The sequence below is a fragment of the Collinsella sp. HCP28S3_G2 genome (assembly GCF_052065125.1).
In the GTDB taxonomy this organism is placed as follows: domain Bacteria; phylum Actinomycetota; class Coriobacteriia; order Coriobacteriales; family Coriobacteriaceae; genus Collinsella.
The window spans coordinates 115,343-298,909 of sequence record NZ_JBQHUO010000002.1 but is presented as its reverse complement, the minus strand read 5'-3'; the positions used below and the strand labels follow the sequence as shown (position 1 = coordinate 298,909).

The 183,567-nt window shown below is 57.7% G+C and carries 126 protein-coding genes, 5 tRNA genes and 1 pseudogene; 44 read left to right on the top strand and 88 right to left on the bottom strand.

What is annotated here, in order from left to right; translation table 11 throughout:
• Positions 1-384: 384 nt before the first annotated feature.
• Positions 385-876, bottom strand: coding sequence for a helix-turn-helix domain-containing protein (locus ACTNB2_RS02910; protein ID WP_441044733.1), 492 nt, complete (start codon positions 874-876; stop codon positions 385-387).
• Positions 877-1,138: 262 nt separating this feature from the next.
• On the opposite strand from ACTNB2_RS02910, the gene ACTNB2_RS02905 reads away from it, so the two are divergent.
• Positions 1,139-2,071: a glycosyltransferase family 2 protein gene (locus ACTNB2_RS02905; protein ID WP_441044732.1), complete on the top strand. Its 933-nt coding sequence runs from the start codon at positions 1,139-1,141 to the stop codon at positions 2,069-2,071.
• 177 nt (positions 2,072-2,248) lie between these two features.
• Positions 2,249-3,427 carry a nucleotide sugar dehydrogenase gene (locus tag ACTNB2_RS02900; RefSeq protein WP_441044731.1) on the top strand — a complete coding sequence of 393 codons (1,179 nt, stop codon included), beginning with the start codon at positions 2,249-2,251 and terminating at the stop codon, positions 3,425-3,427.
• 125 nt (positions 3,428-3,552) lie between these two features.
• On the opposite strand, the gene ACTNB2_RS02895 is transcribed toward ACTNB2_RS02900, so the two are convergent.
• The 19 genes from ACTNB2_RS02895 to ACTNB2_RS02805 all read right to left on the bottom strand — a co-directional run bounded on the left by ACTNB2_RS02895 (position 3,553) and on the right by ACTNB2_RS02805 (position 36,709).
• A complete protein-coding gene (locus tag ACTNB2_RS02895) occupies positions 3,553-3,804 on the bottom strand; it encodes a hypothetical protein (protein ID WP_441044730.1) in 252 nt (83 codons plus the stop codon).
• Positions 3,805-4,018: 214 nt separating this feature from the next.
• Positions 4,019-5,182, bottom strand: a complete 1,164-nt coding sequence (locus ACTNB2_RS02890; RefSeq protein WP_441044728.1) for a glycosyltransferase family 2 protein — start codon at positions 5,180-5,182, stop codon at positions 4,019-4,021.
• Between the two features lie 57 nt (positions 5,183-5,239).
• A tRNA-Arg gene (locus ACTNB2_RS02885) sits at positions 5,240-5,313 on the bottom strand.
• 18 nt (positions 5,314-5,331) lie between these two features.
• Positions 5,332-6,099 carry an ABC transporter ATP-binding protein gene (locus tag ACTNB2_RS02880; protein ID WP_441044727.1) on the bottom strand — a complete coding sequence of 256 codons (768 nt, stop codon included), beginning with the start codon at positions 6,097-6,099 and terminating at the stop codon, positions 5,332-5,334.
• A 9-nt stretch (positions 6,100-6,108) separates the two neighbouring features.
• A complete protein-coding gene (locus ACTNB2_RS02875) occupies positions 6,109-6,945 on the bottom strand; it encodes an ABC transporter permease (protein ID WP_441045706.1) in 837 nt (278 codons plus the stop codon).
• Positions 6,946-7,110: 165 nt separating this feature from the next.
• A complete protein-coding gene (locus tag ACTNB2_RS02870; RefSeq protein WP_441044725.1) occupies positions 7,111-8,028 on the bottom strand; it encodes a glycosyltransferase family 2 protein in 918 nt (305 codons plus the stop codon).
• On the bottom strand, positions 8,018-9,715 hold the full coding sequence (locus ACTNB2_RS02865; RefSeq protein ID WP_441044724.1) for a glycosyltransferase: 1,698 nt from the start codon (positions 9,713-9,715) through the stop codon (positions 8,018-8,020). The genes ACTNB2_RS02870 and ACTNB2_RS02865 overlap by 11 nt, the downstream gene beginning before the upstream one ends.
• 398 nt (positions 9,716-10,113) lie before the next feature.
• Positions 10,114-11,721 carry a hypothetical protein gene (locus ACTNB2_RS02860; RefSeq protein ID WP_441045704.1) on the bottom strand — a complete coding sequence of 536 codons (1,608 nt, stop codon included), beginning with the start codon at positions 11,719-11,721 and terminating at the stop codon, positions 10,114-10,116.
• Positions 11,718-12,815, bottom strand: a complete 1,098-nt coding sequence (locus ACTNB2_RS02855; RefSeq protein ID WP_441044722.1) for an acyltransferase — start codon at positions 12,813-12,815, stop codon at positions 11,718-11,720. Before ACTNB2_RS02855 ends, ACTNB2_RS02860 begins: the two co-directional genes overlap by 4 nt.
• 70 nt (positions 12,816-12,885) lie before the next feature.
• A complete protein-coding gene (locus tag ACTNB2_RS02850) occupies positions 12,886-13,884 on the bottom strand; it encodes a hypothetical protein (RefSeq protein ID WP_441045702.1) in 999 nt (332 codons plus the stop codon).
• A gap of 807 nt (positions 13,885-14,691) precedes the next feature.
• Positions 14,692-15,651 carry a glycosyltransferase family 2 protein gene (locus ACTNB2_RS02845; protein ID WP_441044720.1) on the bottom strand — a complete coding sequence of 320 codons (960 nt, stop codon included), beginning with the start codon at positions 15,649-15,651 and terminating at the stop codon, positions 14,692-14,694.
• Between the two features lie 463 nt (positions 15,652-16,114).
• Entirely contained in the window at positions 16,115-20,209 is a 4,095-nt protein-coding gene (locus ACTNB2_RS02840; RefSeq protein WP_441044719.1) for an RICIN domain-containing protein, read from the bottom strand.
• A 21-nt stretch (positions 20,210-20,230) separates the two neighbouring features.
• A complete protein-coding gene (locus tag ACTNB2_RS02835; RefSeq protein ID WP_441045700.1) occupies positions 20,231-22,681 on the bottom strand; it encodes an RICIN domain-containing protein in 2,451 nt (816 codons plus the stop codon).
• Positions 22,682-22,711: 30 nt separating this feature from the next.
• Positions 22,712-26,191, bottom strand: coding sequence for an RICIN domain-containing protein (locus tag ACTNB2_RS02830; RefSeq protein WP_441044716.1), 3,480 nt, complete (start codon positions 26,189-26,191; stop codon positions 22,712-22,714).
• A gap of 116 nt (positions 26,192-26,307) precedes the next feature.
• Positions 26,308-29,871, bottom strand: coding sequence for an RICIN domain-containing protein (locus ACTNB2_RS02825; protein WP_441044714.1), 3,564 nt, complete (start codon positions 29,869-29,871; stop codon positions 26,308-26,310).
• Positions 29,872-30,079: 208 nt separating this feature from the next.
• Positions 30,080-33,478, bottom strand: coding sequence for an RICIN domain-containing protein (locus ACTNB2_RS02820; RefSeq protein ID WP_441044713.1), 3,399 nt, complete (start codon positions 33,476-33,478; stop codon positions 30,080-30,082).
• 100 nt (positions 33,479-33,578) lie between these two features.
• Positions 33,579-34,535: a dTDP-glucose 4,6-dehydratase gene (gene rfbB, locus ACTNB2_RS02815; RefSeq protein WP_441044712.1), complete on the bottom strand. Its 957-nt coding sequence runs from the start codon at positions 34,533-34,535 to the stop codon at positions 33,579-33,581.
• Between the two features lie 34 nt (positions 34,536-34,569).
• A complete protein-coding gene (locus ACTNB2_RS02810; RefSeq protein ID WP_441044711.1) occupies positions 34,570-35,598 on the bottom strand; it encodes a glycosyltransferase family 2 protein in 1,029 nt (342 codons plus the stop codon).
• A gap of 7 nt (positions 35,599-35,605) precedes the next feature.
• A complete protein-coding gene (locus ACTNB2_RS02805) occupies positions 35,606-36,709 on the bottom strand; it encodes a glycosyltransferase (protein ID WP_441044710.1) in 1,104 nt (367 codons plus the stop codon).
• A 111-nt stretch (positions 36,710-36,820) separates the two neighbouring features.
• On the opposite strand from ACTNB2_RS02805, the gene ACTNB2_RS02800 reads away from it, so the two are divergent.
• Together ACTNB2_RS02800 and ACTNB2_RS02795 are read left to right on the top strand one after the other, a co-directional pair.
• Positions 36,821-37,951: an acyltransferase family protein gene (locus tag ACTNB2_RS02800; protein WP_441044709.1), complete on the top strand. Its 1,131-nt coding sequence runs from the start codon at positions 36,821-36,823 to the stop codon at positions 37,949-37,951.
• Positions 37,952-38,121: 170 nt separating this feature from the next.
• Positions 38,122-39,141, top strand: coding sequence for a glycosyltransferase (locus ACTNB2_RS02795; RefSeq protein ID WP_441044708.1), 1,020 nt, complete (start codon positions 38,122-38,124; stop codon positions 39,139-39,141).
• Between the two features lie 11 nt (positions 39,142-39,152).
• Here ACTNB2_RS02795 and ACTNB2_RS02790 read toward each other — a convergent pair whose 3' ends face one another.
• The 3 genes from ACTNB2_RS02790 to ACTNB2_RS02780 form a co-directional block, all read right to left on the bottom strand.
• The gene (locus tag ACTNB2_RS02790; protein WP_441044707.1) at positions 39,153-40,949 is read right to left on the bottom strand and encodes an AAA family ATPase; all 1,797 of its coding nucleotides are present in this window, start codon (positions 40,947-40,949) and stop codon (positions 39,153-39,155) included.
• 202 nt (positions 40,950-41,151) lie between these two features.
• A complete protein-coding gene (locus ACTNB2_RS02785; RefSeq protein ID WP_441044706.1) occupies positions 41,152-42,801 on the bottom strand; it encodes a hypothetical protein in 1,650 nt (549 codons plus the stop codon).
• 138 nt (positions 42,802-42,939) lie between these two features.
• Positions 42,940-43,371 carry an RrF2 family transcriptional regulator gene (locus tag ACTNB2_RS02780; RefSeq protein WP_154518293.1) on the bottom strand — a complete coding sequence of 144 codons (432 nt, stop codon included), beginning with the start codon at positions 43,369-43,371 and terminating at the stop codon, positions 42,940-42,942.
• 223 nt (positions 43,372-43,594) lie between these two features.
• Here ACTNB2_RS02780 and sufC point away from each other — a divergent pair, with 223 nt between their 5' ends.
• The 5 genes from sufC to sufU are packed head-to-tail and all read left to right on the top strand — an operon-like array spanning position 43,595 to position 48,840.
• Positions 43,595-44,395 (top strand): Fe-S cluster assembly ATPase SufC, encoded by an 801-nt coding sequence (sufC, locus tag ACTNB2_RS02775; protein ID WP_441033050.1) that lies wholly within the window; start codon positions 43,595-43,597, stop codon positions 44,393-44,395.
• 12 nt (positions 44,396-44,407) lie between these two features.
• Positions 44,408-45,820: a Fe-S cluster assembly protein SufB gene (gene sufB / locus ACTNB2_RS02770; RefSeq protein WP_022094821.1), complete on the top strand. Its 1,413-nt coding sequence runs from the start codon at positions 44,408-44,410 to the stop codon at positions 45,818-45,820.
• Positions 45,820-47,091 (top strand): SufB/SufD family protein, encoded by a 1,272-nt coding sequence (locus ACTNB2_RS02765; protein WP_441044705.1) that lies wholly within the window; start codon positions 45,820-45,822, stop codon positions 47,089-47,091. Before sufB ends, ACTNB2_RS02765 begins: the two co-directional genes overlap by 1 nt.
• Positions 47,088-48,413 carry an aminotransferase class V-fold PLP-dependent enzyme gene (locus tag ACTNB2_RS02760; protein WP_441044704.1) on the top strand — a complete coding sequence of 442 codons (1,326 nt, stop codon included), beginning with the start codon at positions 47,088-47,090 and terminating at the stop codon, positions 48,411-48,413. The genes ACTNB2_RS02765 and ACTNB2_RS02760 overlap by 4 nt, the downstream gene beginning before the upstream one ends.
• Complete coding sequence (gene sufU, locus ACTNB2_RS02755; RefSeq protein WP_441044703.1) at positions 48,406-48,840, top strand: Fe-S cluster assembly sulfur transfer protein SufU; 435 nt, start codon at positions 48,406-48,408, stop codon at positions 48,838-48,840. The genes ACTNB2_RS02760 and sufU overlap by 8 nt, the downstream gene beginning before the upstream one ends.
• A 633-nt stretch (positions 48,841-49,473) precedes the next feature.
• On the opposite strand, the gene ACTNB2_RS02750 is transcribed toward sufU, so the two are convergent.
• Positions 49,474-50,286, bottom strand: coding sequence for a transposase (locus ACTNB2_RS02750; RefSeq protein WP_441044702.1), 813 nt, complete (start codon positions 50,284-50,286; stop codon positions 49,474-49,476).
• A gap of 403 nt (positions 50,287-50,689) precedes the next feature.
• On the opposite strand from ACTNB2_RS02750, the gene ACTNB2_RS02745 reads away from it, so the two are divergent.
• The 4 genes and pseudogenes from ACTNB2_RS02745 to dinD form a co-directional block, all read left to right on the top strand.
• Complete coding sequence (locus ACTNB2_RS02745; RefSeq protein ID WP_006235554.1) at positions 50,690-51,424, top strand: iron-sulfur cluster assembly scaffold protein; 735 nt, start codon at positions 50,690-50,692, stop codon at positions 51,422-51,424.
• An 18-nt stretch (positions 51,425-51,442) separates the two neighbouring features.
• A complete protein-coding gene (locus ACTNB2_RS02740) occupies positions 51,443-52,447 on the top strand; it encodes a GGGtGRT protein (RefSeq protein ID WP_154518278.1) in 1,005 nt (334 codons plus the stop codon).
• 256 nt (positions 52,448-52,703) lie between these two features.
• Positions 52,704-54,230, top strand: a complete 1,527-nt coding sequence (locus tag ACTNB2_RS02735; protein WP_441044701.1) for an FAD-dependent oxidoreductase — start codon at positions 52,704-52,706, stop codon at positions 54,228-54,230.
• A 293-nt stretch (positions 54,231-54,523) separates the two neighbouring features.
• Positions 54,524-55,252: pseudogene (gene dinD / locus ACTNB2_RS02730) on the top strand (DNA damage-inducible protein D); the annotation flags it as partial.
• A 260-nt stretch (positions 55,253-55,512) separates the two neighbouring features.
• On the opposite strand, the gene ACTNB2_RS02725 reads toward dinD, so the two are convergent.
• The 3 genes from ACTNB2_RS02725 to ACTNB2_RS02715 all read right to left on the bottom strand — a co-directional run bounded on the left by ACTNB2_RS02725 (position 55,513) and on the right by ACTNB2_RS02715 (position 55,806).
• A tRNA-Lys gene (locus ACTNB2_RS02725) sits at positions 55,513-55,588 on the bottom strand.
• A gap of 43 nt (positions 55,589-55,631) precedes the next feature.
• Positions 55,632-55,707, bottom strand: a tRNA-Lys gene (locus tag ACTNB2_RS02720).
• Between the two features lie 22 nt (positions 55,708-55,729).
• Positions 55,730-55,806: transfer RNA gene (locus tag ACTNB2_RS02715), tRNA-His, on the bottom strand.
• Between the two features lie 165 nt (positions 55,807-55,971).
• Between ACTNB2_RS02715 and ACTNB2_RS02710 the strand changes: the two genes are divergently transcribed.
• On the top strand, positions 55,972-57,153 hold the full coding sequence (locus ACTNB2_RS02710) for a pyridoxal phosphate-dependent aminotransferase (RefSeq protein WP_441044700.1): 1,182 nt from the start codon (positions 55,972-55,974) through the stop codon (positions 57,151-57,153).
• 140 nt (positions 57,154-57,293) lie between these two features.
• A complete protein-coding gene (locus tag ACTNB2_RS02705) occupies positions 57,294-58,184 on the top strand; it encodes an ROK family protein (protein ID WP_441044699.1) in 891 nt (296 codons plus the stop codon).
• Between the two features lie 113 nt (positions 58,185-58,297).
• Here the strand turns inward: ACTNB2_RS02705 and ACTNB2_RS02700 are convergent, their stop codons facing one another.
• The 4 genes from ACTNB2_RS02700 to argS all read right to left on the bottom strand — a co-directional run bounded on the left by ACTNB2_RS02700 (position 58,298) and on the right by argS (position 65,727).
• Entirely contained in the window at positions 58,298-58,747 is a 450-nt protein-coding gene (locus ACTNB2_RS02700; RefSeq protein ID WP_154518263.1) for a VanZ family protein, read from the bottom strand.
• Between the two features lie 6 nt (positions 58,748-58,753).
• Positions 58,754-60,202, bottom strand: a complete 1,449-nt coding sequence (locus tag ACTNB2_RS02695) for a hypothetical protein (protein WP_441044698.1) — start codon at positions 60,200-60,202, stop codon at positions 58,754-58,756.
• Positions 60,203-60,514: 312 nt separating this feature from the next.
• Positions 60,515-63,019: a transcription termination factor Rho gene (gene rho, locus ACTNB2_RS02690; protein ID WP_441044697.1), complete on the bottom strand. Its 2,505-nt coding sequence runs from the start codon at positions 63,017-63,019 to the stop codon at positions 60,515-60,517.
• Positions 63,020-63,873: 854 nt separating this feature from the next.
• Entirely contained in the window at positions 63,874-65,727 is a 1,854-nt protein-coding gene (gene argS, locus ACTNB2_RS02685) for an arginine--tRNA ligase (RefSeq protein WP_441044696.1), read from the bottom strand.
• A 342-nt stretch (positions 65,728-66,069) separates the two neighbouring features.
• On the opposite strand from argS, the gene ACTNB2_RS02680 reads away from it, so the two are divergent.
• Positions 66,070-66,555, top strand: coding sequence for a CarD family transcriptional regulator (locus ACTNB2_RS02680; RefSeq protein ID WP_427727935.1), 486 nt, complete (start codon positions 66,070-66,072; stop codon positions 66,553-66,555).
• 884 nt (positions 66,556-67,439) lie between these two features.
• Here ACTNB2_RS02680 and ACTNB2_RS02675 read toward each other — a convergent pair.
• Entirely contained in the window at positions 67,440-68,039 is a 600-nt protein-coding gene (locus tag ACTNB2_RS02675; RefSeq protein ID WP_154518251.1) for an HD domain-containing protein, read from the bottom strand.
• Between the two features lie 171 nt (positions 68,040-68,210).
• Positions 68,211-69,497, bottom strand: coding sequence for a glutamate-5-semialdehyde dehydrogenase (locus ACTNB2_RS02670; RefSeq protein WP_154518248.1), 1,287 nt, complete (start codon positions 69,495-69,497; stop codon positions 68,211-68,213).
• 32 nt (positions 69,498-69,529) lie between these two features.
• Between ACTNB2_RS02670 and ACTNB2_RS02665 the strand changes: the two genes are divergently transcribed.
• Complete coding sequence (locus ACTNB2_RS02665) at positions 69,530-71,029, top strand: alpha/beta fold hydrolase (RefSeq protein WP_441044695.1); 1,500 nt, start codon at positions 69,530-69,532, stop codon at positions 71,027-71,029.
• Between the two features lie 100 nt (positions 71,030-71,129).
• On the opposite strand, the gene proB is transcribed toward ACTNB2_RS02665, so the two are convergent.
• The 5 genes from proB to ACTNB2_RS02640 all read right to left on the bottom strand — a co-directional run bounded on the left by proB (position 71,130) and on the right by ACTNB2_RS02640 (position 75,687).
• Positions 71,130-72,257, bottom strand: coding sequence for a glutamate 5-kinase (proB, locus tag ACTNB2_RS02660; RefSeq protein ID WP_441014792.1), 1,128 nt, complete (start codon positions 72,255-72,257; stop codon positions 71,130-71,132).
• A 79-nt stretch (positions 72,258-72,336) separates the two neighbouring features.
• Complete coding sequence (locus ACTNB2_RS02655; protein WP_427794587.1) at positions 72,337-73,842, bottom strand: nicotinate phosphoribosyltransferase; 1,506 nt, start codon at positions 73,840-73,842, stop codon at positions 72,337-72,339.
• 84 nt (positions 73,843-73,926) lie between these two features.
• Complete coding sequence (locus ACTNB2_RS02650) at positions 73,927-74,379, bottom strand: hypothetical protein (protein ID WP_441044694.1); 453 nt, start codon at positions 74,377-74,379, stop codon at positions 73,927-73,929.
• Between the two features lie 64 nt (positions 74,380-74,443).
• Positions 74,444-74,516 (bottom strand) — tRNA-Ala (locus ACTNB2_RS02645).
• A gap of 232 nt (positions 74,517-74,748) precedes the next feature.
• Positions 74,749-75,687, bottom strand: a complete 939-nt coding sequence (locus tag ACTNB2_RS02640) for a radical SAM protein (RefSeq protein WP_441044693.1) — start codon at positions 75,685-75,687, stop codon at positions 74,749-74,751.
• A 533-nt stretch (positions 75,688-76,220) separates the two neighbouring features.
• Here ACTNB2_RS02640 and ACTNB2_RS02635 point away from each other — a divergent pair.
• The 3 genes from ACTNB2_RS02635 to ACTNB2_RS02625 all read left to right on the top strand — a co-directional run bounded on the left by ACTNB2_RS02635 (position 76,221) and on the right by ACTNB2_RS02625 (position 79,144).
• Positions 76,221-77,420 (top strand): MraY family glycosyltransferase, encoded by a 1,200-nt coding sequence (locus ACTNB2_RS02635; protein WP_441044692.1) that lies wholly within the window; start codon positions 76,221-76,223, stop codon positions 77,418-77,420.
• A gap of 159 nt (positions 77,421-77,579) precedes the next feature.
• On the top strand, positions 77,580-78,629 hold the full coding sequence (gene trpS / locus ACTNB2_RS02630) for a tryptophan--tRNA ligase (protein WP_427794591.1): 1,050 nt from the start codon (positions 77,580-77,582) through the stop codon (positions 78,627-78,629).
• A gap of 221 nt (positions 78,630-78,850) precedes the next feature.
• A complete protein-coding gene (locus tag ACTNB2_RS02625) occupies positions 78,851-79,144 on the top strand; it encodes a DUF6485 family protein (RefSeq protein WP_195838532.1) in 294 nt (97 codons plus the stop codon).
• 420 nt (positions 79,145-79,564) lie between these two features.
• On the opposite strand, the gene ACTNB2_RS02620 is transcribed toward ACTNB2_RS02625, so the two are convergent.
• The 6 genes from ACTNB2_RS02620 to ACTNB2_RS02595 form a co-directional block, all read right to left on the bottom strand.
• Positions 79,565-79,885, bottom strand: a complete 321-nt coding sequence (locus ACTNB2_RS02620) for an MGMT family protein (RefSeq protein ID WP_441044691.1) — start codon at positions 79,883-79,885, stop codon at positions 79,565-79,567.
• A 193-nt stretch (positions 79,886-80,078) separates the two neighbouring features.
• The gene (locus ACTNB2_RS02615) at positions 80,079-80,933 is read right to left on the bottom strand and encodes a DegV family protein (protein WP_441041876.1); all 855 of its coding nucleotides are present in this window, start codon (positions 80,931-80,933) and stop codon (positions 80,079-80,081) included.
• A 119-nt stretch (positions 80,934-81,052) separates the two neighbouring features.
• Complete coding sequence (locus tag ACTNB2_RS02610; protein WP_441041875.1) at positions 81,053-81,502, bottom strand: MarR family winged helix-turn-helix transcriptional regulator; 450 nt, start codon at positions 81,500-81,502, stop codon at positions 81,053-81,055.
• 169 nt (positions 81,503-81,671) lie between these two features.
• On the bottom strand, positions 81,672-82,391 hold the full coding sequence (locus ACTNB2_RS02605) for a B3/B4 domain-containing protein (protein ID WP_441041874.1): 720 nt from the start codon (positions 82,389-82,391) through the stop codon (positions 81,672-81,674).
• 224 nt (positions 82,392-82,615) lie between these two features.
• Complete coding sequence (gene pckA, locus ACTNB2_RS02600; protein WP_441041872.1) at positions 82,616-84,286, bottom strand: phosphoenolpyruvate carboxykinase (ATP); 1,671 nt, start codon at positions 84,284-84,286, stop codon at positions 82,616-82,618.
• Positions 84,287-84,548: 262 nt separating this feature from the next.
• Complete coding sequence (locus ACTNB2_RS02595) at positions 84,549-86,120, bottom strand: L-lactate permease (RefSeq protein WP_441041870.1); 1,572 nt, start codon at positions 86,118-86,120, stop codon at positions 84,549-84,551.
• A 177-nt stretch (positions 86,121-86,297) separates the two neighbouring features.
• Between ACTNB2_RS02595 and ACTNB2_RS02590 the strand changes: the two genes are divergently transcribed.
• Positions 86,298-87,872 (top strand): lipopolysaccharide biosynthesis protein, encoded by a 1,575-nt coding sequence (locus tag ACTNB2_RS02590; RefSeq protein ID WP_441041868.1) that lies wholly within the window; start codon positions 86,298-86,300, stop codon positions 87,870-87,872.
• Between the two features lie 317 nt (positions 87,873-88,189).
• Here ACTNB2_RS02590 and ACTNB2_RS02585 read toward each other — a convergent pair whose 3' ends face one another.
• Complete coding sequence (locus ACTNB2_RS02585; protein WP_441041866.1) at positions 88,190-89,029, bottom strand: metallophosphoesterase; 840 nt, start codon at positions 89,027-89,029, stop codon at positions 88,190-88,192.
• A 261-nt stretch (positions 89,030-89,290) separates the two neighbouring features.
• On the opposite strand from ACTNB2_RS02585, the gene ACTNB2_RS02580 reads away from it, so the two are divergent.
• Positions 89,291-90,892, top strand: coding sequence for a potassium/proton antiporter (locus tag ACTNB2_RS02580; protein WP_441041864.1), 1,602 nt, complete (start codon positions 89,291-89,293; stop codon positions 90,890-90,892).
• Positions 90,893-91,230: 338 nt separating this feature from the next.
• Here the strand turns inward: ACTNB2_RS02580 and ACTNB2_RS02575 are convergent, their stop codons facing one another.
• The 5 genes from ACTNB2_RS02575 to ACTNB2_RS02555 form a co-directional block, all read right to left on the bottom strand.
• Complete coding sequence (locus ACTNB2_RS02575; protein WP_441041862.1) at positions 91,231-91,422, bottom strand: hypothetical protein; 192 nt, start codon at positions 91,420-91,422, stop codon at positions 91,231-91,233.
• A 27-nt stretch (positions 91,423-91,449) separates the two neighbouring features.
• Positions 91,450-92,814 (bottom strand): hypothetical protein, encoded by a 1,365-nt coding sequence (locus ACTNB2_RS02570; RefSeq protein ID WP_441041860.1) that lies wholly within the window; start codon positions 92,812-92,814, stop codon positions 91,450-91,452.
• Between the two features lie 78 nt (positions 92,815-92,892).
• A complete protein-coding gene (gene brxL, locus ACTNB2_RS02565) occupies positions 92,893-95,211 on the bottom strand; it encodes a protease Lon-related BREX system protein BrxL (RefSeq protein WP_441041858.1) in 2,319 nt (772 codons plus the stop codon).
• A gap of 11 nt (positions 95,212-95,222) precedes the next feature.
• Positions 95,223-97,904: a BREX-1 system phosphatase PglZ type A gene (pglZ, locus tag ACTNB2_RS02560; RefSeq protein ID WP_441044690.1), complete on the bottom strand. Its 2,682-nt coding sequence runs from the start codon at positions 97,902-97,904 to the stop codon at positions 95,223-95,225.
• Between the two features lie 60 nt (positions 97,905-97,964).
• Positions 97,965-98,933: a hypothetical protein gene (locus tag ACTNB2_RS02555; protein WP_441044689.1), complete on the bottom strand. Its 969-nt coding sequence runs from the start codon at positions 98,931-98,933 to the stop codon at positions 97,965-97,967.
• A 474-nt stretch (positions 98,934-99,407) separates the two neighbouring features.
• Here ACTNB2_RS02555 and ACTNB2_RS02550 point away from each other — a divergent pair, with 474 nt between their 5' ends.
• Positions 99,408-100,085 carry a DUF3800 domain-containing protein gene (locus ACTNB2_RS02550; protein ID WP_441041853.1) on the top strand — a complete coding sequence of 226 codons (678 nt, stop codon included), beginning with the start codon at positions 99,408-99,410 and terminating at the stop codon, positions 100,083-100,085.
• Positions 100,086-100,267: 182 nt separating this feature from the next.
• Here the strand turns inward: ACTNB2_RS02550 and ACTNB2_RS02545 are convergent, their stop codons facing one another.
• From ACTNB2_RS02545 to ACTNB2_RS02495, 11 genes are all read right to left on the bottom strand, one after another.
• A complete protein-coding gene (locus tag ACTNB2_RS02545; RefSeq protein ID WP_441045698.1) occupies positions 100,268-102,901 on the bottom strand; it encodes a hypothetical protein in 2,634 nt (877 codons plus the stop codon).
• Between the two features lie 94 nt (positions 102,902-102,995).
• Complete coding sequence (locus ACTNB2_RS02540; protein ID WP_441042598.1) at positions 102,996-106,469, bottom strand: helicase-related protein; 3,474 nt, start codon at positions 106,467-106,469, stop codon at positions 102,996-102,998.
• A 537-nt stretch (positions 106,470-107,006) separates the two neighbouring features.
• Positions 107,007-109,214, bottom strand: coding sequence for an AAA family ATPase (locus ACTNB2_RS02535; RefSeq protein ID WP_441044686.1), 2,208 nt, complete (start codon positions 109,212-109,214; stop codon positions 107,007-107,009).
• Positions 109,215-109,223: 9 nt separating this feature from the next.
• Entirely contained in the window at positions 109,224-111,746 is a 2,523-nt protein-coding gene (gene pglX, locus ACTNB2_RS02530) for a BREX-1 system adenine-specific DNA-methyltransferase PglX (protein ID WP_441044685.1), read from the bottom strand.
• A gap of 30 nt (positions 111,747-111,776) precedes the next feature.
• Complete coding sequence (gene brxC, locus ACTNB2_RS02525) at positions 111,777-115,436, bottom strand: BREX system P-loop protein BrxC (protein WP_441041998.1); 3,660 nt, start codon at positions 115,434-115,436, stop codon at positions 111,777-111,779.
• A 9-nt stretch (positions 115,437-115,445) separates the two neighbouring features.
• Positions 115,446-116,069, bottom strand: a complete 624-nt coding sequence (locus ACTNB2_RS02520; protein WP_441041996.1) for a DUF1788 domain-containing protein — start codon at positions 116,067-116,069, stop codon at positions 115,446-115,448.
• A 2-nt stretch (positions 116,070-116,071) separates the two neighbouring features.
• Entirely contained in the window at positions 116,072-116,743 is a 672-nt protein-coding gene (locus ACTNB2_RS02515) for a DUF1819 family protein (RefSeq protein WP_441041994.1), read from the bottom strand.
• Between the two features lie 105 nt (positions 116,744-116,848).
• Positions 116,849-117,811, bottom strand: a complete 963-nt coding sequence (locus ACTNB2_RS02510; RefSeq protein ID WP_441041993.1) for a hypothetical protein — start codon at positions 117,809-117,811, stop codon at positions 116,849-116,851.
• 2 nt (positions 117,812-117,813) lie between these two features.
• On the bottom strand, positions 117,814-119,742 hold the full coding sequence (locus ACTNB2_RS02505) for a DEAD/DEAH box helicase (RefSeq protein ID WP_441041991.1): 1,929 nt from the start codon (positions 119,740-119,742) through the stop codon (positions 117,814-117,816).
• Complete coding sequence (locus ACTNB2_RS02500) at positions 119,743-120,975, bottom strand: hypothetical protein (RefSeq protein WP_441041990.1); 1,233 nt, start codon at positions 120,973-120,975, stop codon at positions 119,743-119,745.
• Between the two features lie 11 nt (positions 120,976-120,986).
• Positions 120,987-125,741 carry a hypothetical protein gene (locus ACTNB2_RS02495; protein ID WP_441044684.1) on the bottom strand — a complete coding sequence of 1,585 codons (4,755 nt, stop codon included), beginning with the start codon at positions 125,739-125,741 and terminating at the stop codon, positions 120,987-120,989.
• Positions 125,742-126,156: 415 nt separating this feature from the next.
• Between ACTNB2_RS02495 and ACTNB2_RS02490 the strand changes: the two genes are divergently transcribed.
• The 4 genes from ACTNB2_RS02490 (at position 126,157) to ACTNB2_RS02475 (ending at position 129,280) form a co-directional block, all read left to right on the top strand.
• Positions 126,157-126,459, top strand: a complete 303-nt coding sequence (locus ACTNB2_RS02490) for a type II toxin-antitoxin system Phd/YefM family antitoxin (protein WP_196032773.1) — start codon at positions 126,157-126,159, stop codon at positions 126,457-126,459.
• Positions 126,446-126,796: a type II toxin-antitoxin system RelE/ParE family toxin gene (locus ACTNB2_RS02485; protein WP_441041988.1), complete on the top strand. Its 351-nt coding sequence runs from the start codon at positions 126,446-126,448 to the stop codon at positions 126,794-126,796. Before ACTNB2_RS02490 ends, ACTNB2_RS02485 begins: the two co-directional genes overlap by 14 nt.
• Positions 126,797-126,922: 126 nt before the next feature.
• Entirely contained in the window at positions 126,923-128,047 is a 1,125-nt protein-coding gene (gene serC, locus ACTNB2_RS02480) for a 3-phosphoserine/phosphohydroxythreonine transaminase (RefSeq protein ID WP_441041986.1), read from the top strand.
• A gap of 69 nt (positions 128,048-128,116) precedes the next feature.
• The gene (locus ACTNB2_RS02475; protein ID WP_154515718.1) at positions 128,117-129,280 is read left to right on the top strand and encodes a phosphoglycerate dehydrogenase; all 1,164 of its coding nucleotides are present in this window, start codon (positions 128,117-128,119) and stop codon (positions 129,278-129,280) included.
• A gap of 348 nt (positions 129,281-129,628) precedes the next feature.
• On the opposite strand, the gene ACTNB2_RS02470 is transcribed toward ACTNB2_RS02475, so the two are convergent.
• Positions 129,629-130,435, bottom strand: a complete 807-nt coding sequence (locus ACTNB2_RS02470; RefSeq protein WP_441041985.1) for a hypothetical protein — start codon at positions 130,433-130,435, stop codon at positions 129,629-129,631.
• Between the two features lie 397 nt (positions 130,436-130,832).
• Here ACTNB2_RS02470 and ACTNB2_RS02465 point away from each other — a divergent pair, with 397 nt between their 5' ends.
• Together ACTNB2_RS02465 and ACTNB2_RS02460 are read left to right on the top strand one after the other, a co-directional pair.
• A complete protein-coding gene (locus ACTNB2_RS02465) occupies positions 130,833-132,053 on the top strand; it encodes a M20 family metallopeptidase (RefSeq protein WP_441041984.1) in 1,221 nt (406 codons plus the stop codon).
• Positions 132,054-132,092: 39 nt separating this feature from the next.
• Positions 132,093-132,782: a DUF1015 family protein gene (locus ACTNB2_RS02460; protein ID WP_441041982.1), complete on the top strand. Its 690-nt coding sequence runs from the start codon at positions 132,093-132,095 to the stop codon at positions 132,780-132,782.
• A 131-nt stretch (positions 132,783-132,913) separates the two neighbouring features.
• Here the strand turns inward: ACTNB2_RS02460 and ACTNB2_RS02455 are convergent, their stop codons facing one another.
• From ACTNB2_RS02455 to ACTNB2_RS02445, 3 genes are all read right to left on the bottom strand, one after another.
• Positions 132,914-133,549 carry a histidine phosphatase family protein gene (locus ACTNB2_RS02455; RefSeq protein WP_441044682.1) on the bottom strand — a complete coding sequence of 212 codons (636 nt, stop codon included), beginning with the start codon at positions 133,547-133,549 and terminating at the stop codon, positions 132,914-132,916.
• A gap of 17 nt (positions 133,550-133,566) precedes the next feature.
• The gene (locus ACTNB2_RS02450; protein WP_441044681.1) at positions 133,567-134,109 is read right to left on the bottom strand and encodes a histidine phosphatase family protein; all 543 of its coding nucleotides are present in this window, start codon (positions 134,107-134,109) and stop codon (positions 133,567-133,569) included.
• An 80-nt stretch (positions 134,110-134,189) separates the two neighbouring features.
• The gene (locus ACTNB2_RS02445) at positions 134,190-134,861 is read right to left on the bottom strand and encodes a nitroreductase family protein (protein ID WP_441044680.1); all 672 of its coding nucleotides are present in this window, start codon (positions 134,859-134,861) and stop codon (positions 134,190-134,192) included.
• 233 nt (positions 134,862-135,094) lie between these two features.
• Between ACTNB2_RS02445 and ACTNB2_RS02440 the strand changes: the two genes are divergently transcribed.
• Together ACTNB2_RS02440 and ACTNB2_RS02435 are read left to right on the top strand one after the other, a co-directional pair.
• On the top strand, positions 135,095-135,697 hold the full coding sequence (locus ACTNB2_RS02440; RefSeq protein WP_118099399.1) for an HdeD family acid-resistance protein: 603 nt from the start codon (positions 135,095-135,097) through the stop codon (positions 135,695-135,697).
• Positions 135,698-136,180: a YaiI/YqxD family protein gene (locus ACTNB2_RS02435; RefSeq protein ID WP_441041974.1), complete on the top strand. Its 483-nt coding sequence runs from the start codon at positions 135,698-135,700 to the stop codon at positions 136,178-136,180.
• Between the two features lie 132 nt (positions 136,181-136,312).
• On the opposite strand, the gene ACTNB2_RS02430 is transcribed toward ACTNB2_RS02435, so the two are convergent.
• Entirely contained in the window at positions 136,313-137,395 is a 1,083-nt protein-coding gene (locus ACTNB2_RS02430; protein ID WP_441041972.1) for a putative manganese transporter, read from the bottom strand.
• A gap of 171 nt (positions 137,396-137,566) precedes the next feature.
• Between ACTNB2_RS02430 and ACTNB2_RS02425 the strand changes: the two genes are divergently transcribed.
• The 5 genes from ACTNB2_RS02425 to ACTNB2_RS02405 all read left to right on the top strand — a co-directional run bounded on the left by ACTNB2_RS02425 (position 137,567) and on the right by ACTNB2_RS02405 (position 143,277).
• A complete protein-coding gene (locus ACTNB2_RS02425) occupies positions 137,567-138,535 on the top strand; it encodes a 3'-5' exonuclease (RefSeq protein WP_441031470.1) in 969 nt (322 codons plus the stop codon).
• A gap of 429 nt (positions 138,536-138,964) precedes the next feature.
• Positions 138,965-140,164, top strand: a complete 1,200-nt coding sequence (locus tag ACTNB2_RS02420) for a hypothetical protein (protein WP_158564868.1) — start codon at positions 138,965-138,967, stop codon at positions 140,162-140,164.
• Between the two features lie 410 nt (positions 140,165-140,574).
• Complete coding sequence (locus tag ACTNB2_RS02415) at positions 140,575-140,943, top strand: ArsR/SmtB family transcription factor (protein WP_441041969.1); 369 nt, start codon at positions 140,575-140,577, stop codon at positions 140,941-140,943.
• Between the two features lie 63 nt (positions 140,944-141,006).
• Positions 141,007-141,225 (top strand): cation transporter, encoded by a 219-nt coding sequence (locus ACTNB2_RS02410; protein ID WP_195363207.1) that lies wholly within the window; start codon positions 141,007-141,009, stop codon positions 141,223-141,225.
• A gap of 99 nt (positions 141,226-141,324) precedes the next feature.
• A complete protein-coding gene (locus tag ACTNB2_RS02405) occupies positions 141,325-143,277 on the top strand; it encodes a heavy metal translocating P-type ATPase (protein ID WP_441041967.1) in 1,953 nt (650 codons plus the stop codon).
• A gap of 99 nt (positions 143,278-143,376) precedes the next feature.
• Here ACTNB2_RS02405 and ACTNB2_RS02400 read toward each other — a convergent pair whose 3' ends face one another.
• The 8 genes from ACTNB2_RS02400 to ACTNB2_RS02365 all read right to left on the bottom strand — a co-directional run bounded on the left by ACTNB2_RS02400 (position 143,377) and on the right by ACTNB2_RS02365 (position 152,322).
• Positions 143,377-144,147, bottom strand: coding sequence for a Cof-type HAD-IIB family hydrolase (locus tag ACTNB2_RS02400; RefSeq protein ID WP_441041966.1), 771 nt, complete (start codon positions 144,145-144,147; stop codon positions 143,377-143,379).
• A 6-nt stretch (positions 144,148-144,153) separates the two neighbouring features.
• The gene (locus tag ACTNB2_RS02395) at positions 144,154-146,013 is read right to left on the bottom strand and encodes an ABC-F family ATP-binding cassette domain-containing protein (protein ID WP_441044679.1); all 1,860 of its coding nucleotides are present in this window, start codon (positions 146,011-146,013) and stop codon (positions 144,154-144,156) included.
• A 205-nt stretch (positions 146,014-146,218) separates the two neighbouring features.
• Positions 146,219-147,091: a phosphate ABC transporter ATP-binding protein PstB gene (gene pstB / locus ACTNB2_RS02390; RefSeq protein ID WP_441041962.1), complete on the bottom strand. Its 873-nt coding sequence runs from the start codon at positions 147,089-147,091 to the stop codon at positions 146,219-146,221.
• Positions 147,088-148,014, bottom strand: coding sequence for a phosphate ABC transporter permease PstA (gene pstA / locus ACTNB2_RS02385; protein WP_427795763.1), 927 nt, complete (start codon positions 148,012-148,014; stop codon positions 147,088-147,090). The genes pstB and pstA overlap by 4 nt, the downstream gene beginning before the upstream one ends.
• Positions 148,007-148,915 (bottom strand): phosphate ABC transporter permease subunit PstC, encoded by a 909-nt coding sequence (pstC, locus tag ACTNB2_RS02380; RefSeq protein WP_441041960.1) that lies wholly within the window; start codon positions 148,913-148,915, stop codon positions 148,007-148,009. Before pstC ends, pstA begins: the two co-directional genes overlap by 8 nt.
• Positions 148,916-148,939: 24 nt before the next feature.
• A complete protein-coding gene (locus ACTNB2_RS02375; RefSeq protein WP_427794614.1) occupies positions 148,940-149,893 on the bottom strand; it encodes a phosphate ABC transporter substrate-binding protein in 954 nt (317 codons plus the stop codon).
• A gap of 275 nt (positions 149,894-150,168) precedes the next feature.
• Positions 150,169-151,605, bottom strand: coding sequence for a M20 family metallopeptidase (locus ACTNB2_RS02370; RefSeq protein ID WP_441041958.1), 1,437 nt, complete (start codon positions 151,603-151,605; stop codon positions 150,169-150,171).
• 54 nt (positions 151,606-151,659) lie between these two features.
• Positions 151,660-152,322, bottom strand: coding sequence for an HAD hydrolase-like protein (locus ACTNB2_RS02365; protein WP_441041956.1), 663 nt, complete (start codon positions 152,320-152,322; stop codon positions 151,660-151,662).
• A gap of 78 nt (positions 152,323-152,400) precedes the next feature.
• Between ACTNB2_RS02365 and ACTNB2_RS02360 the strand changes: the two genes are divergently transcribed.
• A complete protein-coding gene (locus tag ACTNB2_RS02360; RefSeq protein WP_441045696.1) occupies positions 152,401-152,865 on the top strand; it encodes a DegV family protein in 465 nt (154 codons plus the stop codon).
• On the opposite strand, the gene ACTNB2_RS02355 is transcribed toward ACTNB2_RS02360, so the two are convergent.
• Together ACTNB2_RS02355 and tgt are read right to left on the bottom strand one after the other, a co-directional pair.
• Positions 152,825-153,583 (bottom strand): TIGR00730 family Rossman fold protein, encoded by a 759-nt coding sequence (locus ACTNB2_RS02355; RefSeq protein WP_154515782.1) that lies wholly within the window; start codon positions 153,581-153,583, stop codon positions 152,825-152,827. The genes ACTNB2_RS02360 and ACTNB2_RS02355 overlap by 41 nt on opposite strands.
• 235 nt (positions 153,584-153,818) lie before the next feature.
• Positions 153,819-154,958: a tRNA guanosine(34) transglycosylase Tgt gene (gene tgt / locus ACTNB2_RS02350; RefSeq protein WP_195622157.1), complete on the bottom strand. Its 1,140-nt coding sequence runs from the start codon at positions 154,956-154,958 to the stop codon at positions 153,819-153,821.
• Positions 154,959-155,191: 233 nt separating this feature from the next.
• Between tgt and ACTNB2_RS02345 the strand changes: the two genes are divergently transcribed.
• Positions 155,192-156,976, top strand: coding sequence for a hypothetical protein (locus tag ACTNB2_RS02345; RefSeq protein ID WP_441044678.1), 1,785 nt, complete (start codon positions 155,192-155,194; stop codon positions 156,974-156,976).
• Positions 156,977-157,375: 399 nt separating this feature from the next.
• Here ACTNB2_RS02345 and queA read toward each other — a convergent pair whose 3' ends face one another.
• The 3 genes from queA to ACTNB2_RS02330 all read right to left on the bottom strand — a co-directional run bounded on the left by queA (position 157,376) and on the right by ACTNB2_RS02330 (position 159,932).
• The gene (queA, locus tag ACTNB2_RS02340) at positions 157,376-158,587 is read right to left on the bottom strand and encodes a tRNA preQ1(34) S-adenosylmethionine ribosyltransferase-isomerase QueA (RefSeq protein ID WP_441042001.1); all 1,212 of its coding nucleotides are present in this window, start codon (positions 158,585-158,587) and stop codon (positions 157,376-157,378) included.
• Positions 158,588-158,657: 70 nt separating this feature from the next.
• Positions 158,658-159,233, bottom strand: a complete 576-nt coding sequence (locus ACTNB2_RS02335) for an epoxyqueuosine reductase QueH (RefSeq protein WP_441041946.1) — start codon at positions 159,231-159,233, stop codon at positions 158,658-158,660.
• Positions 159,234-159,362: 129 nt separating this feature from the next.
• On the bottom strand, positions 159,363-159,932 hold the full coding sequence (locus ACTNB2_RS02330) for a DUF3267 domain-containing protein (protein WP_441041944.1): 570 nt from the start codon (positions 159,930-159,932) through the stop codon (positions 159,363-159,365).
• Between the two features lie 132 nt (positions 159,933-160,064).
• Here ACTNB2_RS02330 and ACTNB2_RS02325 point away from each other — a divergent pair, with 132 nt between their 5' ends.
• On the top strand, positions 160,065-162,215 hold the full coding sequence (locus ACTNB2_RS02325) for a methionine--tRNA ligase (protein WP_441041942.1): 2,151 nt from the start codon (positions 160,065-160,067) through the stop codon (positions 162,213-162,215).
• A gap of 151 nt (positions 162,216-162,366) precedes the next feature.
• The gene (locus ACTNB2_RS02320; RefSeq protein ID WP_441041940.1) at positions 162,367-163,470 is read left to right on the top strand and encodes an RsmB/NOP family class I SAM-dependent RNA methyltransferase; all 1,104 of its coding nucleotides are present in this window, start codon (positions 162,367-162,369) and stop codon (positions 163,468-163,470) included.
• Positions 163,471-163,491: 21 nt separating this feature from the next.
• On the opposite strand, the gene ACTNB2_RS02315 is transcribed toward ACTNB2_RS02320, so the two are convergent.
• A complete protein-coding gene (locus ACTNB2_RS02315) occupies positions 163,492-163,662 on the bottom strand; it encodes a hypothetical protein (protein WP_441041938.1) in 171 nt (56 codons plus the stop codon).
• A gap of 191 nt (positions 163,663-163,853) precedes the next feature.
• Here ACTNB2_RS02315 and ACTNB2_RS02310 point away from each other — a divergent pair, with 191 nt between their 5' ends.
• On the top strand, positions 163,854-164,945 hold the full coding sequence (locus tag ACTNB2_RS02310; protein ID WP_427728970.1) for a hypothetical protein: 1,092 nt from the start codon (positions 163,854-163,856) through the stop codon (positions 164,943-164,945).
• Positions 164,946-165,051: 106 nt separating this feature from the next.
• Here ACTNB2_RS02310 and ACTNB2_RS02305 read toward each other — a convergent pair whose 3' ends face one another.
• Complete coding sequence (locus tag ACTNB2_RS02305) at positions 165,052-165,942, bottom strand: DegV family protein (protein WP_441041936.1); 891 nt, start codon at positions 165,940-165,942, stop codon at positions 165,052-165,054.
• Between the two features lie 318 nt (positions 165,943-166,260).
• Between ACTNB2_RS02305 and ACTNB2_RS02300 the strand changes: the two genes are divergently transcribed.
• The 3 genes from ACTNB2_RS02300 to ACTNB2_RS02290 all read left to right on the top strand — a co-directional run bounded on the left by ACTNB2_RS02300 (position 166,261) and on the right by ACTNB2_RS02290 (position 169,278).
• Entirely contained in the window at positions 166,261-168,177 is a 1,917-nt protein-coding gene (locus tag ACTNB2_RS02300) for a fructose-1,6-bisphosphatase (RefSeq protein ID WP_441041934.1), read from the top strand.
• A gap of 78 nt (positions 168,178-168,255) precedes the next feature.
• On the top strand, positions 168,256-168,651 hold the full coding sequence (locus ACTNB2_RS02295) for a GtrA family protein (protein ID WP_441041932.1): 396 nt from the start codon (positions 168,256-168,258) through the stop codon (positions 168,649-168,651).
• Between the two features lie 219 nt (positions 168,652-168,870).
• The gene (locus ACTNB2_RS02290) at positions 168,871-169,278 is read left to right on the top strand and encodes a GtrA family protein (RefSeq protein WP_370450581.1); all 408 of its coding nucleotides are present in this window, start codon (positions 168,871-168,873) and stop codon (positions 169,276-169,278) included.
• A 586-nt stretch (positions 169,279-169,864) separates the two neighbouring features.
• Here ACTNB2_RS02290 and ACTNB2_RS02285 read toward each other — a convergent pair.
• The 7 genes from ACTNB2_RS02285 to ACTNB2_RS02255 form a co-directional block, all read right to left on the bottom strand.
• Positions 169,865-170,755: a DUF4430 domain-containing protein gene (locus ACTNB2_RS02285; protein ID WP_441041930.1), complete on the bottom strand. Its 891-nt coding sequence runs from the start codon at positions 170,753-170,755 to the stop codon at positions 169,865-169,867.
• 9 nt (positions 170,756-170,764) lie between these two features.
• Complete coding sequence (locus ACTNB2_RS02280) at positions 170,765-177,259, bottom strand: InlB B-repeat-containing protein (RefSeq protein ID WP_441044677.1); 6,495 nt, start codon at positions 177,257-177,259, stop codon at positions 170,765-170,767.
• 431 nt (positions 177,260-177,690) lie between these two features.
• Positions 177,691-179,454, bottom strand: a complete 1,764-nt coding sequence (locus ACTNB2_RS02275; protein WP_441044676.1) for an ABC1 kinase family protein — start codon at positions 179,452-179,454, stop codon at positions 177,691-177,693.
• Between the two features lie 8 nt (positions 179,455-179,462).
• Positions 179,463-179,879 carry a hypothetical protein gene (locus ACTNB2_RS02270; RefSeq protein WP_154515830.1) on the bottom strand — a complete coding sequence of 139 codons (417 nt, stop codon included), beginning with the start codon at positions 179,877-179,879 and terminating at the stop codon, positions 179,463-179,465.
• Between the two features lie 147 nt (positions 179,880-180,026).
• Positions 180,027-181,550 (bottom strand): C69 family dipeptidase, encoded by a 1,524-nt coding sequence (locus tag ACTNB2_RS02265; protein ID WP_441044675.1) that lies wholly within the window; start codon positions 181,548-181,550, stop codon positions 180,027-180,029.
• A gap of 99 nt (positions 181,551-181,649) precedes the next feature.
• The gene (locus tag ACTNB2_RS02260; protein ID WP_441044674.1) at positions 181,650-182,504 is read right to left on the bottom strand and encodes a bifunctional 5,10-methylenetetrahydrofolate dehydrogenase/5,10-methenyltetrahydrofolate cyclohydrolase; all 855 of its coding nucleotides are present in this window, start codon (positions 182,502-182,504) and stop codon (positions 181,650-181,652) included.
• A gap of 2 nt (positions 182,505-182,506) precedes the next feature.
• Complete coding sequence (locus ACTNB2_RS02255; protein ID WP_441044673.1) at positions 182,507-183,139, bottom strand: cyclodeaminase/cyclohydrolase family protein; 633 nt, start codon at positions 183,137-183,139, stop codon at positions 182,507-182,509.
• Positions 183,140-183,567: the final 428 nt, after the last annotated feature.

Here is a 183,567-nt window from a genome sequence, read left to right as displayed (position 1 = left end):
TGCAACGGTAGGCCTAGCTGGTCGGCATGCCTTTGCCTTTTCTGAAATTTTTCGTTTCCGTAGATGAAAAGAATGGGTGCCGCACTAGCAACAATCAGATTGCCCTAAACATCCTACCGCGTCCGCCATGCCCTCATGCAGGAGGGCTAGCCGCTCAAAAAGCGTGCGCGCTTCCGATGCTCAGGCTGCTCAATTTCCGATGCTCTTTTTGCTCAAATCCTCTTGACGAAACACACGCCTCCCGGAGCTCGGGGCGCGTGGGCCTCGGCGGGTGCGCGAGGGCGTAGTAGTAGGTCGACCGCTTGAGCTCGGCGCATGCGAGCAGGTGCCCGAGCGCGTGCCCCTCGGCGCGCAGGGCCGCGACCGCTTCGGCCTTCGCCCTGGTCAGAGTCCGTCCCTCTCGATCAGGGCGCGTAATTTTTTTAGGTAGGCCACCTCGGCCTCGAGCCTACGGCACCGCTCCTCGAGCTCCTCCTCGCGGGTCCGCGGCCTCGCCCTGGAACCGCTCGGCCGGCCCTTGGGCCTCGGGCGCAGGGCCTCCGCGCCGCCCCGGCGGTATAGCGCGCACCACTTCTTGAGCGGCGACATCGACATTATGCCGAACGCCGCCATCGCCTCGGCCTTCGTCATGCCGCCGTCGACGACGGCGGAGGCGGCGGCGACCTTCTGCTCGTATGTGTACCTGCCCTGCTTTCCGTCCATGCTCAGCAGCACCTCACTCCCGAATGCGCGGTATATCTCCTGCCATCTTCTCACGGCTTCCGCGGGAAGCGAAAGGGCAACCGCGGCAGATTTATACCCGTGCCCGAGTTCGAAGAGCCCTATGGCCGCCTTCCTGGCCTCGACATCATGCTTCACCCTCAAATCAACGCGCATAAAGAAAGCCTCCCATTTCTCATGTCCAAGAAATGGGAGACAGCTCAGTTCTTTTCTGTGCCGGGCCTATTTATGGAGCGATCGAAACGCGCCATTTCCATGTGAGAAAACGGGCTGCAAGTCACCCCCATGTCTTACAGCTCATGTTTAAACAATATCACGGCAGACACATGTGTCCCCTCTGGTTTTCAGCCCTTTAAAACCAATGCAATAATCTAACGACTATACTTCTAACGGCAATAACCAGACACTGGAGATCAACGTGAATTCTAAGAAAATCGCCGTTATCATCCCTTGCTACAACGAAGCACTAACCATCGCCAAAGTGGTGGATGATTTTCATCGCGAACTGCCCGAGGGCACTGTCTATGTCTACGACAACAACTCGACGGACGGCACTGCTCAAATCGCACGCGAACACGGGGCAACCGTAAAGTTAGAGCCTCGCCAAGGCAAGGGCAATGTTTGTCGCCAAATGTTCCGCGACATTGAGGCCGATTGTTACCTCATGGTCGATGGAGACGACACCTATCCGGCTGAGTCGGCGCGCGCGCTGTGCGACCCCATCCTTGCCGGCGAAGCGGATATGACCGTAGGCGATCGACTTTCCAACGGTACATACACCGAGGAGAACAAGCGCGCCTTCCACGGCTTTGGCAACAACCTCGTACGCTGCATGATTAAATGGATCTACGGCTACAGCTTCGACGATGTCATGACTGGCTACCGCGCCATGAGCAAGCCCTTCGTCAAGACGTTCCCGGTACTCTCTGAAGGCTTCCAGATTGAGACAGAGCTGTCCATCCACGCCGTCGACCATCGCTGGCGCATTAAGGATGTCCCCATCGAGTATCGCGACCGTCCAGCCGGTTCGGAGTCCAAGCTCAATACCGTAAGCGACGGTATTCGAGTGATCGCCATGATTGGAACCCTCTTTAAAGACTACCGCCCGCTTAAGTTCTTCTCGCTTGTTGCGCTCATCTTTGCAGTTATTGGTCTCGCTTTAGGCATCCCCATCGTTACGGAGTACTTTGCCACCGGTCTCGTGCCTCGCTTCCCTACCGCGGTTCTCGCAGCGGCGTTCATGTTCCTGTGCGGACTCTCACTCGCCACGGGCTTTATCCTGGACTCCGTGGCGAAAGTGGAGCGGAAACAGTGGGAACTCAGGGTGTATGAGGAGAGCACGGGCAATTAATAGCACGACCAGCCGAATGAATATCCGCTATATTTAATTTAATTAGAACCAGCCTCTTTAAGACCGAAAGGGTTGCCATCGACAACCGGTACAAGTAGCTTCAACCTCGACGCCGCGATGTCTTATGAATGACAGCTTTTACCAGTCTAAGAGCGTTAATCTTGCCGGGAGGCACCCATGAATATTGCCGTCGCAGGTCTTGGCTACGTAGGCCTTTCACTCGCCTGTCTGCTTTCTAAACATAACGATGTCATTGCCATCGACATTAACGAGAGCAGAGTAGCCGACATCAACAACGGCATCTCCCCCATCAAGGATGCATTCATCGAAGCATATCTGGCAGATCGTCCGACTTCGCTATGCGCAACCACCGATGTAAATAAAGCATATGCAATAGCTGATTACATCGTCATAGCTACGCCGACCAACTATGACGATGTCACGCATTACTTCGACACTTCAAGCATCGAGAGCGTCCTGGATCTGGTCAAAGAAATCAACCCGTGCGCTGTTGTTGTTATTAAATCCACTATCCCTGTTGGCTACACCAGGGATATCAGTGCCAAATACCCCGAGCTCCAGATCATCTTCTCCCCCGAGTTTTTGCGCGAGGGTCATGCGCTGGAGGACAACCTGCATCCCAGCCGCATTGTCGCCGGCATTACAAAAGATGCCGACCGAAAGGTGGCTCGGACCTTCGTTGGCCTTTTGGACGAAGCCTCCGAGGATACAGGAACGGAAATCCTTGTAACAGGCTCAACGGAGGCCGAGGCCATCAAGCTCTTTGCCAACACATATCTGGCGCTGAGGGTTTCGTACTTCAACGAGCTCGACACCTATGCCAAGAGCAAGGGCCTCAACACGCGCGATATCATCCAGGGAGTCTGCCTGGACCCGCGCATCGGGACCCACTACAACAACCCCAGCTTCGGCTACGGCGGGTACTGCCTGCCCAAGGATTCCAAGCAGCTCCTCGCCAACTTCCAAGACGTCCCCCAAAACCTGATTCGCGCCATCGTCGATTCCAACAGCACGCGAAAGCAGTTTATCGTCGATCAAGTTCTGGCGATGCAGCCGAAGGTCGTCGGCGCATTCCGCCTCACCATGAAGAGCGGTTCGGACAACTTCAGGCAGAGTTCGACACTCGATGTAATCGACAAGCTTAGGACTCACGGAGTCGAGGTCATCGTTTACGAACCCTCCAGTTCCCTCGATACACTCCAAGGTTGCCGCGTCGTCAACGATCTCGTCTTATTTAAGCACGCAAGCGACGTGATCATCGCCAATCGCTACGACAGCGTTCTCGACGATGTGACAAACAAGGTTTACACGCGAGACCTCTGGCAGAGGGACTGACGCCTTGCCATCTACGATTGCTAGTTATCAGTGGCATGCAAATCCGAAATATAAAGCGAAGGGACCCTAAAAGGACCCCTTCGCTTTATGCATTAAAACACAGGTAGGCTACTTGATCTGCATATTCATAACCTCTGAAAGGCTATTGGCAGCAGATTCACCAAACCGTTATCAAACGGTTGCTCGAGAATAAGAATGGCTCGAACATAATAAAAGGCCGTACAAAGAACCGCAGAAACAACCAATGGAAGCAGCTTACGCTTATAAAACGAAGCAATGTTGTCGTAGCCCTTAACCAATTTTGAAAGAACAAGACTCCCAGTTAAAAACAAAGACAGCGGTACGCCCATACGACCAAGTGCAAAAAAGTTGAACATGATCGTGTGATTCTCAGCTGTGGAGCCGCTATCTGGCCAAACAATCGTTCATTACAATGACAAATGACCACAAGCAGAATAGCTAGGGATCGTATATAAACCAGCTTAGTTGACCTGGAACGAGCAATGGCGGGAGCGATACCATTTGCTTGGAAATGAACGGTACGGACAAGAGCGATAACACCAACTTAACACCTAAAATAGGAACGTCATTTTAGTCGACGAAATAATCCTTAATGAAACGAAGGGGCTTCATAAAAAAATTACCCAATCGATAAGAATGACTTTGATAAACCGAATCAGCCCTGCGCTCAGCCTCAGCCAAGGCATTTTGAAGACTTGCGATCTCACGGTCCTTATCCTCAATCGCCCATTTTGATTCATCAAGGGAATGGTTAGCCTCAGACAAGGCTTCGTTCGCAACAACGCTTGAAATTAACAGTTCAGATTTACTCTTATTAAAGAACTCCCTAAAAAGTCTCTCGTGTAAACCAGGATAATAATTTATATCTAAGGGCATATCGGCAGTTATACCAACCAACTCTCTAAGATATGCATCTGCAATATCAGTGGGCAGCGTAGAAACGCTCCAATACGAGTAATTCATTACCCAGTTGCAAAAGCTCTGCCTTAAGGCTGGATACAAATCCAAGGCTTTGAGCTTATTATCAATACTCCTCATTGCCTCAATTGCACAATGCCAGCTCTTGGAACGAGAGCCCTCAAGCGACTTTGGATTATTAACACGATGATGAAAGAGAATTTTGTCGCAACATGAAACAGACGAAGCAAGCGCAAGAGAGCAGAATACAAAATAAGCATCATTGGTGGTGCGCAAACTCTGAAACTGAAGCTGTTCCCGCGTCACAAAGTCAGTACGATATAATTTATCCCAAGGCCAACCCATAAAGTATTGAAATAGATGGTCGGCATAAACGGAAGGCTTTAAAACGGTATTATAAGGAACCCCATTCAGGGCATAACCGAGCAGCCAGGCATTTCCGTCTCGATTATCAAAAGCTTCAGAACGAGCTATCACGATATCGCTACCGTGTTTGTTGGCGGAATCAACCATAACCCGAAGAGCATCGGGCTCAATCCAGTCATCCGCATCTAGAAAATAAAGAAACTGACCAGAAGCTTCCGAAATACCCTTATTTCTAGCAACACCCGCATATTGATTTTGCTGGGAAAACACCTTAATACGACTATCGGTAGCAGCAAACGCCTGAACGCATGAAAGAGTGTCATCAGTTGAACCGTCATCAACCACAAGAATCTCAATATCCGAAAGCGTTTGGGCAAGGACACTATTCAAACACTCACCAATGTACTCATGAGCATTGTATGCGGGAATAATAACGGAAACCCGAACCATCGATACCCCTAAGAAAAGGCCGTCGCATAATAGCAGACGGCCAAACTAAATTTAAGGTGCTCCATGGCGGATTCGAACCGACGACCTTGGGATTAGAAGTCCCCTGCTCTATCCAACTGAGCTAATGGAGCAAATAATGAAAGTATACCCTAATTGAACTGATCTCGATATGCTTTGCAAACATCATCCACGGGACCATCCATCCTAAGATCACCCTTCTCAATCCACACGGCACGCTGGCAAATACGCTCAACCTGCTCCATAGAATGAGAAACGAAAAGGACGGTAACGTCACCAGACTCAATAAAATGCTGAATACGACGCTCGCATTTTTCTTGGAAGAATACATCGCCGACAGAGAGCGTCTCATCGACGATTAGAATATCGGGCTCGGTAATCGTGGCAATAGCAAAGGCGATACGCGCGACCATACCCGAAGAGAAGTTCTTCAAGGGCATGTCAACAAAATCTTGAAGCTCGGCAAACTCAATTATGCCGTCGAAATTGGCATCAATGAACTCTTTTGTATAGCCTAAAAGTGCGCCATTGAGATAAATATTTTCACGGGCAGTGAGCTCGGCATCAAAGCCTGCACCAAGCTCAATCAATGGTGCGATGTTGCCATGAACCTTTACCTCGCCTTCAGAAGGCTCGAGTACGCCGGCAATAATCTTAAGCATGGTTGACTTGCCGGATCCGTTTGTACCAACGAGACCTACAACTTCGCCTCGATGAATATCAAAAGAAATATGCTTTAGGGCTCGAAACTCTTCAAAAAAGAGCTGATGCTTTGCAAGCTTAATAAAATACTCTTTGAGATTAGTGAGAGACTCTGAGGCCATATTGAAAATCATGGTTACGTCTTTGACTTCAACGGCGAGAGGCTGATCCCTGTAGTCCTTAACAGAAAAAGGCATGGTCAATCCTTAGATATAGAGAATAAACTTGTGCTCTGACTTATGGAATACGACGTATCCCAATACAAGGGCAACAACTGCCCAAGCTACGCACATACCAACTGTGAAAAACGTCGGAGTGGTCTGGAACAAGAAAATATCGCGCATAAACTGAATGTAGTTATACATGGGATTCGCGTACATGATGATACGAACAGCATGTGGCATCTGACCGATAAAGTCAGTTGTCCAAAAAATAGGAGTGAGATAGGTCCATGCAGTAATCACAACACTCCACAAGTGCATGATGTCGCGGAAAAATACGGTTAGAGCCGAAAGCATCATACCTAACCCCATGCAAAACAGCATGAGAAGGAAGAGACAGACAGGCAGCAGAATTAAATGCCAAGTCGGAACAACATGGAACCAGATCATAACAATGGCAACGGCAATAAGGGAGAAACCGAAGTTAACAAGCGAAAAGAGCACCTTTTGAACGGGGAAAACCCATCGATGGACTTTTACTTTTTTAAGCAGCGATGACGCCCAGATGATGGACATGAGGGCTTGGTTGGTGGATTCCGACATTACAGAGAAAGTAACATTACCCACAATAAGATACAGCGGGTAAAGCTCGGGGCTCACTGCACCATTTCGCCCCTGGGCAAAGATGGTCGAAAAGACAACGGCCATAACAATCATCATGAGCAGCGGATTCAAAACGGACCAAGCAACGCCCAAAAAACTCCGCCTATATTTAATCTTAAAATCCTTGGTAACCAGCTGCTTGAGAATAAATCGATCCTTCTCTACCTCATTTTTCGCATGAGACGAAACAATCATTCCCTGATCGCTTTTAGATATCATTAACAGCTCCGCCGTCCAATTCCAATATCAACAATAATTTATGAGTAATAATACCCGTAAGAGCGAAGCTCTCCATCGCGCATCATGCAATCCAGTAAATACCAACAGTAAAAAGGCTCGCCATATAGATGACGAGCCAAAAAACCAATCAACTCACAGGGCCAACTACATTGACTGAGGGTAATCAATTTTAGGATTAAACCTAATTGCTTCACGCATCTTTTTACGCATCTGACGCCGTAGCTTCTTATCCACTCCTCCGGCTTTCATGCTGCGGCAAACCTGGGCACAAAACAACAAATAAGCAGCCTTGCCTTCATGGTGGAGCCTATACGATGCCTGATTACGAATGCCGTAAGAGAATTTCCACGCATTCTTTTCATCAATCATCGAGAAATTGACGCCCTTATTAGATGCCATGTCATGAATAATCACGCTGTCAAGCACCTGAATACCGGGGCAGGTCTTAGTAATGCGAAGCGTGTACTCGGCATCATCAAACCAAATAAAATATTCCTTAAAAGGCAGGCCGAAAGATTCGATAACCCAACGTGGAATCAGCACCGAAACAAACGAGCAGGAGGTGACCATGACAGAGTTTTGCCCCTTTGCGAGCAATCGACCCCAATCCCAAGTGGGCACAGGATTGTTCATCTCGCAAATAGAACCATCAATAAACTTTACAACCGAGCAAGCGTATGGGACATCGGGACCAAGCTCATCAACGGCGCCGTTATAGCCTTGAATCAGCTTCTCTAAGGCGTCGGGCTCGGGATAGCCATCATCGTCAAAAATCCAAACAAAATCAGAACCGCTATCGTAACCAGATTTCATTCCGGTGGAAAAACCACCGGCTCCGCCAAGATTCTCCGCGCAAGAAATTACCTTAACGGACATGCCACCGTGCTGCTCAGATGCATATGAAGCCAGGAAATCACCGGTGCCGTCAGTCGAGGCGTTATCGACAACAACGAGCTCACTGGGAGGAAGCGTCTGATCCTCAAGGGCAGAAAGAACATTCTTCAACTTGTCGAGACGGTTATATGTCACTACAACTGCGGTAACAGTAGGGCTATTGCTCATCATCACTCCACTTGGTCAGAATCTCAGAAAAGAGGGTGTTGGCATTTTTTAGCTTTGAAAACTCCACAAGCCTATCCATCTCAGATTGCCAGACGGATTTACGGAAATCGCAGTTCTCGAGCATCTTCAAAAGAATACCCGATGCGCACTTAATGAAATCGCGGGTGGACCGTGGAGTTAAAGCCTCAGTTGGAATAAGCGTGTTCTGAGAACCCACATCAGTTGAGACAACAGGCAGTCCAGCACTGAGCGACTCAATCGTCGTCAAAGTTATTCCTTCATTAATGGCAGAAACTACGAGGACATCAGAATCGGAATACGTCTTATCAACAGGAATCTGCATCCCTCTCCGTTCGATTAGTTCGGAGAGTCCATGACGAGCAATGATCTTGTCTACCATAGGGTCCAAATCACCGTTGCCATGCATGATAAACCTAAAACGACCAGGAGCACACTTATCGAGCTTCTTGGCAAGAAGGACAAATGCTTCGGGCCTTTTCTGACGAGAGATCCTGCCGACGAAGCAAACAGTGAGTTTACCCCTAGACACAGATTCCTTGCATGCCTTAACAGCCCTGTCAGCAGTAAGCCCAACAAGCGGAGCGTCTACAACCTTATTAGCATCAACCCCATGAGAATCAACAAGCCAAGATACAAGCTGGGGAGAAATCACATGATGTAAATCAATGAACGCATCACGACTAACGGCCTGATTGGGATAACCACCACCATAGGGATATTCAACAATATGCAGTGAATCAACTACGGTCGCATTGGGACGATACTTTTTAATCCACCACAGACGATCATAAAGCCATTGGCAGTGGTGAACGAGGACGCCCCTAATATCGAATTGTTCAACAAGCGAGCGAAGTAAAGGCTCATCGCCTGGACGCTCCTGAATAGGAAACGTAAGGCACAGTACCAAGGCATCTTTGAACTCCGGCCTATCGATCCAAGGCTGATGGCTGGGTCGATCCGTTATGACGATAGGCAGCATGCCCGCCTCGCGAACAAGGCGCACCGTCTCAACAGCCCAGCGCTCAGCGCCGCCGGCCTGAAGCCAATGCATACCGATAATGACGGCTCTCTCAGCCCCGAGCCTAACGGCTCCGGGGGTAATCTCTAGATAGGGATGGTGAGTAGTCTGCTCTTGATTAATCTTCGCTAAATCTGGAGCCTCAAATTGATCAACAGGACCCAATCCCCTATTCCAACGACGCTGTCGCTGAATTTCACGAATATCGTCAAAAGCAACCGGGCAGCACGCTTCGAGATTGCGATAAAGCTTCTGCTTCTTCGAAAGAGGGTTATGCATCTCAACGTCAGCATCGGTAGCGTCGTCAGGTGTAATTAAAACATAGCGAATATTTCGATCGACAATCTGTTCAACCCCTCCAAAAAAATGAGGGGAGAATTTTGACTGAGATTTAACAAGCGAAGTAACTTTAGCACTATAAAATGGCCTCAGGCCCTCAGCATCCGTAAGACCGCCGTTAAGCGTTGAAAAATCAGTTAGGCAGGGGTACTGCCATTTCTCCCCCATGTAGATTCGATACTCAATAGATCGACCAGGACTCATGAGTGCGTTGTATTCCATTGAGGAGATAATTAAACGCCTGATTCGCTCAGTTACTATGGAATGATCAAACGATTCCTGAGCTAGGCTATATAATCTCTGATTCATCAAACAACCTTTGGACTATTTCTATAAATCGAACTTATTGGGATAATATCAAGTTTATTACTCAATCGCGGTAAAGCTATTTCAATAACCCTGAAAAAGCTATTACCTCGCGCTTGCTCCCGTTCGAGATCGAAGCTGGGCCCCACTTTTCCGCTTATAGGTCGCCCACACCGCCCTGAGTGGCAGATTCTTTATCCGACCTCGTTGAGCCCGGCGAGCGGGCCGGTCGCCGGCGGGGCGCAAATCGACTTGCCGGGTCCCAAACTGCCCCCCTAACGTTCATTAGACCGAAAAGTATCGTCCTCACGACCTGAGAAGGGCTACGAGGACGACAAGGCAACTACGGAATGGGGTATTCGCTCAATGCGCTAGGCTCAGATCGGAAGTCAACCATTAGTTCAACGACTGTCCATTAAGCGAAAACCTGAAACAATTCTGGAAACACCGAAAGAAGCAATAACAAAATAAATGGGGAGAAATTGAATTAAATACTTACCCCTGCCGGACTCAAATAATAGAAGAAAGAGAATAGAGCCTAGAAAAGAAAACAATAGAACTAAATGGACAAAGCGCACTTTAGAATCACTAGTCGTGTCTTCACTAAAACAAAACATGCTTTTAAAAAAAGAAACAAGGCCAGCGATAACAATTAAATAAAGAATAGACTGAAGAACATAAACGCAGAAATTCAAAGCCGTACCAGGCGTAAACAAATTCCTAACAATAGAAAAAAGCCTTGCGTCCAAAACGCCCTCGGCACTAAATCCGAATACACTACCGTTATAAATTACTAACGAATCAAATTGACCGAAAGAAAAAGAAGGGTCGCAAAAGGTATATGCAAATTTCCTCAACAGGAATGCAAGAAATCCCCCTGGGCCATAGGAAACGAGACGCTCAACAATTAAAGCCTTGGCCCTATCGTCCATTGCTTTATAGCTTCCCAAGGAGGTCATTTCCAGACGGTCCGCGTAATTAAATCCACCACGATCAGTCAATCCCATTGCAACAAAATGTGACATCGGATATGCATGGCCAGGCGAATAGTTTGCCTGCATTACACAGTTAATAAAAAAGCGCACGAGGCAGAAACCCACAATGAAACCAATAAAGCTAATTAGTAAATACAGAAGAGTCCTTTTAAATCCAAAATAATTGATGCCAAAAATGAGCAAGCAAAAAATAGCAGCTAATGAAACGATGGATGAAGACGGTTTCATCTCATACGAAAATGCAGTGAACAACCCTAATAAAACTAAAGAAATAAGAGATTTACGCTGTGTTAATTTATCACAACTCGGATTATTGCAGGCGCTAAGGCAAACATCGATTATGAAGTAAATACAGACTGATGAAAAAAAGAGTGCATATATATCTGAATAAACAATGACCAAATATCCGGTAATGCTAAATAGACCATAGTACAGAAGAAAAAAACAATTGCCAGCCGGCTGATTAACCTTTGCTATACCTTTATAGAGAAAATAGCCAGACAAATCAATCAATATGGCATTCAGGATCTGAAGAACACCTTGTGCGAAACCAACACCAAAAACTTTGGAAATGGTCTGCACAACCACCCAATAAATAAAAGAAATCAATAGATTGTTCGGGCAACGTGTCAAATAATCTGAAAATTCACGTGGGTTCTGGGCTGCAGCTTTAATGCATTCCTGATCGGCGCCAAGCCCAACGGATCCAAAAGACACAATAACGAATATCTGAAGAACAAGGAGGCAGAATACAACGGTTTTTTTATTATGAATTAAGACAGAAACCAAACGATGTAGCCACATGCGAAAGGAATATCCAAAAAAGAAAGCACATAAAACTAGCAACGGAATGAAGTACATTATTATCGAAGCGGCTTTGGATCCGGATAAAATGGAAGAGGAAATTTGAAAACCAATTCCATATAAAATAAAGCACACTAGCCAGAGAAGCGATACATATAGTGCAACTCCAGAGAACATTTTAGCCAGTTTACACCTTAACAATAGACTCATTCCTTCGGTTTAGTTAAAAGCAAGTATTTCGAAAGATACTTAGATAAAGAAATAATCTCACAAACAATGATAGAGACAAAAAGCACAGTACTGAAAAACACTAGGTAGCATAAGAATCCGCTAAATAATCTTTGAACCACCGGACCCAAAAGCGCGATAACCCAAAAATGGACAGTATAGATTCCGAAAGATTGCCTTGATAAAAATTCGACCTGTTTATTAATAACCTTGCAGATTTCATTACCCTTAGAAAAATCAATTTCCAGAATAAATATAAACAGAGACATAGACGCTAAGGCAACAAAAATGTTTGAATATTCAACTTCGAACTGAATTCCATGCACAGATTTAATAAAATGCCAAACAATTAACAAGAAAAGGCTGATCGACATACAACTAAATGAAGCACCTTTGGAAGGCAAAAGACGACGCTGATGATATTTTTTAATGAAATACCCAGCAAGGTAATAGAAAATCCAGACAGAATACCCCCACACATCTGCACTAAAAATATTAAAGCAAAATACAGGATTTAATTGAATCTCACTCTGGAGAATTCGAAGGATCGTACTAACGGTTGGAACAACGACACCAAATGCGACAATAAGTAAACCGATAAGTCTAGAATAACAATCCGTGCAATCAGCATCTTCTCGCCGGTGCAGAAATATCGAAACAATAGGGGTACCCAAATATAAGGCTATTAACATCGGTAAATACCATAACCCATTATTTGTCGGGTTCAAAAACAATGCCTCTGTAATTGTATATTGCATACCTTGCGGAGCCAAACCAATTGGAAGAAAACCGAATAACTTGGATAAGACATACCAAATTATTACCCAGAGGATATAGGCAATGGCCAATGGCAACAAATTACGATTAATAAACTTATTTAAATATGGACCATTAAAATCTCTATCGAGCATTAAATAACCGGACAGAATTACGAATAATGGGACACCAATAGTGCCCAAAGCATTAAAAACTAGCAATTTACTGCCACTGAAAAAAAAAGAAGCAGAATGAATTGTTATCACCAACAAAATTGCCGTCACGCGAATCACATCGAGTGCAACTAGCCTTTTATTCATAATGCTATTACTCCCAAATTCCCCAACATTTGAAATGAGATTTCAAGTTCATCCTTTAGGACGTTCTTGCCTAAGCTCGCCCACAGTCAGCGTGCCCATCAGTTGAACGACGCATAACTGCCTTAAAAAAACCATAAACCAAAAGCACTATAAACAAACCAATGAAACATACCGTCGATACCGAATCAGCAATCACCCATAACTTAGGATACTTGAAGGAGATATCAACCGGTCCCTTATATGTGTCGAAGAATGTCAACTTTACAAGACCGCGATCGTCAGAAAGACAAGTAACCTTCCTGGCGCTCGCATTATCAACTGAATAATACTTATAATAGAGACGGGGAATTACAATTGAAGAGCCATCATGAGCATCGACTGAAAGCGATATAGATTTATTGGTTGCCTTATACGTTTTACAAATATCTGAATCAACTAAACCCGTAAACCTAGAAATATCGTAATCGTATAATTCAATATCATTTGGTAAATACTCGCCGTTCATAAATCCAAATTTGTCTGGACACTCTTCCAACTTTGAAAAGCTGATACTGGCGTTATCTTCCTTAAGAGATGAAATTGAATACACGCTCGTAAACAACGAAACAAGTACCAGAACAATACCAATATCAATAAGACGTCGCTTTTGTCGAGAATCCTTAAACAGAAAGCCAATATATGAAGCCAGCAAAAAGGAAGCGCCACCGAGAAAACGCCAAGGAAACTGAATGCTCGAGAGGCATGAAACAATACGACCAATTATTGGAAGATCATACCTCCACCACGGAAAACAATTGGTACACAACAAGCAGCCTAATAAAGCAGAGATTAGCACGGCTTTACTAATTCCTGATGTTTCTTCTCCACCACTTCTAATTAAATACCCAAGTACCAAACAGGCAAATATGATGGGAAAACCAAGGGTCTGCGGTATTTCAGTTGATACGGGAACACCCGCCACACTACCGCCTGTTAACCTTGGGAACAATTGAAATAGTTGCGGCAAATATGTCGCATTCCAGGATGCAGTGTTTATTTTGTCAATCAATGTAATATTCGTAACGACCAAATTGCCGTTTTTATATATATCAAGAAATGGAACAATGAAATACAAGGCGAGTAAACAGCCAAATAATACAGAGCCTAAAAACAGAGCAGTATTTTTTTTGGTACCGTAGCTGAAGATTACGATAAGAATTATTGGGCTGAACGTAACAAGAAATAGGATTAGACTAATAATATGCGAACATATTATAGAAAAAATAGAGACTGAGATTAATGCAAGCGAAATTAATCGATTCCTGGAATCAATTAGTCCAAACACCTGCAACGAAGAGTATAGCAATATGGGCAGAAATCCTTGCGCCAGAAACTCCCCTACCGAAGCTCGGAGATATACACAAACAAGTCTGTATGGGGCCAGCACCCAAAGCGAGCAACAAAGAACTCCGATAATTGAAGAACCGGAAATCCTTTTGAAACAATAGTACGATGTCCCCAATACAAACAAATTAAAGATGATCAGGAATAATTTGTATGACTGAGTTAGCGATAGTCCCATTATTTCGAATATAGCTGGCAAATAAAGAAATATGTCCCCATAACATAAACCGACAGGGTAGCCATACCCGTTCATAAAGGCAGTATTAATTCTTACAGGAAAATCCCCCTGAATTAGCCCGTCATGTATGCCTTGAATTCTATATAAATGGAAATAAAGATCATAACCAACGGTCAAGGGCCCAAGAAGCGGATAAAGCAAGATTAAAAATTGAGCCAGCAGAACAATACTTACAAGCAGTTTTTGATATCGAAGGCAAATTGTATTTTTACGCAAATTTGATACAAGCGACCGCATTTAACACCCATCAATAATCTAATTTAAACAATTGCTTTCTCGAACGATATAAATCGGACGCTTTTTGACCTCAAGATAGGTACGAGATAGATACTGGCCAATAATACCGATACTAAGAAGTTGAATTCCGCCGAGTAAGGTAATAAGACATGCGAGACTTGGCCAGCCGCCAACTGGATCGCCAAATAAAGCAGTTTTAATAACAATGAAAACACTGGCAGCTAGAGAGAAAATGCAGCAGGCAATACCCATCCATGAAGCAAGAGACAATGGTACGGTAGAAAAAGCGACAATACCACTTAACGCATATTTAAAAAGAGAGAAGAAACTCCAGTGTGTTTCACCAGCAGCCCTCTCAACATTAACGTAAGGGAGCCATTTAGTTTTATAACCAACCCAGCCAAAAATACCCTTTGAAAACCGATTATACTCGCCCAAAGAAAGAATCGAGTCAACCATTTGTCTCGTCATCAATCGATAGTCTCGTGCACCATCGACAATGTCAGCATCAGATATTTTATTAATAATTCTATAAAAAGCTCGGGCAAAGAATGACCGAATAGGGGGCTCACCCTCACGATTCACCCTTCGAGTAGCTACGCTATCAAAATCCTCATTTTGTAGAATACGATACATATCCGGAAGCAATTCGGGGGGATCTTGCAAGTCCGCATCCATGGTGCAGACATAATCTCCCTTAGCATTTTGAAAACCGGCGTATATTGCGGACTCTTTTCCAAAGTTTCTTGAAAAGGAGATATATCTAACAATCAAATAGTCTCTGTCGTTTGTTGCTGCAAGCGATTTTGAGATATCAAGTGTTTTATCTGACGAACCGTCATCGACAAATATCAGCTCAAACGAAACCTCTGAATCGACAGAATGCCAATGATCTGCGACTTTACAGAAGGCTGGATAATACAGAGGAAGCGACTCCTCCTCATTGAAACACGGAACTACCACGGAAAGAAGACTCATGAAATCACGACCATAAAACTAATTCACCAAATAGTGAAACACATTAGCGTCCAGCTAGTTTACACCCATTCCAGCGGGAGTCCTTGCCATTGAATACCACTTATGAATTTCGACATTATCCCCTACCGTCGGGTGACTCCAGCCATTGGATCCACTGAGCGCTATCATAAACTGCGCATACACATTAAGAGTAGCATACGGAGACGAATTTGTCGTCATACCCATATGCCCAATAGCCACCGAGCACTTATTACACTCCCGGTTTCCTATAACCAGGCCGTATCGTTCAACCAAGCGCACTGTTGAACCGACCCCCGAAACAATGCCTTATTGACTCAACTTCTCGAGCGCCCCATATCCTGACCGACGTCTCCTTCGAATCGAATAATCCCACAGTTGCATCCATCTTACGTAACAATAATTTGCACTCAACTCAAAACACAGGCTTATGTAATAACACCTTTCAGAAAGAACCCCCGACATTCCTCACTTCAAACCGAACGCCCGGCAATTCAAGGGAATCGACCATTCCCAATGACGCGGAGGAGCCAGAAGCACAGAGATACTGGCCTGAAGCTACATTTTGAAGAGCGATCCTGCCACCAGAGAGTGTAGTGTGCCACCGCTGAGAGTTCGCACCGCTAGATGTCAGCTGGACAAGCTTTCCCCCATCAGTCAGAGAGAGCACTTTTCCTGAGCCGATGCACTTAATCTCGTATTCGTTTTCCAGCCCAGCCACCTTGCTCACATACCATTTTTGAGCGAGCGTACCATTTGACGTATAGAGCTGAACCGTAGCGCCGTCCTCCATAGATCCGCCGGCAACATCCAGGACTTTTGAACTCGTGGCCGACTCGAATGAAAAGGCGCCTTCGTCCAAAAACTCACTAACCCGATGAAGCGAGAACTTTTGAGCGGCACTTCCATTGGGAAGAAATGCATCCAAATTAGCTTGAACAGAATCAGAAGCTCCAACAATATCCAAAGCCAAACCAGTTGACTTGCTCACAAAAGAGTACGTGCCGTCGCCATTATCGATCGCAGCAAATAGCATATTGGCATTATCGGAATCGCAGGCCCACTGCTGAACATTGGTGCCAGGAATAAGATTGCCGCCATCAACATCGAGCGACTTTTGGGACTTTGCATTACGGATAACATAGTAGCCATCGAAATATTCAAAGCTAAACAGCTGGGCAAACGTTCCGTTGCTGTTGTAAAGCTGAACATTTGCCCCATTGGAGCTTGAGCCGCCAGCAACGTCAATGACCTTACCAGTGGAACTACAAGCGGGGCTTAGCGTGAAATAACCCTTCGGAAGGATATCGTCGCATTTTGTGACCGACGGGGACGTGCTCAACAGGGCAAAGTGAGAGGCGCCCTCATTAGAGCTCAGCTCAACGTTTACACCATTGGATACGCCGGACCCCCTCGATCCAAGATATAATCCGGGCCTCAGCGCACTCTCAATGAGATACATGCCATCAGACTGTTTGGCGGCAATCCACTTTTGAGCATACGTGCCGTTGGAGGCGTACTGGGCAATGTTTGTTCCTGCGGAAGCGTTTCCTCCAGCGACATCGATCACCTTATTGGAGCCAGCATTCGTAAACGTAACATAGCCCTTACCGTCATGGGAAACGACCCAACGCTGCGCATTGGTCATGTTCGACCTGTACAGCTGGATATTGGCGCTATTGCCTTTCGAGCCGCCAGTGACATCCAAAACAAGCGAGTAGTTCTTGTTCGAGCTTATGAGATACTCGCCGTCTGCCAAATCGGATGCGTGTGCCGTGGCCTCAGCGTCTTGCTCGGAGCGCAAGCAGTTAAAGCCAGAAGGTGCAAATGCAACAGAAAGCTCACGGGAATCGCCCCTGGAAACCGTGACCAGCTTACCGGAGGCGTTTACACCTAGAGCACAACCAGAACCAGCGTTAACGATACGATACGAGCCACTACCGGCATCTTCGATAGCCCAGTAATAATTAGAAGACGAGGGCGAGGCACTCCCCTGCTTAACAGCAGAACCGGTAACTATATCTCCGTCCTGGGCATATAAATAGCGATAAGATTTCGCAGACTTGATTGCGTAAAGACCCTTGTCGGCATCGTATTCAAAGCCAAATCCCTGAGCAATAGTTCCATTAGGGCTATACAGCTGGATAGCGGCACCGCTATCCATGCTACCGCCGGTCACATCAAAAACACGGCCATCAGGTGTCGTTACGATAGCAGACTGAGAATCAATTGTTTGACCCTTAGAAACATCTCCGGTTGTATACAGGCGGAAACGCTGGGCATTGGTGCCATTATCATCATAGACCTGGACATTCGTCCCGTTGGAAGTAGCCCCAGATGCAAGATCCAAGACAAAGCCGGTCTTAAGCGCAGAGCAAATCTTAACGAAACCATTTCCGCAATCAACGAGAATCCACTTCTGAGCCCAAGAGCCGTTAGACGCGTACTGCTGAACATTTGCGCCAGCTTTCTTGCTGCCGCTGGAGACGTCTAGAACCTTGCCCGATCCAACATTGGTAATGGTTACATAGCCATTCTTGTCATATGAGAACGTCCAGCGCTGAGCCGGTGTAGCGTTAGATGCATACACCTGCAGATTTGCACCGGACTTCGTAGATCCGCTGGAAATATCGAGGACCTGCCGCTCAGATATGGAACCAATAGCGTATTCGACGCCCTCCCTTACAAGCCCTCTGCTGGAAGCAGCAAGATCATCAAGCTCTTGGCGAACGGTGCGCGCCGAAGCAAGCGTCCATTTTTGAGCATCAGATCCGTTATAGGTATAAATTTGCAGCGCGGACCCACTCACGCCATTAGCACCAGGAACGTCAATGGCTTTGCCGGACTTAGAGTTTATGAATGAATACACGCCATTACCGCAGTCAATAACAGACCAATGCTGCGCACTGGTGCCGTTAGAAGAGTATTGAGAGATGGCACCACCGTTAGAAACGGAGCCCCCCTGAGCCTCAAAGGGCTTGCCAGAGTTAACGTTTACAATTTCATACAGGCCGTTACCGACCTGCTTAAAGGTAAACATCTGCGCTTGGCTATTGTTGGCAGTGTAAATCTGAAGACGTGCACGATCATCAGAAGACCCGCCGTTGATATCCATGACCAGCTGCGGGTTAAGCGCACTCTTAATAACAAAAGCTTTGTCAGTCTCTACGGTCGAGGAAGAGGCAAAGGTAAAACGCTGGGCATTCGATTTATTCGGAGCCCAAATCCTAACCGAAGTACCATCCGAAGTGCTACCGTTGCAAAGATCGAGCGCCCAGTTACCCAGAGCGGACTGAATATAAAATCCGCTATCGGCAACACGAATATGCCAAAGCTGACGATTGTCTTGAGCATAAGCGGCTTGAATAACCGAAGAACCACTTTGCGCATTGTCGCCGGCAACGGATAGATATTGTCCGGTAGATTCGCACTTAATTCGATAGGCCCCGGAACCAGACGACTCAAGAATAAAGCGCTGGTTTGAAGACCCTTGAGCATGGAACAAAGAAAGCTGCCCGTCATCACCAACAGTAACACTCGAGGAATCCTTTGCTATCGAATCAATATAGTAAGTCCCGTCTGCGAGAGCATGATCGGGCAGATTAACTACGTTAACAAAATCGGCCGAGGAAAAAGCATTCATGTCAACAGTGTTGGCGGTGATGCCGTCAAGTCGCCCCGACGAAGTGTACTGCCATCCGTACTGTCCGGCGCAACTAAACGAAGTTCTGAGCTTGGGGCCATATTCCGCAATCCAAGACACGCGGGGGCGCACACTTGCAGCTTTTAGATACGTATCCGCGTACCAACGACCAGAATAAATGGATACGTTGTTAATGCCAAAACCAGAGAGCGTATTAAAATACGCATTCACGATGCCCTCGTACGCAGAGGCGCTATTAGGCGATATCGCATTACCGTTGCTGTCATAGAACGATTCAAGGTCATAAAAAATCGGCAGCGATAGATCATACAGACTGTACTTACTTACGATCTGCTGCGTAAAATAAGCTTCGCCCGTAGCATCATTCGAATTCTGAGCCGTACTAAAGATATACACGCCAAAAGGAATTCCCAAGCGGCGAACCTCACGCAAATTGCGCTCGAACTGTTTGTCAAAATGGGTCGTCGAATAACCAAAGCGCAAAATTACAGCATCAACGCCAGAATTTTGAACCTTATTCCAGTCAATCGACCCCTGCCACTCAGAAACATCAATGACCTTTAACGCTGGAGACGCAAAAACCTCACCATACCCGTTATAGAACACTTTAGAAGCATTCGTGCCGCCCCAATAGGGAGACCCGCTTGCAGAACGACCGTCGAGCGCTGCGGCAAGCGGTTCACCATCCATCGAGCTGCCGGCGGTATAGTCGTTGGAATCATCCGCGGGATGTGCCTCGCCATAGGCAAGACGCTCCTCTAGAGACGCATCGACCGGAAGCGAACCATCGTCGGCAAAAACAGGGGTTGCCCCCAGACTGCAAAGCAGACCGAGAGCAACCAATAGCGACGAAGCGAGAAAAGTTTTCTTGCGCATAACCATCAACCTAAATCCAAACTAACATAGGGCGATATTGCGATACCAACCCCAAAGCGGCGTATACGTGGTTCCATAATAATTGACCCAGTCATTAAGTCCGCGAACGTTAACTCGACCAATATTCTCAATAACTTTGCCATCACCAATATAGATTGCAATATGGCCCCACCTAGAGCCCGCCCAATTGTGGGAATGGGACGGAACAGCGACAATCATACCAACTTTCAAATTAGCACGGTTGCTGTCGTGGCAATAAGACCAAAACATGTCGCAGGCATCGCCGTATGCATAGCCATAGCCGGCTGCATTAAACACCCTCGAAATCCACTCGGAGCAAAGATTGGCACCAGGGGTAGGAGTGGAAAAAGCAATGTCGACGAGTCGCCTTTGCGCACCGTTAGCATCAGCGTAAGGCTGCTCAGAAACATTCGTAGTATCGAAGCGCCATGAGTCACCGCCACCGTTACCAAGAATAAGACCGTTGTCGCTGTCCATCAACGCAAAAGAACCGTCAGCAAGCATCGAATAAATTGCGATACCGCCACAATCGGCAAGGCGAAGCAGCCACTTTTGTGCACCAGAACCATTCCAGTCCCATTGCTGAACAGAAGCGCCATTAGATGCGTTAGCGCTCGGCACGTCGAGCGCCTTCCCAGATACAAAGGCAGTCAGACTGTAGGCGCCGTTTCCCAAAGAACGGACATACCACTTTTGCGCGTTCGTTCCATTAGCAGTATACAGCTGTACGCGTGCCCCGGCACTGCTGGATCCGCCGGCAACATCCAGAACACGATTACCGCTCGATTGGTTCACCACAACATAATAACCATCGTCAATAAGTGAAGCCGCAACAAAACGCCATGCCTGAGCAGCCGTAAAGTTATTGACGTACATCTGAATCGCGGTGCCCACAGTGGCATTGCCACCTGTCAAATCAATCACAGCACCCGAGACTGCATTCACAAGAACAAGACCGCCCATTGGAGACACACGCGGAATCCAGTGAGAACCCTCCACCGCCTCCTTAGCACTCATCAGCTTGCCGTCGCTTTGCGAAAGGTACTTACCCGAATTTGCGCCCTTGATAAGAACTGATCCATCGTCGCAAACACTAACCGACCATTTCTGAGCCAAAGTGCCGTTACGATTCCAGACCTGTAATTTAGCGTCGTCCGCCTTCGATCCACCAGAGACATCGATGAGACGGTTGCCGTCTACGCGAGAGTAGATCTCGTACAGTCCGTCACGCACAAATACCGTCGGAACCGACAGCGTCCATTTTTGCGCGAGCGTTCCATTTTGGGAATAGAGCTGCAGCTTAGTTCCGTTGGCAGAATTAGCCCCTGTAACATCAAGGGCCAACCCACTTTTCGCGGAGATAAGAGACACGCTGCCGTCGGAGTTAACAACGACGCGCCACCATTGAGCAGTCGTACCGTTTTCGGCATATTGTTGGACCGCAGTTCCATTCGAAACGCCACCACCGCGACAATCAAGAACCTTACCCGACACCGCAGAGCGGACCGTATAATATCCCGTCGACTTGTTATACGTAAACGTCCAATACTGAGCAAGCGTATCATTGGAACCATAAAGCTGAGTTTGCGCCGAATCGCTCAAAGAGCCACCTGTGACATCGACAACCTGACCGCCGTTGAGCATGGAGCCAAGTCGATACAGTCCGTCATCGATCGTCTGAGCGATCTTAACGAGATTCCAGACCTGCGCATTCGTAGCATTCCAGCTATAAACCTGTGCGTTTCCCCCATTGGCAACGCTACCGCCAGAAATATCGAGCACATAGTCGCCAAGGCAGGACTTTATAAAATAGCCGCCATCTTGACGGGCAACAAAGTCCCAAAGCTGCGCATTCGTGTGATTGATAACATATTGCTGAACATTCGTGCCGTTTGCACCGTTAGCACCAGACACATCGAGTGCCTTGCCGCTCGCGACATTTACGAGCAAATAATGCCCATTAAACTTCTCGATTCTCCAGCGCTGAGCGGGCGTGCCGTTTTGACCATACTGCTGGACGTTAGCTCCGTTATCGCATGAGCCACCCGAGACATCGAGGACCCTATTTGAGCCGGCGTTAGAGATCTCATAGACGCCCTCATCGATGTCCACTGCAGGAAAGTCGGAAATCTGCGGATTCGAAGGCAGGGCAGAAGGCTCAGCAGGAGCAGCCGGGGCAGGAGAAGAGGTGTCAGCCCCGTCATCACCCATTGCAGGAGTCTGTGCATCGCCAGGAGTGATATCGCCGGCATCTTCCGTGGACCCCTCGGAATCCTTTTCAAAAGCACCATCGGCTTCGATCGAAGCATCATCAGTAGACACTACCGAAGAAAATAGGACCTCATCATTCGGGGTAGCCAACTCAATTGAGTACGCCTGAATGGGAGAGCACAAGGCAGCAACCGCGAAGCATGCAGGAATAAAAGGCATGAACAGAACTGATTTTTTCATCTCTAATGGACCTCGATAAACAAAATTGGATTATACGAACGGGCGTGCAGCACCAATGGGATTGCCGCGCTCGTAAACACCATGGACACCGACACCCTGATGCGGCCAAGAGTCAATCATGCGCCAATCCCCCAAATAGATGGCGATATGTCCGCGATAATAAATAACGTCTCCGCGCTGCATACTGCTAACACTTACCGGCATAAAAGTACCGTTATTGTACCAATTCATAGAGTTATACGTCTGCCATGCAAGCCAACGATGGTTATAGGGGTTGTAGATACCCATATCCATACCCGTGGCATAGAGGCACTGCAGCACAAAGCCAGAGCAATCAACGGCACCACCAGGCGCGGTAGAGTAGGGCTCGATGTACTTCGTGCCAACATACTCATAGGCGCGCTGGATAAAGGCATTGACGCAGTCGTCTCGCGTGGCATCGATCGCAATACGAGACGGCGTAACATAGGTGAACTCGCCCGTGCAATAGCTCGGAAGCTTCACCGTCAAGCTACTTACCTGCGGATAGTTCGAAGGATTCTGATAACCGATCTTCGCAGGACGCTCAGCAGAGAGAGCGCGCCAAGACTGAGCAGCGGAGCCCGTATAAGACCAAAGCAGGACATTGGCTCCATTCGCGGTAGCCCCGTCGCTTACCTCCAGGACCTTATTGCCGCAAGCCGAAACAATCTTGATTCCGCTCTCCCCCATTTCGAAACGCCACTTTTGCGCATTCGAACCATTCCACTGCCACTGCTGGACGTTCGTGCCATCCGCATCAGAACAGTTGAGAACATCAAGTGGGTAAGCAGAACAACAAACCGTAAGCGAGTACCAGCCGCCACCGACGCTACGGACCCAAACACGCTGGCTTAGCGTACCGTTAGAAACATATATTTGAACGTTTGCGCCATTCGAGCGAGAGCCACCAGTCACATCAAGTCGTTGTCCAGTTGCATGCATGGGAGCGAACTCATAGAAACCGTCAGAAATAAGGGGGACGGACGTGATGCTCCACCCTTGCGACGTGGCCCCGTTCTCGTCAACGCAGACAACAGATCCGCCAGAACCAGAGATGGACAGTACCTTACCGGTCTTTTTATTCTTAAGGGCAATACCCTTTCCAAAGCAAATCTCAATCGACCATTTGGCCTCGTCGGCATCTTTATCAGAGGCCTGAAGAACAGCGCCATCAGACTCTCGTACCGAAAGGTACTTAGCGGAATTGGCGCATTGGAACGAATAATAGCCCTGACCATCCTTGCGAGCCCAGAACTTCTGAGCCAAGGTGCCGTTTCCCGTATAGACCTGCAGCAGGGTTCCATCTGCATAGGAGCCACCGGTAACGTCGAGATATTTACCCGTAGAATCCGAACAGATGGAGTAGCAGCCTTCATCGAGCGAAACGGTAAAGACTTCGAAAGTCCAATGCTGTGCAGCACTGCCGGACTCATAGGCAGTCGTCACGGAACCATCGGGTTTACGTTCCAACACCAGATTGCTCGCAACGGAACGGATTACATAGCTATCTCCATCGGGCTCAATACGCCACTGCTGATTTGAGCCAAGGCCGGGGAAATCCCACTGTTGAACTTTTGCGCCCGGGAAAATATCGCCGTTATCAAGATCAAGTCCCTTGGTAGACTTCGCGGAACGAATCGAGTAGAAACCCGTGGCGGAATCGTACGAAAGCTTAAAACACTGAGCCATGGTGCCATTTATGGCATACGTTTGAATTCGGGCACCGTTGGAGACAGAACCTCCCGTCACGTCAAGGCATTTGGAAGAATCGGAAACGGAATTGATCTGATACATACCATCCGCAACCGACTGGGTGCCCGCCGTGACATGAGGATTAGCATCGATGGCGATAAAACGCTGCGCTGCAGAGCCATTTGCTGTCCAAATTTGAACATTTGCGCCATTAGAGACGCTTCCGCCGCTTACGTCTAAAACAAGATTTCGTCCAAGGCCGGAATAAAATACGAATGACCCATTTGTCTGCTTAACAGGAATCCATCGCTGCGCGGCAGTGCCATTCACGGCATATTGCTGAACGTTGGTGCCGGACTTTTTGCCTCCACCCGTGACATCGAGGGCCGAAGAGGTTCCTGCATGAGCAATCGTCACATAGCCGGTAGGCTGGCCATTTGAGTCGAGCGTATTCTTAATGACCCAGCGTTGAGCTGCGGTGTTGTTGGAGGCATAGATTTGGATGTTAGCGCCATTCGAAGCAGATCCACCAGAAACATCGACAACACTTCGCGGTGATGAGTCCATGCCGAGGGCGTAAGTTCCATCAGGGATCTGCAAACCCTGTGCAGCAGCGAAGGCATCGACATCAGCCTGCGTCCAGGTAAAGCCCTTCGTCTGCGTCAAAGTCCAGGTGACGGCATCAGTCGAGGTGACGGCGACGCCGCTTTCAAACGAAAGATATAACCCATTAGCAGCGTTTTTAATGGCAAAACCCTCTCCAGAAGGCTCAAGGATCCAAAACCGATTCTTTGTATATGAACCGGTGTCATCAAGTGATCCGTAGAGATGGGCGGCGCCACGGGGTACGACGCTACCGTAATCGGCGTCAATCAACATGCCCGAAACAAGCGAAGCGATCGTGTAATAACCGGATGTACTGTCATACGTAAGACGGAACGCCTGTGCAACGGTATCGTTCTTTGCATACGACTGAAGAGTCGCACCGGACTCAGCAGAAGCGCCTTTCACATCGAGAACCGACCCAGCAGATTCAAAATAATAAACACCGTCGGCGACGTTCTGCCCTAAAGAGTCAACGACCGGATTGGAGTCGATTGCAAAAAACAGCTGCGCGGCGGTCTGATTGGCCTTATATAGCTGAACATTAGCTCCATCAGCAGAGCTGCCGCCCGCGATATCGAGCACGTAATCAAAGTTAAGGACGGAATGTATCGTCAAGCCTCCATCGGCGTCCTTAACGGCAATCCACTTTTGCGCGCGCGTACCGTTAGCCACATACTGCTGAACATTACGACCAGACTCGGCTATACCACCAGAAACATCAAGCACCAAGCCGGAACCGGTGTTTTCGAAAGTTAAAAACCCGTTCTCGTCCTCATGCACTAACCAGCGCTGAGCTTTAGTCATATTCGAGTTGTACATCTGAACATTAGCGCCATTTGAGGAAGATCCGCCCGCAACGTCCCACACCTTGCGCGAGGCATTGCTGCAAGCAAAAACATAGGTCGCACCGTCAGAAAGCGACCCCTTGTTTTTGACGGCTAAGCCCTCAACGGTCTCAGCATCTTGAGGCGTCGTACCATCGGCCGATTCGGCGGCAGATGTCGACGAGTCTTCAGATCGCCCCTCGCTAGATAGCACAGTCGAGCTATTCGGAGCTAAGCTACCGGCACCGTCATCGGCTGCACCCAATTCGATTACTCGATTAGCGTCGGGTCCGTTCGTGGACACTTCTTCGGCAAATAACGGAGATACTCCAACGGAGGAAACAAAAAGACCCGCAGCCAAAGCCACTACCGAAATAGCAGCTAGGCCACGGGTATATCGGCTGCAACTCATATCAGACCCCCGATTCAAATTAACACTGAATCTATAATAGTTGATATGAGCCGCAATATTATTGCAATTGGTTACTTAATAACGACCGCTTGCGCACCTCGTTGCTGGTAAACCCAAGCAATCCAATCTCGATCGTAGGTGGTATAGCCATCGATGGTATCGGAGATCATGACCTTGTTTGTTTGAGGGTTATAACCCTTCAGAACAACCGTATGAGAGTTAGCGCAGGCAAAATATCCACCCTGGCGGGCATAAATATTTCCAACGTTGCCCTGATGCACGGTAGTCCAGATAATAACCGGATGTCCATCATCCAGGTAACTGCAGAGGTCATACAGAGAGGTTCCCGAAACGTCGTACGAACGCAGGTTGCTCCCCCTACTTGCCAGGAAATTATTGGCAGCCCTATTGAGTCCAGGAGCGCAGATCTCGTTACCATTGTTATAGCTGTGAGGATCTCCCCAGAAGCACCAGACAAAGTCCCAAGAGCTACGGGGGATCCATCGATCTGCCATCTCGCACGGACCAACACCAAAACCGTAATAGTTAAGGACATTGGTCAGGGCCGCCGATTCACAGCCGTTGGGAAGACCAACGGAGTACTGATTGTAAACTGGGACAGCCAGATCTACCGCCTCGGGCGTATAGCTCGTCTGGGCAAAGTAAAATCCCTGCGCGTCGGAGCCGTTAGCAGCGAAAATCTGGATATTGGCTCCATCATTAAGCGCACCCCCGTTCACATCCAAAACGAGTGAGCCGTTAAGCGCAGAACGAATGACAAAGGAGCCGCCGCCCACGTAATCAACACGCCAGCGCTGAGCGGAGCTTCCATTCCCCTGCCACTGCTGAACGTTAGCGCCCGAAGCACCCTGAGCATTCAGGACATCGAGATATTTTTTGCTTCGGCAGTTTTGAATCGAAATGGTTCCATCCGAGTTAACGCTGACGATCCATTTTTGAGCGCCAGAATCATTGGAAGACCAAAGCTGCACGTTAGCACCGTTGGAACGAGAGCCGCTCGCCACGTCCAGCACCTTAGAACGGTTATAAGCAGCGGCAATAACATAGGTACCCGCATCAACTAACGAGCAAGCAGATAACTTGAAAGACTGTGCCAAGGTGCCGTTAGAATCATACGTCCTAATATTAGTTCCGTTGCCTGTTGAGCCACCTACGACACCTAGGACCTTGCCGGTTGCAACGTTAACGAAGTTGACACCGCCCTTGTCAATCTGGGCGGTCCAAAGCTGAGCGTCGGCATAATCAAAAGATCGGACGCAGACGTTGCCATCTTCATCTGCCGTTAAGACCTTGCCAGACACCAGGCTTTCAACGGTATAAGTATTATCTTGGTCGGCAACCTTGGCAACTTTCCATTTCTGAGCAATCGACTTGTTGCTTCCATAGAGCTGAACGTTAGCGCCATCACTGGCCGAGCCGCCTGCAACGTCCAAAACCGCAGAGGAGGAAGCAGAGCTCGAAATGATAAAGAAACCCTCGGGCAAAAGCGAAGTCAGCTTTGTAAAGGCAAGACGCTGCGATGCGTTATCAGACGGGATGTCTCCGTACACATTAGAGTTGGCAACGCTTAAGACCAATCCGGTTGCTTTATTCGTTGCCGTATAGGAACCGTCATCGTTACGAACAATGGAAAACAGCTGATTTGCGTTATTGCCGTCACCGCTCCATTGGTGGACATTTGTTCCAGGGCACACATTGCCACCATCGACATCGAGAGCCTTGCCAGACTGGGCGTTCACGATTCGATAGTAGCCATTCTCATATACAAATTTAAAGACCTGAGCAAACGTGCCATTAGCAGCATAAGTCTGGACGTTTGCCCCGTTAGAAGAGGACCCTCCGGAGATATCAAACACACGAGATGAATCCGATGCCAGAGAAATAGTGAACCAACCGTCCAAACCAAGATCGTCGGAGGGGGCTACATCGGGAACGGCCGATACAAAACGAACGTTTTGGGCGGCGGTACCGTTGCTCGCATATGTTTGAATATTGGCACCATTCGAGGAAGATCCGCCTGCAACATCTAGAACAAGATCGGGCAGAACTGCGGACTGCAACCGGAACGAGCCACCAGGCACCGAGGGAACGGCGATCCAGCGCTGTGCACGCGATCCATTGGATGAATACTGTTGAATATTGGTCCCCAACGCACAAGAACCGCCCGCAATATCAAGCACCTTGCCAGAGGAAACATTTTTGATAATCAAATAGCCGAGTTCATCATGCGAAATGTCCCACTGTTGAGCCGCTGTCATATTCGAAACATACGACTGAACATTGCCGCCGTTGGCTTTAGAGCCACCGTTCACGTCCAGAACCTTAGCTCCTCCGACGCCAAGCGCCAAGACATAGCGTCCATCAGCAATATTGCCAGCATTTTGCTGGGCAAGCGCATCCAGTTGTTCGCGCTGAACATCTAAATTGAAAAATGTCCAACGTTGAGCAATCGTGCCGTTATCCGACCAAGTTCTCACATTCGTGCCGTTACTAGTATTGCCGCCGGCGATATCAAGGCAGATCGACGGATCAAGTGCGGACACCAGCTTGATTGAGTCCCCATCCTTAACGGCAATCCATTTTTGAGCGGCAGAACCATTCGACGCATATTGCTGGACGTTCGTTCCAGATTGAGCGCTTCCGCCAGAAACATCAAGAACAAGACCGGAACCACTGTTGGTTAATGTGACAAAGCCATTTTGATCATGAGAAACGATCCACGTTTGTGCACCTGTGGCGTTGAGAGCATATATTTGGACATTCGCACCCGATGACCTAGATCCGCCCGCAACATCAAGCGTCTGCCAGGGACTTTTTGCCGAGCGAATATAGTAGGTACCGTCAGCGAGGTCGGAGGCGTGGGCGGCAGCAAGCTCGGCGAGGATAGTAGCCTTGGGCTTCTCGAGCGTAAACGTCTGAGCAACGGATTCATTGGATTGATAGAGACGGATTTCTGTTCCGTTGGAATCGCTGGCGCAAGCGATATCGATGGCAAAATCATCATCGATGACAGGCGAAAAGACATATCCGCCGCCAATCTGTCGAGCATGCCATGCAAAGCCCCAAGCGCCATCATCGCCAGTATTCTGCGTAAGACGCGGATGGTCCGAGAAACGAGAGGCATCGTTTGGGTAGCAAAGGTACAACCCCGACTTAATGTTTTTAAAAGCGTATTGACGGCTGCCAAGATCAACAAGGACAAACTGCTGTGCAGCCGTCTCATTTCTCCCATATAACTGTATCGCAGCGCCGGCACTCACCGAACCGCCCGGAACATCGAGCACTCGATGCCCCGACAAAGTCGAGGTAAGAAAGTAGGTACCCGCGTCAAGGGTCGCATATTTTGTCAGATCAACGCCCTCAGCGGAGTCCTCGGATGCACTGTCGAGGTTCTCGTCGCTCGACTCACCCTCCCGGGCAATATCGCTTGAAAGTGAATCTGAAACAGAGCCGGCGGCATCCTCGGTTTGCTCAGTATCTTCGGCGGAAAGCCCAGTCGAAGAAGTCTCGGCAAATGCCGTTGAACCCGAATTGAGCCCGATGGGCAGCGACAGAAGCAGCCCCAGCAAACATCCCACTTGCAATAATGTGCAAGCACGTTTTATATGACGCATGACATCCCCCAGAAAGCCTCGCCAACACCTACGACATAGTGCATCCCCCACGAGCTCGTATTGCTTAAGCATCGCATCATGCAATCCAACATGTGGAAAAAATGCCTAAACTTTTGCTTCATTTAATCGCGGTTTAGCGCAATATGCAACTCTTTGCGTCAAAAGAAGGCGGCTCGCCAAACGCGAGCCGCCTTCTAGCTTAGTAGTTTTAGTAGTTAACTACCTTCGTTCCATAGGGGATGTTGTCATAGATCCATTTAGCGTGATCGGTTGTAAGCCTAATGCACCCAGCCGACGCGCGATGGCCCATCGTGTGATCCATCACATTGAACGTTCCCGTATAACAAGGCTGCGAATGGAATAAATAGTCTCCATAAAACTGCGTGTAGTACCAGCAGGTATATCCGTGTCCAAACGAAATGCCCTTTCCGTAAACAGAGAACTCACCCAGCACCGTTGGCGACCCATTTTTGCCTGGAGCACACTGCCAGAAGGACCAGAGCCTCCAATTACCACGAGAGCCCCTAAAAATACCTGTACGGCATCCAACGGTATCAGTCAAAATTAGCCATTCCGTGTTGCTGTTATACCACTGCGCACGGTTATACATTGCCTGCTGATCGGCAGGCAGCGGCTGCACGTACGTAGTAGCTCTGAAGGTAAACCGCTGCGCCCTTGAATCGTTACTTGCGTGCAGAGTGACGTTCGTTCCGTTTGCGCTGTTGCCTCCAGAAACATCGATTACGAACGCTCCATTCAGAGCGGAAGACAGCTTAAATCCACCGGGTACATAATCGATAAACCAACGCTGGGCAGCACTGCCATTCCTAGACCATTGCTGGATATTGGTTCCAGAAGATGCAGCCCCATCTTTTACGTCAAGAGCCTTGCCACTGGCGGCATTTACGATGTTGTAAGAGCCATCACCGTTACGAGAGAAGTTCCATTTTTGAGCACCCGAATCGTTGTTCTGCCAAATCTGAACGTTTGCACCGTCCGAGTGCGATCCGCCAGAAACATCTAAAACCGATCCCGCGTGAGAAGCCATTCGGATGAAATACGTACCATTGTCGATGGTTGCCGAAGTAGCGCGCAGGCGGAATCTCTGCGCAGCGGAGCCATTGGAGGAGTGGACTTGAATATTGGAAGTCGACGCAAAATTACCGCCCTTCACATCAAGCGAAAGGTCTTGGTCATCCGCCGACACAAACTCAATACCATTGCGATCGATTCGCGCCACCCATTGCTGCACCTTCACATCTGCCGGTGCCATCGTGCAAACATTGGTACCGGAAACAGCAAGTCTGTTAGTTGAGCAAACAGATTCAAACGTATAGGTATTCTTCGCTCCATCCACCTTTTTAAGCAGCCATTTTTGGGCGAAGGAACCATTGCCGGTATAGAGCTGAACGTTAGCGCCGGAGTCAGCGGATGCACCCGCGACATCAATTGCATAGGAGGAATTTGCAGACGGATAGACCTCATAAAGGCCTTCGCTCAGCAGGTCTTCTTGCTCGGCAAAGACAAACGACGTCTGGACAGAATCTCCCGCCGTGGCAACAACCAGATTTGAACCGGACACAGCGAGCATGAGCCCTGTGCCCTTATTGATGAACGAATAGATTCCGTCCTCATTGGCAATGACACTGAAAAGCTGGTTGTCGTTGGGACTTTCATCCCACTGCTGGACATTCGTCCCGGGGACAACGTCACCAGCCGCAACATCGAGCACCTTACCGGAACCAGCATTACGCAGAACATAGTAACCGTCTCGATACTCAGCCTTAAATAGCTGGGACAGCGTGCCATTGCAGGAATATGTCTGAACGTTGCCCCCGTTCTTTAATGAGCCACCGGCAACGTCAAAGGCAACAGCGCCATTTGAAGAGGGTGAAATAACGAACCAGCCCTTGTCTTTCAAAATGTCATCGCACGGACCAACTGACGCAGGGTTCGCGGCAATAAAGGTAAAGCGCTGCGCGGCAGTTCCATTCGAAGCATACAACTGCACGTTTGTCTGAGAGTTCAGCGAGCCGCCGGCAACGTCAAGTGCGCGCTGTTGCCAAACAGCAGAAAGAAGTCGAACGCTTCCATCACCATTCGGTACCGCAATCCACTTTTGTGCATAGTTCGCATCGCCACAAGCCGCGTGCTGCTGGACGTTCGTTCCCAGGGAAGTTGAACCCGCGGAAACATCAAGGACTTTGCCAGACTTTACGTTCGCTATTGTGAGGTAGCCGTCATCGTCATGCGAAACACGCCAACGCTGTGCGGCAGTCGTATTCGATTGATAGATCTGCACGTTTGCACCGCTAGAAGCAGAGCCGCCGACAACATCGAGAACCATTCGAGACAAGTCCGGACCAGCAACGATCGCATAGTCTCCGTCTTTGACGACTGCCCGGTTAACGGAAGCGAGCTTATCGAGCTCGGAACGTACGGCCGTCGGATCCACAAAATAGAAGGATTGGGCTGCTGTTCCATTTGCACTGTATAGCTGAAGTCCTGCGCCGGGCACAATAGAGCCACCGGGGACGTCGGCGACCTTTTGTCCGTTCAAGCCCGACACAATCCGATAGCGCTCGCCGTCTTTCTCGATGATCCACTTTTGGGCCTTGGTTCCATTGGCGGCATAGGTCTGCAGCTTCGTGCCGTTGGCGTCATTGCCGCCCGCCGCATCCAGAACCGCCCCGGCACCATGAATCGCAATGGTGCGATACCCGTCCGACGTAGTTGAGACATCGAACGTTTGAACGCCTGAATATCCGAACTTGTCAAAGGACAGCGACCCGCCGTCTGTGATCAGCGCAAACGAATCATTCGAGGCCAACATAGCATATGTCCCATCAGGAAGGTCAGCGAGATGCGCCGCCGCCCGATCGTCGAGCTGCTGCTGCTCAGTTTTGGCAGGCGTTAGTACCCATCGCTGAGCTGCCGTACCATTTGCCTCATACAACTGCACGGCAGAGCCATTTGCGGCAACTCCACCCGCCACGTCAATGGCAAACGACTGGTTGAGCGCCGAAATAAAGGTGTAGCTGCCATCGGTTTCTTTAATTGCGACCCAGCGCTGCGCAAGGGTGCCGTTATCGGACCAAAGCTGAACGGGATTTCTATTGCTCGCGCTGCCGCCGGGGACATCAAGCGTGCAACCCTTGACAGAAGCAATGACAACAAAGCCATTCTGATCGTGAGACACTCGCCAGACCTGAGCATTCGTCTTGTTCTCACTGTACAACTGCAGCTTTCTGCCAGCAGACGTCGTGCCACCAGGAACATCAAGTACAAAAGTGCTGTTAACCGAAGAGCCAAAAGTGTACAACCCATCCGTAAGGTCATCGACGTGCTCGGAAGCAAGATCATAGACAGACTTGGGCTTTTCCGGTTTCAGAGCATCAGTCGAATCCGATGCATTCGAATCGGACGTACTGTCCACGGACATAACTTCGTTGGTAACGAGCTCGGACTCGTTCAACTGGTCTGCAGCCAGGGAGGCATTTGTATCTTGGCCGGTAGCCACGTTGTCTTCAGCAAATGCGGGAACGAGACAAATTCCCAACAGAAGCACGATAAACACCGAAGCAAACATAGCTTTTCGATTGCCCATGCCTGTCCCCTTTCATACGGTTGCTTACACTCTATGCCAAGAAGCGCGCCCCATCGACGAGAGATTCGTGAGCAGCAGCAGCTTAACCCCGAAAGGCCAATCAGGTTAAAAGCATGTTGCAATAGCACAATCGCGAAATCTCTGCTGCAAAGTCACCATGGATCGGCGCCCAACCAAGCTCGCGGCGGAGCTTGCTAGCGTCTATGGCGTACCGTCGATCATGGCCGGGACGGTCCTTAACCCAATCGATAAAGTCTTCGTCTTTGCCCATTGCTTTAAGAATGGTCTTGAGGACTTCGAGATTGCTGCGCTCGCAATTGGCTCCGACAAGATAGGTCTCCCCGATCCTCCCTTTGGTCAAAATGAGCCAAACAGCACGAGCGTGGTCATCGACATGAATCCAATCGCGTACGTTTAGACCGTCCCCGTACAATTTAGGACACTCCCCGCGCCGGACGCATGCAATCGAATGCGGAATGAACTTCTCGGTGTGCTGATATGGACCATAGTTATTACAGCAATTAGAAATTGTTGCCTGCAGACCATAGGTACGAATCCAAGCTCTCACAAGCATGTCAGATGCCGCCTTGGAGCTTGAATAGGGGCTACTCGGTCGATAAGGAGACTCCTCGGTAAATTTACGCGGATCATCAAGCGCCAGGTCTCCAAACACTTCATCAGTCGAAATGTGATGAAACCTGACATGGTGTCTACGAGCAGCTTCCAAGAGTTGGTATGTGCCCTCGACATTCGTTTTTATAAACGGGCTAGAATCGACAATCGAATTGTCATTATGGGACTCCGCGGCATAGTGAATAATTGCATCGTGCCCGGGAACGACTCGATCAAGCAAATCCGAATCGCAGATGTCACCAACAACAAGCTTAACCCTGTCCTCCGGAAGCCCAGCAATGCCGTCAGGATTAGCAGCATAGGTCAGCTTATCCAGGATGGTGACACGCGCATTTGGAACGTTGTTCACAACATAGCGAACAAACGCCGAACCGCAAAAACCACAACCGCCCGTAATCAGGATGTTCTTGTAATTAGATTCCATACGCGCAGCACTCCCAAGCCATGATAGGTGACCCCTAAACAAACCGCTCGATGCAAGCCTTCAGCCCACGGGTCGATAGATAGAGGCGAACGACGTCGATGAGAGAAACGCCCGCGCCGGCGGCGATTTTTCTTGCCACGTTGCGAACGGCAGTAGCAGAAGGAAGATCCATCCAGCTGGAACCAAAGTACTGTCGGAACTCGCCTTTAACGCTCGCAGCAACCGCGGCATAATCCTCCGCATCCAATCGTGCAAGGTCAAACACAACCAGATCCAAAAACCACGTGACAAGCTCTCCGGGACACAGGTCTAAAAGCCCTCGCCTACCCCAGCGCTCCAGTACTTCATGCAACACCAGCAAATGGGCATCGATCTTGTCCATGCGCTTGGCACCTGCGTTAAATACATGCGTCAGCGACTTTTCCTGCATCACGTAGTGATACAGCTTCTCGGGCGCTAGGACCGTCCTGGCAGACAGCGGATACGATTCAAACTGAAACACAACGTCCTCGGCAAACCGAACTTTTTCGGCAAAACGCAAAGACTCACGCTCAATCAGCTCGCGGGAGTATGCCGCACGCCAGACATAGGGCTGCGCATTCGCAGAAAACAGCAGCGCCGAATCAAACGACTCAAACACGCACGCCTCAGGAGAAAGAAGCTGCTGGATGCGCTTAGAGGCCAGCTCAGCAGGCTCGCACTCAGCTCCAAACACAACGATCTCCGAATGCTCCTCGGCAAACGTACCAACCAAGAACTCGGCAAGATTAGGCTCGACGTAATCGTCCGAATCGACGAAGTCGATAATGTCGCCGCGCGCAACATCCATGCCCGCATTACGGGCAGACGACAGTCCGCCGTTAGATTTCTCGACAACGCGCACGCGAAAATCCAATCGAGCATATTCATCAATAATCGCTGCGGAACCATCCGGCGAACCATCGTTAACAACCACGATCTCGATATCCGGACAGGTCTGCCCCAAAAGAGAGTCAAGACAACGAGGCAGGAATTCCTGGGTGTTATAAACGGGGACGATAAATGAGACCTTCGGGTTTGCCATAACTCCCCTATTTCTTAATTACATCCAGGACGAATGCCGCGACCACGCCCGGGCCACCGACACGCGCATAATGTTTCGCGCGACCCATCGCGCCCGCTCCAGCAAAGTCCGGAGACGCAGCCAGCCACTTTTGTGGATCGTCGACAATGGCCTTGAGATTCGCACGCTTCCACGGCTTTAGGTCACCGAGCTCAAACTCATGTGCCTCAAGCGCGCCGCGGAACTCCTGGGCCATACGGTCCAAAAACTCAGCGTAAAACTTGGGATTCAAGCGAATGTAGCTCCACATATACGAATCGTATTTAATGATATTTGCAAACCTAAGCAGCTTGGCAACGTCCTGCGTAGAGTGCGACTCGGCAAAATCCTTAACAATCCAGCGATGAATCTCGGCATACTCGTCGTTAACACAGTGAACTTTATTAGGCGAATTGACCGAAGAGCCCTCGTTATCCTGGCGATATGAAAGCACGGAATCATGCAGGTAAACCGCGGTATCGGCAAGAGCGAACACCTTAAAGGTAAACGAGGCGTCCTGAAACGCAGCGCCAGGCGTCGGCAAGAAACGAATTGCATTACGGTTCAAGAAGTCTCGACGATACACCGCAGACCAAATCGATGGCTTAAGCGAGAAGGCATCGACGGTATCACTCGGGTGTACCGGCTTGCGGCAGTCCTTAGCTTTAAAGAGCTCCATCAGCTCTCGGCGCTCCTCGGGCTTCGACCAATACAGGTCAAAATTCGCCTTCGCAAAGTCGGCGTTACTGCTCTCGGCTGCCAAGACCAGCTTCTCCAGCGCATCGGGCGCCATAAAGTCATCGGACTCTAGAATGCCCACGTACTTGCCACGCGCCATCTCCAGGCCGCGGTTCATCGAGTCGCCGTAGCCGCTGTTGGCCTTATCAATCATCTTCACACGCGTATCGCGCTCCATATACTCGCGAATAATCGCCGGCGAGTTATCGGTAGAGCCGTCGTTGATGCAGATGATCTCAATGTCCTTGAGCGTCTGCGCCACGGCGGAATCGAGGCACTCGTGCAGGTAGCGCTCAACGTTGTAGATGGGAATTAGCAGCGACAGGACGGGGCTGCCAGAGGAATTAGTAGACAAATGTGCTCCTTAGGAAATACCTGCCGTTAATGGTATCAAAGGGTCGTCCCGCCCGCGGTCGTTTATATAATCTATGGAGCTCGCAGAAGGAAACCGATACGAAAGGATGTCATGCAGCCCAAAGCCGCACGCAACATACCCATCGAAGCTCTGCGCTTAATCGCGATCGCCGGCATCGCGGTATTCCACACGTTTCAGTGGACCTTCCAAGCCGTCTGCGTCGGCTTGCCGGAATACGCGCCACTCACGGTCTTACCTTATTCAGGCATCTTGGGGTTCATCAACCTGCTTGGCTGCTGGGCCAACGAGGTCTTCTTTATGATCTCGGGCTACTTCCTTATTACTTCGGCTGCTCGCGCCTGGAGCGACGGGGCCACATGGACGTCGCAACTTCAGCGGACGACGCAGCGCCTTGGCAAAGTCATCTTGCCCACCGCGTTTTATTGCCTCGCGGCACTCGCATGGTCCACAGCCGCCTCCCCCATTCCCGATGTCTCCTTTCACACGCACTATTGGTACACGCTGGGGCTTGAGTTTATCTGGGTCTATGCCGCCACGGTCTGCATGGCGCCGTTGTTTGCGCTGGCTAAAAACCAACTCGGCAAGAAAAGCCACACAGCAGCAGTTGTCGCCGTCGGCGTCCTCGTTTTTATTGTCAATGGCCATCTGGCGACGCAATACTCGGCAAGCAGCGCTGAGTTTTCTTGGCTGCAGAAGATCATGAGCGCCGTCACCTACGTCGTCGCCTTTTTGATGGGAGGGCTGCTCCGCGACTATACCGGGACGACAACTCCGCGCAAAGCGCGCACCGTCGCCAAACGATTGCTTGCAGCAGTTTTGATCATCACGATCGCCCTGGAAGCCGCACTCTCCGCAACCGGTAATCTGTCGGCAATGGCAATGCTTTCCTATAAGTCGACCTCGGTCGTCTCGTTCGCCCTCGCTGCCACCTCGTTGTTCTTTGCGGCAACCCGCGACAATAAATCGAGTAATCCTCGCGCCGCGAATGTCATCGTCACCTTATCGACCGCCACGCTCGGTTTCTATGTGATGCAGTCGCTCACCAGTAGCCTGTGGCGTCCAGTCTTCAATACGTTGCTCGCAAACATACTGGTCAGCCAAAACAGCCCGGCAGCTATATGTATCGTCACGGGTACCGTCATTAGCATCGTCTTTGCGCTGGCGCTTCTCATCATCGATGCAGCTAGAAGCCTTATCGCTCGCCGGCTCAAGCGACAATAGACACGCTGCCGTCAGACGCTAAAGCCGCTACAGCCATATCAGGTTCCTGCGTTTTATTCAAACCTTGCCAACATGGCGCAGCGACCCTTTACAATAGGTGCCGCCCAACGGACGCATTCGATAGCTTCCGCGCAGCGCTCGCCCGCCGCGCGTGAAAGGATATATTCCCCATGACTTCTACCCTCCCCGCTCCCATCGACAAGCTCGCCATCGTCGTCGTCACGTACAAGCGTCAGGAACTCCTGGCCAACCTGTTCGACTCCATGACCGAGCTCACGGCCGCGCCGTGGCGTATCGTAATCGTCGACAACGAGAATTCGCGCGAGACCGAGGCCATGTGCGCGGCGTTCAACGAGCGCCTGGCCAACCTGTGGGGCGTCGACACCGATCAGCCCGACGCACAGGGCGGAACCGACCGCGTCATCTACGCCCCGCAGCTCGAAAACGGCGGCGGCGCGGGCGGCTTTTCCGCCGGCACCAAATGCGCCTACGATCTGGGCGCCCAGTGGTTTTGGGTCATGGACGACGACGTGCTCGTCATCCCGGAGGGCATCGAGCGCCTGGCCAAGTGGACCGACCGCTACGACGTCATCCAGGGTTCGCGCCTGGACTTTGACGGCGGTGCCTTCTTTTGGCAGTACCAGCTCATCCTTTCGCTTGGTATCCCCAACCCCATCGCTAAGTGGGACCTGGGCCCCGAGGGCTACCGCGCCATGAACCAGCTGTGCTTTGAGGGTGGCCTGTTCTCGCGTCGTGTTGTCGACAAGATCGGCCTGCCCGACGCTCGTTTCTTTATCTACGGCGATGACGCCTGCTATGGCTATGTCGCCAGCCAACACTTCCCTGCCGTCGTAGTCGCCGATGTGGTGCTTAAGCGCGCCCGCGCCGTCTCTAACTGGGATATCGCCGGTAAGCGTCAGCTCAATTCCACCAGTGACACCAATCGCTACTACATCATGCGCAACCGCGGCTACTTGGCCCGCTACATGCAGATCTACGGTGATTACCACCCCATTTTGTTCCGTTTGGGCAATGTGGCGACCTTCTGCAAGGAGTTTATCCGCCTTGCCGCCGTCGACAAGTGCTTTAAGACCGGCATTCCGGCGCTGCGCCGTGGCATGAAGGATGCCCGCAAGATCGTACGCGACCCCAACTGGAAGCCCATGCCGCCCATGAAGGAAACCGAGTAAAGCCGGCCCTCCTATAACTTCTGACATGCGACGGCAACTCGTTGTCCATCAAAGCCAAACCCCCAGCGTATGCGGCCCACGGCAGGACGTGGCACGCGAATGTCGTCGAGACCGCTCCGCTCGATATCGAGCAATGCCTGTACCGACAGAAGCTCTAGGCCCAACGCATCGACATCGGGGTCGTACAGCATGCTGACCGAGATCAGCGGGCGGCTATCCAATATGCCAAGTGTATCTACCGCATCAAAGGTATTGACGGTCGGAAACACCTGGAAACCCCCAAGCTCCGAACCGTGCGCTCGTTTTGTAACAGGGTCGGCATACCCAGGCAACCCAAAACAAAGACCCTGCAGTGCCAAACGAAAAGCCAGCGGCAAATCCGACACGTCTCCATTGACGCCCAAGTCATCAATAATTGCGTCCAAAGCTCGCCTAACTGCACGCTCGTCTCCGCGGCAAAGACCCTCTTGGAAATCATCGATAGTCTCGGCACTCTCGGCAGCGCACTCGAACCATTCGATAATCACAAGACGCAGCGCATACCGGAGCTCGTTATTGGGAAGGCGCAGGGAGCGGGCCAAATTGCCGCCCGTCTGGTGATCGGTCGCATCTGTCGTCAGGAGTCCACTCAAATACAAATCGGTCCAAATACCTTCCGCTGTCCCGGCATCAGGCTTCACGGCGTCTATGCACAGCGGCGCCTCAACACAGCCATACGGATTAAGCAAATCAAACATTGCCGCAAGCCATCTCAAATCCCAGGCGCCCACAGTCTCGTTCAGACAATCGGCATAGCAACATACATCAAAGCGGGTTGGCGGCAGGCAGCCCCGAGCCAAGAACTCAACCACACGAGCCGGGTTCGAACAATAGAACCCGCCAAACCGGTAGCCTTCGAACCATTCGCGTGCGCAAGCCAGTCTGTCGCTCTGGCCAGTGTAATCTAGCAGCGCCCTGTTTTCGGCATCCGAAAAACCAAAGCGGCGATCGCACCAGCTCGACAAGGGCGAAGCCAAACAATACGGGCAGTTGCGATGCGCAAGTGCCGCCCGTGCGGGGCCGGGTCGCTCCCCCATCAAGCAAACCAGCCGCAAAGAATCGGTCGAGGCGACAATGCCGTCAAAGAGCAGGCGGTCAAGCAACTCGATAAAGCACGAGCCATAGGCGGCCTGCACCTGCATATGATTCGAAAACGCCGCGTCATACCCATCAACCAGCAGCACAACCTGTTCATCACATGCCATACGGAGGAGCTCGATTAACACGCCAAGAGCCGAATCGATCTCATCAGGAGCGGCAACACCGCGCGCTACGCGCTCGATATGGCGCACGTCGCCGCGCGCTAAATCGGGAACTTCCAGCAGCGGCAACAGACGAGCGCACTCACGAGCGACGGCATCGCGCATGGCGGCCTCGGCATCGGCGCCTCGATAGGAGGAAGCAGAAAAATCCAAAGCAATGACCGGATAGCGTGCATACTCATCACGATAGATGCCATCTTCTGCGTCCCATATTTGGCTACCGATGAACAGATTGACGTTAGACGAGCCGGGCACAGGACGCTCCAGATAACATTTGAGCATGGAGAGGTTCATACTCTTGCCAAAACCATGAGGCCGACAACAGAGCGCCACAGTCGATTCGCAATCTAAGATATCGGCAATAAACATGGTCTTATCAACTAAAACACAATGATCGGCGGCGTCGGCAAAATCATGAATATCAATCGGCAGAACAGCATTTCCGCCGGGATTGAGCAACTTCACGTCAAAGGTGTTATCAATATCATACATTGCCTGTTCAGACACCGTTTTATCTCCCCTTTTATAATAACGATGCCATTTTAGCGACCATCTTGATAACAATTTTATTGTTCAACAAATGATTCGGGTAACGGTAGAAATGACTCCATAAGGGGGGCATAACAAAACGATTCGCAACAAATAGGGGTCCGGTGTTATCGCATCGGGCCCCTATTCGAATCGCGAAGGCAAAACAATCGCTGAGAGCCTACTTTTGGGCGTCTTTCTCCGCATCGTCTTTGTTTTGCTGATCAAGTTTATGCTTACCGCTCACAATAGACGTAGCGCCCAATGTGGCCAAGCTCGCGCTGGCAAGGCTCGCCATCAAAATCAAGTCACCCGTCTTGGGCATGCTGCCCTTAGAGGACTCAGTCGTCGTGGCTGAGGCAGTCACGACCTTGGTCTTACCCTGGTTCTGGTCGGCGCCATCATCAGCCAGGCCCTTGGACCCATTGTCGTCCGCGTGCTTGCCATCCTTATCAAGGCGGGGATCTTTCGATTCCACACCGTCAACTTCCGTGCCCTTGTCAGAATCAGACCCCTTAGAACCCTCGTCCTTCGAATCGCCCTTAGCATCCTCGGTCTTTTCCGTAGCGCCCTGGTCGGAGCCATCCTTCTTGGAAGACGAGCTGCTGTTGATGTCAACCATCAGCGAGGAGCCAAACATGGAGCCAAGTTGTTCGCTCGCAGAGGGTTTGCCATTCGTCGACGAGTCGCTCGAACCGGCAGTCGATCCACCGGCGGAAGAACCAGACCCTGCCGCAGCATCTGCGGAATTCGAAGGCGAGGCAGACCCCGCGCTGCCGCCCGATGCGACATCGCCATTTCCGTCGCTTGCTCCGGCATCGTATGAAGGAGCATCGACGGTATCCTCGTCAGCACCATTGGTATCGGCACTAGGCCCAGAGGGAGCAACGGGAGCGGCGGGCGCCTGGCTAGGCGCTGGTGTCACGGGCTTGGGCTCAGGCTCGGGTTCAGGCTCGACCGGCGGCGTCGCCGCGGCCTCGTCCTCGGTAATATAGACCAGGCAATCCTTAAGCTCGTTCTTGTAACGGTTCTTCCAGCCCTCGTGATATTGCGGCTGGCTCGAGTACTTACGGGCAACGTTATTGACCACGCTGCTGGAAAGCGCCGTCACAAATTCACGGTCGGTCATATCGTTTGTAAGATTTGCCCAGCGGAAAAAGTCCTGGCAGCCATAGGTGCCGCACATGTTGGTGATGCTCCACACCATACCCTTGACGCAATCGGCGCGGCCAGAGATATCAATACCAAGCGCGCTCTTGAGCCAGGCCTCGGTCACCGCGTAATAGGAGTTGTATGCATATGAATCTTGCAGCGCCGAGAACTCAGCCGGATCGGCGTTATAGGCGCCCTGGAAGGCCTCCTGTGCAATGCGGCCCAGCTCCGTCAGCTGACCGTTCGAATACATGGGGTTGCTTGCGTTGGAGATATCGCCCCCGCGGTCAATTGCAGACTTAAGCATGCCGTACTTGGCAGGATTGTAGTTATAGACCTGCTTCATAAACGGGACGAGCGACCAGCGTCGGTCAAACTGGTAGTAACCGAGCGCGTTGTAACCATCGCCGTACGAAAAGCCCTGGTTATAGTTGCCGTGGCTCTCATACTTGGTAAAGTACTTCATCTCGCTGGTCACATTGACAAACGAGACGCCTTGGACCGACCTCAGCACGCCCGAGAAAGACTGCTGGGTATAAAGACCCTTATCGATATCGGTGGCATCCGAGGCAACGCCCGGCGTGGGCTCATCCGCAGCAGCGGGCGCGGGCGCGGCAACGGCGCCAAACGAAAGAGCCAGCGTCAATCCGGCAACAATCGCAGAATGCTTGGGCTGCATAAGATCCTCCTTGCATTGGTGTAGTTAAAGTGCAGTTTGCAAAGATAGATTTAAGTATCGCAGCAAGACCGATGTCGTACAACAACAACTCGACAAACGGTAACGCCCTCCGCGAAATCTTGAGGAATTGCGCTCGAGTTACAGCTTGATATCGAAGTTAATCTCGGGCACGGCCGCCAAGTCGGCCAACGTCACGCCGTCGACGTACTTTTCAATCACGTCGTCCAGACCGCGCCAGAACTTCACAGTAGAGCACAGATCGCTGCGAGTGCAGTTGTTATCGATGCCATCGCATGCGACGGGCGCCGTGCTGCCCTCGACGGCGCGCAGTATATCGCCGGCTCGCACCTCGGCCGGGTCCACGGCCATCATGTATCCGCCGCCCTTGCCGCGCACACTCTTGAGCAGGCCCGCCTTCATAAGCGGACGGACCAGCTGCTCCAAATACTTTTGCGAAATATGCTCACGGTCGGCAATCTCGCGCAGGGCGATTTTGCCCTCGGCGTCACCGAGCGCCGCGATATAAATCATCAAACGGAGGGCATAGCGGCCCTTAGAAGAAATGAGCATACCTACCCTCCCGGTGCGCTTGAGAAAAAATCATCAGCAGAGTTTGCCCCAGATGCCAAGCGTGTGGGACAGACGATCCCGACTATTATGTCCCACATCTGAAAAGTCGAGTGGATTAGTCGGGTTTTCCCTTGACTAACGCCGAACCCATAGTAACTTTATTCCGAGAAGATTCCTAGGGTTTAGTACACCTATGAGTACACCATAAACAGAGAGGGACAGCATGAGCGCAAATCCGCTGCTTTCCATCGAAGGTCTGACCGCCTCCGTGGACGAGAAGACCATCCTCCACAACGTCAACCTCAACGTCGCCGCCGGCGAGACCCATGTGCTGATGGGGCCCAACGGCGCCGGCAAGTCCACCCTCGGCCACCTGGTCATGGGCGATCCCGTCTACACCGTGCAGAACGGCCGCATCGTCTTTGACGGCCAGGACATCACCGAGCTCACCACCGACAAGCGTTCGCGCGCCGGCCTGTTCCTGAGCTTCCAGGCTCCGGTCGAGATCCCGGGCGTGCCGCTGTCGAGCTTTTTGCGCGCCAGCATCGCCGGCCGCCCCGGCCTGGAGATGAAGGGCAAGGAATTCCGCCGTCGCGTCAAGGAGCTCGCGGCCGAGCTCAACATGGACACCGCCTACCTCAACCGCGAGCTGGGCGTGGGCTTCTCGGGCGGCGAGAAAAAGAAGGTCGAGATGCTCCAGCTTCTGCTGCTGCAGCCCAAACTCGCCATCCTGGACGAGACCGACTCCGGCCTGGACGTCGACGCCCTGTCCACCGTCAGCCACGGCATGGACGCCTACCGCAAGAGCTGCAACGGTTCCATGCTCATCATCACGCACAACACGCGCATCCTGGAGCACCTGGATGTCGACCGCGTCCACGTTATGGTCAAGGGCCACATCGTGCGCGAGGACGACGCCTCGCTGATCCCCTGGATCGACAAGAACGGCTTTGAGACCTTCGAGCGCGAGGCCGCCGAGCAGCGCGCCCAGGCCGAGGCCGTCGCTGCCGAGCAGCAGGCGTAAAGGGGCGACGCAATGACCAAGAACCGCACCGAGGTCGCGGACATCGACCGCAGCCTCTACGACTTCACCTATGGCGAGGAGGGATTCGAGCGCCTCGACGCCGGCATCACGCCCGACATCGTGCGCGAGATCAGCGCCAAAAAGGACGAGCCGCAGTGGATGCTCGACCTGCGCCTCAAGTCCCTCGAGATCTTCAACCGTTTTCCCGACCCAACGTGGGGCCCCTCCATCGAGGGCCTGGACATGGACAACATCGTCACCTACGTCAAGCCCAACACCGACCAAAAGCACGACTGGGAGTCGGTGCCCGACGACATCAAGAACACCTTTGAGCGCCTGGGTATCCCCGAGGCCGAGCGCAGCTACCTGGCGGGCGTCGGCGCGCAGTACGACTCCGAGCTCGTCTACCACAACATGCAGGACACGGCGTCCAAGATGGGCATCGTCTACTCCGGCATCGAGGAGGCCCTGCACGACCCGCAGTGGGAGCCGCTCATCCACGAGAAGTTTATGACGCTCATCCCGCCCACCGACCACAAGTTTGCGGCCCTGCATGGCGCCGTATGGTCGGGCGGGTCGTTTGTCTATGTGCCCAAGGGCACCAAGCTCGATTTTCCGCTGCAGAGCTACTTCCGCCTCAACGCCAAGGGCGCCGGCCAGTTTGAGCACACGCTCATCATCGTCGAGGACGATGCCGACCTGCACTTTATCGAGGGTTGCTCCGCGCCCAAGTACAACGTGGCCAACCTCCACGCCGGCGCTGTGGAGCTCTTTGTGGGCAAGCGCGCACACCTGCGCTATTCGACCATCGAGAACTGGTCCAAGAACATGTACAACCTCAACACCAAGCGTGCGCGCGTGGACGAGGACGGCGACATCGAGTGGATCAGCGGCTCCTTCGGCAGCCACGTGGGCTACCTCTACCCCATGAGTGTGCTCAACGGCCGCCGCGCCCGCTCGAGCTTTACCGGCATCACCTTTGCCGGCGCCGGCCAGAACCTCGATACCGGCTGCAAAGTCGTACTCAACGCGCCCGAGACCTCGGCGACCGTCGAGACCAAGGGCATCTCCAAGAGCGGCGGCATCCAGACCTTCCGCAGCTCTATCGTGGCCACGCCCAAGGCCGAGGGCTCCAAGGCAACCGTGAGCTGCCAGTCGCTCATGCTCGACGACCAAAGCCGCTCCGACACCATCCCCGCCATGGACATCCGCGCCAAGAATGTCGACATCGGCCACGAGGCCACCATCGGCCGCATCGGCGACGACAAGGTGTTCTACCTGATGAGCCGCGGCATCTCGGAGGAAGAGGCCCGCACCATGATCGTCAACGGCTTTGCCAACCCGGTCTCCAAGGAGCTGCCGCTTGAGTACGCCGTCGAAATGAACAACCTGATCAAGCTCGAGATGGAAGGAGCGATCGGATAATGAAACAGACCACCAACACCGCTGCTACCACGCTCGAGCAGGTCAATGCAATGCCGGCCGCCACTTGGGGCTGGCTCAAGATGAACCAGACCAAGCTCGAGCTTTCGGACGAACTTGCTGCCGCTCCCGCCGAGGCCGTTGAGGTCGAGGGCCTGGACGAGCAGATCCATGGCACGGCCGAAGCCTTCGACGCCGCCATGGACGCCATGGCCGAGCGCTTCCCCGAGCGACGCACCTCAGCCCCCGGCGACGCCGCCGACCGCGCCCGCATCACACCCGAGACCGAGCTCGACGTGCCCGCCACCTCTGTCTACCAGGCCGGCGCCATCAAGCTCGAGGAGGAGCTCTCCCCCGCCGAGGCCTTCGAAACCGGCATGGGCGAGGCCGCCTACACCTATCTGGCCGACCATGCCACCAAGCGCATCGTCATCGATGTGCCCGCCTACGGTCGTGCCACGGTCACCGTGCGCGTGAGCGGCGTCGATGCCGCCGCTGCCATCGCCGCCATCGATGTCGTCGCCCGCCCGCAGGCAACGCTCGACCTGCAGATCGCCCTGGACTCCCCCGTTACCGGCGAGGGCGTCGTGGGCTCCGTGCTGCGGGTGTGTGCTCACGAGTACGCCACCGTCAACGTTGCCTGTACGCAGACGCTCGACGACAGCTGGATCGCGCTCGACGACACCGGCCTGTTCCTGGACGAGGGCGCGCGCGTCAACGTGCAGCACACCGTACTGGGTGCCGGTGCCAGCGCCACCGGCCTTGCCGGCGACCTGCTGGGCGACACCGCCAAGGTTACGATCGATACCGATTACCTGGGTGCCCGCCAGCAGGTGCGCGACTTTAACTACGAGCTTCGCCACCGCGGCCGCAAGACCGAGTGCGAGATCGACGCCAACGGCGTGCTGACCGGCACGTCCAAGAAGGTCTACCGCGGCACCATCGACCTCGTGCACGGCTGCAAGGGTGCCGTCGGCACCGAGCGCGAGACGGTGCTGTTGGCCAACAAGGGCGTCGACAACAAGACCGTCCCCGTCATCCTCTGCGACGAGGACGACGTTTCCGGCAACCATGGCGCCACCATCGGCCACGTCCGCGACGAGCAGCTGTTCTACCTCGCCTGCCGCGGCCTTGACCAAAACGCCGCCGAGGACCTGTTCATCCGTGCCAAGCTGGAGGACGCCGCGCTTTCCGCCGCCGACGAGCGCATCCGCGCCGCCGTCGTCCGCTTGGGCAACAACCTGATCGATAACTTTGAGGAGGAGCTCGCATGATCGACACCGAGCACGTTAAATGCGATACCTGTACTGCCCCCGAGCCCATGGAATTCGACGCCAGCGATGAGGCCTCGCGCGGCTGGCCTACCGTCGACATCGAGACCAACCCCTACAAGGCGCAGTTCCCGCTGTTCCAACAGCACCCCGAGATCGCCTTCCTCGATAGTGCCGCCACCGCGCAGCGCCCCGCCTGCGTGCTCGACGCCGAGCGTGACTTCTACCAGCGTATGAACGCCAACCCCCTGCGCGGCCTGTACTCGCTGTCCGTCGAGGCCACCGAGGCTATCGCGAAGGTGCGCCAGCAGATCGCTGACCTCATCGGCGCCTCCCAGGCCAACGAGATCGTCTTCACCCGCAACACGAGCGAGTCGCTCAACCTGGTCGCCAAGAGCTTTGCGCCCACGGTGCTCGAACCCGGCGACGAGGTCGTCATCACCATCATGGAGCACCACTCCAACCTGATTCCGTGGCAGCAGGTCTGCCGCGAAACCGGCGCCAAGCTCGTCTACCTCTACCCCACCAAGACCGGTCAGCTCACGACCGAGGAGGTTCTATCCAAGGTGGGCCCCAAGACCAAAATCTTGGCCGTGGGTCAGATCTCTAACGTGCTGGGCGTCGAGAACCCGGTCAAGAACCTCGGCAAGCTCGTGCACAAGTACGGCGGCTATCTGGTCGTCGACGGCGCGCAGTCGCTGCCGCACATGCCGGTCGATGTGGCCGATCTGGGAGCCGACTTCTTTGCCTTTAGCGCACACAAGGCCATGGGCCCCATGGGCATTGGCGTGCTGTGGGGCAAGATGGATCTGCTCAACGCCATGCCGCCCATGCTTACCGGTGGCGAGATGATCGATTCGGTCACCGAGCAGGACGCCGCCTGGGCGCCCGTCCCCGAGAAGTTCGAGGCCGGTACGCAGGACGCCGCCGGCATCTTCGCCACGGGCGCGGCGCTTGATTACCTGGTCAACACGGTGGGCTACGAAAACATCCAGGCCCGCGAGCAGGCACTCGTCCACTACCTGATGGGCGAGCTCATGCAGCTCGACTTTGTCCAGATCATCGGCTCCATCTATTGGGACAACCACCACGGGGTCGTGAGCTTTAACGTCAAGGGCATCCACCCTCACGACGTCGCGAGCATCATGGACATGGACGGCGTCTGCATCCGTGCCGGTCACCACTGCGCGCAGCCGCTGCTCACCTGGCTGGGCGTCGAGAACCTTGCCTGCTGCCGCGCCAGCGTGGCCTTCTACAACGACAAGGCCGATATCGATAAGTTCATCGCCGGCCTGTATCACGTTTGGAGTACGTTCAATGGGTAATCTGTACACCTCCACCACGTTTATGGAGCACAACTCCCACCCCGACTACAAGTACGAGATGGATGCCCCCACGCACGAACACGACGGCATCAACCCCAGCTGCGGCGATGAGCTCACCCTGCAGCTGCGTGTCGAGAACGATGTAATCGAGGAGGCTTCCTTTACCGGGCACGGCTGCGCCATCAGCCAGGCCAGCGCCGACATCATGGCCGACCTCATCACGGGCGAAACGGTCGAGGAGGCTCGTCGTCTGGCAGAGCTTTTCCTCGCCATGATCCGTGGCGAGGAGCTCTCCGAGGAAGACTTGGAAGACCTAGACGAGGCCGCTCAGCTCCAGGACATCTCACACATGCCCGCCCGCGTCAAATGCGCCGAACTCGCCTGGCGCACCCTCGACGGCATGCTCGAGGGTCAGGCTAACCAGTAACGGATGCCCCGAATCCAAGGTTTTTGATTGCCGAGCCGCCCGATACGGGCGGCTCGGCTTTTTCATAACGAGCGCACGCGCAGCCACGCTTCCGGCGCCCAATCTGTCATTTATCGCACGGCCAACCGCAAGCACAAGCGTTTTTCACAGTACATAAGGCTTGCCACAGGGCCACGGGGCACGCCGAGCAAAGCGCCAGGCACCGTCCTACTAGGCTCCGGCTCGCCTCCTGCCTGCCGCAGACGGGTCCCATAGGGTGCGGCGTGCATTTTTGCGAGTATTCAGCACGCCAAGCTATGTGCATACAAATCACGAGCATAAATTAGCGCCTTCGGGCGCGTATATATTGCGTTTTAGAACAGGCATTACGGTCTACGGGGACGCAAACGCGTGCTTCGGGGCGTATTGGCAGACAAATAATTGTCTCGGGGCCCGCAAGTTGCAAGGTTATAGCAGTTCCGACAGCACTACGATGCTGAAAACTCCGCTTTTTGCACGGCGTGGACGGGGGTAGGCACGGGCAAAACCGGACTGAGCTATTGTTTTATGCAAGACGGCAATCATTCTATGCATATTTAGAAGTGTAGTTAACGTCCAAGCATTTAGAATGATGGTCCCAGTGGGCAGACAGCCCTATCCCAGGCTGTCATCAGTCCGCACCGCCGTTCGAGCACGGGCGCGCACAATACGAGAAGCGGTGCTTTTGCTTATCCCCGTATACCGCTCAATTTGGCGCACCGTAAAACCAGCATCGTGCAAGCCAAGAATAACGATATTGCGCTGCGCCGGCGGCGCCGCTTTAACCCTCTGGAGCGCAACCCCGAATCCCTTCGCCAACTCATCGGCAAAGACGCGCCGCTCCAACTCCATCTCTACCAAATCGCGCATCGCCGGATCGCCGCCGTCGGGCGTCGAAAGCGAATAGGCAATAAAGGCTTTGGCAGAACCAAAAAGCTCAAGCACGCAAGAAGGATCGGAAAATCCCCTCGTAGCATCTGCCTCGTCACCGTCGTAAACGCGCAGATGCTCCGCAAAGCTGCTCCAGGGATAACGCTCAATTAGGTTGATGCCCGCATCCTGCGGATCGGCGTGAACGGAGCGAACAGCCTCCATCACCTGCCGGTCGGTATCGAGCGAACAGCGCTCAAAACGTTCCCGGAACAGGCAGCCCGATCGCCCGGTACGCTTATTGAACCGACGAGCATACGTCAACAGCAGGCGTTGCATGGCTGCACTCATGTTGTCCTCATAATCCAGAAGTACCAGATCCACATGGTCGCCCATGAGGCACCACGCCACAATCGTTACCTGGGCATCGCGGCAGCAGTCGCGCATCAGCTCCAAAAACTCCCACCGGTCCTCGTCGCTCTCAAAGATCAGCTGACTGCCCATACCGCGGGCACAGACATGGTAAAAACCGGTGATCGTTTTCCAAACACGCTGCATGGCGCTCCCTTCGCCGGGACCTGCTTACCGTCCAATACATCACGATTGAAACGTGCCATCAAAACATTCACGCAAAATGGCACCCGTCGACGGTAAAAGGCGGCACACCGACGGCGAATGGCATCATAACCACAGGCTAGACACCGCAACAGGGGCAAGAACTAACCAATAACTTGACCAGAACTGACCCCCTAAAACGTATCGCATAACCGCAACCAAGCTTGTTAAATCGTTTCAATTGAAAGTTCCGCGCTTCTCGTTACGAAAACTGCGCCGTTCGCCGAATATTCCGTGCATTTCGCGGTATTATAGGGGCTGCATGTCATGTCCCTTTCGAAGGGTCGCCCGGCAATCACCAGCCACGACCTCCAGACGGGACGCCAATACGATAGAGAGGAGAGGCATGCAGTACTCACAGGAAGTGGAGAACATGTGCCCCGTTGCCAAGGGTGCATACCACGGCCCCGCACCCATCCCCGAGGAGGGCAAGTGGGTCCAGGCTAAGGAGATTTCCGACATCTCCGGTCTTACGCACGGTGTGGGTTGGTGCGCACCTCAGCAGGGCGCCTGCAAGCTCACGCTGAACGTCAAGGACGGCATCATCGAGGAGGCCCTCGTTGAGACCATCGGCTGCTCGGGCATGACCCACTCTGCTGCCATGGCTTCCGAGATCCTTCCCGGCAAGACCATCCTCGAGGCCCTCAACACCGACCTCGTCTGCGACGCCATCAACGTTGCTATGCGCGAGATCTTCCTGCAGATCGTTTACGGCCGCAGCCAGACCGCGTTCTCCGAGGGCGGCCTGCCCGTGGGCGCCTCCCTCGACGACCTCGGCAAGGGCCTTCGCTCTCAGGTCGGCACCATGTTCGGCACCAAGGCCAAGGGCGCTCGTTACCTCGAGCTCGCTCAGGGCTACGTCACCCGCATGGCTCTCAACGACAAGAACGAGATCATCGCGTTCGAGTTCCTGAACCTCGGCAAGTTCACCGACGCCGTCAAGGCCGGCAAGACCCCCGAGGAGGCCATCGCTGGCGCTATGGGCCACTATGGTCAGTGGGAGAACGCTGCCAAGTACATCGACCCGCGCACCGACGAGGAGACTCACTCCGTCGCCAGCGTGTTCCCGGTTCACGAGTAGAAAGGGAGGGAAATAACTATGACTGTTACGTTCGAAGGTTACGAGCGCCGCGCTGACAAGATCAACAAGTGCCTCGCCGACAACGGCATCGCCTCCCTCGAGGAAGCTCTGCAGATCTGCACCGATAAGGGCTTCAACCCGCGTGAGATCGTCAACAACACCCAGTCCATCGCCTTCCAGAACGCCGAGTGGGCCTACACCCTCGGCTGCGCTCTCGCTGTCAAGCGTGGCGCCAAGAACGCTTCTGAGGCTGCCGCCATCATCGGCGAGGGCATCCAGGCCTTCACCGTTCCCGGCTCCGTCGCCGAGGACCGCAAGGTCGGTCTGGGCCACGGCAACCTGGGCGCTATGCTGCTCTCCGACGACACCGAGTGCTTCGCCTTCCTGGCCGGCCACGAGTCCTTCGCTGCCGCTGAGGGCGCTATCGGCCTGGCTCTGAACGCCAACAAGGCTCGCAAGAAGCCGCTGCGCGTTATCCTCAACGGTCTGGGCAAGGACGCCGCCCAGATCATCGCCCGCATCAACGGCTTCACCTACGTGAAGACCCAGTTCGACTACTACACGGGCGAGCTCAAGGTTGTCGAGACCATCCCCTACTCCGATGGTCCCCGTGCTGCCGTTAACTGCTACGGCTCCGACGACGTCCGTGAGGGCGTTGCCATCATGTGGCACGAGAACGTCGACATCTCGATTACCGGTAACTCCACCAACCCCACGCGCTTCCAGCACCCCGTCGCTGGCACCTACAAGAAGGAGCGCATCGAGGCTGGCAAGAAGTACTTCTCCGTCGCCTCTGGTGGCGGCACTGGCCGTACCCTGCACCCGGACAACATGGGCGCCGGCCCTGCCTCCTACGGCATGACCGACACCATGGGCCGTATGCACTCCGACGCCCAGTTCGCCGGTTCTTCCTCCGTGCCTGCGCACGTCGACATGATGGGTCTCATCGGCATGGGCAACAACCCCATGGTCGGTGCCACCGTCGCCTGCGCTGTCGCCGTCGAGGAGGCCCTCAAGGCCTAATCGCGCCCGCGCGATGCTCATATAGTTGAGCTTCGGAGCCGCTATCCACCCGGGTAGCGGCTCTTTTTGTTTGCACTGCCGCAGGGTTGCTAATGCCGATATATCAGTTGGGACGAAATACGAGATGTGATGAGATGGAGCGTCAGAGCGTCCATAACGCCCATCTGCCATATTTGCCCTTTACCGATTTGCCGAGTCTTTTCGGCCTCATTGCCGATCACCCATGCGACAATGCGCCGGACGAGAAAGGAATCCGATGGAATCGACTGATGTACTGGTAATAGGATCTGGCATTGCGGGCCTTTGTGCCGCCATAGAAGCGGCACGCGCGGGCGCGACCGTTGCCGTCGCAAGCGCCGGCAAGACCATGAGCGGATCGAGCTTCTTCCCGGGCACCTGGGGCCTTGGCCTTATTGGCCCCATCGACGAAGACGACGAACAGGACCTCATCGACACCATCCAGACCGTGGGCGGCGGTGTCGCCGACCCTACGCTCGTCCAGACGTTCGTCCACGGCATTCCCCAGGCCATCCAATGGCTCGAGCAGGATCTAGGTATTAAGCTCCAACGCCCGCAAAGCGCCGAGAGCGCCCAGCAAAAGCAATTTATCCCCTGCTTTGACCATAAGACACGCATGTGGCGCGGCCTCACCCGCAAACCCCTCGAAGACGCGTGTACGGCCCAGATCGACTCGCTCGGCATTCGCCTGCTCCCCCGCCACGAGCTAATCGACCTTGTTGAGGACACGACCGGAAAGATTATCGGCGCCGTACTCTACGACCGCACAAACAAGCATCTCGTACCTATGGCAGCCAAGGCCACCATCATCGCTGCGGGCGGCACGGGTGGCCTGTTCGAGCGAAGTCTCACTTCCGCCGACGTGCTCAGCTCCTCGCAGGCCATCGCGCTGGCACACGGCGCAACGCTCACTAATATAGAGTTCATGCAGATGATGCCGGGCTTCATCGAGCCCAAGCGCAACCTTGTCTTTAACGAGAAGACCTGGCGCTACGTACATGTAGACCAGCCGGTCGATATCGCCGACGACAAGCTGGACGATCTACTTGAGCAACGCTCCGGATATGGTCCCTTCACCTCGCGCTTGGCCTCCCGCGCCATCGATCTTGCCATCGATCAAGCGGGTGCTGAAGGTCTGGCGCTCCACTACGATTTCCCCCGCGAGGACGTCCCCGAGTTTGTGCAGACCTTTGCCACCTGGCTACAAGACGAGCACGGCATCGCGCCGACCGACGAGATGCGTGTGGCGATGTATGCCCACGCCGCCAATGGCGGCATCAAAATCGACAAGACCGCGTACACGGGCGTTGAGGGCCTCTATGCCTGCGGCGAGGCGACAGGCGGCATGCACGGGGCCGATCGCATTGGTGGCCTGTCAAGCGCCAACGGCATCGTGTTTGGGCGCATCGCAGGCGCCTCGGCAGCCCAAGCAGCACAGAATGCACCTGAGGTGGCCCCAAAGGCGGATGTCGCCCTCCCCCAGCATGGCATTGCCACAACAGACGCCGAGCGCCTGACCCGCGGCCTTAAGCACACGATGAGCACCTACTGCATGATCAACCGCACCGAAGGGGGCCTATCCAAGGCACTACACGAGCTTGAGGGCTTGAAGACGGAGGCAACGACCTTGAGCACGCAGAAAGCCCAGGACAGCGAAATCGCAGCCCTCGCCCGCCTGCAATCGCAGATTCAGCTGGCAGCGGAAATGGTCAAAGCCATGCGCAAACGGACCGAAAGCCTCGGATCGCACTATCGAGCGGACTAAACTGGACACTCATCTAAAGCAGAACACAACTAATCGATATCTATGGGCCCCGTGAGCACGAGGTGGCACGGGGTCCATTCGTGTCCGCACGGCAGCGTATTCTTATTCTGAATACAGAGCAGGCAAAACCCGCACAGACAATAGACCAGCGGGGAGGAGATATGGACAGTCGTGATATCGAGAAGTGGCGTGTCAAACTTGATAGCTCCGCCAATGTGGAAGACGGCGTTGAGTATTGGCTCGCACGCGATTTAATGGAACCCATGGGGTACACTCGATGAGAGAACTTCGCCAAAGTTGTTAAGAGGGCAAAAGTCTCGTGCGAAACAAACAAAACTCCAGTTGATTCCCATTTTCGTGATACCACGAAAATGGTAACAGCCGGTGTCGCCGCTCGCGCGGTTAAAGACTACAAACTTACTCGCTATGCATGCTATTTAATCGCACAGAACGGAGATTCAAACAAGCCAGAGATCGCGCTCGCCCAGGCATACTTTGCCGTGCAGACGCGCCGCCAAGAGCTCATAGAACAGCGCTTCGCAGAGATTCAGCGCTTGCAGGCGCGCCACTCGCTATCCGATTCAGAGAAACAGCTCTCGGGTATTGCGTTCAAACGCGGCGTGGACTCCAAAGGATTCGCGATCATCAAGTCGAAGGGCGATGAAGCGTTATTCGGCGGCAGAAGCACGGCGGAAATGAAGCAGCAGCTCGGCGTACCCAAGAGCGCGGCATTGGCGGACAGATTAGCCGATGTCCTCATCAAAGCAAAGGACCTTACGAACTCGATGACGGCCTTCAACGCCGAGGAACACGACCTGTACGGTCTGGACCAGATCAAGCAAGAGCACGTCGAGAATAACACAAGCGTACGTGGCAGCCTCATCGACCGTGGAATTGTCCCCGAGAATCTACCGCCTGCCGAGGATACAAAGAAGCTCGAACGTCGCGTGAAAGCAGACGAGAAAAAACTCAAGGGGGGCACAGACGGATTCACCGACCCCCAGGGCAGGCTCGACTTGTAAAGCGTCTGTGCCCTTTCGGGTTCGACCCCATGCGAGGTCAACAAAAAAGACGGCCAACTTTCGCTGACCGTCTTAACATGCTTTGGTGGGCCGTCAGGGGGTCGGCCTGCTGCGCAGGCGGCCGCTGCGGCGCTTCGCGCCTTGCGCGCTGCGCTGGTAAATGCTCACGCATTTCCTCAGCTCCGCGCCCTTTCGGGTTCGACCCCATGCGAGGTCAACAAAAAAGACGGCCAACTTTCGCTGACCGTCTTAACATGCTTTGGTGGGCCGTCAGGGGGTCGAACCCTGGACCTTGGGATTAAGAGTCCCCTGCTCTACCAACTGAGCTAACGACCCAAAGCTAAAGTCCGTAGTAGCGGACTTTAGAGGAGATATCGTGTGGTGGGCCGTCAGGGGGTCGAACCCTGGACCTTGGGATTAAGAGTCCCCTGCTCTACCAACTGAGCTAACGACCCGATATCAACACGAAGCAAGAACTGGGGTGGGTAAAGGGACTCGAACCCTCGACCTACGGGACCACAACCCGTCGCTCTAGCCAACTGAGCTACACCCACCGTGTCCTGTGCGCTTCGCGCTCGACTATTATTGCAAGGAACGCCACGCGACGCAAGACCCAATTTTCAAGAATTTTGAAAAGAGTTTTTCGGATCCATTTCGAGCAAATCCCACCGGTTCCATAGGAGTAAACTTGCCCCACCCCGATGTTCGAAAGGACAAGCATGAAAGAACTCTCCAATCGCACGGCAACGTTTACCGATTCGGTCATCCGCCGCATGACGCGCATCTCCGATATGTACGGCGCCGTCAACCTCTCGCAGGGCTTCCCCGACTTTGATCCCCCGGCGCAGCTGCTCAAGAGCCTGGGCACCATCGCCACCGATCCCAAACCGCTCTACCACCAGTACTCCATCACCTGGGGCTCCCAGGCCATGCGCGAGGCGCTTGCCGCCAAGCAGGAGCACTTTATGGGCGTACCGATCGACCCCAACCAGAACATCGTGGTCACTTGCGGCTCCACCGAGGCCATGATGGCTGCCATGATGACGGTCACCAACCCCGGCGACAAGGTCGTCATCTTCTCGCCGTTCTACGAGAACTACGGCGCCGACACGATCCTTTCGGGTGCCGAGCCCATCTACGTGCCGCTCAACCCGCCCACATTCGACTTTGACCGCGAGACACTCGAGGCTGCCTTCCGCGACAACGACCCCAAGGCCATCGTCCTGTGCAACCCTTCCAATCCCTGCGGCAAGGTCTTTACACGCGAAGAGCTCACCTTTATCGCCGATCTCTGCAAAAAGTACGACGCGTACTGCATCACCGACGAGGTGTACGAGCACATCGTCTACGCGCCCCACGAGCACGTCTATATGGCCACACTGCCCGGCATGTTCGAGCGCACCATCAGCTGCAGTTCGCTGTCCAAGACGTACTCCATCACCGGCTGGCGTCTGGGCTACACCATCGCCCCGGCCCAGATTACCGAGCGCATCAAGAAGGTCCACGACTTCCTCACTGTAGGTGCCGCCGCTCCCCTGCAGGAAGCTGTCGTCACCGCCCTCAACTTCGACGACAGCTATTACCAGGAGGTCCTCGATCTCTACACAGCCAAGCGCGATCTGTTCTGTCAGGGGCTCGATAGCATTGGTCTTGAGCATAACGTGCCGCAGGGCGCCTACTACGTCATGATGGACATCTCTGAATTTGGCTATGACAGCGACCTCGACTTCTGCGAGGACCTCGCGTCTAAGGTGGGCGTGGGCGCTGTGCCCGGCTCGAGCTTCTTCCGTGAGCCCGTCAACCATCTGATTCGCCTCCACTTTGCCAAGCGAGACGAGACGATTAACGCGGCGCTGGAGAACCTCAAGTCGCTACGCGATAAAATCAAGCCGCGCGGGTAAGGACGGCCCGGCAACTAAAGCACCCAAAGAAGCCCCGCACCGCACGCGCGTTGTGGGGCTTCTTTTTATAGCGCTTTCTTAATTTATTTAAAGCGCTATACTTTAGTCACCGAACAACTCGTCCCAGGGGGAGGAATACTATGGCAGAGCAGCAGCTTATCGGAGCGCTCGAGGCCGGCGGCACCAAGATGGTCTGTGTCACGGGCTATGCAGACGGTACGGTTCTGGAGCGTGAGCAGATCGCAACCACGACCCCGCAGGAGACCGTTGAGGCCGTCAACGCATGGTTTGCAAACAAGGGCATCGCCGCGCTGGGCATCGGCGCCTTTGGCCCCACCGCAGTCAACCCTGCCTCGCCCCAATACGGCAAGATCTTGGAGACGCCCAAGACGGCATGGCGCTACTTTGACCTGCTGGGCACCATCCAAAACGAGCTCAATATTCCCTGTGGCTACGACACCGACGTCAACGTCGCCTGTCTGGGCGAGGTCACCTTTGGTTGCGCCCAGGGCCTCACCGACGTGGTGTATCTGACCATCGGCACCGGTGTGGGCGCCGGCGTGCTCTCGGGCGGCCAGCTCGTGCACGGCATGATGCATCCCGAGGCCGGGCACATCCTGGTCACACGCGATCCGCGCGACACCATCGGCGAGCACAGCGGCTGCCCCTTCCACGACAACTGCCTCGAGGGCCTCATCGCAGGCCCCGGCATTAAAAAGCGCTGGGATGGCAAAAGCGCCGGAGACATGGCCGATGACCCGGAGGCCATGGACCTGCTCGCAGGCTACCTGGCACAGGCGCTCATGACCTACACGCTGTGCTATGCGCCGCAAAAGATCATCATCGGCGGCGGCGTGGCCGACCACACCCCCATCGTGCCGCTCGCCCGCAAAAAGTGCGCCGAGATGCTCAGCGGCTATATCGTCACGCCCGAGGTCAATGACATCGATACCTACATTGTCAACAACAGCCTCGATGGTAAGCAGGGCATCATGGGCTGTCTGGCCCTTGGCGCACAGGCGCTCCAGTAAAGGGTGCACCAACGACACACGGTGTTGCCGGGCTCGTATAACGCGCAGACAACGCTATCGCGCCCTGCAGGGCCCCCAAACGCACAAGGCCGCCTAGGACCAAGCAAAACGTCCTAGGCGGCCTTTCTGGTGCATACAAGCGATCGGAGGAGATATCGGAGCACGACGCCGGTAGCTGCTCCGCAGCAGTCAATCATCACGTCGGTAATCATGCCGGCGCGCCCCGGCACAAATAACTGAATCGTCTCGTCGATTGAGGGGACCAGCAACAGAAAAACCACCGTGGGAAGCAGTCTGTCAAAAGTGCGTCGACCCTCGATATCAAAGGCATGTGTCACCAAAACACCGAGCACCATATACTCGGTAAAGTGTGCGCACTTGCGGACGACAAAGTTGGTTACCCATTCATACGGCAGGCTCAAGCTATGCAAAAACCCGCGGACGTCCTCCATGATCGCCAGGCTCAGTGAGCCGGACCCCGTGCCGGGAACCAGTGAATTGCCCCAGATCAGCAACACCATGGCGCAGGCCGCAACCGCCCACTTACGATCGATCTTAATCATGCAGAACTAGGCCTCGGCACGAAGCGGCGTAAAACTGGCGGTACCGCCCTCGATAACACTCAAATAGGCACGGCCCGTACGCTTGGCGGTAGAGGACTGCAGGCGCTCGATCTCTTCCTCAAGGATCTGATTGACGCGCTCGTGGCGACGGTTTTCCATAACGCCGGCGGCGATAGCCTCGGCGCGCTCGATACTCTCGCGCGAGATACGCGCGGTATCCTCGGGAAACACGGAGCTGTGGCGGCCGACATAGACGGGAGCAACCGAGACAGGTGAGGCCGCAGGGTAGGGCATCGGCGCGGGGGCGGGCTCGGCGACCTCGGCCATGATCGCCATAGCGGCGGCCCACATGTTCTCGTGGCCCGAATAATCGGCCATGGGGATATCTTCCTCGAGGGAGGCATCGGGGAGACTGTCGGTATCCACGCGATTCTGGGCATCGATAGAGGCAGTGATGGCGGCGGGCTCGTCCAAATCGGCGAGATCCACACCCTTGGCATCGGAAATGATGGGCATGCTGGCGAGCTTGGCGTTGTACGGCACCGCCTCCGCGGCCTGCATTTGGGCCGAAGCGCCCCAAAGCGAGCTTTCGGCAGCACGACGAGCGGCGATGGTCTCCTCGTCGACAACCAGGGGCTCATCGGCAAAGGGGTCGGCGACAGGAGCCGGCTGAGCTGCGCCCTGCTGGCCGGTCGAAGCGGCCGTCGCGGCAGAGGCGTACGCAGCCGAAGAAGCACCGTTATAGGCGGCATTGTTGGCAGCGTTGGCCACAAGCGCCACGAAAGCTGCAGTGCTGCCCGCAGGGGCGGCATGAGAGCCCGAGACGGCACGTGCGGCAGCAGCGATGTCGTCGCGGTTATAGGAGCCAGTCTTTTCACCGTTTGTGAGCTCGTCAATTGCGACCTGGTAGATATCGCGCGAGCGAGCGGGATCGCAGCTAACCGGCGAATCGTCGTCGAGCATGCTATCGATCATAGCCCAGGCATCGGCCTCGTCCATGGCATTGGCGGCACGGGCGATGGTCGGAACGCCATCATCGGCGTGACGGCGCTGAAACGCGCCGGTCAGACCGGAGAGAAGCGAAGAGGATTGACCCTGCTCGTCCAAAGTGACAGGCGCAGCAGCCCGGGGAGCGGCCTCCTCCTGCTGAGCGGGAATCGAGGCGGTCTTGAACTCGTTGTAGGTCCGACTAAACTGAGCGGCGCCGCCCACGGCATCGGGCTCAAACAGGCGGCCATCGTGCTCCGCACGATACTCAGAGATACCCAGCGAGGCGGCATAGATACCCACACCGGCCACTGCGCCCACGGCAAAGGGAACAGCACCCGCGACAACCGTCTCGTTGATTGACGAAAACGGCAGTGTAGCGGCATACACGAACACGGGTGCGGCAAGGCCGATCCCGCAGGAAAGTCCGGCAAGGACTGCTCGTTGTGTTGCATCAGAAGAAGCCATGAGCTCTCCCCATCTTCCAGCACCCAAATCGCGTCATTCAGTTGGCTGCGCGAGAGAAGATGAAGCGGGGCTATGCCCCAAAGCAACGGTATATGGTTCGTTTCATCTGCGTTTTCCGTCGCGAAGCTTAACTGCTATTATGCGAAACCCCCTTGGGGATTGCAAGCAACGAAGCGGAATTGAAACGGGAAAATCGCTGCTTGCCGGTCGTGAGGTCAATAATCGTTGGCGAGCGGCTATACGAAAAGGGCCAGGATCTAAACCCCGGCCCTTCTGGCATGTCTATGGTTGCTGTCGCGTGCAGCGGACGGGCTAGAACATCTGCTCGTAATCGCTGTGCTTTTTAGCCGAACGCACCAGGAACTCCTGGTTGGTATTGGTGCCCTTGAGGCCCTTGATAAACGACGCTGCCGCGCGCTCGGTGTTGTTCATGCCGGCGAGGATGCGGCGCAGGCCAAAGACAAACGGGCGCATCTGCTCGTCGACCAGCAGGTCTTCGTTGCGCGTGCCCGAGGCAACGGGGTCGATGGCCGGGAAGATGCGGCGGTCGGCCAGATCGCGATCGAGCTTGAGCTCCATGTTGCCGGTGCCCTTGAACTCCTCAAAGATGACCTCGTCCATCTTGGAGCCGGTATCGATAAGGGCGGAAGCAAGGATGGTGAGTGAGCCGCCGTTTTCGATATTGCGGGCAGCACCCAGGAAGCGTTTAGGCGGATACAGGGCCGCCGAATCGACGCCGCCCGAAAGGATGCGGCCCGAGGCGGGCGCCGCCAGGTTGTACGCACGGGCAAGACGCGTGATGGAGTCGAGAACCACCACGACGTCGCCGCCCAACTCCACGATGCGCTTGGCGCGCTCGATGACGAGCTCGGCCACGCGGGTATGGTTGTCGGCGGGCATATCGAAGGTGGAGGCCACGACCTCGCCCTCAATGGAGCGCTGCATATCGGTGACCTCTTCGGGGCGCTCGTCGACGAGCAGGCAGATAAGGTGCACCTCGGGATTGTTGATCGAGATAGACTGGCAGATCTTCTTGAGAATCGTAGTCTTACCGGCCTTGGGCGGTGACACAATCAGGCCACGCTGGCCCTTGCCGATCGGCGACACGATATCGATGGCGCGACCGGTAATGGAATCCTTGCCATGCTCCATGCGCAGCGGCTCATTGGGGTAGACCGGCGTGAGATCGCCGAACTTGGGGCGGTTACGGGCCTGCTCAGGATCAAGGCCGTTGACGGTCGTAATTTTGGCGAGACCGGCACGCTTGTCGCCGCCGCGCGAGGGACGAAGCGAACCCTCGATCACGTCGCCCGTGCGCAGACGCGCGGAGCGGATGAGGTAGGCGGGCACGAAGGCGTCGTCATTGGACTTCATGTAGCCGTGGGCATGGATGATGCCGGAGCTGTCCGGGCGAATCTGCAGGATGCCCTTAATATCGCGGAAGCCCTCGGCCTTCGCGGCTGTGGTGTAGATCTCTTCGACGAGCTCGGCCTTCTTCTTGCCGGTCGTCTCAATCTCGAACTCCTTGGCCTTCTCGCGCAGCTCGGCGACCTTCATGGCCGCGAGCTCCTCGCGCGAAAGCGTGGGCTCGGTCGGAGCTGCGTTGCGCTCCTTGTTGCGCTGTTTGCGATCGCGCTGGCGGCTGCGGCGGTCGTTGTTACGATCATCCTTGCGCTCGCTGCGCTCATCGTTACGCTTGTGCTGACGGCGGTTGGGGCGGGAACTCTCTTCGGCCTCAGCGCTCTCGACGGCAGGCGTCGTGGGCGCATCGGCGGTCGCCGGGGTCTCGCCGTCCGACTTAGCGTCGGACTCGGGCTGTTGCTCAGCATCCCCCTGCTGTTCGGCAGACTTGGTCTTGGAAGATTTCTTGCGCGTGCGCTTGGGCTTCTCGCCTGCCGACCGATCGGCGCCCTCCGTCTCGGGAGTCGTGTCGACGCTCGCCTCGGTAGACTCAGCTACCGCAGATTCGGCGCCGGACTTCGCCTCTGCCTTAGCTGGGCGTTTGGCTGCGGTGTGACGGCTGCGCCCGGGACGAACGTCGGCAGACTCGGCAGCGGCAGAAACAGCGACCTCAGGAACATCAGCACCCTCGGCCGAAACCACGACAGCCGCTGTAGGCTCGACGAACGCCGGGGCATCTTGGACAGAAGCCGCGGCAGCGGCCGCCTTCTCCGCCTCGACAAATGCCTTGGGCTTGCGGCCGCGGCGATGCGGGCGCAAAGCAGGATCGACGACAAATGCACCGCCGGCCTCGGCAGGCACGACAGACTCAGCAGAGGAAGCGTCCTCCCCCGCCGCAGAGCGAACCGAGGTCTCGGCGGCATCGGACGAAGCCTGCTCGGCAGCCTGCTGGACCTTGGCCGCCGTGCGACGGCGCGTGCGTGGAGCCGGCTTTTCTGCTACCTGCTCGGGAGCCGGAGCCGAAGGCGCCTCGGGGGCGGACGGAGCCGCGAGTTCGGTCAGAGCCGCGGCATCGCGCTCGGCGGCACGACGACGAGCACGAACAACCTGGGCTTCGCTGATCTGCGCAAGCGCGCGGGCCTGCGCAACCTCATCTGAAAGCGGCACCGAAACCTCGGCGGAAACCGGACGCTTGGCACGCGTCGTGCGCGTGGTGCGGCGTTTGGGCTTTGCAGCCTCATCGCCATCCGCAGCGGGCTTGGCCACACGACGCGTGCGCTTGGGCTTCACGGGCGCAGCCTCCTCCCCGGTAGCAGGCGCGACGGGAACAGGGTTCTCACTCGAAGCCGAGACAGCGTTCTGGTGTGTCTCGGGGACCGACGTCTGCGACGGTGCGGGTTTCGCGATTTGGTCCAACGCAACCGGTGCGGCGGGAGTGGTTTGTGCCGTGCTTATTTCATTTTCTTGCTGTTGATCAGACACAGTGTTTGCTCAACTTTCTTTTAAAGCCCTGTGATCACATGCTCCCCGCATAAACCTTCAGGGCGGCTAAACAGTCTAGCTCCGTTCAAAACACAACGGACATCATTGATCTGTATCGAGATGATTACGTCAAATACGCAGCGTTAGTGTAACACAACCGCCACCACCTGCAACTTAGTCATTGGACGTTCTTATACAACTGGTCAAAAGGGACACTCTCCCTCAAAAGCGCTTCCTCTGTCGCACCAGAGGAGTGAAGCCGTGGCATCCGGAATAGCCGCGCCACGAAACGCGCCTATCTACTACGTTTGACCCGCGACCCCTGACCATCCCCTCGATCTTCCTAAAATAGCAAGCCCGCTACCTGCGGTTTTAATATCGTACTTTTCGGCATGGTTCGAGGTATGCGACTAAACGTAGTAGATAAGCCCGATTCGTGGCGGACGGTTTCGCACCGCTCTCCCACCGGACAAAAATGATCCGTTTTCCTCCGTCCCCAAGGGGTCGTTTTCAAAACGATCGCGGATTACGGTGCAAGAACGGCGTAAGCCAACCATACCCTGCATTTTTAATATTCGGCAAGCCGTCTACCTGCGATTTTATTTTCGCTGCTGTTGCTATGGTCGCCAGGCAGCGATTCAGCCCCGTAAACCGGTATAGTTGCGTTTTTGTAGCATTTTCCAACACGCCAAAAAGCCCCGCCAAACGCAAAAAGCCCGACCTCCGCATGGAGATCGGGCTTATAGAGCTCAGCAAAGCCAAACCTACACGGTCAAACGACCCGTAGATTACATCTGCTCGGGTGCAGAAACGCCAACCAGAGTGAGCACCAGGGCGAGCGTCACGCGGACGGCGTCGCAAGCGGCCAGACGGGCGCGTGAAAGCTCGGGATCGACGGGACGGCCCTCGCTCGGAAGCACCTGGCAGGCAGCGTAGAAGCTGTGGAAGTCGCCGGCGAGCTCCTCGGCAAAGTGCGTCAGACGGAACGGGGCGCGGTCGCGAGCGCAGCTGGCGATGAGGTCGGTGAGCTCGTTGAGCTTACGCGAAAGGGCAAGCTCGGTCGGGTCGGTCAGCAGCGAGTAATCGACGTTCTCGCCGATGGCCTTGTCGGCGACGGCCTTCATGCCCATCTCGTCAGCCTGCTCGGGCGTAACGTCAGCGGCACGGCGCAGAATGGAGCACACACGAGCGTGAGCGTACTGCACGTAGTAGACCGGGTTGGAGTTATCACGCTTCTTAACGGCCTCGATGTCGAAGTCGACCATCTGGTTGGAGCTCTTGGAGATGAGCGTGTAACGGGCGGCGTCGGAGCCGACCTCGTCAACAAGCTCCTGCAGGGTCACCATGGTGCCCTTGCGCTTGGACATACGGACGGGCTTGCCGTTGCGCAGCAGGTTGACGAGCTGGCCCAGCAGAACCTCGAACTTGCCGGGATAGCCAAGAGCGTCGCAGACACAGCGGACGCGGTCGATGTAGCCATGGTGGTCGGCGCCCCAGATGTCGATGACGTGGTCGACGCGCTGGAACTTGTCCCAGTGATAGGCGACGTCGGAGGCGAAGTAGGTGTACTCGCCGTCGGACTTGATCAGGACGCGGTCCTTGTCGTCGCCCAGGTCGGTGGAGCGGAACCACAGGGCTCCGTCCTTGGTGTAGAGGTAGCCCATCTTGTCGAGCTTCTCGAAAGCGCGGTCGACGGCGGAGGTGCCGGCGGTCTCGCCCTCGGTGTCCTTCACGTACAGCGAGCGCTCGGAGAACCAACGATCGAAGTCGCAGTTGACGGCGTGGCAGAGATTACGCATGTTGTCGACCATCTTTACGTAGCCGCGCTCGCGGAAGCTCTCCATACGCTCCTGCGGATCGGCGTCGACCCACTTGTCACCGTCGGTGCGCCAGAACTCGGCGGCCTCGTCGATGATGTAGTCGCCGCCGTAGGAGTCCTTGCCCAGAGTCTCGGCAAAGTTGTCCTGATACGGATGGGTCTCGGGATGCTCGTCGTTCTCGTCGGCAACAAAGGCATCGCGGTCGGCAATCAGCAGCTTGTGAGCCTCGTCGATATCCACGCCCTGCTTGGCGATGATGTCGGCAAGCTGCATATAGCGCGTGCTGATGGAGTTGCCGAAGGTGTTCATCTGAGAGCCGTGGTCGTTGATATAGAACTCACGCTGGATATCGTAACCGGCATGGTCCATAACACGGCAGAGGGAGTCGCCCAGAGCGGCCCAACGGCCATGGCCAATATGCATGGGGCCGACGGGGTTGGCGGAGACAAACTCGACCTGGGTCTTCAGGCCGCCGCCGACGTTGGACTTAGCGAAGTCCATACCCTTCTCGCGAGCCTCGCCGAAGATGGCGTTCTTGACGGCGACGGAGAGGTAGAAGTTGATGAAGCCAGGGCCGGCGATCTCGACCTTCTCGATCGCGGGATCCTCGGGCATATGGGCAACGACGGCCTCGGCGATCTTGCGCGGGGCGCAGTGAGCCAGCTTGGCGGACTTCAGGGCCATGGTGGAGGTCCACTCGCCATGAGAAGTGTCAGCCGGTCGCTCGATAGCGCAATCGTCAAGTTCAAATGCGGAAAGGTCGCCGGCCTCCTGGGCCGCAGCAAGCGCAGCGCGTACCAGCTCTTCAATCTTCTCGGGCATATATCCTCCTTGTGTTAAAGCCCCCGAGCTCTTGGTCACTCGTAGGGCAAAAGCCAGAGTTTGCAGCACTCTATCACAAGCGGTAACTACTGTCGCAGGGTAAAGTCAATCGATATTGCATATGCACAAAATTGACTACAGCTGTCGCAAGGCCATTCAAAGATGGCGGTCTGCCTGCTGGTTGTGCACCCGCCGAAAATGCATAAACATCTGCATGGGCAGCTCAGAATATCGAATACTCTTACCTATCGGATTTGTGTGCTTTTCCTGCATAAAGTAAGGGTTTGCGCACGTCAGCGTGGTATTCTAGACATACGTAAATTCGTATAAGTTGGAGGTAGCATGTTCTCAATCGGTCAACACGTCATTCATCCGGGTCAGGGAGTCTGCACCGTCGTCGGTTTTAGGGAAGACACACCGCAGCCCATGCTGTTGCTCGAGACCAAGCAGGGACATGCGCAGACGATCCTCATGTACCCCGTGGCGCAGGCCGACCGTCTGCATGCCGCCATCTCCCAGCAAGATGCCGAGCACCTACTGAGCCATTACGACGAGCTGGAGTGCGACACCTTTACCGAGCGCAACAGCTCGCTCGAGGAGACGCACTTTAAGCAGCAGCTCAAGCTGGGTGCGCCCGAGACGGTCCGCGTGGCAAAAACCATGATGCACCGTATTCGCCAGGCCGAGGAAGCAGATAAAAAGCCCAGCTCCTACTACATGCGCGTACTCAAGGAAGCCAAGCGCCGCTCCATCGAGGAGATTGCCGTGGCCCTGGGCGTCACCGAGGAGGACGCCGAAGCCCGCCTATCCCAAGCCGCCCTCAACTAACCTGCCAAAAAGGGACAGGTTTATTTTGGCAGGTTTTATCTGGGGAAACGTCAACAAACAATTGGTAAATGGTCGGGTGCTCCGTTTTGTTTGTAAGCCCCGGCCATTTTTCTATGGCCGCGAAAATGCGTGAAGCCCATTTGTGATGACATCACGCGAGGGCCGTCCAGATCGACGCAACCAACGCCCGTATCCGCAACAAGCGCACCCGTCTTGCTCAATTACCATTAAAAAGCATCAATTTGAAAACGCAATAACATTTCGGCAGGTAGCAGCTATAGTCGGTAAACTGAATCTCAACAACCGAAGCCTCCGAATGAGGTATCTTCAGCCCATCCAAGCTAAAGGAGGGGCCATGCCGAGAAAACCTCGTTCAAAGTCACCAACCGGTTATTTCCACGTCACGTTGCGTGGAAACGGAGGGCAATTGCTGTTTGACGATGCCGAGGACCGAATCGCCATGCTTCAGATCCTCGATGCAATCCTCCCCAAACACAATATCGAGCTTATCGCTTGGTGCCTTATGGGAAACCATATTCATTTGGCACGACAATCGTGCAGAGTGTCGCAGGATGCGCTCCGACGGAACTCAAATCTGTCTCCAAGCCACTTCGCAATGAGGCGATTCTCGCGCTTCGAAAACAAGGGCTAACCGTTAAGCAGGTTCAGCTGTTGACCGGACTCGGAACATGGATTATTAAGAACGCGTCCTAACGTCGCGTTTGCCGAGTTACGGGTACGGCGAAGCGCAGCCACCTGCCGCGAGGCGCCGCCATTCGCCAACGTCACCAGGTCAAACAGAAAACGCTTCCGCTGAATAACGTTCAACGGGAGCGTTTTCCCAGATAAAACCTACCAAAATAAACCTGTCCCTTTTTGGCAGGTTAAGCCTGGAAGGTGTCGCGGTCGGGCGCGAAGGACTGCATGGCCGCGATGGTGCGGTCGAAAAGCTCGGGGAGCTCCCAGCCCAGCATCTCGGCGCCCTGCGTAATCACGTCGCGCGAGCAGCCGGCGGCAAAGCGCTTGTCCTTGAACTTCTTCTTGAGCGACTTGGTCGTAAAGTCCATGACGCTCTTGCTCGGACGCATGATGACGGCAGCCCCGATCAGGCCGGTAAGTTCGTCGCAGGCAAACAGGATCTTTTCCATCTGCAGCTCGGGCTTGGGCAGCGAGGTATTGAAGTCCGAGGTATGCGTCTGGATGGCGCGGATGAGTTCGGGCGATGCGCCCTCGCTCTCGAGGATTTCGGCCGCATAGATGGTGTGGTTCACGGGGTCGTCCTCATGCTCCTCCCAATCCAAGTCGTGCAGCAGTCCGACGATGCCCCAAAACTCCTCGTTCTCGGGGTCGAACTCGCGCGCAAAGTAGCGCATGGTGCCCTCGACCGTCTCACCGTGGGTGATGTGGAACGGGTCCTTGTTGTGCTCGTTGAGCAATTCGAACGCACGGTCGCGGGTGATTCCGGCGGAAAGCGTCTGGGACATGGCAATACCTCCAGGTGAGTCGGTGCTAGGACACGGTGTCACTATCGTATATCGCCGCGGCTCAAGCCGAAAGGCAGAAAAGGCATACGGAGAAAAAAGCCGGGCGAACGCGTCGCCCGGCAAAACCGCAGATAAAACCTGCCAAAATAAACCTGTCCCTTTTTGGTAGGTTTAGGGGCGGACCTGGCCGGTGCCGCGGAGCTTGTATTTGTAGGTGGTGAGGGCCTCGGCGGCAAAGGGGCCGCGGGCGTGGAGCTTTTGGGTCGAGATGCCGATCTCGGCGCCCAGACCAAACTCGCCGCCGTCGGTAAAGCGCGTGCTGGCGTTGGCATACACGGCCGAGGCATCGATCTCATCCAAAAAGCGCTCGCAGGCGTCCGCGTCCTCGGCGATGATGGCCTCGGAATGCATGGTGCCATAGCGGTTGATGTGCGCGATGGCCTCGTCCTCGTTCGCCACGACCTTCACGCTCATCTCGAGCGCCAGGTACTCGCGGCCCCAGTCCTCCTCGGTCGCGGCCACGTAGTCGTCGCCCTCGGCAAGACCGGCGTCGGCGCATGCGGCACACGCGGCCTCGTCGCCGTGAATCAGCACGCCGTGGTCGTGCAGCACGGCCACGACCGCCGGCAAAAACGAATCTGCCACGGCGCGGTCCACAAGCAGCGACTCGGCGGCGTTGCACACGCCCACGCGCTGGGTCTTAGCATTGACGATAATGTTGAGCGCTTTATCAAAGTCGGCGGATTCATGCACGTAGATGTGGCAGTTTCCCGTGCCCGTCTCGATAACCGGCACAAGCGACTCGCGCACGCAGCGCTGGATCAGGCCCGCACCGCCACGCGGAATAAGCACGTCGACGATGCCGCGAAGCTTCATGAGCTCGCCGGTGGCCTCGCGGTCGGTGGACTCGATCATCGAGATAGCCTCGCGCGGGAAACCCTTGGCCTCGAGCGCATCGGCCAGCAGTTCGGCAATCATGGCGCACGAGTGATAGGCCAGCGAACCGCCGCGCAGAATGCAGGCGTTGCCGGTGCGGATGCAGATGCCCGCGGCATCGGCCGTCACGTTGGGACGCGCCTCATACACCATGGCGACCAGGCCCAGCGGCACGCTCACGCGGGTGAGGTCCACACCACTTGCAAGTACGCGGTGGTCGAGCACGCGGCCGACGGGATCGGGCAGCTCAGCCAGCTTCTCCAGGCCGGCGGCCATGCCCTCGACGCGCTCGGGCGTCAGCAGCAGACGGTCGAGGAGCCCCGCCGAGGTGCCCGCATCGCGCGCAGCGGACATATCGAGCTCGTTGGCGGCGACGATGGAATCGACGCCATCGCGCAGCGCCGCGGCCATGGCGCGCACGGCCTCCTGGCGCTGCTCGTCGCTCGCCGTGGCAAGCGAGGCCGACGCCGCCTTGGCGGCAACGGCAAGATCGTGGACATACGTGGCTATATCGACCGACATGGACGGCCCTTTCTCTTAGTAGTTTGCCAACCATGGTAGCCGATTTGTGCGCATCCTCGCTGGCGGCGGTAGAATTGGTCAACCCGAAACACCGCAACGAACGGAAGTACCGCATGGCCCTCATCACTTCGTACCACGTCCCCGGCCTCTATGTCGAGGACCACAGCATCGACGTCCCCTTGGATTGGCGCGGCCTGGAGCCAATGCTTTTGGCCTTCGGCAGCACCATGCGCCGCGGCGCCATGCCGGCGCCCATCGCCGGCGCACCCGAGAGCATCAAGCTTTTCTACCGCGTGGTTTGCGCTCCCGACCGTATCAACGAAGACCTGCCACTCCTCCTCTTTTTGCAGGGCGGCCCCGGCGGCGAGAGCCCGCGTCCGCTGTCGCCCACAAGCGACGGCTGGATCGAGGAGGCCGTCAAGCACTTCCGCGTCGTCCTGCCCGACCAGCGCGGTACCGGGCGCAGCAGCTGTGTAGACGGGCGCACGATTGCCGCACTGGGCGAGCGCGCCGAGGCGGCAGGCTCCGATGCGGCCCGCTCGCAGGCGGACTTCCTCAAGCGCCACCTCGCCAGCTCCATCGTGCGCGACTTTGAGTACCTGCGCCTGGTGGGCTTTGGCGGCGAGCCCTGGGTCACACTCGGCCAGAGCTACGGCGGCTTTTTGACGTTGAACTATCTGTCGCTCTTCCCCGAGGGCGTGGCGGCGAGCTTTACCTGCGGCGGCATTCCGCACGTACCGGCGAGTGCCAGCGAGGTCTACGCGCACACCTTCCCGCGTATGGCGGCCAAGACTCAGCAGTATTACGACCGCTACCCCGCCGACGTCGAGCGCGTGGCGGCCCTGGCAGATGCCCTCGAGGAGCAAAAGCCCGCGCTGCCCGACGGCTCGCCGATGACGGTCGAGCGCCTGCAGCTCATGGGCAGCGACTTTGGCATGAAGCCGAGCTTTGAGCGCATGCACTGGATTATCGACCACGCGTTTGTTAATGGCGACGGTACGCTGAACTGCGGCTCCTCGGTATCAGACAGCTTTTTGATGCGCGCCTTCGAGCGCACCAACACGCGCACGAATCCGCTGTACTGGACGCTGCAAGAGTTCATCTACGCCGATGGCGACACGATGCCTATTGGCTGGGCAGCCGCCGAGGAAAAGGCCCATCGTGCCGAGTTCGACACCCTCGCGCGCCCACTCATGTTTACCGGCGAGGCCATGTTCCCGTGGATGTTTGAGCAGATGCCCGAGCTCAAGCCCTTCAAGCCCGCCATGGACCTGCTGATGGAAGACACCAGCTGGGACAAGATCTACGACCCGCAGCGCCTGGCCTGCAACGAGGTGCCGCTCCAAGCCGCGGTGTATTTCGACGACATGTACGTGGATTCGGGCCTGCAGCTCGACACGCTCAGCCGCGTGGGCAACTCACATGCCTGGGTGACGAACGAGTTCGAGCACGACGGCCTGCACGGCAGCATGGTGTTCAAGCACCTCTTCGACGAGGCCCTCAACCGCGGAGACCTGCGTCGAATCTTCTAGCATAGGAGTGTCCCCCATCAGCCGGCACAAAAGGAACGTCCCCAAGTGCCGGCACGAGAAAGACAGCGCTGCGGGAAACGATCCGCAGCGCTGTCTTTCTTTATGCAAAGACGATCAAGTTGTCTCGGTGGATCGCGGGCTTCTCGGCCAAGTCTGCCAGCAAGCGGTTGCCGGCAATCTGGTCCTGGCGGCGTCCGGCTGCAAGCTCCAGCACGTCCGAATCGGCCTCGGCGATACCGCGGGCGACAACCATACCGCTCGGGTCGCACACGTCGAGCACATCGCCCTCGGCAAACGTGCCATCGACCTCGCGAATACCCACCGCAAGCAGGGAAGAACCGCGGCTGACCAGCGCCTTCGCGGCGCCGTCATCGACCGTCACCGAGCCATGCGCCTTGTCGCCCAGTGCAATCCACAGCTTGCGGGGCGCAATGTCCAGGCGCTCCGCCGGCGGATCGAACAGCGTACCCACGCTCTCGCCGCGGGCAAGGCGCACGAGCGCATCGGGCTCCTCGCCCGAGCAAATCACGCTCTGAATGCCTGCCGTCATCAGGATGCGGCTCGCGCGGATCTTGGTAATCATGCCGCCTGTGCCAACCGATGTGGAAGAATCGCCCGCCGAGGCAATGATCTTGGCATCGATCCTATGCACGACCGGAACGAACTCGGCCGTGGGGTCCTCGTGCGGATTGGCGGTATAGAGGCCATCGATGTCCGAGAGCGTCACGCACAGGTCGGCAGAAACCAGGCAGCCCACAAGCGCCGCCAGCGTGTCGTTGTCGCCAAACTTGATCTCGTCGACGGTAACGGTGTCGTTCTCGTTGACGACCGGCACCACGCCCAGTTCCACCAGACGCAGCAGCGCGTCGCGCGCGTGCAGATAGGACGTGCGACGGGCCGTGTCGTGACGCGTGAGCAGCACGAGCGAGGTGAGCAGGTCGCGCGCATGGAACTCCTCGTCGTAGGCCGACGAGATGATGCACTGACCGGCCGAGGCGCAGGCCTGCAGGCTCGGCAGGTCACCGACCGGTTTGCGGTCAAAGCCCAGCACGGGATAGCCACAGGCAATGGCGCCCGAACTCACCACGACCAGACGCCAGCCGAGTTTGCGCAGGGCAGCAGCCTGATCGGCAAGCCCGCCGATAAAGGCGCGGTTGACCTTGCCATCGGCGCCCACCACCGTGGACGAACCGATCTTTACCACCATCGTTTTATAAGAAGTCGTCATACGTCAAACCAATCAACTGTTGAGGGTTCGGGCGAGCTGACGGCCGAGGGAACGTAATTCCACCCTACACCCAACAAAATTAGCGAGCCCAGGGGAAGGCAGAAGCCGCGGCCATATTCTTGCGCACGAGCTCGTCGCGCACCTGCGCCAGGCCCTGCTCCATGCCCACCACATAGGTCTGCGGGTACAGGAAGCGCTTGTAGACCGGATCCAGATGGTCCAGCGCCCAAGCGCAACGCTCGCGTGCGGCCTCGATGCTCTCGCGCGGGGCAACAGCGCTGCCGTCGCGCACGATCGGCGCCAGCAGCTCGCGATACTCAAGCTCGGACACGTCGGTCACCAGGGCGGCATCGTTCACGGCCACGAGGGTATTGCCGCGCGCGGCGCCCTCCCCCGCCAGATGGTCCTCGTCATATATCATGTCGCAGACCGGGCCGCCAAAGCCGTCGTAATAGCGGCGCACGCGCTGCACGCCTGGAATCGTGCGCTTGTAGGGCTGCTCGGAGAGCTTGACCACCGGAGTCCACGGGTCCGCCTCGCTCGCACGGCGGGCGGAAAGCTTGTACACGCCGCCCAGTGCCGGTTGGTCGTAGCAGGTCGCGAGCTTGGTGCCCACGCCAAAGCTATCGATGGGCGCGCCCTGGTCGAGCAGCGACTGAATCGTGTATTCATCCAGATCGTTGGAAACCGAGATCCCCACATAGGGCAGGCCCTCGGCATCAAAACGGCCGCGGACATACTTGGACAGCTTGGCGAGGTCGCCGGAATCGATGCGAATGGCCGACAGACGCTCGCCCACCGCCTCCATCTCCTTGGCAACCGTAATGGCATGCTCGCACCCCTCGCGCACATCATAAGTGTCGATGAGCAGCGTGCAGTTCTTAGGGCTCGACTTGGCAAAGGCACGGAAAGCCTCGAGCTCGGAATCGAAGCTCATCACCCAGCTGTGCGCATGCGTGCCAAAGACGGGAATACCGTAGCGGCGACCGGCGAGCACATTGGACGTAGAGGAACAGCCGGCAACGTAGCTCGCGCGCGCGACGGCCAGACCGCCATCGGGACCCTGGGCGCGGCGAAGGCCAAACTCGGCCACGGGACGGCCGTCCGCCGCCAGCACCACGCGCGCCGTCTTGGTGGCGACAAGCGTCTGGAAGCCGACGATGTTGAGCAGCGCCGTCTCGAGCAGCTGGCACTCCAGCGCGGGGCCGGTGACGCGCACCATGGGCTCGCGCGGAAAGACGAGCTCGCCCTCGGGGACGGCGTCGATGTTTACATGCGCACGAAAATCGCGCAGGTAGTCGAGGAATTCGGGCTTGAACATCGCGCCGCCGGCCGGGGCCTGGAGCGATGCGAGGTAGTCGATATCCTCGGGCGTAAAGCGAAGGTTTTCGACCAGCTCGGGCAGCTCGGCGGTGCCGCACATGACGGCGTAGGCGCTGCCAAACGGATGGTCACGGTAAAACGCGGTAAAACAGCCCTGCTCATTGGCCTTGCCGCTCTCCCACAGGCCCTGGGCCATAGTGAGCTCGTACAGATCGGTGAGCATTGCGATGTCGGTGGGATGCGAGATGTCGGTCAAAGCCATGGGGCGACCTTTCGAATGCGTTGTGCAGAGGTTGAGGGTTGGACAAGAGCAGAGCATGCGGACATGACGCCCGATGCAAATCGGTTAGAGCAGGCCCATGCTGGTCATGATCGTGTAGCCCATAAAGACGACAAACGCGACCAAGGCGAGCGCGATGATGATCTTTTGAGCCGGGGCCATACCGGGGATCTCGCCCTCGGCCGTGGGCTCCTTGGAAGTGACCATGCGCTGGGCAAACGTCATCTCGTCACGGCTCGGCTTGGAATCGACGGGCTTGGGACGAGTGGCTTTCTTAGGCTGAGGCTTGGGTGCAGCAGGCGCAGGCTTCGCAGCAGCGGGCCTGGGCGCGGGCTTGCGCTCGGATGCGGCGCTCGCGGCAGCCTCCTCGGCCTTCGCATGCTCGGCACGCAGGGCGGCCAGCTCCTCACGCTCGCGACGGGCCTCTTCCTGGGCCTCGCGGCGGGCCTTCTCGGCGCGGAGCTCTTCCAACTCGGCGCGCTCCTCGTCGGACAATGGTTGGGAATCAAGCTCGGCCATGGTGCAGCCCTTTCTTTCAAAAAAAGCCGCCGACACAATGTCGACGGCTTATCAAATCCAAGGGTGGAGACGAAGGGAGTCGAACCCTCGGCCTCTGCCATGCGACGGCAGCGCTCTCCCAACTGAGCTACGTCCCCAGGACAAGTTGATATTTTACCTACGGCTCGCCAGCTGTCAACGCCCAATACCCAGTCTTTTTGGGACGGGGCTTTTTTGACTACTTTTCGGATGGTAGCTCGACCCCCACCGGGAGCAGTCTTTTTGGGACGGGGCTATTTTAGCTGCCACTGCCGTTAATCGTCCAAATCGTTTTCGCTATCTGCCTGGGTAGCTAAAATAGCCCCGTCCCAAAAAGACTGCTCAAAAGAGCTACTTTGCGCTGGTGAGGACGCCGGTGGTGTCGAAGGCTGGGGTAAAGCTCTCGTCTACCGCGCCGCCCTCTTGCCAGAACATCGTCGTAAAGCCCAGGTCGTCGGCATGGTCGAGCACCCGCTCGTACTCCTCGCGCGTCACGGCTCGCGCCAAGTCGCCACCCTGCTCGCGCATGAGCGCATTGGGCGTGTACTGGTTCATGACCGAGATCGGCACATCACCCACCGTCTGCCACACCAGGTCTAGCACGCGACACGAATCGTCCGCATGCCCCGGCAACACCAGGTGACGCACGATCATGCCGCGCTTCATGAGCCCGTCCTCGTCCACCAGCTCTCCCCCACGACGCTCAATCTCGCGCGCCATTTGCGCCAAACCCGACACGGCCACACGCGGGTAGTCCTTAATGTGGGAGAGCGACTGCGCAAGCCCCGCATCGGCATATTTAAAGTCGGTTAGCCACACATCGACCAGATCGCCGAGCGCCGCCACGGCACTCGCGCGCTCATAACCGCTTGTGTTGTAGACGATTGGGATGACCAGTCCGCGCGCCCGTGCCGCGGCAATCGCAGCCGGCAGCAGGTGCGCGTAGTGAGTCGCCGTCACCAAGTTAATATTGTTTGCACCCTGGTCCTGCAGCTCCAACATAATCTCGACCAGGCGCTCGGGCGAAATTTCAAGCCCAAAATTGCCCGTCGAGATCTCGTGGTTCTGGCAATAGACGCATTTGAGCGAGCAGCCGCTAAAGAAGATCGTGCCCGAACCGGCCTCGCCCGAAATAGGCGGCTCCTCCCACATATGAAGCGCCGCGCGGGCCACCTTGAGCGTGTCGTTAGCACCGCATACGCCGCGTGCACCCTCATCGCGCGCCGCACCGCAACGGCGCGGACACAAATGGCAGGCGGGCGAAAAAAGTTCGGTCAACGACGTCGGCATAAAAACATGCTCCAAAACAACGATTCAGCAGCTCAAACGCAAAAGGACCAACCGCGCAGACGGCTCGAGCCCAAGGCGCCGTAATCGTCCGACACGATTTTTGTAATGTCAAGACTGGAATCGATAAAGTGTCGCTTTATGATGTAGGTATTCCGCCCCCCGCGGAGCAACTGGGTGAACCGTCGCGTTTATTTAGGGAGCCCACACAGTCGTACGTAGTACAGGTATCCTTCGTTGTTAAGGACGCTGGAACGGTCGATGAGGGCACCCACCTGTTTTAGGTGGGTTCATTTTCGTAACGTGGGGGGTGGTTTTCTTTTGCCGATTTTGCCAAAAATTGCCATCGCAGATTCCGTATGACACCCAACGGCACTCGGCAGAACCCCCGCCACCATCCCAATATCTGGTAAGCGCGTGATTATCGATTGGCGCGATTCCCCGCACCCCCTTTGGTCGAGTATCATGGGTCAGCTATACCCTTTGCGGCATGGCATCCTTTGACCTTTTCCTTCGACGCTTGGCGGTTTTGATACATGGCTTCATCCACGAGCTACATACCGTTCCTTTGCGTGGCAGCCGCGGCATATATCACGACCTTCCTCACGGTGCCCCTGGTTAAACGTCTGGCAATCAAGCTCGACGCCGTTGACTATCCTTCAAAACGCCGTATCAACACCAAGCCCATCCCGCGCTTGGGAGGTACGGCGGTCTTTTTGGGCCTGGTCGTTGCCTGCATCGTTCAGATTATGGGCACCTGGCATCTGGGCTGGCCGCCCGTCTTGGTCCCGCATCCGCGCCTGCACATTAGCTACCCCATGCTGGCGCTTTCTTTTACCGTCATTTTTGCGACCGGCGCGATCGACGACGTCTTCCAGCTTAAGCCCAAGCAAAAGCTCGCCGGCCAGGTCCTCGCCGCGCTCATCGCCTGCGTGGGTGGCCTAAAAATCGGCGTCATCGTCAACCCGGTTGCCCCCGGCGAGATTATGCTCGGCTGGCTCGCCTATCCCATCACCGTGGTCTACCTGGTGGCGTTCACCAATATCATCAACCTCATCGACGGCCTCGATGGCCTGGCCACAGGCATCTGCGGCATCGCATCGTTCACGATGTTCTCGATGGCCGTTCTCTCGGGCCGCATCGATGCCGCCGCGCTCTCCATCGCGCTCTTTGGCGCCTGCCTCGCCTTCTTGCGCTATAACTTCAACCCCGCGAGCATCTTTCTGGGCGACTCGGGGTCGCTGCTGCTGGGCTTTGCGCTTGGTTCCATTTCGCTGCTTAATGTGAGCCGCACCGCCGCGCTCACCTCGCTTATCATTCCGCTCATCGTTGCCGGTGTGCCCATCATCGACACGTTTAGCGCCATCGTGCGCCGCAAGCGCGCCCACATTAGCATTGGGCAGGCCGACAAAGGCCACATCCACCACCGCCTCATTCAAGAGGGCTATAACCAAAAGCAGGCTGTGCTGCTTATCTATGCCTGGTGTGTCCTGCTTTCGGCCGGTGCGGCCGCCATCAACCAGGTCGAAGTCCCCATGCGCGTGCTCATCTTTACCGTCCTTGGCATTGGCTCGGCAGCCTTCGCCAAGCACCTGCACCTGTTTGAGCCCGTGCTACGTCACCATTACAACAAGCGCACGCACGAAGACGAGCTGATAACCCCCGACGACCCCGCCTTTAAGCAGGAGGAGCAAGCGGCCGAGGAGCGTAAGGGAGAGCGCCGCCACAGGCATTAAGGTTTGCTGCAGAAGGTCGCTCTGCTTACCGTCGGCCGCTCGTGACCGCGCCTCGACCGCCACGCATGTCTCGCCTTACCACCCCCTTGCCCACTTTCGCCCGCCCCTCTCAATAAACGCGTTATCATCTTGACCCATGAACATACGTTAGGAGCAATCATGCCAAACGAGAACAGCTACGAAGTCGCGCTGCAAAAGAGCAACGCCATTCGCGAGGGCCTGGCCAAGACGCCCGAGAAGTTCACCATGCTTACCGGCGACCGCCCCACCGGCCGTCTGCACCTGGGCCACTACTTTGGCACCCTCAAGGGCCGCGTGGAGTTGCAGAATATGGGCGCCAAGACCAACGTGCTCATTGCCGACTACCAGGTCATCACCGACCGCGACACCACCGAGCACATCCAGGACAACGTGTATAACATGGTCATGGACTACCTTGCCTGCGGTATCGACCCCGACAAGACCATGATCTACACGCACTCCGCCGTGCCCGCCGCCAACCAGCTCATGCTGCCGTTCCTGTCGCTGGTCTCCGAGGCCGAGCTGGCGCGCAACCCCACCGTCAAGGCCGAGATGGAGGCCTCGGGCCACGAGCTCACCGGCCTTCTGCTCACCTATCCGGTACACCAGGCCTGCGACATCCTGTTCTGCAAGGGTAACGTTGTGCCCGTCGGTCGCGACCAGCTGCCGCACATCGAGCTCACCCGTACCATCGCCCGCCGCTTTAACAACCGCTACGGCAAGGTGTTCCCCGAGGTCGACGCGCTGCTGTCCGAAACCCCGCTGCTGCCCGGCCTGGACGGCCGCAAGATGAGCAAGAGCTACGGCAACGCCATCAATATCTCGATGACCGCCGAGGAGACGGCCAAGCGCATCAAGAAGAGCCAGACCGACTCCGAACGCATGATTACGTTTGATCCCGAGAACCGCCCCGGCGTGTCCGGCCTGCTTTCGACCGCCGCCATCTGCACCGGCCGTTCCGAGGTCGAGATTGCCGAGGAGATTGGCATGGGTGGCTCCGGCCAACTCAAGAAGTACGTGACCGAGGCCGTCAACGGGTACTTCGCACCGATCCGCGAGCGTCGCCAGCGCTACGAGAACGACCTGGACTATGTGAAGGACGTCCTGCACGAGGGCAACCGTCGTGCCAACGAGATCGCCGAGCAGACCCTGGCCGAGGTTCAGGACGCCATGGGCATGGTGTACTAGTCGAGAGCAATAAACAACACTCAAACTAAACCGCCGCGATTGGCACAATCCTCGTTGCGGCGGTTTTGTTTTCTTCAGAGGTCGGTCGCCGAGATATTCAGCCGCTTGGCAGAACCCCTAAGTCGCAAGCACCTTGAGGCTATATCCTGTTAAGCAATGACACCCTATTGTTTAACATGCGGCAGCTTTTACGGCAGACCCGACCGACCGGAAGGAGTCCCATGAGCTCAGTTGCGTTTTGTACCTGCAACGACCGGAAATGCCCATTTAACCCTGTCAACCACGAGAAGGGCTGCACACCGTGTATCGCTAAGAATCTGCACGAGCACGAGATTCCAACGTGCCTGTTCAACGCGATTTCTCCCGATCGGCTTGAGGCCGATAAAGACGAGTGGTCGTGGCAAGCGTTCGCGCGGCATGTAGAAGCATATCTGGGAAGCGACAGCCCAAGAATCCCCGCAGGCGAAGAAGCGCCGCAGGGATTTACCAAGATCGGTTGCTGTAAGCGGGACTAACAATCAAAGTTAGTGCCCCCCCTAAAACCAAACGTCAGTACCTCATTATGGGATAACAGACCTGATGGGTTTGCCCCATGCCTACAGGAAAGCGCCCGCCGACCATGGCAGCCGACGGGCGCTTTCCTGAAGTACACCGTTGAATCGCACAGAGGGGAGGAATGCGAATCAAACTCAACAGGGCAGGCTTTTTCATCGCCTATTGCCTGCTCCGTTGTTGCATACAATATAGTTCGCCTTTGTTTACTTTACAGCGTCAAATCGTGCCGCCATACCTTCTCCATAAGTTAGCTAAGGTAAACCTACCAAATAGGGACTGATTTATTTTGGCAGGTTTTTTCTGGGGAAACGTCAACGGCGCCGGCGTTCCACCGCAAAGGGGACAGGCACCTTTGTAGTGGTTTTAGCGCGAACGAGTCGCTATAACCCAGCCGGCCAACGACAGGCAGCCAAGTCGACGTGCATGGGATCGGCAAACGTCACGCCCTCCCCCAGCAGAAGTTCGCGCTGAGCATCGGGGCCGCCAAACGCAAAGCCCTCGCAAATGCGACCATCGGCAAACACCACGCGGTGACAGGGAATCTCGCCGGGGCGCGGATTGCTGTGCAGCGCATAGCCCACGTACCGCGCACTTCGTGGACGGCCGGCGAGCAGCGCCACCTGGCCGTACGTGGCAACCATCCCCTCAGGGATCTGCTCGACTACCTCGTACACCCGCTCAAAAAAGCCCTCAGACGCCATCGATGTTCCTTTCCGCCCGCAACAGCATAAATCAAATGATCCCTCGGGGACGGCAGGGTTGCGGATCATTTGCGGCCTCCGTGCGGCCGTTGGTCCGCAACCCCGTCATCGCCGAGGGATCACATGGCATGGCAGGTAGCGTTTGCCCAGATAAAACCTGCCAAAATAAACCTGTCCCTTTTTGGCAGGTCGGTTAGTTGGCAGGCTGGAAGAAGGCTACGGCTACGGCACCGGGGCCTACATGGGTGCCGATGGTGGCGCCGATGGTGTGAACGGGCAGCTCGCCCTCGGTGTGGCCAGCCCACAGCGTCGCACTATCCTCGATATACTTCTTGAGCACCGCATCCGAAAGGCCCGTATAGCCGAGCGCCAGCGGCATGGAAAAGTCGACGCCGCCCGCCTGTTCGACCTTTTGGTTCAGCAGGTTGCGACCGTTCTTGGAACCGCGCGCCTTGCCCAGCTGCACGATCAGACCGTCCTCGGCAGCCACCACGGGCTTTACGTTGAGCAGCGTGCCCACGGCGCCGGCCGCAGCAGACAGGCGACCGCCGCGCACCAGGTACTCCAGCGTCTCGAGCAGGCCGATAACCACCACGCGGTCGCGCACGGCCTCGACCGCCGCCGCGATCTGGGCCGCGCTACGGCCCTCGTCCACCAAGCGCAGGGCATACTCGACCAGTACGCGCTCGCCCAGGGTGACGTTGTTGCTGTCTACCACGAACACATCGCCGCCCGGTGCCTCGGCAAGTGCGGTACGGGCACTCTGATTGGTGCCGGAAAGCTTAGCGCCCACGGTAATAATCACGGCCTCATCGCCGGCCTCACGAACCTCGGCGATAGCCTGCGAAAACGCGTACGGGTTGACCTGACCGGTCTTGGGCAGCTCATCGCGCTCCACGAGCATCTCGTAAAAGCGCTGGTGATCGATGTCGACGCCATCCATGTACACATCGGTGCCAAAGGTAACGGACAGTGGCAAAACAGCCAGTGCCGGGTGCTCCGCCGGCGACATATCGCTTGCGGAATCGGTAATAATGCGGACGGACATAGCGAATCCTTTCTTGCGCAGGTCCCGCGCAGGGAATTTTGACAGCAATGCCCCGGCACGGTATACGCGCTCAAACGGGACGATGCAGTTGTTAATGGGAAGCAAATGCCTAGGCGGCCCTACAGCTCGCGCAGGGTGTCGAGAATCGTACGCAACGACGCGTACATCTGCTCGCGCTGCTCCACGCCCATGGCCTTGCCGGTGGCGTCGAGCACCTCGCAAATAATACGATCGGCCTCATTCATGCTCTCGCCGCCCAACGTGGTCAGGCGAACCGGAGCGCGATACTTAACGGCGGCATCGCCCGAATCGTCGACCTCGACAAAGCCGCCCTCTTCCAGATGCGCCAGCGTGCGCGAGACGGCAGCGCGGGTCACGCCTGCCATGCGGGCGAGGTCGGCACCAGTCAGGCCGTCCTTGCTGCGCTCAAGATAGTACAGGCACATGATATCGGAACCCTTAAGACCCAGCCTTGCTCCCTCAGATGCCTTAATGCGCTGGATCTCCTTGTAGAGTCCGCTGATCAGTCCGACAAAGTCCTCAAAACGCGTCTCGTCGTTCTGCTGCATGGGAGACGACCGCCTTTCGCTTGCATGATGCTAACGGGTAAACATCTTAGCCGCATGCCCGAACCCCCGTACCCAAATATCGCAATTGTTAACCCATCAACATAAAAACCACCACAAAGGGGATAGCACCTTTGTGGTGGTTTGGGGCATCAAAAGGTTCTAGGCGCCGCTACAGCTCCACGCAGGGATTGTCGCGGGTCACAAGCGTCTTAACGACAACCGTCGCTCCCAGATAGCGCTCAAGCAGCTCGGCTAAGCGATCGATCGCGGCCTGGCAGTCCCCCATTCGCTCGGGCTCAACACACTCAATCGCCAGAAACGCATCGGCAGAATCGTCGGACAGAGCCGTTCGAACGCCGTCGCGCCAGTTCCAGCAGCGGCACACGGCGCCCGCATCATCGATGTAGGCGAGCTCGCCGGGCAGCGTCGGATCATCTGCCTCCTCGCCAAGCGGCAAGAACGCATCGCCACCGTCGGTCACCTTCAAGCGAAGGTCTCCCTCAATCGCGTGCAAATCCTCGCCTCCCACGGGCAGCGCGTAGGTCAGCGACACCGTGTTGTAAATATCCACCGCCGGTGTGATATGACCGACCGGCTTGCCCTTGAGCACGCGCTTGAGCAAGTTCTCGATCGAGCAGCGGGCGCCCTTTTTAGTCTTGAACAGGCGATAGGCCTCGCGCCATGCCTTGACCGGCGCGTTCTCGCTGATGGTATCGCTTGTCAGGTGGCGCTCCGCATCGATATTGGCGCGATCGAGCAGCGCCGCAATCGCGTCCACGTCCTCTTGAGGAATCTGAGCCGCGGGCTTCATGCCCTTTACGACCACGACGCCGACCGCCGCCTGTGGAAATAGCTCCCAAAATGAATCCTCGGCAATAAAGCCCTTCATACGTGCTCCTTTCGCAATTCGCGCCAACGCGAGCGCCTAAACAAAAAGCGCCCTCACAGCGGCCACCTTCAAAGTCCTACGGTGCCGTCACAAGAGCGCTTACGCTGCCCCCATCCGGAGAAGGGGACGATATGTCAGGCGCATTGTAACCCGAGTCATCCACACGAGCAAAACTACCACAAAGGCGCCTACCTCTTTGTGGTGGATATGGACTCGAGGCGACGCTAGTGGCGGAGTCCCAGCAGGCCGCGGCCGCGATGACGGGCCTCGGCGGGCACCTGAGCGTGCGGGCCGGCGGCCTTGACGGACTCGGGCAGGTGCGAGTACTTCTTCTCGAAGTTCTCCTCGAACATCACCGCCAAGTTGTGCGCGGCCTCGTCGTAGCGCGCTGTGCTCTGCCAGTACTGGCGCGGCACCAGGATGCCGTCCGGCACACCGTGGCACGTGGTGGGAATGTCGACATTAAAGATATCGTCGTGCAAGAACTCGCTGTCCTCGATGGTACCGTCGAGGGCGCGTGCGACCAGGGCGCGCGTGTAGGCAAGCTCGATGCGATGGCCCACGCCATAACCGCCGCCAATCCAGCCGGTGTTGAGCAGATAGACGCGGGTGCGACCGTCGGCGATACGCTCGCCGAGCATCTTGGCATAGACCATGGGGTCGAGCGGCATAAACGGCTCTCCGAACAGCGAGGAGAACGTAGGCGTGGGCTCGGTGACGCCGACCTCGGTACCGGGGATCTTGGCGGTGAAGCCCGTCACAAAGTGATACATGGCGGCATCGGCCGTCAGGCGCGAGATAGGCGGCAGCACGCCAAAGGCATCGCAGGTCAAAAACAGCACGACGCTCGGGGTGGTGCCCATGCCCTTGGTCCACGCGTTGGGGATATGCTCGACGGGATAGGCAACGCGCGTGTTGTGCGTGATCGAGACGTCATCGTAGTTGGGCTTGCGGTTCTCGTCGAGCACCACGTTTTCGCAGATCGCGCCAAAGCGAACGGCGTTGAAGATCTCGGGCTCGTGAAACTCGTCCAGGCCCTCGCACTTGGCGTAGCAGCCGCCCTCGATGTTGAAGATGCCCATGTCGGACCAACCGTGCTCGTCGTCGCCGATCAGCAGGCGCGTGGGATTGGCCGAAAGCGTGGTCTTGCCGGTGCCGGACAGGCCAAAGAACACCGCGGTCTCGTGCGTGACGGGATCCATGCTGGCCGAGCAGTGCATGGGCAGCACATCGTCCTCGACGGGCAGCAGGTAATTCATGACGCTGAAGATGGACTTTTTAATCTCACCGGAGTAGCCGGTGCCGGCAACCAGAATCACGCGCTCCTGGAAGTTGATGACCACGGCGGCGCTGGAGTTGAGGCCCTTGATGGCGGGGTCGCACTGGTACCCGGGTGCCGCGAGCACGCAAAAGTCCGGCTCGCCGGTGCGCGCAATTTCGCGAGCGAGCGGACGGGCGAGCATCTGCTTAATGAAGAGCGCCTGGCTCGCGCGCTCGCAGGCAACGAGCAGGCGACGCGTGTGGTTGCGGTCGGCACCCGCCATGCCGCGCGTGACGAACACGTCGCGCTCGTTGAGATAGTCGACGATGCCGGCCTTGATGGCCTCGTAGCTCTCAATCGAAAGCGGGCGGTTGACGGCGCCCCAGGCGATCTTGTCGTGAACATCGGGGGTGTCAACGATAAAGCGGTCGTTGGGAGAACGGCCGGTGCGCTCCCCCGTCTCGATTACCAGCGCGCCGTTGGATGCCATGCGGCCCTCTTCACGGCGGATAGCGTGCTCGACGAGCTCCGCAGCAGGTAGATCGACCAGCAGACGCGGCTGATTCTCGGCGGGATCTTCGACCAGCGTAATACCAAAGTTGGACAGAACTTCTGCAGGGGTAACACCAGGCATGGGGCCTCCTTTAAAAGCGCGTCACGCGGGCGCGGCGCGCACTTTACTCACGTAAAGTTCGTTGTACCCGATATGCAAAAACGTTTTTGCGGCAAGGGGGGCAAGCCCGCCCAACGGTCAAAAATCCCAGGCAAGCGGCCTAGTCATTGGGTAGTCATTGGGGACGTTCTTAAACGACGAGTCGTTGGGGACACTCTTGAACAGGCAACATTCAAGGAGTGTCCCCGGATGCCGGCACAAAAGGAGCGTCCCTAAGTGCCAACTACAGCGGCAAGCCTTGGCCGAGCATGGCGATGGCGCTCATAAGGATCAGCATGCCGGCGGCGTAGGGCAGGACGGCGCCCAGGAGCTCGGCATCCTTGCCGCGCACGTGCACGGCGGCCAGGCCGATGGCAAGCGTCTGCGGCGAGATCATCTTGCCGGCAGCGACGCCAAGCGCGTTCAGCGCGACCATCCAGTAGTCGCTCACGCCCAGCGCGGTGGCAGCCTGGCTCTGGATGGGACCAAACAGCATGCCAGAAGACGTGCCCGAACCGGTCACGAATGCACCGACCGCGCCGATCCACGGAGCCAGAATCGGGTACAGGCCACCGGCGACCGCAATGCAAAACGCGCTGATCGAAGAGATCATGCCCGCATAGCCCATAACCTTGGCACAGCCCAGAACCGAAAGCATGGTAATGACCGTCGGCATCATCTGCTTGACGGTCGCGGCCAGTACCTCGCCCATCATGCGCGGCGAAGCACCTTGAATAGCGCCGCCGACAAACGCCGCCAGGAAAATCCAGACGCCCGGCGTGTTGATCCACGAAAACGTGAGCGTGCCGGGGTTCTCGCCGCAATACACCTGCACCTGGCTCGCAAACGGTGCGAGCGCAGCATGCACGGCAGGCACCAGGTTAGACGTTCCCAACAGCAGCACAAAGATCAGGATGAAGCACGACCAAGCCGAAAGCGCCGACTTAGCGGTGAGCTGCTCGCCGGCCTCGATATTCATGTGGAAGCGTGCGTCCAGATGCCCCGACTTCTCGGCACGCATGGCAAGCGCAGCTGTCAGCGCGAGCGAAACGATGGAACCGACGACGACGGCAAGCTCGGGACCCACAAACATGGCAACGACAAGAGCCGCACCGGCAAAGGACACGCCGGAGAGCACGGCGATGCCCGCCACGCCGTTCAGGCGCTCGGTAATGCCCGCAACATTACCCTGGTCATCGGCGACACGACCCGCAACCAGCACGATAAACAGCGGCATCATCACAAAGAAAGGCGCCAGCTGCACCATCTGAACGGTCGCCAAATGCAGCGGGTCCAGGCCCACCAGACCGGCAACGGACACCGTGGGAATGCCAATGGAGCCGTAGGGCGTGGGCACGCCGTTGGCCAGCAGACAGATGAGCACGGCGGGCACGGCCTCAAAGCCCAGGCCCGCGAGCATGCCAGCGGGAATGGCGACGGCGGTGCCAAAACCGGCCATGCCCTCCATAAAGCCACCAAAGCACCAGGCCACAAGCAGCGCCAGCAGGCGGCGATCGCTGCTGATGGAGGTGATCATGCTGCCGATCACGTCCATGGCGCCCGTGCGAACGCACAGGTTATACGTGAACACCGCGGCGATGATTACCAAAACGATGGGCCACAGGGCCATCAAAAAGCCTTCGAGCGAGGCGGTCGCGATCTGCGCTGCCGGCAGGTGCCACCATGCGAAGGCAAGCACGCACGAAAGGACAAACGATCCGATGGCGGCTTTCCAAGCTGGCCATTTAAAGCACAGCAGCATCACGACAAGCCAAATGATCGGCACAAGAGCCAGCAAGAATGCGGCGACGTCCATGGGTAGAAGCTCCTTGGTGCCGCGCGGGCGGCATCGTGGTATCACATAACTTCAACAGGATACCGCACGCTCACCGACAATTTACTGCCGCCCCCCGAAAATATTGAACAATCCGTTCAAAAACATGAGTGACACCGTCGCGTCTATACTAGAACGCAGCAATAGAAAGGACCCGCCTTGAGCATCTCGCCCCTCGATAGCATCCGCCGCGCCATCGCCCGCCGCAACGGCATCGCCAACCCCGCTGTATCGGGCGGGGCGCACGGACAGGGCGGCCGCATCGAGAACGGCCTCTTCCCCGCATCGCACACCGCCGAGGAGCTCGCGCGTATCCAGGAGCTGAGTCAGCGCAACGCCGGCGGTCCAAATAGCGGCCAAGCCACGCGTCGTCGTCGCGAGTGCGATCGCGAGCCCGGTCCTGTCCGCCGTATGGTCAACGCCTGGTGGAACCGCCTGCTCGGCGCCGTCTACGGCGGCGGTTTCTCCATGCAGGAAGCCGAATACGAGGAGCACGCCACCAGCCGCGACTACCTTTGGAATACCCTCGGCACCGCCGTGTGGGGCATGGCGTTTCCGCTGCTCACTATCGTGTCCACGCAACTCGTGGGCGCCGAAGAAGCCGGCAAGTTCTCCATCGCCTTTGTCACCGGCACGCTCATCATGATCGCGTGCAACTACGGCGTGCGCAATTTTCAGGTCTCGGACATCGACGAGAAGACGTCCTTTGCCTCCTACCAGCTCAACCGCTGGCTTTGCGGAGCTCTCGCCCTAGGCTGCGGCCTCATGTACAGCAGCGCCCGCGGCTATGACGCGCAGATGGCGACGATCGGCCTGGGCGTCTACCTGTATAAGGTAATCGACGGCGTGGCGGACGTGTACGAGGGCCGCCTGCAGCAGGCCGACAAGCTCTACCTAGCCGGCATGAGCCAAACGCTGCGTTCCGCCGGCGTCATCGCGGTCTTTAGCGTGGCGCTGTTCCTTACGCGCAGCATGCCCATCGCGGCCATGGCCATGGGTGTCACAGCAATCGCCTCGCTTGTGCTGGTCACCGCCCCACTCGCCCTACTCGAGACCGAAAAATCGCGTCGCGTGAGCATACGCGAAGTCGGCCACCTCTTTGCGCAGTGCGCCCCGCTCTTTGGCGCGCTCTTTTTGTTCAACCTTATCGAGAGCATGCCCAAGTTTGTGATGGAAGGCACGCTGGCCTACAAATATCAGCTGTACTTTAATGCCCTATTCTTTCCGGCGCAGGCCATTTTGCTGAGCATTGGATTTATCTATAAACCGCAGCTCTTACGCTTGTCGAGCATTTGGGCTAACCCGCGCAAGCGTCGCCGCTTTGACTTAATTATTGTCGCCGTCATGGCGCTGATCTTGGGTTTCACTGGCGCATGCGCCGCGTTTATGGCAGGCCCCGGCATTCCCCTTATGAGCTTTATGTACGGCCTCAACTTTGAGCGCTACCGCACATTGGCGCTGCTGATGGTCGTCGCCGGCGGCATCACCGCAGCCATCGATTTTATCTACGCCATTATCACAGTGCTGCGCCACGCCGGCGATGTCACCAAGATCTACCTCATTTGCTTTGCCGTGAGCGTGGTGGTACCGATGGTCCTCATCAACCTACTGGGGCTGATGGGTGCCGTCGTGAGCTACCTGCTCATCATGGCCCTACTGCTGGTGCTATTGATTGTCGAGTACGCCCACATTCGCCAGCGCATAGAACGAGCCCGCAACCCGTACGGTGTCTAATTAGCTGCCTCGGCCACCGGAATTTGCGATGGAATTACCCGGGCTGGGGTCTTGTTGCGGACAATATACATCACGCAAAACTAAGTGAGTAGACTTTTACCGAATCCCCGACCACACCGACAAAGCACAAGTCTGTGACCTGCGGTTTTATTGAGGTAAACATGTTGGGTGCTCGGCATTTCCAAAAAAGTCTACTCACTTAGCCAGCGGGCAGCCAAATGATTACTTAATCCCCGTCCCAGAAAAATCATTTGATGGGCAGAAGGGCAAAAGTAGTCAAAAAAGCCCCGTCCCAAATTAGCTACCCTTTGCACCGATTACTCGCCAGGGAGAATGTTTGCATAGAACTCGGCCCCGTCGTCCAGGCGCAGAATGCCTACACGGCCGAACTCGGAGCCGGTGGCGGCGGCACAGTCGATGTCGATGCGGTCGGGAACGCCGGCGGTATCCTCGCCGCCCAGGCGCACAATCTGCCCGCGGCCCGACTCCTCATCGAGCCCTGCCAGGCCGCCAACCTCGCAATAGCGCCCCAGCGACACCGTGGGCGTGTGGCCACTCACCACGACCGGACCCTTGCCCTCGGCAGAAAGCAGCCCCGTCGGGGCATCCCAATAGCCATGCCGAATCCACAGCAGGTCATCGGACGACTGCACGGCAAGCATTTGCTGCAGCAACTCGCTATCGGCATCGACCGCTCCTCTGCCGTCACCGCAATCGACACCATGTTCTAGCAAAAACGCACGCGCCGCCTCGGTCTGAATGCCGGCGTGCACCAGCAAATACGGACGCTCAGCAGTCTCTGCCACCGCATAGAGCGGCAGGGCAGCAGCCCAGCGTACCAGCTCCTCGTATGCCTCAAACTCCATTTCGTTGAGCTGTTGGCGCGTGGTCCAACCGCCGTTGATGTCCCAGGTCTCGGCATCGAGCGGGTCCTGGCCGATGATCGCGTCGAGCATAATCTGCTCGTGGTTACCCTTAAGCACGCGAGCGTTGGGCAGCGATCGCACCAAGTTGATGACGCCGACCGGATCGGGCCCGCGATCGATCATGTCGCCCAGCACATACAGCGTGTCGTCGAACGCCAGCGAGATCTTGGAAAGGGCCTCGTCCAGCGCGCGCACGTGCCCGTGGGCATCAGATGTCACATAGATCGCCATGGAACGCCTTTCCCTGCATTACGGCGAAGCCTGGAGCCGCAACTAAAACTTCAAGTTGAACTTAAACGTTACCCATTGTACTCCGTTGCAATAAAGCTGGGAAGTAGATACGAGCCGCCGCCAATAGTCTAGAAAAACGGCTCCGCCTGTGACGATATCACGAACGCCCTCCGTTCAACCCATAAACCCACCATCTTTGGGTACAAATAACCGCAGATAACTGACCGTGCCACGCCAACCACCCAGGAGCGGACACTATCCATGAACCAAATACTTCTTTTTATCGGCCTCGTCATCATTTTGTGCCTGACCATCAAACCCGTCGGCAAAAAGCTCCCCTTCCCCACCCTGCTCATCTTCATCGCGCTGGGCATGCTGCTGGGCGTCAACGGGCCGGCGCACATCGACTTTAGCGACTACGCGCTCACCGAAACCGTCTGCAGCACGGCGCTGCTGTTCATCATGTTCTACGGCGGCTTTAACACCAACATCGACCGCGCCAAGCCCGTCGCCGTACCCGCAGTGCTGCTGAGCACGCTCGGCGTCGTCATTACCGCCGGCATCACGGGCGCCTTTGCACACTTCGCGCTAGGCTTCGACTGGATCGGCGGTCTGCTGCTGGGCTCGGTCGTGGCGTCGACCGACGCAGCGAGCGTCTTTAGCGTGCTGCGCGAGCACAACCTTTCGCTGAGGGACGGCACCGACTCGCTGCTCGAGGTCGAATCGGGCTCCAACGACCCCGTCGCTTACATGCTCACCGCCGTGCTTGCAACCCTTGCGGCCGGCGGCGACATTAACATCCCTGTGCTGCTGGCCAAGCAGATCATCCTGGGTGTGGGCCTGGGCCTTGTCATCGGCTGGGCATCTGGCCGCTTGATCGAGCGCGCACACGCAACGGCCGAGGGCGCGCAGACCATCTTCTTGTTCGCCGTGGCCATCGTCGCCTACGCGCTGCCGAGCTACCTGGGCGGCAACGGCTTTTTAGCCGTGTACCTTGCCGGCATTGTGCTGGGTGCGAGCGACATCACCGGTAAGGTCGAGATGGCGCACTTCTTTGACACCCTCACCGAGATGGCCGAAATGACCATCTTCTTTTTGCTCGGGCTGCTCGTGACGCCCGCGCGCCTGCCGCAAATGCTACTACCGGGCCTGGCACTCATGGCGTTTATGCTCTTTGTGAGCCGCCCCATCGCCGTCGGTCTGCTGTTGGCGCCCTATAAGACAAACCCCCGCCAGGTGGCGCTCGTAAGCTGGGCGGGCCTGCGCGGTGCGGCTTCGGTCGTGTTTAGCCTCTTTGCCGTGGTGGCCGGCGTTCCCGGCGGTCACGACCTGTTTGACCTGGTGTTTGTGATTGCCGTGGCGAGCATTGTGGTGCAGGGCTCGCTGCTGCCTGCGGTGGCAAAGAAGCTCGACATGATCGATGCGGCCGGCGACGTGCGCCGCACCTTTAACGATTACCGCGACGAGGACGGCATGTCGTTCGTCAAGCTCAAGGTGGGCGCGGGCCATCCGTTTGCCGGTCGCTCGCTCGCGGACATCGGCAGTGCCACGGACATGCTCGTAGTCCTGGTGCTGCGCGACGGTGCACACCCGGTGCTGCCCAATGGCGATACCGTCATCGAGGAAGGCGACCTTCTGGTTATGGCCGCGCCGACGTTTGAAGATCGTGCCGAGGTAACGCTACGCGAAGTCACCGTGACTCCCCACGGGCGTCTGGCCGGCCAGCGCCTGCGCGACGTGCCGCAAGGCAAGCACCCCTTTATCGTCGTGATGATCAAACGCGACGGCCAAACGATCATCCCCGACGGCAACACCCTCATATACGCCGGCGACGAAGCCGTCATCGCCACGCTGGCGTCGTAGCGGCCAGGGGCAGCCGTCCCGAATTGGCTACATTTGAGCACCAATCGCCCCGGCTGGGGTCTCGTTGCGGACAATTAGCGTCTCTCAAAACTAAGTGAGTAGACTTTTGCCGAATCGCCGACCACGTCACCAAAGCACAAGTCTGTGACCTGCGGGTTTGTTGAAGCAAATTAGTCGTGTGCTCAGGATTTCCAATAAAGCCTACTCACTTAGCCAGCGTGCAGTCAAAATAGAACGGTCGCGACCTCATTAGGCTCCATTGGGACGGCTTATCATGCATGTTCGCGCAGCTGCGGGTGCAGGAGCCCCATGCCAAATTAGCTACCCTTGTCACATTCCTAGTCATCGTCGACGGCAAAGTCGCGGAGGTCGAGGCCTTCGCGTTCGGCTCGGGCTAGGAGCTCTTGGAGCGACTCGTCCTCGATATCCACTACGTCGAGCATGGCAGCCGGAAAGCCCACGCCTGCTGCACTCCCCGCGCGATCGAGCAGACTCTCGCGCAGCTGGTCCACATCAACTTCGATCTTCATGGTGAAACCTCCTACCAGGCCAGGCTCCTACTCAGCAGCGCTAAGCTTATCCACAGCAGCAACAAAAGCCGCCGCCTGTTTGTCGTCCATCTGCATGGCCAGGCGTCCCACGGGCTCATCGTAGGCAAACTGCACCTTATCGATAAAGCAATCCCAAGCACGCTCATCCACACGCACGGCGGCCTCGCAATACTGACTGAGCTTTTTGAGTCCATACCAAAACGCATTCACATGGCGCGTGGGGTCCTCATCCAGCACACCATCGTAGCGACGCCCGTTAAACTCACGCATGCGTGCCACGGCAACCTCGAGCGAGTCGCCGCCCTCGGCCGAAGCCTCATCCACCAGCTCGGGAATCGGAACCTCACGCCGAACATCGTGCCTGGTAGCGCCATCGTACTCGCCCACCAGCACGTCTTCGTCAAGCCGAGAATCATAGTCAACATAGCTCGAGCCCCTGCAAATCCCATGCGGCGAGCCAGAGCCAAACGCGCAGAACAACCCGCCGTCGGCAACAATACGACGGTAGGTCTCAAACGACTTCTTAACCTGAGCGAGCAACTCGGAAAGCAAACCGGTATCGCACGCCGTCTCGCACGCAACGCACGCAGGCTCGGGCAGCCCTGAAGGCTCCACCGTGCTCCCCGCAACGCGGGCGGCGCGCTCGGCCCGATATGCCTGCGCCGCCAAGCGCGCTCGCTGCGCAGCGCCATGCACGTTGGTAAGTTCACGCTCCAACGCCACGTCACCAGCAACATCGCCAGCAACATCACTCGCAGACCCGCTGGCGCCCTGCGACCCTGTCGCACTCAGCTCGGACTCAAACGTCGCTGTGATCATACCCGCAAGGTCCGTCGCATCGGCGGCACAACGCAACTGTTCCAGCTGCGTACACAGCAGGTCGGCATCCAAAGGCACAGCATCCACAACGCGCACGCCATTCAGGCGCGCCACGTCCCGTAGCACCATAGCCCCCGCAGCATCGTACGCCGCGCGAACCTTGTCCGCCGTATTCGCACGCAGCTTTACCTCGATAAACGCAAGCGTCTGCTCCAAACGGGCCAGTAGCTCGGCCTTGTCATCCATGCGCAAAAAGGCAGCATAGCGGCGCTCCATCTGCAGCGGACCAACAATGCCCGCCTGCTTACGAGCCAGCGCAAGGGCCGCACCCTCAACACGGCGAACATACCCGTCAACTGCCCGCACGGCAGACTCGCGCGCAGCGCGCTCGGCAGCCTCGACACCCCTAAGCACGCTCAGCAGCTCGCGGGAGCGCGCCTTGCGCACCAGCTCCCCGCGATCGTACTGCTCAAGCGCCGTCTGACGCTTGGCTACCGACTCAAAGCCAAACAGCTCGTCGAGCAGCTCACCAACAGAACGCTCGCCCGCCATAGCAAGGCCTCCTCACGCACTACGCACCAACATGTACGCGGTGCGCCCGAACACCGGACGCCCCGCTCGCCCGCACTCCTACAGATCCAGAGCCTTTTTCGCGGCGTCGACCGGGTCGCCATCCATGTAGAACACCGGGCTCAGGCCCGAGATAATCTCGGACGAAACACTCTGCAAACCCGCGATGGCGCTCAGCGGCAAAATCACGCGCTTGGCGCCGGCGTTTTTGGCCACGCGCATAATGTCCTCGAGCCCACGGATCTCGTCCATAGAGCCCGACATGCGCAAGATTCCCGGAATCGCCAGCGCGGGCATCACCGGGCGGTTGCACGCCGCGGAGCACAGGCCCACGAACTCGGCGAGCGAAACCTCCTCGGACAGGCCCTTGCTCTGCAGATCGTTGTAGAACAGCAGATAATCCTTGGAGCCAATGTGCATCCCCGGCGCCACGCGGTTCGCCAGGTTCACAAAGTTGTCGAACGCGGCCTCCAGCGTATCGCGCACCGGCTTGTTAAAGGCCACGCCCTCGTGCTTAAACTTGCACTCGCCGGCAACGGCCTTGTTCTCCAGCTTGTACACGGCTACCTCGCCGCCCTGCGACCTGCCCACGCCAAACACGTGGCCGGACAGCAGCGGCCCGTCGGGAATCAGCGTGTCCTCGCTCTGCTCGGGCACGCGCACCACGTGCACGTCCTGCGGGTTGTCGGCATCCATATAGCCCAGGTTGACGTCGATAAACTCAACGCCCGCCATAATCTTGAGCTGCTCCTTTACGCGGCGACGGCCCTCGATGGCGTAGTCCAGCAGCCAGCGCACGTCGTCCTTGTCCATGGCCTCGTCGGGGAACAGCAGCTTGGCCAGGCCGCTAAAGGTCTTGCGAACGGCGATCTCGTCGCGTTTGTTAAAGTCGCTGTTAAAGCGGAAGTAACGGTCGATATGGTGCGTAAAGTCCTTGCGGCGCATCTCCTTGCAAAACTCCGACAGGCAGTCGGTGATCAGGCCATAATGTCCGGTCAGCAGGCTCGAGCGCATCTTGGGAATCTCCCAGCCCGGCAGGTAGTAATGGATACGGTCGAAGAAGGCCGAATCGTTGTTAAACTCCGGCGGAAACGGATCAAACAGGTGTGTGGTCTTAAGGACGTTTTGCACGGTGTCGTTGATGTTGCCCTCAAAGACCATGGAGGCATCGGCGTTAATCTGGTCGCGGCCGCGCGCGTAGCTGCCGCTCGCCATATAGTCCTTCATGATCTGCACGGCGTTGGTGTCCTTAAAGCGCATGCCGGCGACCTCGTCGAACGTCACGCAATCCCAGTGGCCCACCAGGCCCACGCGATCGGCGCGCATGGAGTTCATGCGGCCGAACAGGTTAGCCGTGGTGGTCTGGCCGCCAGAGAGCAAGATGGCGTAGGGCGAGACCTCTTTGTAGATATGGCTCTTGCCGGTGCCGCGGGGACCCAGCTCGCACAGGTTGTAGTTGCGCTCGATGAGCGGCACCATACGCTCGATAAAGTGCAGGCGCTCTTTCTCGGAAAGCTCGCTGGGTTCGTAGCCAGCTGAGCGCAGCAGCATGTTGAGCCACTCGTCGCGCGAGAAATACTGGCGCTCGTCGATCATGGCATCCAGGTCCAGATTGGGCATCTGGATGGGCGTGAGCGACGCCACACTAAACGGAGAGTCCTCGGGGCCGCGCTTTTTGCGCTTGGCCTTGGAGCGGCGCGGCGCATCGTCGCCAAAGACCTCCATGCCAAACTCGTCTTCCTCATCCAAGGGGTGACGATACTCGATGCTCATAATGCACCAAATGCCGCCCTGCAGAATCTTGGAATAGTCGCGCACGTACTCGGCCGGCATCACAAACGGTTCGATGGTCAGATTGGCAAACGATGCCACATAGATGTCTTTGTACTCGTCGAGCTTGGCCGTCACCTTATCGATGATGGTAAAGCGGCCCAGTTCGCGAATCTTGGACTTAATGCGCTCGGACTCGTCGGGACGCACGTAGTTATCGGTGAGGATCCTGCGAATGCGTTCCAGGCCCTCTGCCACGGCATCCTCGTCATCGGTCGAGCAGTACATGCCCAGCAGGTACTCCAAAACAAAGGTGGGCACGTTGGCGCCGCGCTTCATAAGGGCCGTCAGGTCCTTGCGCACGATCTTGCCAGCAAAGTGCTCGAGCAGCTTGCCGTCCAGCCCGTCCATGTCGTAGCCCTCATCCTCGGGAGCCTCGGCCACAGCTTGGTCATAGCCATCGGTCGAGGACTCGTCCTCAACGGGCGCGACGGCCTCCACCGGCTCCGGGGCAGGCGCCGCAGCCTCAACGGACGCCGCAGCCTCCGCAGGCACATCCACATCAATCGAGGGAACTTCCCACAGATTGTCGTCATGGCTATCAATCATAGGGCACACTCCTAAAAACCAAAGTCAGCAACAGGGGCAAACGAAACGGCGATGGTATACGTCTCGCGCCAAAAGATCTTGCCCGACTGGGCGTCGCGGCAAACCAGCAAATGGGACGAGCCGGACCCAAACGACACACCCGTCTTAAGCGTAAAGCGAGCCTCGACCACGCGGTCCTGCGGGTTGGGCGAAGTCATGTCCGCATGCACGCGAGCAACGTCGCTCACCTCGTTGCCGGTCTCGTCGGTAAACACCAGCTCGTACTCGCACGGCAGCACCTTGCCCGTAGCGGCCTCCTCCTGCAGCAACTTAATGCCAAACAGCGAGTTGGTAACGCGGCGGCTCTCGCTCAGCACGCGCAGCTTCGCAGTCTGCGTATCAACGAATTCCTTTGAGGACGCACTCAGGCGGCGATACCCGACCACCGGCACCACGAGCTCCTGCAGACTCACGCCGCCATGCACGTAGCGCTTGGTTCCGCCGGGTCGCTTGTAGTGCACGATCCCGCGCGGAGCCAAGCCAACGTAGCCGCCGCCCGGCACCACATGGTCCATGTTCATGGCTAAACACGGGCTACCGTCCGCGCCGTTAGCGATATCGGCCAAGGTGTCGCCCTGAGCGACCACCGCATGGCGCTTGCCAAACAGCACCGGATCGTCGGGCAGGTCGTTCTTGCCCAGGAACAAGCATTCCGGCAGTTCGTTGGCCGTGTACAAAAAGCCATGGTCGGATGTGATCGTCACGCGGGCGCCTGGCGCGTCGGTGCACACGCGCTTGGCGATCGAGACCAGCTCGTCCACGCTCTCGGCGCACGCATCGAACACATCGCTTTCGGTGGCGAGCTTCTCCCCCGTCGCGTCGATCTTGTTGTGATACAGGTACACGATCTCGCTGGACTTGAGCAGCTCCTTGCGGTCGGCGGCAGACATGTCCAGATACGCCGCGGCACTCAGGGCACGAGCCGTAGGTGCGGCCTTCTGCAGCACCGCTTGACGCTCGACCGTAGAACCCGTGGGCATATCATCGAGCAGCACGGCGCCCGTTTCCATGTTGAGCGTCATGGCCTGATGCGGCAACAGCGCCGGCATGCCCATCTCGGTAATAGAGGGAAACATCGCCTGCACGCTACCCATGCGCACCTCGCCGCCGCGCTCGCGCTCCAAAGCGGCAGCCACATCCTGCGCCACCTCGTAGCGAAGCGCATCGCTGATCAGGACCACCTTGGCCTTGGCACTACCGGTATACGTGGGCAGCGTCTCCCAATAGAACAGGTCTTGGCGAGCGACGCCCTCAACATAGCCGGCATCGCGCCACTGCGCCTGGGCGGCATTGGCCCAGCACGCGTTGCTCTCGGTCAGATACCAGTTGACGTAGTTGTTCTCGGCCCATTCAACCGCGCGGCGCTCGGGCTCCTCCAACAGATCGACACCGCGCAGCTTGCAGCGCTCGTTGGCCTGGCGCAGCGCGCGATATGCCGCATCCATGTGCCACCAATCTGTGGTATAGGCCTCCCATACCTCGGCCGCCTGGGCAATATGGAATCCACCCGCATGGTCGCGCTTAAAGGCCGCCATGTCGGCCAGCGCCAAAAGCACCTGGTAGTAGCAGGCGACATCGTCGTACCAGCACAAGTCGCGACGGGCCGCGGCAACACGACGCGCCTCGTCAACGCGATCGGCACCCTGCGCCAGCGAGGTGAGCAGGTCGCTCAAAATGGCCTCGTCAACGCACGGGAATACATCCAGGCGCAGCAGATCGTCGGTAGGCAGAGCACCAAACACATGGCGCAGGCCGCACGCGTCCTGGACCAGCTCGCAAATCTCGCGCAGGTCATCAGACGCCGCAGCATCACCCGCCCATTCGCGGACAACGGCAATGCAATACGGCGCATAGGCAGGCGCAATATGGTTGGAAAGCTTTTGCAGCGCAGCCGCCGGCACCAACGAGGCCGCGGCCGTCAGCAGCACATGGGCGGCAAAATCCCGCAGCGAATCGCGCTCGAACAGCGCACCCTCAAAGCCCGTGCGCTGACGCACAAAGGCTGCAAGGCTATCGGCGGCCTCAAACTTCTGCGCCAGTTCCGCCAGTGCCTCCGGGCCATCGCGCAGCAGCATAGTCAGGCATGCGCGCACAATAAACGGCATGGTGGCAGCGCTGGGATCGGAGCCGCCAAACATGGCGGCCAGCAGGCCCAGCTCAACATCGGCCGCGCACGCAGGCACGGGCATGCACTTAGAAAACTTGGCGACGCGGCCCTTGGCGGCAAAGAACGACTTGTGCGCCTGCAGAGCCTTGCGAATATCCCGCGCGTTCGAGGCCCCCAGCTGATCGGCCAGCAGCGACAGATAGTCCGCCGAGAACTGATCGGCATACAGCTCAACATCGGCCAGCCAATCGCCCTCGAGGCCGCCGCGCCCCTGCTGGCGATACACCAGCATGTCGCTCGTGGTGTCCTCGCGGGCGATAAGGCGCTTGACCTCAAACATATGCCCGTCGCAAGCCTCCACAAAGCGCACCGGACGCGGCAGGCGTTGCTCTACCGCTTCTCCAAAGCCGCCCTCGGCAAGTTCGGCAAACGTGGCGGCAAACTCGCCTTCCGCGTCGTGCCACACCACCACGCGGCGCTCACGGCAATCGGGCAGCGGCTGTTCAAAGCGCGCCGCCAGCTCTTCAATTACATCGAACTTTGCCATCTAACAATCCCACTGTCATACCGGTCAAAACAATTCGCGTAACGCGTAATCACGTGTGCATTATTTTATCTTTGCCAGCACATCCTGGAACTTGGCATAGTTGACCTTAACGCCGTCGTCCAGGTCAATCTTGATCATCTGGTCGGCCAGGTGATGCAGCTTTTCCTCGTAGGCAACGGTCTCGGTCAGCTGATCCTTCAGCTTTTTGATGCGCTTGGTCAGCGCGACCTTCTCACCGCGCTCGGCCGTGGCCAGCGCGTCCTCGGCATCGGCAATCTGCGAGCGATAGCGCTCCTGCTGCTCGTGCACATAGTCGGTACGAATGCGCGCCAGCAGATCGGGCGTATAGCGGTGCATGTAGACCAGAGCCATAAAGCCGTTCTTCTTGCCGCTGTCGAACAACCAGTAGATGGGGCGCTTCTTGTAGGTTTGGCAGTGGTCCTTAAAGAAGTCCTTCAAAAAGTAGGCGCGAATTACCTCGCGCGAGGTACCCTTGCCGCCGAGCGCCTCGGCAATAAAGGCCAGGTTCTGCTCGAGCGTCTCCTCGCCGTACACGGTGCGCACAAAGTCGATAAAGTAGCGAACGATGTCGTCGTCAAAGTACTCGTCATCGGTAATGGGCAGCACATTGTCGCCGTCGGGCATAAAGGTCACGTGATCGGGATTGGGCATCTTGGCCAGATAGTCGTTGACCGTGGCACCCTGATCGGCCAAAACCAGACCGTCCACATCCAGCGAGTAGCGGCCAAACATGCAGCCCACGGCATAGCTTATGAGCGAGGTAATCTCGTCGCGCTTGGTGCGCACGTACTTGTTGCCCTTATAACTCTCGGGGATCTCGTCAGCGGTATCAAAGATGCGCGCCACCGATACGTACTTGTCCTCGACCTCGATGGGCACTTCGCCCTCCATGTTGTAGATTTTGGCAAAGATTCGGTTGAGCTCCTCCTCGTTAGCGCGAAGCTGCTCAAAGCGAGCATTGACCTCGGCCTTGCGAGCCTCGTATTTATCGGCGAGCAACGTTGCCATATCTCTATCCCATCCAATCAGGACCGATTAAAAGCCCAATAAAACTAGCTAAGTCAACATAGACAAGTCTACCCGACAGCAAAGCTTATGGCGCCCTATGCAGAACATTCACGAGCACCATTTTCAGGACCCGCCCATTACAGACGAACCAAGCTTTGCAGCCAGTATGTATTAACTTACTCCACCAGCCCCACCATTTGTTGAGCAACAAGTGCGAGCGGTAGCCATAGGGCCATAGCCGCAGCACCCCAACCAAAACAGCACGAACGAACATGACCCACTATCTCAGACCAGACCACGGCATATTCCTAAAACCCCAGGCAGATTGACGAACATGTGTTTGGTCATTATAATTTCTACTTGAATAGACTCCTCGTCTCGTGGTATAAAAAGGTTGGTACCCTCGAATAGAGGGACCTCCAAGAGCCGGGGGCTTCCCCCCGGCATTTTTTATGCGTAAATGGAGGTCACCTCATGACGGAACTCTCGATCTTTATCGATGAATCGGGTGATGCGGGTCCCGTATCCCGCTACTATATCGTCACCCTTGTCTTTCATGAGCAAGCAAACGAACTAAAGGAAAATATCGCCGCGTATGAACGCAACGTTAGAGACTGTGAACTCGATGTGATGCCATTCCACTTTGGGCCTCTTCTCACGGGCCACGATGATTACCAGTGGGTCAGCATTCGCAACCGAAAGAAACAGCTCAGCCTGTTCCGCCAGTTCGTAGATCACTCCCCCATCACATACCGACCCTTCATCTACGACAAGAGGCAGGGCCTTTACGAACCGCAAAAGCTCTCCGAAAAGATCGAACGCGATGTTACGCTATTCCTTGCCGACCACCTGGCGTACATACAGAGCTTCGACCACGTCAAGATCTACTACGACGGAGGCCAAAGCGTTGTAACGCGCGCGCTTCACGGTGCCATCGAGAAGGCCATTTCCCAAAGGGCCACGGTTTATCGCGACGCTTCGCCCAGAACATTTCGACTATCTCAGGTCGCCGACTATATTTGCGGGATCGAACTCACGCTCCTTAAGTTCCAGAATGGAACAGCGACCAAAACAGACACGGAGTTCTTTGGCTCGATCACCCCATTCAAAAAGAACTTCGTTAAGAAGCTAAAGAAAAAGAGGCTCAATTGAGTCAGCCATTCGCACTGGAGCCATGGTATAAATGGGTTGCGTTCCTTTATGGAGGGCAATCAAGAGCCGGGGGATGTCCCCCGGCATTTTTTATGCCTGGATCCAATGCAAGCTCGACATAAAACGGGAGGGGCATCCCTAGAGATGCCCCCTGCAAAATACATCCGACTTCTGCTTCAAAATCAATCGTCCCATATATCCATGAACCTTTTATCAGTCAACACATAAGCAGTGCGATTGTTAATCGGAGCAACCTTTTTTACTGAATGAGTCCTGTCATACATATAGCAAACAACGCCCGCTTTTGAGAACGTATCTATTCCGTCAACAGCGTCCATCATGTCATATAAAGTAAATACTTCCCCAACGTCAACTGTTTGCGCAAACTGCTTCGCAAGCCGCTTGTTTTCCGGATCGGTCTTAGCCTTCCTCTTGCGATCGTACGCTTGTCGCATCTGCCAATCGGCATCCCAATAGCATTCATCAAATCGGTCACTTTTTGGCACGCTGGCACAGAATGCTTCGAGCTTAGCCCTGCGCTCTTTCTTTTCGGCTTCTATTTGTTCGAAGTTCGCTTCGGCCTCTTTAAACGCTAGCTGGGCATCGCTCTTTTGCTGTCGCAACTCATCGACCTTTGCTTTGACGAGCTTACTTGAGCCCTTGGAGAGTTTGACCTCGATCGCCTTAAGGCTGGAATCGACCTTTTCTATATGCTCGGTAAGATCCGAGAGCTTCTTCTTTGCTTGACGTTTATTGCTAATGTCGAACAATCCAAACGACTGAAGCTCTTTCTCGCAGCTAGAGGCCTCATTATTAAGGTTGTTTCTTAGCTCTGCCAGCTGCTCTCGTTTGCGCTCTAGGTCCCGAAAGTAATCGAATTTTGAGATTGCCTCATTCAAATCGTCGACAATCGAATCTAGCTCGCGTTGGCGCCTCGCCTTGTTCACTTTGGCGTCAAAGTAATCGCCGCGCATCTCATTGCATCGATCGGCAAGCGCGTAAACCCTATCCCTCGTCTCGTCCTCTGCCCAAGACTTTGGTTGAAACGGTTGAGGCTTCTCGTCATCGGCCTTTTTCTTCTCGATGACCACATCATTCTTTTTCTCAGGCGCAGCTGCCTTCTCCTCCTTGGCAGGCTCAGCGACCTTCTTCTCCTTGGCGGGCGCAGCATCCTTCTTCTCCGACGCCTTCTTCTCCGGCGCGGCCTTCTTCTCCGGCGCAACGGGCGCCGGCGCAGGGTCCAGTCCAATGCGGGCGCGAATCTCACGCATATGCTCGGAAGGGGCAAGGATAGCCTCTGCATCACGGCCGTCTTCGAGGTTGCAATTAGATGCCCTCAGTAAGGCAACGTCAATAACATTAGCTGCGGCAGAGCGAATATCCTGATATATGGGGCTCTCTTTTCCGTAGAAGCGCTCCTGGGCATCGACCGCGTCAAGAATGCGATCCAGATAACGCTCGGAATCCGCATTTAGCTGAGCCAAAGCCTTTAAACCGGCATTCTCCCTATCAAGCGCAGTATTACCGTCTAGCAAACTGGTCTCGTATACTGCTGACTTATAAACACCTTGGCGAATAGAAATCAAAAGAGAAACGCCCTGGACTGCAAGCTCCCTGAACTCCTCGGGCTCGACTTTAGTTTCAAAGCATTTCTTAAACGCAATGTCCCAACTGAGAGGCTCCACCTTATTAAGACGAACGGTCGACGCGAGTCCATCGACAAACGTGCGGGCCTCATTAACACGATCCCGATCCCATGAATAGAACGTCACGCGCATGCAGTCGTTGTCACGGTATAGAGGGCAGACATAGAACTCCAAACCAATCCCCGTATCCATGCCAGGAAGTCCCACGCCAACCTGAACGACAGCGACAATGCACCCATCACCCTGAACTTCGTGATATTCAAGTCCTCTGGGAACCATGTTGTTTATGGGAGGGAAGTGGGTGGTCCTAATCACGGCGCGACGAACCTCGAGCTGGTCCATGCTGCGCATTTCCTCTGATGTTTCAGGGCGCCACGAATAAAGAACCTGAGCCCCTTCCATGCGCCTGTTGGACGAAGCGGGGCTTAAAACAAAGGTATCTTTTTGGCTGGGGTCGGAAACGACAATCCAGCCATCGGGAAGCGCCACGGAAAACGCATTGCCCCATACACGGTCGCCCTCGTTTGCAGCAACCTTCTTATCACCGCCTGCGTTACCAGGCCGCTCCCCTCCCGCGGGGGCAGACGCCACGCCGCATCCGTCTGAAGCCAAGGTGTCCAGCTGAATCGCCGGGGCAGAGTAGACCATCTTCGTTCCCGGCTTTTCCTGCACGCCCGGAACGTCCGTCACGTCGTCTACGACCAGCATGGATAGATCGACGTTCTTCGCCGCAACAAACGTCACCTTAAACGAGGCGCCTTGCTGGCTACGCAGCCCTTGGCGCATATCCCAAAGCATGCGTGTGACCAAGTTGAAGAACTGCGGAATACCGCGAGCGATTCGCGTGTCATACATTACGCAATATGCATCGGGGGCCGGATTGTCGATTACGAGTGCCTTGTTACAGCCGCAGAAATCAGCCAAAACAAGGCCCGTCAAATCCCCTTCTCGAAGCATAGGGTAAAGCGCCTCGTGGATTGCGCTCCTAGGAACAATGAGGTCCTCATCGGCCTCAACCAGGTTATTCAGAAAACCGTCGACAAAGCAGTTGAGATAATCATTCAGATCATCAAAGCCGCCCTGCGTGGCAAAATCGGTAAGCTCGGGCACCTTTTCATTATCGACATGCAAACCGGTCGCAGTGTGATGATGACCGTCCCAGGTGATCATTCCGTCGTCAAAGCAAACGCAATAATCGGACAGTAGGTGGAAAAAAGAAGTCACCAAATCCATTTCAATCAACCTTTCGCTTAGGCTTCAGCAGCTACTTCGCTTCTTTCGGGGCGTTTTCGAGTGCGTCGGCAATCGCCTCTATGCCCTCTCCCTGGCCTAGAATGAAGCACTTCCAGTCGATGTCCTGGGTGCGGGCAAACTCATCGGCACGCGAGGCACTAAAGAGCATCACGCGGCTCTTCTTCCACAACAGGGCGGGATGCAACTTAAAGTCGGTGCTCTCAATACAGACCACCGCGTCTTTGCGAGGCATCTCGAGCTTGCTGCTCTTGACCAACTCTTTCAGCTTTTGGACGTCGGTGATCTCCTGACCCACAGAACAGCTGTTGAGCAGGTCCTTCCACACGCGGAAGTACGGCTTGCCCTCATAGGAAGCCCCTTCAGCCACAACGGATGTCGAGAGGCCGACAGGCCGCTTAGCAACCGCATGCCTAACCTTGGGAGCCGCCTTGGCAGAATCGTCCGCAGGCTTCTCATCGATGCCCAAAACCTGGGCAACGTAGTCGTCATTGCCCAGGAAATACTCCTCGACCACGTCCCATCGCTCGGCATCGCTCATGGTGGAGCGGAAGAAGCCCCTAATAACCTTGGACGAATACTCGTGGCGATCGTTAAGCTCGCGCAGCACGCCATTGGAATATCTGCTGTCCGAAGCCAACGCCTTGACCTTCGAGGCATCGTTGAGACGAATAAAAATCTCCGGGTTGTCGCCGCCCTTTACCGTGTACGTAGCAAGCTTGAGAATCTCTAGGATCTCGGCCAGCGCATAGCGAGCGTCGAGAGCCTTGTTGTCCAGATAGCGCCTGCAATGTTTGCTACCTTCGGGGGGCTGCAACCTTCCCAGCGTCTGGGTCAGATTGCTCATGGCTGCCTGAAGCTCGCGCCCGATTACGCCATAGCGAACATCCTGCGCGCGGCTATAGGTATTCCTCGAAGACTTATTGAATCGTTTGATGCATTTAAAGGACCGGTCGGATCCAAAGTGCCGGCCACCATCGACGGGACGAACAAACGCATTCAGCAGCGCAGACGGCTTCTTGACCTCCAAAGACGTCCCCTCAAGCTGATGGGTAAGCTCTTTCGTAAACTCCTTCTCCGAAAAATCGCCCTCACGCGCAAGGCCCATAAACGTCTTGCGCAGCGCCTCGGCAAACGCAGACAGCGTCGACGTGGCCCCATCAAACGGCATGGAGTAATTGATGTCGAGCGCCAGGCGGTTCGAAAGCGCAGGCTCCCCCGTCGGCGAACAAATCTTGCCCGTGAACAGCTGGCGCTTAAAATCGGCATAGGTCAGGTCGCTAAACTCGTTAGCCCACATGTCGCCTACGTTGAGCTCATAGATTGCGCCCATGTCCGAGATCTTGACGGCATGCTGCCCCGCACGATTCTCGTAGCGCGTATGGGCCTCGCTGATCTTTCGTAAATATTTGCCGTAGGACGTGGTAAAGCTACGCTCGGCAACCTGCTCAATGCAAACAAACTGCTTGGTATACGACACCTTGGGGCGCACGACGATAACCGGGAAGTTGAACTTATCCTCAAGGTCGCGCGAGATCATCATCAGGGCCGATTTAACGCGATTGGTCTTGCGGTCCTCATCCTTCTCGTTTGTAAACAGGTAGGAGAACGTATTGGGCGATACCAGGAAGTTCTGGCTGCGATCTTTTTGCGGCGCAGAAGCATAGACCTCGTACAGCTTGGCCATGATCTCCTTAAGCTGCCACTGGCTAAACTTGGAGAGCGCATACAGCGTCTCGGAATAGCGAACGTCTTGCATAAAGAAGTCGATGCAGGCCTTGGCACCCAGGCCGCGCTTGCGACCGCCACGACCAATTTCCTGAATATAGTCGGACAGATTGCCCGTCGGCGCATAGTGGTACACGGCATCGATGTCATCGATATCGATACCCATGCCAAACGCCTTGGTGCTCACGAGCACCCTGCAGTTGCCCGACGCAAACGCGTCTTGAACGATCTTCTTGTACGCGGCGTCTTTGCCGCCGTGATAGCCCAAGACCTGAGAATTAGAAACGCTGCGTTGATCGATAATCGCATTGACATGGCTCTGATATGGGCAGTAGACAATGGCATGGCGGTTGTCGCGCACGGCCTTATCAATCCACTGCTCGGCGAGGTCGGTTTTTACCTCCTCGATGGGACCGGGCAGCTCGCTTTTGCTTCTCCAGACGATGTCGAAGGAGATGTCGTTACGACGAGGGTTGCCCAGGAACGTCTTGCAGTTGCCAAGCTCCAGGTCGGCGATCGTATGCGAAACAACATCATCGCGCCCGCCGTAGACAGCCGTGGCGGTAAGGCAAAAGATCGGAAAGCTCATACCGTTTTTGCGGAGCTTAGACAGATACGGCCCCAGATACCAGTAGTCCGGGCGGAAATCTTTACCCCAAGAGGTAACGGTATGGACCTCGTCGATGACGACAAGACCGAGCTCGCGGCCGTTGAGAATCGCCTGGATTGAGGACTCCAGCAGAAGTTCCGGTGACAGGTAGATAATGGAGGCGTCGCCGCTTTTAACACGGTCAAGCGACTCAAGCCGCTCACCATAGGGAATGTCCGAGTTAATGGCAACGACATTCTTAACGCCACGTTTCCGCAAGTTGGCGACCTGGTCGATCATCAGGGCCTTCAGCGGCTCAATAACCAGCGTGACCAGCTGATATTTCCGAGCAAGATACAGCGCCGGAATCTGGAACAGAATGGACTTGCCTGCACCCGTGGGCGCCGTCACAAACACGTTCCTGTAATCGACAGAGCCCGCATGGGCAGACTCGGCCTGCTTTACGACAAACTCAGAGATAGCACCCTGAGACACCGTTTCCATTTCGTTGTCAAAGTCGGGATTCTTGTAAAAACGAAGCTTCCTAAACGAGGCCTCCTTGCCCCAGTAATGCTGAAGCACCGAAAGCAGACGGCCCGACTCCTCGACCTTTTCCTCTTGGTCTTGCTGCGCCACAAAGGAAACGGATAGACCCAGCGCATGGGCAACAGAAGCGACCGCCTCCAGAGCGGACCTATAGCTCTCAAGCTCCCGAGCGTTCACCAAAACAGAAGCAGGGCCAGCCGTGCCATTTAGCAAGCCCAGACGGTATTCCAGAAACGCAGTCGACGAAACAGGGACGACGCCCTCAGAAATTGCCGAAGCATCACCCAGCGCAAAAGAAGCACGATCAAACAGATCGATAACTTCCCACTCAGCAAACTCATCCGGAATAATCGGCGTTACAAGATGCGCACTTCCAACCTTTACGGATTTGGCATAGTACTTAGAAAGTCCCGTCGTATCGGGTGTCATATCGTCAAAAGATGACTCAAAGCCATCGAGCAGATCCGGATCAACAGGAGAAGGAACGCCCTCACCATCAAGGAACAGGTTGTTCCGAACGACGACAATCTTGCCGTCGAACAACTCGTTAATCGTCCCGCGCAGCTCAAGAAGCTGTTCAAACAGCATTAAAACTGGACCATCCGCCGAAAGAATCTGAGCCACGGCCAGCCTCTTTTGGCGGGCAAAGTCAGAAGGAGAAAAGAACGGGGCGACATCGCTGGCTATAACCCCGGGGATCGAGTGCTCATAACGCGCGACGAATTCTGCGAGACGGGACGACAGGCCGCAAAAAGCAAATATTATCGGTTGCGAACAATTCCTCAAGAGTCCGTCGATTTTAGTATCGAGCGTCAAACTATTGCCATCGCAGTACTCGGTCATATTCTCCTCCTCCAACCAAACACTGCCATCAACTTAGCCCATCAACCTCGCCATTTGTTGAGCAACAAGTGCGAGCGGTAGGTATTGATCTACGACCGTTGGAATCAAATAAATGAAGCGCAACAAGAAAGCGATACCCGAGTCGAATCAACTCCGCACTCACCGAAGGTCGCACCAGATGCCGTCCCAAAAGTACACAGAGACTGGCGCACAAACCGAACAATCTAAATAAAGGCCATAGCGGTGGCGCTTCGTCGTTGACAGGTCGTCATCAGCGCAATCAAATTAGCTAACAATAATCAGGCTGAGTATTGTTCATCACTCGCTGTCAGAGAGAAGGCCTGTCGCAGCGGATTCGAGCGCGATGCCGCAGCGCTTCAACATGTAATCAAAGTGAGCAGCTTGGTTATTTGCTTCAAAAATGCACCGCATAGCATTTAAATAGTGAAGTAAATAGTCACCAGAATCGGTGCATTCGGCGTCATCGGTCAAAAGATGAGAGCCAGAGTGCGTCCACAAAAGCAATGACCTCCCCAAAGGACGATCGGATGGAGGCAGCTTGGCAATTGTTTCTTCAAGATTCAATCCATTAACAAAATTGAAATAAGTTTCAAGGATTCGACGAATGCTATTGCGGACGGACGTTGACCGATTTTCTTCACGAAGCTCTTGCCACAACGCCTCGTAACCCGTACTTACCGGGTTATCCGGTCCAAAAGCTTCAATAGCGGAGTTGGTAGCCGTTTTTCTAATTACGAAAAAAGCGCTATCCGACAGGGAGTAACCTGACGATGGATAAGTAATCTCATGGTGAAAACTGGCGTTGTGCGTCGATATAAACAACTGACTAACTTCGGAATTAGCCTTTTGCCGCGCTTCGGAAGCCAGGTCGCGAACCAAGGAGCTGACAAAGTAGAGAACGTTTGAATCCAGACTAGAAATAGGGTCATCAATAAAGACAACGGGGTATTCAAGAGACCTACTTTTAACGTAACTCAAGAAATACAAAAAGGTGACGATGGTTTTTTCGCCCTCGCTAAGGGTCTCATTTGCACGTTCTCCGCCTTGACGAATAAATGCATAGTCTTTTCCATCGTTAGCTTCATCGAGAGAAAAATTATCAAAGCACAAGTCCTTAAGGATTCGGTTGATATGCTCAATAGTGGGCTTGGAGCTAGTAAGCCGAGACATTAACTCCTCCCGTTCGGCGTTCTTCCTTTCAATCGCATCAGAGCAGTTAAAGACTTTAGATTCGAGACCCTCTTTAGCCTTCTTGTAGGCTGCTTCATTTTTTAAGAATAGCTTCTTATCTGCCGCCAGCCTGACCGCACACTGCCATTGAATGCGAGTAAACACGTCCTCTTTAAACTCGCTAAAGTGCAGGGCGCGTTCATTGTGAGCAGCAATCTGCTCATTCATCTTTTTCAATGCAGCAGCGAGATTATCTCGGACATCAATTGTATCTTCAACAATAACTGAACTACCCAAATCATTTAGCTTGGCATTCATACGATCAAGGTTCGCTGTGGTCAAAGCATCAAAATCTATTAAATTATCGCTCGCTTGATCTATGTCAAATCCTTGATTGCGGTAAGCAGGAAGCTTTTCTCTCAGCCGATGCACTTCATCAAGAACCGACTCATAAGCTGAGACAGCGTCCATTAGCAGCCTCTTGGTTCTGCGATAGTCTTCGTCGAAGTAGCTTTCTATACTATTCGCAAGAGCCTCGCTCGTTGTCTGCTGACAAAATGGGCATGTAGACCCCCCTTTCAGTCGGAAGTAGTACAAACCCTTCTCAACCCAGCCGGCATTATTAAGTTCGTGAATTAGCCTGGCCGTATTTACATCGTCGCTTCCGACAACGGGGCGCGAAAAATCTTCACATGATTCCGCCAGTTCAAGTGATTCAAAATCTGGCAGGTCAATTAATGCAATCGTCTGCAGAGACGGTTGCGAGGCCTTTCGAGCAAGGCTCTCCAGCTCATCGTATTCAGTCAGTTTAAAGTTCTTTGGAACCTCTATGGACAATATCCGCTGGCAAAAGGCTTCCTTTCTAGATAAGCATCCTTGAAAAGCCTTCTTTTGGGTAGCAGAAAGAGCACGGAGTTCTTTCCAGCATTTTTCCTTGAATGCATTTGCAGAATCCTTATATTCCGATTCTTTTCTATTCAAAACCCCCTCATAATTTTCTTTCTGTTTTTCCAGATTGATAATATCTTGCCCCAAGACGTTCACGCTGTGCTTAATATCAATATTGTCTTCACCCAAAGTGAAAACACCTGGGACGCTACTGTTTTGAAATATGCCGTTGACGTAGTGCTGGTTGTATACCAGCACAGGACGCGATGGGCCCTCCCACTCTACGCGAGACGCATCGTCTGTTATTCCGGTTCGCATGTACTCGCTTATAGTGGTTTTGCCGCTACCATTGGAGCCGAAAATATAATTGACCGATTTAAGGCTATCCAGGGATGCGTTATCACTGCCATATGGCCCTAAGCAAGAAACATTAATACGAGATATCATCCCGACCACCTACACCAACGGGTGGCGCTTGAAATCGCATGAAATTTCAAACGAATTGTAATCAGTCAATGAGTCCGAAATACAATCCGATGCAAGACGATCAACCTCACCACGAGCGCTATTCAAGTCTACGAAAGGCATGGAGCAAACGCCGCCAACTTCGAAGTTTAATGTGGGACATAAGAAGGAAAGGAAACTCTGGGCAACACTGGAATTGCAAAAAGCCAGCAGGGACAGATCAGCTTTTCCCTCGTTGGGAAATAGGCACAATCCAGCAACATCAAACAAGTGACCTTTGTCTTTATATCTAAAGGCCGCCTTTCCTGAAGAAATTTTAGACCAGGTGATTTCAGGCAGAAACATGTACTTTTGGCTTCGCGGGACAAGATGCCCGTAATCTCTGGCACGCTTTCCGTCATCTTTCCAGTCAATTACCCATTCTTCGTTTCCATACCATTTTCTAAAGTCACCTCCCTTGTTATAGGGAAACCAAGTCGCTCCCGACCGCTTTGCCTCTGCGGCCGATGAAGAGCAATATTCGGACGACCTGCTTCCGACTTCAAACCAAAGCCTTAAAAACCTATCGTTTTCGCCAGTTGTCATGCCGTTACAACCCCAGGCGTGCTCTCTGATCTTCTCATTCGCGGAAAAAGCCTCGTAGGTTACTTCGCTGGCCCAGTAGGCGATGGGGGTGCCGGGGATCTGCTTGAAGGTCTCGGCGTCGCGGCGGTAGAACCAGCCGCAGTCGGGGTTGCCGATCGCCTCGAGGGCCTTCTTGCGCTTGGCATCGCTGCCGTTGATGTCGACGAGGCGCACGTAGGCGCCCGCGCACGCCGTGCGGCCGTTGTAGACGACGTCGGCCGTGACGTTGACGACCTCGCCGCCGATGGCGTCGAACGCGCGGGGGCCCAGGTGCAGCATGGACAGGATCGACTTGCTCCCGATGAGCGAGGAGCGCATCTTCTCGAAGCTGCCCAGGAACATCCAGCTCTGCATGGTGATCATGGCCGCGTAGCCGCGGTCCTTCGCCAGGTTGAAGCCGCGCTCGATGAAGCACGTGCACAGGTCGCTCTTGACGTCGGGGTAGCTCCTCTTGACCCACCTGGACATGAAGGGGCCGAAACTGGAACTGCCCATGTAGGGCGGGTTGGCCACGACGCAGTCGTGGCGGCGGGCCAGGGTCTCGCAGGTGGAAAGGGCGCGCTGGAGCCTCTCCCTCGAGCTGCTGCCGAACAGGCCGCCGTCGCCGGTGAGGCCGATGGCCTCGCGGATCGCGGCGAGGTCGCCCTCGCCCGGGGCGAGCAGCGAGCCCGCCTCGTCCAGGTGCGCCAGGGCGTCGACCAGGTCCTTCCTCTTCTCGAGTGCGCTGCCCCGCGGCACGTCGCCCTCCCCCAGCGCCACCGGGGCGAGCACGGCGATGTCGGCCTGGACGCCGCGGCCGAAGAAGCGGCGGTCCAGCTCACGGGCGCACATGGCCAGGGCCAGGCGCGCGATCTGGGCGGCGCGGGGGTCGATCTCCATGCCGTGCAGGTTCCTGGACAGGACGAGCCCGGGGATCTCGCGCTCGCGGTAGCCGCGCTCCAGGTACATCTTGGCCAGCAGCTCGAAGGCGTAGACCAGGATGTGGCCCGAGCCGCACGCCGGGTCGCAAAGCGAGATGTCCTCGGGGCCGTTAATCTTGATGAAGTCCTCGTGCTCGGAGTCGGGCTCGATGTAGTACTCCATCTCGTCGCGCAGGGGGCTTTCGGGGTTGTTGAGCATCCACAGGCGCCCCAGCGAGTTCTGCACCATGTAGCGCACGATCCAGTCGGGCGTGAACAGCTGGGTGGCCGGGCCTATGGTGTCGGGGGTCTCCTTGGCCTTGGAGGCGAAGAAGGCGTCCTTGACCTCGGAGTTGTAGTACTGGTACATCCAGCCCAGGATCTGGACGTCTTCCCAGTCCTCCTCGTCGATGTCGCCCACCATGCGGCCGATGACGCCGTCGGCGTCCATGAGGTTGGCCGGCAGGAGCAGCGCCATGCAGGCGTCCACGGGCTGGAACACGCCCGGCAGGCACCCGGAGAGCTCGGCGCACTGGGCCAGGAACAGGTAGCGGAACAGCGGCCCGTCCTCGCCGGCCTGCTTGAGCTCGGCGACGCGCACCGGGTCCGCCCCCTCGATCTCCACGTCGAGCGCCTCGTCCGCGGCCTGGCTGCCCAGCTCCCAGGAGCCGTCCGCCGCGGGGCGGGTGAACATGCGCACGCGGCCGGGCAGGAAGTCGTGGACCTCCATGTAGCGCACGGCGGCGATGCGGTTGAACCAGGTGTAGGCGGCGCGGTCGCGCAGGTGCTCAAAGCCCTCCTCTGCCGCGGCGCGCAGCAGGGCGTCGCGCCACCCGATCTCCTCCGGGGACAGGGCGCGCCCGCCCACCGCCGTCGCGCCGGCCGGCTCGGCGCCCTCGGCCACGCCGTAGAGCCTCATGCGGGCCTCGACGCCGGCGATGAGCTCGTTGCGGGCCCAGATGCAGTAGTTCCTGATGGCGGTATCGTTCATGGCGGTCTACCCTTCCCCGGTGGTTCTTGGTTAGCTCAGACGGATGGCGTCGTTGCCCTGCAGCTCGGCAAGCAAGCGCACGCGGAGTTGGCCAAGGTAGGCATCGATGTCGCTTTCGCTCTCCAGCTTTTTGCGCTCGCCCAGGTCGGCCAAGCGCAGCTTTTTAATCCTCTTGGGAGCAGGAGCGGGCTCAGGCTTTGCGATCGCCGGGGCGTCCTTGTCGTTGTCCTTGATCGTGGTAACGATCTCGCCGTTGGGCGTGACTTCCTTGTGGCGGCTCTCACGCTGCTGGCGGGCCTTCTCCTCATCGATTGCGGTATCAATCTTCTCGCACGCACGATCGCAATACTCAATCAGCTGCTGCTTGAGCGCGGCAAGCTCGCTCGCCTTGGTGGCGGCGTGAGCACGGCTCTCAAACGAGTTAGCCATGCGGCCGGCGTTCTCGATAGCGCGCTCGGCAAGCTTGGCATAGCCGTCCTGGCTCTGGGCATATTCGTGCACCTGAGCCATTTGTGCGGTTATGTCGTCCAGCATCTCCTTGCGCTTGGCATCGACCATCTGCTTATGGGCAGCCATGACGGGCTCCATCAGGTCGTGCAACTCGCGGACCTCACGGTACGGACGCGGATTCTTCAGAATCTGCTCAATGCGCTTGTTGGCCTCGACCGCCTGGGCGTTAGAGTCCATGTAGAAGCCCTCGTCCTTCATAAGGCCCATAAACTCAACGGCACTATCATAAACGGGCTTTTGGCTCTCAAAGAAGAACACGACCTGGTCGTAATCCTCTTTCCAATCATCCAGATCATCCTGCGCCTTTACAAAGGCATTGAAGAGCGCCTGGGCGTCGTTCTGGTTATCCAGCAGGCGCGTGGTCAGCTTAATGCCATCGTCCAGCACCTTTAGGCCCGGATACGGATAGGCCGGGGCCAAGCCCGTAAAGTTGTTGTTCGTGAGCTCTACGCACTCGTTCTTGTAGCCCGTAAGCGTTTCGACCACCGTGGCGGTGAGCTCGTCCTCGTTGGAAATGTCACGATTCGCACCGAAGGTCTCGCGCAGCACCCCGTTGACTTTCTTGATGAGCTCGTCGCTCATCTTAACGTGCTCGCGTACCTGGGCCTTGTCAGCGTCCTTGCGCAGGAAGGTAACCATACGCAGGTCGGTGGGGGCAACATTGGCGCCGGCAGCCGTAATGGTCGCACGCTGCGAGACCACCAGCTGCGCCACCACGTTGGCAATGTCGATTTCGCGCCAACCATAGGGGGCACCCTGGAACTTACGCTGCAGGTCACCCATGGTCGTATTCAGCGACAGACGCGTCTGAGCATGAAGGAAGTCCGCGACCTCCTTCTCGGCGCGGGCGTTGTTGGAGCTCTGACCGTCGAGCGCCATCTGGTTGGCACCGCGCAGCGTGGCGCGAATGTCCTCGTCGGTCTTGGCGGGGTCGGCGATGTAGTCGGCCTTGGTAAAGATGGCATCCGTCAGCTTTGACAGGGCCTGGTCAAACACATCGGCGGGCTTGGTGGCGCGAATGTTAACCATGGAACCATTCACAGCCACACGGGCATGCAGCACGGCCTCCTCCAGCAGTTTGGCTGCCTCTCGCTCAACGAAAGTGGCCTCTTTCATCTTTGCCTGGATAATCTGCTGGGTCGAAGGCGCCAGGGCCTCGGTATTGATGGTCTTGCGATACTTGCGGATCTTAGCCACATTCTGCAGGTCATCGAAGTAGTCGATGTCGTCTGCCAGCACCACCAGCGCGATATTGGCCGACTTGACGGCGAGCTCGGCATCGTCGGCACGCGAGAGGTCATCTGCCACCGTAACGACGTTGAGCTTCATGCCGCCCTGGGCCACACCATAGACCGAGTCGTCTACATAGCGGTCGAAGGGAAAGTCGTTGGCGCCCACGCGCAGCTTGGTAGCCGTATAGATGCCGCTAAAGAGCGATTTTTTAATGCCCTCGATAATCAGGGCAGCATCTACCGGCGTCTCGCTAATGGCGCGCGAGATATCCTGCTCCTCGTCGGTAAGGAAGTTGTATGTGTCGCCCTGACGTGCCACGTAGTTTTCGCGTACCAGACGGTTGAGCGACTCCTTAACGCGGTCCTTAAGGGCGGCCTTGTCCACGTCCATGCCGTCGACCATAAGGATGGAAATGTTCTCGACGTTGGACTTGATGTAGTCGATATAGCGGATCAGATACAGCAGCTTTAGGACCTTAACGTCCTGGGCCTTAAGGCCATGGCCGTCCTCGGCCGCACGCTCGGCGCGCGTGACCACCTGGATCACGCCGTGCTCCAGGTCCTTGGCGATGGTATCGAAGAAGCGCCAGAACGGCACCAGGGCGCCAACCTCTTGGTCTTGGATGGCCTGGGCAGATTCCTGGAAGGCCGAGAGCATGGAGCGCTCGCCCGTGGACATATGCTTGGCCTTGACGCCGTGCTTGCGCACCTCGGTCATAACGTCAGGCAGCACCTTAAACTGATAGTTCACAAACGGGTAGCTGGCCGTAAAGTCGTTGCGGCTGGCATAGCCAATCAGGTCGCCGCGCGAACCGTCAAAAGAGAACACGTTTTTGAGCACGGTGCTCTGGGCCTCATAGTCCTGCTGGAGCTTTGCCGAGGCGGCATCGTTCTTTTGCAGCACGCGGCGCTGGATAACCTCGTCCACGCTGGAGCTGGAAAGCGAAAGGCGCGTGTTAAAGCGGCCCTGAATCTTGGAGAAGTCGTCGCCCACGATCATGGCGACCTCGTCTATGGCCTCCTGGCTGGTCACCATAACCCACACGCGGCCACCGCAACGGCTGCCCAGCTCCTCGACGAGCGTCTGCAGCGACAGCATAAGGCTCGTGCTCATGTCGGCATCGGAGCCAATAAACTGACCCACCTCGTCGGCCATGAACAGCAGGCGGAACTCGCCGCCGCACTCCTCGGCGCGCTTGTCGGCATACTGCTTGACCATCTTGGCAAAGGTGTCGGCAGCGATGGCATCGTCCTCAGTACCGTCGAACCAGTGGCGCGCGGCCTGCTCGCTCATGCCCAGGACCTGTTGCAGGGCCTTGACGATGTGATCCTCAAAGTAGCTGTAGCTCTCGCGGTCCTCGAGCCAGTTGCCGTGGTCAATGCTCTCGTAGGCAGCGCGGAACTCCTGCGTCTTACCCTTGCTGTCGATATGCTGCTCCAGGCGTGCCAGCTTAAGGTCCTCGCCAAAAAAGCCCAGGTGCTCAAAGAACACGCGCTCAAAGGCGCGGAGCAGGGCCGTGCGCGAGGTGTCGCCCTCTTTCCACTGGCCGCCCTTGCTGTCGATGTTAAACAGGATCGCCTCGGTGGGAACCTCGCAGCAACGACGAACCCGAGCGGCCACGATGGGGTCGGAAATCTTGCCATCAAAGTAATCGACGGCGCGCTTGCCGGCAATCTCATCGTTTTGCAGCAGATACGAGAGCATCTTGAGGAAGTGCGATTTACCGGAGCCAAAGAAGCCGCTGATCCACACGCCCATATTGTCGGTAGGAACGTCGAGCGCCTTATCGTACGCCTCGAAGAAGTGCGCAAAATGACCCTGCAGCTCGCGCGTCACCACGTACTCGTCGAGCTCCTGGCGCACCGATTCGTCGCTGGCATCTTGTACCTTAACGACGCCGTTGATGGAACGGTTGATGTCCTTGGAAAACAGGTCTTGGATAATCATCTGTCGCTCCTAAGAAATATCGAACGCGCGGTAGTAGTTGCTGGCGTTCTCTTTGTTGAACAACTTGAGCTGGCGGCCGTCAAAGCTGCCGGGATACATGACGACGACGGGCACGGTGCCAAAATCGGCAAGCATGTCGTTGAGCAGGTTGTGCACGCGCAGCAGCGGAAAGACCTCGCCCACACCCGTGAGCAAGATCACGTCGCCGGGCCGATGTGGCTGGGTATGCTCCAAGAGGTACTGGGCAAAGCTCTTGGAGCTGCAGGGCTTCTGGAGCTCTTTGATCTGGGCCTCCGAGCCGACCTTTGCCTCGCGGCGGGGAATCGCACGCAAAATACGGCGCTGCTCGCAAATCTCGAGCATCACGTCGTACAGGTTAAAAACCTCCAGGTTGCACGGCAGCTTGCCGGCCTGGGCATCTGCCACGAGCTCGTCCACATAGGCGCGGCACTCAAACTCCAGCGAAGGATCGTAGCAAAACGTATAGAAGCCAATCTCGTTACCGATGCCCTTGTTGGCCAAGAAATCCTGGTCTTGCAGGCGCTCGCGCAGCGCCTCGCGGCGATGGTCAAAGTCCTCATGTATGCGCTCGGCGCGGTTGCGCGGGCGAATGTGCGGTTGGTTTATTGCCATGTCTACATCACCTGCCCGGTGAGTGCGGCCAGGGCATCCATGTCGCCCAGGTCACGGATGGCCTGTTCCACGTCGGGGTCCAACAGCAGGGGCTGGAGCGTATCGGTTCGCTGCGATGCCTTAAAACCGGCGCTGCGCAGAATCTGGCGCAGGGTGCTTTTTATACGGCCCAGCGTGGCGTCCGACCATTTGACAGCCTCGGCATGCTCAACCTGAAAACGGGTGACAAACGCGTTAAGGTCAACGTCGGTAAAGTTGTAGTCGAAGCTGGCCATGCGCTCGCCAATCTCCACCTGGATGAGCTCGCGAACCATGGTGTAGCGGCACATCATGGCAAACAGGTTGGCCTGAGCAGCCTGATCGGGCATGCCGTTGGCGACAAGATCCATAATGCGCGTGACCGCTTGATCGGCGGTGTCTTTGTCGATACCGCGGGCAGCACACTGCGTCTCGTCGAGCGCTACGGCATCAAAGCGGCGCAGACACACGCGGGCGCGGTCGGCCAGCATGCGCTCGGTGGGATACTGAAACAGGTTGTCGTGCTTAACGCGCGCGATGATCTCGTCGTCGCTCACGCCCTCCAGACGCAATGCTGCGACGATACGCATCTCGGGCAGCAAAAACTGCTCGCGCGTGAGCACGCCTCCCAGCGATATTTTGTCGGTGTTATCCACAGGACACACTCCAAGGGTTCGGGCCTTTTTATTTGCATCGGGGCGATGCAAACATGCCTTCCAATGATACCGTTTAAGTACGGGGTCGTGAGGGATGTTGCCGTCCTACTGCCCCAGCTCCTTAAGCGCTTGCAGCGACGCTGCGCGGGTCTCGGCGTAGGCAAGGCGCGCGTCGCGGAGCTGTTCGTCGAGCTGGTCGACCTGACCGCTCAGCGCATCGATCTGCCTGCCGATTTCCCCCATCTCGACTATCGTATTCCAACCACGTTGATTGGAAAGCTGCTCATGCTTATGGCGCAGCACAAGCAGCTGGTTGAGCAAAGCAACACGTGCCTTGTCGAGCTCTTCCATCTTGTCGCGCGCGGTCTTTACCTCCCTTGCGATGCGCAGCTTTTCCTGCTCTTTTGCAGAGGGCGTAGGGGCGGCTTCCGATACAGGCTCTGGCTCAGGTTCAGGCTCGGGCTCCTGTTCAACGTCGAGCGCCTCCTCGGGTTCGGGCTCCGCGGAAACCGCATCACCCATCTCCAAAAACGCGCAGATCCCCGGCTCCGTTGCCGGCCTTGCCTCGAGCACCGTGGCAACCACGCTGCCACTCAGCATCGCGCTCTGCGAGCAAAGTACTGCCCGAAAGCGCCGCATAAGAAAACCAAACCCGGAAATCTGCCGCGCCAATCGCTCGTCATAGGCAACGCAAATCGTATCCTCGCTTGTTTGCCGCACCGAAAGCCAATCGCCCACGCACATGAGCTGTACCAGCGTGATAGGCGTCAGGTCACCTTCAAAGAGCAGCTGCAGGCGGGGCGAAACATCGTCGCGGGGAACAACCAACTCAGTATGCTTCTCGAGCTCTTCTAGCGTGGTGCCGACGTACTGGCATAAATCGATGTTGCTCGGAACATCCGTAAAATGCTCGCGCGCACGGCTTAGGAGCCACTCGCTTTTGTCCGCGTTGATACGAACGCGCTTGAGAGCATGCGACGACCCGTCCCAGGTAACATCGGAATGCTCCAAAAACAGCCAGCCGTCACAAAACAGCTCCATAGCAAAGATGGGAAAGGCTTTCTGCATCGTTACATCTCCTTGGGTTCTTGCATATCGTCCGCGACGCCTTGATCGCTAACCTCGCTCCGCTGGCCCTCGTCGTCAAACAGGCCCTTAAACACCAGTTCCAGATCGCGCTCGTCGGTATAGCCGGGTTCCAGCGTGCCGCGGTCAATCGAGTCGAGCATGACCTGTTCCTTGTGCTGCAATCGCTCGTAAATGTTGCGGTCGAGCGACCAGGACCCGCCACGGCGTTCGTACACAGCGCGCAGATAGTGGTACTGCGTGTACTGTTCTTGCGGCAGGCCCAGGCGGTGGATGCGATCCTTGGACTGCAGCAGGTGCACCAGGTTGTAGCTGCACTCAAAGTAGACGGCGTCGTGGCACACGCTGTGGAGCGAGACCGACTCGGCCAGTGTGTGCGGGTTGGTGACCAGCACGCTCGTCTCCCCCGCCTTAAACGAGTCGATGACGCGGGCACGCGTGGGCATATCGGTCGACCCACTGATGGCACGGGCCGTAATGCCGCGCTCGTGCAGCTCGTGCACCACGTTGCGAATGCTGCGCTTAAAGATGCACCACACGATGACTGACTTGCCCTGGGCTACCAGCGATTCGACCAAGTCCAGGCAGGCGACCATCTTGGCTGTGGGCCGGTCATCCACCTGCAGGCCTTCCAGCGCTTTGCCCGCCCCCGTCTGCACCTCGCCATCAAACAAGTCGGCATAGTCGCCGGCGCTCAGGTCCTCGGCCAGCATGCGCGGATCGGACGAAAGCTGCAACAGGCGAATGATCATCTCGAACGGCTCGCCCGAAAGTGTGCGCAGCACCTTTTGGAACAGCTGCTGCTCCCAGCGTTCCACCGGCACATCGACCAGATGGTCCTCGTTGGCCCGGGGTACGCCCAGCTGATGCTTGTTCGTACGGCAAAAGAACGGCGCGATGGACTCGTTAATATGCTCAACGTCGTCCTCGCTCGTCGACTTAAGGGCATTGGCGCTCATACCAAAGTACCAGTTGTAGTCGCGCGGCCATAGACAGTGGAGCAGGTTGTATAGGTCCTCAAACGAGTTGGGAATCGGCGTACCGGTAAGCGCGATAAAGTACGGCGCCGCCGCGGCAATCTGCACCGCGCTTGCCGCGCGCTTGCCGCCCACACGCTTCACCTTGTGCACCTCGTCAAACACCACCAGGGCGCGATCGGCCGCAATGCGCGCGGCCGCCTCCCCCAGCGCGACCGACTCGTAGTTGAGCAGGATCATGTCGTAGCGCTTGTAGTCGAACAGCAGGGTGCTGCACTTATCGCGCGTGGAACGACCGCGAAACTCGGGGTCGTGGAAGCACAGCGAACGCAGCGGGCGGTCGGCGCCAAAACAGGCGGCCCACTCGTCGCGCCACGAGCCAAAAGCGTTTTTGGGCGAAAGCACGATGATGCGGTCGACCAGGTCGCGCTCGCGCAGGTACGCAAACGTGCCCAGGACCGAAGCCGTTTTGCCCGAACCGGGAACGGAGAAGTTGGCGCAACGGCCCATGGCGCTCATAAAGAACGCGTCCCACAGCTGGCGGTCCTTAAGTGGGCGTTGCATCAGGGTGTCCTCTGCCTGGCAAAACTCATCAAAGCGATCGGCCACCGACGCGTCGTGCGCCTTGATCAGCAGGCCCACGCGCGCCTTCTCGCGCAGATAGTCCTCACGCGCCGTAAGGCCTCGCAGCAGGTCCGGGTCCACCTGGCACTCCACACCAAAGCTTGCCGCCCGCTGCAGCAGCTCAACGATGCGCTTGGCGCCCGGGTCGTCAATCCCCAGAGAAAAGAGCACGTCCGCCTCTCGATAGCTCGGCGCATAGCGGCGCAGTGCCGAAAGCCGAATCTTCCAGACCGGCTCGCGACGCAGCTGCTCAACCGTCATGTCGAGCGGCACGACGGAAATGCCGTCGCTATACGAGAGGCGCAGCTTCATTTAGGCTTCCTCGCCGCCCATCTTGTACGCAATCTTGTCTTTGATCATATGCACCCTGGCCTCGAGCTTGGCGACCTCGGCGGCGATATTGGCAATCTCGTCCGCAGGCAGCAAGCCAAAGGTCGATTCCTCCACCTGATCAAGATCCCTGATGGCGCGGATGATCGAGAGCGAAGGCGACTTGAGGGCCTTGTTCATCTTGGTGGTGTTCTCGGCCGACTCCATAACCTCACGGAAGGCCGTCGCCAGTTGAACATCGTCGCGGATCTCGGCGATGTCGGTCGAGGTCACGATCTCTTTGTTCTTCAGGCGCTCGGCAACCTCAAAGGCCAGCTCGTTTTCGCGCTCGATAAAGCGATCCGCGTCGGGGCCCTCCAAAATCGGCTTGATCTTACGGACAAAGCGCACGATGTCGCCCTGCGGCTCGGCAATCATGTTGGCAAAGACGATGTTCTTAACGTCCTCTTCCTGATCGTCGCTCTTGCACTTTTTAAGGACGCCCTGCAGTTCGTTGATAACGCCGGCGACCTTGAGCTCGCGCGCCAGGTGAAACTGGTCCTTGGCGTTGGCAAACTCCAGGAACTCGTTCATATAGCGGGCTTTTACAATCTCCTTCTCGAGCTCCTTGGGCTCAACGCCAATGCACTGGGCATACTCCTCCTTCGAGAGCAAGTTTGAGCTGATGATGTCGTTGTAGATGCCCACCAGGCGGTCGACGGGATCGTATCCGACCTTCTCTTCCTCGCCATGCTGAATCGAAAGCTCCAGCATCTTGATCTTCTTGGAATCGTTACCCAGGCTCTCGGGAAGAATGACAGCCTCAAACCAGCCAAAGCTTGGGTTTTCGGCGGCAAGACGACGCAGGCAGGTAAAGCGACGGTTGCCGTCGACGATCAGGCCGTCGGCCAGCACCACGCCGGGGCGCTCTTGCGAACGCAGGGCAATGCTACGCTGCGTCTTTTCGATAGCATCCTTGTTGCTGTCGACGATAAAACCCTCAATGATGTCGTTGCAGGCCGCGACGTCCAGCTCGTTAAACGCGCCCTCGCCATGCTCGGCCTTGTAGCGGCTGATCCAGGAGGCGATACGGTCGTTCTGCACGTTGTAGCGCAGGAACTCGAGCTTAATGCTGTAAACGGGATACATCTCGGGCTTGCCGTCAATCACGATCTTGTGGTTGGCTCCGGTCGGCTTAATGTTGACGCCGTCGCCGATCATTTCAAGCAGGTTCATGTTGACTCCTCCTATTGGTTGTTTTTGATATACAGCTCGCGCAGATACTCTGCGTTCATCCTTTTGCTGAGCATGACCATGTCGAGGTCCTCGTTGTAGAACAGCCCCTTGTCCTGGACGGCTCGGTTAATATCGGCTGCGGTTATTACGACGCCGTAGTCATCCTGGAACGCATCGATCAGGTCCCCCACCTCGATAGGCCCCTTTTGCCTCACGACGTATTCGACCGCGTCGCCCGACGAAAACGCCCCCTCCTTGCGACAGAACATGTAAACTCCGCTAAAGCGGGTACGCCTTATTTGCTCATGAGCCAGGCCGTACAGAACGATTGAGTCATAAAACGTATTGTCAAAACCACATTCATCGACCACGGCATGGAGCTTATGCATAAAGCCCTGCTTACGCAGGCTCGTCACCGTAAACGGCACGTCAGGCTCTGTGCAGGCAAACAGGGAATACGCGTAGCTGCCCAGGTCAATACGTCGAATACCTGTCGATTCGTTCAGGCGCTTGAGCGAAATAAACGAATCGTGGTTGCACTCGATAAAGGTAAAGTTGCGCAGCAGCGGCGTAATGGCATTCCTAAAATCCGGATGGTTGATGACCTCGTCGCCAAAGCCCGGGGAACCGTAGGCAAAGCTGTCGCGCGACATAAGCAGGTTCGTAAACGACTGACGCAGGTCCACGCCTTCCTTGACTATCAGGTCCCTGGAGATTTCCAGACCAAGAGGCGCCAGTGACTGATCGTTAATGAGTCGCCCGGATGCGGTACCAAACTTGGCAGCAAAACTCGCTGCGACATACGGTAGCGAGACGTAGTCCTCGGTCACCATATCTTTGATGAACTGCTGCTGCTCGTCCGTAAGGTTGCTCTCGACATACGAGTAGCGGCCGTTGCGCAGATATGCGTTCATGTCGCGCAGGTAGTTGCCGCGGACCGTCCTCGTTTCCACGCAGTACTTGTCCGCATAGCGCTGGGCAAACTCCTCGCGCGACAGCTCGGTGCCCGCGTCGCGCAGTACATCGAGCATTTGGTTTTTACGGTCCGTTTTGCCGAGGCGAATCAGCGGCATCGAGCCCATTTCCAAGCCGGGCACCGAACCCGGACGCACAAATGAGCGGATAATCTCGTAGAGCTCCTCGTCGTCGCGAACGTCGTAGAGGTCACACAGCTCCTGATTCTCGCGTAGGATGAGGCCCGCACCGCACTCGATATTGCGCCCCACGGCGAGCGTCAGGATCTGACGCAACTCGGACGTAAAGCGACTGTCGACCTTGTAGGCGCGGATCTTATTGGCGCGCGCCACCAGGAACATGTGCGTGCCACGCAGCTCGTTAAGACATCTGATGTCCTCGGAAGGCAACGAAAGCATCTGTTTGTAACCGCACTTGTTGTCTTCCAAAAACAGCTGGTACCTGTTGCGGAAATCTTTAAGGTCGTGATACTCATCAACGGCTCCAGACTCGGCAAAGGCACGCAGCGCGGCACCGCGCGTGGAGAAGTTGCCCAGTTTTTTACGCGCGATCTGCTCGAGCTGGGAGGTGTTGTCCCTCTCGACACTTACGGGCGTTCGGAGCACGCCGGCAGAAGAATGACGATTCAGCTGCGCCGCCCTATCACGCCATTCCTGCGGCAACGAGTGATCGTTGGCGGCAAGGCGGAGGCTAAACTTGTTCGATACCTTAACGGCTTTCAGGTAGCCAAAAGTCATCGGGGATGCCTGCGTGATCTTGCAGAACGCATCCTCGGTAAGGTCATAACGCTGGTACAACGGGGCGAATTTGTCCTCATCGAGGTGCGGCCGATTACACAGCAGGTCGGCACGACGCTGGCGAAGCGGACCAAGACCGGCGGGCTTGTGCGGGTAATCCATAAGCGGCTTATCGCTAAAGATCCAGCGTAACAGGCTGGCATCGTCGGCTGGCAGCAACGCAAGCCATGCATCGATGGACATGGGGCCTTTCTTGGTAAGGTCTTCGACCTTGCTGGTAAAGGGCTTTGCCGGCTGTTCCGGGGCCGGGGCGGGAGCTGAGGCGGGAGTGGGGTCGGGTAAAGACTTGGATTCGGGCTCGGAAGCAAACTCGGGCTCGAGCGTCAACGCGACAGCCTGCTCCGCAGGCGCGAACTCCTCCTCTACCCCATCATCAGCATTTTTGATTCCTTTGCTTGCCAGGTATGCGCGGACCACCCGGCAGACGGACAGGTCAAGGTCCTTATCGACCGCTGCGTATTTAAGCGGGATAGCACCCTGTCCATAGATGCGCTTCATATACAAGTAGGCAGGCTGCACGGTGTGCGTCAGGTCATAAAACTCCTCAGCAGTTACCTTGTACTTTTTAAAGAGCGGACCGAATGTATCAATGTCAAACGTCGGGCGCGACGCCATAAGGGCATCGTAACGCTCGCGGATTTTCCAGGCAGAAATAGCAAGGTTGTCGATCCAACGAGCTGGCTTGCTATCGATGAGCATATAGCCCATCAGGGTGCGATCCCGGTAAGCGAGGTCCGCAAACCACCTGTTGAACTTTGCAGCATCTTGGTCAAGGGCCAACGCAAGCGCCTGGGTTACCGTAAGATCCTGCGCTGCCGGCATCTCGGAATCGTGCGAGGAATCCCCCTCGCGGGCTTTGGACTGGGCATCCAACCGCCCACCCAATTGAGCCTTATCAGTCGATGCAATAACGCCATCTGCACCATTAGCATCTATGAAGGTAGACCACGTATTAGCTGTATCAATATCCTCCTGATCCTGGGAAAGCTCAAAGTTCAGGCGCTTGAACGTTTTTACGGCCGCATTAAAGGCAGGGTATTCGTTTTTAAGCTCAGCGAGCACCGAATTAGCGGAGTGTTTTTGGCTATAGCCCATCGCGAGCTTGCCCGCCACCCTAACGCAAAAGAGCAAACGGAACGAGGGCTCGTGTATGGACAAACACTCTCGATGCAACCGCAGGATTGCTTCGTCAGCGAGCCTGTTAACCGCCCTGACACGCTCGAGTGGCATATTAGCCGATGGATACCAGCCCCCTATCGCCGCCTGGCGTGCAATCTCAATTTCTTGTTTGGTTCTTCCAAGCTGCAGCTTTCCCGATGGCCAATCGTTTAATGCAGACACAATCGAGTGCAGCTCGCCCGAAGTTAGGCCCTTCGTTCGGAGCTCCCTCCAGTTGTACGAAAGCAGCTCAGGCATATTGTGAATGCGATACTTGCTCTTTAATTTGCGTTGCAACGCCGGAGAAATCGAAAGATTCAACAGCGAGAGAGGCTCGCCATCGCTTGAATAAATAGTGCTGAACAGTTCGGTTTCTGGACCCTTAACATCCGTATACGCGCAGCATTCAAGCCCGATACTGCGCAAATTGCCAAAGACGTCAAACACCAGCTTTCTGTTGCCCGAGAGCTTGCCGAGCTTCGGCGCCTGTACGCGGTACTGTGGCGAAAGCGGCAAAGCGTAGGCACGGAGCTGCGTCTCAAAGGCGGCACGCACGTCAGCGTCCTCGGTCTTGCCCAGCTCGCGAACGAGACTGAACACATCTTTAATATTTTGCCTGTCGAGAAAGGCGACTTGAGTCTCGCTGTCGAACACGCAGCGCGGGTCATCCCAACCGCTCAGGTACTTGGGACGCTCGAGCTTGTTGGCGGCGGCTTCAACGGGCTCAGCCTCTGGTTCGGGTTCGGGTTCGGGTTCGGGTTCGGGTTCGGGTTCGGGTTCGGGTTCGGGTTCGGAAACAGGCTCTTCAACAGGCGCAGGCCCTTCAACGGACATGCGCCCATTTGCAGGCTCGAGCTCGGGTTCGAGCGCGAGCCCAGGCTGCACGGGCCCAGAGGCGGACTCGGGCTCAGAGACAGCCTTCGCAGCCTCAATGTTGTCAGAGAAGGAAATGACCAGCTGCTGGGGCTCAGAGGACAGCGCAAGCTCGGGACGCTCGACCTGTGCCGACTCCTGCTGCTCGTCCGCCACCCCTGCAGACTCTGCCGGCAGTTCATATCCCATGAGGGACAAACCATCGGCCGGCTTCTTGTCATACGAAACACCCACGGCAACGGGAATAGGCCAGCTGCGCTCATTAACCTTCAACTGCACAAGGGTCGAATCTGCACGCAACGAAATGGGACCGCAAGCCTTAGGTGCAGGGGCCTCAGGAGTAACGGATTCAACGGCCTCGGACTCTTCGGCCACAGGCTCCACCGCTTCAGCTTCCGTCGCGTCGCCTGCGGTGGCTTCGAGCGTGGCAGGCTCAGCCGTCACGGGCTCCTCAGCTGCGACCTCGACAGCCTCAGGTTCCGCGGCATCGCACTCAACGGCATCGAGCTCTGCAATATCGGCGTCGTCGGCCCACGGCGCCGCCGCGCGCTCAAGTGTCTCAGACTCTGCGGCTGCGGGCTCTTCGGCATCGCACTCAACGGCCTCAGGCGCAGCCTCTTCAGACTCAACGTTTTCATCATCAACAACGGTGCCGTCAACGTCCTCGTCCCCAGTGTTTTCGCCCTCGGCACCTTCGCTTTTAACAGCCTCAAGCTCAATGGCATCAGCAGCCACCGGCTCCCCTGCGGGTTCCGCCACCTCCTTGGCCGCACCGGGCGCCATGCTGTACTCGCCGTTGGCGTACAAAAGTTCACCATTCATAACTAGTTGGGCTAGCGCTCGCTCGTATGAGTCATTAATGGTGCGATACACGCTCGAGCGCACCAGCGCATCGTGCAGTGGGACATCGGCCTGCGCGACCGCATCCAGAATGAGCGACTCGTAGTACGCGTTTACGTCCATTGAAATGTTTGTTGCACTCACAGCATTGTTGTCCATACAGAAACGACCCCCGATATTCCCCAAACAACCCACTAGCTGTATTGGAAAAAAGGAAGAATTATGCCAATGATTACTTCTTACGCCACTTGCGAACGTTTTTGTTTAGCAACATTTTGTTGTGCAATAAATCAACTGTGCATATGCAGATGAGCGGTAGTTTTAATCGGTGAACGGCGATCGCGAACGCCTGAAGGCCCTTTCATTTTCCTTGGCACCAAGGCAATTAAAATGGACCTGTCGCGCGGACGCGCCGCGCATCATACACGTCTTTCTGCCACCAGATGGGACAAGCAAGGTTGCTCGCCCATGTCCTCATTTGTCTTTACGCTATAATCAAGATAAAACTATACATATGATTCTATGTAAGGAGTTTCATATGCCTGTCGTAAAGCCTATTTCCGATCTGCAACGCAACTTTGGTTCCATAGCGGATAGCTGCCACCAAACCAAAGAGCCCGTCTACCTGACCAAAAACGGATCGGCATCGCTTGTCGTCATGGATGCCGAGGCCTATGACGAGCAGACGCGCGCACTAACCGCCATTCAGGAGCGCGAAGAACGCATCCAGCGAGCCATCACGCGTGGCTACGACGACTTAGTAAACGGTCGTGTGCGACCGTGGAAACAGGCCAAGGCAGATGCAGATCGCATCAGGGCGGCTCGCCATGAAATTGGATAACGCAGACGTCGAGTTCTACTCGGAGCTCGACGAACTTGATAAGCCTTTTGATGTTGTCATGACTGACGAGGCACTCTATGCCTATGCCGAGATTCCTTCGGAGCGAATCTACGCCAGAATCGGCAACCTCATCGACTTTCTAGCCGAGCATCCTTATTTTGGGGAAGAGTACGACCCCTACTATCAGGCAGCCTTTCCGCCCATTGACTGCAGGGTCTTCTTTTGCGCGCACTACGGTGTGTACTACCACGTGGATGTTGAGCAGCGAAACATCAGCATCCTGGCAATCGAGGACCATCGAAAGAACCCTTTGAGTAGATTCAAACTACTCAAGTAGCCCCCCATGTAACCATCCTGTAAATCATAGCAGCGCGGTCGAGTTTTGCCGTGATGCGGTCGCGCCGGGCGCTCCACTGTGCTAAAGTATCCCGAACGTTCAAACGACTACGAGGGGAACTAGAAGATGGCACGTGTGCACAACTTCTCAGCTGGCCCGGCCGCGCTGCCTACAAGCGTGCTCGCCGAGATCGCCGACGAGATGATGGACTACCGCGGTTGCGGCATGTCCGTGCTCGAGATGAGCCATCGATCTAGCATGTACCAGCAGATCATCGACGACGCCGAGGCAACCCTGCGCCGCCTGCTGAGTATCCCCGACAACTACCGTGTCCTGTTTTTGCAGGGCGGCGCCACGCTGCAGTTTGCGGGCATCCCCATGAACCTCATGCGCCGCGGCCGCGCCGGCTACGTCGTGACCGGCAACTTTGCCAACAAGGCGTACAAGGAGGCCGCCAAGTACGGCAAGGCCGTGCTGCTCGCGAGCTCCGAGGACACCAATTTCGACCGCATTCCCACCATGGCCAATATCAACGCGCGCATTGCCGCCGAGGCCGCGGGCGACGGGCTCGACTACGTCTACATCTGCCAGAACAACACCATCTTTGGCACCATGTACCACGAGCTGCCCGCTTGCGGCGATGTGCCGCTGGTCGCCGATGTCTCGAGCTGCTTTTTGTCGCAGCCGCTCGACGTCGAGCGCTACGGGCTCATCTATGCCGGCGCGCAGAAAAACGCCGGCGCCGCGGGCGTGACCGTGGTCATCGTGCGCGACGACCTCATCGCCGATGGCCCAGCCTTTGCGCAGACGCCGCAGTACCTGGACCTTAAGACCCAGGCCGCCAAGGGCTCCATGCTCAACACGCCCAACACCTTTGGCATCTACGTGTGCGGCAAGGTGTTCCGCTGGGTGGAGCAAGCCGGCGGACTCGCCGCCATGGCCGAGCGCAACTGGGCCAAGGCCAACCTGCTCTATGACCTGCTCGAGCACAGCGAGCTGTTCCATGGCACCACGCAGGCCGACAGCCGCTCCATCGCCAACGTCACCTTCCGCACCGGCGACGCCGAACTCGACGCGGCCTTTGTCGCAGGCGCGGCCGAGCACCAGATTCAAAACGTCAAGGGCCATCGCCTGGTGGGCGGCATGCGCGCGAGCGTCTACAACGCCGTAACCATGGAAGACGTGCAGGCACTGGCCTCGTACATGAAGGACTTCGAAGCGCAGCATAGTTTGAGTCCGCGATCTAACTAGCCCGCAACCCGCGGGCCGACCAGCCACTTCAAACCACTTGTTATAAACAAACCCGCTAAGGAGTTTTTCATGCGCAAGATCAAAACCATCGACGACATAACCAAAGACGGCAAGGTCGAGTTTGGCGAGGGCTACGAGTTTGTGGGCACCGCCGAGGAGGCCGACGCCATCCTGATGCGCTCCACCGACCTGCACGGCTACGAGCTGCCCGAGGGCATCCGCGCCATCGCCCGCTGCGGCGCCGGTGTCAACAACATCCCCATCGAGGAGTACGCCAAGAAGGGCGTCGTCGTCTTTAACTCCCCCGGTGCCAACAGCAACGCCGTCAAGGAGCTCGTTCTGGGCATGCTGGTGCTCTCGAGCCGCGGCGTGGTGCAGTCGATGAACTGGGTGCGCGACAACGCCGACGACCCCGAGATTCAGGTCGATGCCGAGAAGGCCAAGAAGGCCTTTGTGGGCCGTGAGCTCAAGGGCAAGCGCATCGGCGTCATCGGTCTGGGCAACGTGGGTTCCAAGGTCGCCAACGCCTGCGTCGACCTGGGCATGGACGTCTACGGCTACGATCCGTTCATTTCCGTCGAGCACGCGTGGGTGCTGAGCCGCGAGGTGCAGCGCGTGGGCACGCTCGAGGACCTCTGCCGCGGCTGCGACTACCTCACCGTGCACGTGCCCAGCAAGGCCGACACCATCGGCATGATCAGCACCGAGCAGATCGACCTGCTGGCCCCGGGCGCCGTGCTCATCAACTACGCGCGCGAGACCATCATTGACGAGGACGCCGTCGACGCAGCCCTGCGCGCGGGCAAGCTGAGCTGGTTTAGCTGCGACTTTGCCACGCCCAAGACGGTCAAGATGCCCAACACGTTTATCACCACGCACTCGGGCGCCGGCACCGGCGAGGCCGAGGCCAACTGCGCCGATATGGCCATCAGCGAGCTCAAGGATTACCTGGAGAACGGCAATATCGCGCACAGCGTCAACTACCCCGCCTGCAGCATGGGCAAGGCGCGCGCCGCAAGCCGCATTGCCTGCCTGCATGCCAACGTGCCCAACATGATCGGCCAGATCACGGCGATCCTGGCCAAGGACAACGCCAACGTACAGCGCATGACCAACGAGTCTGCCGGCGAGAACGCCTACACCATGTTCGACACCGACGAGCACCTGGACAGCAGCACCATCGAGGCGCTCAAGCAGATTCCGTCGATGTATCGCGTACGCGTGATCAAGTAGCGTCGGCGTCAAGCCTGCCAGACAAGCAATGAAGCTCATTCGGCCCCCGTTTTCGCGAAACGGGGGCCGATTTCGTTGCTCCGGCTGGTTTTGAAAATGCTACCCAGAATAAGTTTTTTCGGATAATCGACAGTCATGCCCAAATCACTGAGCGCACCTACTCTGATAAACAGCTTTATCAGGGACTTTAGTAGGTAAAAATCGATCTCTATATGCCAAATTTAAGTTGACTGTCCATTTTCCGAAATAACTTGTTCTGGGTAGCGTTTTTAAAGCCTATTTCAAAGAGCAACTGAAGCCTTTTCGTGACCAAACCCTAGCTCACGCGACCGTTTTCCACCCGCACGGCTACATTCCCGCCCAATCGATAAAAATCTCCTCACGAAGCCGCCGTTCGAGCTCCTGCTGCCGCGGCGTCTTGTCTTTCAACGGCACATCGAGATAGGACATGATGAGTTCCATCACCACGCGGAAGGCATCGGAGTCGACCAGCTGACCATAGGTCATCAGAACGACAGGATATCCCATCGCTTGCAGCGCCGTCGTTCGATCGGAGTCCGAGATCTTGGATTCTATGGATCCGTGAATGGCTTTACCTTGACATTCAACCAGGCACTCTCTGCTGCCGTCCTTATTTGACAGCAGGATATCGGCGTAGCGCCTATCAAGCCCCGAAATCAGGCGGGCGCTGCGCGTCATGCGAATCTCGACGTTATTGGTAAGGCGCAGCCCTTCGCCGCCGCGCAACCTCGTAAGGCCAAACAGCATCGAAGCCTGGACCTCGAGCGGCGATGCCACAACCCCCGTAATGCATTTCGCGGCACGCGTGAACGATTTAGCACCGCGGAGCCCCTGGATCTTATCGACGTACTCGGTTAGTCCAGAGAGCTCAATCAAGGGAGGTCGTTTCCACAGGTCCGTTGGATTCCCCGAGGCATCCTTTACGTTTTCCCAGCCCAACCGTGCGTCACCCCACCGGCTCCCATATGCCTGCACAAGTGCCGACTTTACCTGAGACGCAATCTTGCACACGGCAAAGGTGCCGCACATCTCATACATGCACATGATCAGGCGCTCATTTGAGACCGAGGAAGCCAGGGTCAGCAGGGTAAAGAGCGGGGACGCAACATCAAGGCCAAACTCTGTCTGCCGCACGGAGCCAAACGGCCTCTCCCCGTTCCAAACATGCCTGACAATGCGGCCGCCCTTGCGCCCGCAGACGCCCTGCGCCAACACGTGTAGCGGAGTGCCCAGGAAATGCTTGACAAGCGGGTGCTCACAAAGATGCTCCCTGCACGGATCGTCCGCAGAATCGGGCAGGTCCGGCATTATTGCCAAGACCTGCGGAGGTATCCGGTGATACCGAAAGGCAGATATGTCGCACAGCATGTCGTCCATGAAGGATACGTACCCATTGCGTCGTTTGTGAGCCTGCCCGGACGCCAAACGCGATGGCTCGGCCTGTGAACGGTTAATACTGCTACGCACACGTCGCGAATCTTCCAGGTGGCTTACAATCGGTTTTGGAAGCAAACTGATTGTGAGGTTACATATGGTTGATGAGAACTTTGCCTGGGGGCTTACGCAGGAGCTCGTGAAGATTGATAGCTCGGACCCGGGCGCCTACGAAGGCGAGATCGAACACTTCATTAAGAGGCTCATTGAACAGCAGCTGGCGCAGCTTGATAGTTCTGCGCTCGATGCCGTGCAGATTGCAGAGCTCGAAGTACTCCCCGGGCGCCGCAACCTTATGGTCAGCGTGCCGGGTGTGAGCGACGAGGCGCGACTCGTCTACATCTGCCATATGGATACCGTCACCCTAGGAGATGGCTGGGACGCGGACACGCCGCCGCTTGGGGCGGTTGTGCGCAACGACAAACTCTATGGCCGGGGCGCCTGCGACATGAAGGGTGGCCTGGCCTGCGCCATTGCCGCACTGGTCCATACGCTCGAGCGCGTGGCGGCGGATGGTGAGCTGCCCCACCGCGGCTTCTCGCTTATTTGCTCGGTCGACGAAGAGGACTTTATGCGCGGCTCCGAGGCCGCCATCGATGCCGGCTGGGTCGGCTCGCGCGAATGGGTGCTGGACACCGAGCCCACCGACGGACAGATTCAGGTGGCGCACAAAGGTCGCACGTGGTTCGAGATCGAGATGACCGGCGTCACGGCGCATGCGAGCCAGCCCTGGAAGGGAGCGGATGCCATCGCCGCCATGGCCGAGGCCGTCTGTGCGCTGCGCCATGCGTTTGCAGCGTTGCCCGCACATGAGGAGCTGGGGGCTTCGACCATCACGTTTGGACAGATCGAGGGCGGCTATCGCCCCTATGTCGTGCCCGACCGTGCCAAGGTCTGGGTCGATATGCGCCTGACGCCGCCGACCGATACGGCCGCCGCGACGCGCATGGTAGAGCAGGCCATCGCCGGCGCCGAAGCCGCAATCCCCGGTTGCCATGGAAGCTATACCGTGACAGGCGACCGCCCCGCCATCGAGCGCGATCCGGTCTCTCCCCTTCTAGCCGCGCTCAAGCGTGCCGCCGACGACGTGACAGGCGCGGACGCGACCGTCGGCTTCTTTACCGGCTACACCGACACTGCCGTCATTGCCGGCAAGACGGGTAACCGCAACTGCATGAGCTATGGCCCAGGCTCGCTCGCGCTCGCCCATAAGCCCAACGAATATGTGCCCCACGCCGATATCGTTCGCTGCCAGCGGGTGCTGATCGCGCTCGCCGACAACACGCTCTGGGGCGCGAATAGCCAAGTTGGGGCATAATAAGCCGCAAACAAACCGACTCGCGCGTTAGGACTGTCCATGAAAGCTCTTCCGTTTCCCTGCATCCGCCCAGCTCAGGATCGCGTGCTCGAAGCGCTGCCTGCGATGGACAGCATTCTAAGTGACAACGACGCCCTGCGCGGCGCGATTGCCGATGGGCTCATGCTCAAGGATCCGGGCGCGGCATACTACGTGTACGAGTGCTCCGGAGAGCCGGGACGCGTGACGGGCGTTGTGGCGATCTGCCCGGTTAACGTGCTGACGGGTAACGACGAGGCTGCCGCCGAGAGCGTCGACGCACTCGCCGCCGCGCGCGCGATCGCCGAGCTTAAGGTGCAGCCGCGCCCCGTGTCGCTCGCCTACGAAGCCTCGCCCGTCATGGATATCATCCTTGGCGCCGCCAAAGAGGGCGCATCGCTCTATGCCGTCACCGACCCCGCCGGCATTACGCATCGCGTATGGGAAGTCAAGCGCGAGGACGCCGTTGCCGCCATCCGAGCCATGCTCGATCAGGCACCGGAGCCGGCGCCGGCAGACGACCCCGCCTACGCTGCCGCACTAGCAGGGGCGTCGCAGTTGCTGGCCGATGAGGCCCGCGCAGCCGGCACCTACACGGGCAAAGAGCCGTTCAACTTTACCGTGGCCGTGCTGTTCCCCGCCGCGCAGGTCAGCGGCGGCGCGCCGCAGGTTCCGACGGGTCTGCTCACTCACCAGATCTCACGGTTCTAGCGAACTCAAACGCGACGCTGGAAAACCCAGCATCCAAACAAGCAAGGGGCGGAGATGCAATGCCCGTGCATGCATCCCCGCCCCTTTCGCATCAAACAATTACGCCGGCGACCCGCATCGCCGCGCCCGCGCTACCCACGCCGCGGGCCCGCTGCCGCCACGAGCGGCTCTAGCCCCAGCTCACGCGCATAATCCTCCTGCGTAAAGACTTCGACCAGTTCAAACGTATCGGTTGCATCGTCAAACGCAAAATGCAGAACCGAGCAGTTGCCCGGCACGCGCTCGCGCTCGTCGGCCGCCGCTCCCCTAGAGTGGTCCAAAAACTCCTTGATGGCCGAGGCATGGCTCACCGCGATCACGCACGAATGGTCCGGACGTCGCATAAGATCGGTCAACGTCGTCACCATGCGCTCGCGTACCTGCATCTGGCCCTCACCGCCAAACTGACGATAAAAGTCACGCCACGGACGCTCGGGCATCAGCATCACGCGCTCGGCCTCAAAGTCGCCAAAGAACCACTCGCGCAGGCCATCCAGACGCTCGTAGGCAAGGCCCGGCCACAGGCTGGCGATAGTCTGCTCGGTGCGGTGCAGCGTCGAGGTGTAGGCGTGATCGGGCTCAACGCCACGCGCACGCATGAACATACCGGCACGCGCCGCCTGCTCGCAGCCCAACTGCGTGAGCGGCGAATCGCTCCATCCCTGAATAATGCGTTTAAGGTTGAATATTGTCTGTCCATGACGGACCAGATACAGATCTTTGTTCATAGGGGTCCTTTCGTTCGTTACCAGTCAAGGAGCGAAAACGCCCCGTCGCAATAGCCAAAATGAAGCACGGCACCGTTGTCGGGCTGCTCTCCCCCGCCGGTCACGCATCTAAGAAACTCCTGGCAGGCAGAGCCATGAGAGACCGCAAGCACACGATCGTGCTGCGGTCGGGCCATAATACGGGACAGCGCCGCGACCATGCGCGCCCGAAGCTCGCCTTCCGACTCGCCACCAAAGGCCACCGGATAATCGCCCCAGGGCTGCGGCGGCATATCGCGATTTGATGTGCCCTCCAGCGTGCCCAGGCGCCACTCGCGCAAATCATCGACCGGCTCTATGGGAAGATCCTCGCCAACGATCAGCTCGGCCGTGTGGCGCGCCCGACCCAACGGAGACGTATACGCGTGGTCAAAGGAGATGCCGCGCGCCTCAAACGCCGTGCGCGTCGCCAGTGCCTGCTCGCGCCCGCGCTCCGTGAGCGGCGAGTCTTGCCAGCCCTGCAAAATGTTCTGCACGTTAAGCTCGGTCTGCCCATGCCGAACCAAATACAGATCGGACACACGCCCTCCCCTCGCACCACCACAAAGGGGACAGGCACCTTTGTGGTGGTTTGCCGCCGGATCGCGCCGCAACGACGCAACTACACCAGCACGTCGGCAAGCGGACGCTTGGGCACGTGATGCACCTGCGCCTCGTCGCGCCAGTAATTAATTGAACCGTCGGGGTTGGAATCGATCGCGTCGATAACCTGGGTCTCGGCCGGCACGCCAAAGGCCATGATCAGCTTGAGCTCGTACTTGTCGTTATCGAGCCCCATCACATCGATCGCGCGGGGCGTAAAGGCCTTGAACATGCAAGCCGCCACCTCGGGCGTTGCGCTGCGCGCGGCGAGCATCATCGTCTGAGCCGCGATGCCCGTGTCGACCTCGGTGATAGGCGCGGCGGGCTTGCCGGGAACGGTGCGCTCGGCAAGAATTGCAATGTAGCCGGTCGGACGCTCGCCCTCGGCAGGACCCGGCCAGTCCTTGAGCGCCCCGGCCCATGCGAGCTCGTCAAACACGCGAGCGCAGTCCTCGGCACCGCTCACCACATGAAAACGCAAGCGCTGAGCATTGGCGCCACAGGGGACCAGGTGCGCCAGCTCTGCCAGCTCGAGCAAAAACTCGCGCGGCACGCGCATGGACTCGTCAAAACGGCGGCATGTGCGGGCGCGACGGACCAGCGCATCAAACGCATCCAGGCCAAGCTTTTCGCAACCCTGCTTTGCCATCGACTCGGCGCTCAACGGCACCACGGGAACTGCTTCGTTCATAGGGACCCCCAAAAAGCCAATTGTTCTTAGGAAAATCTAACCTAAAACGCAGGCAATAACGAACAGAGCTGCAATGTTCTACACCTGTTGAATAGAAAATCGCGACGTGGGGAACAACGGAAATAAATCGGGGCCTTTGGGTTACGTTTCGCCCTCCCCGGCCCATACGCCAGCGCCTTTAGGCGATACTGGTTGTAACGATCGCGGCTTACGCCGCACGGAAAGGAGGCCTCATGGGCATCTTTAAGAATGACGACCAACAATCGAGTCTGTTTGGATTTGACGAGAAAAGCATGGCAGGCAAGGCGATTAAAGCCGTGCGCTGGATCTACGCCGCCACGGGTGTCATCGCGCTCATCGCCGGCATCGCGCTGCTGTTTGCACCCGCTAAGACCCTCGTCTTTTTGACGACCGTACTGGGCTTCTACTTTGTGATCACGGCTGGCGTCAGGTTGTTCACCGCCATTTTTGAGCCGCTGCTGCCCGCCGGCTGGCGCGTCACGAGCATCCTCGCCAACCTGCTCATCATCTTGGGCGGCGTGGTGATCCTGCGCAACCAGGCGCTTTCGACCGCGACGCTCAGCACGCTTGTGGTGGTCGTGGCCGGCTTTGGCTGGATTGTCGAGGGCATCATGTCGATTCTGGAGTCCGAGCTTTCTTCCAACCGCGCCCTCGCCATCCTGAGCGGCGCGCTCTCCATCATCGCCGGCGTGTTCGTGTTCATCTATCCGCTGTGGTCGGCAAAGATGCTCGTCATCTTTACCGGCGCTGCACTCCTGGTGTTTGGCGTGACGCTGGTTATTCGCGCTATCCGCTTTGGCAAGCTGGTGCACTAGATGCCGCGAACGCTGTTTATTGATGCCGACGCCTGCCCGGTCACGCGTGAGTCGATCGACTGCGCGCGACGGGCGGGTGTTGCCGTGGTTGTTGCCGGCAACAGCACGCAAAACCTGGAGCGGCACATTCGCCGTAACGACCCGCGCGATGCCGAGCACGCGCGACGTGGCTTTTGGGTCACAACGCTCGACGTGAGCGTAGGCGCCGATAGCGCCGACTTTGCCATTATCGAGCGTCTGCAGGCAGGCGATGTGGTCGTGACACAGGACATTGGCCTGGCGAGCATGGTGCTCGGTCGCGATGCCGCTGCCATCGGCGTGCGCGGGCGCGTGTACGACAAAGCCACCATCGATATGCAGCTGTTTATTCGTCACGAAGAAAAGAAGGTGCGCCGCGCCGGCGGTCGCACCCGTGGACCGGCAGCCTTCACCAGCGAAGACCGCGCCCGCTTTAAGCGCAACCTCACCGACCTGCTGCGCTAACCAAGGTAGATTTTTGGGACATGCCTAAAAATCTACCTTTTTGTTTTGGCGATTGGCGCGCATCCAACGCCGGTCATGGCGGTAGATGTTTGAGGCATGCCCCAGTTTTTAGGGGATACCTCAAACATCTACTTAGAGGCCAAAGACGGAAAGGATAAGGCCCCAGCCGGCGCCGATGACGTACATCATGACCAGGAACACAGCGTTTTCGCGGGCGCTGCGGTTGGTGCGGAACAGCACCAGGTAACCCACGCCGGCAGAAATGAGCGTGCCGGCGAGCATCGGTGCCAGCTGCAGCGCGCCTTCCAGATACAGCTGCGTAATGACCACGCTCGCCGAGCAGTTGGGAATGAGGCCGACAAGCGCCGAACCCAGGACAGCGAGCGTCTCGTTGCCGCGCAGGAACTGCTCGATCGCGGACTCGCCGAAGGTCTCGAGCACGGCGACCAGGACCAGCGTCACCAGAAAAATGAATACCGAAACCTGCACGGTGTGCGAAATCGCGCTGCGGATAATCGACAGGACGGGCGCGCCTTTGTGTGAGTGGGAGTGACCGTGGTGGTGTTCGTGCTCGCCCTCGTGTCCGTGGTCGTGGCCATGTCCGTGGTCACGCTCGTCCTCGTCTTCATCACAACCGCAATGATCGCGCTCGCACAGCTCATGGATGTGGTCGGCGCTCACGCCCGCCTCGGCCACCTCGTCGATGATGTCACCGCCGCTGTGATCGTCATGCGCGCAGTTAACGTGCGCCGGATTGGCGGCGGTTCCCAACACGGTACGGCGGATCGCCGCATGAGCACGGGCGTTGCGACGCAGGCCGCGAATGGCGGCATCCACGATAAAGCCCGTGACCAGCGCGATCAGCGCCTTCGAAGCCAAAAGCATCGCCATAGTCTGCACGGGAACCTGCTCGGCAAGCAGCAGTGGCAACATCTCGTCGGAGGTCGAGAGAAACACCGCCACCAGGGTGCCCAACGTCACGACGCGACCGGCGTACAGCGTTGCCGCCATCGCCGAAAAGCCACACTGCGGCACCATGCCCAGCAACGAGCCAACCACGGGACCAGCGGCACCGGTACGCTTGATGGCGCCGTTGACGCGATCGCCCGCCACATGCTCCAGCGTCTCGAGGGCCAGATATGTCACCAACAAGAACGGCACCAGCGAGAGCGTGTCCTTGCCGGCGTCGAGCAAAATATCAATCAGCAAATCCATGACGGATGGAACCTTTCGTGTCTTTCGGCAGCATTGTAAAAGTCCTAGCGGTCAACTAGGGTATTGTAGTTGTCCTAGGCGTGATGCCAATAGTTGCCTGTGGTAAACTATCATCTCGCCACATCTCAATGACCCCGAGCCGCACGACGCGGCCCGTCCAAGGAGCAGTATATGAACGTTTCCCAAGCACTCGAATACGAGCGCCAGCCGTTTATCCCCATGTTCATCTATGGCGATCACGCCGCCATGGAATCCGAGCGTCAAAAAGGCGAAGAGGCCCTCAAGGTGCTCGAGACCGAGTACTTTACCGCCGAGGGCGACCCTGGCTTCGACTTTGCCACCGTGCGCGACCTGGCCGACCGCAACCGCGACCTATGCGACCAGATTGGCGAGGCACGCCTGCGCAACGTGACGCCCGCGACGCTTTCGCGCGGCCTGTCCGACGCCGATACCTGCGCCGGCATCGGCAAGATGCAAAAGCGCACCGCCGCGTCCGTCATGCGCGAGATCCGCGGCGACCGCGATGCGCTCGGCGTGGCGTACGCCCGCAAGCCCATCCAGGGCACGGTGCTCGGCATCGACATCGAGACCACCGGCCGTGCACCCGAGCGCGGCTACATCATCAACGTGGGCTGGGAGATCATGGAGCTCACCAGCGACGCCGTCCCGCACGACGCCGAGGCACACTACTGCGGCCTGCCCGATATCTACCGCGGCGAAGATGTGCCGCTGTCGAATATCCATCACATCACCTGGGACGACATCGACGGCAAAACGCCCTTCCGCGAGAACAAGGAGCTGCAAAAGCAGCTGCTCAAGCTCATGAAGAAATACCCGTACATGGCGCACAACGCCGCCTTTGAGGACAGCTGGTTCAAGATCCATCTGGACGGCTATGCCGAGGCGCGCCGAGCCGGCAAGATTATCGTCATCGACTCGCGCCAGATCTGCCGCAGTCTGGACGCCGACGTGCGCTCGCTCCCCCGCGAGTCCGCACCCGCCGCACTCGAGAACTGGGCACGCCGTCGCGGCACCCTCGCGCCCGACGCCAACGAGCAGCACCTGGGCCTCGACGACACCGACCTCATGCTCCGCACGGTGCAGGCCGAGTTCAACCTCAAGAACCTGTTTGCCAAGTAGATTGCCAAGCAGAGGCGCCATTCGCGAGCAACACTTGCCGGACCATAGCGCCCCGCGCAAAAGCGACACGCCGAGGCGCTCCTCTCAAGCGACGCAATACGGGCCGATGTCCAAGCGGATATCGGCCCGTTTTTCGCGCCGTACAACGCGGCCCTCCAGTCCCCGATGTCTAGCCGCCGCACAACCAAGAACTTCATCTGCACATGTTCAAGCCAAATTGCACATTTTTGTTGACGCCGCCTTTGCATCAAAACGATGCTGACCAGCATCAGTTGTGGAGGTCTGCGTAGCCAGCGAGCTGCGACAATGCTCCAAATAGCATCTTTCTCCATCATTGGCGTCAAGCGCTTGGACAGCTTTTGTTATGCCGCGACATTTTACCTTGGCGTTCATTGCGAACCCCGCCGCCTGGTCTGCCATGCTATCTGTATGAGTATCGTGCTTTCACATAACACGGCAAAAGCGGTCTACCAAGCCGCATACTCGGTATCCGCAATTGGCACCGAGCCCTGCAGCCCTGCCAAGATCTACGGGGCGCGCCCCAGCAAGGAGCTGCTCGACTCTGCCGCCGACTGGCTCGCCAGGCACAACGTCGCTCTGGATAACGATGCCCCGCTCGATACAACGGTGTTCGAGCGCGCAAACGTGCGCAGCATGACGGGCTGCAAGTGCCACGTATCATCCAAGCGATTCGCGGGCTCGCGCTTTATCAAGCTTGCCGACGACATCTATATTGTCGGCGTCGAACTCTGTGCGCTTCAGGCCGCAACCTATCTTCCCTTTCGAGAACTTGTGGAGTACTACTTCGAACTGTGTGGCGCCTATTCCCTTGGACACGATGCCTCGACATCCTATACCGAGCGCTTCGCGCTCACCTCGACTTCGAGCCTTAAACATTTCTTTAACTCCCTCATCGACTGCAAGGGCCTCGAACTTGCCCGAAAAGCCATCCAATGCGTGCGGGACGGATGCCGATCGCCGATGGAAACGGCGTTTGTCATGATGCTCACGCTACCCAGGCGCGAGGGCGGTCTTGGCATTAGCGAGATCGAGACCGACTACGAAGTAAAGGTCACAGCTGCCGCAAAGAATCTCACGCGGCGCGAAAAGTTCTATATGGATGCATATCTCAAGCGGTCCCGAACCGACATCGAATACAACGGATTTCAGCACGATGCCGAAGAAGACCGCGCCATTGACGAAGAGCGCAAGAACGCGCTGGCGTCCATGGGCTACGGAATCATTACCGTCAGTCGCTATTCCTTTATGCACGCCAGCGCCTTCGCCAGGGTTATGGAGGCAATCCAGCGAAAGGAGGGCATTCGCCCATCGCGCCTGCCCAAAGATTTCGCAATCAAGCAAGAAGAGCTGCGACAATTTGTGCTCAGGAGATTTATCGAGGAAAAGAAGCGTATTGAGGAGCTCCTCCGTCAAGACGCAGCGCAGGGTAATGCACTTGAGCTCGAGCGCGCAGTGCTCGAGGGCATCTCGCTGGACGACCCGACGATCAACAATGTCCCGGCCATCGACGACATGCAAGTCATCGAGCTGGATTGCCCGGAGTTCGCCCAAACAAGCACCTCCACACCCGAAGGCAGGGTGTACGGGGCCAGAACAGAGGCGGACTGACAGGGTGGGTACCCCGGCGACGTGCAAAAACGGGAGTTTTCAGCAGAGCCGAGTATCCGAGGGCGGCCGAATTGCCCCATTTTGCACCGAAGCCGCTGTTTTCGATGTAAGTTAGGCAACAGCTGGGGAAAATCTATTGCCATTTGCACTCCAGTAAAGCCCTGTGGCGGCAAACGACGCCGTATCATGCAATAAATAACCCCTCGTCGATGCTGAAAACTCCCGTTTTTGCACGTCGCCGGGATACCCACGTTGGCATCGGCGGCCTTAACCGCGTCCACAATGCCCTTAGCCGCCTCTGGGGCCAATCGACAGCAAAAAATTTCGCAAATTATATTGACATATGAACATGCGCTCATATACTCGGAAGTAAGTTATATGAGCACATGTTCATATGAAAGGATATTGCAATGAGCGAACACGCCGATGAAATAAGGACCGACATCGACACCGCCACCGTACCCGACATCCCCACCACTTGCTCGCCCGAGGACCTTCCCGACGAGGAGCTGCTGTACGACCTTGCCGACTTGTTCAAGGTTTTCAGCGACACCACGCGTATCAAGATCCTCTACGCTCTCATGGGCCGCGAACTTTGCGTGGCCGACATCGCCGAGGCGACTGCGACCTCGCAGTCCGCGGTGTCGCACCAGCTGCGCACGCTCAAACAGTCGCACCTGGTTAAATTCCGGCGCGACGGGCGCAACATCCTCTACTCGCTCGCCGACGATCATGTCTACACCATGCTTAACCAAGGCATGAGCCACATCTGCGAATAGCGACCAACCACGGTACCAGCGCGGTCTGCACCCAAGCCGCAAATACAGGGAAAGGAACCCATCATGAAAAAGCAGTTTAAGCTCGACGAGATCGACTGCGCCAACTGCGCGCGTAAGCTTCAGGACGAACTCGCCAAGCTCGAGGGCGTCAAGTCCGTTTCGGTCAACTTTATGACTCAGAAGCTGACGCTCGAAGCCGACGACGCTGAGTTCGACGAGGTCCTTGATCGCGTCGTGGAGTTCACCGCCGACGCTGAGCCAGACTGCGAGATCATTCTCTAGCCCAGGTTTACGCCAACCTGCAAGGCCGCGCTTGCCGCGGCCTTTGTCGCGATGTTATATGAGTTGATGTTCATACATTCAAATGGGAGGATACGAGTCATGGCCACCGCCGACCCCAAGAAGAAAAAGAAGAAGCGCAAGAAAAAAGAGTCACTCGAGCATAAACGCAACCGCATCCTGGTAGCACTGGGTATTTTTGTCGTGGTGTACGCCCTCGATGAGCTCGGCGCCCTCACCGCCGCATTCGGCACCCCAGGCAACATCTACGCCAGCTTTGTGCTGTTCCTCGTGCCGTTTTTGATTGCCGGCCACGACGTACTGCAAAAGGCATTCAATAACATCCGCCGCGGCAAGGCGTTCGACGAGAGCTTTCTCATGGCCGTCGCGACCATCGGCGCGTTTGCGACGGTGCTCTTCCCCGATACCGACCCGCACATGGCCGAAGGCGCCGCCGTTATGCTGTTCTACCAGGTCGGCGAGCTGTTCCAGGCCTACGCCGTGGGCAAGAGCCGCAAGTCGATCAGCGCCATGATGGACATCGCGCCCGATTACGCCAACGTTGAGCAGGCTGACGGCACGCTCGAGCAGGTCTTTCCCGATGACATCGCCGTCGGCACCGTCATTGTCATCAAGCCCGGCGAGCGCGTGCCCATCGACGGCGTTATCGTCGAGGGCGTAACCCAGCTCGACACCGCCGCCCTCACCGGCGAGTCAGTCCCCCGTACCGCCAAGACCGGCGACGATATCATCAGCGGCTGCATCAACATGACGGGTCTTATCCGCGTGCGCACCACCAAACCCTTTGGCGAGTCCACCGTCGCGCGCGTCCTGGAGCTTGTGGAAAACGCCAGCGAGAAGAAAGCACGCACCGAAAACTTCATCACACGGTTCGCCCGCGTCTACACGCCCGCCGTCACCGGCGCGGCAGCGGTGCTCGCGCTCGGCGGCGGCCTAGTGACCGGTGCTTGGTCCGATTGGATCCTGCGCGGCCTGACCTTCCTCGTCGTCAGCTGCCCGTGCGCACTCGTAATTAGCGTGCCGCTGAGCTTCTTTGGCGGCATCGGCGGCGCGTCCAAGCTGGGAGTTCTCATCAAAGGCTCCAACTACCTCGAGGCGCTCGCCGATGTGGATACCGTCGTCTTCGACAAAACCGGCACGCTCACCAACGGCACGTTCTCGGTCGTCGCGGTGCACCCCGAGGGCGGCTATACCGAGCAATCGCTGCTTGAAGTCGCAGCCCTCGCCGAGTCGTTCTCCGACCATCCCATCGCGCAGTCGGTGCGCGCCGCCTTCCAGGGCCAACTCGACCCCAAGCGTGTATGTGACTCCACCAACGACGCGGGCCATGGCGTGACGGCGAACATCGACGGCAAGCACGTCGTCGTCGGCAACGCCAAGATGCTCGCCGCGTCCGGCGTTGAAACACCGGACTGTGAGGTCGTCGGCACTATCCTCCATGTGCTGGTCGATGACGTCTATGCCGGTCACATCGTAATTGCCGACACCGTCAAAGCCGATGCCGAGCAAACGATTCGCGAGCTGCACGCCGCCGGCGTCAAGCGCACCGTCATGCTCACGGGAGACCGCGAGGAAGTGGCCGCCGCCGTGGCCAATCAGCTGGGAGTCGATGAGTTCCACGCGCAGCTTCTGCCAGGAGACAAGGTCGAGCGCGTCGAGGTATTGCTGGCGACCGAATCGGGCAAGGGCAAGCTCGCCTTTGTGGGCGACGGTATCAACGATGCGCCCGTGCTCACCCGCGCAGACGTTGGCATCGCCATGGGCGCCATGGGCTCCGACGCCGCAATCGAGGCAGCGGACGTTGTACTGATGGACGACAAGCCGTCCAACATTTCCCGCGCGATCCGCGTGGCTCGCAAGACCATGACGATTGTTTGGCAGAACATCATCTTTGCGCTGGGCATTAAGTTGCTGATTCTGGTACTTGCGGCACTGGGCATTGCCAACATGTGGCTCGCCGTGTTCGGCGACGTAGGCGTGGCGATCATCGCCATCCTGAACGCTATGCGCGCGATGGGTGTCAAGAACCCGTAGCATGCGTGGCTGTCCGGCCGGGCGACGCGGCACACCACGCGAAAGGGGACGTCCCCAACTGCCGGCAGAAAAGGAACGTCCCCAAGTGCCGAGCCGCAGCTATAGCAGCCCAAAGTGCTTTGCGGCGTTGTAAATTCCGTCGTCGTCCACGGCGGTCGTCACGTAGCTCGCCGCAGCCTTTACCGTGTCTTGCGCGTTGCCCATGGCCACGCTCGTACCCACGGAGGCAAACATCGACAGGTCGTTCTCGCCGTCGCCAAAGGCGATCGCCTCGCTCGCGTCGATACCCAGGCGCTCAAGCGTCGCCGCCACGCCCAGGTCCTTGCCGCCATTGGCCGGAATAATATCGCAGAACAGGTCGCACCAGCGCGTGGTGAGCGAATGCGACACGGCATCGGTCACGATATGCTCGTCGGCAGGATCCACAAAGGCGCAAAACTGGTAAACCGGCGCATCGAAGGCGTGCTCAAACGGCTCCTCGTGGTAGACGATTCCCGCGTTGTTACCGGCCGTCACCACGCGCTCGGACAGGCGGTTCACAAACGAGTTCTCGCCCTGCATGCACAGCGAGTCGTAGCGCCCCTCGGCCACCTGGTCCACAATCACTGCGACGTCGTCCGGATCAATCGGGCAGCTGCGGTAAACGCCCTCGGCATCAAAACAGTGCTGGCCCGAAAGCGTAATGTACGCATCCCAACCAAGATCGAACAGCCAATCGGGCATCTGGTAGGTCGGGCGGCCCGTGGCGATCACGCACGCGATCCCCTGCTCGTGAAAGCTGTCGAGCACTTGCTGTGCCGACGCCGGAATCCGGTGCGTCTTAAAGCTCAGTAGCGTACCGTCGATATCGAAAAACGCGGCTTTGATCATCCTCGTCTACTCCTCGCCCTCGAGCTTCTCGCTCGCCTCGAGCCACGCCATCTCCAGCTCGTCCATAGCGGCGTGAGCCTCGTCGATCTTTGCCTGCTGCTCGCCCAGCGCCGTGTAGTTGGTGGGATCGACCTGAGCCATCGCGGCCTCGGCCTCCTCCACGCGAGCGCGCTGCGTCTCCATCTTGCGCTCGAGCGAGCTCACCTCGCGGCGGAGCTTCTGGCGCTCGGCGTTGGAAAGGCCATTGGGCTGACCGCTCGCCTTGGGCTTTTCGGCCGCAGCTGCCGCGGCACCGGTGTCAAACGTGCCGGTCTTGGCGCTCGGCGCACCCACGGGCTCGCCCTCGGCGGTGGCATTGCACAGGCGCAGGTACTGGTCGACACCGCCGGGCATGTGCGTCAGGTGGCCGTCGAGCAGCGCCCACTGCTGGTCGGTCACGCGCTCCATCAAAAAGCGGTCATGCGTTACCAGAATCAACGTGCCGGGCCAACCATCGAGCAGGTCCTCGACAATCGCCAGCATGTCGGTATCCAGGTCGTTGCCGGGCTCGTCCAAGATGAGCACATTGGGCTCATCCAGAATCGTCAGCAGCAGCGACAGGCGACGGCGCTGTCCGCCCGAAAGATCGCCGATACGACTCCAGAGCTGCTGCGTCGTAAAGCCCAGACGCTCGCAGAGCTTCTCGGGCGAGGTCTCCTTGCCATCGATAACGTAGTACTTCTTGTAGTTGCTGAGCACCTCGCGGATTGTGTCGCCCATGTAGGGCTCGAGCTCCTCGAGCTGCTGCGACAGCACGCCAAAGCGCACCGTCTGGCCAATCTTCACGCGGCCGCGCAGGGGCGCGATCTTGCCCTGAATCACATCGAGCAGTGTGGACTTGCCGGCGCCGTTCTCGCCCAAAAGACCATAGCGGTCGCCCGCACCAATGAGCCAGGTCACGTCGGAGAGCACTTGCTTGGGCGAGCCGTCGGTATCGGCATAGCCGGCGTCCACATTGACCACGTCGATAACCTGCTTGCCCAGGCGACTCACCGCCAGGCGCTTGAGCTCCAGCTCGTCGCGCACGGGCGGCACGTCGGCAATGAGCTCGCGGGCGGCATCCACACGAAACTTGGGCTTGGTGGAGCGCGCCTGTGCGCCGCGGCTCAGCCACGCGAGCTCCTTGCGCGCCATGTTGCGACGGCGCTCCTCGGTAACGGCGGCCATGCGGTCGCGCTCTACGCGCTGAAGGATATACGCGGAGTAGCCGCCCTCGAAGGGATCGACCTGGCCGTCGTGGACCTCCCACATGCCGGTGCAGACCTCGTCCAAGAACCAACGGTCGTGCGTGACCACGAGCATGGCGCCCTGGCCGCGCTGCCAGCGGGCCTTTAAGTGGCGCGCGAGCCAGTTGATGGTGCGCATATCCAGATGGTTGGTGGGCTCGTCGAGCATGAGCACATCGTAGTCGCCGATCAGCAGGCGCGCGAGGTCCACGCGGCGGCGCTGACCGCCCGAAAGCTCGCCCACCGTGCCCTCCCAGGGCACATCGCTAATAAGGCCGGCCAGGATCTGGCGCGTACGCGGGCTCGAGGCCCATTCGTACTCGGGCGTGTCGCCGACGACGGCATGATGCACGGTGTCGGTATCGACCAGATTGTCCTTTTGGCCGAGCAAACCAATCGTCGTGTCGCGGCGATGCGTCACGCGGCCGTCGTCGGGCTCCAGTGTGCCGGCGAGCACGCTCAGCAGCGTCGACTTGCCGTCGCCGTTTTTACCGACGATGCCAATGCGGTCGCCCTCGTCCACGCCGAGCGTCACGCTATCGAAAATATGCTTGGTGGGAAACTCTAGGCTGACGGAATCGCATCCCAAAAGAATCGCCATATGCCCTGCTCCTTCGTAGAAATTCAACGTTGTCCATGATAGCAGCGAGCCCCGCCCCAAACCACCACGAAGGTGCCTGTCCCCTTTGTGGTGGTCGTTTCGGTCGCAGAGCAAAAAGGCGGGCCATCTCCCGCAAGAGATGACCCGCCTCTCCAATCAGTCCCGCGGCAACCATGGCCGCCGCGGGCCTCAAGCATGTCCCGGACTAGGAGAACATGCCGGTGAGGTAATCATTCAGCCGCTTATCCTTGGGCCGTTGGAAAATCTCGTCGGTCTCGTCGTACTCGACCATATCGCCCATATAGAAAAACGCCGTGCGGTTGGACACGCGCGACGCCTGCTCCATGTTGTGCGTCACGATGACGATGGCGCGATCGGCAACAATCGATGACATCAGGTCCTCGATTGCCAGCGTCGAGATGGGGTCGAGCGCCGAGCAGGGCTCGTCAAACAGAATCACATCGGGATTGAGCGCCAGCGTGCGCGCAATGCACAGGCGTTGCTGCTGGCCGCCCGAAAGCGCGTAGGCGCTCTTGTCGAGCTTGTCCTTGACCTCGTCCCACAGCGCCGCGCCGCGCAGGCTTTCCTCGACCATGCGATCGAGCTCGTCGCGGTCAGTAATGCCGTGGCGTTTGGGCGCAAACGTGATGTTGTCGCGAATGGACTTGCGAAAGGGGTTGGGCTGCTGGAACACCATGCCAATGGAGCGACGCAGCTCGTAGGTGTTCTCGGTCTTGGTGTTCACGTTGCGCCCGCGGTAGTTGATCTCGCCCTCCACGCGGCAGCCGCGAATCTCGCGATTCATAAGGTTGAGGCTGCGCAAAAAGGTCGACTTACCGCAGCCCGAAGGCCCGATGAGCGCCGTGATCTCGCCCTTGTGAAAGTCGAGCGACGTATCGTGCAGCGCATGGTGGTCGCCATAGTACACGTTGACGTCCTTGGTGGAAAGCACGACCTCGTCGCTCACGGCTTTGCCGCTTACGCGCACGCGCTTCTCGCTCTCCCCCACGCTCGACAAAAAGTCCTGGGTCTCGGACGCGGCCACCTCGGTTGCGGGCGTTTCATTTATCTCGCTCATTCGGCCGTCATCCTCCTTGCCAGTTGCTTGCCCACGATACGGGCGACTACGTTAAACAGCAGCACGCAGATCATCAGCAGTGCCGCGGTGCCCCAAACAATCTGCTGTGCCTCGGGGCTGCCCTCGCCGTAGATCTTATAGATGTGCACGGCGAGCGACTCACCGGGGCGGAACACGTTCCAGGCGCAAGTGGGACTCGACAGGTTAAAGCTCAAGAAGTTCAGGCGAACCGGCGAGCTCATGCCCGAGGTAAAGAGCAGCGCCGCGGCCTCGCCAAACACGCGGCCGGCCGAAAGCACGATACCGGTCACGATGGCGGGCATGGCCTCGGGGATCAGGATGTGCAGCGTGGCCTCCCAACGGGTGAGGCCCATAGCCAGGCACGCATCGCGCTGGGCCTGCGGCACGTCCTCGAGCGCCTGCTGGATCACGCGCACCAGGATGGGGATGTTGAACATGGTGAGCGCGACGGCGCCGGAGATGATGGAGTACTTCCAACCCAGCTGCACCGAGAAGACCAGAAAGCCGAACATGCCGACGACGATGGAAGGCAGCGAGGACAGCGTCTCGATGGCGGTGGAGGCGATGTCGCGGATGGGGCCGTCCGGCGCGTACTCAACCAGGAAAACCGCGCCGCCCAAGCTGATGGGCACCGAGATACCTAGGGTGATCAGCAGCAGATAGAACGAGTCGAACAGCTGATAGAGCACGCCGCCCTGGGTTCCGTTGGCGCGCGCGGGCTGCGTGAGAAAGCCCGGCTGGAACAGCGTCGAGATGCCCTCGAACAGAATATAGGCCACCATGGAGACGACGATGAGCATGACGATGGCGACGATTGCCGTCAGCACGCCCGTGGCGATGCGGTCCTGCTTTTGGACGCGCCTGAGTCTCGCCTCGTCGATATGAATGCGCGTGCTAGCCACGAGCCTTCGCCCCCTTGCGGCCGATAAGGTGGATGATCAGGATAAAGATGAGGCTCATGCCCATCAGCAGCAGACCGAGCGCCCACAGGACGTCGTCTTGGGCCGAGCCCTCGGCATAGACCGCCATAGACGTGGTGAGCGTGGTGGTGATGGTGGAGGCCGGCGACAGCAGCGACGTCGGCATGGCCTCGATGCCGCCGATAACCATGCGCACGGCGAGCGTCTCGCCAAAGGCACGGGTCATGCCGAGGATGACCGCGGTCATGAGCGACGGCATGGCGGATTTGAGTACCACGTGCCAGATGGTCTGCCAGCGGGTGTAGCCCAGCGCGAGCGAACCCTGACGGTAGCTATCGGGCACGGCACGCAGGCCATCGACCGAAAGGGTGGTCATCGTCGGCAAGATCATGACGGCCAGCACAATGGCGCCGGGCAAGATGCCCAGGCCCGTGCTCACGTGGAAAACGCTCTTTATAAGACCGACGACCACGTGAAAGCCGACCAGGCCAAAGACGACCGAGGGAATGCCGGTCAAAAGCTCAATAAGCGGCTGAAACACCTTGGAGCCAAACTTAGGGCTAATCTCGACCGCAAAGATGGCAGAGCCGATGGCGATGGGCAGCGCGATAAGCGTGGAGAGCACCATGACCGCAAACGAGGTGACGATCAGGGGCAGGGCGCCGGTATAGGGCAGGCCGTTTTCGGCCGTGTTGGCCAGGTCCCACTTGGTGCCGGTAAAGAACTCGACGACCGAAACGCCGTCCTTGAGAAAAGCCGAGAGGCCCTTTTGGGCGACCATAAAGATGAGCGCGGCAACGACAAGCGTCACGAGCGCTACGCACGCGCCCGTGACGCCCAGGCCCACGTTCTCAAGGTCGCGCTTTGGCAGCTGTTTTGCCATTGCAAACCTTTCCGGGGCGATTACTTATTTAGCGGAGACCTTGCCGCTGGCGTCCTTGACGACCTTCATGGCAGAGACGGGGATAAAGCCCTGCTCCTCGACAAGTTTGCCCTGGACGTCGTCGGAAAGCATGAACTCCAGGAAGGCCTTGGTGGCATCGTCGGCGTCCTTTGCGCAGTACATGTGCTCGGTCGCCCAGATCTTAAAGGAGTCGTCGGTGACGTTTGCGCTCTTGGGCTCCACGCCCTCGACCTTGATGGCGTTGAACTTGGAGTCGTCGAAGTGCGAGAAGTCGAGGTAGGAGATGGCGTTGTCGGTGCTGGCCATCTGAGTCTGGACGTCGCCGGACTTGTCGAGCTCGGCGTCGCCCTTAAAGTCGACGGCCTCGTCACCAAAGACGGCGGCCTCGAAGGTGGCGCGGGTGCCGGAGCCGGCCTTGCGGTTGAGAACGACGATCTTGGCGTCGTCGCCGCCGACCTCCTTCCAGTTGGTGATCTGGCCGGAGAAGATGCCCTTGAGCTGCTCGAGGGACAAGTCGTCGACCTTCACGTTCTTGGAGACGACGGGACCCATGCCCACGACGGCGACCTCGTGGTCGACGAGGTTCTTGACCTGGTCGGCCTCGAGCTTGGTCTCGGCGAAGACGTCGGAGTTACCGATGGTAACGGTACCGGCGGCAACGGCGGTCAGGCCCTTGCCCGAACCGTTGCCCGAGCCAGAGACGGAGACGTCCGGGTTGGCGTCCATGAACTTCTCGGCAGCGGCCTCGACGAGAGCCTGGAACGAGGAGGCGCCGTCGTAGGTCACCTCGCCGGAGACGGACTCGGCAGCGGCGCTGCCCTTGTCGGCGGCGTTGGAAGCGCCTGCGCCGCCGCAACCAACGAGGCCGAGGCCCACGAAGCTGGCAAGACCACCAGCGAGGCCGAGGAACTGACGACGAGAATAAGCCTGATCGAGCATGATCTTCCTTTCATACATGCGACTCGCGGGCACCCTGCCCGCTTTGCTGTTTGGAAAGATACGGCCTCGATCGGGCGGTGCCCGCGCCAACTGCGGATTCTTACGGGCATTTGATAGACCCTTACCGCGAGCGCGACTCGGCTTTACAAACGAATAACAAACCCGCCCCCAAGCATGGCCCGCCTTTTACACCAATAAAAACAAAGTTGCGGTGAAATAGCTCCTGCTTGGCCATCAAATGGCCCATTCTAGGAACTATTCCATCGCAACTTAGATTAGGAAACCGCGTAACCTTAAAGCTCTAATTCATTCAAACGGAGGATCGCAACAATATAGATCTTGAGCGCCTGCTTGAGCTGTTCCTCGTTGGCGCACTCGTTGGGGCCGTGCATCTGGCCGCCCCATGCGGGCAGCTCCAGGCCGGTTTCCTCGGGGCCAAACGACACGGCGCGGGCAAAGTTGCGTGCGTACGTGCCGCCGCCCATGGCAAAGGGCTCGGCATGCTTGCCCGTAAACTCGTTATAGGTATCAATAAGCGCCTTCACGGCCGGATCGTCGGCGGACACCGAGAACGGCACCTTTGCACGACCCACACGGCACGTCACGCCAAAGCGGCCCACGAGCGGTTCGAGCTGCTCGCAGATGGTATCGGCGCTCGTGCTGTCGGGGAAACGTACGTCGATGACCTGCTCAATATGGCCATCCATCACACGGATAACACCGGGGTTGCACGTGAGCGGGCCAAACGCCGGGCTCGTCGCGTCGATACCCAGGCCGCGGCCATAGGCATCCGCATGTACAAAGGTCAGAAACTTGACAAACTCGTGCTCGGCGGGCGTCAGCAGGCGCTCGTCGCGTGCACCAAACGCGTCCTCGGCTTCGCGCAGATACGCCACGATGAGGCCGACGGCATTGATCGTTCCCTCGGGCATCGAAGCGTGACCGCCAATACCGTGGGCGAAAATCTGCGCATGCCCGTTATCGAGCGCCGTGATCTCCAGGCGGTCGGCGTTCTCAACGGGCGCCGGCAGCTCATCGGCGGCAATCGCGAGCTCGCAGATAGACTGCGACGGAATGGCGTTGCTCGCCTCGGCACCGCTCCACGATACGATGCGCCCGCCGTCGATCTTGGAGCTCACAAACGTCGCCCCAAACTGGCCCTTCTCGGCATTGCAGACCGGGAACTCGGCATCGGGCGTAAACAAAAAGTCGGGGTCTGCGTGGTTCTCCAGATAATGGTGAACGTCGGACATGCCCACTTCCTCATCGCAGCCCAGCAGCGCGCGGAAGGTATAGCGCGGCACAATGCCGTGCTTGATCAGGTAGGCACCGGCGTAGAGCGACAACACGGCCGGGCCCTTGTCGTCGATCACGCCACGACCGAGCAGCCAGCCCTCGCGGCGCTCCATCGCAAACGGGTCGGTGTTCCAACCGGGACCGGCGGGCACCACATCCACATGGCAGATGGTCGCAAGCTGCTTATCGCCGCGGCCGGGAATGTCGGCGATTCCCACATAGCCCTCGTCGTCGCTCGTCTGGTAGCCGAGCTTTTGCGCAATGCCGAGCGCACAATCGAGCGCATCACGGACCGGGCGGCCAAACGGCGCACCGGGCTCCGCATGGGCAGCAACGGCCACGGACGGATAGCTCACCAGCTGCTCGATATCGGCAACGACATCTTCCCAGATCTCGTCGACATACTCGGTAACGCTCTGCTCCACCTGATTCATGGACGACCTCCTTACCAATGAGCGACGGCCACACCCGCCCCTCGCATAACGTCATTAGATGGCGAAAAGTTTAGCAAGCTCGGCCACCGAGTGCACCACCGCATCGGCACCCGCCGCCTCGTGCTCGCCCGGCACCGCCGCGCCCGAATAGATGCCAATGCACGGCACGCCCCTTGCGTGCGCGCCCTCCACATCGTTAAAGCGATCGCCGATCATCACGGCATCGTCCGCCGTCGCGCCGAGCGCCGCCAGGGCATCGCGAACCGAATCGGCCTTGGTCTCGCGCCCCTGCGGCGGATTCATACCGACCACCGCCTCAAACTGCGAAAGCCCCAGCTCGCCCACCATGTCGATGCACTTTGCCTCCATGCGCGACGTCGCCACGGCCAAGTGATGCCCCTGGACGGCGAGGCCATCGAGCAGTTCGGGAATTCCATCGAACACGGGGTACTCTTCCGGTCCCAGCTCGTCAAAAAAGGCACGGTACTCGTCGGCCACCACAAGCGACTCCTCGCGCGAGAAGCCGTAAAAGTCGTGGAAGCTCTTCCACAACGGAGGCCCGATCATGCGGCGCAGGTCACCCATCTGCGCCTCAGAAAACCCGCGCGCAGCCAGCGCTTTACGCGTCGAGGTCATCACCGCCCGGCCCGTATCGGCCACCGTGCCGTCAAAATCAAACAGCACGACCGGCCGCTTGCATATCTCCAGTGCCTCCATCGACATCCCTCTTCCCCCAGTTGACGATTTCCACACCGAAACTTCAACCTGTTGACTATTCAACAATTGAACCTAGTAATGTGGAACGACTCTACTATACTTTCGCACTTTGCTCTCAGAAGGCGGCGCGCAAGCGCCCCTACGAAAGGTGCAATTATGTCTTTTGCCATCATAACCGACTCCACGTCGGACATCTCCCCCGCCCGCGCCCAAGAGCTCGGCATTTACGTGATTCCGCTTCATATGATTATCGAAGGCGAAGAGCCGCTCGACCAGGTGCAGGCCAGCTCACGCAGATGCTCAATATTCGCCTGGCCGTTTCGCCGGAGTGGAAATCGGGCGAGATCAAGGCGATCAAAAAGGGTCGTGGCGCCAAGCGCATCGTCGCCAACCAATCCCTATTCCACCGCAACTTGGAAGCAGTTCATTTGGGACGGGGCCAAACAGACTGATATCAAACGTTTCAGACCAGTCTTTTTAGCCCCGTCCCATTTTACCTACCCTACATCAGCCCGCTCAGGACAATATCGACGGCCTCGTTGAGGTCATCGGTGATGTGGACGAGATCTGGATCGAGTGGGCTGATCATGCCGGCATCCATCACCGGGCCGTTGAGCCAGTCGAACAGGCCCTGCCAGTATTCGCTGCCCACCAAAACAAGCGGCATGCGCTTGACCTTGTGCGTCTGCACCAGCGTGAGCACCTCAAACATCTCGTCGAGCGTACCAAAACCACCGGGAAACACGATGGCGCCCGAGCTGTATTTGACAAACATGGTCTTGCGCACAAAGAAGTAACGGAAGTCCATGCCGAGGTTCACGTATTTGTTGAGCCCATGCTCGTGCGGAAGCTCAATACCCAAGCCGACCGACTTGCCGTTGGCGCTCGCCGCTCCCCTGTTGGCCGCCTCCATAATGCCAGGACCACCGCCGGTGATAACCGCCACGCCGCGCTGCGCGATCTTGCGGCCGACCGTGCGCGCCGCCTTGTAGAGCGGATCGGTCTTGGGCGTACGGGCACTGCCGAAGATGGTCACCGCGGGCCCGAGCTCGGCAAGCGCGCCGAAGCCATCGACAAACTCGGCCTGAATGCGCAGCACACGCCACGGGTCGGCGTGCAACCAGTCAGTCGAGTCCTCGGGCGCCAGCAGGTTGGCGTAGGTGTTGTCCTTAGGAATCATAGGGCCGCGCATAACCACGGGGCCGCGTCGGTACGTCTCGTCGTAGGCCGGCTCGCCCTCGACGTTCTCATTCTTAATCATGGGATACTCCTATCGAAAATAGAAACGGGCGGGGTCGACGCCATGCGTCAAACACCCGCCCGAACATCAACCATTCGGTATGGTACCCACGATGTATCAAACGCTTGCAAGGCATCGGTCAGAGGTCGTGCAACTGATGCCGACGCATGCGATGCCCGACGCCGGCTACGCACGGTCGATTGGCACGTAGCCTCGACACCGCGCGAGCGCCCCCCCGTAAGCGCACCCGCAGCTCTTAGTAATCCACTGCCGCGGGGCTGTTCATCCAGTCGCTCACGAACGCACCGTAACGGCCCTCGATAATGGCCTGGCGGGCACGCTGCATAAGGTTGAGCAGGTAGTAGATGTTGTGCATCGAAAGCAAAATGCCGCCGAGCATCTCCTTCTGCGTGACCATATGGCGAATGAGCGCACGGCTGTAGCCGCCCGTGCACACCGGGCAGGTGCAGGTGGGATCGATGGGACCGTCGTCGTGCGCAAAGCGGGCGTTGCGGAAGTTAAGGCGACCCTCGCTCGAAAACGCCGTCCCCATGCGGCCGGTGCGCGTCGGCAGCACGCAGTCGAACATGTCGATGCCCACGCCTACACCACGCACGAGCGTCGTCGGGTTGCCGACGCCCATCAGGTAGCGCGGCTTATGTTTGGGCATGTACTCGCTCGCGAGCGGTGCCAGCGTCTCAAACATGGTCTCGTGGTCCTCGCCCACCGAGTAGCCGCCAATGCCGTAACCGGGGAAGTCACCGCACTCCTCCAGATGGCGTAGCGAACGCAGGCGCAGGTCCAGATGCATGCCACCCTGAACGATGCCAAAGAGCGCCTGGTCGTCGCGGGTATGAGCTTTATAGCAGCGCTCGGCCCACATACTCGACAGCTCAACGGCGCGCTCAACGTAGGCGCGCGTGGCGGGATAGCCCGGGCACTGGTCGAGCTGCATGCAGATGTCGGAGCCAAGCTTCATGGCGATTTCCATGTTGTCCTCGGGCGTCCAGAACACGTGGCGGCCGTCGTAGTCGTTGACGATAAAGCGCACGCCCTCGTCGGTGAGCTTGACGGCGTCGTTGTGGCTGAACACCTGGAAACCGCCGGAATCAGTGAGGATGGGGCCATGCCAGTTCATAAACTTGTGCAGGCCACCCAACTCGGCGATGGTATCCTCGCCGGGACGCATGGACAGGTGATAGGTATTGGCAAGCACGATCTGGGCGCCGAGCTGCTTGACGGTCTCGGTAGGGATGCCCTTGACGTTTGCCTTGGTGCCCACGGGCATAAAGATCGGCGTCTCGATGTCGCCGTGCGGAGTGTGCAGCACGCCGGCACGCGCATGCGTCGTCGGATCCTCGGCGATCAGGTCGAATTTAAATAGGCTCTGGTCCATAAACTGGAACTCCTTGGTTGCGGTTCATACGCAAACCATTATAAAGACCGTGGCAGGTGAACGGCATAACGTCTTTCGGAGAAGGGAATGTCAAGCGCAAACTTAATATAGCGGCCGAATTTTTGCTATCCAAGCGAGCCATCGAACACGTTTTGAAACTTTGCTGCGGCGCGCGGGATGCCGGCGCGAGACTTTATCATAGGGTGACAATCAACGATGAGGAGCACATGCCTATGACAGACGAGCTGGACCCCCAGACTCAGCAGCATATTGATCATTCCGCAGACGTCGCCGACGACTGCAGCACTCCTACCTGCGTCGCCGCTTCCGTCGATGCATCCGCCGATGCATCCGCCGATGATGCGCACGCCGGTGCGGATAAGGCAACAGACACAGGCGATACTGTCGAGCATGACGAAGGCGAGCAACTGGAGTCGAACGACGCCGAGCCCGACGCGGACCCCGCGCCACAGGCGGCAGGCCCCATCGAGGTATCTTCGGAAGAAGAGCTCGATGCCGTCATGGACTCCATGATGGATGCCGTCAAAGCAATGAAAGACGCCGTGGCCGACGCCGATGTGGACGTCGAAGAAGAGAAGGCCGCCGAGGCCGCATCGACCTTCGTGCCTGGCGAGACCCCCGTTGCCGACCAAGGCAGCACCGTACCTTCGTTCTTACAGCTCGAGCACCCTACAATTGGCGCAGATGCAGTTGACCCGCACACTGCCGGCTTTTCCGTGATCGAGGGTGGCACCGGCAATATCGCCACGTCGCAGGCGCCCGATGCGGGTACGGCCGACGCCGGTCACCCGACCGCTCCACACGCCCCTGCAGCCAGCCGCGATCTGGGAACCGCCGTCTCAAATACAGCAAACGCCGTAGGCACTTTTATCGCCCAGGGCGCCTCTGCCATGCGCGAGATGAACGCCGCAAAGAAGGCGCTCGCGGACGCTCGTGCCCACCTGGCCGAACTTGATCAGCGCATCGCCGATCAAGGCGAGGAGCTCGAGACGCGCCAGGATATCGCAAGCCGCTACGGCCAAATCGTCGCCGAGCAGCGCCACGCTATCGACACGGCACAAAAGGCCGCCGCGGCGGCAGAAATCGACCGCGATACCCATGCCGCCAAGACAACAGAGCTCAAAGCGCAGCTCGAACAAATAAAAGAAGAGGACGACGCCACCGAGCGGCGTCTCAAAGCCGCACTCGATGCCGTCGAAGCGCGCGAAGCCAGCTCGCGCGAGACCGGTAACCGCCTCGTACGACGTCTCGAGGATTCCAAGCGCATCCGCGACAAGGTGAAGGCCGAGCGCGACGCCGGCGTTGCCGCAGCGCAGCAAACCGTCGACGCCACGCGTGCTCAACTCGAAACGTTGCGCCGTGAGTATGCCGAGCTGCAGCGCAATCCCTCGGCAAATCCCGCCAACTATACGGTGCGCACCAGCGAGCTTTCGATGCAGATCTCCGACACGGCTGATGCCCTGCGTAAAGCCGAGGAAGATGTCCCGCGCATCACCGCCGATCTTGAGCACTCGCTCGCAGCCGCCGAGCACGCCGTCGAGCAGGCGCAAGCCCCCATCGCCGACGCCAAGCGCGCCCATCAGGCCGTGACGGCCGAGGCCGATGCCGCGCGCGACGAGCTGCAGACCGCAAAAGCGGCCGCTGCAACGCGCCAGCGCGAATTACGCGAGAAGATCGTCACCGAGGACAAAGCGCGTCAAGAGCAAGAGCAGGCTATCGCCAATGCCCAGGCGGACGTCGCGCATGCGCAGTCGATCATCGAGCAGGCGACCGAGGTGCACAACCATCCCGAGATCACCGAATCGCTTGCGGGCTCCCTGGCTCGCGATAAGGACGAGCGTGCCGAAACCGAGCGCGAAGTGGCTCAGCTCGAAGCCGCCGAGAACGACGTGCGCGAGCGCACCCGCGACTCACGCGTCAAATTCACCGGCGCAATCGTCTGCATTGTCGCCGTAATCCTCGTGATCGTCCTAATCTGGCTGTTCGCGAGCAAGTAAACCAGCTGCCAAAAAACACTCACCGCAACGTTTTGATTGGTACAAAGGGGCCAGGCTACTTTGCACCAACTTGGTGCATATAAAGCAGTCCCCATTGCACCAACAACGTTTGCCCAGATAAAACCTGCCAAAATAAACCTGTCCCTTTTTGGCAGGTTGAACCACGGCAACGCCAATGTTTTGGCGAAGTCAGCGAAAACCCGCCAGAACGGCAATCTCTTGACAACCAAAGAAATGCCGATGTTTTGCCAGCGACAGCGAGCGGGTCGCATTTGAGGCAAGGTGACGTGAAACGAAAGGGCGCTGACCTTCTGGTCGCGCCCTTGAAGTTGAACGTCAGATTGTCCAAATGCGGCCCGCGCAGCGTCGAGCAGTTACGCGGTTCGTAGAACCGCGTAACTAACAAATGAGCATGGCGTCGCCAAAGCTGAAGAAGCGGTAGCGCTGCTCGATAGCGGCGGCATAGGCATCCATGATCTGATCGCGGGTGGCAAGTGCGCTCACGAGCATCATGAGTGTGGAGCGCGGAACATGGAAGTTGGTGATCAGCGCGTCGACCACGTGATAGGTCGAGCCGGGCATGAGGTAGAGCTGCGTTGTCGCGTTCTCGCGCGCCACGATGTCACCACGGCCGAGCGTGTCGGCCCCGTCCTTACGGCCCTCAAAATAGCGCGCCGTCACAGCCGGATCGGACACCGGCGCGTCCGCGTCAAACGCACTCTCGAGCGAGCGGACTGCGGTAGTACCGACAGCAATCACGCGATGCCCCTCGGCCTTAGCCTTATGCACGGCGTCGACAACCTCCTGCGACACGTGATAGCGCTCGGTGTGCATCACATGCTGCGTGGGGTCGTCCTCCTCCACCAGACGGAAGGTATCGATGCCCACCTCGAGCTCGACGGCGGCAAACTTTGCACCCTTGGCCTCGATAGCCGCCATGAGCTCGGGAGTAAAGTGCAGGCCCGCCGTGGGAGCGGCAGCTGAGTGCTCCTCCTTCATGGCGTAGACGGTCTGGTACTTCTCGGGATCGCCCTCGTAATCGGTAATGTAGGGCGGCAGCGGCACGTGGCCGGCAGCATGGATAGCCTCATCGAGCGTGCGCGGCTCGCCGGCGGCATTGCAACCGGCCGGCTCAAAACGCACCAGGCGGCCGCCGCGGCTATCGGTGACAAAGTCGACGACCTCGGCCGTCAGCACCACGGGAGCACCCTCGGGCGCATGGGCACCACCGGCGCGATACTCAATCTGAGCGCCGGGCTTTAGGCGCTTGCCCGGCTTGACCAAGCACTCCCAAACGTGACCCAGCGGATCCACGTCCTCGCGGCGCTTGAGCAGCAGCGTTTCGACCACGCCGCCCGAGCCGGCCTTGCGACCGATAAGACGGGCCGGCATCACGCGCGTCTGGTTGATGACGAGCACGTCACCCGGCTCGATATAGTCGATGATGTCGCGGAAGATGCGGTGCTCGACGGTGCCGCCATGCTCCAGCGGCATTCCCGCCTGGGAGCCCTTGCGATCCACCACCAGCAGGCGGCAGGAGTCGCGCGGCTCAGCAGGAGCCTGGGCAATCAGTTCCTCAGGAAGGTTGTAGTCAAAATCATCGGTACGCATAGACACGTCGAATACTCCTTATATAGCTAAAATCCGCTCTACATCCTAGCAGGCTGCCAGCCCAAAAGGACTACTTTTTGGACGCTTTGCGCTCGTCGCGGATGCGGGCGCGGTCCATGGCCGCCTCGACGGCCGAGAATCGGCAGCCGCAATAGTTCTGCCGATACATGCCCAGCTCGCGCGAACGGCGTGTCGCCTCGGGATAATACGGGCGAAAATCGCGAATGACCGGGGCGAGCCCATGTGCCGCCGCCAAGCGCTCAAGCACGTCATTGCAGGTTTCGAACAACTGATACGGCGAGACGGCGAGCGTCGTACCCACAAACTCAAACCCGCACTCCTGGGCCACACGGCATGCCTCGGCCAGGCGCAGGGCATAGCACGCACGACAGCGACGGGGTCGATCGGCGCCCAGCGGGGCCACGCCGGCCTCCCAGCGCTCGCGGTCCTCCCCCGCCTCGATAAGCTCGATGTCGCCATCGGCACACCACCGGCGCAGCTCGTCCAAACGGCGCTGCCATTCATCGCGCGGCTGAATATTGGGGTTGGTCCAGCAAATCGTGGGCTCAAACCCCTCCTCACGCAGCAGACGAACCGGCTCAAGCGAGCACGGCGCACAGCACGCGTGCAACAGCAACGGCTTCATGGACATCTCCTCCCAATCTTTGCCCAGGGTAGTCTTTTTGGGACGGGGCTATTTTGACTACTTTTGACGTAAAGCAGTCAAAAATACCCATCTCCAAAAAGTAGTCAAAATAGCCCCGTCCCAAAAAGACTACTGACCAAAAAAGCGCACGCCAAAGGACGTGTCCTCGCAGGCGACAATGCGGCGGTCGCGCAAAATGGTCCGCACGTAATACCAGTCGCCCACACAGCCCGACAAATGCAAGCCGGCTGCCAGGTAGCACAGCAGCGGATAGCCCGAAAACGCAAACCCCAGGGTAAACGCTGTCGTCACGACAACCGTCGGCGCCAGACAAACTGCCACGTACCGCCGGCGCGAATACACCACGCCCTCGGCGCAGGCGTAAATCATGCACGTCTCGAGGTTCGCCCCAAAGGTAACCTGCGCGCCCGCAGGAGCCAGCAGCTTAAAGAACACGCCGTGCACCAACTCGTGCACGGCAAATGACGCCGCCGAAACCGCTGCCAAGCCAACTATCCAGCCCAAGACGGCCGTCCAGCCACCCGCGTCAGCCGCATCCAAGTCCGCGGGCCCGCCCAGCAGCATAAACACCGGCACCAGGCACACGGCAAATGCGCCAAGCACGGCCATCCCCCACACAAAGCAAGCGTGCAGGAAATCCTCGTCTTCAAACGCATGTATGTTGGAAATCTCATTCATAGCATCTTAGGATAGCGCCCCTGCCACGTACCCGTCCGCATGTGCGATAATGTCGAACGATATGCACGAATTGACCACCGCGTCGCCAGGCCTTGCGCCCGGCCACGCTCTCACCATATGCGAAGGAGTCCCATGGCATCCAAATACTCCATGAACGACCGTCCCAGCTGGCCTCGCCGCGCCATCGTTACCGCCGGCGAGCCCTATGGCAACAAGGGTCTTCACTTTGGCCACGTTGGCGGCGTCTTTGTCCCGGCCGACTTCTTCGCCCGCTTCCTGCGCGACCGTCTGGGCCGCGAGAACGTCATCTTCACCTCGGGCACCGACTGCTACGGCTCGCCCATCATGGAGAGCTACCGCAAGCTCAAGGAGAACGAGGGCTACGATAAGTCCATTAGCGAGTATGTCGAGTCCAATCACTCCCGTCAGGCCGCGACCCTCAACAACTACAACATCAGCTGCGATATCTACGGCGGCTCGGGCCTTGAGCCGGCGGCGCAGATTCACAACAAGGTGACCGCCGAGATTATCGAGCGCCTGCACGAGCAGGGCACCATCTCCAAGCGCTCTACCCTTCAGTTCTACGACGCCAAGGCCGGCACGTTCCTCAACGGTCGCCAGGTCATCGGCCGCTGCCCCATCCAAGGTTGCAAGTCCGAGAAGGCTTATGCCGACGAGTGCGACCTGGGCCACCAGTTTGAGCCCGAGGAGCTCATCGCGCCCAAGAGCCAGCTCACCGGCGAGGTGCCCGAGCTGCGCCCGGTCGACAACCTCTACTTCGACCTGCCGGCCTACCTCGACTTTATGAAGACCTACACCGCCAAGCTCGCCCAGAACCCGCAGGTTCGCTCCGTGGTCTCCAAGACCATGGAAGAGTGGCTGCTGCCGGCACAACTCTACATCCAGAATAAGTTCCGCGAGGCATTCGATGCCGTCGAGGATCGGCTTCCCGAGCACACCGTGCTGGAGCCCGAGGGCAACAAGAGCAGCTTTACCGTCACCTTCCCCAGCTGGAAGGAGCGCGACGATGCCCACGCGGTGCTCGCCAACGGCGGCGTGCGCTTCCGTAGCGGCAAGGCGCTCGTGCCCTTCCGCATCACCGGCAACATCGACTGGGGCGTTCCGGTTCCCCAGGTCGATGGCGTCTCCGACGTCACCTGCTGGTGCTGGCCCGAGAGCCTGTGGGCGCCCATCAGCTACACCCGCACCGTGCTCGCCCGCGATGCCCGCGCCGCCGGCGTGACCGAAGGCGTCGCCGCCCAGGACGCCGCCCTTATGGGCGAGCCCGCCGCCGATTCCACCCAGGTCCCCGCACCCACCTACCAGCACAGCTCGCTCGACTGGCGCGACTGGTGGTGCTCTGACGACGCACAGATCTACCAGTTTATCGGTCAGGACAACATCTACTTCTACTGCATCGCGCAGACCGCCATGTGGGAGGCCCTGGGTTGGAACCTCACGCAGAGCACCGTCAGCGCCTGCTATCACCTGCTCTACATGGGAAAAAAGGCAAGCTCGTCCTCACAGACGCCTCCCCCGCCGGCAGACGACCTGCTCAACCACTACACCTGCGAGCAGATGCGCGCGCATTGGCTGTCGCTCGGCCTGTCCGAGAAGCCGGTGAGCTTTAGCCCCAAGGCATACGACACGCGTGTGACCGGCAAGGACAAGGACGGCAACGAGGTACGCGCCTGCGACGACAAGCGCGTTATCGACCCGGCCCTTAAGGAGAGCGCGCTTTTGACCGGCGTGTTCAACCGCCTGGCCCGCAGCTGCTTCTACGGCGTCGCCGTCAAGGAGGGCGACGAGAGCCCCTACCGCAACGGCTGCATCCCCGCCGGTGCCGCCTCCGCCACCGTGGTCGAAGCCGCCGAGCAGGCAGCTCTCGCCTTTGAGCAGGCCATGTACAAGTTCGAGACGCACCGCGCGCTCGCCGTGTGCGACGACTACCTGCGTGCCGCCAACAAGCGCTGGAGCGACGCCTCCAAGGCTGCCAACAAGCTCGAGGGTAGCGAGGCAAACGCCGCAATGACGCAGGCACTGGTCGACGCCTTTACCGAGCTGCGCGTGGCGACCGTGCTCATGCACGGTATTGTGCCGGCCGGCTGCGAGCTCATCTGCGAGTACTTCGACGTCGATCCGGTCGCCTTCTTTAGCTGGGACAACATCTTTGCCTCCACGGATGAGTTTGTGGAGAGCCTGGGCGAGAAGCCCGGCGAGCACCGCGTAAAGCCGCTGCCCCCGCGCTTCGACTTCTTTAGCAAGCACGAGAGCCAGTACTAGACAAACGCCAAGGCAGACTAGTCAATTTGGGACGGGGCTATTTTAGCTACCCCGTCCCAAATTTAACTGCAACGCCTGCCGAAACGGACGGGCAGCTAAAATAGCCCCGTCCCAAATTGACTACTTTTAATGGAATGGGAAGGAAAGACGGATGTCCAAGCCGCGTCGTCGTAAGCAGAAAAAGCAGGTTAAGCCCGAGCTCAAGCTTAGGCAGTTTGCCGCTACCGAGCTTTCCGACCAGCTTGCCGCCCAACACTCCGCCGCCGACCTGCCGCGCTTTCTGGTCGACACGGTCGCCGGCGCCTATGCGCCTGCCGATGCCGAGCTCATGATCGAGGGCTTTGGCGCCGCAGCCACGCGACCGGTCACGCTGCGCGCCAACACGCTCAAGGCGACCGCCGAGGACATCGCCGCCGCGCTCGACGCAGCCGGCATCGCCCACCAAACCGTTGCCTGGTACCCGGACGCTTTCATCCTGCCCGAGGCCCAGGTATCCGATCTGTGGGATCTCGACATCTACCGCAACGGCATGATCTACCTGCAGAGCCTGTCGTCCATGATGCCTCCTTTGGTGCTGGGCGCTCAGGCCGGCGAGGATATCCTGGACATGTGCGCGGCCCCCGGCGGCAAGACGACGCAGATCGCCGCCCTTACCCAGGGACAGGCGCACCTCACCGCCTGCGAGATGAGCATTCCCCGCGCCGAAAAGCTCGAGGCCAACTTGGGCCGCCAGGGCGCCAAAAACGTGCCCGTCATGCGCATCGACGCACGCGAGCTCGACGAATTCTTCCGCTTTGACCGCATCCTGCTCGACGCCCCCTGCACCGGCACGGGCACTGTCATCAGCGGCAACGAGAAAAGCCTGCGCGGCCTGACCGAGCAGCTGCTCTGCAAGTGCGCCCGCTCGCAGCGCGCGCTTCTGGACCGCGCCATGGGCGCCCTCAAGCCGGGCGGCACGCTCGTCTATTCGACTTGTTCGATCTTGCCGCAGGAAAACGAGGACGCCCTGCAAGAGGCCCTCGACAAACACATGGACTGCGAGCTCATCCCCCTCGACGGCACGCCGAGCGAAAGCGAAACGCGCCGTGCTCAGGAAGCTGGCGAAGAGCCACGCGTCGAGAGCAACGTCCTCACCGAGGCCATCGCCACCGGCCACGTCTCGACCGTCGCCAACGGCATGCCTGGCACGCTGACCATCCCGCCCAGCCGCGACTTTGAGGGCTTCTACATCGCTCTGATCCGAAAACGCAGTTAGCGCACGGACCAACTCAACTAGCTATCTCCGTGCGCGCTTGTCCTGCTGGTCCTTATGCCGCGCAAGCGCTTCACGCTCCTTGCGCTCGGCCTTTTTGCCCTTAATGGCCGTAACCACAAAGTAGATGACCGCGGCGGCTACGATTGCGCCCACGCATAGGCCAATCGAGCCCAATAATGTCGAGATTTCCATACCGCGTCACCTCTCTTTTGTATACGGGACATCCAAGATAGCACCTCAAAACCTGCCACCACAGCTCCTTCACGTTCGCCGGCCCTTCGGTCTAACGGATAGCGCGGCGGGGAAAAATCAACTCGTCAAACGTTTTAGCAACGTAGCGCCGGTCGCACGCTGCCGACCGCACATTATAGAAACGGACCGCAATGGATTCTCTCAACGATTTGAACGAGCGTGTTGACGCTTTTGTCGCCACCAGCTCCTTCGACACGCCCGCCGCGACGAACGACCAAGCCCCCATCGATGTTCCCGCCGAGGTTCACGAGGACATCGTCGCCTCGGTCGATTTCTCAGAGGTTGAGCTTGCGGACGAATTTACCGAGCCCCAGGTGGCCGTAACCCCCAGCGGCCTCTTGCCCATGGAGCCGCTGCCCATCGACGGGCGCCTGCGCAAGGCGGCCCTCCGCATGCCCGATGAGATCGAGGAGGCCAGCGGCTTTACGCTCTTTGGACGCCGCATCAAATCGCTCATCTACACCACCGACGTGGCGGTCATCCGCAACTCCAATGCCGACGCCGTGTTTGCCGTCTACCCCTTCACGCCGCAGCCCGCCATTACGCAGGCGCTGCTGACTGTTGCCGAGTGCCCGGTCTTTGTGGGCGTTGGCGGCGGTACCACCACCGGTAAGCGCTCCGTGCAGATGGCGGCCGTCTCCGAGATGCAAGGCGCGGCGGGCTGCGTGGTCAACTCCCCCGCTACCGCCGAGATGGTCGAGCACATCACCAACATCGCCGACATCCCCGTCATCGCCACGGTCGTTCGCTGCGATGACGATGCCCACGCCAAGGTGCGCGCCGGGGCCAAGATCCTCAACATCGCCGCCGGCAAAAACACACCCCAGGTCCTACGCGAGCTGCGAGAGCACTATCCCAGCCTGCCGCTCATCGCACCGGGTGGCAAGACGCCCGAGAGCATCCGCGAAACCATCGCCGCCGGCGCCAACGCTATCATCTGGACGCCGCCTTCGGCCCAGCAGCTGCAAACCGACATGATGGAGCGCTACCGCAAGATGAAGGAAGACGCCACGCCTGTCATCTCGCGCGACGATGTGCCCATTATCGACCAGGTCGCCGCCGCCGAGGTCAGCCAGGTCGAGAACATGAATCCCGACGTGCCGATTCCCGACGAGGTCATCGAACGCGTCGCCTCGATCCACGATCATATCGAGGAGCGTCGTGCCAACCGCGGACTCAAGCCCTCGCTACACGGTTTCTTCTTCCGCGGAAAGAAACGCTAGCAAAACATCTTGGCCCGCCCCGCAAACAACGGGACGGGCCTTTTTCTGTTATCAAATGTCAGGAGGACAGGCGTAGCCGTTAAAACCGTCAGCCAGCCCACAAACGTTAGTCCACGCGCTTGTCGCCCATAAAGAAGAGCGCCACCGTACCAGGTCCGGTATGCGAGCCAATCAGAGCACCGATGTCATTAATCTCAATCTTACCTTTAAGCTGCGGAACCTGTTCCTCGATCAGCGCCGCAACTGCCTCGGCATCCTCGCGACACGCCGAGTGCGACATGATGCACTTACCCGAATAATCCGCACCGCCCTGCACGTGTGCCATCATGGTCTTAGCCATCTCGGAAATCGCACGCTTCTTGGTGCGAATCTTCTCACGCGGCGCCAGCTCACCTTCGCAATCGACCGTCATAAGCGGGCAAATCTTGAGTGCCGTGCCGATAATCGCGCTCGCAGCCGAAATGCGACCGCCGCGCAGGTAGCTCGACAGATCGGTCGAGAAGAACCAGTGGTGAAGGTTGAGTTTATGCTCCTCAATCCAAGCGGCCGTCTCGTCGAGCGAAGCGCCGCCATCGCGAACGTCGGCGGCACATTCCGCCAGCAGGCCAAGGCCCGAAGACGCCGCCAGCGAATCGATGACGCGCACCTTGCCGCCCTGGGGATAGCGATCCGCGAGCATCTGCGCCGCAACGCAGGCCGATCCATACGTGCCCGAAATACCCGACGATAACGTCAGGTGCAGCACGTCTTTACCCTCGACAATAAACGGCTCCCAAAACTCCTCGTACTCACCCACGCTCACCTGAGACGTCTTGGGCATGGCGCCCGCGGCAATCTGAGCAAAAAACTCGTCCGGCGTAATCGACTGATACAGATCATCCGTATAGACAACATCGTCGATCTCGTAATGAAAACACGCGACAGGAATATTGCGCGACGCAAAGAACTCACGGGTTCGATCGGCGGCGGATTCACAGGTCAGGACAAAATCACTCATATGAGGCTCCTCACTCATTGCTGCGCAAATTATCGCACAGCAAGCGGGAATACGGTACAAATGCCCGTTATTTACCAAATTGAACCAAAGGTAGTGAACATCTTTACCGTCATCATCTCTAGCGATCCCGGAGGTATGCGCCTGCAAAAATGACCCTACGTCTCCACTCAACCGCCATATCTACCTTGACTAAATCGATTTAGCAAACCGTTCGGCCAACAATTCAATCTCCTAACCCCAATCGAAACAAAAGCAGCGCATACTGATAAACGTTTGGCGCTGTTTATCAGTTTTACCAACCACATCGGAAGGTGTTTCATGGTCGCATTCGATCGCAATCCGCAAGACTTCAAGTATCTGCGCCTGCTGTCGAGACAATTCCCCACCGAGCAATCCGCATTCACCGAGATCATCAACCTCTCGGCCATCCTCAACCTGCCCAAGGGCACCGAGCATTTTATGAGCGATGTGCATGGCGAGTACGAAGCCTTTATGCACATCCTCAACAACTGCTCGGGCGTCGTGCGCGAGCATGTCGACGAAATCTTTGGCGACACGCTCTCCTTTAACGAAAAGGGCGAGCTGTGCACGCTCATCTACTACCCGCGCGAGAAGATCGACCTGGTCCGCAGCCGGCACGAGGACTCGCCCACCTGGTACAAGACCATGCTCAACCAGCTCATTGTGGTTGCCCGCTCGCTTTCGAGCCGCTACACCCGCTCCAAGGTACGTAAGGCCATCCCGCGCGATTACGCCTACATCATCGACGAGCTGCTGCACACGCATCCGGACGAGAACAACTACCGCGTTCGTTATCACGAGCGCATTATCGAATCCATCTTGGAGACCGCCAGCGCCGACGACTTTATCGAGTCGCTCGCCTCGCTCATCAAGCGCCTCGCCGTGGACCACCTGCACTTGGTGGGCGACATCTTCGACCGCGGCGGCGGCGCGGCCAAGATTATGGACCGCCTGCTCACCTATCATTCGCTCGATATTCAGTGGGGCAACCACGATCTGCTGTGGATGGGCGCCGCTGCCGGCGAGCCCGCCTGCATCGCCACGGTGCTACGCAACAACCTGCGCTACGACAACTACGAGATTCTTGAGAACGACTACGGCATCTCGCTGCGCGAGCTTGTCGCCTTTGCCAACGCTACCTATACCGCCGGCGAGCCCATCAGCCCGCTCATCAAAGCCATCAACGTTCTGCTCTTTAAGCTCGAGGGCCAGATTATCCAGCGCCACCCCGAGTTCGACATGGCCGACCGTCTACTGCTCGACAAGGTCGATCACGACACCGGCACGGTCGCCCTCGCCGACGGCAGTGTGTGGCCGCTCACGACTAACGACTTCCCCACCGTCAATCCGGCAGACCCCTACACGCTCACGCCCGAGGAACAGCACATCATAGACAAGCTCGTGTCCGAGTTTGTCACCGCCGATCATCTGCATCGCCACATCGATTTCCTCTATACCCACGGCTCCATGTATAAGGTCGCCAACGGCAATCTGCTGTTCCACGGCTGCGTACCGCTCAATGAAGACGGCACCTTTAGCAGCATGAACTGCCTGGGTACCTGGCACGCCGGCCGCGATTATTTTGATTTTTGCGACTATATCGCCCGTCGCGCCTGGCGCGTCGGCGACCGCGATGCCCTCGACTGGATGTGGTACCTGTGGATCGGCTTTAACTCACCCGCCAGCGGACGCGTGGTGCGCACCTTCGAGCGCGCCTACATTGCCGACAAGAGCACGTGGGTCGAGCCGATGGACCCGTACTACACGCTCACCACGTCCTCGTCCGTTTGCGACGACATCATGCGCGAGTTTGGCGTCGCCCCCATGGCCTGCTCGCCGACGGGCCATATCATCAACGGCCATACGCCCGTCAAGACCACCAAGGGCGAGCAGCCCATCCGTGCCAACGGAAAGTTGCTGGTAATCGACGGCGGTTTCTGTCGCGCCTACCACCCCAAAACGGGCATCGCCGGTTACACGCTCATCTCGAGCTCGCGCGGATGCCGCCTCAAGTCGCACCAGGCCTTTACCAGCGTTGCCGAGGCGCTCACCCGCAACATCGATATCGAGAGCGAGACCAACCGCTTTGACGAGGCCGACCGGCGCCGCATGGTGAGCGACACCGATACCGGCGTCAAGATTCGCAGTCAGATCCAAGACCTGCGCCAGCTCCTCGATGCATATAGAAACGGTGCTATCGAGGAGCGCGCCTAGCCCCGCCTGCGGGGATTGGTTAAACTTGCTGGGTTTGTCATCCCCGCGGCGCCCCGGCGCCACCCTAAGGCAGGTACCATGCAAAAGCTCCTTGCGCAGATCATAAAGTTTGGCGTCGTCGGCGTCGTTGCCACCGTCATCGACTTTGGCATCATGAATCTGCTCCACTACGGCCTGGGCCTCAACATCTTGATCGCCAACACCAGCGGTTTTATCGTCTCGCTCATCTTTAACTACGTCGCGAGCATGAAGTACGTGTTTGCACACAAGGAAGGCATGAGCCGCCGCCGCGAGTTCATCATCTTTGTCGTGCTATCCGTTATTGGCCTGGCGCTCAACGACGGCATCGTGCTTGTCCTCAACGCCGGCCTGGGCCTCGAGGCCAATATCGCCAAGATTTGCGCTACCGCACTCGTCATGGTCTACAACTTTGTAACGCGAAAGATCTTCCTAGAGGGCGAGCAGACCAAATAGGTCGGCTTCCTCGTTGCACCACAGGGACCTGCGGATGACGCGCGTCAGGCGCAGCGTTGCCTGAGCCTTGCTCGTTTACGGGAAGATTTGCAGCGTTTGCGGATTACCTCTTGAATATTTGGCGAGTTCGTATAGTTCTTGCCAAAGACCTTACGTTTGCCATGCAAAAGCTCTAAAGTATCTCGTTGCTCGATTCATCAACGCATTGGATGTGATTACGTGCGCAACGCGCTGGCACAACCTCATACCAAGCAGTTCCTCAAGTTCGCTGTCGTGGGCCTTATCTCCTTTGGCGTCGACTGGGGCATGCTTATTGCGCTCGTCGAGCTGTTCCACCTCGACTTTTTGATGAGCACGACGGTCTCGTTTACCACGTCCGTCGTGGTTAACTACTGGCTCAGCATGAAGTACGTGTTCGACCATCGCGAGGGCATGAGCCGTAAGCGCGAGTTCACGATCTTTACCATCCTGTCGGTGATCGGTCTGGGCCTCAACGACCTGTACATGTTTGTGGGCGTCACGTTTTTGAGCATCGGCTACCAGGCCATGAAGGCCATCGCCACGTTCCTGGTCACCTGGTACAACTACTTTAGCCGTCGCTTTTTCCTCGAAGGCGCACGGTCGTAGACGGCCAAACATACCCTTGCATTCGCAACCGGTTGGAATTCCCATTCCAGCCGGTTTTTTGTTTGCAGAGTCTGCCGAGGAAGGCGGGCTACGGTGCATGAATGGGACGCAGTTTCCCCATGAACGCCGTTCCGGAAAGTGTATCCCAGATTGCAGCCTCAGAATGGGATGCAGCTTCCGCAACGCCGTCCTAGCGGAAATTGCGTCCCGGAATCAGTCAACAGAACGGGACGCAGTTTCCAGATGAGCCCCCATGCGGAAAATCCATCCCGGAATGAGCCCCCAGAGCGGGACACGCTTTCCGAAACCCGCCCCATCGGGAAACCGTATCCCGGTCTGAGCGCGGATTCCGGGACGCAGTTTCCCGCGGACGCCAAAACGGAAAGCGCATCCCGTTATCGATGTCTAGAACGAGATGCGCTTTCCCAATGGATGCTGATGCGGAAACTGTGTCCCGGAATTCACCTTCAGGGTGGGATGTGATTTCCGGTTGAGCCTCGATTGGGAAACGACGTCCCATTCGCATAAAAGCGGGCGGCTCGGATGTTGGTCCGAACCGCCCGTTTGGCGTGTTATGTCGAGGCATTTAGCCCGTTACGTAATACCAGACCACGCTGTCGCCATTGGAGAGAACGTAGTTGCTGCACGCCGTGTTGGGCGTTACGCCGTTGACAGAGTACATCCAGCCGCTTGTACCACCGTGCTCCTTCTCGGCCAAACCACCGATAGCGGCGACATACGTGCCGTACGATGAGCCGTGCGCATTGACGGAAAGGCCCAGTGCACACAAAGCATCGTAGGGGGTAGCGCCCTCGTTGAAGGTGAACGTACCGCCAGAAGACACCGGGTTACCCACGGCACTCGACGTCACAGAGACCGTCACAGTAATGTAGCCAGGCTGCTGCGAGCCGCCCTGATTGCCAGCAGAGGCGCTGTCGCCGTTGGATACAGACCCACCGTCAGACACCGAGCCGCCGCCCGAAGAGGAGCCGTTTGAAGAACTCGATCCACCAGCGGATTCGGAGCCCTGTCCGGCAGACGCGTTGTTGGACTTCTTGCCGCCCTTGCCTTCGGACTTCTTCTCTTTCGAATCCTTGTCAGACTTCTCGTCCGAAGACTCGGAAGCGTCCTTGGAATCCGATTCATTCGAGTTCTTGGACTCGGAGTCCACAGCGTCAGAAGACGAGGAGCCCACTGTCTCCGTCTTGCGAGAGGCGATAGAGCCAGAGTCGGCAACGCTCCTCCCCGCCACGGCCCGAGCGATCCAATCGATGGACCAGGCACCGCTGGCGGAAGGGTGAACAAAGCCCAGCGAGACGACAATCAGCGCGATGCAGACGGCCGTCAGAGAGCCAAGTAGCGCCTTGCGCCGAGGGGCGGACACCGCCGAAGCGGCGCCCTTTTGCTTAGCATCGTCGAGCTGAATGAACGACGAGTCGGGTTGCTTGGAGTCGGCATCCTGAGGTTTATTGGACACGGCTCTCACCTACCGGCGCTTGGTAAACACGAACACGCCAATGACCGCAAGCCCGATCACGCCGGCCGCTACGCCGACAATGGCGAGCGGGTTGAAGCCAGACTGCTGTGCCGGAGCCTCAGCGGACTTCTTAGCGGTAGTCGCGGCAGCCGAGCCCGTATCGGACTTGGTGCTGGACTTGCCGGACTTCTTATCAGACTTCTTGCTGTCCTTCTTGTCGGACTTGTCGGAATCCTTCTTGGAATCCTTGCCGTCCTTGGTCTCGGTCGTGGTCGACGACACCGGCTTCTGCCCAGGCGAAACAGCGCCGCCGCTCTGCTGGCCGTTTGTGCCGTTACCGGAGCCAGAACCAGCACCGGCATTACCCGAGCCGCCATTGCCGCTATTGGAGCCAGAGTCACCGTTGCCGCCAGGGGTAACGGCATTCTTGGTCCACTTGGCGTAGAGCGTCATATCGGCCGTCACCGCAGCGCTAAAGTCATACGCCTTTGTGCAAGCCTCATCGGTATACCAGCCACCAAAGGTGTAGCCCTCACGCGTCGGATCGGCCGGTTTGGTGACGGTCGAGCCAGAAGCAGGCGTCTGATCGCCAGTCGCAGAGCCGCCCCGAGCATCAAACTTAACGCGATGGGCCTGGGACTTCACACAGAACAAGTGACCTGAGTCGTTCGTGTAGTAAAGGTTGCCGAACTCGTCGCAGACAACCGACGCCATGCAGTAGTTTGCATAACCAGAACCGGGAACAAACACTTCGGTCGCCTCGGCATCGCCCAGCTTGTACATATACACGCCGCCGCCCGAAGTGTAGTTAGGCCAGTTTCCCTTGGCGCCATTTAGGGTGAAGTACACATATGTTTCACCATCGCGCGTGGAGACGAGCGGCGTGCTCTTCGATTCAAAGCCGAGCTCTTCGCCATCGGCTTTCGTAATCTGCCTCACGCTCATATCAGAAAGATCGATGATCGACAGCAGGCCCTTAGCCTTCCAATTGTTCGCAGTCGCACCGCAAATAAAGGCATATTTGCCGCTAAACACGGGCGTTGAAGTCGAGTATGGGGCAAACTGCACCTTCCCGGCCTCGGTAATAGAGCCATCCGAACCAATAGTCAGCTTGTGCAACGTACCATCGTCGCGCGTGACCGCATATACAAAGCCGTCATGAAGGACAAGCGCCGAACGGATATTGCCACCAGATAGCTTAATCGAACCAACAAGCTTTGACAGATCGGCAGAATACACGCGCACCTGGCCGAAGTCGCTGCCGACAACGTAGTAGCCGTTGACCATCAGACCACCAGACCAGTAGAAGCCGCCATCGGTGACAGAAGCACTGCCGGCAACTGCACCCGTATGAATATTGATGCGCCTGACCGTACCGTTTTGCACGTCATTGCCGGACCAATAATCAAGGGTATTGATATAGACATAATCGCCGTCAACGGTCAGCGAAGACAGGTTCTGGTTCGTAAACGCATCGGAATACCAAAGCGTCTCAAACGTTTTCGCCGAAACAGCCTGCAGATAGCCACCGGAAAGCGGAATCAGGATGATACCCTGAGCAATAACGGGACGGCAGGTACTATCCATGGAAGAGCCAAGTTCAAGCGATCGCACGACGGAACCCGTCTCGGGATCAACCTCGTTGAGGACCGCATTCCACGTCTTTCCATTCCACACCGAAGCGCCCGTGACAAGGTACACCTTTCCATTCGCGACAATGGGGTCAGACGCAGAGGCGCTTGCGCCTGCCTTCTGCTGCTCTTCGGTTAAAAGGTTGAGCGCCCAGGAAGGCGTATCGGTCTTTGTCGTAGGCGTAAGGGCATCCGTTGCGGATCCCGAGCCACCGTTCGCAAAGCCATTCCATGCCGTATCGACATCGGGATGCTCAGCCCCAGGATTGGTGGCAGGCGCCGACGAAGGCTTCTGTATGCCATCACCCTTAACGTAACGGAACTCGACGCAATCGCCGTTCTTAAGGCAATAGCTCGAGGCGCCGAAGTTCGCAAACCCATTGTTTACGTAAAACGACCAGAAGCTGTAAGGCGCGGCGCTCGTTGTGCCCAGCACGCGGCCATCGGGCATCGTCGCACTCGTAAGACCCAAGGCGTTTGCCTCAAGGTTCGTACAACCGGCAGCCGTCATAAGCTGCTCGAGTACCGACTCGGCCGTCGTGTCATCGTCGGCGGGAAGCGTAAGCTCGGTCAAGGGCACCACCGATTGCTCGGTGTAGTTGCCGTCGGCATCACTTGCGGAGACGCCCGTGACCTTGGCCGTCACCGTAATGGTCTTGCCCTCGTTCGGGTTGTCGAGCCCCGTCGTTCCCTTGACGTTTACCGTCGCAGAAACATCCAAGCCGGCAAGCACCGCGTAGTCCGAATTGTCGGGATAGCGCTCGGCATAACGGGCAAAACGCTCACTCTTCAGACGGCCGCTAATCGTGACTTTCGTGTTGTATTCGGGCTGAGTGAGGATAAGATTCTCATGCGCGATAACCCTCGGTTTGCTCGACTTGAGCAAACGATAGGTGTTCTCCGTGCCGCCGGGGAGCTCGCTGAACACGAAGCCGTAATGTCCCGCAGCCTCTTCGGTGGAATAGCACCAGTTAACGCCGAGTCCTTGGCCATACACCTTAAGCGGTGCATGCAGGTTGCCCGTCACGCTGGAGGCATTTTGGCCATCAAGAATACCCAAGTAGAACGAAGACTTCGCAAGGCTAAGGTGGAACAACTCGGCATTGAGCTCGTCCTGATTCTGCGGAGAAATCGCGAAGTCGAGGGTCCTGCTGGCCGTAACTTCGGCGTTAGACTTATCGGTCACCGTAAGGGTAATCTTGGTCTTCGCTGCCTCGGTGCCAGGCAGCGGCTGATAGACCGTGCCCTTGTAACCATTAAACGTAATGTCATCGGTGCTGGCGGAGTACTCGACCTTGTAGTACTTGCCGTCCACGCCGAGCGTGCTCGTGCGCGGCATCTGCAGGTCGGCGGTCAGGCCGCCCTTATCGGCAACCGTGTCGGTGCCGGAATACTTGATATTGTCGTAGATAAAGGCCCCATCGACCTTCGCCTGCAGTGCCTTCTTGTCGGCGGCAACCTTCTCGGGATCGCCCTTGACGGTCACCGTGAAGTCGTGCGATCCGGCAAGCTTGATGTCGCCATTCGTAACCGTAACCTTGGCGGTCAGCGTCACGTCTCGGTCGCTCGATGCGCGCGAGACCTTACCCGTCTTATCTTCCCAGCTAACACCAGAAACAGACAGGCGCTCGGTGTCGGAGCTTGTCCATTCAACAGAGAATTTCTTTGCGGAACCCGCCTTGTGCGGAAGCGTGACATTTTGGGTCACGCCATCGGCGGACTCACCCGCCGCATAGCCAATCTGCAGGGATTCGGCAGCACTGTCAAGAAGGTCTTGCAGCTTAGCCTCGTCCCAAGCAACCTGTACCGACTTGTTGGGCTGGTAAGGCTCAGTCTTGCCATCGCGCGACAGCTCAAACACCACATCGGCGCTACGCAGACCGTCGATGTTGTAACCGGTGTAGTCGTTGGGGTCGATGTAGAAGAACGTCACATCGCCGTTGGTCTTATCCTGGGCGTCGGAGATGCCGACCGTGGCCTTAGCATCCTCGGCCTTAAAGAGCACGCCACCCTCGGAGACCTTAACGTCAACGTCGGTAAATCCCAGATCGGCAAGCTGCGCCTTCAGCGCGTCGTTAACGTTGCCGCCCTTAGCGCTGTAATCAACGGAGATCTGCTTATTGGAATCGTTGAGCTTTTGAACTGCGGCCTCAAGAGAGCCTGCGGCGATCACGGGGTTGGCAGAGACGAGCTCGACCGTCGAGCTGCCGCTCGTGGCGACAGCCTTCAGATACTTGCCCGCGGCAGAAGCCGAGACAGTCGCCTCGGCGCCCGACATATCAGACAGCAGCGTCCAGTCGGCCTCCGGAGCCTTCGCATCGTCCGCCGCATACCAGGCAACAGTCGCCTGACCGGTGACGTCGATACCGTTGGTGGCCGAACCGTCGGCGCGCTTAGCCTGCGCCGTCGCCTTAACGCTATCTCCCGAGACGAGATGGGTCGAATCGCTATTGATCTGCGGCGTAGTGGTCACGCGCAGCAGGTTATACTTCCCCGCCGCGGTAACGCTGTCCGACGAAACCCATTCAACCGTGTTGTCGAGAGCGTTCGCCGTGACCTTGATCCTCTTGCCGACAAGTGCATCCGTAAGAGTCAGGCTGCCGTCGGTCGTATCGATGCCGTCGGTGAGCTCTGTCCAATCGGCATCGCCCTCGCCCTTGGCATACCACGCCATGGTGAGATCGGCATCGTCGGGCACGTCCTTCGTCGAGCCCGACCAGCTGCCCGGAACCTGCACGCTCGGCGTGATCTTTGAACCCACGCTCAGCGTAACGTTCTTATCGGCAAGCTCAATGCCCGCCAGCTTGTACTGACCCTTAAGCGTCACGGGGCCGAGCGGGGCAACGGACTGCGTGCCGCCGTAGGAGCTCTTCTTCTGCGTGCTGGAGACGGTATTTTCGCTCGTAACCTTCACGCGCAGGTACTTGCCAGCATAGGCGGCGTCAACGGTATAGGTCGCCTCGGTAGCACCGGGGATATCGGTATAGGCGGAGTCGTAGCTCGAGCTGCTGTTTGCATACTGCCACTGGTAGGTCACATTATCGGTGCGGTCGATATAATGATAGTTGGAGCCGTCCTTTTTGCGCACCTTAGTCTTGAGCGTATCACCCACACGTACGCCGTTGGTGGCGGGAGAGCCCTCGAACTGCACGTCGTAAAGCTCAACTTGGCCAGCGACGGAGACAGGACCCGCCGCATAGTACGGCTTCTGCTCGCCATAGCCGCCGTTGGCCTTGGCCACGACGTACCAACCCTTAAGGGCGGCGGTCACCGTCAGGGTGTTACCGGTCTCACCCTCGATAGGCGTGTTACACGAGCTGGCGGTATTCGACTTGCCCTTGTACCACTGCCACGTGACATGCGAGTCGGAGGTAACGTCGGTGGAGCCCGCCTTGGCGGTCGCCGTAATCGTGGAACCGACCTCGACTTTGCCCGAAGTCGGGCTCATAGTCACGCTCGTGACATTAATTGAACCAGCAGCAGCGACGAGAGCGCCCGTCGAGTTGGTCAAGCTCGAAGAGCCGATCTTCGAGGACACCTTGCACTTGAGGTACTTACCACCCAAAGCGTCGGTAAGCTCGAGGGTCTCACCCGTGGCGCCCGCAATGTCGGTATACGTGCCACTCTTAGTGTCAGAGCTCTGCCACTGGAAGTTGAGCTTGCTCGCGTCGACGAACGCGCCGTACGCGCCGCCCTTCTCCTTGGCGCGGGCCTTAGCGGTATCCCCCACCGCAAAGACGCTCGTGTTGTCCTTGGTGTTAACGATGGACACGGCCGAAATCTCAACCGCACCGGCCTGCTTGACCTTGCTGGAAGTGGTCTTGTTCACCGTGTTGACGCCAGCGTTGGCCTCAACCCTGATGTACTTGCCCTCAAGGTCGTCGGTTACCGTGAGGGAAGCGCCCGTCTCGCCCTCGATCTTGGTAAAGCCCGAGTACTGCGAGGTAGAAGCGGACCACGTGTAGGCAACCTTGGCGTCGGCGGGGGCTTGCTGATAATAGCTTATGTACGGAGTCGCCGTCAGGGTATCGCCTATGCTCGGCGTGTCGCTATTCAGCTTGACGCTGTTAAGCTCCATCTGACCGGCGCCCAGCACGGGACCGGGGATGTTGTTGGCATTGATACCCGAGCCGTACGAAACCGAGGGGCCGAAGTAATCCTTGCCATCAACCGTTACCTTGCAGATGAAGTATTTGCCTTCCATCGCGGCGGTGACGGTGAGCGACTGCTCGTGGCCTACGACCTCGGTGTAGTCGGCGACATTGCTGCTGGCCCTGGTCGTGCCGGCGAGCCAGGTGTAAGTCCAGGTGCCGGGATTGGCAACGGACTCAGTCGAAGTGCCGTACCAGTCGTCCTCGACCTCATCGTACATATTTGCCCAGAGCGTATCGCCCGCGCTGAGCGCGCCCGACTTCGTGGAATACGAGTTGCCCTCATCCTTGGAATCCTGGATGAAGACCTTGGCCTCGCTGGAAAGCGTCGTGGCGGACGCAGCGGCAACGGCGTTCTTTTGATCCGAAGCAGCAGGCACCGCGGGAGAGCTCTCGGACTCAGTCGCGTTGTCTGCAGCGGTGTCATCGCCATTCGCGGCACTCGCAGTTGCACCCTGATCAGCGTCGGCGCCATCGGCAGCAGCGTTCGCCGCCGCGCTGTTCGCGCCGCCTTCGGCCGCCGCGCCCTCGCCGCCCGTCGCAGCCTGAGCCACGGCCTCGGCAATGCCCTCGGCGCCCTCGGCCCAAAGTTGCGCCGGTGTGGTGCCAAAAGCCATGGCAAAAGCCAGGAACGCCACCAGACCGCGCTTGGCCATGCCGCGGGCAATCGCTCCATGACGACGCCACGAGGCGCGCTGGCGCTCGTCCTCAAACATATCCATTTGTCTCCTACTGTCTGCACTTGGAGCATTGCCCAGCGGCTGCCCCACGTCATCGCGCACATTGCGCTCGAGTACCCCCATCGGGGTCCCCCTTCCCTCCAGAGCCCAACGCGTACCGGCGGCATGCGCCGCGGCCGCGTTCAAGATGGGAGGCGATCCGACTTAACCTTACCGACCCGGGCGCGCCGTCCGATCTGCGGCGCGGCCATCCCGGGCCAAGAGGAATTACGGTTACTGGTACAGCCGGGGACTTGCACCCCGATTCTCCCAAACGCGCAGGAAAACCGCGCATTCGTGCGTCTCCGCACCACCATCTAGGCCATCGATTATTACTGTCAATATGGTAGCACGCAAAAGGGCCCCGCACGCAGGCGAAGCCCAAGGTAAAAGCTATGGTTTGCGATAGGAGAATGCGGTGACGGTCGCAGTCTCTACCGCTTGCCGCCGTGACTGTTACGCCAGATCTCGCGGCCCAGCATCAGCGCCAGCGCCAGCGCACTCACGTAGCCCATAAAGCCAATGACCGGAATACCGAACACAACCGGCTCGATGCGCGCGTAGTACACCACCGACGAGCCGATAAACAGGCCGGCGATCACAATTGCCATCGACATGCGGTCGATAATTCCACCCAGCTGTCGCAGCGCCTTATCGCTGCTCATAATCTGCGTGTTCACCTTAAGCTGGCCGCGCGTGAGCATGCGCGACGCCAAGCCCAGATACTCGGCCGCCTCGAGCGAGCCTTTTGCCGCGCGATAGCTGCTCGCGGCAAGATCGCGCCCCATTTCGCGGACGCGCGCATAGGTGCTCTTCTCGTTTTTGATGTGCGCCTGGATGATCTGAATCATGTTGACGTCGGGCATGTACTCGGTCAGCAGACCCTCGAGCGTCACCATGCCGCGCGCGAACATCGTCACCACGCTCGGCAGCTCAACGTCGTTTTTGCGCGCCAGATTTAACAGCGAGGTCAAAAACTCGCCGATATCCAGGTCCTTAAGATCGAGCCCTGCAAAGTCGGCGACGATAAAGTCCAAGTCGGACAAAAAGGCCGAATGGTCGAGCTCGGCAGAATCGCCGCGCGTCACGGCAAAGCGCATAAGCGAATCCTTGAGCTTGGGAACGTCACCTTCGGCCACGGCGAAAATCATGTCCTTGACGATACCGCGGTCGTGACTCGACATGCGCCCGACCATACCCAGGTCGATAAAGTAGACAATGCCGTCTTTGAGGATGATGTTTCCCGCATGCGGGTCGGCATGGAAAAAGCCATCGTCGAGCACCTGCGTCGAGTAGTCCTCGACGATCGCGGCGCCAATCTTTTCCAAGTCATAACCCTCGGCCTCAAGGCGCTTGGGATCGGCAATGGAGATGCCGTCGATGTAGTCCATGACCACGACGTGTTCGGTGCAAAGATCCAAGTAGGATTTGGGACACGAGACGCCATGCACGCTTTTGTGGAAGTCATAGAAATCGTTGAGGTTTTTGGCCTCGGCCAAAAAGTTGGTCTCCTCGCGAAACGAGGTCCACAGCTCTTCGACCACGCCATGCAGGTCCACAAACTGATCGGTGTTGACGAACTTGGAAACGATGCGCACCACCGAGCGAATGATGTCGATGTCCTGAGCCATCACCTGCTGCGCGCCGGGGCGCTGCACCTTAACGGCCACGTCCTCGCCAGTCACCAGACGGGCGCGGTGCACCTGCGCGAGCGACGCGCTACCGAGCGGGTTGGGGTCAATCGCGTCGAATATCTGCCCCAGGCGCTGGCCATATTCCTCTTCCAAACAGCGGAGCACTACCTCATACGGCACCGGCTCTACGTCGGAGCGCAGACGGCGCAGCTCGTCGCAAAACCGCTGCGGCAAAATCTCGGAGCGGTTAGCCAGAATCTGCCCCATCTTAACGAACATGGGGCCGAGCTCTTCGAGCAGACGACGCAGGCGCACCGGCGTGAGGTTATCCCACACGCGGTACTTTTTGATCAGGCGAACGATCTGCCCAATGCGCTCACGACGGCCTGCCGGCGTGAGCTGGTATTCCTCGTCCGGCGCCATCGCGTCGGGCTCCTCAGGGACCATATCGACAGCGCGCGGCTTCTTGCGAGCGCCCGAGACGGCGGCATCGACCTCGTCGACAACCGCCGCCTCGTCACCCAAGGGATCTAGATTGTTGTAATCGGTGGTGGAATCTGCCATCTGCGCTGCTACTCGGCCTCTTCGGCGTCCTCTGCATCGTCGGGCTCAACAGACTCGACGGGCACCGAGGTCACGTTGTCCTCGACCGAATCGACGATGTCGCGCACATGGGCCAAAAAGGCCGTGCGCTCGGGGGCGGTCATGACGCGCACGCGGGCGAGGATGAGCTCGTCGAGCACGCGCTGGGCCGCAGTCTCGCCCTGCATGCCCAGGCGCTCGGTAAGGTCGGAGATGGTGCCGCCGGCCTGTTCGAACATGTCGGACACGCTGCGGGCGATATCGGGGGTGCCGGCGTCCTTGCGCACCTGCTCGCCCTTGGCATTGAGGTCGTCGAGGACCTTCTTGCCGCCCTCGACGGCAACGGCGGCGGCGCCGAAGCCCACGTTGATGGCACCGTTAACAAGCTGATCGAATTTCATAACCATGGTTGGCTCCAATCGTGAACAACTTCATTGGCCTACTTGTACCCAAGATTGGGCAAACGACACAAAATCGTTTGTCGCCGGGATAGAAATCGAGCGAGGCAAAGCCTTTGACGGCGTTTGCCCCGCTCGTTCGCTGCAATGTGGCTTTTACCTAATGTTATCGTTCATCGCGAAGGAATTCTTCATGGCACAGCTCGTGGTGTAGAGCACCTTGCCCAACAGGGCATCGGTCTCCACGCGCACAAGCTCGGCAAAGGCCTCGTTGGCACGGGCGAGCTCGGCGGGCACCTCGGCCTCGGGCAGTACGGATACGGCAGCGTCAACGTCGTGAATCTGCTTGTGGCCCATGCCGCCGACCTTCTCCTGATAATCCTCGACCGCGCGACCGCACTCATGGAAGCGAACATCGGCCAAGGCGCCAATCAGGCGATTTGCCCAATAGAAATTCTCGGACGTCACGCGAGCCTGCGTGTCGGCATAGTACTCGGGCATGGTCTCGACATTGGCGTACAGCGGCACAAGCGCGTTAAACGAGTTGGAGCCAAACGCCATCCACTGCACGGCGCGATACGCCGGCTGCGCATAGGGGCGCAGCTGCAGCACGGCGAGCTGGCTGTTGCGGTTGATGCCGATGGGACGATAGGCGCCGCGCGTGGCGGGCGTGCCCTTGCTGCCGTAGCAGTCGTACTCCGTGCCCTGGTAGTGGCTCGAAAGCACGTACTTGATGTCCTCGAGGGTCACCTTGCGCTCGGGCACGCGACTCCAGGGAATGTCGTCGCTCTCGGGCGTGTAGTCGGCGTCGGGACCGTCCCACACATCGCTGGGGTTGAGGCAGCGCTGCATGTACCAGGCGCGCGGCGTGTTGTAGACGTGATCGCTGTCGCTGTGCGAGCCAAAGGCCTCGCGCGGGTTAAAGACCGTCGCCGGACCGTCGCCCTCGACACCCAACGTCAGGTCCAGATGCCACTCGGCCATCCAGGTGCGTAGGTCGGCCGAGCACATGTGGTCGACCTGCGCGCCCTCGGCGTCGTCCAAGTCAAAGCTGTCGATACCCAGCTGGTTGGGCATGGTCACATAGGCGTCGTCGGGTACGCGCTTGGCGATCCAGTGGTGGCCGCCGATGGTCTCGAGCCACCAGATCTCGTCAACGTCACTAAAGGCGATGCCGTTGTTCTCGTAGGTGCCGTAGCGCTCGAGCAGCTCACCCAGAATACGCACGCCGTCGCGGGCAGACTTGGCATACGGCAGCACCAGGGTCACCATATCCTCCTCGCCCAGACCACCGGGCTGCGCCGGCGCATAGCCGTCCTCGCCCTCGTTACCCTTGGCGGGCACGAAATCCACGAGCGGATCGGCGCCGCGGACGCGCTCGTTGGTGGTGAGCGTCTCGGTTGCGGACATGCCAACATTGAGCTCGTTGAAACCGGCCTCGGCCCAAATGCCATGACCCGGGACAACGTCGGGGACGCTTGTGTAGCGCATGGGATTGTCGGGCAGCTCAACGGTCAGGTGGCTCAGGACACTCGTGTAGACACGCGGCTGCTCGTCGGGATGCACTACGCGCATGCGCTTGGGCTCAAACACCCCATTGGACGAGTCCTCGTTGCGGGCAACCAGCGTCGACCCGTCGTAGCTCGCGTTCTTACCGACCAAAATCGTTGTGCACGGCATGCGCATCCTCCTTGAGCGAAGAAATCAAACGGCAACAGTGTATCGCTTCGGTGCAAAAAGGGCGAAACCACAGCCTCGGCAGCCCCCGTGGTCAAAAGCCTATTTCGATGTGCGCTCGACCGCTTCGATCACGTGTTTGGCGAGAATCGCGGTGGTCACAGCCCCCACGCCGCCCGGCACGGGCGTGATGGCGCCAACGATTGGCTCCGCAGCATCAAAATCGACGTCGCCGACCAGCTTGCCGGCGGCCTCGTCCCAGTTAATGCCCACATCGATGATCGTCTGGCCCTCGCGAACCGCATCCGCGCCAATCGTGCGCGCGCGCCCAACGGCCGCAACCACAACATCAGCCGCACGACACTCGGCAGCAAGGTCGCGCGTATGCGTATGGCACGTCGTCACCGTGGCATTGCGAGCCGTAAGCATGGCGGCAACGGGACGGCCAATCACCAGAGACCGACCGACGACCGCGACCTTGGCCCCATCCAGCTCAACACCGTAATGGTCCAGCAACGCCAACACGGCCTCAGCCGTGCAAGGAGCAAAGCCCTCGCCTCGCCCCGAAAGCGTGGTAAGTAGCGAGGCCGGCGTCATGGAGTCGACATCCTTGGCGGGATCGAGTGCCGCGGCAACCGCATCCTCGTCAAGCCCAGCGGGCAGCGGGCGAAACACTAGGCAGCCATGAACGGCGGGGTCGGCATTGATGTCCTTAATAGCCGCCAGCAGCTCATCCTGCGAAGCATCGGCAGGAAGCAAAACGCGGCGAGCATCGATGCCAGCCTTTTCACAGCGCTTGAGGGCGCCGCGCTCGTACGACAGATCGTCCTCGCGCTCGCCCACACGAACGATGGCCAGCGTCGGCACAATGCCGCGTTCGCGCAGGACGGCGCAGCGAGCAGCGAGCTTCTCGGTCAAAGCACGGGCAACAGGGGCCCCTTTGAGCAGCTCTGCCATGGCTATCCCCTCTTCCTGGCTGCGTCGGCGGCACGGCGCGCCAGCGCATCGGCACGCGGCAGCCACGTATCCAGCAGTTCATCGCACGCCGCCTCGAGCTCCTCGGCGCGTGCCCGGTCTTTCATAGACGTAGTGTTGGCAAAGAGCGTCAGACTCGCGCCCTGCATGGCGGCGCGGCAGAACACGGCACCGCACGCCACGTCGGACAGCAGCTGGCGCGACCCCTTGTCCGCCATGTCCTCGAGCAGCGCCAGCGCGCGCCCGCAGGCATCCATGATCCGATACGGCGGCATGGCCGCCACGCGCAACGCGTCCTGAATCGCCGTGGGTCGAGCCGGATCCTCGCGCGAAATACCGTACGCCGCAGACACCTGGCCGTACGCGCGAACATCCTCGGCGACCAGACCCACAAGTTCCTGCGCCAACTCATCCGCCTGGGCAAACGCGTGCGCCAAATCGTCCGCTCGATCGGCAAGCGCGGGATTGGTCGCACCGTAGCGGGCAACCATCCCGCAAAGTGAGGCTCCCAGCGCGCCCACAAAGGCGCTCGCGCTGCCGCCGCCGGGAACCGGCTCGCGCGCGGCAAGCGCCTCGGCAAATCCGCGACAGGTTTTATCCATCATCTCTTGGCTCATGTGCATGCACCCTCAATGCTTGCCAAGCTAATCGGACAGTCGGCTCCGCCCGAACGCATCGTGTATTTCGTGGTGCCTAGTCTAGCCCATAAGAGCATTCGCGTCAGTGCGCCCAGTTATCGCACTTTTCTATGGCGGGCGATAGGCGCAACATCGCTGCGCTTATCGCCAAGCAATTAATCCCGACCCCCTGTCAAGGTCAGTCTTGCGCCCAGTCCATTGAGCCATAGACACGCCAAGTGCCATCGCGCAAACCACACCGGCAAAACGAATGTATCTTTGTTGCACAATCCGATGCAACAAAGACGCAGGTATGCGGAATAAATATGTAAGAAGCGCGAGAAAGATTGGCGTACCGATAAAGGTGCGAAATAGAGGTTTAGTAAAATGTCAGAAGTTCTATAATATTAATGCTGATTTAATACTTT

What these genes read in the sequence shown, in the direction of transcription:
- ACTNB2_RS02310 (WP_427728970.1), top strand. Translation starts at nt 163,854, where the DNA reads ATGGATTCTCTCAACGATTTGAACGAGCGTGTTGACGCTTTTGTCGCC.
- ACTNB2_RS02750 (WP_441044702.1), bottom strand. Translation starts at nt 50,286, where the DNA reads ATGCAGCGTGTTTGGAAAACGATCACCGGTTTTTACCATGTCTGTGCC.
- ACTNB2_RS02890 (WP_441044728.1), bottom strand. Translation starts at nt 5,182, where the DNA reads ATGGTTCGGGTTTCCGTTATTATTCCCGCATACAATGCTCATGAGTAC.
- ACTNB2_RS02505 (WP_441041991.1), bottom strand. Translation starts at nt 119,742, where the DNA reads ATGAAGCTGCGCCTCTCGTATAGCGACGGCATTTCCGTCGTGCCGCTC.
- ACTNB2_RS02895 (WP_441044730.1), bottom strand. Translation starts at nt 3,804, where the DNA reads ATGTTCAACTTTTTTGCACTTGGTCGTATGGGCGTACCGCTGTCTTTG.
- ACTNB2_RS02425 (WP_441031470.1), top strand. Translation starts at nt 137,567, where the DNA reads ATGAACGTTTCCCAAGCACTCGAATACGAGCGCCAGCCGTTTATCCCC.
- ACTNB2_RS02260 (WP_441044674.1), bottom strand. Translation starts at nt 182,504, where the DNA reads ATGGCAGAGCTGCTCAAAGGGGCCCCTGTTGCCCGTGCTTTGACCGAG.
- ACTNB2_RS02795 (WP_441044708.1), top strand. Translation starts at nt 38,122, where the DNA reads ATGACTTCTACCCTCCCCGCTCCCATCGACAAGCTCGCCATCGTCGTC.
- ACTNB2_RS02575 (WP_441041862.1), bottom strand. Translation starts at nt 91,422, where the DNA reads ATGAAGATCGAAGTTGATGTGGACCAGCTGCGCGAGAGTCTGCTCGAT.
- rfbB (WP_441044712.1), bottom strand. Translation starts at nt 34,535, where the DNA reads ATGGAATCTAATTACAAGAACATCCTGATTACGGGCGGTTGTGGTTTT.
- ACTNB2_RS02345 (WP_441044678.1), top strand. Translation starts at nt 155,192, where the DNA reads ATGACAGACGAGCTGGACCCCCAGACTCAGCAGCATATTGATCATTCC.
- trpS (WP_427794591.1), top strand. Translation starts at nt 77,580, where the DNA reads ATGCCAAACGAGAACAGCTACGAAGTCGCGCTGCAAAAGAGCAACGCC.
- ACTNB2_RS02535 (WP_441044686.1), bottom strand. Translation starts at nt 109,214, where the DNA reads ATGATATCTCGTATTAATGTTTCTTGCTTAGGGCCATATGGCAGTGAT.
- ACTNB2_RS02550 (WP_441041853.1), top strand. Translation starts at nt 99,408, where the DNA reads ATGACGGAACTCTCGATCTTTATCGATGAATCGGGTGATGCGGGTCCC.
- queA (WP_441042001.1), bottom strand. Translation starts at nt 158,587, where the DNA reads ATGCGTACCGATGATTTTGACTACAACCTTCCTGAGGAACTGATTGCC.
- proB (WP_441014792.1), bottom strand. Translation starts at nt 72,257, where the DNA reads ATGACGACTTCTTATAAAACGATGGTGGTAAAGATCGGTTCGTCCACG.
- ACTNB2_RS02880 (WP_441044727.1), bottom strand. Translation starts at nt 6,099, where the DNA reads ATGCCTTTTTCTGTTAAGGACTACAGGGATCAGCCTCTCGCCGTTGAA.
- ACTNB2_RS02635 (WP_441044692.1), top strand. Translation starts at nt 76,221, where the DNA reads ATGGCTTCATCCACGAGCTACATACCGTTCCTTTGCGTGGCAGCCGCG.
- ACTNB2_RS02315 (WP_441041938.1), bottom strand. Translation starts at nt 163,662, where the DNA reads ATGGAAATCTCGACATTATTGGGCTCGATTGGCCTATGCGTGGGCGCA.
- ACTNB2_RS02490 (WP_196032773.1), top strand. Translation starts at nt 126,157, where the DNA reads ATGCCTGTCGTAAAGCCTATTTCCGATCTGCAACGCAACTTTGGTTCC.
- sufU (WP_441044703.1), top strand. Translation starts at nt 48,406, where the DNA reads ATGGGTAATCTGTACACCTCCACCACGTTTATGGAGCACAACTCCCAC.
- ACTNB2_RS02640 (WP_441044693.1), bottom strand. Translation starts at nt 75,687, where the DNA reads ATGCCGACGTCGTTGACCGAACTTTTTTCGCCCGCCTGCCATTTGTGT.
- ACTNB2_RS02605 (WP_441041874.1), bottom strand. Translation starts at nt 82,391, where the DNA reads ATGAAGGGCTTTATTGCCGAGGATTCATTTTGGGAGCTATTTCCACAG.
- ACTNB2_RS02455 (WP_441044682.1), bottom strand. Translation starts at nt 133,549, where the DNA reads ATGAACAAAGATCTGTATCTGGTCCGTCATGGACAGACAATATTCAAC.
- ACTNB2_RS02265 (WP_441044675.1), bottom strand. Translation starts at nt 181,550, where the DNA reads ATGCCGTGCACAACGATTTTGGTCGGTAAGAACGCGAGCTACGACGGG.
- ACTNB2_RS02820 (WP_441044713.1), bottom strand. Translation starts at nt 33,478, where the DNA reads ATGGGCAATCGAAAAGCTATGTTTGCTTCGGTGTTTATCGTGCTTCTG.
- ACTNB2_RS02435 (WP_441041974.1), top strand. Translation starts at nt 135,698, where the DNA reads ATGCCGCGAACGCTGTTTATTGATGCCGACGCCTGCCCGGTCACGCGT.
- ACTNB2_RS02305 (WP_441041936.1), bottom strand. Translation starts at nt 165,942, where the DNA reads ATGAGTGATTTTGTCCTGACCTGTGAATCCGCCGCCGATCGAACCCGT.
- ACTNB2_RS02370 (WP_441041958.1), bottom strand. Translation starts at nt 151,605, where the DNA reads ATGAATCAGGTGGAGCAGAGCGTTACCGAGTATGTCGACGAGATCTGG.
- ACTNB2_RS02320 (WP_441041940.1), top strand. Translation starts at nt 162,367, where the DNA reads ATGTCCAAGCCGCGTCGTCGTAAGCAGAAAAAGCAGGTTAAGCCCGAG.
- ACTNB2_RS02845 (WP_441044720.1), bottom strand. Translation starts at nt 15,651, where the DNA reads ATGAGTCTTCTTTCCGTGGTAGTTCCGTGTTTCAATGAGGAGGAGTCG.
- ACTNB2_RS02510 (WP_441041993.1), bottom strand. Translation starts at nt 117,811, where the DNA reads ATGCAGAAAGCCTTTCCCATCTTTGCTATGGAGCTGTTTTGTGACGGC.
- ACTNB2_RS02760 (WP_441044704.1), top strand. Translation starts at nt 47,088, where the DNA reads ATGATCGACACCGAGCACGTTAAATGCGATACCTGTACTGCCCCCGAG.
- ACTNB2_RS02765 (WP_441044705.1), top strand. Translation starts at nt 45,820, where the DNA reads ATGAAACAGACCACCAACACCGCTGCTACCACGCTCGAGCAGGTCAAT.
- ACTNB2_RS02740 (WP_154518278.1), top strand. Translation starts at nt 51,443, where the DNA reads ATGACTGTTACGTTCGAAGGTTACGAGCGCCGCGCTGACAAGATCAAC.
- ACTNB2_RS02555 (WP_441044689.1), bottom strand. Translation starts at nt 98,933, where the DNA reads ATGGCAACGTTGCTCGCCGATAAATACGAGGCTCGCAAGGCCGAGGTC.
- ACTNB2_RS02900 (WP_441044731.1), top strand. Translation starts at nt 2,249, where the DNA reads ATGAATATTGCCGTCGCAGGTCTTGGCTACGTAGGCCTTTCACTCGCC.
- ACTNB2_RS02485 (WP_441041988.1), top strand. Translation starts at nt 126,446, where the DNA reads ATGAAATTGGATAACGCAGACGTCGAGTTCTACTCGGAGCTCGACGAA.
- ACTNB2_RS02610 (WP_441041875.1), bottom strand. Translation starts at nt 81,502, where the DNA reads ATGCAGCAGAACGACGAGACGCGTTTTGAGGACTTTGTCGGACTGATC.
- ACTNB2_RS02840 (WP_441044719.1), bottom strand. Translation starts at nt 20,209, where the DNA reads ATGCGCAAGAAAACTTTTCTCGCTTCGTCGCTATTGGTTGCTCTCGGT.
- ACTNB2_RS02360 (WP_441045696.1), top strand. Translation starts at nt 152,401, where the DNA reads ATGTGGAACGACTCTACTATACTTTCGCACTTTGCTCTCAGAAGGCGG.
- ACTNB2_RS02665 (WP_441044695.1), top strand. Translation starts at nt 69,530, where the DNA reads ATGGTAGCCGATTTGTGCGCATCCTCGCTGGCGGCGGTAGAATTGGTC.
- ACTNB2_RS02780 (WP_154518293.1), bottom strand. Translation starts at nt 43,371, where the DNA reads ATGCTCATTTCTTCTAAGGGCCGCTATGCCCTCCGTTTGATGATTTAT.
- ACTNB2_RS02415 (WP_441041969.1), top strand. Translation starts at nt 140,575, where the DNA reads ATGAGCGAACACGCCGATGAAATAAGGACCGACATCGACACCGCCACC.
- ACTNB2_RS02675 (WP_154518251.1), bottom strand. Translation starts at nt 68,039, where the DNA reads ATGTCCCAGACGCTTTCCGCCGGAATCACCCGCGACCGTGCGTTCGAA.
- brxC (WP_441041998.1), bottom strand. Translation starts at nt 115,436, where the DNA reads ATGATTATCCAAGACCTGTTTTCCAAGGACATCAACCGTTCCATCAAC.
- ACTNB2_RS02255 (WP_441044673.1), bottom strand. Translation starts at nt 183,139, where the DNA reads ATGAGCCAAGAGATGATGGATAAAACCTGTCGCGGATTTGCCGAGGCG.
- ACTNB2_RS02375 (WP_427794614.1), bottom strand. Translation starts at nt 149,893, where the DNA reads ATGTATGAAAGGAAGATCATGCTCGATCAGGCTTATTCTCGTCGTCAG.
- ACTNB2_RS02585 (WP_441041866.1), bottom strand. Translation starts at nt 89,029, where the DNA reads ATGGCGATCTATGTGACATCTGATGCCCACGGGCACGTGCGCGCGCTG.
- ACTNB2_RS02295 (WP_441041932.1), top strand. Translation starts at nt 168,256, where the DNA reads ATGCAAAAGCTCCTTGCGCAGATCATAAAGTTTGGCGTCGTCGGCGTC.
- ACTNB2_RS02365 (WP_441041956.1), bottom strand. Translation starts at nt 152,322, where the DNA reads ATGGAGGCACTGGAGATATGCAAGCGGCCGGTCGTGCTGTTTGATTTT.
- ACTNB2_RS02825 (WP_441044714.1), bottom strand. Translation starts at nt 29,871, where the DNA reads ATGCGTCATATAAAACGTGCTTGCACATTATTGCAAGTGGGATGTTTG.
- ACTNB2_RS02545 (WP_441045698.1), bottom strand. Translation starts at nt 102,901, where the DNA reads ATGATCACCTGGGACGGTCATCATCACACTGCGACCGGTTTGCATGTC.
- ACTNB2_RS02745 (WP_006235554.1), top strand. Translation starts at nt 50,690, where the DNA reads ATGCAGTACTCACAGGAAGTGGAGAACATGTGCCCCGTTGCCAAGGGT.
- ACTNB2_RS02570 (WP_441041860.1), bottom strand. Translation starts at nt 92,814, where the DNA reads ATGGCGGGCGAGCGTTCTGTTGGTGAGCTGCTCGACGAGCTGTTTGGC.
- sufB (WP_022094821.1), top strand. Translation starts at nt 44,408, where the DNA reads ATGACCAAGAACCGCACCGAGGTCGCGGACATCGACCGCAGCCTCTAC.
- pglZ (WP_441044690.1), bottom strand. Translation starts at nt 97,904, where the DNA reads ATGGCAAAGTTCGATGTAATTGAAGAGCTGGCGGCGCGCTTTGAACAG.
- ACTNB2_RS02520 (WP_441041996.1), bottom strand. Translation starts at nt 116,069, where the DNA reads ATGGCAATAAACCAACCGCACATTCGCCCGCGCAACCGCGCCGAGCGC.
- ACTNB2_RS02835 (WP_441045700.1), bottom strand. Translation starts at nt 22,681, where the DNA reads ATGAAAAAATCAGTTCTGTTCATGCCTTTTATTCCTGCATGCTTCGCG.
- pckA (WP_441041872.1), bottom strand. Translation starts at nt 84,286, where the DNA reads ATGCCTGGTGTTACCCCTGCAGAAGTTCTGTCCAACTTTGGTATTACG.
- ACTNB2_RS02860 (WP_441045704.1), bottom strand. Translation starts at nt 11,721, where the DNA reads ATGAGTCTATTGTTAAGGTGTAAACTGGCTAAAATGTTCTCTGGAGTT.
- ACTNB2_RS02430 (WP_441041972.1), bottom strand. Translation starts at nt 137,395, where the DNA reads ATGGATTTGCTGATTGATATTTTGCTCGACGCCGGCAAGGACACGCTC.
- ACTNB2_RS02870 (WP_441044725.1), bottom strand. Translation starts at nt 8,028, where the DNA reads ATGAGCAATAGCCCTACTGTTACCGCAGTTGTAGTGACATATAACCGT.
- ACTNB2_RS02875 (WP_441045706.1), bottom strand. Translation starts at nt 6,945, where the DNA reads ATGATATCTAAAAGCGATCAGGGAATGATTGTTTCGTCTCATGCGAAA.
- ACTNB2_RS02735 (WP_441044701.1), top strand. Translation starts at nt 52,704, where the DNA reads ATGGAATCGACTGATGTACTGGTAATAGGATCTGGCATTGCGGGCCTT.
- ACTNB2_RS02800 (WP_441044709.1), top strand. Translation starts at nt 36,821, where the DNA reads ATGCAGCCCAAAGCCGCACGCAACATACCCATCGAAGCTCTGCGCTTA.
- ACTNB2_RS02865 (WP_441044724.1), bottom strand. Translation starts at nt 9,715, where the DNA reads ATGAATCAGAGATTATATAGCCTAGCTCAGGAATCGTTTGATCATTCC.
- ACTNB2_RS02405 (WP_441041967.1), top strand. Translation starts at nt 141,325, where the DNA reads ATGGCCACCGCCGACCCCAAGAAGAAAAAGAAGAAGCGCAAGAAAAAA.
- ACTNB2_RS02420 (WP_158564868.1), top strand. Translation starts at nt 138,965, where the DNA reads ATGAGTATCGTGCTTTCACATAACACGGCAAAAGCGGTCTACCAAGCC.
- ACTNB2_RS02625 (WP_195838532.1), top strand. Translation starts at nt 78,851, where the DNA reads ATGAGCTCAGTTGCGTTTTGTACCTGCAACGACCGGAAATGCCCATTT.
- tgt (WP_195622157.1), bottom strand. Translation starts at nt 154,958, where the DNA reads ATGGACCAGAGCCTATTTAAATTCGACCTGATCGCCGAGGATCCGACG.
- ACTNB2_RS02395 (WP_441044679.1), bottom strand. Translation starts at nt 146,013, where the DNA reads ATGGCGATTCTTTTGGGATGCGATTCCGTCAGCCTAGAGTTTCCCACC.
- ACTNB2_RS02445 (WP_441044680.1), bottom strand. Translation starts at nt 134,861, where the DNA reads ATGAACGAAGCAGTTCCCGTGGTGCCGTTGAGCGCCGAGTCGATGGCA.
- ACTNB2_RS02620 (WP_441044691.1), bottom strand. Translation starts at nt 79,885, where the DNA reads ATGGCGTCTGAGGGCTTTTTTGAGCGGGTGTACGAGGTAGTCGAGCAG.
- pstB (WP_441041962.1), bottom strand. Translation starts at nt 147,091, where the DNA reads ATGAGCGAGATAAATGAAACGCCCGCAACCGAGGTGGCCGCGTCCGAG.
- ACTNB2_RS02270 (WP_154515830.1), bottom strand. Translation starts at nt 179,879, where the DNA reads ATGGTTATGAAATTCGATCAGCTTGTTAACGGTGCCATCAACGTGGGC.
- ACTNB2_RS02400 (WP_441041966.1), bottom strand. Translation starts at nt 144,147, where the DNA reads ATGATCAAAGCCGCGTTTTTCGATATCGACGGTACGCTACTGAGCTTT.
- ACTNB2_RS02910 (WP_441044733.1), bottom strand. Translation starts at nt 876, where the DNA reads ATGCGCGTTGATTTGAGGGTGAAGCATGATGTCGAGGCCAGGAAGGCG.
- ACTNB2_RS02410 (WP_195363207.1), top strand. Translation starts at nt 141,007, where the DNA reads ATGAAAAAGCAGTTTAAGCTCGACGAGATCGACTGCGCCAACTGCGCG.
- pglX (WP_441044685.1), bottom strand. Translation starts at nt 111,746, where the DNA reads ATGAACGATACCGCCATCAGGAACTACTGCATCTGGGCCCGCAACGAG.
- ACTNB2_RS02325 (WP_441041942.1), top strand. Translation starts at nt 160,065, where the DNA reads ATGGCATCCAAATACTCCATGAACGACCGTCCCAGCTGGCCTCGCCGC.
- ACTNB2_RS02670 (WP_154518248.1), bottom strand. Translation starts at nt 69,497, where the DNA reads ATGTCGGTCGATATAGCCACGTATGTCCACGATCTTGCCGTTGCCGCC.
- ACTNB2_RS02580 (WP_441041864.1), top strand. Translation starts at nt 89,291, where the DNA reads ATGAACCAAATACTTCTTTTTATCGGCCTCGTCATCATTTTGTGCCTG.
- argS (WP_441044696.1), bottom strand. Translation starts at nt 65,727, where the DNA reads ATGCCCGAGAAGATTGAAGAGCTGGTACGCGCTGCGCTTGCTGCGGCC.
- ACTNB2_RS02595 (WP_441041870.1), bottom strand. Translation starts at nt 86,120, where the DNA reads ATGGACGTCGCCGCATTCTTGCTGGCTCTTGTGCCGATCATTTGGCTT.
- ACTNB2_RS02440 (WP_118099399.1), top strand. Translation starts at nt 135,095, where the DNA reads ATGGGCATCTTTAAGAATGACGACCAACAATCGAGTCTGTTTGGATTT.
- pstC (WP_441041960.1), bottom strand. Translation starts at nt 148,915, where the DNA reads ATGGCAAAACAGCTGCCAAAGCGCGACCTTGAGAACGTGGGCCTGGGC.
- ACTNB2_RS02785 (WP_441044706.1), bottom strand. Translation starts at nt 42,801, where the DNA reads ATGCAGCCCAAGCATTCTGCGATTGTTGCCGGATTGACGCTGGCTCTT.
- ACTNB2_RS02460 (WP_441041982.1), top strand. Translation starts at nt 132,093, where the DNA reads ATGAAAGCTCTTCCGTTTCCCTGCATCCGCCCAGCTCAGGATCGCGTG.
- brxL (WP_441041858.1), bottom strand. Translation starts at nt 95,211, where the DNA reads ATGATTGATAGCCATGACGACAATCTGTGGGAAGTTCCCTCGATTGAT.
- ACTNB2_RS02500 (WP_441041990.1), bottom strand. Translation starts at nt 120,975, where the DNA reads ATGAACCTGCTTGAAATGATCGGCGACGGCGTCAACATTAAGCCGACC.
- ACTNB2_RS02650 (WP_441044694.1), bottom strand. Translation starts at nt 74,379, where the DNA reads ATGGCCGAGCTTGATTCCCAACCATTGTCCGACGAGGAGCGCGCCGAG.
- ACTNB2_RS02355 (WP_154515782.1), bottom strand. Translation starts at nt 153,583, where the DNA reads ATGATTAAGAATGAGAACGTCGAGGGCGAGCCGGCCTACGACGAGACG.
- ACTNB2_RS02475 (WP_154515718.1), top strand. Translation starts at nt 128,117, where the DNA reads ATGCGCAAGATCAAAACCATCGACGACATAACCAAAGACGGCAAGGTC.
- ACTNB2_RS02330 (WP_441041944.1), bottom strand. Translation starts at nt 159,932, where the DNA reads ATGAATGAGATTTCCAACATACATGCGTTTGAAGACGAGGATTTCCTG.
- ACTNB2_RS02655 (WP_427794587.1), bottom strand. Translation starts at nt 73,842, where the DNA reads ATGGCTTTGACCGACATCTCGCATCCCACCGACATCGCAATGCTCACC.
- ACTNB2_RS02615 (WP_441041876.1), bottom strand. Translation starts at nt 80,933, where the DNA reads ATGTCCGTCCGCATTATTACCGATTCCGCAAGCGATATGTCGCCGGCG.
- ACTNB2_RS02710 (WP_441044700.1), top strand. Translation starts at nt 55,972, where the DNA reads ATGAAAGAACTCTCCAATCGCACGGCAACGTTTACCGATTCGGTCATC.
- ACTNB2_RS02705 (WP_441044699.1), top strand. Translation starts at nt 57,294, where the DNA reads ATGGCAGAGCAGCAGCTTATCGGAGCGCTCGAGGCCGGCGGCACCAAG.
- ACTNB2_RS02855 (WP_441044722.1), bottom strand. Translation starts at nt 12,815, where the DNA reads ATGAATAAAAGGCTAGTTGCACTCGATGTGATTCGCGTGACGGCAATT.
- serC (WP_441041986.1), top strand. Translation starts at nt 126,923, where the DNA reads ATGGCACGTGTGCACAACTTCTCAGCTGGCCCGGCCGCGCTGCCTACA.
- ACTNB2_RS02680 (WP_427727935.1), top strand. Translation starts at nt 66,070, where the DNA reads ATGTTCTCAATCGGTCAACACGTCATTCATCCGGGTCAGGGAGTCTGC.
- ACTNB2_RS02695 (WP_441044698.1), bottom strand. Translation starts at nt 60,202, where the DNA reads ATGGCTTCTTCTGATGCAACACAACGAGCAGTCCTTGCCGGACTTTCC.
- ACTNB2_RS02300 (WP_441041934.1), top strand. Translation starts at nt 166,261, where the DNA reads ATGGTCGCATTCGATCGCAATCCGCAAGACTTCAAGTATCTGCGCCTG.
- ACTNB2_RS02810 (WP_441044711.1), bottom strand. Translation starts at nt 35,598, where the DNA reads ATGGCAAACCCGAAGGTCTCATTTATCGTCCCCGTTTATAACACCCAG.
- ACTNB2_RS02275 (WP_441044676.1), bottom strand. Translation starts at nt 179,454, where the DNA reads ATGGCAGATTCCACCACCGATTACAACAATCTAGATCCCTTGGGTGAC.
- ACTNB2_RS02335 (WP_441041946.1), bottom strand. Translation starts at nt 159,233, where the DNA reads ATGAAGCCGTTGCTGTTGCACGCGTGCTGTGCGCCGTGCTCGCTTGAG.
- ACTNB2_RS02700 (WP_154518263.1), bottom strand. Translation starts at nt 58,747, where the DNA reads ATGATTAAGATCGATCGTAAGTGGGCGGTTGCGGCCTGCGCCATGGTG.
- ACTNB2_RS02495 (WP_441044684.1), bottom strand. Translation starts at nt 125,741, where the DNA reads ATGGACGTAAACGCGTACTACGAGTCGCTCATTCTGGATGCGGTCGCG.
- ACTNB2_RS02280 (WP_441044677.1), bottom strand. Translation starts at nt 177,259, where the DNA reads ATGGATATGTTTGAGGACGAGCGCCAGCGCGCCTCGTGGCGTCGTCAT.
- sufC (WP_441033050.1), top strand. Translation starts at nt 43,595, where the DNA reads ATGAGCGCAAATCCGCTGCTTTCCATCGAAGGTCTGACCGCCTCCGTG.
- ACTNB2_RS02465 (WP_441041984.1), top strand. Translation starts at nt 130,833, where the DNA reads ATGGTTGATGAGAACTTTGCCTGGGGGCTTACGCAGGAGCTCGTGAAG.